Source organism: Pseudomonas botevensis (genome assembly GCF_019145475.1).
Classification (GTDB): domain Bacteria; phylum Pseudomonadota; class Gammaproteobacteria; order Pseudomonadales; family Pseudomonadaceae; genus Aquipseudomonas; species Aquipseudomonas botevensis.
Map to the genome: position 1 here is coordinate 1 of NZ_JAHTKI010000010.1, position 227,559 is coordinate 227,559.

The 227,559-nt window shown below is 61.4% G+C and carries 202 protein-coding genes, 2 tRNA genes and 3 pseudogenes (1 of these 207 only partly in view); 96 read left to right on the forward strand and 111 right to left on the reverse strand.

Annotated features, from left to right (window positions below; all coding sequences use genetic code 11):
• Window positions 1–316 precede the first annotated feature (316 nt).
• The 5 genes from KVQ74_RS14490 to KVQ74_RS14510 form a co-directional block, all read right to left on the reverse strand.
• Complete coding sequence (locus KVQ74_RS14490; protein ID WP_217831763.1) at window positions 317–1,081, reverse strand: hypothetical protein; 765 nt, start codon at window positions 1,079–1,081, stop codon at window positions 317–319.
• 472 nt (window positions 1,082–1,553) lie between these two features.
• Window positions 1,554–2,303 carry an L-cystine ABC transporter ATP-binding protein TcyN gene (tcyN, locus tag KVQ74_RS14495; protein WP_217831764.1) on the reverse strand — a complete coding sequence of 250 codons (750 nt, stop codon included), beginning with the start codon at window positions 2,301–2,303 and terminating at the stop codon, window positions 1,554–1,556.
• 4 nt (window positions 2,304–2,307) lie between these two features.
• Complete coding sequence (gene tcyL, locus KVQ74_RS14500) at window positions 2,308–2,973, reverse strand: cystine ABC transporter permease (protein ID WP_217831765.1); 666 nt, start codon at window positions 2,971–2,973, stop codon at window positions 2,308–2,310.
• On the reverse strand, window positions 2,973–3,773 hold the full coding sequence (tcyJ, locus tag KVQ74_RS14505) for a cystine ABC transporter substrate-binding protein (protein ID WP_217831766.1): 801 nt from the start codon (window positions 3,771–3,773) through the stop codon (window positions 2,973–2,975). The genes tcyL and tcyJ overlap by 1 nt, the downstream gene beginning before the upstream one ends.
• Window positions 3,774–4,065: 292 nt before the next feature.
• Window positions 4,066–5,058 (reverse strand): D-cysteine desulfhydrase, encoded by a 993-nt coding sequence (locus KVQ74_RS14510; protein WP_217831767.1) that lies wholly within the window; start codon window positions 5,056–5,058, stop codon window positions 4,066–4,068.
• A gap of 190 nt (window positions 5,059–5,248) precedes the next feature.
• Between KVQ74_RS14510 and epsC the strand changes: the two genes are divergently transcribed.
• Window positions 5,249–6,175, forward strand: a complete 927-nt coding sequence (gene epsC, locus KVQ74_RS14515; RefSeq protein ID WP_217831768.1) for a serine O-acetyltransferase EpsC — start codon at window positions 5,249–5,251, stop codon at window positions 6,173–6,175.
• 498 nt (window positions 6,176–6,673) lie between these two features.
• On the forward strand, window positions 6,674–8,635 hold the full coding sequence (gene betT / locus KVQ74_RS14520) for a choline transporter BetT (RefSeq protein ID WP_217832038.1): 1,962 nt from the start codon (window positions 6,674–6,676) through the stop codon (window positions 8,633–8,635).
• Between the two features lie 24 nt (window positions 8,636–8,659).
• Here the strand turns inward: betT and KVQ74_RS14525 are convergent, their stop codons facing one another.
• Both KVQ74_RS14525 and KVQ74_RS14530 read right to left on the reverse strand, forming a co-directional pair.
• Window positions 8,660–8,920, reverse strand: coding sequence for a hypothetical protein (locus KVQ74_RS14525; RefSeq protein WP_217831769.1), 261 nt, complete (start codon window positions 8,918–8,920; stop codon window positions 8,660–8,662).
• Window positions 8,921–9,159: 239 nt separating this feature from the next.
• A complete protein-coding gene (locus KVQ74_RS14530; protein WP_217831770.1) occupies window positions 9,160–10,197 on the reverse strand; it encodes a LacI family DNA-binding transcriptional regulator in 1,038 nt (345 codons plus the stop codon).
• 205 nt (window positions 10,198–10,402) lie between these two features.
• Here KVQ74_RS14530 and KVQ74_RS14535 point away from each other — a divergent pair, with 205 nt between their 5' ends.
• The 3 genes from KVQ74_RS14535 (at window position 10,403) to mgrA (ending at window position 15,052) form a co-directional block, all read left to right on the forward strand.
• Window positions 10,403–12,628 (forward strand): TonB-dependent receptor, encoded by a 2,226-nt coding sequence (locus KVQ74_RS14535; protein ID WP_217831771.1) that lies wholly within the window; start codon window positions 10,403–10,405, stop codon window positions 12,626–12,628.
• A 1-nt stretch (window position 12,629) separates the two neighbouring features.
• Window positions 12,630–13,949 carry an LLM class flavin-dependent oxidoreductase gene (locus tag KVQ74_RS14540; RefSeq protein WP_217831772.1) on the forward strand — a complete coding sequence of 440 codons (1,320 nt, stop codon included), beginning with the start codon at window positions 12,630–12,632 and terminating at the stop codon, window positions 13,947–13,949.
• A gap of 65 nt (window positions 13,950–14,014) precedes the next feature.
• Window positions 14,015–15,052 carry an L-glyceraldehyde 3-phosphate reductase gene (gene mgrA, locus KVQ74_RS14545; protein ID WP_217831773.1) on the forward strand — a complete coding sequence of 346 codons (1,038 nt, stop codon included), beginning with the start codon at window positions 14,015–14,017 and terminating at the stop codon, window positions 15,050–15,052.
• Between the two features lie 90 nt (window positions 15,053–15,142).
• Here mgrA and tauD read toward each other — a convergent pair whose 3' ends face one another.
• The 7 genes from tauD to KVQ74_RS14580 form a co-directional block, all read right to left on the reverse strand.
• A complete protein-coding gene (gene tauD / locus KVQ74_RS14550; protein WP_217831774.1) occupies window positions 15,143–15,985 on the reverse strand; it encodes a taurine dioxygenase in 843 nt (280 codons plus the stop codon).
• 56 nt (window positions 15,986–16,041) lie between these two features.
• Entirely contained in the window at window positions 16,042–16,881 is an 840-nt protein-coding gene (tauC, locus tag KVQ74_RS14555) for a taurine ABC transporter permease TauC (protein WP_217831775.1), read from the reverse strand.
• A complete protein-coding gene (gene tauB / locus KVQ74_RS14560) occupies window positions 16,878–17,672 on the reverse strand; it encodes a taurine ABC transporter ATP-binding subunit (RefSeq protein ID WP_217831776.1) in 795 nt (264 codons plus the stop codon). The genes tauC and tauB overlap by 4 nt, the downstream gene beginning before the upstream one ends.
• Before the next feature lie 15 nt (window positions 17,673–17,687).
• Complete coding sequence (gene tauA / locus KVQ74_RS14565; RefSeq protein WP_217831777.1) at window positions 17,688–18,665, reverse strand: taurine ABC transporter substrate-binding protein; 978 nt, start codon at window positions 18,663–18,665, stop codon at window positions 17,688–17,690.
• A gap of 331 nt (window positions 18,666–18,996) precedes the next feature.
• Window positions 18,997–20,580 (reverse strand): glutamate--cysteine ligase, encoded by a 1,584-nt coding sequence (gene gshA, locus KVQ74_RS14570; RefSeq protein ID WP_217831778.1) that lies wholly within the window; start codon window positions 20,578–20,580, stop codon window positions 18,997–18,999.
• 235 nt (window positions 20,581–20,815) lie between these two features.
• Window positions 20,816–21,199: a PaaI family thioesterase gene (locus KVQ74_RS14575; protein ID WP_217831779.1), complete on the reverse strand. Its 384-nt coding sequence runs from the start codon at window positions 21,197–21,199 to the stop codon at window positions 20,816–20,818.
• Complete coding sequence (locus tag KVQ74_RS14580; RefSeq protein WP_217831780.1) at window positions 21,199–23,523, reverse strand: Tex family protein; 2,325 nt, start codon at window positions 23,521–23,523, stop codon at window positions 21,199–21,201. Before KVQ74_RS14580 ends, KVQ74_RS14575 begins: the two co-directional genes overlap by 1 nt.
• Window positions 23,524–23,882: 359 nt before the next feature.
• Here KVQ74_RS14580 and ompR point away from each other — a divergent pair, with 359 nt between their 5' ends.
• Complete coding sequence (ompR, locus tag KVQ74_RS14585; RefSeq protein ID WP_217831781.1) at window positions 23,883–24,623, forward strand: osmolarity response regulator transcription factor OmpR; 741 nt, start codon at window positions 23,883–23,885, stop codon at window positions 24,621–24,623.
• A 105-nt stretch (window positions 24,624–24,728) separates the two neighbouring features.
• Window positions 24,729–26,042, forward strand: coding sequence for an ATP-binding protein (locus tag KVQ74_RS14590; RefSeq protein ID WP_027922236.1), 1,314 nt, complete (start codon window positions 24,729–24,731; stop codon window positions 26,040–26,042).
• A 65-nt stretch (window positions 26,043–26,107) separates the two neighbouring features.
• Here the strand turns inward: KVQ74_RS14590 and rimK are convergent, their stop codons facing one another.
• The gene (gene rimK, locus KVQ74_RS14595; RefSeq protein ID WP_065257794.1) at window positions 26,108–27,013 is read right to left on the reverse strand and encodes a 30S ribosomal protein S6--L-glutamate ligase; all 906 of its coding nucleotides are present in this window, start codon (window positions 27,011–27,013) and stop codon (window positions 26,108–26,110) included.
• Window positions 27,010–27,489, reverse strand: coding sequence for a retropepsin-like aspartic endopeptidase RimB (rimB, locus tag KVQ74_RS14600; RefSeq protein ID WP_065257793.1), 480 nt, complete (start codon window positions 27,487–27,489; stop codon window positions 27,010–27,012). The genes rimK and rimB overlap by 4 nt, the downstream gene beginning before the upstream one ends.
• Window positions 27,490–27,706: 217 nt before the next feature.
• Here rimB and KVQ74_RS14605 point away from each other — a divergent pair, with 217 nt between their 5' ends.
• Window positions 27,707–28,114, forward strand: a complete 408-nt coding sequence (locus KVQ74_RS14605) for an RNA-binding S4 domain-containing protein (RefSeq protein WP_217831782.1) — start codon at window positions 27,707–27,709, stop codon at window positions 28,112–28,114.
• Window positions 28,115–28,189: 75 nt separating this feature from the next.
• On the opposite strand, the gene KVQ74_RS14610 is transcribed toward KVQ74_RS14605, so the two are convergent.
• Window positions 28,190–28,990, reverse strand: a complete 801-nt coding sequence (locus KVQ74_RS14610) for a phosphatase PAP2 family protein (RefSeq protein ID WP_217831783.1) — start codon at window positions 28,988–28,990, stop codon at window positions 28,190–28,192.
• Window positions 28,991–29,094: 104 nt separating this feature from the next.
• On the opposite strand from KVQ74_RS14610, the gene hslO reads away from it, so the two are divergent.
• On the forward strand, window positions 29,095–29,997 hold the full coding sequence (gene hslO, locus KVQ74_RS14615; RefSeq protein WP_217831784.1) for an Hsp33 family molecular chaperone HslO: 903 nt from the start codon (window positions 29,095–29,097) through the stop codon (window positions 29,995–29,997).
• Window positions 29,998–30,178: 181 nt separating this feature from the next.
• Window positions 30,179–31,720, forward strand: coding sequence for a phosphoenolpyruvate carboxykinase (locus tag KVQ74_RS14620; protein ID WP_217831785.1), 1,542 nt, complete (start codon window positions 30,179–30,181; stop codon window positions 31,718–31,720).
• A 283-nt stretch (window positions 31,721–32,003) separates the two neighbouring features.
• On the opposite strand, the gene KVQ74_RS14625 is transcribed toward KVQ74_RS14620, so the two are convergent.
• Complete coding sequence (locus KVQ74_RS14625; protein WP_217831786.1) at window positions 32,004–33,131, reverse strand: hypothetical protein; 1,128 nt, start codon at window positions 33,129–33,131, stop codon at window positions 32,004–32,006.
• A gap of 102 nt (window positions 33,132–33,233) precedes the next feature.
• Window positions 33,234–33,491 carry a hypothetical protein gene (locus KVQ74_RS14630; RefSeq protein ID WP_217831787.1) on the reverse strand — a complete coding sequence of 86 codons (258 nt, stop codon included), beginning with the start codon at window positions 33,489–33,491 and terminating at the stop codon, window positions 33,234–33,236.
• A gap of 284 nt (window positions 33,492–33,775) precedes the next feature.
• On the opposite strand from KVQ74_RS14630, the gene KVQ74_RS14635 reads away from it, so the two are divergent.
• A complete protein-coding gene (locus KVQ74_RS14635; protein WP_217831788.1) occupies window positions 33,776–34,279 on the forward strand; it encodes a polysaccharide deacetylase in 504 nt (167 codons plus the stop codon).
• Between the two features lie 7 nt (window positions 34,280–34,286).
• Here KVQ74_RS14635 and KVQ74_RS29410 read toward each other — a convergent pair whose 3' ends face one another.
• Entirely contained in the window at window positions 34,287–34,418 is a 132-nt protein-coding gene (locus KVQ74_RS29410) for a hypothetical protein (protein WP_264083948.1), read from the reverse strand.
• Window positions 34,419–34,665: 247 nt separating this feature from the next.
• Between KVQ74_RS29410 and KVQ74_RS14640 the strand changes: the two genes are divergently transcribed.
• The 3 genes from KVQ74_RS14640 (at window position 34,666) to KVQ74_RS14650 (ending at window position 38,474) form a co-directional block, all read left to right on the forward strand.
• Window positions 34,666–36,600 (forward strand): RecQ family ATP-dependent DNA helicase, encoded by a 1,935-nt coding sequence (locus tag KVQ74_RS14640; RefSeq protein WP_217831789.1) that lies wholly within the window; start codon window positions 34,666–34,668, stop codon window positions 36,598–36,600.
• Window positions 36,601–36,732: 132 nt separating this feature from the next.
• Window positions 36,733–37,959: a 3-hydroxyacyl-CoA dehydrogenase gene (locus KVQ74_RS14645; RefSeq protein WP_217831790.1), complete on the forward strand. Its 1,227-nt coding sequence runs from the start codon at window positions 36,733–36,735 to the stop codon at window positions 37,957–37,959.
• Between the two features lie 83 nt (window positions 37,960–38,042).
• The gene (locus KVQ74_RS14650) at window positions 38,043–38,474 is read left to right on the forward strand and encodes an acyl-CoA thioesterase (RefSeq protein ID WP_217831791.1); all 432 of its coding nucleotides are present in this window, start codon (window positions 38,043–38,045) and stop codon (window positions 38,472–38,474) included.
• Window positions 38,475–38,542: 68 nt separating this feature from the next.
• Here the strand turns inward: KVQ74_RS14650 and KVQ74_RS14655 are convergent, their stop codons facing one another.
• The 4 genes from KVQ74_RS14655 to KVQ74_RS14670 all read right to left on the reverse strand — a co-directional run bounded on the left by KVQ74_RS14655 (window position 38,543) and on the right by KVQ74_RS14670 (window position 43,513).
• Window positions 38,543–39,022, reverse strand: coding sequence for a glycine zipper domain-containing protein (locus KVQ74_RS14655; protein WP_217831792.1), 480 nt, complete (start codon window positions 39,020–39,022; stop codon window positions 38,543–38,545).
• Window positions 39,023–39,348: 326 nt separating this feature from the next.
• Window positions 39,349–41,697, reverse strand: a complete 2,349-nt coding sequence (locus KVQ74_RS14660) for an FdhF/YdeP family oxidoreductase (RefSeq protein WP_217831793.1) — start codon at window positions 41,695–41,697, stop codon at window positions 39,349–39,351.
• On the reverse strand, window positions 41,694–42,533 hold the full coding sequence (gene fdhD, locus KVQ74_RS14665) for a formate dehydrogenase accessory sulfurtransferase FdhD (protein WP_217831794.1): 840 nt from the start codon (window positions 42,531–42,533) through the stop codon (window positions 41,694–41,696). Before fdhD ends, KVQ74_RS14660 begins: the two co-directional genes overlap by 4 nt.
• A 92-nt stretch (window positions 42,534–42,625) precedes the next feature.
• Window positions 42,626–43,513 (reverse strand): LysR family transcriptional regulator, encoded by an 888-nt coding sequence (locus tag KVQ74_RS14670; RefSeq protein WP_217831795.1) that lies wholly within the window; start codon window positions 43,511–43,513, stop codon window positions 42,626–42,628.
• 138 nt (window positions 43,514–43,651) lie between these two features.
• Here KVQ74_RS14670 and lysM point away from each other — a divergent pair, with 138 nt between their 5' ends.
• A complete protein-coding gene (lysM, locus tag KVQ74_RS14675) occupies window positions 43,652–44,092 on the forward strand; it encodes a peptidoglycan-binding protein LysM (protein WP_217831796.1) in 441 nt (146 codons plus the stop codon).
• Window positions 44,093–44,137: 45 nt separating this feature from the next.
• On the opposite strand, the gene yrfG is transcribed toward lysM, so the two are convergent.
• A complete protein-coding gene (yrfG, locus tag KVQ74_RS14680) occupies window positions 44,138–44,800 on the reverse strand; it encodes a GMP/IMP nucleotidase (RefSeq protein WP_217831797.1) in 663 nt (220 codons plus the stop codon).
• Window positions 44,801–44,888: 88 nt separating this feature from the next.
• Here yrfG and nudE point away from each other — a divergent pair, with 88 nt between their 5' ends.
• Both nudE and cysQ read left to right on the forward strand, forming a co-directional pair.
• Entirely contained in the window at window positions 44,889–45,452 is a 564-nt protein-coding gene (gene nudE / locus KVQ74_RS14685; RefSeq protein WP_217831798.1) for an ADP compounds hydrolase NudE, read from the forward strand.
• An 8-nt stretch (window positions 45,453–45,460) separates the two neighbouring features.
• Window positions 45,461–46,294: a 3'(2'),5'-bisphosphate nucleotidase CysQ gene (gene cysQ, locus KVQ74_RS14690; RefSeq protein WP_217831799.1), complete on the forward strand. Its 834-nt coding sequence runs from the start codon at window positions 45,461–45,463 to the stop codon at window positions 46,292–46,294.
• A gap of 13 nt (window positions 46,295–46,307) precedes the next feature.
• Here cysQ and KVQ74_RS14695 read toward each other — a convergent pair whose 3' ends face one another.
• The 4 genes from KVQ74_RS14695 to rfbC all read right to left on the reverse strand — a co-directional run bounded on the left by KVQ74_RS14695 (window position 46,308) and on the right by rfbC (window position 50,649).
• Entirely contained in the window at window positions 46,308–46,763 is a 456-nt protein-coding gene (locus KVQ74_RS14695; protein ID WP_217831800.1) for a thioesterase domain-containing protein, read from the reverse strand.
• Window positions 46,764–46,803: 40 nt separating this feature from the next.
• Window positions 46,804–48,192 (reverse strand): sigma-54-dependent transcriptional regulator, encoded by a 1,389-nt coding sequence (locus KVQ74_RS14700; RefSeq protein WP_217831801.1) that lies wholly within the window; start codon window positions 48,190–48,192, stop codon window positions 46,804–46,806.
• A complete protein-coding gene (locus KVQ74_RS14705) occupies window positions 48,189–49,997 on the reverse strand; it encodes a sensor histidine kinase (RefSeq protein WP_217831802.1) in 1,809 nt (602 codons plus the stop codon). Before KVQ74_RS14705 ends, KVQ74_RS14700 begins: the two co-directional genes overlap by 4 nt.
• Before the next feature lie 106 nt (window positions 49,998–50,103).
• The gene (rfbC, locus tag KVQ74_RS14710) at window positions 50,104–50,649 is read right to left on the reverse strand and encodes a dTDP-4-dehydrorhamnose 3,5-epimerase (RefSeq protein ID WP_217831803.1); all 546 of its coding nucleotides are present in this window, start codon (window positions 50,647–50,649) and stop codon (window positions 50,104–50,106) included.
• Between the two features lie 175 nt (window positions 50,650–50,824).
• Between rfbC and KVQ74_RS14715 the strand changes: the two genes are divergently transcribed.
• The 3 genes from KVQ74_RS14715 (at window position 50,825) to KVQ74_RS14725 (ending at window position 55,436) form a co-directional block, all read left to right on the forward strand.
• Entirely contained in the window at window positions 50,825–53,737 is a 2,913-nt protein-coding gene (locus tag KVQ74_RS14715) for an aminotransferase (protein ID WP_217831804.1), read from the forward strand.
• A gap of 134 nt (window positions 53,738–53,871) precedes the next feature.
• A complete protein-coding gene (gene aguA, locus KVQ74_RS14720; protein ID WP_217831805.1) occupies window positions 53,872–54,978 on the forward strand; it encodes an agmatine deiminase in 1,107 nt (368 codons plus the stop codon).
• A 245-nt stretch (window positions 54,979–55,223) separates the two neighbouring features.
• Window positions 55,224–55,436 carry a hypothetical protein gene (locus KVQ74_RS14725; protein WP_217831806.1) on the forward strand — a complete coding sequence of 71 codons (213 nt, stop codon included), beginning with the start codon at window positions 55,224–55,226 and terminating at the stop codon, window positions 55,434–55,436.
• Window positions 55,437–55,544: 108 nt separating this feature from the next.
• On the opposite strand, the gene KVQ74_RS14730 is transcribed toward KVQ74_RS14725, so the two are convergent.
• Window positions 55,545–57,635, reverse strand: coding sequence for a TonB-dependent receptor (locus KVQ74_RS14730; protein WP_217831807.1), 2,091 nt, complete (start codon window positions 57,633–57,635; stop codon window positions 55,545–55,547).
• Between the two features lie 247 nt (window positions 57,636–57,882).
• On the opposite strand from KVQ74_RS14730, the gene KVQ74_RS14735 reads away from it, so the two are divergent.
• The 6 genes from KVQ74_RS14735 to KVQ74_RS14760 all read left to right on the forward strand — a co-directional run bounded on the left by KVQ74_RS14735 (window position 57,883) and on the right by KVQ74_RS14760 (window position 62,579).
• Window positions 57,883–58,551: a DsbA family protein gene (locus tag KVQ74_RS14735; protein WP_217831808.1), complete on the forward strand. Its 669-nt coding sequence runs from the start codon at window positions 57,883–57,885 to the stop codon at window positions 58,549–58,551.
• Window positions 58,552–58,847: 296 nt separating this feature from the next.
• A complete protein-coding gene (locus KVQ74_RS14740) occupies window positions 58,848–60,134 on the forward strand; it encodes an OprD family porin (RefSeq protein ID WP_217831809.1) in 1,287 nt (428 codons plus the stop codon).
• Between the two features lie 232 nt (window positions 60,135–60,366).
• Window positions 60,367–61,113, forward strand: a complete 747-nt coding sequence (locus KVQ74_RS14745) for a 2OG-Fe dioxygenase family protein (protein WP_217831810.1) — start codon at window positions 60,367–60,369, stop codon at window positions 61,111–61,113.
• Between the two features lie 79 nt (window positions 61,114–61,192).
• Window positions 61,193–61,570, forward strand: coding sequence for a GNAT family N-acetyltransferase (locus tag KVQ74_RS14750; RefSeq protein WP_217832039.1), 378 nt, complete (start codon window positions 61,193–61,195; stop codon window positions 61,568–61,570).
• Window positions 61,567–62,283, forward strand: a complete 717-nt coding sequence (locus KVQ74_RS14755) for an AzlC family ABC transporter permease (protein WP_217831811.1) — start codon at window positions 61,567–61,569, stop codon at window positions 62,281–62,283. Before KVQ74_RS14750 ends, KVQ74_RS14755 begins: the two co-directional genes overlap by 4 nt.
• The gene (locus KVQ74_RS14760) at window positions 62,262–62,579 is read left to right on the forward strand and encodes an AzlD domain-containing protein (RefSeq protein WP_217831812.1); all 318 of its coding nucleotides are present in this window, start codon (window positions 62,262–62,264) and stop codon (window positions 62,577–62,579) included. The genes KVQ74_RS14755 and KVQ74_RS14760 overlap by 22 nt, the downstream gene beginning before the upstream one ends.
• Here the strand turns inward: KVQ74_RS14760 and KVQ74_RS14765 are convergent.
• A complete protein-coding gene (locus KVQ74_RS14765; RefSeq protein WP_217831813.1) occupies window positions 62,496–63,422 on the reverse strand; it encodes a LysR family transcriptional regulator in 927 nt (308 codons plus the stop codon). The two genes, KVQ74_RS14760 and KVQ74_RS14765, sit on opposite strands and share 84 nt — an antisense overlap.
• 488 nt (window positions 63,423–63,910) lie before the next feature.
• Here KVQ74_RS14765 and KVQ74_RS14770 point away from each other — a divergent pair, with 488 nt between their 5' ends.
• The 4 genes from KVQ74_RS14770 (at window position 63,911) to KVQ74_RS14785 (ending at window position 66,716) form a co-directional block, all read left to right on the forward strand.
• Entirely contained in the window at window positions 63,911–64,129 is a 219-nt protein-coding gene (locus KVQ74_RS14770) for a tautomerase family protein (RefSeq protein ID WP_217831814.1), read from the forward strand.
• Window positions 64,126–64,770: a DsbA family oxidoreductase gene (locus KVQ74_RS14775; RefSeq protein ID WP_217831815.1), complete on the forward strand. Its 645-nt coding sequence runs from the start codon at window positions 64,126–64,128 to the stop codon at window positions 64,768–64,770. Before KVQ74_RS14770 ends, KVQ74_RS14775 begins: the two co-directional genes overlap by 4 nt.
• A gap of 33 nt (window positions 64,771–64,803) precedes the next feature.
• The gene (locus KVQ74_RS14780) at window positions 64,804–65,514 is read left to right on the forward strand and encodes an SDR family NAD(P)-dependent oxidoreductase (protein ID WP_217831816.1); all 711 of its coding nucleotides are present in this window, start codon (window positions 64,804–64,806) and stop codon (window positions 65,512–65,514) included.
• Window positions 65,515–65,747: 233 nt separating this feature from the next.
• Entirely contained in the window at window positions 65,748–66,716 is a 969-nt protein-coding gene (locus tag KVQ74_RS14785) for a LysR family transcriptional regulator (protein WP_217831817.1), read from the forward strand.
• Window positions 66,717–66,736: 20 nt separating this feature from the next.
• On the opposite strand, the gene KVQ74_RS14790 is transcribed toward KVQ74_RS14785, so the two are convergent.
• Window positions 66,737–67,198 (reverse strand): RidA family protein, encoded by a 462-nt coding sequence (locus KVQ74_RS14790; protein WP_085728611.1) that lies wholly within the window; start codon window positions 67,196–67,198, stop codon window positions 66,737–66,739.
• Window positions 67,199–67,457: 259 nt separating this feature from the next.
• On the opposite strand from KVQ74_RS14790, the gene KVQ74_RS14795 reads away from it, so the two are divergent.
• A complete protein-coding gene (locus KVQ74_RS14795; RefSeq protein ID WP_217831818.1) occupies window positions 67,458–68,144 on the forward strand; it encodes a hydrolase in 687 nt (228 codons plus the stop codon).
• A 164-nt stretch (window positions 68,145–68,308) separates the two neighbouring features.
• A complete protein-coding gene (locus KVQ74_RS14800; protein WP_217831819.1) occupies window positions 68,309–68,710 on the forward strand; it encodes a helix-turn-helix domain-containing protein in 402 nt (133 codons plus the stop codon).
• An 816-nt stretch (window positions 68,711–69,526) separates the two neighbouring features.
• On the opposite strand, the gene KVQ74_RS14805 is transcribed toward KVQ74_RS14800, so the two are convergent.
• The 4 genes and pseudogenes from KVQ74_RS14805 to KVQ74_RS14815 form a co-directional block, all read right to left on the reverse strand.
• Window positions 69,527–70,888 (reverse strand): phosphoribosyltransferase-like protein, encoded by a 1,362-nt coding sequence (locus KVQ74_RS14805; RefSeq protein ID WP_217831820.1) that lies wholly within the window; start codon window positions 70,886–70,888, stop codon window positions 69,527–69,529.
• A 6-nt stretch (window positions 70,889–70,894) separates the two neighbouring features.
• Window positions 70,895–71,800 (reverse strand): hypothetical protein, encoded by a 906-nt coding sequence (locus KVQ74_RS14810; RefSeq protein ID WP_217831821.1) that lies wholly within the window; start codon window positions 71,798–71,800, stop codon window positions 70,895–70,897.
• Window positions 71,801–72,451: 651 nt separating this feature from the next.
• The gene (locus KVQ74_RS29305) at window positions 72,452–72,727 is read right to left on the reverse strand and encodes a hypothetical protein (protein WP_225930021.1); all 276 of its coding nucleotides are present in this window, start codon (window positions 72,725–72,727) and stop codon (window positions 72,452–72,454) included.
• Window positions 72,720–73,714, reverse strand: a pseudogene (locus tag KVQ74_RS14815) (integrase domain-containing protein). Before KVQ74_RS14815 ends, KVQ74_RS29305 begins: the two are co-directional and overlap by 8 nt.
• Window positions 73,715–74,840: 1,126 nt before the next feature.
• Between KVQ74_RS14815 and KVQ74_RS14820 the strand changes: the two are divergent.
• Genes KVQ74_RS14820 through KVQ74_RS14830 form a run of 3 tightly spaced genes read left to right on the forward strand, consistent with a single transcriptional unit; the run spans window position 74,841 to window position 77,279 of the window.
• Complete coding sequence (locus KVQ74_RS14820; RefSeq protein WP_217831822.1) at window positions 74,841–76,319, forward strand: GNAT family N-acetyltransferase; 1,479 nt, start codon at window positions 74,841–74,843, stop codon at window positions 76,317–76,319.
• Complete coding sequence (locus KVQ74_RS14825; RefSeq protein WP_065946692.1) at window positions 76,279–76,746, forward strand: ASCH domain-containing protein; 468 nt, start codon at window positions 76,279–76,281, stop codon at window positions 76,744–76,746. The genes KVQ74_RS14820 and KVQ74_RS14825 overlap by 41 nt, the downstream gene beginning before the upstream one ends.
• A complete protein-coding gene (locus tag KVQ74_RS14830) occupies window positions 76,743–77,279 on the forward strand; it encodes an ATP-binding protein (protein ID WP_217831823.1) in 537 nt (178 codons plus the stop codon). The genes KVQ74_RS14825 and KVQ74_RS14830 overlap by 4 nt, the downstream gene beginning before the upstream one ends.
• A gap of 200 nt (window positions 77,280–77,479) precedes the next feature.
• Here KVQ74_RS14830 and KVQ74_RS14835 read toward each other — a convergent pair whose 3' ends face one another.
• The 8 genes from KVQ74_RS14835 to KVQ74_RS14870 form a co-directional block, all read right to left on the reverse strand.
• A complete protein-coding gene (locus KVQ74_RS14835; RefSeq protein WP_217831824.1) occupies window positions 77,480–78,802 on the reverse strand; it encodes a tyrosine-type recombinase/integrase in 1,323 nt (440 codons plus the stop codon).
• 172 nt (window positions 78,803–78,974) lie between these two features.
• Window positions 78,975–79,050 (reverse strand) — tRNA-Thr (locus tag KVQ74_RS14840).
• Between the two features lie 76 nt (window positions 79,051–79,126).
• Entirely contained in the window at window positions 79,127–79,942 is an 816-nt protein-coding gene (locus KVQ74_RS14845; RefSeq protein WP_217831825.1) for an FkbM family methyltransferase, read from the reverse strand.
• 343 nt (window positions 79,943–80,285) lie between these two features.
• Window positions 80,286–81,521: a methyltransferase gene (locus KVQ74_RS14850; protein ID WP_217831826.1), complete on the reverse strand. Its 1,236-nt coding sequence runs from the start codon at window positions 81,519–81,521 to the stop codon at window positions 80,286–80,288.
• Window positions 81,502–82,191, reverse strand: a complete 690-nt coding sequence (locus KVQ74_RS14855; RefSeq protein WP_217831827.1) for an ABC transporter permease — start codon at window positions 82,189–82,191, stop codon at window positions 81,502–81,504. The genes KVQ74_RS14850 and KVQ74_RS14855 overlap by 20 nt, the downstream gene beginning before the upstream one ends.
• On the reverse strand, window positions 82,188–82,883 hold the full coding sequence (locus KVQ74_RS14860) for an ABC transporter permease (protein WP_217831828.1): 696 nt from the start codon (window positions 82,881–82,883) through the stop codon (window positions 82,188–82,190). The genes KVQ74_RS14855 and KVQ74_RS14860 overlap by 4 nt, the downstream gene beginning before the upstream one ends.
• Window positions 82,884–82,961: 78 nt before the next feature.
• The gene (locus KVQ74_RS14865) at window positions 82,962–83,711 is read right to left on the reverse strand and encodes an ABC transporter substrate-binding protein (RefSeq protein ID WP_217831829.1); all 750 of its coding nucleotides are present in this window, start codon (window positions 83,709–83,711) and stop codon (window positions 82,962–82,964) included.
• A gap of 13 nt (window positions 83,712–83,724) precedes the next feature.
• Complete coding sequence (locus tag KVQ74_RS14870) at window positions 83,725–84,498, reverse strand: ABC transporter ATP-binding protein (RefSeq protein WP_217831830.1); 774 nt, start codon at window positions 84,496–84,498, stop codon at window positions 83,725–83,727.
• 552 nt (window positions 84,499–85,050) lie between these two features.
• Here KVQ74_RS14870 and gabP point away from each other — a divergent pair.
• Window positions 85,051–86,442 (forward strand): GABA permease, encoded by a 1,392-nt coding sequence (gene gabP / locus KVQ74_RS14875; RefSeq protein ID WP_217831831.1) that lies wholly within the window; start codon window positions 85,051–85,053, stop codon window positions 86,440–86,442.
• Window positions 86,443–86,513: 71 nt separating this feature from the next.
• Here gabP and KVQ74_RS14880 read toward each other — a convergent pair whose 3' ends face one another.
• The 4 genes and pseudogenes from KVQ74_RS14880 to KVQ74_RS14895 all read right to left on the reverse strand — a co-directional run.
• Window positions 86,514–86,966: a hypothetical protein gene (locus KVQ74_RS14880; protein WP_217831832.1), complete on the reverse strand. Its 453-nt coding sequence runs from the start codon at window positions 86,964–86,966 to the stop codon at window positions 86,514–86,516.
• Between the two features lie 6 nt (window positions 86,967–86,972).
• Entirely contained in the window at window positions 86,973–87,389 is a 417-nt protein-coding gene (locus KVQ74_RS14885; protein ID WP_217831833.1) for a hypothetical protein, read from the reverse strand.
• 20 nt (window positions 87,390–87,409) lie between these two features.
• Complete coding sequence (locus KVQ74_RS14890) at window positions 87,410–88,378, reverse strand: alpha/beta hydrolase family protein (RefSeq protein WP_217831834.1); 969 nt, start codon at window positions 88,376–88,378, stop codon at window positions 87,410–87,412.
• A gap of 149 nt (window positions 88,379–88,527) precedes the next feature.
• Window positions 88,528–89,071, reverse strand: a pseudogene (locus tag KVQ74_RS14895) (DUF1016 N-terminal domain-containing protein); the annotation flags it as partial.
• A 258-nt stretch (window positions 89,072–89,329) separates the two neighbouring features.
• Here KVQ74_RS14895 and KVQ74_RS14900 point away from each other — a divergent pair.
• Window positions 89,330–89,779 carry a carboxypeptidase regulatory-like domain-containing protein gene (locus KVQ74_RS14900; RefSeq protein WP_217831835.1) on the forward strand — a complete coding sequence of 150 codons (450 nt, stop codon included), beginning with the start codon at window positions 89,330–89,332 and terminating at the stop codon, window positions 89,777–89,779.
• A gap of 82 nt (window positions 89,780–89,861) precedes the next feature.
• Window positions 89,862–90,152, forward strand: coding sequence for a YceK/YidQ family lipoprotein (locus KVQ74_RS14905; protein ID WP_217831836.1), 291 nt, complete (start codon window positions 89,862–89,864; stop codon window positions 90,150–90,152).
• A gap of 134 nt (window positions 90,153–90,286) precedes the next feature.
• Here KVQ74_RS14905 and KVQ74_RS14910 read toward each other — a convergent pair whose 3' ends face one another.
• The 7 genes from KVQ74_RS14910 to KVQ74_RS14940 form a co-directional block, all read right to left on the reverse strand.
• Window positions 90,287–91,150: an alpha/beta hydrolase gene (locus tag KVQ74_RS14910; protein WP_217831837.1), complete on the reverse strand. Its 864-nt coding sequence runs from the start codon at window positions 91,148–91,150 to the stop codon at window positions 90,287–90,289.
• The gene (locus KVQ74_RS14915) at window positions 91,147–91,938 is read right to left on the reverse strand and encodes a TSUP family transporter (protein ID WP_217831838.1); all 792 of its coding nucleotides are present in this window, start codon (window positions 91,936–91,938) and stop codon (window positions 91,147–91,149) included. The genes KVQ74_RS14910 and KVQ74_RS14915 overlap by 4 nt, the downstream gene beginning before the upstream one ends.
• A 77-nt stretch (window positions 91,939–92,015) precedes the next feature.
• Window positions 92,016–93,095, reverse strand: a complete 1,080-nt coding sequence (locus KVQ74_RS14920; protein WP_217831839.1) for a hypothetical protein — start codon at window positions 93,093–93,095, stop codon at window positions 92,016–92,018.
• A 576-nt stretch (window positions 93,096–93,671) separates the two neighbouring features.
• A tRNA-Phe gene (locus KVQ74_RS14925) sits at window positions 93,672–93,747 on the reverse strand.
• Between the two features lie 103 nt (window positions 93,748–93,850).
• Window positions 93,851–94,123: an oxidative damage protection protein gene (locus KVQ74_RS14930; RefSeq protein WP_217831840.1), complete on the reverse strand. Its 273-nt coding sequence runs from the start codon at window positions 94,121–94,123 to the stop codon at window positions 93,851–93,853.
• The gene (mutY, locus tag KVQ74_RS14935) at window positions 94,120–95,187 is read right to left on the reverse strand and encodes an A/G-specific adenine glycosylase (protein ID WP_217831841.1); all 1,068 of its coding nucleotides are present in this window, start codon (window positions 95,185–95,187) and stop codon (window positions 94,120–94,122) included. Before mutY ends, KVQ74_RS14930 begins: the two co-directional genes overlap by 4 nt.
• On the reverse strand, window positions 95,184–97,406 hold the full coding sequence (locus KVQ74_RS14940; protein ID WP_217831842.1) for an AsmA family protein: 2,223 nt from the start codon (window positions 97,404–97,406) through the stop codon (window positions 95,184–95,186). Before KVQ74_RS14940 ends, mutY begins: the two co-directional genes overlap by 4 nt.
• A 355-nt stretch (window positions 97,407–97,761) precedes the next feature.
• On the opposite strand from KVQ74_RS14940, the gene KVQ74_RS14945 reads away from it, so the two are divergent.
• The 7 genes from KVQ74_RS14945 to KVQ74_RS14975 all read left to right on the forward strand — a co-directional run bounded on the left by KVQ74_RS14945 (window position 97,762) and on the right by KVQ74_RS14975 (window position 103,651).
• A complete protein-coding gene (locus tag KVQ74_RS14945; protein WP_217831843.1) occupies window positions 97,762–99,426 on the forward strand; it encodes an OFA family MFS transporter in 1,665 nt (554 codons plus the stop codon).
• Window positions 99,427–99,709: 283 nt separating this feature from the next.
• Window positions 99,710–100,303 carry an imidazoleglycerol-phosphate dehydratase HisB gene (gene hisB, locus KVQ74_RS14950; RefSeq protein WP_007909204.1) on the forward strand — a complete coding sequence of 198 codons (594 nt, stop codon included), beginning with the start codon at window positions 99,710–99,712 and terminating at the stop codon, window positions 100,301–100,303.
• Window positions 100,303–100,941, forward strand: a complete 639-nt coding sequence (gene hisH / locus KVQ74_RS14955) for an imidazole glycerol phosphate synthase subunit HisH (RefSeq protein ID WP_217831844.1) — start codon at window positions 100,303–100,305, stop codon at window positions 100,939–100,941. Before hisB ends, hisH begins: the two co-directional genes overlap by 1 nt.
• Window positions 100,942–101,202: a DUF2164 domain-containing protein gene (locus KVQ74_RS14960; RefSeq protein WP_217831845.1), complete on the forward strand. Its 261-nt coding sequence runs from the start codon at window positions 100,942–100,944 to the stop codon at window positions 101,200–101,202.
• A 42-nt stretch (window positions 101,203–101,244) separates the two neighbouring features.
• Window positions 101,245–101,982 carry a 1-(5-phosphoribosyl)-5-[(5-phosphoribosylamino)methylideneamino]imidazole-4-carboxamide isomerase gene (gene hisA, locus KVQ74_RS14965; RefSeq protein WP_217831846.1) on the forward strand — a complete coding sequence of 246 codons (738 nt, stop codon included), beginning with the start codon at window positions 101,245–101,247 and terminating at the stop codon, window positions 101,980–101,982.
• A gap of 9 nt (window positions 101,983–101,991) precedes the next feature.
• Window positions 101,992–102,762, forward strand: coding sequence for an imidazole glycerol phosphate synthase subunit HisF (hisF, locus tag KVQ74_RS14970; RefSeq protein WP_217831847.1), 771 nt, complete (start codon window positions 101,992–101,994; stop codon window positions 102,760–102,762).
• Window positions 102,763–102,895: 133 nt separating this feature from the next.
• A complete protein-coding gene (locus tag KVQ74_RS14975) occupies window positions 102,896–103,651 on the forward strand; it encodes a substrate-binding periplasmic protein (protein ID WP_217831848.1) in 756 nt (251 codons plus the stop codon).
• Here KVQ74_RS14975 and KVQ74_RS14980 read toward each other — a convergent pair.
• The 5 genes from KVQ74_RS14980 to gpmI form a co-directional block, all read right to left on the reverse strand.
• Window positions 103,632–104,990: a Vps62-related protein gene (locus tag KVQ74_RS14980; RefSeq protein WP_217831849.1), complete on the reverse strand. Its 1,359-nt coding sequence runs from the start codon at window positions 104,988–104,990 to the stop codon at window positions 103,632–103,634. The two genes, KVQ74_RS14975 and KVQ74_RS14980, sit on opposite strands and share 20 nt — an antisense overlap.
• Before the next feature lie 108 nt (window positions 104,991–105,098).
• Window positions 105,099–105,875 carry a divergent polysaccharide deacetylase family protein gene (locus KVQ74_RS14985; RefSeq protein ID WP_217831850.1) on the reverse strand — a complete coding sequence of 259 codons (777 nt, stop codon included), beginning with the start codon at window positions 105,873–105,875 and terminating at the stop codon, window positions 105,099–105,101.
• A 2-nt stretch (window positions 105,876–105,877) separates the two neighbouring features.
• Entirely contained in the window at window positions 105,878–107,197 is a 1,320-nt protein-coding gene (locus KVQ74_RS14990) for a S41 family peptidase (protein ID WP_217831851.1), read from the reverse strand.
• A 31-nt stretch (window positions 107,198–107,228) separates the two neighbouring features.
• Window positions 107,229–108,515, reverse strand: a complete 1,287-nt coding sequence (locus KVQ74_RS14995; protein ID WP_217831852.1) for a murein hydrolase activator EnvC family protein — start codon at window positions 108,513–108,515, stop codon at window positions 107,229–107,231.
• A 136-nt stretch (window positions 108,516–108,651) separates the two neighbouring features.
• Window positions 108,652–110,181, reverse strand: coding sequence for a 2,3-bisphosphoglycerate-independent phosphoglycerate mutase (gene gpmI, locus KVQ74_RS15000; RefSeq protein WP_217831853.1), 1,530 nt, complete (start codon window positions 110,179–110,181; stop codon window positions 108,652–108,654).
• A gap of 153 nt (window positions 110,182–110,334) precedes the next feature.
• Between gpmI and KVQ74_RS15005 the strand changes: the two genes are divergently transcribed.
• The 3 genes from KVQ74_RS15005 to secB are packed head-to-tail and all read left to right on the forward strand — an operon-like array spanning window position 110,335 to window position 111,531.
• Window positions 110,335–110,748, forward strand: coding sequence for a rhodanese-like domain-containing protein (locus KVQ74_RS15005; protein WP_217831854.1), 414 nt, complete (start codon window positions 110,335–110,337; stop codon window positions 110,746–110,748).
• Window position 110,749: 1 nt separating this feature from the next.
• On the forward strand, window positions 110,750–111,004 hold the full coding sequence (gene grxC / locus KVQ74_RS15010) for a glutaredoxin 3 (RefSeq protein WP_217831855.1): 255 nt from the start codon (window positions 110,750–110,752) through the stop codon (window positions 111,002–111,004).
• A gap of 41 nt (window positions 111,005–111,045) precedes the next feature.
• Complete coding sequence (secB, locus tag KVQ74_RS15015; protein ID WP_217831856.1) at window positions 111,046–111,531, forward strand: protein-export chaperone SecB; 486 nt, start codon at window positions 111,046–111,048, stop codon at window positions 111,529–111,531.
• 129 nt (window positions 111,532–111,660) lie between these two features.
• Here the strand turns inward: secB and trmL are convergent, their stop codons facing one another.
• Window positions 111,661–112,116: a tRNA (uridine(34)/cytosine(34)/5-carboxymethylaminomethyluridine(34)-2'-O)-methyltransferase TrmL gene (trmL, locus tag KVQ74_RS15020; protein ID WP_217831857.1), complete on the reverse strand. Its 456-nt coding sequence runs from the start codon at window positions 112,114–112,116 to the stop codon at window positions 111,661–111,663.
• On the opposite strand from trmL, the gene KVQ74_RS15025 reads away from it, so the two are divergent.
• Complete coding sequence (locus KVQ74_RS15025) at window positions 112,115–112,555, forward strand: hypothetical protein (protein WP_217831858.1); 441 nt, start codon at window positions 112,115–112,117, stop codon at window positions 112,553–112,555. The two genes, trmL and KVQ74_RS15025, sit on opposite strands and share 2 nt — an antisense overlap.
• Window positions 112,556–113,013: 458 nt before the next feature.
• On the opposite strand, the gene ntrC is transcribed toward KVQ74_RS15025, so the two are convergent.
• The 6 genes from ntrC to glnA all read right to left on the reverse strand — a co-directional run bounded on the left by ntrC (window position 113,014) and on the right by glnA (window position 119,827).
• Window positions 113,014–114,450: a nitrogen regulation protein NR(I) gene (gene ntrC, locus KVQ74_RS15030; protein WP_217831859.1), complete on the reverse strand. Its 1,437-nt coding sequence runs from the start codon at window positions 114,448–114,450 to the stop codon at window positions 113,014–113,016.
• Window positions 114,447–115,532: a nitrogen regulation protein NR(II) gene (glnL, locus tag KVQ74_RS15035; RefSeq protein WP_217831860.1), complete on the reverse strand. Its 1,086-nt coding sequence runs from the start codon at window positions 115,530–115,532 to the stop codon at window positions 114,447–114,449. Before glnL ends, ntrC begins: the two co-directional genes overlap by 4 nt.
• 230 nt (window positions 115,533–115,762) lie before the next feature.
• The gene (locus KVQ74_RS15040) at window positions 115,763–116,389 is read right to left on the reverse strand and encodes a DUF4124 domain-containing protein (RefSeq protein ID WP_217831861.1); all 627 of its coding nucleotides are present in this window, start codon (window positions 116,387–116,389) and stop codon (window positions 115,763–115,765) included.
• Window positions 116,386–116,904: a DUF4124 domain-containing protein gene (locus KVQ74_RS15045; RefSeq protein ID WP_217831862.1), complete on the reverse strand. Its 519-nt coding sequence runs from the start codon at window positions 116,902–116,904 to the stop codon at window positions 116,386–116,388. The genes KVQ74_RS15040 and KVQ74_RS15045 overlap by 4 nt, the downstream gene beginning before the upstream one ends.
• Before the next feature lie 97 nt (window positions 116,905–117,001).
• Window positions 117,002–118,345, reverse strand: coding sequence for a toxin-antitoxin system YwqK family antitoxin (locus tag KVQ74_RS15050; RefSeq protein ID WP_225930022.1), 1,344 nt, complete (start codon window positions 118,343–118,345; stop codon window positions 117,002–117,004).
• 75 nt (window positions 118,346–118,420) lie between these two features.
• On the reverse strand, window positions 118,421–119,827 hold the full coding sequence (glnA, locus tag KVQ74_RS15055) for a glutamate--ammonia ligase (protein WP_085712782.1): 1,407 nt from the start codon (window positions 119,825–119,827) through the stop codon (window positions 118,421–118,423).
• A 328-nt stretch (window positions 119,828–120,155) separates the two neighbouring features.
• Here glnA and thiI point away from each other — a divergent pair, with 328 nt between their 5' ends.
• The gene (gene thiI / locus KVQ74_RS15060; protein WP_217831864.1) at window positions 120,156–121,610 is read left to right on the forward strand and encodes a tRNA uracil 4-sulfurtransferase ThiI; all 1,455 of its coding nucleotides are present in this window, start codon (window positions 120,156–120,158) and stop codon (window positions 121,608–121,610) included.
• Between the two features lie 139 nt (window positions 121,611–121,749).
• Window positions 121,750–123,570, forward strand: coding sequence for a translational GTPase TypA (typA, locus tag KVQ74_RS15065; protein WP_127648587.1), 1,821 nt, complete (start codon window positions 121,750–121,752; stop codon window positions 123,568–123,570).
• A 125-nt stretch (window positions 123,571–123,695) separates the two neighbouring features.
• On the opposite strand, the gene KVQ74_RS15070 is transcribed toward typA, so the two are convergent.
• Window positions 123,696–124,133 (reverse strand): YkgJ family cysteine cluster protein, encoded by a 438-nt coding sequence (locus KVQ74_RS15070; RefSeq protein WP_217831865.1) that lies wholly within the window; start codon window positions 124,131–124,133, stop codon window positions 123,696–123,698.
• A gap of 257 nt (window positions 124,134–124,390) precedes the next feature.
• On the opposite strand from KVQ74_RS15070, the gene KVQ74_RS15075 reads away from it, so the two are divergent.
• The 5 genes from KVQ74_RS15075 to KVQ74_RS15095 all read left to right on the forward strand — a co-directional run bounded on the left by KVQ74_RS15075 (window position 124,391) and on the right by KVQ74_RS15095 (window position 133,900).
• A complete protein-coding gene (locus KVQ74_RS15075; RefSeq protein ID WP_217831867.1) occupies window positions 124,391–126,841 on the forward strand; it encodes a glycogen/starch/alpha-glucan phosphorylase in 2,451 nt (816 codons plus the stop codon).
• A 195-nt stretch (window positions 126,842–127,036) separates the two neighbouring features.
• The gene (locus tag KVQ74_RS15080; RefSeq protein WP_217831870.1) at window positions 127,037–130,621 is read left to right on the forward strand and encodes a DUF2339 domain-containing protein; all 3,585 of its coding nucleotides are present in this window, start codon (window positions 127,037–127,039) and stop codon (window positions 130,619–130,621) included.
• Window positions 130,618–131,982 carry a DUF3999 domain-containing protein gene (locus KVQ74_RS15085; protein ID WP_217831872.1) on the forward strand — a complete coding sequence of 455 codons (1,365 nt, stop codon included), beginning with the start codon at window positions 130,618–130,620 and terminating at the stop codon, window positions 131,980–131,982. Before KVQ74_RS15080 ends, KVQ74_RS15085 begins: the two co-directional genes overlap by 4 nt.
• Before the next feature lie 301 nt (window positions 131,983–132,283).
• Window positions 132,284–133,294: a class 1 fructose-bisphosphatase gene (locus KVQ74_RS15090; RefSeq protein ID WP_217831874.1), complete on the forward strand. Its 1,011-nt coding sequence runs from the start codon at window positions 132,284–132,286 to the stop codon at window positions 133,292–133,294.
• 3 nt (window positions 133,295–133,297) lie between these two features.
• Window positions 133,298–133,900, forward strand: a complete 603-nt coding sequence (locus KVQ74_RS15095; protein WP_217831876.1) for a DUF924 family protein — start codon at window positions 133,298–133,300, stop codon at window positions 133,898–133,900.
• 134 nt (window positions 133,901–134,034) lie between these two features.
• On the opposite strand, the gene KVQ74_RS15100 is transcribed toward KVQ74_RS15095, so the two are convergent.
• The gene (locus KVQ74_RS15100) at window positions 134,035–135,927 is read right to left on the reverse strand and encodes a methyl-accepting chemotaxis protein (RefSeq protein ID WP_217831878.1); all 1,893 of its coding nucleotides are present in this window, start codon (window positions 135,925–135,927) and stop codon (window positions 134,035–134,037) included.
• 282 nt (window positions 135,928–136,209) lie between these two features.
• On the opposite strand from KVQ74_RS15100, the gene KVQ74_RS15105 reads away from it, so the two are divergent.
• Both KVQ74_RS15105 and KVQ74_RS15110 read left to right on the forward strand, forming a co-directional pair.
• Complete coding sequence (locus tag KVQ74_RS15105) at window positions 136,210–136,464, forward strand: outer membrane protein assembly factor BamE (protein ID WP_217831880.1); 255 nt, start codon at window positions 136,210–136,212, stop codon at window positions 136,462–136,464.
• 30 nt (window positions 136,465–136,494) lie between these two features.
• Window positions 136,495–137,064, forward strand: coding sequence for a lipocalin family protein (locus KVQ74_RS15110; RefSeq protein WP_217831882.1), 570 nt, complete (start codon window positions 136,495–136,497; stop codon window positions 137,062–137,064).
• 48 nt (window positions 137,065–137,112) lie between these two features.
• On the opposite strand, the gene KVQ74_RS15115 is transcribed toward KVQ74_RS15110, so the two are convergent.
• The gene (locus KVQ74_RS15115; RefSeq protein WP_217831884.1) at window positions 137,113–138,477 is read right to left on the reverse strand and encodes a formimidoylglutamate deiminase; all 1,365 of its coding nucleotides are present in this window, start codon (window positions 138,475–138,477) and stop codon (window positions 137,113–137,115) included.
• Between the two features lie 146 nt (window positions 138,478–138,623).
• Here KVQ74_RS15115 and hutC point away from each other — a divergent pair, with 146 nt between their 5' ends.
• From hutC to KVQ74_RS15215, 20 genes are all read left to right on the forward strand, one after another.
• Window positions 138,624–139,334, forward strand: coding sequence for a histidine utilization repressor (gene hutC, locus KVQ74_RS15120; protein WP_217832043.1), 711 nt, complete (start codon window positions 138,624–138,626; stop codon window positions 139,332–139,334).
• Window positions 139,331–139,900, forward strand: coding sequence for a HutD/Ves family protein (locus KVQ74_RS15125; protein WP_217831886.1), 570 nt, complete (start codon window positions 139,331–139,333; stop codon window positions 139,898–139,900). Before hutC ends, KVQ74_RS15125 begins: the two co-directional genes overlap by 4 nt.
• Before the next feature lie 440 nt (window positions 139,901–140,340).
• Complete coding sequence (gene hutU, locus KVQ74_RS15130; protein ID WP_217831888.1) at window positions 140,341–142,023, forward strand: urocanate hydratase; 1,683 nt, start codon at window positions 140,341–140,343, stop codon at window positions 142,021–142,023.
• 92 nt (window positions 142,024–142,115) lie between these two features.
• Window positions 142,116–143,588 carry a purine-cytosine permease family protein gene (locus KVQ74_RS15135; RefSeq protein ID WP_217831890.1) on the forward strand — a complete coding sequence of 491 codons (1,473 nt, stop codon included), beginning with the start codon at window positions 142,116–142,118 and terminating at the stop codon, window positions 143,586–143,588.
• A gap of 70 nt (window positions 143,589–143,658) precedes the next feature.
• On the forward strand, window positions 143,659–144,627 hold the full coding sequence (locus KVQ74_RS15140) for an ABC transporter substrate-binding protein (RefSeq protein WP_217831892.1): 969 nt from the start codon (window positions 143,659–143,661) through the stop codon (window positions 144,625–144,627).
• 84 nt (window positions 144,628–144,711) lie between these two features.
• A complete protein-coding gene (locus tag KVQ74_RS15145; RefSeq protein WP_217831894.1) occupies window positions 144,712–145,563 on the forward strand; it encodes an ABC transporter permease in 852 nt (283 codons plus the stop codon).
• Complete coding sequence (locus KVQ74_RS15150; protein WP_217831896.1) at window positions 145,560–146,390, forward strand: quaternary amine ABC transporter ATP-binding protein; 831 nt, start codon at window positions 145,560–145,562, stop codon at window positions 146,388–146,390. The genes KVQ74_RS15145 and KVQ74_RS15150 overlap by 4 nt, the downstream gene beginning before the upstream one ends.
• A 58-nt stretch (window positions 146,391–146,448) precedes the next feature.
• Window positions 146,449–147,972: a histidine ammonia-lyase gene (gene hutH / locus KVQ74_RS15155; RefSeq protein ID WP_217831899.1), complete on the forward strand. Its 1,524-nt coding sequence runs from the start codon at window positions 146,449–146,451 to the stop codon at window positions 147,970–147,972.
• A 117-nt stretch (window positions 147,973–148,089) separates the two neighbouring features.
• Window positions 148,090–149,622, forward strand: a complete 1,533-nt coding sequence (hutH, locus tag KVQ74_RS15160) for a histidine ammonia-lyase (protein ID WP_217831900.1) — start codon at window positions 148,090–148,092, stop codon at window positions 149,620–149,622.
• Between the two features lie 304 nt (window positions 149,623–149,926).
• The gene (gene hutI, locus KVQ74_RS15165; RefSeq protein WP_217831901.1) at window positions 149,927–151,132 is read left to right on the forward strand and encodes an imidazolonepropionase; all 1,206 of its coding nucleotides are present in this window, start codon (window positions 149,927–149,929) and stop codon (window positions 151,130–151,132) included.
• Window positions 151,133–151,142: 10 nt separating this feature from the next.
• On the forward strand, window positions 151,143–151,946 hold the full coding sequence (gene hutG, locus KVQ74_RS15170) for an N-formylglutamate deformylase (RefSeq protein ID WP_217831902.1): 804 nt from the start codon (window positions 151,143–151,145) through the stop codon (window positions 151,944–151,946).
• A 183-nt stretch (window positions 151,947–152,129) separates the two neighbouring features.
• Window positions 152,130–153,077: a choline ABC transporter substrate-binding protein gene (locus KVQ74_RS15175; RefSeq protein ID WP_217831903.1), complete on the forward strand. Its 948-nt coding sequence runs from the start codon at window positions 152,130–152,132 to the stop codon at window positions 153,075–153,077.
• Window positions 153,077–153,994 carry an alpha/beta hydrolase gene (locus tag KVQ74_RS15180; RefSeq protein WP_217831904.1) on the forward strand — a complete coding sequence of 306 codons (918 nt, stop codon included), beginning with the start codon at window positions 153,077–153,079 and terminating at the stop codon, window positions 153,992–153,994. The genes KVQ74_RS15175 and KVQ74_RS15180 overlap by 1 nt, the downstream gene beginning before the upstream one ends.
• Before the next feature lie 104 nt (window positions 153,995–154,098).
• Entirely contained in the window at window positions 154,099–155,070 is a 972-nt protein-coding gene (gene pip / locus KVQ74_RS15185) for a prolyl aminopeptidase (protein ID WP_217831905.1), read from the forward strand.
• The gene (gene dtd, locus KVQ74_RS15190) at window positions 155,067–155,504 is read left to right on the forward strand and encodes a D-aminoacyl-tRNA deacylase (RefSeq protein WP_217831908.1); all 438 of its coding nucleotides are present in this window, start codon (window positions 155,067–155,069) and stop codon (window positions 155,502–155,504) included. The genes pip and dtd overlap by 4 nt, the downstream gene beginning before the upstream one ends.
• 322 nt (window positions 155,505–155,826) lie before the next feature.
• Window positions 155,827–157,641 (forward strand): glucan biosynthesis protein G, encoded by a 1,815-nt coding sequence (locus KVQ74_RS15195; protein WP_217831910.1) that lies wholly within the window; start codon window positions 155,827–155,829, stop codon window positions 157,639–157,641.
• Entirely contained in the window at window positions 157,634–160,204 is a 2,571-nt protein-coding gene (gene mdoH, locus KVQ74_RS15200; protein WP_217831911.1) for a glucans biosynthesis glucosyltransferase MdoH, read from the forward strand. The genes KVQ74_RS15195 and mdoH overlap by 8 nt, the downstream gene beginning before the upstream one ends.
• Before the next feature lie 389 nt (window positions 160,205–160,593).
• On the forward strand, window positions 160,594–161,391 hold the full coding sequence (locus KVQ74_RS15205; protein WP_217831914.1) for a transporter substrate-binding domain-containing protein: 798 nt from the start codon (window positions 160,594–160,596) through the stop codon (window positions 161,389–161,391).
• Between the two features lie 144 nt (window positions 161,392–161,535).
• Window positions 161,536–162,495 carry an amino acid ABC transporter permease gene (locus KVQ74_RS15210; protein ID WP_217831916.1) on the forward strand — a complete coding sequence of 320 codons (960 nt, stop codon included), beginning with the start codon at window positions 161,536–161,538 and terminating at the stop codon, window positions 162,493–162,495.
• Entirely contained in the window at window positions 162,488–163,222 is a 735-nt protein-coding gene (locus tag KVQ74_RS15215) for an amino acid ABC transporter ATP-binding protein (RefSeq protein ID WP_217831918.1), read from the forward strand. Before KVQ74_RS15210 ends, KVQ74_RS15215 begins: the two co-directional genes overlap by 8 nt.
• Window positions 163,223–163,275: 53 nt before the next feature.
• On the opposite strand, the gene KVQ74_RS29570 is transcribed toward KVQ74_RS15215, so the two are convergent.
• The 11 genes and pseudogenes from KVQ74_RS29570 to ubiE all read right to left on the reverse strand — a co-directional run bounded on the left by KVQ74_RS29570 (window position 163,276) and on the right by ubiE (window position 171,626).
• The gene (locus tag KVQ74_RS29570; RefSeq protein ID WP_404822684.1) at window positions 163,276–164,148 is read right to left on the reverse strand and encodes a methyl-accepting chemotaxis protein; all 873 of its coding nucleotides are present in this window, start codon (window positions 164,146–164,148) and stop codon (window positions 163,276–163,278) included.
• A pseudogene (locus KVQ74_RS29575) lies at window positions 164,131–165,192 on the reverse strand (methyl-accepting chemotaxis protein); the annotation flags it as partial. The gene KVQ74_RS29570 and the pseudogene KVQ74_RS29575, both read right to left, overlap by 18 nt.
• 112 nt (window positions 165,193–165,304) lie before the next feature.
• Window positions 165,305–166,012, reverse strand: coding sequence for a 16S rRNA (uracil(1498)-N(3))-methyltransferase (locus KVQ74_RS15225; RefSeq protein ID WP_217831920.1), 708 nt, complete (start codon window positions 166,010–166,012; stop codon window positions 165,305–165,307).
• Window positions 166,009–166,803: a twin-arginine translocase subunit TatC gene (tatC, locus tag KVQ74_RS15230; protein WP_217831921.1), complete on the reverse strand. Its 795-nt coding sequence runs from the start codon at window positions 166,801–166,803 to the stop codon at window positions 166,009–166,011. Before tatC ends, KVQ74_RS15225 begins: the two co-directional genes overlap by 4 nt.
• Window positions 166,804–167,059: 256 nt before the next feature.
• Entirely contained in the window at window positions 167,060–167,509 is a 450-nt protein-coding gene (gene tatB, locus KVQ74_RS15235; protein WP_217831922.1) for a Sec-independent protein translocase protein TatB, read from the reverse strand.
• Window positions 167,510–167,519: 10 nt separating this feature from the next.
• Window positions 167,520–167,798, reverse strand: a complete 279-nt coding sequence (locus KVQ74_RS15240; RefSeq protein WP_007952423.1) for a twin-arginine translocase TatA/TatE family subunit — start codon at window positions 167,796–167,798, stop codon at window positions 167,520–167,522.
• A gap of 25 nt (window positions 167,799–167,823) precedes the next feature.
• Complete coding sequence (locus KVQ74_RS15245; RefSeq protein ID WP_007952422.1) at window positions 167,824–168,156, reverse strand: phosphoribosyl-ATP diphosphatase; 333 nt, start codon at window positions 168,154–168,156, stop codon at window positions 167,824–167,826.
• Window positions 168,149–168,550: a phosphoribosyl-AMP cyclohydrolase gene (hisI, locus tag KVQ74_RS15250; protein ID WP_217831924.1), complete on the reverse strand. Its 402-nt coding sequence runs from the start codon at window positions 168,548–168,550 to the stop codon at window positions 168,149–168,151. Before hisI ends, KVQ74_RS15245 begins: the two co-directional genes overlap by 8 nt.
• Before the next feature lie 81 nt (window positions 168,551–168,631).
• The gene (ubiB, locus tag KVQ74_RS15255) at window positions 168,632–170,236 is read right to left on the reverse strand and encodes a ubiquinone biosynthesis regulatory protein kinase UbiB (RefSeq protein ID WP_217831927.1); all 1,605 of its coding nucleotides are present in this window, start codon (window positions 170,234–170,236) and stop codon (window positions 168,632–168,634) included.
• On the reverse strand, window positions 170,233–170,856 hold the full coding sequence (locus tag KVQ74_RS15260) for a ubiquinone biosynthesis accessory factor UbiJ (protein WP_039772453.1): 624 nt from the start codon (window positions 170,854–170,856) through the stop codon (window positions 170,233–170,235). The genes ubiB and KVQ74_RS15260 overlap by 4 nt, the downstream gene beginning before the upstream one ends.
• Window positions 170,856–171,626 carry a bifunctional demethylmenaquinone methyltransferase/2-methoxy-6-polyprenyl-1,4-benzoquinol methylase UbiE gene (gene ubiE, locus KVQ74_RS15265; RefSeq protein ID WP_007952418.1) on the reverse strand — a complete coding sequence of 257 codons (771 nt, stop codon included), beginning with the start codon at window positions 171,624–171,626 and terminating at the stop codon, window positions 170,856–170,858. Before ubiE ends, KVQ74_RS15260 begins: the two co-directional genes overlap by 1 nt.
• 167 nt (window positions 171,627–171,793) lie before the next feature.
• Between ubiE and KVQ74_RS15270 the strand changes: the two genes are divergently transcribed.
• The 3 genes from KVQ74_RS15270 (at window position 171,794) to KVQ74_RS15280 (ending at window position 173,542) form a co-directional block, all read left to right on the forward strand.
• Window positions 171,794–172,069, forward strand: coding sequence for a polyhydroxyalkanoic acid system family protein (locus KVQ74_RS15270; protein ID WP_217831929.1), 276 nt, complete (start codon window positions 171,794–171,796; stop codon window positions 172,067–172,069).
• Window positions 172,070–172,245: 176 nt separating this feature from the next.
• Window positions 172,246–172,668 carry a phasin family protein gene (locus KVQ74_RS15275; protein WP_217831931.1) on the forward strand — a complete coding sequence of 141 codons (423 nt, stop codon included), beginning with the start codon at window positions 172,246–172,248 and terminating at the stop codon, window positions 172,666–172,668.
• Between the two features lie 10 nt (window positions 172,669–172,678).
• Window positions 172,679–173,542: a phasin family protein gene (locus KVQ74_RS15280; RefSeq protein ID WP_217831933.1), complete on the forward strand. Its 864-nt coding sequence runs from the start codon at window positions 172,679–172,681 to the stop codon at window positions 173,540–173,542.
• 63 nt (window positions 173,543–173,605) lie between these two features.
• On the opposite strand, the gene KVQ74_RS15285 is transcribed toward KVQ74_RS15280, so the two are convergent.
• The 10 genes from KVQ74_RS15285 to KVQ74_RS15330 form a co-directional block, all read right to left on the reverse strand.
• Complete coding sequence (locus KVQ74_RS15285; protein WP_217831934.1) at window positions 173,606–174,226, reverse strand: TetR/AcrR family transcriptional regulator; 621 nt, start codon at window positions 174,224–174,226, stop codon at window positions 173,606–173,608.
• A 35-nt stretch (window positions 174,227–174,261) separates the two neighbouring features.
• Complete coding sequence (phaC, locus tag KVQ74_RS15290) at window positions 174,262–175,944, reverse strand: class II poly(R)-hydroxyalkanoic acid synthase (RefSeq protein WP_217831935.1); 1,683 nt, start codon at window positions 175,942–175,944, stop codon at window positions 174,262–174,264.
• A 126-nt stretch (window positions 175,945–176,070) separates the two neighbouring features.
• Window positions 176,071–176,925, reverse strand: a complete 855-nt coding sequence (gene phaZ / locus KVQ74_RS15295; RefSeq protein WP_217832045.1) for a poly(3-hydroxyalkanoate) depolymerase — start codon at window positions 176,923–176,925, stop codon at window positions 176,071–176,073.
• A gap of 157 nt (window positions 176,926–177,082) precedes the next feature.
• The gene (gene phaC / locus KVQ74_RS15300) at window positions 177,083–178,762 is read right to left on the reverse strand and encodes a class II poly(R)-hydroxyalkanoic acid synthase (protein WP_217831936.1); all 1,680 of its coding nucleotides are present in this window, start codon (window positions 178,760–178,762) and stop codon (window positions 177,083–177,085) included.
• 257 nt (window positions 178,763–179,019) lie between these two features.
• The gene (locus KVQ74_RS15305; RefSeq protein ID WP_217831939.1) at window positions 179,020–179,397 is read right to left on the reverse strand and encodes a gamma-butyrobetaine hydroxylase-like domain-containing protein; all 378 of its coding nucleotides are present in this window, start codon (window positions 179,395–179,397) and stop codon (window positions 179,020–179,022) included.
• A 150-nt stretch (window positions 179,398–179,547) separates the two neighbouring features.
• Window positions 179,548–180,885: an ATP-dependent protease ATPase subunit HslU gene (gene hslU, locus KVQ74_RS15310; protein WP_217831941.1), complete on the reverse strand. Its 1,338-nt coding sequence runs from the start codon at window positions 180,883–180,885 to the stop codon at window positions 179,548–179,550.
• Window positions 180,886–180,940: 55 nt separating this feature from the next.
• On the reverse strand, window positions 180,941–181,471 hold the full coding sequence (gene hslV / locus KVQ74_RS15315) for an ATP-dependent protease subunit HslV (RefSeq protein WP_007968352.1): 531 nt from the start codon (window positions 181,469–181,471) through the stop codon (window positions 180,941–180,943).
• A gap of 224 nt (window positions 181,472–181,695) precedes the next feature.
• Window positions 181,696–182,412, reverse strand: a complete 717-nt coding sequence (locus KVQ74_RS15320) for an SPOR domain-containing protein (RefSeq protein ID WP_085732564.1) — start codon at window positions 182,410–182,412, stop codon at window positions 181,696–181,698.
• A gap of 1 nt (window position 182,413) precedes the next feature.
• The gene (argS, locus tag KVQ74_RS15325) at window positions 182,414–184,150 is read right to left on the reverse strand and encodes an arginine--tRNA ligase (RefSeq protein WP_217831943.1); all 1,737 of its coding nucleotides are present in this window, start codon (window positions 184,148–184,150) and stop codon (window positions 182,414–182,416) included.
• Window positions 184,151–184,306: 156 nt separating this feature from the next.
• On the reverse strand, window positions 184,307–186,526 hold the full coding sequence (locus KVQ74_RS15330; RefSeq protein WP_217831945.1) for a primosomal protein N': 2,220 nt from the start codon (window positions 186,524–186,526) through the stop codon (window positions 184,307–184,309).
• 182 nt (window positions 186,527–186,708) lie between these two features.
• Between KVQ74_RS15330 and rpmE the strand changes: the two genes are divergently transcribed.
• The 3 genes from rpmE to KVQ74_RS15345 all read left to right on the forward strand — a co-directional run bounded on the left by rpmE (window position 186,709) and on the right by KVQ74_RS15345 (window position 189,201).
• Window positions 186,709–186,927 carry a 50S ribosomal protein L31 gene (gene rpmE, locus KVQ74_RS15335; protein ID WP_217831947.1) on the forward strand — a complete coding sequence of 73 codons (219 nt, stop codon included), beginning with the start codon at window positions 186,709–186,711 and terminating at the stop codon, window positions 186,925–186,927.
• A gap of 41 nt (window positions 186,928–186,968) precedes the next feature.
• Window positions 186,969–187,751 (forward strand): thermonuclease family protein, encoded by a 783-nt coding sequence (locus KVQ74_RS15340; protein WP_217831949.1) that lies wholly within the window; start codon window positions 186,969–186,971, stop codon window positions 187,749–187,751.
• 181 nt (window positions 187,752–187,932) lie between these two features.
• Window positions 187,933–189,201 carry a malic enzyme-like NAD(P)-binding protein gene (locus KVQ74_RS15345; protein ID WP_217831951.1) on the forward strand — a complete coding sequence of 423 codons (1,269 nt, stop codon included), beginning with the start codon at window positions 187,933–187,935 and terminating at the stop codon, window positions 189,199–189,201.
• Window positions 189,202–189,555: 354 nt separating this feature from the next.
• Here KVQ74_RS15345 and KVQ74_RS15350 read toward each other — a convergent pair whose 3' ends face one another.
• The gene (locus tag KVQ74_RS15350) at window positions 189,556–191,994 is read right to left on the reverse strand and encodes a penicillin-binding protein 1A (RefSeq protein WP_404822685.1); all 2,439 of its coding nucleotides are present in this window, start codon (window positions 191,992–191,994) and stop codon (window positions 189,556–189,558) included.
• 219 nt (window positions 191,995–192,213) lie between these two features.
• Between KVQ74_RS15350 and KVQ74_RS15355 the strand changes: the two genes are divergently transcribed.
• The 11 genes from KVQ74_RS15355 (at window position 192,214) to hemE (ending at window position 208,029) form a co-directional block, all read left to right on the forward strand.
• Window positions 192,214–193,278: a pilus assembly protein PilM gene (locus tag KVQ74_RS15355; RefSeq protein WP_217831955.1), complete on the forward strand. Its 1,065-nt coding sequence runs from the start codon at window positions 192,214–192,216 to the stop codon at window positions 193,276–193,278.
• The gene (locus tag KVQ74_RS15360) at window positions 193,278–193,844 is read left to right on the forward strand and encodes a PilN domain-containing protein (protein WP_217831957.1); all 567 of its coding nucleotides are present in this window, start codon (window positions 193,278–193,280) and stop codon (window positions 193,842–193,844) included. Before KVQ74_RS15355 ends, KVQ74_RS15360 begins: the two co-directional genes overlap by 1 nt.
• Window positions 193,841–194,464 (forward strand): type 4a pilus biogenesis protein PilO, encoded by a 624-nt coding sequence (pilO, locus tag KVQ74_RS15365; protein ID WP_217831959.1) that lies wholly within the window; start codon window positions 193,841–193,843, stop codon window positions 194,462–194,464. Before KVQ74_RS15360 ends, pilO begins: the two co-directional genes overlap by 4 nt.
• Window positions 194,461–194,985, forward strand: coding sequence for a pilus assembly protein PilP (locus tag KVQ74_RS15370; protein WP_217831961.1), 525 nt, complete (start codon window positions 194,461–194,463; stop codon window positions 194,983–194,985). Before pilO ends, KVQ74_RS15370 begins: the two co-directional genes overlap by 4 nt.
• A 13-nt stretch (window positions 194,986–194,998) precedes the next feature.
• Window positions 194,999–197,077 carry a type IV pilus secretin PilQ gene (pilQ, locus tag KVQ74_RS15375; protein ID WP_217831962.1) on the forward strand — a complete coding sequence of 693 codons (2,079 nt, stop codon included), beginning with the start codon at window positions 194,999–195,001 and terminating at the stop codon, window positions 197,075–197,077.
• 4 nt (window positions 197,078–197,081) lie between these two features.
• On the forward strand, window positions 197,082–197,600 hold the full coding sequence (gene aroK / locus KVQ74_RS15380) for a shikimate kinase AroK (RefSeq protein WP_217831963.1): 519 nt from the start codon (window positions 197,082–197,084) through the stop codon (window positions 197,598–197,600).
• 141 nt (window positions 197,601–197,741) lie between these two features.
• Window positions 197,742–198,842: a 3-dehydroquinate synthase gene (aroB, locus tag KVQ74_RS15385; protein WP_217831965.1), complete on the forward strand. Its 1,101-nt coding sequence runs from the start codon at window positions 197,742–197,744 to the stop codon at window positions 198,840–198,842.
• A gap of 10 nt (window positions 198,843–198,852) precedes the next feature.
• On the forward strand, window positions 198,853–200,466 hold the full coding sequence (locus KVQ74_RS15390; RefSeq protein ID WP_217831967.1) for an AAA family ATPase: 1,614 nt from the start codon (window positions 198,853–198,855) through the stop codon (window positions 200,464–200,466).
• A 350-nt stretch (window positions 200,467–200,816) separates the two neighbouring features.
• The gene (gltB, locus tag KVQ74_RS15395; RefSeq protein ID WP_217831969.1) at window positions 200,817–205,262 is read left to right on the forward strand and encodes a glutamate synthase large subunit; all 4,446 of its coding nucleotides are present in this window, start codon (window positions 200,817–200,819) and stop codon (window positions 205,260–205,262) included.
• 31 nt (window positions 205,263–205,293) lie between these two features.
• A complete protein-coding gene (locus tag KVQ74_RS15400) occupies window positions 205,294–206,712 on the forward strand; it encodes an FAD-dependent oxidoreductase (RefSeq protein WP_007909438.1) in 1,419 nt (472 codons plus the stop codon).
• Window positions 206,713–206,961: 249 nt separating this feature from the next.
• Window positions 206,962–208,029: a uroporphyrinogen decarboxylase gene (gene hemE / locus KVQ74_RS15405; RefSeq protein ID WP_217831971.1), complete on the forward strand. Its 1,068-nt coding sequence runs from the start codon at window positions 206,962–206,964 to the stop codon at window positions 208,027–208,029.
• A 110-nt stretch (window positions 208,030–208,139) separates the two neighbouring features.
• Here the strand turns inward: hemE and KVQ74_RS15410 are convergent, their stop codons facing one another.
• Window positions 208,140–209,354, reverse strand: coding sequence for an MFS transporter (locus KVQ74_RS15410; protein WP_225930025.1), 1,215 nt, complete (start codon window positions 209,352–209,354; stop codon window positions 208,140–208,142).
• Window positions 209,355–209,533: 179 nt separating this feature from the next.
• Between KVQ74_RS15410 and KVQ74_RS15415 the strand changes: the two genes are divergently transcribed.
• Complete coding sequence (locus tag KVQ74_RS15415; protein WP_217831973.1) at window positions 209,534–210,436, forward strand: LysR family transcriptional regulator; 903 nt, start codon at window positions 209,534–209,536, stop codon at window positions 210,434–210,436.
• A 78-nt stretch (window positions 210,437–210,514) separates the two neighbouring features.
• On the opposite strand, the gene KVQ74_RS15420 is transcribed toward KVQ74_RS15415, so the two are convergent.
• From KVQ74_RS15420 to KVQ74_RS15505, 18 genes are all read right to left on the reverse strand, one after another.
• Window positions 210,515–210,952: an excinuclease gene (locus tag KVQ74_RS15420; protein ID WP_217831974.1), complete on the reverse strand. Its 438-nt coding sequence runs from the start codon at window positions 210,950–210,952 to the stop codon at window positions 210,515–210,517.
• A 121-nt stretch (window positions 210,953–211,073) separates the two neighbouring features.
• Entirely contained in the window at window positions 211,074–211,520 is a 447-nt protein-coding gene (locus KVQ74_RS15425) for an excinuclease (RefSeq protein WP_217831976.1), read from the reverse strand.
• Window positions 211,521–211,550: 30 nt separating this feature from the next.
• Window positions 211,551–212,777, reverse strand: a complete 1,227-nt coding sequence (locus tag KVQ74_RS15430) for a beta-ketoacyl-ACP synthase (RefSeq protein WP_217831977.1) — start codon at window positions 212,775–212,777, stop codon at window positions 211,551–211,553.
• On the reverse strand, window positions 212,777–213,505 hold the full coding sequence (gene fabG / locus KVQ74_RS15435) for a 3-oxoacyl-ACP reductase FabG (protein ID WP_217831979.1): 729 nt from the start codon (window positions 213,503–213,505) through the stop codon (window positions 212,777–212,779). The genes KVQ74_RS15430 and fabG overlap by 1 nt, the downstream gene beginning before the upstream one ends.
• Window positions 213,498–213,962: a hotdog family protein gene (locus KVQ74_RS15440; RefSeq protein ID WP_217831982.1), complete on the reverse strand. Its 465-nt coding sequence runs from the start codon at window positions 213,960–213,962 to the stop codon at window positions 213,498–213,500. The genes fabG and KVQ74_RS15440 overlap by 8 nt, the downstream gene beginning before the upstream one ends.
• A complete protein-coding gene (locus KVQ74_RS15445; protein ID WP_217831983.1) occupies window positions 213,959–215,155 on the reverse strand; it encodes a beta-ketoacyl-[acyl-carrier-protein] synthase family protein in 1,197 nt (398 codons plus the stop codon). The genes KVQ74_RS15440 and KVQ74_RS15445 overlap by 4 nt, the downstream gene beginning before the upstream one ends.
• A complete protein-coding gene (locus tag KVQ74_RS15450; protein WP_404822686.1) occupies window positions 215,152–215,622 on the reverse strand; it encodes a hypothetical protein in 471 nt (156 codons plus the stop codon). Before KVQ74_RS15450 ends, KVQ74_RS15445 begins: the two co-directional genes overlap by 4 nt.
• A 125-nt stretch (window positions 215,623–215,747) precedes the next feature.
• Window positions 215,748–216,473, reverse strand: a complete 726-nt coding sequence (locus KVQ74_RS15455) for a class I SAM-dependent methyltransferase (RefSeq protein ID WP_217831986.1) — start codon at window positions 216,471–216,473, stop codon at window positions 215,748–215,750.
• Window positions 216,470–217,717, reverse strand: a complete 1,248-nt coding sequence (locus KVQ74_RS15460; RefSeq protein ID WP_217831988.1) for an NAD(P)/FAD-dependent oxidoreductase — start codon at window positions 217,715–217,717, stop codon at window positions 216,470–216,472. The genes KVQ74_RS15455 and KVQ74_RS15460 overlap by 4 nt, the downstream gene beginning before the upstream one ends.
• On the reverse strand, window positions 217,704–218,867 hold the full coding sequence (locus KVQ74_RS15465; RefSeq protein ID WP_217831990.1) for a cation:proton antiporter: 1,164 nt from the start codon (window positions 218,865–218,867) through the stop codon (window positions 217,704–217,706). The genes KVQ74_RS15460 and KVQ74_RS15465 overlap by 14 nt, the downstream gene beginning before the upstream one ends.
• Complete coding sequence (locus tag KVQ74_RS15470; protein WP_217831991.1) at window positions 218,864–221,203, reverse strand: MMPL family transporter; 2,340 nt, start codon at window positions 221,201–221,203, stop codon at window positions 218,864–218,866. The genes KVQ74_RS15465 and KVQ74_RS15470 overlap by 4 nt, the downstream gene beginning before the upstream one ends.
• On the reverse strand, window positions 221,187–221,789 hold the full coding sequence (locus KVQ74_RS15475) for an outer membrane lipoprotein carrier protein LolA (RefSeq protein ID WP_217831992.1): 603 nt from the start codon (window positions 221,787–221,789) through the stop codon (window positions 221,187–221,189). The genes KVQ74_RS15470 and KVQ74_RS15475 overlap by 17 nt, the downstream gene beginning before the upstream one ends.
• Entirely contained in the window at window positions 221,786–222,211 is a 426-nt protein-coding gene (locus KVQ74_RS15480; protein WP_217831994.1) for an acyl-CoA thioesterase, read from the reverse strand. The genes KVQ74_RS15475 and KVQ74_RS15480 overlap by 4 nt, the downstream gene beginning before the upstream one ends.
• Window positions 222,204–223,748: an HAL/PAL/TAL family ammonia-lyase gene (locus KVQ74_RS15485; protein WP_217831996.1), complete on the reverse strand. Its 1,545-nt coding sequence runs from the start codon at window positions 223,746–223,748 to the stop codon at window positions 222,204–222,206. The genes KVQ74_RS15480 and KVQ74_RS15485 overlap by 8 nt, the downstream gene beginning before the upstream one ends.
• Window positions 223,729–224,676 carry an LpxL/LpxP family acyltransferase gene (locus KVQ74_RS15490; RefSeq protein WP_217831998.1) on the reverse strand — a complete coding sequence of 316 codons (948 nt, stop codon included), beginning with the start codon at window positions 224,674–224,676 and terminating at the stop codon, window positions 223,729–223,731. The genes KVQ74_RS15485 and KVQ74_RS15490 overlap by 20 nt, the downstream gene beginning before the upstream one ends.
• Entirely contained in the window at window positions 224,673–225,407 is a 735-nt protein-coding gene (locus tag KVQ74_RS15495) for a glycosyltransferase family 2 protein (protein WP_217832000.1), read from the reverse strand. Before KVQ74_RS15495 ends, KVQ74_RS15490 begins: the two co-directional genes overlap by 4 nt.
• A complete protein-coding gene (locus tag KVQ74_RS15500) occupies window positions 225,400–227,079 on the reverse strand; it encodes an acyl-CoA synthetase family protein (RefSeq protein WP_217832002.1) in 1,680 nt (559 codons plus the stop codon). Before KVQ74_RS15500 ends, KVQ74_RS15495 begins: the two co-directional genes overlap by 8 nt.
• Window positions 227,076–227,559, reverse strand: partial view of a COG4648 family protein gene (locus tag KVQ74_RS15505; RefSeq protein WP_217832003.1) — the 3' portion only. It continues 62 nt past the right edge of the window; only the last 484 of its 546 coding nucleotides appear in the window; the start codon falls outside the window, past its right edge — the gene reads right to left on this strand; the stop codon is at window positions 227,076–227,078. Before KVQ74_RS15505 ends, KVQ74_RS15500 begins: the two co-directional genes overlap by 4 nt.

The window sequence follows — 227,559 nt, forward strand, 5'->3', positions numbered from 1 at the left end:
TACTCGAGCTAACGCTCATTGTGTTGAGTGGTGAGAGGCGGATGCGGACTTCGCGGGCTGCTTTTGTCTTTGTCTTTGCCTTTGCTTTTGCTTTGTTTTTGTGGGAGTGGGCTTGCCCACGAAGGCGGCCTTCGGGCCGACCTGGTTTTGGCGGGTGTACATGTTCTTTACTGCCGCTGTGGTCAGTTCCCTCTCCCTCGGGGCGGTCCGACGTTTCGGGAGGGCTAGGGTGAGGGCCGCGTCTTCGAGTCTGTTTGAAGATGTGCCTGAGTCCAAAAAACTCGGCGGCCTGACAGCCGTCTTGCAAGGGCTGTGGTTACTCTCGGCGCGGTTCGGCAGCCTTGGGCAGGATTTTGAGCGGTACTTTCAGGTAGGGGTTCGTGCAACCGATTTTCAAGGTCCGCGGTGGCGCCCAGCGTGAGTTGTTGCCGACCCGGTCGAGGATGCAGTAGGTCACGTCCAGGCGAAGGTCTTCGCCGGCTTCGAGGATGATGGCCGGTGGTACCCAGACCTGGACCGGATGGCCGACATCCGTCTTGCCAATGGGGGGCAAGTCCATGCGTACGTCGCCCCAGCGCAGGGTGATGTCATCGCCTTCGGCCATGTTCAGGTAAGGCTCGATGGTCAGTGGCACGCCACGTCGGATCTGATTTGTATTGACCCCGCGTCGGCAGATGACTTCGGGCAGGCTGACCGGCAGCAGATACTGGTTTTCCTCTTCGCAGCTCGGCGCGAATGGGCCGCCGGGGCAATCCAGTTTGACCTGGACGCGGGTGGTGGCCGACAGCGCCGGTTTGCGGCCGACCTGCATCACCCGGTAGTGCAATCGGGGGGCGCCGTTGATGATGAAGCTCTCAGGGACCCGCAGGCTGATCGCCTGACCGACGTCGGCGGCGCTCAGCAGGTGGGAGGCGACGTAGCAGCCGTCCCAGAACAGCTCGATCAGGTCACCGCTGTCCATGTCGGGATAAGGCTCGACTTCAACCGACAGGTTGGCGGCCGCCAGAATGTTGATGCCGGCCCGGTGTGCTTGCGCAAGTGTCGGTGGCGCCAGTGGCGGGGTGTCAGAGATGCAGGTCATCGGTTTCTCTCCTTGAAAGTCTTGCAACGAAGTCCGTTTCTGAAAGAACGAATGGCGTGAATTACCAGGCAATAAAACAGTGGAGCGCTTTTGAAGTTTTATCGAGTCTGGTTGAAGTAGCGGGCGCCGGTTTACGACTAGATAAGAGTTCGCTGGAAGAGGTGTCAAGGCAGCGGATTAGTTAATTCGTGAATTACCGATTAATCAGAAAGCTCCTACGCCTTGCTGTTAATAGGCCTAGGATGCGCGGGGAAAAGAGCCACGGATTACGCCGGTTTTTCGGCTGTTTTGCCATCCGTATCGATGAGGCAGAAAGTTATAAAGCGATAAATCAAGGACACGAGGAAGATGTTGCAGGACATATATATGTGTCACGGCAATAGTGTTTGCATTGTGAATGCCGCAAGGTAAGTTTTATCGAGGGAAACATCACTTCCATCCATGGAAGTGAGTGGTAGTACATCGAAAGTTCTCAGGCGTGGTTGCGGAACTTGCTGAGGAACTGACGGGTACGTTCTTCTTTCGGATTGGCGAACAGTTCTTTGGCTTCACCTTGCTCGACGATCACGCCCTTGTCGAAAAACACCACGCGGTTGGCCACGTCACGGGCGAAGGCCATTTCGTGAGTGACGATGACCATGGTGCGTTTCTCTTCGGCGAGGCCGCGAATGGTTGCCAGTACTTCGCCCACCAGTTCCGGGTCGAGGGCCGAGGTCGGCTCGTCGAACAGGATCACTTCCGGCTCCATCGCCAGCGCCCGGGCGATTGCCACGCGCTGTTGCTGGCCGCCGGACAGGCGCCGTGGATAGGCGTCTTCCTTGCCCGCGAGGCCGACCTTCGCCAGCAGCTTCTTGCCCAGGGCAATGGCGTCGGCGCGGGGCGTCTTCTTGACCACGATCGGGCCTTCGATGACGTTTTCCAGGGCGGTGCGGTGGGGGAACAGGTTGAAGTTCTGGAACACGAAACCCACATGCTGGCGCAAGTTGCGCACCAGGCCTTGCTGCTGGTTCAGCGGGCGGCTGGTATCGATCTCGATATCGCCGACCTTGATCCGGCCGCTGGTGGGTTGCTCGAGGAAGTTCAGGCAGCGCAGGAACGTGGTCTTGCCCGAGCCGCTGGGGCCGATGATGGCCACGACCTCGCCTTCCTTCACTTGCAGATCGATGCCGTTGAGCACGACTTGACCCTTGAACTGCTTTGTCAGTTTTTCCACGACAATCATGGGGTCAGGACTCCTGGTCGTGCCGATTGACCCGCTCTTCCAACTTGTTCTGCAGGTGCGAGAGCACCGTGGCGAGAATCCAGTAGATCAGCGCGGCGGCAAGATACATGGTGAAGACTTCGAAAGTCCGGGCAGTGATCAGTTGCGCCTGGCGGAACAGCTCCGGCACCTGGATGGTGGCGGCCAGTGCGGTGTCCTTGACCAGTGAAATGAAGCTGTTGCCCAGCGGCGGCAAGGCCGTGCGCATCGCTTGCGGCAGGATGGCCCGGCGCAGGGTCTGCGCACGGGTCATGCCAATACTCGCAGCGGCTTCCCATTGGCCGCGTTCGATCGAACCGATCGCGGCACGCAGGATTTCACAGGCGTAGGCGGCCATGTTCAGCGAGAAGCCGATCAGGGCCGCCGGCAGCGGATCGAGTTCCAGACCCAATTGCGGCAAGCCGTAATAGATCACGAACAGTTGCACCAGCAACGGTGTGCCGCGAAAGAACGACACGTAGATGCGGGCCAGCCAGCTCACCGATTTGAAGCGCGACAGGCGCATCAGCGCCAGGCCGAAGCCCAGCACCAGGCCAAAGAACATGCCGCCGAGGCTGAGGATCACCGTGTAGTACGCGCCCTTGAGCAGGAAGGGCGCGGAGTCCAGCGCGAGTTGGAAAGCCTCTTCCATTATTTCGTGACGTCAGCTTGGAAGTATTTTTCCGAGATCTTCGCCAGGGTGCCGTCGGCACGCAGCTCGTCGAGGGCCTTGTTCACGGCGGCCAGCAGTTCCGGCTCGCCTTTGCGCAGGGCGATACCGGATTCCTGACGGGAGAACGCCTGACCGGCAGCGACGGTTTTCGGGGCTTTCTTGGCGTATTCGAGGGCTGCCAGGCGGTCGATCAGAATGGCGTCGGTACGGCCGTTGTTCAGGTCGGCGAACTTGGTCGGATCATCGTCGTAGGTGCGCACGTCGGCGCCCGGAACGTTGGCGCGGACCCACTGTTCGTAATTGGTGCCCAGGCCTACGCCGACTTTCTTGCCGGACAGGTCAGCGGCGGACTTGATGTTCAGCGCCGCTTCCTTGTCCTTCAGCACCAGCGCCTGAATCCCGGAGATGGTGTACGGTTCGGAGAAGTCATACTTCTTCTTGCGCTCGTCGGAGATGGTCACCTGGTTGACCACCACGTCCAGACGCTTGGATTCCAGCGCCGCGAGGATGCCATCCCATTTGGTCGGCTGGATCTTGGCCTTCACGCCCAGCTTTTGCGCCAGGGCTTCGGACAGCTCGACTTCGAAACCGGCCAGTTTGCCGTCGGCGTCAACGAAGGAGAACGGTGGATAAGTGCCTTCCAGGCCGACGTTGATAACGCCTTTGTCCTTGATCTGTTTCAACTGCTCACCGGCAACCGCGTTGCCGATCAGGCCGGCGCTCAGCGCCAGGCCCAGCGAACCTACCAGCAGATTGCGACGTAGTGCGGAAAAATTCATGACAAGCCCCTGTGTTTTCTTATGGAAGACGCTTAAGGAAAGGTGGCGAATCCGGGATTTGGACGACAGCGCTATCCTGCCTTAAAGCAGCTTATGCGTCTCTCGCGAAATTCGCCTGCGGCGAGACTATATGACTGCTTTCTTAGAATTGAAAATAATGAATTTTATTTTTGTTATTCGTTATTTGAATATGCGCAAGTTGAGTATTTGCTGAGCATTCCCACGTTCAGCCGTGGGAATGCCGCCCGAGACGCTCCGCGTCCCCCGCGAGTGGCGGACGCAGAGCGTTTCTTCAAAGAAAGTCTTTGTAGGCGAACAACGCCGGCGCTCCGCCGGTGTGCAGGAAGATGATCGGCCCTTCATCGAAGCGCCCGCGACCAATGCCGTCGAGCAACCCGGCCATGGCCTTGCCGGTGTACACCGGGTCGAGTAGCACACCGTCCTGACCCGCCAGCAGCTTGACCGCCGCCAGGGTGCCGGCATTCGGTTCGCCATACCGCGGGCCGAAGTATTCGTCCCACAGTTCGACCTTGAAGCTGTCCGGCAACGCCACGCCCAGCAGGTCGGCGGTGCGTTCGGCCAGGCCCTGGACTTTCGGGCGTTGATCTTCTTCGCTGCGCGACACGGTCACGCCGATCACCGGCAATTGCGGCAACGCTTCGCTCAGGGCGAGTGCCAGACCGCTGTGGGTGCCGGCGCTGCCCGAGGCCAGAACCACGGCGGCGAAATCCAGGCCGGTGTCCTTGATCTGCTCGGCCAGCTCCAGGCCGGCGCGCACATACCCCAGGGCACCGAGGGCGTTGGAGCCGCCGATCGGCACCAGGTAGGGTTTCTTGCCGTTGCTGCGCAGACGCACGGCGAGGGCGGCCAGTTGTTCGTCAGCGTTGTCGAGGTTGTCGACCAGTTCGACCTTGGTGTCGAACAGATCCAGCAGCAGGCGGTTGCCGTTGCCGGTGTAATTGCCGTCGTTGGTGCCCAGCGGATTTTCCAGCAGCGCCACGCAGCCAAGGCCCAGTCTGGCGGCGACTGCGGCGGTCTGGCGGACGTGGTTCGATTGCAGCGCGCCGGCGGTGATCAGGGTATCGGCGCCCTGGGCGAGCGCGTCGGCGGCGAGGTATTCGAGTTTGCGCAGCTTGTTGCCGCCCATCGCCAGCGGCGTCAGGTCATCGCGCTTGATGTACACCTCGCGGCCGAGCCAGGTGGAGAGGCGTTCGAGTTTTTCCAGGGCAGTGGGTTGGCCGAGCAGGTCGAGACGATTAAAGCGGTCCAGCTGTTGTTTGATCATGAGCCTGTACTGGCGGAGGAAGATCACAGGACTATAGGCACCCCGATTTACCGGGGCAACCGCCAATCGCTTATAGCCAAACGTGCTGAAGCCAGCACTATCGGTTCTTAATTCGCACCCTTTGCGTTGCCGTAAAGTAGTCGCCGTTGACGCGGCCAGACAGTCCGGCCGCCCGTGAGGAGTCTTTACCGTGAGCGAGCGTTCCAGCCATTGGCAATTGCAGACCATCGTCAGCCAACTGCGTACCGCGCGAGATCAGTGGCGTACGCAAAATGGCCGCGCCAGCGGCGAGCAGGGAGGCCGTGAGTTGCCGTCCCGGGCGGCGATGGCGGAGATTCTCGAAGCCCTGTGTGGCGCGCTGTTTCCGATGCGGCTGGGGCCGGTGGACCTGCGTGAAGAGAGCGAGGATTTCTACGTCGGGCATACCCTCGATGTGGCGTTGAATGCGTTGTTGGCCCAGGCGCGTCTCGAACTGCGTTACGTCGCGCGGCACAGTGCCCGGGCCGATACCGAAGTCGAAGCTCAAGCGATCCGGATCATCCAGGACTTCGCCCTCGCCCTGCCGGGCCTGCGCAGTCTGCTCGACACCGATGTGCTGGCCGCTTATCACGGTGATCCGGCGGCGCGCAGCGTCGATGAAGTGTTGTTGTGCTATCCGGGAATTCTCGCGGTGATTCACCATCGCCTGGCCCATCATCTGTATCGCGCGGGTCTGCCGCTGCTGGCGCGGATCAGCGCGGAAATCGCGCATTCGGCCACCGGCATCGACATCCATCCGGGTGCGCAGATCGGCCGCAGCTTCTTCATCGACCATGGCACCGGTGTGGTGATCGGCGAGACCGCGATCATCGGCGAGCGGGTGCGGATTTATCAGGCGGTGACCCTGGGTGCCAAGCGCTTCCCGGCGGATGAGGACGGTCAGTTGCAGAAGGGCCATCCACGGCATCCGATCGTCGAGGACGATGTGGTGATCTATGCCGGGGCGACGATTCTGGGGCGCATCACCATCGGCAAGGGCTCGACCATCGGCGGCAACGTGTGGCTGACCCGCAGCGTGCCGGCGGGGTGCAATCTGACCCAGGCCAATCTGCAGCATGATGACGGGACGCAGAAGTAAAACATCAAAAGCCACCCTCACCCCAGCTCTCTCCCGGAGGGAGAGGGCGCCGACGGAGGGTCTTGCGCTATACATCGACCTGAAAGAACCAGTCGATTATGGATTCGGTGCAGCAAGATCAGGTCGGCGTAACTCTTAAGCATCCCCCAATCAGTCCCCTCTCCCTTCGGGAGAGGGTTAGGGTGTGTAAAGGATGTACCGGTCTCTACAGTTAGGGCGCTTTTGACTTTGATTTTTCCACTGAACGAATCCGCCCAAACCCCCGTCATACCCCTCCTCAAGCGGCCGTAAGAAAACGACCGTCCAGCCCCGGGATTAGTCCTTAGCGTGCTATCCATGTTTAACTTGAACGTTCATTCAAGTTAAACCGGCGGTTCGCTGCCCGCTCACAACAGGAGGCTTGCCTTTGCTGAGTCCGATCATTTCAGCCACTTCCCAACGCCACGAGGTGCACGTTTCATGAGTGCATCGTCCACCCCCGCCAGCGGTCTGGTGCGGATGAATCCGCCGGTATTCTGGTTCGCCGCGACGGTGATCCTGTTGTTTGGTCTTGTCGTCATCGCCATGCCGGAACAGGCCGGTGCCTGGCTGCTGCAAGCGCAAAACTGGGCGGCCAACACGGTTGGCTGGTACTACATGCTGGCGATGACCCTGTATCTGGTCTTCGTGGTGGTCACCGCGTTATCGGGCTACGGCAAGATCAAACTCGGTGCCGACCACGACGAACCCGAATTCAGTTACCTGTCCTGGGCCGGCATGCTGTTCGCCGCCGGGATCAGCATCACGCTGTTTTTCTTCTGCGTGTCCGAACCGCTGACGCACATGATCCAGCCGCCTCAAGGCGAGTCCGGCACCGCCGCGGCAGCGCGTCAGGCGATGCAGATTCTGTTTCTGCACTGGGGCCTGCATGGCTGGGGCGTGTTCGCCTTTGTCGGCATGGCGCTGGCGTATTTCGCCTACCGGCACAACCTGCCGCTGGCCCTGCGGTCGGCGCTGTATCCGCTGATCGGCAAGCGCATCAACGGCCCGATCGGTTACGCGGTGGATGGTTTCGGCATTATCGCCACGGTGTTCGGTCTCGGTGCCGACATGGGCTTCGGCGTGCTCCATCTCAACTCGGGCCTGGACTACCTGTTCGGTATCGCCCACACCCAATGGATTCAGGTTGGCCTGATCACCTTGATGATGGGCGCGGCGATCATCGTCGCCGTCTCGGGGGTGGATAAAGGCGTGCGGGTGATGTCCGATATCAACATGCTGCTGGCCTGCGCGCTGCTGCTGTTCGTGTTGTTCGCCGGCCCCACCCAGCACTTGCTCAATACCCTGATCCAGAATCTGGGTGACTACCTGGGTGCGTTGCCGACCAAGAGTTTCGACCTCTACGCCTACGACAAACCGAGCGACTGGCTCGGTGGCTGGACGGTGTTCTACTGGGCCTGGTGGATCGCATGGTCACCGTTCGTGGGCCTGTTCATCGCGCGGATTTCCCGTGGCCGCACCATCCGCGAGTTCGTCTTTGGCGTGCTGTTGATTCCGCTCGGTTTCACCCTGGCGTGGATGTCGATCTTCGGCAACAGCGCTATCGATCAGGTGCTCAACCACGGCATGTCGGCGCTGGGCATGTCGGCCCTCGACAACCCGTCGATGACCCTTTACCTGCTGCTGGAAACCTATCCGTGGAGCAAGACCGTCATCGCCGTGACGGTGTTCATCAGCTTCGTGTTCTTCGTCACCTCCGCCGACTCCGGCACGGTGGTGCTCTCGACCTTGTCGGCCAAGGGCGGCAACCCGGATGAAGACGGGCCGAAATGGTTGCGGGTGTTCTGGGGCGCAATGACGGCGCTGATCACCAGCGCGTTGCTGTTCTCCGGCAGCATCGATGCGCTGAAGTCGGCGGTGGTGCTGACCTCGTTGCCGTTCTCGCTGATCCTGCTGCTGATGATGTGGGGCCTGCACAAAGCGTTCTATCTGGAGTCGCAGAAGCAGATCGCGCAGTTGCATTCGCTGGCGCCGGTGTCCGGTTCGAAGCGCGGCAAGGGCGGCTGGCGGCAGCGTCTGAGTCAGGCCGTGCACTTCCCGTCGCGCGATGAGGTGTACCGCTTCATGGATTCCACGGTGCGCCCGGCCATCGAAGAAGTGACGGCGGTCTTCGTCGAGAAGGGCTTGCATGTGGTCACCCAACCGGATCCGGCGCACGACAGCGTCAGTCTGGAAATCGGCCATGGCGAGTTGCATCCGTTCATCTATCAGGTGCAGATGCGCGGCTACTTCACGCCATCGTTCGCACGCGGAGGCATGGGTTCCAAGCAAATCAACAACCGCCGCTACTACCGCGCCGAAGTGCATCTGAGCGAGGGCAGTCAGGATTACGATCTGGTGGGCTACACCAAGGAGCAGATCATCAACGACATCCTCGACCAGTACGAACGGCACATGCAGTTCCTGCATCTGGTGCGTTGATCGGAGCAGGGCGCCGAGGTGATTTCAAGACTCGGCGCTCAGCACCATGAACAGCACCATCGCCGCCATCGGCACGCCGAACACCGCGCTGCCCACGGCGATTTCCGACCCGACCGATTGCCCGGCATGCACCACGCCGACCGCGCCGTTGATCATGGTCAGTGCCAGCCACAACGCCGCAAAACTGTAAGCCAGGGTCTGCCGGCCGAAGCCAACCTGCTCGCCGATGTACAGCATCAGGGCGAGCAGGATCAGGCCGAAGGTGATGATGATCGTGGTGTGCATGGACGCGCCTGTGGGGTATGCGGGGTCTGAGCGGCCGCTTTCGTGAGCAAACCCGCTCCCACGGGGAACGGGTGCTGCTCACGAGGTTATTTAGAGCATAGTCAAAGGGGCCTTTCAGGATCGCGCCAATTCATCTGAGGCCAAATGTACTTTTCCAGCCTGGTCCACATCCTTGTGGGAGTGGGCTTGCTCGCGAAAACGGTAGATTCCCTGCGTGAGCGACGACTGACACGGCGCCTTCAGGTGCTCTCGCGCTCGATCACCCGGCACTGCAGCAGGTTCAGCCGTTGCACATCGTCGCTCGGCAGCACGCCGAGGCTTTCCAGCACCCGTGTTGCCGCCAGTACGCCGATCTCCAGCGCCGGTGGTTTGATGGTGCTCAGGCTGGGCAGGAGCATTTCGGCGAAGGGGTAGTCGCCGAAGCCGAGGACGGCGCAGTCCCGGGGGATTTGCAGGCCGGCACGCTGGCCGGCGAGCAGGCCACCGGCGGCGAGGTTGTCGTTGGCGAAGATGATCGCGTCGGGACGCGGTGAGGCGTTCATCAGGGCTTGCATCGCCTGCTTGCCGGCCTCGAATGGCGCGCGGTCGGCGTCCGGGGCGAACACCCAGGGTTCCAGCCCCGACTCGCGCGCGGTGGCGGCGTAACCATCGCGGCGCTCAAGGGCACTGAGGTCGCCGGGGGCGCTGTTCTGGACGAAGGCGATGCGTCGGTAGCCCTTGTCCAACAGATACCGGGCGGCGCTCACCCCGACCTCGAAATGGGAAAAACCGATCTGCATCGGTTGGCGTTCAGGCTGGTAATCCCAGGTTTCGATCACCGGGATATCGGCTTCGGCGATCATCTTTTCCGTGCCGGCGCTGTGGAAGTGGCTGGTCAGCACCAGCGCCGCCGGCGACCAGCCGAGAAACGCCCGCACCGCGCTTTCTTCCTGTTCGGCACTGAAGTAACTGGACGCCAGCAACAGCTGATAACCATGACGACTGAGGGTGTCGCTGAAGCCCTGAATGGTATTGGCGAAGATCGGCCCGGAGATGTTCGGAATCACCATGCCGACGATTTTCCCCCGCGCCGAGGCCAGGCCGCCGGCCACCAGATTCGGCACATACCCCAACTCCGCCACCACCGCCGCAATCCGTTCGCGGCGCTCGGGCGAAACCTGATCTGGCTGATTGAAATAGCGCGATACGGTGATGGCCGATACACCGGCCTGACGCGCCACCGCATTGAGGGTCACGCGCCCGGCGCCACGGCGTTTGCGGGGCTTTTCTTCGCTCAAGGCTTGATCCTTCCTAAAAACCAAAACGCATATAAAAGTAATTTTTCAGTATTGGACGCTCTATGTGTCGCTTGCCAATACTGGCGATGTTAGCGCTAACAAGGCGCGCTGTCTGCTACTCGCTCGAGCGAATGCCCAAGACACCGATACAGGCGCTGTCGTCGCAGAACGGCAGCGGTTCAGGGCCATTTTCGAGCGGGCAAGCATGCACAACATTCCTGGGGCGACACACAAACTGGCGCAATCGATTCGCGCTGCGGGCTGGCTGTTCACCGGGCTGGCGGCGCTGCCGCTGGCCGATGCACTGGCCGCCGACAGCAGCGATCAGGAGCCGACACTCAAGTCCGTGACGGTCACTGCCACCCGCCGTGAAGAGTCGCTGCAAAAGGTTCCGGTGGCGGTATCGGTGATCGACGGCGAGCAACTGGAACGCGACAACCGCAACGGCGTGGCGAGCATCGTCCAGCAAGTGCCGTCGCTGAATTTCCGTACCGGCGCGTCGAACAAGGACACCTCGTTGTTCGTGCGAGGCGTGGGAACGATTTCCACCTCGCCGGGCGTCGAGCCGACCGTGGCCACGGTGATCGATGGCGTGGTGTACGCCCGTCCCGGCCAGTCGACCCTCGACCTGCTGGATCTGGAGCGCGTCGAAGTCCTGCGCGGCCCGCAAGGCACGCTGTTCGGCAAGAACGCGTCGGCCGGCGTGCTCAACATCACCAGCAAGGCACCGACCAACGACACCCACGGCTACATCGACCAGTCGTACTACAGCGGCAATGAAAGCCGCACCCGCTTCGGCATTGGCGGGAGCCTGATTCCGGACACGCTCAAGGGCTCGATCAGCACCCTGTTCGGCACCTACGACGGTAACGTCGACAATCAGCACAACGGCCAGGAGGTCAACGGCTACAACCATCGCGGCGTGCGCGGCAAGCTGGAGTTCACCCCGAATGATGACCTCACCTTCACCCTGATTGCCGACTACATGCAGTCCCACGATGACGGTCCGAACGGTGTCGTCACCAAGGCCCTGACTCCGGCGTTCGCCAACGCGCTGAGCCCGGTCGGCGCCACCAGCCACAATCGCGACATCAACACCGATACCCGCAGTCACGTCGAGGACATCAACAAAGGCCTGTCCGGCCAGCTCGATTGGCAACTGGGCGATTACACCCTGACTTCGATCACCGCCTGGCGCGGCTGGGACAACACCCAGTATCAGGATGGCGACCGTCTCGGCACAGTGACGGCGGCATTCCCCGGCACGGCGGACAAGGGCGACCTGGCGTTCGACCAGTATTCGCAGGAGCTGCGCCTGGCCTCGCCGAAAGGTGAATTCCTCGAATACGTCGGCGGCCTGTTCTACATGCACGGCAAGGACGAAGAGACCTACCGGCGCACGCTCACCACCACCACGCGCACTGATCGTGGCGTCGCCGACTACAGCACCACCAGCGACAGCTACGCAGTGTTCGGCGAAAGCACGCTGAATTTCACCCCGGATTTTCGTGGCATCGTCGGCCTGCGCTACACCCACGATGAGCTGGAATACGACCACCGTCGCGTCTCGACATCGGCGACCACAGTCAGCGGCATTCAACCGGCGACAAGTAGCTCAGGTTCGGTGGACGAGGACGGCTGGTCCGGCCGTCTCGGCGTGCAATACGACCTGAGCGATGCGGTCACCACCTACCTGACTTACTCGCGTGGCTACAAGGGGCCGGCCTATAACGTGTTCTTCAACATGCAGCCGCGCGACACCGAAGCGTTGAAACCGGAAACCTCCAACACCTGGGAGGCGGGGATCAAGGCGACGAGCTGGAACAATCGCCTGACCACCAATCTCGCGATTTTCCACAGCGACTACGACAACTATCAGGCCAACTTTTTTGATACCGTCGCCGGGCAAGTGGTGACGCGTCTGATCAACGCCGGCAGCGTCAGCACCGAAGGCGTCGAACTCGACTACGCCTTGCAGGCGACCCAGCAACTGAAACTGTCCGGCGCACTCGCCTACACCCGCGCGCGCATCGACGAATTCGCCTGCCCGGCGGGTGCGGCGGCGTCCTGCAACGTCAACGGCAAACCGCTGCCGTTCAGTCCGGACTGGAAAAGTTACGTGCGCGCCGACTACACCATCCCGCTGGATAACGGCCTGGATATCGAACTCGGCACCGATTACAGCTGGCAGAGCGAAGTGCAGTACGACATCAGCCAGAACGCCGACACCAAACAGGGCGCCTACGGCCTCTGGAACGCCAGCGTCGCCCTCGCCGATTACACCCATGGCTGGCGCGTGGCGCTGCTGGGCAAGAACCTCACCGACAAGTCCTACTCGCCATTGCTCGCCAGTGGTGGCAACTACATCTACCGCGCCGTGCCACGGGATGACGAACGCTACTTCGGCGTGCAACTGCGCAAGGATTTCTGAAATGAGCCGACAGCTGAAACTCGGCGTGTTCCTCATGGCCACCGGGCACCACGTCGCGGCGTGGCGCCATCCGGAGGTGCCGGCCAACGCGGGACTGGATTTCGCCCATTACAAACGCCTGGCGCAGATTGCCGAGGCCGCGAAGTTCGATGCGCTGTTCGTCGCCGACAGCGTCGCCGCGCCGACCCAGGACATCGCCAGCCGCATGGCGCGCTCGGATCATTTCGAACCGCTGACCCTGCTCTCGGCCCTGAGCGCCGTGACCGAGCACATCGGCCTGATCGCCACCGCCACCACCAGCTACAACGAGCCCTACCATGTGGCGCGTAAATTCGCCTCGCTGGATCACCTGTCCGGCGGGCGCGCCGGATGGAATCTGGTGACCTCGGACAACGCCGCCGAAGCACTGAATTTCGGCCGCGACCAACACCTCGGCCATGCCGAGCGCTACAGCCGTGCCCGGGAGTTTCATCAGGTGGTGACCGGGCTCTGGGACAGTTGGCAGGACGACGCCTTCGTTCGTGACAAGGCCAGCGGCACGTATTACGACCCGGAAAAACTGCATGTGCTGGATCACGTCGGCGAGCACTTTCGGGTCAAGGGGCCGCTCAATGTCGCGCGCTCACCGCAAGGGCAACCGGTGATTGTCCAGGCCGGTTCCTCCGAAACCGGCCGCGAGCTGGCGGCGCAGACCGCTGAAGTGGTGTTCACCGCGCAGACTTCGCTGGCCAGTGCCCAGGCGTTCTACGCCGATCTCAAAGGGCGTCTGGGGCGGTACGGGCGCAGCGCCGATTCGCTGAAAATCATGCCGGGTGTGTTTGTTGTCGTCGGGCAGTCGGAGGCCGAAGCGCAGGAAAAATATGAAACGTTTCAGCAATTGGTCGAACCCGAGGTTGGCGTCGCGCTGCTTGGGCGTATGCTGGGCAACTTCGATCTGTCGAAATACCCGTTGGACGGGCCGCTGCCGGAACTGCCGCTGACCGACAGCGGCCAGCAGAGCCGGCAGAAACTGCTGACCGAAGTCGCTGGCCGGGAGCATCTGACGCTGGCCGAACTGGGCCGCCGAATTGCTGGCGGTCGCGGGCATTACAGCGTCGTCGGCACTCCGGCGCAGATTGCCGACCGCTTGCAGGAATGGTTCGAGCAAGGCGCGGCGGACGGCTTCAACGTGCTGGTGCCGCACCTGCCCGGCGGACTCGAAGACTTTGCCAACAACGTGGTCCCGGAACTGCAACGGCGCGGGCTGTTCAGAACGGAATACGAAGGCCGGACATTACGCCAGAACCTTGGCCTCGCCCGGCCCGGCAATCGATTTGCGTAGCGCCCTTCGCGAGCCTGCCCGCGAAGCTATCGACACCATTTTCAAGACCGACAAGAGAGGATTCGATGACTTACACCGCTGCCGAAAACCGCTATGACTCCATTCCCTACCGTCGCGTCGGACGCAGCGGCCTGGTGCTGCCGGCGCTGTCTCTGGGCCTTTGGCACAACTTCGGCGACAGCACGCCGATCGACACCCAGCGCGCCTTGCTGCGCACGGCGTTCGACCTGGGGATCAACCACTTCGACCTGGCCAACAACTACGGCCCGCCTTACGGCAGCGCCGAGATCAATTTCGGTCGCCTGCTGCGTGAAGATTTCAAGCCGTATCGCGATGAGCTGATCATCTCCAGCAAGGCCGGCTGGGACATGTGGCCCGGCCCTTATGGCCAGGGCGGTGGCTCGCGCAAATACGTCCTCGCCAGCCTCGACCAGAGCCTGCAACGCCTGGGCCTGGACTACGTGGATATCTTCTATTCGCACCGCTTCGACCCGGACACCCCGCTGGAAGAAACCGCCAGCGCCCTCGCCACTGCCGTGCAGCAGGGCAAGGCGTTGTACATCGGCATCTCGTCGTACTCCGGGGTGAAAACCCGCGAAATCGCCGCGTTGCTCAAAGAGTGGAAAGTGCCGCTGCTGATTCACCAGCCGGCCTACAACCTGCTCAACCGTTGGGTGGAAAACGACCTGCTCGACACCACCGATGAACTGGGCACCGGCGTGATTGCCTTCACCCCGCTGGCGCAAGGCCTGCTCACCGACAAATACCTCAACGGCGTGCCGGCGGATGCGCGGGTCAATCGTCCGGGCGGTGGTTCGTTGCTGCCTTCGCATCTGTCCGAGGCCAACATCGCCCATGTGCGAGCACTGAACGAGATCGCCAAGCGACGCGGCCAGAGCCTGGCGCAACTGGCCCTGGCGTGGACCCTGCGCGACCCGCGGGTGACCTCGGCCCTGATCGGCGCGAGCTGGCCGGAGCAGATCATCGAGAACGTCGGGGCGTTGAAGAACCTGAGCTTCAGCGCCGAGGAACTGGCGGAGATTGATCGGTTTGCCCAGGAGGGTGGGATCAATCTTTGGGAGAAGCCTTCAACGGCGGAGTAAGTGTTCGGCGCCGGATCATCCGGCGCCTGTTTCGGCCTCTTCGCGGGCTTGTCCGCGATAGGGTCTTCACATTCAATCAAGAATCCGGGTTCAGCGAAAAAACGGCACATCCCCCAACACCGTCGCCCGCTGCATCACCCGCCGCGCCGGGCGGTAGTCGTCCACTGCGTAGTGCTGGGTCACGCGGTTGTCCCAGAACGCAATATCGTCTTTCTGCCAGCGCCAGCGAATGGTGAATTCCGGGCGGGTGGCGTGGGCGAACAGAAACTTCAGGATCGCCTCGCTCTCTGTCTCCGACAGTTCATTGATCTTCGAGGTGAAACCTTCATTGACGAACAGCGCGCGCCGGCCGCTCACCGGATGGGTGCGAATGACCGGGTGCGACAACGGTGGATTCTTGCGTCTTGCCTCTTCCCACTGCGTCAGCGCTTCGGGTGTGTTGCCGTAGCGTTCCAGCGGAAACGAGCGGGTGAAATCGTGCGTCGCGGTCAGCCCTTCGAGCAGGGCTTTCATCGGTGCCGACAGTGCTTCATACGCAGCAATCCCGCTGGCCCACAACGTATCGCCACCGAACTCGGGCAGGAGCTTGGCACTGAGCACCGCGCCCATGGCCGGGGTCGGCAGGAAGGTCACGTCGGTGTGCCAGATCGCGTTGTCGCGCACGTCGGTGACGGCGGTGTCGAGGATCAGCACTTCCGGCTGTTCCGGCACGTTCGGGTAGATCGGATGAATGTGCAGGTCGCCGAAGTAATGGGCGAAGCGCGCCTGTTGCGCCGGCTCGATCGGCTGGTTGCGGAAGAACAGCACCTGATATTCGAGCAACGCCTGTTCGATGGCGTCACGTTGTTCCAGGTTCAGCGGCTGGCTGATGTCGACGCCGCTGATCTGCGCGCCGAGGGCCGAGCTTAAAGGGACGATGTTCAGGCTGCTCATGGTGGTTCTCGTCAATTGCGTGGCCCCGAACTGTCGGGGTAGTCAGTGCAGAAAAATCAGTGAGCCTGGCCGTGCCACGGCACCAGTTTGCGTTGCAGGGCGCGCAGGCCCATTTCCATGGCGAAGGCGATCAGGGCGATGACCAGAATCCCCAGCACCACCACATCGGTGACCAGGAACTGCGCGGCCGACTGCACCATGAAGCCCAGGCCGCTGGTGGCCGCGATCAGTTCGGCGGCGACCAGCGTCGACCAGCCGACCCCCAGACCAATCCGCACGCCAGTGAGGATGTCCGGCAGGGCACTCGGCAAAATCACATGGCGGATCAGCTGTGCGCGAGTGGCGCCCAGCGACTGCGCGGCACGCAACTTGGCCGGGTCGACGGTGCGCACGCCGGTGGCGGTGGCAATCGCGATCGGGGCGAAAATCGCCAAGTAGATCAGCAGCACTTTCGACAACTCGCCGATGCCGCACCAGATCACGATCAATGGCAGATAGGCCAGTGGCGGAATCGGCCGGTAGAACTCGATCAATGGGTCGAGCACTCCCCGGGCGATGCGGTTGGCGCCGATGGCGATGCCCACCGGCACGGCGGTGAGAATGGCAAAACCGAGGCCCAGGCCGATGCGGCTCAGGCTCGCGCCCAAGTGCTGCCACAGGGTCGAATCCATGTAGCCGCTGGTTGCCAGCAACCAGCCTTTTTGCAGCACGGCCGAAGGGGGTGGCAGGAACAGCGGCTCGATCAGGCTGGTGGCGGTGACCGCCCACCAGCCCAGCAACAAGGCGAACAAGGTCAACACGCTGATCCAGCGGGTGCTGAGGCGGCGGCGCACAGGAATTGCCACCGATGGCACGGCGGATTTCACCACCGCTGCGGAAACGTCGTAACTGCTCATGCGCGCTCCTGCCGCTGGGCGGCGCTGCGTTGCGAGAACACTTTGGCGAGCACGTGTTCGCGGGTTTCGATGAAACGCGGGTCGGACTTGATCGCCCGTGCCGATTCGCCGGCGGCGTAACGCTGGCCGAAGTCCAGGTGCAGGCGTTCGACGATCTGCCCCGGATTGGGTGCCAGCAGAATCAGATCCGTGGCGAGGAACACGGCTTCTTCAATGTCGTGGGTAATCAGGAACACCGGTTTGGCGGTGCGTTGCCAGACTTGCAGCAACAGCTCCTGCATCTGTTCGCGGGTGAACGCATCGAGGGCGCCGAACGGTTCATCCATCAGCAACACCCGTGGGTCGGCGGCGAGGGCGCGAGCCAGGCCGACGCGCTGTTTCTGTCCGCCGGAGAGCTGCCAGATGCGACGCTTTTCGAAACCCGAGAGATCGACCAGCGCGAGCATTTCCCGGGCGCGCTGTTCGCGTTTGTCCTTGGCGACGCCGGCCAGCTCAAGGCCGAAGGCGACGTTGGCCAGGACGTCCTGCCACGGCAGCAGGGCATCGTCCTGGAACACCACGCCGCGTTCGGCGCTCGGGCCTTTGACGGGCACGTTGTCGAGGGTGATGCGCCCGGCGCTGGGTTCGACGAAGCCGGCGATCAGGTTCAACAGCGAGGTCTTGCCACTGCCGGACGGGCCGAGGGCCACCAGCAACTGCTGAGGACCGAGGCTCAGGGAAATATCCGACAACACCGGTTCCGGGCTGCCGGGGTACTGTGCGCTGATGCGCTCCAGCTGTAGCAAGGCCATCGCAGTCGCTCCCGATCAGTTGGTGATGTACTTGGCGCTGACGTACGGCGCGTAGTCCGGCAGCACCGCCTCGACCTTGCCTTGTTCCTTGAGGAACGCGGCGGTGTCGGTGATGGCTTTGGTGGTCGGCGCGCCGAGGTCAGTGACCTGATCCGCCGCCAGCGGGTAGACGTTGCCTTGCAGCAGCAGCGGAATATCGCTGGCCTTGGCGCCGGACAGTTTCACCAGTTTGTCGACGTTGCCCTTGTCGGCGAGCCAGGCTTGCGGGTCCTTGCGGTATTCGGCGTAAGCGTCGAGGGTGACCTTGGCGAACGCGGTGACGATTTCCGGGTGTTTCTCGGCGAAGTCCTTGCGCACGATCCAGGCATCGAAGGTCGGCGCACCGAACTTGGCCAGTTCGCCGGAAGTAATCAGCACCTTGCCGTTTTCCTTGGCCACGCCCAGCGCCGGATCCCAGACGTAGGTGGCGTCGATGTCACCGCGTTTCCAGGCGGCGATGATCGCGGGCGGAGCCAGGTTGAGGACGGTGACTTTCGACGGATCGATGTTCCAGTGCTTCAGTGCGGCGAGCAGGCTGTAGTGACCGGTGGACACGAACGGCACGGCGATTTTCTTGCCGAGCAGATCCTGTGGCGTCTTGATCCCGGAACCGTCGCGTGCGACCAGCGCTTCGGCAGCGCCGATCTGGGTCGCGATGAGGAAGGTTTCCACCGGGACTTTGCGGGTGATCGCCGCGGTCAGCGGGCTGGAACCGAGGTAGCCGATCTGCACGTCGCCGGAGGCGATGGCGGCAATGATGTCGGCCCCGTTATCGAATTTGCGCCAGTTGATGTCGGCCTTGGTGGCTTTTTCATAGGCGCCGTCGGCCTGGGCGACTTTCGCCGGGTCAACGGTGGTCTGGTAGGCGACGGTGAGGTCGGCGGCCTGAGCCAGGAAGCTCGCGGCAGCCAGGGAGGCCACGGCCAGCAGGCGAAGCGGGAATGTCAGTTTCATGGGAGAGCTCCATATCAGGCGACCGAGCGTCGGCGTGAAAGGAGACTAAATGATCTAAGAATCTAAAAATAAATAACTTTTTAGAATGAGCTTATTAGCGGAAAAATCTAAGCCGAGGGGGATATTTCGGATTCTTCGTTCGACGTGAGATCTTCTCCCCCTCACCTCAACCCTCTCCCCCAAGGGGGCGAGGGGGAAGGGGGCCGATCGAGGGCTTTTCAAAATTGGAGTTCAGCTCGGTATTTCAAGTCGGCGCACCTCGCACCCACAACTCGGTCAGTCCCCTCTCCCTCTTGGAGAGGGTAAGGGAGAAAGATCCAAAGCCTATCGATCAGTTGCTGATCGCCAGAATGCTCGCCTGGTACGCCCCGACAAACACGTCGAAATCGCCCACTTCGCTCTGCTCCAGCTCAGCCTGTTGTGCCAGCGACGAGCGCGCCAGTTCTTCGAACTTCGCCTGTTCATCAGCCGCCAGCGGCTCGCTGCGGAAGAACTCCGCGTGGGCCTTGCTCTGACGCAGGGAGAACTGGGCGAAGCTTTCCTTGTGTTCGGCCATTGCCGCCAGCACCTGGGCCGATGGCGTCAGGGACGGGTCGCTGACTTTCGCCAGTTGCGCATCGAGGGCCTTGCTGTGGGCATCACCGCCATGGCTCTGATCCAGCAGCGCGGCGAGCGGGGCGATCTGCTCCAGCAGTTCGCCGGCCCATTGCTTGAGGTCGACCGGTTGACCGTCGCGCTGCAATTGCAGGCCCGGACGGCGACCTTCCTTGACCACGCTGAGGAAGTTCGACGTGGCGTTGCCGCAACTGGTGTTGGTCAGCAGCGGGCTGTCGTTGAGCGCGCAGTACAGCAGGAACGCATCGAGGAAGCGCGATTCGGTGACGTCGATGCCCATCGGCAGGAACGGGTTGATGTCCAGGCAACGTACTTCGACGTACTGGATGCCGCGGGCCATCAGGGCCTGGATCGGCCGTTCGCCGGTGTAGGTCACGCGTTTCGGGCGGATGTTGGAGTAGTACTCGTTTTCGATCTGCAGGATGTTGGTGTTGAGCTGCACCCACTCGCCATCCTGATGCGTGCCGACTTCTACGTACGGCGCGTAAGGCGTGGCGACGGCCTGGCGCAGGCTGTCGGTGTAGCTTGCCAGGTCGTTGTAGCACGGCGTCAGGCCGGCCTGGGCGTTGCTCTGGTAACCGAGGTCGCTCATGCGCAGGCTGGTGGCGTACGGCAGGTACAGGGTGTCCGGGTCCAGTTGTTCGAGCTGGTGCGGGCGGCCGCGCAGGAAACCCGCGTCCAGCGCCGGCGAGGCACCGAACAGGTACATCAGCAGCCAGCTGTAGCGACGGAAATTGCGGATCAGCGCGATATAGGACGACGACTGGAAGTCGCGGTCGGTGCCGACGAAGCCTTCGGTCTGCTTGAGCAGCGGCCAGAGCTTTTCCGGCAGGGAGAAGTTGTAGTGAATCCCGGCAATACATTGCATGGTCTTGCCGTAACGCAGGGCCAGGCCCTTGCGGTAGACGTACTTGAGCTGACCGATGTTGGAGGTGCCGTAGTAGGCGATCGGGATGTCTTCCTCGGCCGGTAGCGGGCACGGCATCGACGGACTCCACAGGAATTCGCTGCCGAGCTTGCTGTAGGCAAAGCGATGAATCTTGTCCAGGCTCGCCAGCGTATCGGCCGGGTCGGGCAGGGCCGGGGTGATGAACTCCAGCAGCGACTCGGAATAGTCGGTGGTGATCTGTTCGTTGGTCAGTGCGGAACCCAGGCTTTCCGGGTGCGGCGTTTGCGCCAGACGACCCTCGCCGGTCACGCGCAGGCATTCACGTTCGATGCCGTGCAGGCACTGCTCAAGCAGGGAGAGGTTGGCGCGCTCACCGAGCAGAGCCAGGCGGCGGTTGAGAAGTTCGCTCAATTTGGATTCCTTCACGCGTCAGTCGCCCCAATATGGGGGTGGGCAGGACGGTCTACAAGGGTGAAGTTGAAACTGGCGTTTTCGCCTGGTTTTCGGGCCATGAAAGCCCCATTTGAAACGCCAACTTCAGTCCCTGAATCTGGCTGACGCAGGCGAATTGTGGGAGTTGACTCCCACAGCAAATCCCGACGCTGCGGTCACAGCGCCGAAATTAACTCAAAATGATGAACAACATCTACAGGACAGCGAACGTGCCTTGTGCTTTTGCGACCAGTTTGTCGCCCTGCATCACGTCGGCCTCGACCACCAGCGTGCGGCGGCCCGGGTGAATCACCCGCGCCGTACACATCACCTCGCCGTCTTCGACGGCGCGGATGTAGTTGATCTTGCATTCGATGGTCGCGCTCTGCTGGTCAAAGCCGTGGGTGCTGGAACAGGCCAGCCCCATGGCGATGTCCACCAGACTGAACAGCGCGCCGCCATGCAGCTTGTTGCCGCGATTGCGCAATTGCGGTTCCAGCGCCAGGGCGACTTGCGCCACCCCGGTTTCCAGGCTGTGCAGGCGGCAGCCCAACAGCTTGAAGAACGCGCTCTCGACGAGCCCGGCCGGAATGTCCATCAACGTTTTTTCAACTGCTTGGCGTTGGCGAACAGCGAAGCCATGGCGTTGTTCGCCGGAGCGGCGGTCGCGGTTTCCTTGCGCGGGGCGTTGTTCGACGACTGACGCGGCGCCGAACCCGGACGCGAGCCACGGGCACCGTCGACTTTCTCGCCCGGCGTGTCGCTCATGCGCATCGACAGGCCGACGCGTTTGCGTGGAATGTCGACTTCCATGACCTTGACCTTCACCACGTCGCCGGCCTTCACCGCTTCGCGCGGATCCTTGATGAATTTCTCCGACAGCGCCGAGATGTGTACCAGACCATCCTGATGCACGCCGATGTCGACGAATGCGCCGAACGCGGTCACGTTGGTCACCACGCCTTCGAGGATCATCCCCGGTTGCAAGTCCTTCAAGTCCTCGACGCCTTCCTGGAACTCGGCGGTCTTGAATTCCGGACGCGGGTCGCGACCCGGTTTTTCCAGTTCTTGCAGGATGTCGGTGACGGTGGGCAGACCGAAGGTCTCGTCGGTGAATTTCTTCGGATCCAGACGCTTGAGGAACCCGGCGTCACCGATCAGCGAGCGAATGTCGCGGTCGGTTTCGGCGGCGATGCGCTGCACCAGCGGATAGGCTTCCGGGTGGACCGCCGAGGAATCCAGCGGGTTCTCGCCGTTCATCACGCGCAGGAAGCCGGCCGCCTGTTCGAAGGTTTTTTCGCCCAGACGCGCGACTTTCTTCAACGCGGCGCGGGTCTTGAACGCACCGTGTTCGTCGCGGTGGGTGACGATGTTCTGTGCCAGGGTCGCGTTGAGGCCGGAGATCCGCGCCAGCAGCGCCACCGATGCGGTATTCACGTCCACGCCCACGGCGTTCACGCAGTCCTCGACCACGGCATCCAGGCCGCGCGCCAGTTTCAGCTGCGAGACGTCGTGCTGGTACTGACCGACGCCGATGGATTTCGGATCGATCTTCACCAACTCCGCCAGTGGATCCTGCAGGCGACGGGCGATGGACACCGCGCCACGGATCGACACGTCCAGGTCCGGGAACTCCTTGGCCGCCAGTTCCGATGCCGAATACACCGATGCGCCGGCCTCGGAGACCATGACCTTGGTCATTTTCAACGCTGGGTATTTTTTGATCAGTTCGATCGCCAGCTTGTCGGTTTCACGGCTGGCGGTGCCGTTGCCGATGGCGATCAGGTCGACCGAATGCTTGGCGCACAGGGCGGCCAGAATGGCGATGGTCTGATCCCACTTGTTGTGCGGCACGTGCGGGTAAACGGTGGCGTGATCCAGCAGTTTGCCGGTGGAGTCGACCACGGCCACCTTGCAGCCGGTACGCAGGCCCGGGTCGAGGCCCAGGGTCGCGCGCGGGCCGGCCGGAGCGGCCAGCAGCAGGTCGTGCAGGTTGTGGGCGAAAACGTTGATCGCCTCGGTTTCGGCGCCGTCACGCAGCTCGCCGAGCAGGTCGGTTTCCAGGTGGGTGTAGAGCTTGACCTTCCAGGTCCAGCGCACCACTTCGCCGAGCCATTTGTCGGCGGCGCGGTTCTGGTTCTGGATGCCGACGTGCTGGCCGATCATGCCTTCGCAGGGGTGCAGAGTGCCCGGCAGTTCTTCGCCGACTTTCAGCGCGGAGCTGAGGATACCTTCGTTGCGGCCACGGAAAATCGCCAGGGCGCGGTGCGACGGCATGCTTTTCAGCGGTTCGTCGTGTTCGAAGTAATCGCGGAACTTGGCGCCTTCTTCTTCCTTGCCGGCGATCACGCGGGCGCTGAGCGTGGCTTCCTGTTTCAGGTAGTTGCGCAGTTTATCCAGCAGGTTGGCGTCTTCGGCGAAGCGCTCCATGAGGATGTATTTGGCGCCTTCGAGGGCGGCCTTGACGTCGGCCACGTCTTTTTCGGCGTCGATGAAGCGCGCGGCTTCGGCTTCCGGGGCCAGGCTCGGGTCGTTGAACAGACCGTCGGCCAGCTCGCCGAGGCCGGCTTCCAGGGCGATCTGGCCCTTGGTGCGGCGCTTCTGCTTGTACGGCAGGTACAAGTCTTCGAGGCGGGTCTTGGTGTCGGCGAGTTTGATTTCGCGCTCCAGCTCGGGCGTGAGCTTGCCCTGCTCCTGGATGCTGGCGAGGATGCTGATACGCCGTTCGTCGAGTTCTCGCAGGTAGCGCAGACGTTCTTCCAGATGACGCAACTGAGTGTCATCGAGGCTGCCGGTCACTTCTTTCCGGTAACGGGCGATGAAGGGAACGGTAGAGCCTTCATCGAGTAGCGCGACGGCCGCTTCGACCTGTTGCGGGCGTACGCCGAGTTCCTCGGCGATGCGGCTGTTGATGCTGTCCATAAAACCACCTGACAAATTGTGAAAGCAGGCTCGCGGGCTCGTAAATAAAGGCCCGGAGTCTGGTTGAGCGGCTTGATGATTGCCGCTGCCTGGGCCAAGAGGCACCCCATTGACCCGTGAAATCGAACAATTACTGCGCGGGCCATAAAAGAAAAAGCGGCCACCTGCGGTAACGATTCAGACGTTGCCTGACACAAAACGCCGCGCATTATAACCAGCGTTCTGTCATTCGGGGGCGACACAGTCTGTAGGCACAAACCCCTGTTTTCTGGCAGTGAAGGAAAAATCTGCTAACAATGCACACGGTGCGTATAACGGCAGCTACGCCATAATGCGCGCCGAGCTAAAAGGAGCATCCAATGAGCAGCACTGCACAAACTGCTGAAGGCGAAAAAATTCTCATCGTTGACGACGATCCGGGGCTGAGCAGCCTGCTGGAACGCTTTTTCGTCAGCAAGGGCTATCGTGCCCGTGCCGTACCGAACACCGAGCAGATGGATCGTCTGCTGTCGCGTGAAGTCTTCAATCTGGTCGTCCTCGACCTGATGCTGCCGGGCGAGGATGGCCTGACCGCCTGCCGTCGTCTGCGCAGCGCGAACAACCAGATTCCGATCATCATGCTCACCGCCAAGGGCGACGAGCTGAGCCGTATCAAGGGGCTGGAGCTGGGTGCCGACGACTACCTGGCCAAACCGTTCAACCCGGACGAGCTGATGGCTCGGGTCAAGGCTGTCCTGCGTCGTCAGGCCCCACCGGTGCCGGGCGCACCGGGCAGCGAAGACGAAAACGTCACCTTCGGTGATTACGTGTTGTCCCTGGCGACCCGTGAACTGAAGCGCGGCGACGAAGTACACATGCTCACCACCGGCGAGTTTGCGGTACTCAAGGCGCTGGTGATGAACGCTCGCCAGCCGCTGACCCGCGACAAGCTGATGAATCTGGCCCGTGGCCGCGAGTGGGATGCCCTGGAGCGTTCCATCGACGTGCAGATTTCCCGTCTGCGCCGGATGATCGAGCCTGATCCGTCGAAACCGCGCTACATCCAGACTGTCTGGGGCGTGGGCTACGTGTTCGTACCGGATGGCAACTCCACCAAGTAATTGGTGATTTGTAGGAGCGGGTCTGGCTGGCCGTTGCGCAATGCCAGACTCGCAATCCGCAATATGCGAGCATTGCTCGCTCCTGCAAGTGTGTAGCGGTTATCCATGAAAACCCCCGTCTGGTTCCCCCAAAGTTTTTTCTCCCGCACCCTCTGGCTGGTGCTCATCGTCGTGCTGTTTTCCAAGGCGCTGACCCTGGTTTATCTGTTGATGAACGAGGACGTGCTGGTGGATCGCCAATACAGCCACGGCGTCGCCCTGACGCTGCGTGCCTATTGGGCCGCCGATGAAGAAAACCGCGCCAAGATCGCTGATGCCGCGACCCTGATCCGGGTGGTCGGTGCCGGCGTGCCGGAAGGCGAACAGCACTGGCCGTACAGCGAGATCTACCAGCGGCAGATGCAGGCGGAGCTGGGCGCCGATACGGAAGTCCGGTTACGCATGCACTCGCCACCGGCGCTGTGGGTTCGCGCCCCGAGCCTGGGCGATGGCTGGCTGAAAGTGCCGCTGTATCCGCACCCGCTGCGCGGCCAGAAAATCTGGAACGTGCTCGGCTGGTTCCTCGCCATTGGCCTGCTGTCCACCGCGTCGGCGTGGATCTTCGTCAGCCAGCTCAACCAACCGTTGAAACGCCTGGTGTACGCCGCACGGCAACTCGGCCAGGGCCGCAGCGTGCGTCTGCCGATCAGCGACACCCCCAGTGAAATGACCGAGGTTTACCGCGCGTTCAACCAGATGGCCGAGGACGTCGAGCAGGCCGGGCGGGAACGTGAACTGATGCTTGCCGGGGTTTCCCACGACCTGCGCACACCGCTGACCCGCTTGCGCTTGTCGCTGGAGCTGATGGGCGATCGCACCGACCTGACCGACGATATGGTCCGCGACATCGAGGACATGGACGCGATTCTCGACCAGTTCCTGGCGTTCATTCGCGACGGTCGTGATGAATCGGTAGAAGAGGTGGACCTCAGCGATCTGGTGCGTGAAGTCGCGGCGCCGTACAACCAGAGCGAAGAAAAGGTTCGCCTGCGTCTGGAGCCGATCCAGCCGTTTCCGCTGCGTCGGGTGTCCATGAAACGCCTGCTGAACAACCTGATCGGCAACGCCTTGCACCATGCGGGCAGCGGCGTCGAGGTGGCGGCTTATGTGTCCGGTGATACCAGTGCGCCGTATGTGGTGCTGAGCGTGATGGACCGTGGCGCCGGGATCGACCCTTCGGAACTGGAGGCGATTTTCAACCCGTTCACCCGTGGCGACCGTGCCCGGGGCGGGAAGGGCACCGGGCTGGGACTGGCCATCGTGAAGCGGATCGCTTCGATGCATGGCGGCAATGTCGAGTTGCGTAACCGCTCGGGCGGTGGGCTGGAAGCGCGGGTGAGATTGCCGCTTGGGTTGATGCTTCCTCGGGATGCGGTGTAACCCTCTCCCTCATCGGAGCGCCGCCCGCCCTCTCCCTGCGGGAGAGGGGCAGGGTGAGGCGGCTCTTAGCCTTTGCCTTTGGTCCGGGTCATATTCGGGCCGCCATTCTTCTCAAGGTGTTCGATGATGATCCCCGCCACATTCTTCCCGGTGGTGGTCTCGATCCCTTCCAGGCCCGGTGACGAGTTCACCTCCATCACCAGCGGCCCGTGGTTGGAGCGCAGGATATCCACGCCCGCTACCGTCAGCCCCATCACCTTGGCCGCGCGCAACGCGGTCATGCGTTCTTCCGGGGTGATCTTGATCAGGCTGGCGCTGCCGCCACGGTGCAGGTTGGAGCGGAATTCACCCGGTTTGGCCTGGCGTTTCATCGCCGCGATCACCTTGTCGCCGACCACGAAGCAGCGGATGTCCGCGCCACCCGCTTCCTTGATGTATTCCTGAACCATGATGTTCTGCTTCAGGCCCATGAACGCCTCGATCACCGACTCCGCCGCCGTCGCGGTTTCGCACAGCACCACGCCGATGCCCTGGGTGCCTTCCAGCACCTTGATCACCAGCGGCGCGCCGTTGACCATGTCGATCAGGTCGGGAATGTCGTCCGGCGAGTGGGCGAAACCGGTCACCGGCAGGCCGATACCCCGGCGCGACAGCAGTTGCAGCGAACGCAGTTTGTCCCGCGAGCGGGCGATGGCCACCGATTCGTTGAGCGGAAAAACCCCCATCATTTCGAACTGGCGCAACACCGCGCAGCCATAAAACGTCACCGACGCGCCGATCCGCGGAATCACCGCATCGAAACCCTCCAGCGGCTTGCCCCGGTAGTGGATCTGCGGCTTGTGGCTGGCGATGTTCATATAGGCGCGCAAGGTGTCGATCACCACCATTTCATGCCCGCGTTCGGTGCCGGCTTCGACCAGACGACGGGTGGAATACAGACGCGGATTGCGCGACAGCACAGCGATCTTCATGCAACACCTGTGGAGGAGGTAGATACCGGGAACACCGGCTTGTCTTGTACATATTTGATGCCCGGATTGACCACCAACTGGCCATCGATCAGGGCTTTGGAGCCGAGCAGCAGGCGATAGCGCATGGACTTGCGGCAGGCGAGGGTGAACTCGACCGGCCAGACCCGATCACCGAGGGCCAGGGTGGTGCTGATCACATAGCGCACCTGGGCCTGGCCGTTGGAACTCTTGATGGTTTTGCGCGTGACCAGCGGTGCTTCGCAACGCCGGTGACGCAACTGCACCACGGTGCCCAGGTGCGCGGTGAAACGCACCCACTTCTCGCCATCGCGCTCGAACGGCTCGATGTCGGTGGCGTGGAGGCTGGAGGTGCTGGCGCCGGTGTCGATTTTTGCCCGAAGGCCCGCGACTCCCAGATCCGGAAGCGCCACCCACTCGCGCAGACCGACAACGGTCAAATGGTCAAATGTCTTCAAAAAAATGCTCAACCGTGGCAACCGCTCAGCCCGCACGAGGCCGGATTCGCGGTATTCACGCAGAATAATGGTTAAAAGGCGAACGATATCTACAGCCCGGATGGCCCGCCTCTGAGGCTGGCGCCGGAATGCACGCATTGTAATCCGGGACGGCGCAATTCATGGCACGACAGAAACGGTAGTACAGTTCACCAATATTTCAGAATGAGGAAATTCCATGGCACAAAAAAGCGAAGAGGACGACAAGGTCCGTCTCGATAAATGGCTGTGGGCTGCGCGTTTTTATAAAACACGCGCATTGGCCAAAGCCGCGATCGAGAGTGGCAAGGTGCATTGTCGAGGGGAACGCTGCAAGCCTGGCAAAGAGCCACGGGTTGGCGATGAATTCGAGATTCGTACCGGTTTCGACGTGCGTACGGTGAGAGTCGAAGCCTTGTCGATCGTGCGTCGTGGCGCGCCGGAAGCGCAGACGTTGTACGCAGAAACTGAAGCCAGCATCACCAAGCGCGAAGCAGCCGCGGCGATGCGCAAGGCGGGCGCATTGGGCGTCAGCACCGATGGCAAGCCGAGCAAGAAGCAGCGGCGGGACCTGTTTAAATTTCGTGGGAACAGCAGCGGCGAGTAGAGCGGTTGTCTCTGCGTTGTCAGTGCCAATGCTTTTGCGGGCAGGCCCACTGGCTTGCCCGCAAGCAGCGCTGGATCAGAGGCTACGCACCACACTCATGCGCGAAACCAGCGGAAACTTGCCCAGCAAGCCGAAAATCGGTGCGGACGCCTTCAGCCAGAAATTCGCCGCGTGAAAGGCAAACGGCGTGTAGTAACCCCAGCCCAATGCCCACACCGCCAGCAGCATGCCGCCGATGTAATCGTCCTGACCCCAGTGCGCGCCGGCCACCAGGCGCGGCAGCATGAACAGCAACGCCAGGCCCCAGACCGTGAGGAACTGGCCCAGGGTACGGCTGAAACCCCCCATGAACAGCGCCCAGATCAACAGTACCGAAGCGTGATCGCCGGGGAAGCTCTGGCTCGAGCGGTCTTTCAGCTCCCAGGTTTTCTCCAGATGCGGGAAATAGTCACTGATATGCACCGCACCTTCGAGCACCATCGACGGGCTGCTGTGCTGCCAGTTCATGTAGTCGGCAAATTTGGAAAACAGCGCGCGGATCACCACCATCAGCAGCAGGATCGACAGAAAACCGAAAAAGGCGCGGCGTACATCGATCGCCTTGAAGACCCAGTCACCCTTGATCAGCAGTGTCAGCAGGATCAGTCCGACCACGATGTCGAACGGGCGCAGACTTGCAATTGCCCAGATGTGGAGCCATATGGGGTTGCTGGCCAGAGGCGCATTGAGTGAGCGGAACAGCCACTCGTCGAAAATCACACACAGCATCTGGCCCGTAGGCCATAACCAGAAGGCCAGCAGTGCCAATGGCACCACGTTGCAGAGAACCAGCCGGCCGAGGTTCCACCTTGATTGGAACAAACCCGGATTGTTCATAAAATGCCTCCCATGGCTAAACATCGGCACCAAAAAGAGTGCCAAGAACCGCAAATTTTCATGCTTTGTAACCATTTTGTCATCAAATTCAGATACCCAGACCTATGACCGATTTCCCGGATACCGATTACACCCAACGCTTCATCTTCGATGACAGCGACACTCGCGGCGAACTCGTGGCGCTGGAACGCAGCTACGCCGAAGTCCTCGCCAAGCACCCGTACCCGGAGCCGGTCGCGCAGTTGCTCGGCGAGTTGATGGCCGCCGCTGCGTTGCTGGTCGGCACCCTGAAGTTCGACGGCTTGCTGATTCTGCAGGCGCGTTCCGAAGGCCCGGTGCCGCTGCTGATGATCGAGTGCTCCAGCGAGCGCGAGATCCGTGGCCTGGCCCGTTATCACGCCGATCAGATCACCCCCGACGCAACCCTCGGCGACTTGATGCCGAACGGCGTGCTGGCCCTGACGGTCGATCCGACCGCCGGCCAGCGCTACCAGGGCATCGTCGACCTCGACGGCGAGAACCTGTCCGAGTGCTTCACCAACTATTTCGTCATGTCGCAGCAGGTCGGCACCCGCTTCAAGCTCTTCGCCGACGGCCGTCGCGCTCGTGGTTTGCTGTTGCAGCAACTGCCTGCCGATCGCCTGAAAGATGAAGAAGAACGCGCCGCAAGCTGGCAGCACATCACTGCGCTGGGCAGCACCCTGACCGCCGATGAATTGCTGAGCCTGGACAACGAAACCGTGCTCCATCGCCTCTACCACGAAGAGCAGGTACGTCTGTTCGACGTGCAGAAATTGCGCTTCCGTTGCAGTTGCTCGCGGGAGCGTTCGGGTAATGCGCTGGTCAGTCTGGGTCTGGAAGACGCTCAGGCGCTGGTGGCCGAGCACGGTGGAAAAGTCGAGATCGATTGCCAGTTCTGCAACGAACGCTACCTGTTCGATGCGGCCGATATCGCCCAATTGTTCGCTGGCGCGGGCGTCGACACGCCGTCAGTTACCCGGCACTAAAACGGTTCAGCGCAGGTAAATTCACTGCTCAACGACGGAATTACGCCGTTACGACGGGAGGACCCTACTCTTTTTGGGCTTTTCTGGCATAATCCGGCCCACTTTTTTCGCGGTAGTAGTGCGGGACTTTCTACTACAAAACGTTTGGAGCACACTCGGCCACTGGCCGACGGGGAACCTCATGACGCAAGCCAATAACGCCGTGTACACCGATCTGAGTGTTGATGATCTGGTTAAAGAAGCCCTGAACCGCGGTGAGGGCGAGCTTGCCGATACCGGCGCTCTGGTTGTTCGCACCGGTCATCGCACCGGCCGTTCGCCAGTCGATCGTTTCATCGTTGAAGAGCCTTCCACCCAGGCCTCTATCGCCTGGGGCCCGATCAACCGCAAGTTCCCGGCCGACAAGTTCGACGCGCTGTGGGCTCGTGTCGAAGCCTTCAACAACGCGCAAGAGCATTTCGTTTCCCACGTGCATGTAGGCGCGGCGGCGGATCACTACCTGGCCGTGAAAATGACCACCCAGACTGCCTGGCAGAACCTGTTCGGTCGTTGCCTGTTCATCAACCCGGCCCAGTACAACCCGGCCGGTCGTGAAGAGTGGCAAGTGCTCAACGTGGCCAACTTCGAGTGCGTCCCAGAGCGTGACGGCACCAACTCCGATGGTTGCGTGATCCTCAACTTCGCACAGAAGAAAGTGCTGATCGCCGGCATGCGTTACGCCGGTGAAATGAAGAAAGCCATGTTCTCCGTGCAGAACTTCCTGCTGCCAGCCGCCGACGTTCTGCCGATGCACTGCGCAGCCAACATCGGTGAAGAAGGCGACGTGACCCTGTTCTTCGGTCTGTCGGGCACCGGCAAGACCACCCTGTCCGCCGACGAAAGCCGTTACCTGATCGGTGACGACGAACACGGTTGGGGCGAAGGCGTGGTGTTCAACATCGAAGGCGGTTGCTATGCCAAGTGCATCGACTTGTCCGAGAAGAACGAGCCGGTGATCTGGAAAGCCATCAAGCACGGCGCCGTACTGGAAAACGTCGTCATCGACGACGCCAAGCACGCCGACTACGCCGATGTCAGCCTGACCCAGAACAGCCGCGCAGCCTACCCGCTGGAGCACGTTGCCAAGCGTTCCGAGAAGAACCTGGGCGGCGAGCCGAACGCGGTAATCTTCCTGACCTGCGACCTGACCGGCGTACTGCCGCCCGTGTCGATCCTGAACAACGAGCAGGCGGCCTACCACTTCCTGTCCGGCTACACCGCACTGGTGGGCTCGACTGAAATGGGTTCGGGCAGCGGCATCAAGTCGACCTTCTCCACCTGCTTCGGCGCGCCGTTCTTCCCGCGTCCGGCTGGTGAATACGCTGAACTGCTGATCAAGCGCATCAAAGGCTTCGGCTCCAAGGTCTACCTGGTCAACACCGGCTGGACCGGCGGTGGCTACGGCGTCGGCAAACGCTTCAACATCCCGACCACCCGTGCGGTGATCGCAGCGATCCAGAGCGGTGCGCTGATCGGTGCCGAAACCGAACACCTGGACACCATCAACCTGGACGTGCCACTGACCGTACCGGGCGTCGAAACCAACCTGCTCAACCCACGCAACACCTGGGCTGACAAGGCTGCCTACGACGAAGCCGCCAAAGCACTGGCCGGTCTGTTCATCGAGAACTTCAAGAAGTTCGAAGTGAGCGACGCGATCAAGGCTGCCGGGCCTAAGTTGTAAGACTTAGTTCTGGTGAATGAAAAAGCCGCCTCTTGAGGGCGGCTTTTTTGTGGGCGACAGGAAGTCGCCGTTATAGCACTTAAGGCTGAGAGGATTAGTCGGCAAGACAAGTGGAGGCTGAAACCTCTGTTTTTCAGGTGACCAAACCTGAATCGCTGATTGGTTAGCGACAGTCACAACTATAGAGTTGAGCTAACTAGCGCCGATAGAAGACAAGGCGTCGCTGCATGTAGGAACGGGATGCGGATCTATGCAGTCCGTTCCTACAGATCAATCACGGTTTTCAACGAATAACCCGATACCCCTCAACATCCAGCACGCTCGTCGTCAGTCCGGTCGCCGGGGTGTAGATCGTGCCCTTCACCGTCGAGAACGGGACGCCTTTGCTGCCCAGCGACACGTAGCGTTCGCCCTGATCCAGTTCGGTGAAGTAGGTGTACGAGCATTTTTCCATGGCTTTGTATTTCGCGGCGGCGTTGACCAGGGCGTCGGCGTGTTTGCGCAGGTCGGCGTCGGTCAGGTTTAGGGTTTTGCTCAGCGGGGTGCCCCAGCGTCGCAGACAGGTTTCGGCGAAGTGGCGCACCATCAGGCCGGGTTCTGCCAGCAGTGTCGGGCCGCTGACGCCGTCGGCGGAGGCGTTGCCGACCAGGGTGGCGTGGCGGCCGGGCATCGGGAAGATATGGGTACGTGTGCCGGTGGCGGTTTGTGGGATGACGCAACTGAAGCCTTTCGAACGCTCGTCCCGGGCATAGAAACCGACGTACTCCTTGACGTTGGCATTGAGCCGGACACGATGCTCTTGAAAGTTGCCGATGCCGGGTACGGGATCTATCGCAAAGATATTTACCGGAATGTTTTTCAACGCGCTGTCATTGAACAGGGCATTGGCCAACATATGGCAACTGATACCGCCACGACTCCAGCCCACCAGATTGACCTGAGTCGGAATAACACCGTCCTTGCGGAAAGTTTTAATGATCTGCTCCTGTAACTTCTGTTGGGTGATACTGCGTTCGCCGTAGTTGTACTTGCGCCAGAACCAGGAGCCTTCGGCTTTCACATCTTCGATGGGAATACCGGCGGCTTTGAGGCGGTTGTATTCCGCTTCGGTCAGTTGTTCGCGTTGCCAGTCGCACTTGCCGCGAATGATGTTCATCGCGTGCAGCACGTTCTCCTCCCAGCCTTTGCCGAACAGCGTGCCGCTGAGGCCGTAGTCCTTGGATTTGGCGAACAGCTCGTCGGCCTGCAGATTGCTGGTGCCGGGGCCGTCAACCACGATCCATTCGGCGAACTCGCGACCGGTGTGGTGCGAGGCGAGGGTGGAAACCAGTTCGCCGTCCCAATAGCTGGCGTGGCTGGTATCAAACTTGGTGGAGCCAGTGCCGCAAAAGAAAATAGTCAAGGTGGTCATGATATTGCTCTTGGTTGATGTAAGAGCAGTCAGGCTAGTTTTGACTATTTGCTTAATAAAGCAGTTAGTTGTTGCCGGATTTTTGGCTTTGTTATTTTAAATTTAATTGGCTATTTGCTGTTTCGCTGTTTCAAGTAGTTCGCAGCCGTCTTGCGTCAGCAAATAAAGCGCATTGACGATACTCGGGATGTCTTTGACGTCCGCCTGTTTGAAACACAAGCAGTAAAGAGTTTCCAGCAAGTCGCTGGCCGCGCGGATGCGTTGTTGGGCGGCGTCGAGCAGGTCGATGTGGCTGGCGTCGGTGTCGATGACCAGTACCGCGTTGTCACTGCTCTTGAGGGGGCGATAGCGGGTATTCATGGGGCAGGCATGTCCTTTAAAAAATCTCTTTTCAGCCGCGATGGTCACTATAGAAGGGCCAAACACGGTGGGACAAGACAGCCGGAATCGACAGAATTCGTAGGGGTTTTACCGGCACTCGGGCATTTGCCCTACACGGTTTGCCGGCGTTTTCACGGCGAAACCCCTACGCAGGCAAATTCCTACGGGATTCTCAGGCGCTTCTACTCAAAGCGCTGTAAGGTGCGCGCCAGAATCCGTAGGGCGCTTGCGTGCGTCCGACACGCGCTTAAAGGGAATTGGGTATGCAGTGGCTACGAATGGCCTCGATCATTTTGCTGTGGGCCAGTGGTTGCCGTTTGACGGTAGCCGCCGATGGGGGCGATGCGCTGGTGCTGGGCAACCTCGATCGCACCGGTTGGCCTGATGCGCTGACCAGTCAGGCCAGCGTCGACACAGCGTCTCGCGCTGAAGTGCTGATGTTCGGCAAGGCCCTGCTGGCCAGTGAGTCGCTCGACGAACCGGGACTCAAGCAACGGCTGGGCGTGGCGCAGGTGCAACTCAAGTCGATCAGACAAGTGCGCGACGGTCTGTGGGATCGCTTGCTCGACACCTATCGCACCGCCAGCCGGAACTGCGACGAGCAAATGTTTTGCCCGCGCGTGCGCAGCGTCGCCGACCTGCGCCAGTTGGCAGCGGGGTTCACGGGCGATATCAGCCCGGCCCATGCACTGTGGGCCAGCAAGAGCCTGGACGTGCATGAGCAGGTACTGAACGAGCAATTGCGAGTGGCAGTGTTGCAGCCGTAGGTTGCCGTCAACCCGTGGCGGTAGCGTCTGTCGTCGTCACCACTGACAGCGGTGGAAGGTCTTCCGGAACCTGCATGCAGCCGCCCGACAGCAGCGACGCAATGATGAGGGCGAAGGGCAGTTTCAATCGGTTTGACATGTTCATTCCTTGGTGGGAGTCCACGCGCGTCGACCGTCCTGGTGCGACGCTGGTTTCGTGGATAGCGGGGGCACGTTAGCGCTGGGTCAATGGAGTGGCGATGAACAAAGTGTTTCCGTTTTTGACCCGGTAGGGCCGTACACGGCGCTGTATCATCCGGTATCGTTTTACCCCCAAAACCTTTCTCGACTCGCTGCGATCGCCCGCTAGGCTGTTGGCATGGCAGCGGTCAAAGGAGTGACAGCGAATGCACAACACCCTGGAACAGGTTTTCGGTTATCCACGGTTTCGTCCCGGTCAGGAGGCCACCATCGGCGCGGTGCTGGCTGGGCGCTCGGCGGCGGCGATTTTCCCCACCGGCTCCGGCAAGTCCTTGTGTTATCAATTGCCGGCGTTGTTGCTGCCGCACCTGACGCTGGTGGTCTCGCCGCTGCTGGCGCTGATGCAGGATCAGCTTGAGTTCTTGCGGCGCCGTGGCATTTCGGCAGGCAGCATCGATTCGGCGCAGAGCCGTGACGATGCCAGTGACGTGATGGCCCGCGCCCGTTCCGGCGAGTTGAAGATCCTGATGATTTCCGTGGAGCGTCTGAAAAACGAACGCTTCCGCAATTTCCTGCAGCAGGTGCCGATCTCGCTGCTGGTGGTCGACGAAGCGCACTGCATCTCGGAGTGGGGGCACAATTTTCGTCCCGACTACCTGAAGCTGCCGGACTACCAGCGCCAGTTCAATATTCCGCAGACCTTGCTGCTGACGGCCACGGCGACGCCGAAGGTCATCGCGGACATGCAGGCGAAATTCGCCATCGCCCCGGAGGATGTCGTCACCACCGGTTTCTATCGGCCCAACCTCAATCTGCTGGTGGAGCCGGTACGCGGCCAGGACAAGCGCCGACGCCTGGTGGAGTGGATGGCCGACCGTCGGGGCCTGCCGAGCATCGTCTACGTCACCTTGCAGAAAACCGCCGAGCACATTGCTGAGCACCTCGATCGCAACGGCATTCAGGCCGAGGCGTATCACGCCGGTCTGCCCAACGAACAGCGCGAGGCGATTCAACAGCGCTTCATGAGCGGGCAGTCCAATTGCATTGTCGCCACCATCGCCTTCGGCATGGGTATCGACAAGAGCGACATCCGCAACGTGGTGCATTTCGACCTGCCCAAGTCCATCGAAAACTACAGCCAGGAAATCGGTCGCGCCGGGCGTGACGGGCAGCCCTCGGACTGCCTGGTGCTGGCCAATCGTGACAGCCTCAACGTGCTGGAAAATTTCGTCTACGGCGATACGCCCGAGCGCGACGGCATTCGTCATGTGCTCGATGAATTGCAGGCCGCCGTGCCCGAAGGCCAGTGGGAGTTCTTGCTCGGGCCGCTGGCGGATCAGAGCAATATCCGTCAGTTGCCGCTCAAGACCTTGCTGGTGCAACTGGAGCTCAGAGGCGTTATTGCGCCACGTTATGCCTATTACGCCGAGTACCGGTTCAAATACCTGCTCGAACCCGAAGCGTTGCTTGAGCGCTTTGACGGCGAGCGCAGGGATTTTGTCGCGGCGCTCATCCAGACATCGACCCGCGCGCGTACCTGGGCCACGGTGAACTTCGAGGCGATGTACACGCAGTATTCCGCCGAGCGCAACCGGGTGGTGAAGGCGCTGGATTTCTTTCAGGAGAAGGGCTGGGTCGAGCTAGAGAGCAAGCAGATGACCGAGGTCTACAGTCTGCTGGCAACGGATTTCGACAGTGGCGGGTTGAGCGCCGAGCTTCACGGGTACTTCACTCGGCATGAGCAGACCGAGGTGGCGCGGATTCACGCAATGCTGGAGATGTTCGCCACCGAACGCTGCCTGGGTTATCGACTGGCGGAGTATTTCGGTGATCGCAATGCGCCTGAGCGCTGCGGACACTGCTCGGTGTGTCATGGGCATGTCGCCCGACTTCCGGCGCCACCGGAATTACCGGCGCTTGTGGATAAAAACTTCGAGGCGCTATGCAGTGAATTTATCCACAGGCATCAGCAGCACACCGGCAATGCGCCGTCGGCTGAACGGCTGACACGATTCCTGTGCGGCATCAGCGTGCCGCTGTTTACCCGGCTCAAGGCGCGGGCGATTTCCGGGTATGCGGCGCTGGAAGACTATCCCTATCTCGATGTTCGCACCTGGACCCAACAGCATTTGCCCGGTTAGATCCCCAAAAGGAACGCTGAACTGGGCCGCATCCATCCGCTGAATGTCGATCATCACGGTAATGAACTTCAAAAACCGCCAGTGGCTGACTATGGTGAGGGCTGTCTTCGGATCGCCAACAAGAGAACAACAATGAGCCAGACATCCTTCGCTATTCAGCAGGCTGCCGTGATCGGCGCGGGCACCATGGGCCGGGGCATCGTCATGTGCCTGGCTAACGCTGGTGTGACCGTGCAGTGGGTCGACAACAATCCACAGATGCTCGAACAGGCACTGACCACGGTGGCAGACACCTACGCCCATAACGTACGGCAGGGTCGTATCGATCAGGCCGAGGCCGATGCGCGTCTCGCCCGGATAACGTCGGCGGCGGATTATGCGGCGATCCGCAATGTCGATCTGGTGATCGAAGCGGTGTACGAAAACCTTGAACTCAAGCAGAAAATCTTCCGTGAGCTTGATGGATTGCTGAAACCCGAAGCGTTGCTGGCAAGTAACACGTCGGCGCTGGACATCGATGCGATTGCCGCGGCGACCAAACGTCCGCAGCAAGTGCTGGGCCTGCACTTCTTCAGCCCGGCGCACATCATGAAACTGCTGGAAATCGTTCGCGGTGCGCAAACCTCGCCAGCGGTGCTGGACGCAGCGCTGGCGTTGGGCAAGCGCATGGGCAAGGTCAGCGTGGTGTCGGGAAACTGCCACGGTTTCATCGGCAATCGCATGCTGCACCCGTACGTGCTCGAGGCTCGCAAGATGTTGCTCGAGGGCGCTTATCCACAGCAGGTCGATGCGGCGTTGCAGGGTTTCGGTTTCGCCATGGGGCCGTTCCGCATGTACGACGTGGTCGGTATCGATCTGGAGTGGCGTGCCCGGGAGCTGGCCGGCAAAGGGCAGGATGCGCCTGAGATTCAAGTGGATAACCGGTTGTGCGAGATGGGCCGGTTCGGTCAGAAGTCCGGCAACGGTTATTACCACTATGAGCCGGGTAGCCGGCAGGCTGAGCATGATCCCGAGGTCGATGCGCTGGTGCTGCGGGTCAGTGAAGGATTGGGTTTTCAGCGTCGCGAGATCGGCCCGGAGGAGATTCTGGAGCGCTGCTTGCTGGCGCTGGTCAACGAAGGCGCGAAGATCCTTCAGGAAGGCATTGCCGAGTCGGCCCATGACATCGATCTGGTGTACCTCAATGGCTACGGTTTCCCGGTGGACAAGGGCGGGCCGATGGCCTGGGCGGATCAGCAGGGGCTGGCGGATATTCATCAGCGGCTGTTGGCGCTGGAGACGCGGCAGGGCGATCAGTGGAAACCGGCGCGGGTGATTGGCGAGCTGGCGGCGCAAGGCAAGGGGTTTGCCGATTATTGAGTGGGTGGCGGTTCTGGCGCCTTCGCCGCCAAACCCGTTCCCATGCCGTAGACTTCGCCACTTATCTTCAGGAGTCGACATTGATGTCCAACCCGATGCCGCAACGCAGTGACTACCCGCACTTCCAACCGATCACCACCCGTTGGCATGACAACGACGCCTATGGTCACGTCAACAACGTCACCTACTACAGTTTCTTCGATACGGCCGTGAACACCTATCTGATCCAGGTGGGTGGGCTGGACATTCATGATGGCGAGGTGGTGGGTTTCGTGGTCAGTTCGGCGTGCGATTACTTCGCTTCGATTGCCTTTCCGGACTTGATCGAGATCGGTCTGCGGGTTGGCAAGCTGGGTAACAGCTCGGTGCAGTACGAATTGGCGGTGTTCAAGGCGGGTGAAGACGAGGCCTGCGCGGCCGGGCGTTTTGTCCATGTGTTCGTGGATCGGGCGAGCAATCAGCCAGTGCCGATTCCGGCCGGATTGCGCGGGGCGCTGGAGCGTCTGGTGGTTTGACAGGCAAAAAAAATCGCAGCCCTCGGGCTGCGATTTTTGTTTCACCGGGCAACGGGGCGTTTCACGCCTCAGTCGCGGTAGTACCGGTGATGCTTGCGGTGGCCGTAGGCATGGCCGCGACCCCGGTGGTCGTCGCGGTAGTAGCGACGATGGTCACGATCGCGATCGTAATGACGATCTTCATCGTTGCTCTTGTTGCCCATGTAGTTGCCCAGCGCGCCACCGGCGCCACCGCCTGCTGCGGCGCCGATCAGGCTGCCGGTGGTGCCGCCCATGCTGCGGCCGACCACGTTACCGCCGGCTGCGCCCAGCGCACCGCCAATGGCGGCTTCGCCACGGCTGTGTTTGTTGGCGCCGACCGCACTGCCACCCGCGCCGCCCAGGGCTGCGCCGATAGTGGAGCCGGTGCTGCCGCCTAAAGACTGACCGACGACCGAGCCAAGAACCCCGCCCAATGCGCCGCCCACACCTGCTTCGGTGGTGCCTCCGGCAGAAGCGAAACCACTGACCAGGCCGAGGGACAACAAGAGAATCGAGGAGAACTTCATACATGAGCCTCAAAGGGATGACGGCGCGATCCTGAGGCTGTGGATGGGGCGTGACAATCGAAATCCGACGAATAGCACGACCTGTATACAATTATGCAAGTTACTGTTTTATCTACGGAACTTAACCGATTTTCGCCGGTCTTTAGCTACTTCGGACAAGGCCGTTTTCATAGGAAAACGGCCTTTTTTGTGGGCGATTGAAAAGTGAAGCGGGCAAGAAATGTGTTGGTTGAGCCGGTGTTTTCGCGGGTAAGCCCGCCCCCACAAGTACGGCGGTATCCTGTGGGAGCGGGCTTGCTCGCGAAGGGGTTACTGCAGACGCTCGATCAAGCCGTCTGAGCCATGATCAAACCTGTTTCACTCGCTGCTTCCAGGCGGATCGCAATGAACTTCGACGTCGGTGTATGGCTGCCATCGCCGACACTTTCCAGTGGCACCAGCGGGTTCACTTCCGGGTAGTAAGCCGCTGCCTGGCCCGCCGGAATATCAAATGCGAGCAGGGTGAAGCCCTTCACCCGACGCTCGCGGCCGTCGTCCCACAGCGACACGATGTCGGCCTTCTGCCCGGGGCGGAAGCCCAGACGGATGATGTCGGCCTCGTTGGCGAACAACACGTCGCGCTGACCCTTCACCCCGCGATAACGGTCGTCGAGGCCATAGATCGTGGTGTTGTACTGGTCGTGGGAGCGCATCGATTGCAGGATCAGGTCCGGCAGTTTGCCGGTGGCGCGGGTGCGTTCGTGCAGCAGATCCCGTGGCAGGGCGTTGGCCTTGAAGTTGGCGCGGCCCGAGGTGGTGTTCCACTTGCGCGCACCGGCGGTGTTGCCGAGGTAGAAGCCGCCCGGATTCTTGACCTTCTCGTTGAAGTCCTTGAAGGCCGGAATGGTGTCGGCGATCAGTTCGCGGATGCGGCGGTAGTCGGCCACCAGCCAGTTCCAGTCCACCGGTTGGCTGCCCAGGGTCGCGGCAGCAATGCCGGCCAGGATCGCCGGTTCCGAGCGCATCTGGTTCGACAGCGGCTGCAACTGGCCATTGGAGGCGTGCACCATGCTGAACGAGTCTTCCACGGTGACGGCCTGCGGGCCTTCGCTCTGGACGTCGATGTCGGTACGACCCAGGCACGGCAGGATCAGCGCGTCCTTGCCATGGGCCAGGTGACTGCGGTTGAGCTTGGTGCTGATCTGCACGGTCAGGTCGCAGTTCTGCAGAGCCTGGAACGTGCGCGGGCTGTCCGGCGTGGCCTGAGCGAAGTTGCCGCCCAGTCCGATGAAGACTTTGGCGCGCCCTTCGGCCATCGCGTGAATCGCTTCGACCACGTTGTGGCCGTTGTGGCGCGGCACCTTGAACTGGAAACGGCGCTCCAGAGCGTCGAGGAACGCCACTGGCGGACGCTCGTTGATGCCCATGGTGCGGTCGCCCTGCACGTTACTGTGGCCGCGCACCGGGCACAGACCGGCGCCGGGTTTGCCGATGTTGCCGCGCAGCAGCATCAGGTTGGCGATTTCCTGAATGGTCGGCACCGAATGCCGATGCTGGGTGATGCCCATGGCCCAGCACATGATCACGTTCTTGCCTTTGGCGTACATGCGCGCCGCTTGCTCGATTTCCACCAGGCTCAGGCCGGATTGCGAGACGATCTGCTCCCATGGGGTGTCGTCGACCACGCCCAGGTATTCCAGCACGTTGACGCTGTGCTCATTGAGGAAGTCGTGATCGAACACCGCCGGGGCACCGGCCTTCTGCGCATCGCGTTCCCATTGCAGCAGGAACTTGGCCATGCCGCGCAACACCGCCATGTCGCCGCCCAGCGCAGGGCGGAAATACGCGGTGTTGGTCGGCTTGTCGCCGTTGGTGAGCATTTCGATCGGGTGCTGCGGGTGCTGGAAGCGTTCCAGGCCGCGCTCCTTGAGCGGGTTGATGCAGACCACCTGGGCGCCGCGTTTCACTGCTTCACGCAGCGGTTCGAGCATCCGTGGGTGGTTGGTGCCGGGGTTCTGGCCCCAGACGAAAATGGCGTCGGCGTGTTCGAAATCGTCGAAGGTCACGGTGCCTTTGCCCACGCCGACACTCTGCGCCAGCGCCACACCGCTGGCCTCGTGGCACATGTTCGAGCAGTCGGGGAAGTTGTTGGTGCCGTAGGCGCGCACGAATAACTGATAGAGATACGCCGCTTCGTTGCTGGCACGACCGGAGGTGTAGAACTCGGCCTGATCCGGGCTCGACAGACCTTTGAGATGCTTGCCGATCATGGCGAACGCGTCTTCCCAGCTGATCGGCTTGTAGCGATCGGTTTCGGCGTCATAGACCATCGGCTCGGTCAGGCGACCCTGATATTCGAGCCAGTAGTCGCTCTGTTCCAGCAGCGAGGTGACGCTGTGTCTGGCAAAGAATCTGGCATCCACCCGCCGCTTGGTCGCTTCCCAGTTCACCGCTTTGGCGCCGTTCTCGCAGAACTTGACCATGCCGCTTTCCGGCGAGTCGCCCCAGGCGCAACCAGGGCAGTCGAAGCCGCCGTTCTGGTTGGTCTTGAGCATCATGCGCAGGTTTTTCAGCGCGTTGTCGCTGGTCAACCAGGCCTGGGCCACGCTGATCAGGGCGCCCCAGCCACCGGCTGCGCCTTTATAAGGCTTGTAGCGTGGGACGGGAGTCTGGTCGGCTTGATTGTGTTGGCTCACGAGTGTTTCTCCATCGCTGGGCTATACACCCGCGGCGCGTTCTTCTGCGGCAGGTGGATGAGATTGAGGTTGTGACGACGAGCCCACTGCACGGCAAGGCCGGTGGGCGCGGACAGGCTGACCAGGGTCTGGATGCCGGCGCGCAGGACTTTCTGGATCAATTCGAGGCTGCAACGGCTGGTGACAATCGCCAGGCCGCCGTGGGTGGAAATCTTCTGCCGGATCAGCCCGCCGATCAGTTTGTCGAGGGCGTTGTGCCGGCCGATGTCTTCGCGGCCCAGCCGCAGTTCGCCGCTGGCGTCCATGAACACTGCCGCGTGTACTGCACCGCAATGCTGGCCCAGTGGCTGGAACGCGCCGATGCGCTGGCGCAGGCCGTCGAGCCATTGCGCGGGCGGCAAAGGCGCGCCGGGCAGTACCTTGAGATCGGGTAGCGCCTGTTCCACTGCTTCCACGCCGCACAATCCGCAACCGCTGGTGCCGGCCAATTGTCGACGTTGTTGCTTGAGGTTCCAGAAGGCGCGGTTGGCGATGGTCACTTGCGCATATTGCGCCGAGCCGGCACCGGTCAGTTGCAGGTCGTAGATATCCGATGCGTCTTCGATGATGCCGCTGCCGAGGCTGAAGCCGACGATGAAGTCTTCCAGGTCGGTCGGGGTCACCAGCATCACGGCCTGGCTGATGCCGTTGTAGGCGATCGCCAGCGCAACTTCCTCGGCGAGCGCGGTGCTGGACGATTCTTCAAGGGGAAGATCGCTGTAACTGTAGGTCTGGCTGGCGACGGGCGCGGCCGTTTCAACAGCAGGCGCCGCGCAGACAGGGTGCTTGGCGTTCATGGCATCACCGACGGACTGATCAGCTATAAGCCTAGGCGCGGCAAGTTGTCGCGTCTAATCGCTAATCTCGATCTTCCGATAGATGCTGTCGATCAAGACTCGGCTGGTGATTTCTGATACAGCGCGAAGCAGGCTTCGGCCAGCGCCGAGCGCGGTGCGCCACGACGCATGATCAGGCCCAGTCTGGCGAGGGTCTGGGCATGTTCGATCGGTTGCAGGCGCAAATTGTCGGTGAGGGTTTCCAGCCCACCGTCCAGCGGCATCACCGCGCAACACAGCCCGCCATGCACCGCTTGCAGCAATTGATGAACGGCATCGGTTTGCAGCAACGGCTGCGGTGTCAGGCCACGGCTGTGGAAGTTGTGGTCGATGGACTGGCGAAAGTGCATGCCGCTGGTGAGCATGCCCAGCGGCAGTTCGATCAGCGACTCCCAACTCAGCGGCGCCTCGCCAAAACTGAAGAAACGCTGGTCATAGAGCAGGCCCATGCGGGTTTCGCTGAACGCCAGGGACTCGAAGCGTTCGCCGTCGAGACGATCCAGATAAGACACTCCAAGGTCGATGCGGTTGTTCGCCAGTTGCTCCAGCATCTGGTCCGAACTCAGTGATGACAGTTCGAAGCGCAGATTCGGGTGCTGGGCATGCAGGCGCTGCATCAGCGGCAGTGCATCGAAACTCGATAGTGGCACCACCCCCAGGCGCAACGTACCGATCAGGTTGCCGCGACACGCCGCCGCTTCCGCCTGCAAGCCATCGTAGGCCGCCAGCACCGTGCGCGCCCAGGCCAGCACCCGCTCACCCGGCGCAGTGAACCCTTCGAAGCGCTGGCCACGGTTGACCAGCGGCAGATCCAGTTCTTCTTCAAGGCTGCGCAAACGCATCGACAGCGTCGGCTGGGTGATGTGGCAGCGCGCGGCGGCCTGGCCGAAATGGCGGGTTTCGTCGAGGGCGATGAGGAATTTCAGCTGCTTGATGTCCATCTTCGCTCCGGGGCGCAGGCAAGGGGTGGACGATTCTAACGCCTGTGTGGGGGCAGGGTCATTGGTCGGGCTGGAACCGGGAGTGTGCAGCGTGGTCTAGGCTTGGGCGTCTGGAACCCAAATCAAGGAGTGTGCGCCATGAGTCTTTTGAGCTTTGTGAAAGAAGCCGGTGAAAAACTGATCGATCTGCTGACCCCCGGCAACGCCAATGCTGGCGAGCAATTGAAGGAACATATCGCCAAGGTCGGCCTGGGCAATCCGAACGTCCAGGCGACGGTGGATGGCGACAAGGTGACGGTCACCGGTGAAGTGGCGAGCCAGGAAGAGAAAGAGAAGATTCTGCTGGCGGTGGGCAACATTGCCGGGGTTGGCAGCGTTGACGATCAGATCACCGTGACCGGTCCGGTGGCGGCCGCCGCGCGTTTTGTCACGGTGAAGAAGGGCGACACCCTCAGCGCGATCTCCAAAGAGGTGTATGGCGACGCCAACAAGTACAACAAGATTTTCGAGGCCAACAAACCGCTGTTGTCGCACCCGGACAAGATCTATCCGGGTCAGGTGTTGCGCATTCCCGAGTAACGCATGACCGCTGTGGCGCGGGGACAGGTCCCTGCGCCACCGCATTCAGAGACCGGCGATCAGTTCCCGGTAATCCTCGACCGCCGCAAACTCGGCGGTGTCCTTTGGCCCTTTGCGGCTGTCCGGTTCCTTTACGGCCAACAGATGCGCCACACCGAAATTCCGCGCGCTGCGCAGGATCGGCAACGTGTCGTCGATGAACAGGCTGCGCGCCGGATCGAAACCGATGTCGGCCTGCAAGGCCTCCCAGAATTGCGGGTTTTCCTTGGGGAAGCCGTAGTCATGTGAGCTGATCAGCCGTTCGAAGTACGGCGCCAGCTCGACCCGTTCCAGTTTCAGCGACAACGAATCACGGTGCGCATTGGTGATCATGATGACCCGTTTGCCGGCGCGCTTGATCGCTTCCAGAAACGTATCGGCATCCGCGCGCAGGGCGATCAGGTGCGCGGTTTCCAGCTTCAGCTCGCGCACCGACAGCTTCAGTTCAGTACTCCAGAAGTCCAGGCAATACCATTGCAACTGGCCGGCGTGGCGCTCGAACAGCGGCTGCAATTCCATTTCCGCCATGGCCCGACTGACACCGTGCAGTTCGGCGTAGCGCTGGGGCAGGTGTTCCAGCCAGAAGTGGTTGTCGAAGTGCAGATCCAGCAGCGTGCCGTCCATGTCCAGCAGAACGGTATCAATGTCGGACCATGGTAATGAAGGCATGGCAACGTCTCGAGCGGTAGAAGGATATCCGACGCAAACAATCGGAAAAGCCGCGTTATAGTAGCGCGTTCACGCCAAGGAGCTTTGCATGCGCCAGAAACCCACCGTACTCGCCCGGGAAATCGTCGCCACCAGTCGTCTGTTCTGTGTCGAGGAACTGAAACTGCGTTTTTCCAACGGCGTGGAGCGTACTTACGAGCGGCTGGTCGGCAAGGGTGCCGGTTACGGCGCGGTGATGATCGTGGCGATGCTCGATGCCGAGCATGCGGTATTGGTCGAGGAGTACTGCGGCGGTACTGATGAGTACGAAATGTCGCTGCCCAAGGGTTTGATCGAACCCGGCGAAGATGTGCTGGCGGCGGCCGAGCGCGAGCTCAAGGAAGAGGCCGGTTACGGCGCCCGGCAACTGGAGCACCTGACCGAGTTGTCGTTGTCCCCGGGCTACATGAGCCAGAAGATCCAGGTGGTGCTGGCCACCGATCTGTATGAGGAACGCCTGGAGGGCGACGAGCCCGAGCCGATGCGGGTCGACAAGGTCAACCTGCGCGATCTTTCGGCATTGGCGCAAAATCCGCAATTTTCCGAAGGTCGCGCCCTGGCGGCGTTGTATCTGACCCGCGATCTGCTGACCCAGCGTGGTTTTTTTCAATGATGAGTGAGATGTCGATGAATTTTTCCCATCCGATGATGGCGCCAGTGGTTGAGCTGGCATTGCAGGCTGGCGAAGTGATTTTGCCGTTCTGGCGTTCCGGGGTTGAAGTCACGGCCAAGTCCGACGATTCGCCGGTGACCGCAGCGGACCTGGCCGCACATCATGTGATTGTGGCGGGATTGAAAACGCTGGATCCGAGCATTCCGGTGCTGTCCGAGGAAGACGCCGACATTCCCCAGGCTGTGCGCGCCGGATGGCAGCGCTGGTGGCTGGTGGACCCGCTGGATGGCACCAAGGAGTTCATCAACGGCAGCGAAGAGTTCACCGTCAACATTGCCCTGATCGAAAACGGTCAGGTGGTGTTTGGCGTGGTATCGATGCCGACCAGTGGACGCTTTTACGTCGGCGGCGCCGGGTTGGGTGCCTGGCGTGGCGACAAGGGCGCGACGCCGGTGGCGATTCAGGTACGTGACGTGCCAGCACCGGGCGAGGCGTTCACCGTGGTTGCCAGCCGTCGCCATTCGAGTCCGGAGCAGGAGCGTCTGTTGGCGGGGTTGAGCGCCAGTCTGGGCGAGCTGCAACTGGCGAACATCGGCAGTTCGTTGAAGTTTTGTCTGTTGGCCGAAGGTGCGGCGGATTGCTACCCGCGACTGGCGCCGACCTCGCAGTGGGACACTGCTGCCGCGCAGGGCGTGCTGGAGGGGGCAGGCGGTGAGGTGCTGGACCTGAGTGGCGATGCGTTCTGCTATCCGGCGCGGGAGTCGTTGTTGAACACGTACTTCCTGGCGCTGCCGGCGAAGGCGGCGTGGCGTTCGAGATTGCTGGAACTGGCCCGGGGTTAAGAGGCTTTTGATGTCAGCGGTGCAAGACGTACTGCCCGCTGAACATCACTGCTTCCTCATCACTTCCCGCGTTGACAATCCGCGTATGCAGCGTCAACCGCGCCCGTCCATAACGCTGGTACATCGCCAGAAACTTCTTCCACACCGCTGCATCCGGTGCCGGGCAAATTGCTGTGGCATCACCGGTCACGGGCAACGGGTAACTGATCTGCCCCTCCTGGATCACGATATGCCCGTCTTCGATGCCTTCTTCCTTCAGGCGCAAATGCAGCCAGCCCCAGCCCGCCAGCACCGCGCCGCAGTACAGACTGCCGCCGAACATGGTGCTCTTGTGGTTGACGTTGGCCTCGAGCGGCAAGTGCAGGCGCAGTTGCTGTGCATGCCAGTCGAGCACCTTGAGGCCCATGTCCCGGGTGAGGGGAATGTCGTGATGCAGGACGGATTCCAGATAACGACTGTCGTGCTTCATGCCCGGGCCTCTTGTTGAAGAAGGTTGAATTGACCGTGGTTCATTCGGATTCGTCGGCATGACTGCCGCTGTCGGCGAAGTTCAAGCCGTGTTTGCGCAGTTTGTCGTGCAGGGTCTTGCGCGGAATGCCCAGAGCCTCGGCGAGGCTGCGAACCGAGCTGTGCGGACGCGCCAGTTCGGCGGCGATCAGCGATTTCTCGAAGTTCTCCACCTGTTCGCTGAGGCCACCGCCGCTGACTTCGACCGTGGCGCCGCCATGGCTGTCGGGTTCAGTGTTGTCCAGCGCCAGCTCCAGACCGAGGGCGAAACGCTCTGCCGCGTTTTGCAATTCACGCACATTGCCCGGCCAGCTGTGGCGCAACAGTAACGCCCGTTGCGCCGGTTGCAGCGAGTTGGGCAGCAAGCCGTGGCGCTCGCTGGCTTCATCGGCGTAATGCTGGAACAGCACCAGTGCATCCTCGCCACGTTCGCGCAACGGCGGAATACGTAGCGGTGCGACGTTGAGGCGGTAGTACAAGTCGGCACGGAACCGGCCCTGATCGGCTGCCTGACGCAGGTCTTCCTTGGTGGCGGCGATGACGCGGATGTCCAGCGGGATCAACTGATTGCCGCCGAGCCGCTCGACTACCCGCTCCTGCAACATGCGCAGCAGCTTCACCTGCACATCCAGACTCATGCTTTCGATTTCATCGAGGAACAGCGTGCCGCCGTTGGCGAATTCGAATTTGCCGATCCGGCGTTTCTGCGCGCCGGTGAAGGCGCCGGGTTCGTGGCCGAACAGCTCGCTTTCCACCACCGATTCGGCCAGTGCCCCGGCGTTGATCGCCACGAACGGGCCGTTGCGTCGGCTCGACAGATCGTGCAGGGCACGCGCGACCACCTCCTTGCCGGCGCCGGTTTCGCCGAGGATCAGCACGTCAGCCTTGGTCGCCGCCAGTGCACCGATTTGTTCACGCAGGCGCAGCATCGGGGCCGATTGCCCGACCAGTCGCGCGCTCAGTTCATTGCGATCGCTGAGGGCCATGCGCAGGCTGCGGTTGTCCAGCACCAGACGGCGCAGGGCCAGCGCCCGGCGTACGCTGTCGAGCAGGGCGTCACTGGCAAATGGTTTTTCCAGGAAGTCATAGGCACCGGCGCGCATCGCCTGCACCGCGAGGGGCACGTCGCCGTGGCCGGTGATCAGCAGCACCGGAAGTTCCGGATCCTGGGCGTGCAGTTGACCGAGCAGCTCCAGGCCGTCCATGCCCGGCATGCGGATATCGCTGACCACCACGCCCGGCCAGTCGCGCTCCAGTTGCCCGGCCAGCCCGGTGGCTTCGGACAACTGAAGGATTTTCAGGCCCGCCAGATCCAGGGTCTGACCGAGGGCCTGACGCAGGTGCGGATCGTCGTCGATCAACACCACCTGAATGCGATTGTCGATGGTCATGCACTTCGATCCTCGGACGGTTGCAGGCTGACCCCGGGCGCGCCGGCGCGCAGCCGCAGGGTGATCAAGGCGCCACCTTGCTTGTGGTTGGCGAACGACAGTTCACCACCGAAGGCGCGCATCAGGGTTTCACAGATTGCCAGCCCCAGGCCAAGGCCCTGGGTGCGGGTCTTGGTGGTGTAGAAGGGTTCGCTGGCGCGACCCAGGGCTTCCATGCAGAAACCCGGGCCGTTGTCGCGAATGTACAGGTTGACGCCTTCGCCGGTGGATTCGGCACTCAGCCACAGTTTTCGCGGCGGGCCTTTCTCGGTCAGGGCATCGAGGGCGTTGGCGAGCAGGTTGCCAAGCACCTGGCGCAGGCGGGTTTCCCCGGCCTCGACCCACAGGGTCGCGGCAGGCAGATCGCGGATCAGCTCGACATCCATGCTTCGCCGGCGTTTCGCCAGCAGCGCCAGGGCATCGTCCAGCGCCGGTTGCAGGGCCACGCTTTCCGGGGCATGACGATCACGTCGGGCGAACGCGCGCAGGTGGGCGATGATCGAGGCCATGCGCCCGGTCAGCTCGCTGATCAGCTTGAGGTTGCCACGGGCATCCTCGGTGCGCTGGTGATCGAGCAGTACTTCGGCGTTTTCGGCGTAGCTGCGAATGGCCGCCAGCGGCTGGTTGAGTTCGTGGCTGATGCTCGCCGACATGGTGCCCAGCGCCGACAGTTTGCCGGCCTGTACCAGATCGTCCTGGGCACGTACCAGTTCCTGTTGGGCCTGTTCGCGCTCCAGCACTTCCTGTTTCAGGCGCCGGTTGAGTCCTTCCAGGTCGCTGGTGCGTTCGGCGACCCGACCTTCGAGCTCCCGCCGCGCCTTGGCTTCGAAAGCGATCCGTTCCAGGTAATGACGACGGCGCTGCATCATCAGCCCCAGCAACAACATGACCACCAGCAACGTGGCACCGCCGATCGCCACCACCGTGCGTACCGGACGGTCGATCAGGGTGCGGGGGGCGAGAATGCTGACACTCCAGCCGGTTTCATCGATGTCCCGGGTCTGGGTCAGCCAGGCGCTGGAGCCGAGGTTCAGCGGGCGCGGGTTGCGGGTCGGGTAAGGCTGGATCGCGGTGATCGCCGCGCGTTCGGTGTCGCTCAGGGTACGGGTCGAGCGGAAACGCCATTCCGGACGCGAGGTGAGGATGACCACGCCGTTGTGATCGGTCACCAGCAGTTGTTCCGGGGTCTTGCCCCACAGGCTTTCGGTGTGGTCGAGGTCGACCTTGATCACCAGTACGCCGATTATCTTTTCGCCGTCGCGCACGGCGGCGGCGAAGAAGTACCCGCGCTTGGCAGAGGTGGTGCCGAGGCCGAAAAAGCGCCCCAGGCGCCCGGCCATGGCCTCACTGAAATAGGGCCTGAACGAGAAATTGCGTCCGACGAAACTGTCATGTTTATCCCAGTTCGAGGCCGCGAGTGTCTGGCCGGACGTGGCCATCAGGTACATGACTTCGGCACCGGTCTGCGCCGCGATGTTTTTCAGCAGCAGGTTGGCGTTGGCCTGGGTGACGCCGTCGTCCGGTGCGCGAAGGACAGCGCGCAGCGCCGGCAGGTCGCCGAGTATCTGCGGCAGCACTTCGTAGCGATGCAGGGTGCCCAGCAGGTTGGCGACGTACAGATCGAGGGTCTGGCGGTTCTGGCCGACCAGTTCGCTGCGGTAATAGCGCTCTGCCAGATGTTCCAGCGGCCACAGCAGCGGGGCCAGGCACAGGGCCAGCAGGGCAAGGCTGCGCCAGCGGGGGCGACGGGGAAGGGTCGGTGTCATGAGCATCAAGCGCCTGTGGGTACAGGCGCATTATGCCTAGGCTTGCAGACGCAGTCTGCGCACCCGTTGCCGGGCTCGCAGCGGCGTTGAATATTCATACAAGACTTCAGGAAAAGACGTCGGCGTCCTTGAAGAAGGCTGCTGCCTGATCCTTGCCCGACAGTTTTGGCGCTTCGTCCAGCTGCCAGTCGATGCCCAGGTCCGGGTCATCCCAGCGAATGCTGCGCTCGGCGGACGGGGTGTAGTAATCGGTGGTCTTGTAGAGGAACTCGGCGAACTCGCTGAGCACCACGAAACCGTGAGCGAAACCTTCCGGTATCCAGAGCTGGCGATGGTTGTCGGCGGACAGGCGCACGGCGACCCACTTGCCGAAATTCGGCGAGCTGCGGCGGATATCCACGGCCACGTCGAGCACTTCACCGAAGGTGACACGAACCAGTTTGCCCTGGGTGTTTTCCAGTTGGTAATGCAGCCCGCGCAGCACGCCTTTCTGCGAGCGTGAGTGGTTGTCCTGGACGAATTGGATATCCAGGCCGGTGGCTTGTAGAAAAGCCTTGGCGTTGAAACTCTCGTAGAAGAAACCGCGCTCGTCGCCAAATACTTTGGGTTCGATGATCAGAACACCGGGCAGATCGGTGTTGATTACATTCATGAGGTTGTTCCAGTGATAGGTGTGAATGCCCGATATTCTTGCTCAAAGAGCTGATCGGCGCGAGTGTCCGGCAATATTTCGCTTCAACCTGGTGGCCCGTTCGACGGAGCGGGGGTTGCAGATCGCTGTCGGCAATGGCGATATAAGCGCCTGATAATAATTCCAGGGGTCGTTCATGTCGTTCGCCACGCTGATTCATCGCGCCAGTTTGCCCAGCCCTCAGGTTTCTGCGCAGCAGGCCCTGCAAGTGCTGGTGGAACATTACGGACTCAGTGGCACGCTGCATCCCCTGGGCAGCCAGCAGGATCTCAACTATCGGGTCGACAGCGAGCGCGGGCGTTACGTGCTGAAAATCTGTCGGGGCGACTACTCGCTGGTCGAACTGCAAGCCCAGCATGCCGGCCTCAAATACCTTGCCGAGCATTCGGCTGTCCATGTACCTCGGGTGATCGCGGCCGGTAACGGCGAAGATCTGCTGTCGCTGGAAATCGGCGGTGAAGCGGTGCATGTGCGTCTTCTGGATTACATCGAAGGCCAGTCGCTGACGCATCTCGATCATCTAGGCCATGAAGTGGTGGCCGGGTTTGGCCGGCTCTGCGGCGAAATGGATCTGGCGCTGGCCGGGTTCGATCATCCGGGCCTCGAGCGCACCTTGCAGTGGGACGCCCGTCACGCCCATGCGTTGATCCGTCATTTGCTACCGGTGATCGAGGACCAGGGCCAGCGTGATTTGATCGCCGAAGCCGCCGCCCAGGCCGAGCAACGTTTGCAGCCGTTGCTGGAAAAACTGCCGGTGCAGGCGATCCACATGGACATCACCGATGACAACGTGGTCTGGCAGCGCGACGCTCGCCGTCACTGGCGACTGCAAGGGGTGATCGATTTCGGGGATCTGATCCGCACCTGGCGTATCACCGATCTGTCGGTGACCTGCGCGGCGCTGTTGCACCATGCCGCAGGCGATCCATTCGTCATCCTTCCCGCCGTGCGGGCCTACCATGCGGTCAATCCACTGCAACACGAGGAGCTGCTGGCGCTGTGGCCGTTGATCGTTGCCCGCGCTGCGGTGCTGGTGCTCAGCGGCGAACAGCAGGTCAGCATCGACCCCGGCAACGCCTACAGCCGTGACAATCTCACTCACGAGTGGGAAATCTTCCGGGTCGCCACGTCGGTGCCGCTGGCGCTGATGGAAGCGGCGATTCTGGCGGCGGTCGGCCAGGCGCTGCCATCCATCGACAGCGCAGGCTTTGCGCCGCTGCTACCGGGTCTGGTCGGACGTGAGTTCGCCCTGATCGATCTGGGCGTGCTGAGCGTGCACTTCGAGGCCGGTAACTGGGAGCAGGCCGGCATCGATCAACGCCTGTTGAGCGAAGCCGCCGCCGTTCATGGCCTGGCGGCCAGCCGTTATGGGCAATACCGGTTGTCTCGTACACGGCCCGACAGCACCGACGAACCGGAAACGTTCCCGTTGCACGTCGAACTGCGTGTGCCCCAAGGCACAACGGTGGAAGCGCCGTTTGCCGGCGTGCTTCATCAGGCCGCCGACGGCACGTTGCGACTCGATGGCCCGCAACTGAGCGTGCGCTTGTCGGGAGTGGCGGCGTCGCTGCATGGCGGTGCGGCGTTGGTCAAAGGGCAGGTCCTGGGCACGGTCGATGGCCCGTTGATCGTGCAACTGAGCTGTGGCGCGCAGCTTGATGCACCGCTGTTCTGCACGCCGACCCGCGCGTCGGCGTGGCAGGCGTTGTGTCCGTCACCGGCGGCATTGCTGGGGCTGGCGTGTGACGCCGAACCGGAGCTGGATGCGCAAACCCTGCTTCAACGCCGCGACGCCAGTTTCGCCCGCACGCAAAAGCACTACTACGTCGATCCGCCACGGATCGAACGCGGCTGGCGCAATCACTTGATCGACATGCAGGGCCGCTCCTACCTCGACATGCTCAACAACGTCGCCGTGCTGGGTCATGGCCATCCGCGCATGGCGGCGGTCGCCAGTCGCCAGTGGTCGCTGCTCAATACCAACTCGCGGTTCAACTACGCGGCGGTGGCGGAGTTCTCCGAGCGCTTGCTGAATCTGGCGCCGGCGGGCATGGACCGGGTGTTCCTGGTCAACAGCGGCAGCGAGGCCAACGATCTGGCGATCCGTCTGGCGTGGGCCTACAGCGGCGGGCGTGACATCGTCAGCGTGCTGGAGGCTTACCACGGCTGGACGGTGGGCGCCGATGCGGTGTCGACGTCGATTGCCGACAATCCGAAAGCGCTTGAAAGTCGTCCGGACTGGGTGCATCCGGTGACCGCGCCGAACATGTATCGCGGTGAGTTCCGTGGCCTCGATTCGGCGCCCGACTACGTACGCAGTGTCGAGCATCATCTGGCGAGACTCGATGAGCAGAAACGCCAACTGGCCGGATTCATCTGCGAACCGGTGTATGGCAACGCCGGTGGTATCTCGCTGCCGCCGGGGTATCTGCAACAGGTTTACGAGCGGGTTCGCGCCCGGGGCGGTGTGTGTATCGCCGACGAAGTGCAGGTCGGTTACGGGCGCATGGGCAAGTTCTTCTGGGGCTTCGAAGACCAGGGTGTGGTGCCGGACATCATCACCATGGCCAAGGGCATGGGCAACGGCCAGCCGCTGGGTGCGGTGATCACCCGCCGGGAAATCGCCGAGGCGCTGGAGGCCGAGGGTTACTTCTTCTCGTCCGCCGGTGGCAGCCCGGTGAGCTGCCAGATCGGCATGGCGGTGCTGGATGTCATGGAAGAAGAAAAACTCTGGGAGAACGCCCGGGTGGTCGGCGGTCACTTCAAGGCGCGGCTGGAGGCGTTGATCGATAAACATCCGCTGGTGGGCGCGGTGCATGGTTCCGGTTTCTACCTGGGCCTGGAGCTGATCCGTAACCGCGAAACCCTGGAACCGGCAACCGAAGAAACCATGCTGTTGTGCGATCGCCTGCGCGAGCTGGGGATCTTCATGCAGCCGACCGGCGATGACCTGAACATCCTCAAGATCAAGCCACCGATGGTCACTTCGCGCCAGAGCGTGGATTTCTTTGTCGACAGGCTGGATCAGGTGCTCGGAGAAGGCCTGTAAACATCGATCACCGGATTTATATCGATAATTCTCGATGATTTTTTGTTTGGTAGATTTTTTATTGCTTCTAAAGCCGATTTTTATCGGCTATAAATGCTGTAAATCCTAGACGGTTCCCTGGAGTCCTGATCGCCATGACCACACTGAAAAGTACCCCCCGCGCCGATGGCTTCCACATGCCGGCCGAATGGGCACCGCAAACCCAGACCTGGATGATCTGGCCCGAGCGTCCGGACAACTGGCGTCTGGGCGGCAAGCCTGCGCAGGCCGCACATGCAGCGGTAGCCAAGGCCATCGCCCGTTTCGAACCGGTTACCGTGGCGGTATCCGCCGGCCAGTACGAAAATGCCCGTGCCCGCCTCGACGTACCGAATATCCGCGTGGTCGAGATGTCCAGCGATGACGCCTGGGTACGCGACAGCGGCCCTACCTTCGTCATCAACAACAGCGGCGAAGTGCGCGGCGTGAACTGGGATTTCAATGCCTGGGGCGGTTTTGACGGTGGTCTGTACTCGCCGTGGAACCGTGACTCGCAGGTGGGCGGCAAGATCCTCGAGATCGAGCGCAGCCCTCGTTATCACACTGAAGGCTTCGTGCTCGAAGGCGGTTCGATCCACGTCGACGGCGAAGGCACGCTGATCACCACTGAAGAGTGCCTGCTCAACCGCAATCGCAACCCGCATCTGGATCGCGGGGAAATTGAAGCGGTACTGCGTGACAACCTGTCGGTGGAAAAAATCATCTGGCTGCCGGATGGCCTGTTCAACGACGAAACCGATGGTCATGTGGATAACTTCTGCTGCTACGTGCGTCCGGGCGAAGTGTTGCTGGCGTGGACTGACGATCCGCAGGATCCGAATTACCCGCGCTGCCAGGCGGCGATGAACGTGCTGCAAGGCAGCACTGACGCCAAGGGGCGCCCGTTTACGGTGCACAAAATGCCGATTCCAGGGCCGCTGTTCGCGACCGAGGAAGAGTGCGCGGGCGTGGACCCGGTGGACGGCACTCAGGAGCGTAATCCTTCGGTACGTCTGGCCGGTTCATACGTGAATTTCCTGATCGTCAACGGCGGCATCATCGCCCCGAGTTTCGACGACCCAATGGACGGCCCGGCCAGGGAAATCCTGCAGAACCTGTTCCCGCAGCATGAAGTGGTGATGGTGCCGGGGCGCGAACTGTTACTGGGCGGCGGCAATATTCACTGCCTTACCCAACAGCAGCCTGCGCCGCACAAAGAGTGAGTGGAGACGTAACAGCTTGAGTTGATTAAACATTCGCTCGGGCCGTTGCTCGTCAGCGCCGCTTGAAGAGAAACCCGCAGCCCGTCAGGACTGCGGGTTTCTTTATATCCGCTGGTCGGCAAAAAACAGGCTTTGGCATAGCTCTTGTATCCGACAGGTAGCACTAGGGAGGGGGGAGAACTTCAATAGTTCTGTCATAAACCTTGGATAACTTAGCCGCTCACGAACGGGGAGAGAGCGCTGACATGAACGCCGAAGTGAACGTAATCAGCGAGCGGACGATGCATCCCATGGCTGTTAACAGTGAGTCGCTCCAGATTGTCGCGCACTGGTTGAAATCCAATGGAACGCGTCAGATCAGGGAACCTGATCCGCGCCGGATGATGATCGAGCGTTACCCCGCTGACCTGTTCAGCGAGGCCGAACTGGATGCCTTGTGGGATGTGATGGCAGGATAAGAAAAACAAACAGGGATTGGTAAAAGCGCTGCCGGGATGGCGGCGCTTTTTTATGGGTGCGGGAAAATCTGTGGGAGCAAGTCGCTCCCACAATTTTTTGGGAAAGGGTCAGAAGCTGTAGGTCCCGCTCATCACCACGCTGCGCGGCGCGCCCGGCATGATCTGCGCGGCGCTGGTGGCTGACGAGTAGTACTCGCGATCGGTGATGTTGTTCAGCGCGGCGCTGATATCCCAATCCTTGTGACGATACCCGGCCAGCGCGTCCCAGCGGCCGTAGCCTGGCAGCACGGTGGTGTTGGCGTTGTCGGCATAGCGCTGGCCGACCAGGGTCAGGCCGGTTTCGGCGTACCAGCCCAGCTCCGGTTTCCAGGTCAGGAACAGGCTGCCGTTGTGTTTGGCCACGTTGTTCACGCGCTTGCCTTCCAGGCCGTTGTTGTCCTTCTCGATCTTGGTGTCCTGCACGCCGACACCGCCGCGCACGTACCAGTTGCCGGCAATCTTGCCGGTGCCGGTCAACTCGATCCCGCGTGAGCGTTGAAGGCCGGTCAGTACGGTGATGGTCGGGTCATGCGGGTCGCTGGTGCGACGGTTGTAGAGTTCCAGATCGTAGACGGCCAGGGTGGTGCTCAGACGATCGTCGAGCCAGTCGCTCTTCACACCGATCTCTTTCTGCTTGGTCAGCTCCGGACTCAAGTCGTTGCTGTTGCCGGCGGCACCCGGGGTAATGCCGATCAGACCGCCGCCCACCGGGGAAAAGGTCTTGGTCCACGAGGCATAGAACGAATGATTTTGCAGTGGCGTCCAGACCACGCCGACCCGTGGGCTGGTGCTATGGCTGTCACGATCTTCGGAAATGTTGCGCAGTTTGTTGGTCGACTCGATGTCGAAAGTGTCGTAGCGCAGACCGGCCAGCAATTGCCATTGATCGTTCAGGCGCAGTTGATCCTGGACGTAGATCGCACGGCTTTCGACTTCGGTGTGGCTGTCGCTCGACACCTGCATGCGCCCGGTGTGGCGCAGGTCGCGATTGGGGTTGTACAGATCCAGGGCTGGCACTGGCGAGCTGCCGCGCCCGGAAGTGGCGGCGTTGTACAGCTTCGGGTCACGGCGCTGGCTGCCGGTTTCCAGGCCGGTCAGCAGACGATGCTCAAGACCGAATGTCTCGAATCCGCCTTCAAGCTCGACGTTGTTGTAAACGTTGCGAGTGGTCAGGTCCTGCTGCCAGTGCTGGCGCGTGACCTTGTTGGTCGCGGGCGTGAAGCCGGTGAGGTAGGTGTTGTCGAAATCGCTGTCGAGCTTGAACACCCCGAGGGTGTGGCGCAGTTGCCAGTTGTCGTTGATTTCATAGCTGAGTTTGGAGCGCAGGGATTGCGTCTTGTCGTCGATGAAATCGTGATCGTTGCCGTAGGTCGTATCGCTGCCGACGTTGGCCGGGCGTCCGGTCACGCCGGGAACGCCACGATCCGGGGTGCGGTTGTAGCGGCTGTATTCGTACTGCACCAGCCAGTTCAGGTCAGGCGTCAGTTGCCAGCTCATTGACGGTGCGAACAACTGGCGGTTGCCGCTGACGCCATCGCGGTAGCTGTTCTGATCCATGTTGCCCATGTTCAGGCGCAGGCTGATGTTCTCGCTCGGGTCGGTGCTGAGGTCCGCGTAGAGGCTGCGCAGGTCATCGCTGCCACCCTGGGCTTCGATGGTCGAGCGGCGGCCGAACTCGGGCGCCTTGCTGACGCGGTTGACGATCCCGCCCTGGCTGCCACGGCCGTAGAGTACAGCGGCCGGACCTTTGAGCACTTCGACGCGCTCGATGTTGTGCATGTCGCGCTTGTATTGGCTATCGTCGCGAATACCGTCCAGATAGAAATCGTTGCTGGCGTCGAAACCACGGATGCGCAGGCTGTCGAAGCGGGTGTCGGCGCCGCTGCTGACGTTGGGGATGCCGCTCAAGGCGTCGCCGATGTCATTGATGCCGTAGCTCGCGACGTTGCTGGTCTTGATCGAGTCGATGGCCTGCGGCACGTAGCGTACCGGTGTCGAGGTGCGGGTGGCGGTGTTGCTGACCTTCACGCGCGGGTCATCGGCTTGCGCTTCGGCACTGATCGCGGTGGCGGGCAATTCGGTCGCAGAGTAGGCGAAACCGCTGGAGAGAAAGGCAGAAAGCCCAAGGGTGACGGGCGTAAGGCTGAACGGGGCAGGCATTGAAAAGCGCATCCGAAAGGGTGGAAGAATTCGAGCGCGCGAATGGTAATGCTTTGCATTTACTGCCGTTAATTATTCGTGAGAAGTACATTGATTCTATTGTTTCAATTTATGTCATGGTTGTTACAAAGCGGATTTGCAGCGCATTCGTCCGATTCGCGAAACAGTCTGAGAGCCAATCCGGCGTTTTTCCGCCGCTGTTGCAGGACTACTCTGCCGGCATTGTTTTCTGCCGGAGCTGCTCCCGATGATTCTTCATTACATTTACGACCCGCTGTGTGGCTGGTGCTACGGCGCCAAACCGCTGGTGCAAGCCGCACAGCAAGCACTTGCGGTCGTCGCCCATGGCGGCGGCATGATGACCGGCGCCAACCGCCAGAACGTTTCGCCGCAGCTGCGCAATTACGTCATGCCTCACGACCGCCGAATCGCCGAGTACACCGGCCAACCCTTTGGCGAGGCCTATTTCGAGGGGCTGCTGCGCGATCACACGGCGGTATTCGATTCTGCGCCGCCGATTGCCGCTGTGCTGGCGGCTGAGCAGATCGATGGCCGTGGTCTGCACTTGCTTGGTCGTTTGCAGACCGCGCATTACGTGGAAGGCCGGCGGATTGCCGACAAGGCGGTATTGCTGGAACTCGCCGGCGCTGAAGGCTATGACCATAAAACCTTTCTCGACGCCTTCTTGCGCGCGGATACCGACAGGCACGTCCAGGCCAGCCGCCGATTGCTTGCCGAGGTCGGCGGGCAAGGTTTTCCGACGTTCGTCCTTGAGCAGGACGGCCAGTTCACCTTGATCGACATCAGCCCGTGGCTGGGCAAACCCGAGGCGTTCGCAGAGTGGCTACGTGAGATGAACCCGGATACCCCATCAGCCGATGGCGTTGCGGTGTGTAATCTCGACGGTTGTGTCTGATCGACATCAAAATCCCTGAACCCTGGCGGTTTTGTGCAAGCGGCTATCGCGATGAAGTCATTTCTTAGACGTTTTTCGCCTATTTAAAGACGATTCTTGAAATTGACACATTGTTAAGGGCGCGGCTACGATTCGGCCCAACGCCTGTGGCTAACCGCCATGACTCAAAATAATAAGAAGGCCCGCCACGGTTTTGTCGTGGGCGGGCCTTTTTGTTTCGGGGTGAAAAAAGAGTGCATCAGCGCCGTTTCAGCCGTTCGACACAGCGCGTTTCAACCCGTAATAAGGAAAACAAAATGTTGAACAAGCGAATCAGCCTGATCGCGCTGGGGATGTTGAGCGCCACACAGGCCATGGCTAATGACCAGGCCGAATCCAAGGGTTTTGTAGAAGACAGCAGCCTCAAAGTGCTGCTGCGCAACGCCTACATCAACCGTGACTATAAAGACGGCAACGCGGATAAAGCCGAGTGGGGCCAGGCGGCCATCGGTACGTTCTCGTCCGGTTTCACCCAGGGCACCATTGGTGTGGGTGTGGACGCCTTCGGTCTGTACGCACTGCGTCTGGACGGCGGCAAAGGCCGCAGCGGCGCCGGCGGTATCGATTTCTTCAAGCAGGGCGACAGCGGCAACGCGGCTGACGACCTGTCCAAGGGCGGCGCGGCGGTCAAGTTCCGTCTCTCCAACACCGTGCTGACCTACGGCGACCAGATGCCGGCCCTGCCGGTGCTGAACTACGACAACTCGCGTCTGCTGCCGGAAAGCTACACCGGTACTTTGATCACTTCCAAAGAGATCAAAGGCCTGGAGCTGAACGCCGGTCGCTTCACCGCTGAATCGCGCAAGAGCGCTGAAGGCCGTGACAGCGGTGGCCTGAAGTCGATCAACGTGTTGGGCGGCAGCTATCAGTTCACCGAGCGCTTCAAGGGTGCTCTGTACGCTTCCGACGTCGAAGACGTGCTGAAGAAACAATACGTGAACGCCAACTACGTGTTGCCGATCGACAAGGATCAGTCCCTGACCCTGGACTTCAACGGCTACCGCACCAAGCTGGACAATTCCTATGTCCGCGAAAACGGTGTAACCGGCGACGACAACAAGATCTGGAGCCTGGCAGCGACCTTCGCCACCGGCCCGCACTCGTTCACCGTGGCGCACCAGCGCTCCACCGGCGACAGCAACCTGGGCTATGCCTATGGCGGCTACCAGAAAGGTCAGGGTCGTGTCGGCGATGGCGGCAATACCATCTACCTGGCGAACTCCTACTGGTCGGACTTCAACGCTGAAGACGAGCGCAGCTGGCAGTTGGGCTACGGCCTGGACTTCGGCGCATTCGGCGTACCGGGTCTGAGCTACAACTTCGCTTACGTGCGTGGCGACAACATCACCACCTCCACCAGCGAAGGCGGCACCGAGCGCGAGATCTTCAACCAGTTCAAGTACGTCGTGCAGAGTGGCCCGGCCAAAGACCTGAGCGTGAAACTGCGTAGCTCGATCCTGCGTGTTTCGCAGAAGTCCAGCGAGTACAACATCAGCGGCAACGAGCTGCGAGTGTTCGTGGATTACCCGATCAACATCTTCTGATGATCGTTTGAGCTGAAAGACTCATGAGAAAAACCCCGATTTGGTTCGGGGTTTTTTTTGACGTTTTTCGGAAAAAAACCGAAAAAACCTGTGTTTTTGTCATTTAAAAGTTCATTTACGGGCACTTCAACAGGCGTTTCAAACAACGCTTCACATGCCTGAAATTCTTTCTCATGGACGCAAATTCTCCACCTAATAAATTAGGTCGCTCAACGCATCGGAGAATTTGGTAATGATCGTTTTAAACAAAGAAGTGGGCGAATCCCTACGGCGCGACAAATATGCCAACGTGCAGGGCGCCGACTTCAACCTGTACGGTCATTTCACCGACTTCACCCGACTGACCCGCAGTTGGGAAAACATGGAGCCTGACAGCTACTACGGTCAGGCAGACGCGGGCATGCGCTACCGCCGTTACAGCGACTTCGAATACAACCCCAAGACCCGCGAGCTGAAGCAGCTCGAGCACCGCGCCTATGTGCAGTCCAAGGAAAACAATGCTTACGTGGGCGGGGTAGTACGGCACTTTCAGGACTTCTCCGACGAAGTCCTGCACTCGCCGGTGATGCGCAGCCTGATCGACACCGATTTCGAAGTGTACAAAAGTGTGCTGCCGGAAGAGCTGCACGATGAAATCTGGCAGTGCCAGATCCATCAGATCCGCATCGAGATCAAACCCGGCAAGCAATTGGAGATCACCCCTGAAGGCATTCACTGCGACGGTTATCCGTTCAGCGGCGTGCATTTCTGGGGCCGCAACAACGTCGAGGGCGCGGAGAGCCGGCTGTACGACATTCACGAGCATCAGTTGGCGTCGACCACCTACCAGGAAATTCTCGACACCACCTACTTCCTCGACCGTGACATGCGTCACTACGTGACGCCTGCGCGCAACACCCACTCTCATGCCATGGCGTACCGGCAGATTCTGGCGATTTCCTTCTCGCGGCCCGGGACCGCTTTTGACATTGTTCGCTAATCAGATCACCCCAATCGATGGCGTCGAGTGCTCGACGCCGGTGGTGCTTCGACGCGCCACCGCCAAGGACGCGCAGCGCATGGAGCGCTTCTTCCGCCAGTTCGACGAAGTCTCCTTCTGCGAATGGCAGGACGCCAAATGCCTGCGCGGTGTGCTGATCCAGAAAACCACCACAGCCTACCTGGCCCTCGACGTGACCGGCGAAATCGTCGGCGCGGTGCTCGGTGGCATGCTCGGCAGTCGCGGCACCATCAACCATCTGGCGGTCGGCCTGCGCTATCGCAGCCAGGGCGTTGGCCAGCGACTGGTGGAAGCGGCGTCGGCCGAGATGAAACGGGTCGGTGTGTTGCGGATGTTTCTGTTCGTCGACGATGCTAACCTCGCGGGCAAGCGATTCTGGGCTGCCCAGGGTTTTTGCGAGCCTCACGGCGAACGGACATTTGAGAGGGATCTATGAATGAAACGTCCGGCAGTGCGCCGCTGATGGCTGAGCGTCAGCCGTCGCGCACGTTTGCCGAAGCCAGCCCGGTAGTGGCGGGTTACTTTACGGTGTCGTTCGTGTTCGGGCTGATGGCGGTCAACGCCGGGTTGCCCCTGTGGCTGCCGGTGGCGATGTGTCTGTTCGTCTACGCCGGGGCTTCGCAATTCGCGGCGCTGGCGCTGATCAGCAGCGGAGCGTCGCTGACCACCATCGTGCTGACCACATTCCTGATCAACGCTCGGCACATGCTGATGTCGGTGTACATGGCCAAGGCCCTGCGGGTGCTCGGCCTCAGTCGCATGGAGCGCTGGTGCTATGCCGGCGGGCTGACCGACGAATCGTTCGCCTTCCACAGCGTCAAACTGGGCAACGGCGCGCCGGTGAACGTGCGTTATCTGATCGGCTTCAATCTGTTCTGCCACACCTCATGGGTACTCGGCGGATTGCTCGGCGCGCTCTGCGCGCAGTACGCGTCGCACCTGATCAAGTACCAGCTCGACTACGCGCTGACCGCGATGATGCTCTACGTGCTGGTGTCGCTGTGCAACACCCGGAAAAAACTCGTCGCCGCCCTGGCTGCTGTTCTGTGCATGGGAGCGCTGAGCCTGGTCGGCACTTCGCCGTTCAACGTATTCATTGCCACGTTCGTGGGTTGCGGAGTGGGTGTATGCCTGACCAAACGTTCCTGATCCTGGTGGTCGCGCTGATGATGGCCGTGACCTTCCTGCCGCGTGCGTTGCCATTGCAGTTCAACACCGAGCACTGGCCACCGTTCATCGCGCGGGCGCTGGAGTACCTGCCGGTGGCGATCGTCGCTGCGATCAGCCTGACACCCTTGTTGATCAAGGATCAGCACATACAGCTCGATCGCCCGGAATTCTATGCAGCGATCCCGACGTTGCTATGTGCGTATTTCAGCAAAAACCTCTTTCTCAGTGTGGCGGTTGGGACGGCCGCGTACATTGCGCTCGGCTCGTTCATGTAGCGGCAGGTCGACCACATCGTTCAACGCCTGGCCGGGCAGGTCCGGGTTGTTCACCGCCAGGCGCACTTCGAGGAAATCCTCGAAGCCCGGGAAAATCGTCAGGCCGTTCTTCTGCGCGGCCTCGCGAGAAACCATGCCGACGCCATCCATTTGCGTGATCAGCGACAGCGTCAGGGTTTCACTGCAGGAATAGACCATGCGCTGGCCGTTCTCGTGATTGCCCAGCCCTGCGTCGAGAAAACGCAAAAAGCTGTGGGAATACGGACAATCTTCTGCAGGACGCACCTGAAACTTGTTACCGAGCAAGGTCAGCGGGTCGTTCTCCTGACCGCAATGCGCACCGACCACCTGCACCTGCACTTCCGGCAGGACAATGCTCGGCAGCCCCGGACGCTGCGGACCGATCAGCACCGCCAGGTCGAAGTCCTCGTTCTTCAGCTTGCTGAGGTTTTCCATCGACTCGGCGTAGCTGAATTCCAACTGATAATCGGGAAACACCTCGATCAGGCGTCCGATCATTCGCCGGTTGAAGTCAGGCGCCAGCGTGGTGTTCAGCGCCACCTTCAAGGTGCGTTGTCCCGGCACCTTCAGCGCCTCGACTTTCTCTTCCATCTGACGCGTGGCGATCAGCACTCTGTCCATGTAGGGCGTCAGCTCGGTGCCCTGCGGCGTCAGCGTCAGCCCTTTGTTGGAACGGCGAAACAAGCGGAAACCGAACTGCTCTTCGACCTTGTTCAACTGCGCGGCCAACGCCTGCACCGTCAGACAGGAATGTTCGGCTGCGGCCGACAACGAGCCGGTCTGCACGATGCGCATGAGGTTGCGTAAGGTTCTGCTATCCATGGGTAATGCCCTCTGAAGTGGGCTGGGTATTGTTGTGTACGTAACTGCCGATCCGGCGCCATCTGCTGGCTATATTCCTGCACCTGAGCATAGTTGTCGCGGATTTAGTAGCCAATTGATGTCCCCGCCGATGGCTGGAGGCTGACACAGGATCGGGTTTTTTGGTGACGCGGGGGTGATGGGGGTCAAAAAAAGTGCCTTGTTTTGGGGCGCAAAGGCACTTTTTCGCGGGAAAGGTCGAACCTGCCCCATGACAACAGACGCGCGAGTTCCGTCCGAGAAAACCGCGCGAGCGATGATGCAGGCGCGGGAAATCCGCAGGCATTTCCACGCAGTGCGCAATGAACCAAGGAAGTACGGCCGCTAATTCATTACACCGCATCATAAATGAAGTACCCCGGCCCTACTTTTTCCCCTCCCGCCACACGCCTAAATTGAGCTCCAACACCTGACCATCATCCCGAGGGCAGGTCACTGGAGTCATCGTCATGCCATTTGTCAGCGTACGTATTACCCGCGATGGTGTTACCTGCGAGCAGAAAGCTCAGGTGATCGCCGAGATCACGGAAACCCTGGAGCGCGTCCTCAATAAACGCCCGGACCTGACCCACATCGTCATCGAAGAAGTCGACACCGATAACTGGGGTTACGCCGGAATGACCACCACCGAATACCGCCGGCAACTGGCGGAACGGGGCCAGTCATGACCGCCACCGTCACCATCGACTTTGTCTCTGACGTGGTGTGCCCCTGGTGCGCACTCGGCGCGACAGCCCTGGAGCAAGCGATCGGCAATCTGGCCGGCGAAATTTCGGTAGAGCTGACCTACAAGCCCTTCGAACTCAACCCGGATATGCCCGCCGAAAGCGAGCCGGCGGTGCAACACCTGATGCGCAAATACGGTCGCAGTGCCGCCGATGTCGCCGCCGGCAAGAAGATGCAGATCGAACGCGGCAAGGCCATTGGTTTCGAGTTCGACCTCGAGAAGCGCACGCACTTCTACAACACCTTCGACGCCCATCGCCTGCTGTTGTGGGCGGCGCAGGAAGGCAAGCAAGTCGCGCTGAAGAAGATCCTCCTGCGCGCTTATTTCCGCGACGGCGAGAACCCGAGTGACCGTCCGACCCTGGCGCGGCTGGCCAGCGAAGCCGGCCTCGATGCGGCGCGAGCCCGCAAGGTACTGGCCAGCGACGAATTCGCCAGCGAAGTGCGGCAACTGCAAGCGCTCTACCGCCAGCACGGCATCAACTCGGTGCCGGCACTGATTCTGAACGGCACGCATCTGGTGTCCGGTTCGCAATCGGTCGAGTACTACGAACAAATGCTGAGGCAAGTGGCTGCGGCCTGATTCAACACCCATTTATCGATTGAGGAATTCATCATGAGCAACTTTAAAAAAACTGTCGTCATCACCGGTGCATCCCAAGGTCTGGGCGAAGGCATGGTCAAAGCCTTCCGTGAACTGGGCTACAACATCGTCGCCACTTCCCGGTCGATCAAACCCTCGAGCGACCCACAGATCCTGACCATCGCCGGCGACATCGGCGACCCGGCCACCGCCCAGCGCGTCATCAGCGAAGGCCTGGCCCGTTTCGGGCGCATCGACACCCTGGTCAACAACGCCGGCATCTTCGTCGCCAAACCGTTCACCGCCTACACCCCGGAAGACTACGCGGCGGTGCTGTCGGTCAACCTCAACGGCTTCTTCTACATCACCCAACTCGCCATCGCCGAGATGGAAAAGCAAGGCAAGGGCCACGTGGTCAACATCACCACCAGCCTGGTCGACCACGCCGTCGACGGCGTGCCATCGGTCCTCGCTTCGCTGACCAAGGGCGGCCTTAACGCCGCGACCAAGTCCCTGGCCATCGAGTACGCCAAACGCGGAATTCGGGTGAACGCGGTATCGCCGGGCATCATCAAGACGCCGATGCATGGCGAAGAAACCCACGCGGCACTGGGCGCTCTGCACCCGGTTGGGCATATGGGTGAGGTCGAGGATATTGCGCAGGCTGTGGTGTATCTCGACAACGCCGGGTTTGTGACCGGGGAGATTCTGCATGTGGATGGTGGGCAGAGTGCCGGGCACTGATAACGGCTGAAATACAAAGCCCTCGCGGAGATGCGAGGGCTTTTTTATGGGCGACGGTTTATGGATTTGGACTCAACACGTTGACCGCACGATCATCCCTTCCGCAGAGAACACGCAGGAATCCGCCAAAAGCCGCCGTGGTGGCAGGCAGCAGCCCCATCGCCGGAACAATGGGGCTGCTTCACCCAACCCCTTCTCGTATTATCAGCGCCTTCGCCTCTGGAACGAACTGTGTGAAATCGCCAACTGGAAAAGCTCCGGCTACCCCTGACGGGACGAAGTGGGACGTAGGCGAGGCTGTCAATCAGCTCTCGTGGGACGACTTGCGCATCATCAAGACGCTCAGTGATTGCGGTAATCGTTCGGCTACGGCCAAGAAGCTTGGCATCAATGTCTCCACCGTTTCGCGCCGCGTTGCTCAGGTTGAGCGAACGCTCGGCATCGCGTTGTTCGATCATCGCAAATCAGGGTATCTGCTCACCGCCGAGGGGGCTGAATTGCGCGCACTCGCCGAGCGAGTGGAGCTGGATATCGTCAGCGTCACGCGACGTGTTTCACGTTCAGGCCAAGGCCCCCTCGGGAAACTCCGGATTACCACCAGCGACTCGCTGCTGCTGTACTTCTTCACCCCCATCATTGCGGACTTCAAGGCCCTGAACGAGGGGATCACCATTGAGGTGCTGGTGGGCAATGAAACCCTCAGCCTTGCCCGGGATGAATCGGATATCGCGATTCGAGCGACGAGAAAACCTGCAGAAAGCCTGGTGGGACGCAAACTGGCGAACATTGCCTGGGCACCTTACTGCTGCGCCAGGCAGGTGACGGCCTTGCCCCTTTTCGAAGAGGGCCAGGCATGGGTGTCATACTCCGCAGCGCTCTGCGGTTTGAAGGCGACAAGCTATGTCGAAAGCCGAGTCGCTGCCGAGCGCATAGCGTACCGCACCGATTCTGTTGCAGCGGCAAGCGCTGCAATCGCGGCGGGCCTGGGATTTGGATTCCTTCCCTGCATGTTGGGTGACATAACCCCAGGGTTGGTGCGCGCCGGCCCGGTGGTGCCAGAGCTTCAGGATGAGTTGTGGCTGCTGACTCACCAGGATATTCGAAAATCGTGGCGAGTCAAAGCATTCATGACCTTCTGCGCTGCTGCCGTGGCCAGCCAAAAGCCCTTGGTCGAGGGGCAACTGATACTCCCGGCCACCTAGATCGAAACCGGGAGTGCGGCTCAGATGTCTCGGGCGCCAATCACGGCCTTGCACACGATCTCAATCAACTGCGGACGCTGGGCAAGTCTCGACACCCCAATGATATTGCTCGCGCACTGAGGCCGCTCAGTGCCATAGGCTGCCTTGCGCACTTTGCCGACCACCGCGAACGCAGCGTCCATGTCCAGTACATAAAGCGTTTCCTCGACAACGTCTTGCATGGTTGCGCCATACAGGGCGAGCAGCTTCGAGATGTTGTCGTAAGAGACCCGCATCTGTTCTCCCATCGAAGAGAAATCACTGGGCTTGCCGTCGGCGTCCAGCGGCGCCGGGGCCACCAGATTACCTTCCTCATCATGGTTGAATTGACCTGATACGTAGATCTCGTTTCCTACCCGCCGTGCCTGGGGATAGCCATACGCCTCTTCCCAGGAAACGCCCCAGTAGGCGGTCTGCTTGTTGAACGGTTGTGAAGCTGCCATTGCATTCTCCTGCACATGACGGATCGGCTTGATCCGAATGGTTGGGCGAATGCTAGCAGCGCGATCGCGTATTTGATGGCGCATAAATGAGCCGGCAGGAGCGCAAAAGTGCGCCACCGAGAGGCGTCTTGATTCGTTATCTTTTGCTCGTCCTCAAGCAACGACGCTGAGGAGTGCGCTCGTGGCTACGGTAATGCCTGCAAGGTGCGGGACCCGAGACTTGTGCGATTGAACTTCATCAAGCTGAAAGGAAACAAAAATGAGCAATCCTAAAACTGAAGTCCTGACTCCGCTCAATAGCCAACTGATCTTCATCGATCAGCAGCCACAGATGGCCTTCGGCGTTCAGAGCATTGACCGCCAAACGCTGAAAAACAATACCGTTGCCTTGGCCAAGGCAGCGAAGATTTTTAATGTCCCCACCACCTTCACCACGGTTGAGACAGAAAGCTTCTCAGGTCACACCTACCCCGAGCTACTCGCTGTGTTCCCGGACGCGCCGCTGCTGGAGCGCACCTCCATGAACTCCTGGGATGATCAGAAAGTACGTGACGCACTCAAGAAAAATGGTCGCAACAAGATCATCGTCTCCGGCTTGTGGACCGAGGTATGCAACGCCACCTTCGCCCTGTCGGCAATAAACGATGCCGGCTATGAAATCTATATGGTTGCAGACGCTTCCGGCGGCACCACCAAAGAAGCCCACGATTACGCCATGCAGCGCATGATCCAGGCCGGTGTGGTGCCGGTGACCTGGCAGCAGGTGCTGCTGGAATGGCAACGGGACTGGAAGAACCGCGACACCTACGACGCCGTAATGGAACTGGTAAAGGAACATTCCGGTGCCTATGGCATGGGCGTCGACTACGCCTACACCATGGTGCACAAGGCGCCTGAGCGCGTTCAGCATGGCCCGACCCTGGCGCCTGTCGCTGCATCTGTCTGAACCCTCGCCAGCCTCAGCCCTGGGGGCTGTTCACAGACTTGCGAAGGGTGCGCAGCTGACTGAACCGAGTCAACGAGCCTGGCCTGGAACCACTGGGGACTTCCAAGGCCCGGCGCTGTTCGAGTCAGGCGCTCGCATCCTGTTACCTGGACTAACGGGTGTGTATGAACAAGGACAAATCTACCGTGCTGGCGACTCTCACACTGTCTTCGACAGGGCAGCTCAAACCCTGGCAGATAAGAACGGCCAAACAACTGATGCTGGACAGGCTGGACACCGGCATTTCAGTGACTGAACTCGCCGAAGCTTGCGCATTGTCGCGCAGTCACTTCTCACGCATGTTCAAGGAGAGCACCCGGATGCCCCCGCAGCAATGGCTGCGTGAACAGCGGGTCATGAAGAGCAGAAAGTTATTGAAGACTTCCACGATGTTGCTCACAGAGATCGCGCTGGAATGCGGTTTCAGCGATCAATCCCACTTCTGCCGTACATTCGTGAAGGCTGAAGGCATGACACCAAAGGCTTGGCAGCAACAAGCAATCCGCCCGATTGTGGCCGTTGCCTGAGAGGGTAAGGCACCCTCAACACGCGGGCTAGCCAAACGGACTGAGGTGTGAAAAAGATGACAGCTCTATTGTTCCCGACCCGCTAGTGGCGGGAGGCACGCAGTCGTCTTGGTGGAGATCAAAGCGGGCCACGTGAAATTTTTGGAGGTGGACGTTTTGTGGACGTTTTCGCGTTTTGACGTGAGGTTTTTTCAAACCCCGGAAACAACAAAGCCCCTGCATTTCTGCAGGGGCTTTGTTTTGTATGGTGCGGCACCAGGAGTCGAAAATAATTGTAACCATATGAATTATAATGATTTTATTCTTTAAGTTATGGCCGTCTATCCCTAAAGCTATCCTCAGGCACTCATCCGATAGTCACATGCGTAAGAAAAGCCCTATTAGAGTGGTAAAGAAATTACCAGTCCCGATGTATGGTAGCTCTCGTGCTTGCATGAAAGGGGAGCAATCCCCCAACGATGGTAAGCGATAGCACACGACTCAAAGTTCCCGGTCGATTTCGGGTGCTGAGTTCCCAGCACCCAGTAGCGTCTGGATGAAATGACATCAGTACTTCGGCCACCATAAGCAACCCTGCGTTTGCATCTGGAATAGCTAACGAGCTCAAGCGGGCTCACGCAAGTGTTTATCTTATATTGATCGAGCGCACACAAGGCGCTTTCGATCGCTTCGAGGCCGAACCTCCGGCTAGTCCGGACGACTTAGTTGCAACAGTCACCATCTACTGAAACGGACGGGCCGTGCAATCAGCCGGCGTTGGATAGTCAACAGTCAGCCTGGAAACCGCCAATTCGCCAATGCCAGCGGCAAATGGCATCATGCATTCAAGAACAGCGGCGTCCAATTCACCGAGCGACCGTTCCATGTAACGGGGCCACTCCCCCAGAGCAATGGAAGCGATGCTTTGGGTACTGAGTGCCCAAACGCATGAGTCAATCCCAACCCATGCATGCCAAGCGCGCTGTTTTCTAACCTCTCGTCACTCCACATCGTCCAGCCTTTAAGGGCGTTCATCTGAAGCAAATAATTTCGCCACAATTGCTTGCCGATCGCCCGCAAAAAATGGTCCGCTTCGTTGCATTCCTCGTGGGTAAAGCAGGCTTTCAAGCTTTCGAAAAGATGCGGCTTGATTGTGCCAGCGGCAGGCCCGCTGTCTCGCAGTGCCTGAATTTCGAAAGCAGGGTCGGCGATGCTGCTCAACAATTCCTCCGAGGCCAAGGCAAGCATGCTGTTGCTTTGAACGGAGATATTGGTGAATCCTTCATCTTGAAGGTAACGATTGACCATGGCCGTTCCATAGTCGGTACTCATGCCATACATTAAAGTCAGCGAAACATTGCTGAGAAGCGCTGGATCCTTTAGAGGCATCGTTTTTTCACGGCCCGTTCGCCGGCCTAAAAGGCTGTCAAAAACACCAATTGCCTCAGTGCCGCTCCACAAGCCATCTTCCACCACAACAATGCGACCATGAGGGTGCAGTTCGATGGCTTCAGCAGGCGAGCTGAGCACTTTCAAATGCGGTAATCGCTTTGCTAGCAGATTGGCAATGATGTCTCCGCTTTTGCTGACGCCTCGACCGTCCCGATTGAACGCAGCAATATCAGCTTCAGTGAGTGGCGGGCTGTCCAGGCAGTCGGTGAGTTCGGGGGCGGTCATCAGCGTCGTTCTCGCCAAGATCGCATCTGCAATCCAGGCAAATTTACCCAGCTGTCCAAACTGACTTTTCCAGTCAGCCAATGCATTGACATCGATATGAGCGTGGCTCCACGAACGCAGGATACTGGACGATGCCGTCAGGACGGACAATTCGCAGTTTCCGAGGAGCTTCGCCAGTTGGGGCTTGTCTTGCCCTCCTGCTGAAAGAGATTTGCTCAGTTCCTTCGCGCTATATAGGGCAAATTCCACTTGCTGGGTTTTGAGAAAGCTACGCAGCCTCAGTTGACGTTCAACCTCGTGGGTGGCGCAAACGAGATACCCGTTAGAGGCCCCGCCAGGCTTCTTTTCTTGCAGCACCTTCATGATTTCGAAGTGGAAGGCGTGCACATCGTTCTCCACTTGAAGGTCGACTTCAAGCCGGTGAACAAAGCGCTCAACTACCGCAGGATGGCCATATTTCTGAAGAATCTCTGAAATTTTAAGCACATGCCTGGTTTCAGACACGATCAGCAATGGCCGCATAAAACTTTAATCCGCAGGCTTTTGATAGATTTCGAGCAGCAAACCTGCTGGTACGCGGATTTCTTTCAGATCAGCCAACGACATGCGATCAATTGCCCGATGCATCAGTGTGCGCAGTTCTCGCAGATCTGCCGTCGCACCAACTGCGGGCAGGATCTCTGGAATCTCCAGACGAACCTGTTCGACGTCTAGCTTTTTAGGGGCTTTGGAAGGTTTAGGGCGGGCCCCGTTAGCCATTTGGGCAGCCCGACTAGGTTCTACACCCGCCCGCTCCAACTCTTCTGTCAAGCGGGTAGTGACCAGCCGGGTACGCGTGATTTCCCAGCTTTTCAGATGGTTTTCCGTAGCGGTTCGCCGAGAGCGAAGTACGGAAATCCACCTATGGTAGAAGACAGGCTGGTCGAGCGTTCCAAGCAACTCATTGCTCAGCTCGCTATCTGTTTGATCTTCAGCATAGGCCTTGGCCAGCACGCGAAACTCTTCAGAAGACATTTTGCGCAATGGCGTGAAGTCAGGTCGAAGGGATTCGGTGGGGAGACCTACATGAAATGATTCGGTCACGGCATTAACCGCAACGATACAGTCGATAGTAGGGTTAGAAAACGCATCCCAAAACTGTGGCAGAGTCACCAATTCAGGGACCGCAGCGGCATGCGAGACACCTTTGCCCGACGCTACGACACGATACAATGTATCCGATGGCAGCGCTCCCACGAGCTTCACGCTCCGTGACAACTCGATCTCGACAAGACTTCTCAGTCCACCGAGAGACTTGATCGTTTTGGGTGATATGGCACGCCTGACGAACTGCCCAAGTTGAGCGCCCAGAATGTCCGGGCCATTTTTCTCGAAGTGATTCTCAAGCAATTGCTCAATTTGAGCGATTTCGAAGTGAGTCAAACGATCTTGCATAGACTGACAATTTCCTGACGAGGTTCAACCCAAGCGAATCGTCGCTTGGGTTGAACAATAATTTAGTCGTCGGAGAATGCATAAATCGACATGGCGAAGTCCGATACTTCGACAAGGAAGGTCAGAAATCCTTCATGCGCTCTACTGATAAAATGTATCAGTTCTGCTTCCCGCAGATCTTAGAGCTTGCCCCTTTCGGTCGCTCTTGGACGAGGCGGTAGCGCCAAGAGAAGGAACCGTCGCAGGAAACGGTAGCCAAGTCCAAATGAGGGTTGCAGACCTCTCATGCATGCTGCGCCGAATGCTGAGCGCCTAGCTAGTCACGCCACGTGCATTCGTTGGTTCGTGCATTTTGGGCAGGCAGCCCCTGTTTTGTCAAATCCACGCGTCTGTCTTACTGAGTCGACAGCTTCGTCTTGATTATTAGCAATGCAAATCGTAGCGTCCAAGGACGCCTCGGTGTACGTCGCCATCCTTCGATGATTCCCGCTCAGTGCTTGGAGCTTGGCTTCTAATCTGAGTTGGGCAGGCCTAGAGTTACCTCGATTCTAGTCGCTGACTGGGTTATCGCTTTTTGCCGAAGGCGCCCAGTCGCAGACTTCGGCTTCAGGTAGATTGGTGTCGGTTGTGCGCACTGGGATCAGGTCTCACTCAGAGATTGAATACCCACGACGCTTCTAGACGTCGAGCGAGTAGCCGGACAGTAAGGAGGTAATAATACCGCGTCGATTCACTGCGCCCGGCGAGCCAATGCGTGATAAACCAAACCATATGCTTCCTCTGCCATGTCCATGGCGTCTCTCGCTGCCATCGATCTGCGATTGCCGCCTGGATAATCGTCGCCTGCCGAAAATGACGTTGCCGGGTCGCGTATGACCCAGTCAGTACGCCAGCCAAAAACACCTCCATATCAAATGGCCTACTCATGTTTGCCCCCAATATAGGCAGCGACGACGTCGATCCGACCGTGCCCCAACTCATAGCTGATTTGCCTTCTTGCCTCACGATCAAGGCGCCTATCTATCAGGCAGCATTTACTACCACTGATAGGTGCTAGGTGCTAGGTGCTAGGTGATGGGTGATCTGCTCATAGCGTTCGCACGCGTAGGCTGCCCGCAATTCGTGGAAGCCTTTGAGGTTATACGTATGGAGGATATCTCGGGCGGGGCGGACGATCTGCCATTGAAAATCAAGGTAGCTTTCATCCGGTGCCAGCAGGTTGCGGCTACCGTCGGGTGAGATCCATTCGGCATACTTGAGCGCTCCGTGAATTTGCTCATCCACCTCGATCCAACGAGGAGCTGATGCACCCGAGCGGCCACCTTTGGTGCCATCCTGGATGTTGATCTTGCCGTAGTGTTCGGCCTCACGTTTTAAGCGCGGTAGGTCGGCCAAAATGGCCTCGCGTAAGCGCATGCCGGTGGCTCGCACCAACTGAGCGATGGCCGCGGCACGCGGATGCTGTTCGCGGAGTGCATCGACGATGCGCATCACGTATTCGTGATCTTGGCCTTGAGGGACTGTCGTGCGAGCGGTGCTGCGCTGCGTTCCCAGCGCCTTGCTCGGACTTGGCACTTTCACATATTGATCACCGCGAAGCGCGGCCATGGTCCGGTTGACGCTGGACAATCGGTTTTGCGCGGTAGCGATGGTGAGTTCACCTTGGTCAACTTGCAGGCGCAGATGCCCGGCATAGTCCAGCAAGGTCTGCTGATCAATTTGTCGCGCGTCGTTAAAGCCCAGCCCATTCTCCGACCGACACCACCGCACAAGTGCCTGCCACCGATCACTGTGCGCTTTGACCGTGCCGTAATGTCCGCCGCCAAAGAGATCGCGTAACGCCTGCGGTCCGGCATAACTCAGTTGTCGGCCATAGCCAAAATTGCGTCCATCGCGTCTACCTACGAGTGCCATGATCTAACTCCTCTCGAAGCCAAAACCCTTGAAACTTTCCCCACGTCATCCCGCCATGGATGTTGAGTGTTATCAGGGATCAAGGCCCCTGCGACCTGTGAGGGTTGTCCACTAACGCGGGACTGGCGGCTCTTTACGACCGAGAGCTTGGGCACCTCATGATCTGACCTCCTGAACACCTCCTAAGAAGTGGGCGGGTGGAGGCTGCGCTGGCTGACGAGACCTGCGCCGCGAGATCCTGAGTCAGGTGAAACCAGGGATGCGATGACCGGGGCATGCCTGACTGTCAGTCAGGTGCAGTCCATTCCCTGGGCTGCGGCACCATCATCTGCATCGCTGTTGCTGGTGACTTCGGTGTTTGTCACGCCGATTGTCACGAAGGGGAATGCCGCAAAGCCTTGTACGATATGGGCTGCAGCAGCGGTAGGAGCGGCCGTCTCTTTCCGGGAGAAAGAGACGGCGCAGGTTGGAGCAGTGAAATGGCCAAGCGGATAGGTTGCTGCAGGGCAGCTATGAAAGGGGATGAGTTGCCGCAGTGGGCACGCTGGTAAAAGTAGGCATCCATCACATCGCTGTGACCGTGCGAGCCGCCGGGCGCTAATCGCACTTTGGGAGAACCACCACCGTGTGGCGTAGCCTTAAAGGTTCTGGCTACCTGGGTTGCTGTCGACTACAGCGCTTTGCCCGATCTTTTCTACGCCTGTGGATAATTTGGGTCAAGGCTCGAATTTTCGGGAGTTCTGCGGCTGTGGATGAAATTATCCATCGGTGGAAATCTGTGGTTTTCCACAGACAGTTTGCATGCGCTTTAGATTTTTTAAGTGAGGTCCATCCAAGCAGGGCGGCTTTGCAGCCCTGTTTGGATGGACCCGCGAGGACAAGCGGATCATCTAGATTTCGAACGCTGCGTTATCCCGCCCCATCTGACCGACTGCTTGTATTTTCTCTATTCAGGGCTCGGCAGCGATGTGCGTTGCGGTTTACCGGCTGTCTGCCTAGACTCCGTGGCTAAATAACATCAGTCCATCAGCAATGTCTTGGGTTGAGTGGCGAGAGTAGTCAACGGGCGTAACCTCGTGTTCGACAGCTAATGTCGTGCATTAGACTGCGCCACCTGGAGGCATCCTTGGCATTGCGTCTTCGTTTCTTGTTAGACACCAACATCCTGATCCCGCTTCAGGACTCCATGGTGGTACTGCAGCCCAGTCTTACAAACTTCGTTAGGTTGTGCAGTGCGCACGGCTACCAACTGCTTTACCACCCTGCGTCAGCCGCGGACATCAGGCGTGACACTGATGAGGCTCGGCGCGAGCGCACCTTGGCCAGGCTCGGTCAGTACACTCAACTGCAGGCTGGGCCAGCTTGTCCATGGAACTCGCCTGAAACTTCGGTAAACGACGCTTGTGACAATGAAATTCTCTACGCGTTAGAGAATGATGCAGCGCACGTTTTGGTGACCGAGGATCAGGGGTTGCACCGTAAGGCGCGGGCACGCGGACTGAGTAGCCGCGTGTACTTCATCCAGACTGCGGACGACTGGCTGCGCCGGCTCCATGAGCCTGGTGAGGTGCGACTCCCCCGCATTGAAGACGTTGAAATCCATACGTTGACCCACCAACTGGCTGGGCCATTCTTCGACAGTATCCGTGCGGGCTACGATGGTTTTAACGATTGGTTTCGTCGGAAGGCCATGGAAGGGCGTCGTGCTTGGGTCTATCGCGAAGACGCTCATCAGGCTATAGCGGCTATCTGTATTTACGCTGTTCAGGCCGACCAGGCTGTAACGGACGATGGTGAGGTGCTTGTCGGCAGGGCATTGAAGCTTTGTACGTTCAAGGTCGGCGAAACCGTTCGTGGAAGGAAACTCGGAGAGTTGTTTCTCCGGGCTGCCTTCAAGTACGCGACAAACCACCAATGTGAGTCGATTTTTCTGCACGCTAACAACGTTCAGCAGTCACAACTGATCACATTGATTGAAGACTTCGGTTTTCGCTACGAGGGGCTTTACCAAGGGGACGCAGTTTACGTAAAAGCGCATCCTGTCGCCCCGCCTCCGCTGCAGATGGACCCGTTCCAGTACGTCCAGCGCTATTATCCGCATTACATGGGCGGTGATGATGTTCATAAATTTATAGTGCCAATTCAGCCTCAGTACCATGACATTTTGTTCCCGGACTATCAGCGTCCAGGGCATGCATTGCCTGATAACCATCCGCAAAGGCATGTCAGCAATGCGATCAAACTCGCATACCTTTGTCACACCCCCAGCAAACAGCCGCGTCCAGGCGATGTCGTAATGTTCTATCGCAGTCGCGACATGCGTGCGCTGACGACACTGGGTGTTGTTGAGCGATACGAGTGGTCGGAAGCGGCTGACGATATCGCACAGATTGTGAGCCGTAGAACCGTGTACTCTGATGAGCAAATAGAGGAAATGGCCAGGACTGAGACCAAGGTGATGCTATTCCGTCTGATATGTCACTTCGAGCCCCCCCTAGAGTATGCGGACCTTAAGCGCTCGCGGATCGTCAGGGGCCCCATTCAATCGATCACGAAAATATCTGATGAGTCTTTTTCCCGAATCATTCGAGCAACCGAGCGGTAGGGCTGTCCTACTTTCGATAAAGCCAAAATACGCCGACCTGATCCTTGCAGGGACGAAGCGCGTCGAGTTACGTCGAAGCTGGCCGTCCAACGATATTGGCGTCATGGTGTTGTACTCGTCAGCACCAAAGCAGAGGCTGGTAGGAGTAGCCTTTATCGATCGGATTGAGGAGTGCGACTTTGAGAGTCTGTGGACCTTGGCAGATGCCAACGGGGGCGGCGTGACCTATGACGAACTCAAGGCTTATGTCAAAGGGAAGAAGACTGCGTTCGGTGTGATGATCCAGCGCATAAAGATCGCCGAAGTTCAGGTCGATCCGAAGGATCTTTTCGCGAACTTCACACCACCTCAGTCCTTTCTCTATCTGGGTCCGAACGATTTCCCACGCGTAATGCGCGCCATGTTTCCATCGGAGGGATCTGTATGAACATATTCGTCGCAGGTGTACACGGTGTCGGTAAGACTTTCCTCGCCTCTCAACTTCCTAAGGCCTTAGGCCTAATGCAAACCTCAGCCAGTAAGCTGATCAAGGAGGAGCGCGCGTTACCGGACTGGGGGACGGACAAACGGGTCGGTGATGTGGACGCCAATCAGATAGCACTGGCGAATGCTGTCACTCGCCACAATGAGGCCGGCACTAGGTTGCTGCTGGACGGACATTTTGTGTTGCTGGATGCTCAGGGTGAGTTTTCACCTTTGGCCGCGAACGTCTTTAAGGCTCTTCGCCTTGATGGAGTTTTACTGCTGGAGGCGGACGCTAATACAATTGCGACTCGCATACGAGAACGTGATAGCCGGGAAGTGGATATTGACCATACGATCCAATTCTTAGCCGCGGAGCGCGCTCAGGCGGAGTCAGTGTGCAATGAGCTCGGAATACCGCTTCACATTCTAGAGGCATGTGACCGTGAAACCTTCGCTGCAGCGGTCGCAACAATAACTTTTAAAGCCGGACAGTAAGCAATTCTCCCCAAGTGATTAGGTCGGACGGCGTGGACGGTCCGGTCTATGTTGTGGGAATGCGTACGTCGGCTTCACTTCGACCGGTTAAGGGCGAATGCAGCCAGTCGTCAAAGGCCTTGCTATTCGACGTGCATTCAAGCCGTAATCAATAAAAAACCATATTCCTTTTGCGGAGCTGTGGCCTGTAGGTCGAGCGCTTACTCGGTTGCGCCACGTTTTGCTTTTAGGCGAGTGACGTTCGCTCCGGTCTGGTTCGCGAATTCGTGTGGAGTGACATGCTCCTCCCGGTTAGCCTCCAGATACCGGCTCCACCAGTTCATGATCAGCCTGCGCTCCTCGATGAACTCAGCCTTGTGGATATAAGCGGCGCGGACGTTGTTGCGTTCCTTGTGGCTCATCTGCCGTTCAATAGCTGTCTCCGACCACAATCCTGACTCGATCAGTGCGCTGCAGGCCATCGAACGAAATCCATGCCCGCAGATATCGGTTTTGGTGTCGTATCCCATCGTCCGAAGCGCGTTGTTCACGGTATTTTCGGACATGGGCTTCCAGGGTTTGGCATCCCCTGCAAACACCAGGTCGAATTTGCCGGTTAGGGCGTGGATCTGTTCAAGCAGGGCAACGGCCTGTGACGATAAGGGTATTAAATGGATATCCCCTGCCATCTTCGTACCCCTTGTGGAAAAGGGTACTCCCTCCAACGCGGGTCGAGTGTCAGGTATCTCCCAGGTGCCTCGCTTAAGGTCGAACTCGCTCCAGCGGGCGAAGCGCAGTTCGCTGGAGCGTACGAACACATGCAGCGAGAGCATCACCGTCAGACGGGTAAGTGCCCGGCCTTTATAGGTGTCGATCCGCTCCTGCAGTTCCGGCAGTCGCGATAAGGGTAGAGCGGGGCGATGTACTACCCGCGGGGCTTTGATCGAGCCTTCGAGATCGTAAGCAGGGTTTATGGTGATAAGCCGGAGGCGCTTTGCCTCGCGCATGATGCTCTGCAGGTAGTTTTGTACCCTTAAAGCAACGTCGATCGTTCCGCGCTTCTTGATCGCTTCCAAGGGCTGCATAAGGTCATGGGTGTCGAGATCAACAATGGCGCGTGCGCCGATCAGCGGAAATACGTGGGTTTTGAGGCGGCTCATTACTGTCTTGGAATGGCCTGGTGCCCACTTGGCCGACATTTCCGTATGCCAGTCGAGCGCAACGCTTTCAAAGGTTCTGCCTTTGATTACGGCTTCCGCTTTGGCTTGGTGCTTGGTCTCTATAGGATCAACGCCATCCGCCAGCATTCGCTTAACTTCCAAGCGCTTGCGGCGCGCATCGGCGAGGCCAATGACGGGGTAGTTGCCGAACGAGGTCAGTCCTTCGCGTCCGTCAGGTTTGACGTAACGGAGCCGCCAGCCTTTGCGGCCATTGGGTTGGACTAGGAGGTAGAGGCCATCGCCGTCGAAAAGCTTGTAGGCGCGGTCTGTAGGTTTTGCCAAGCGGCAAGCTGCGTCGGAGAGCGGAGCTGTGGTGCGCGACATAAGGGTACTCCCTTTTATCGAAGTGACCTGTATCCCAAACTCTACCCTTAAAACGGTTGGAATCCACCAGTTTCTGACGGAAACCGATGGAACGCTAAAACGAAAAAACCCGCCAGAAGGCGGGTTTTTCGGGGGTTCCAGAGATTTTGAAAGCCTTCTCTGGAACCTTGTATGGTGCCGGCACCAGGAATCGAACCCGGGACCTACTGATTACAAGTCAGTTGCTCTACCAACTGAGCTATACCGGCGTGTGGGCGACGATTATAGCGATTGGGCGGGTTCTGTAAACCCCTGAATTCAGACTATTTTTGCGCGGGCGTGGAATCAGGCTCGGCGCAGGAGGTTGCGCAGTTTTTGTACGGCTCGCCAGGCGCGGCTGTTTTGCATGGCGCGCAGTTGGGCTTCGGCGTGTTCGGCGCGTTGCAGGGCGTTTTCCAGGTGGGGGTTTAGCGGGTGGGCGAGGTTGTGGCCCTTGCAGAGCTGGAAGTCGTTGAGGTTGCAGGGCGGGATGTCGAAGGCGGGTTTGAGGTGCAGGTGTTCGTCGGCGAGGAAGTAGCTGTTGAGACCGTCGAACAGGACGTTCCGGTAGCCGGCGTCGGTAACCAGGTGTTCCCAGGTGTGGTCGCGATTCCATGGGGTTTCGATGAGGATGACCCACGGGCGGAAGCGGCTGAAGTCCATGCCGCGCAGTACGGTTTCTTCATGGCCTTCGACGTCGATTTTCAGGAAGTGGATCGGGCGGTTGGCGGCGTGTTCTTCGCAAATTGAGGTCAACGTCCGGGCTTTGACTGTCAGGCTCTGTACTTGCAGACCGGCGGCTTTTCGCTCTTGGGCGACGATGGGGTCGGCGGTGGAGAGGCCGGTATCGGCGATGCCGTAAAAGGTCAGTTCGCCGGCCTGGTCGCTGGCGACGCATTGCAGGGTCGTGTCGCGGGGACGCTGTTGGCGCAGGGCGTCGTGAAAGTTTTGCATCGGCTCGACGTTGATGCCGCTCCAGCCGCGGTCATAGAAAGCCTTGGTCACCGAGTCGTGGGTCGGGTGGTTGGCGCCGACATCGATGTAGAAACCATTTTCGAAGAATTTGAAGGCACGCCACAGGCGGATGTCTTCGAAATTCTGTGCGTAAGAGATGAACGTCACGGTCGCTCCCTGTCGGTCGGGTTCTTCTTGTTTGGCAGGTTCTGCCGACACTGCGTGAATCTGTATAGCAACGGTGGTGGGTGGGCGCAATTTTCCGCCGTGGGCGTCCGTGATTCGGCGGTTATGTCGTTTTGATCTGGGGCTTATGCACAACGGGTTGCGACGAGAGGCTGCTCAGGCAGCATTTTGTGGAAGGGTTCGCATTTGAGGCGCAAATCCCTGTTTTACCGGTTTTTTATGAATATGAACAAAAAATGACCAGCGCTGTAGGCAGGCCGAAAAGGCCGTGGATATTGGATCCAGGATAATTCCATCAACAGAGTTATCCACAGGCTGTCAAGGTTTAGCGACGCTCAGCCAGCAGCAGGAAATTACGCGGAGTGAGAAGGGCGTCACAGAAGGTTCCAAGGCGTACGACGTAGCCCTGTTCGCTGAGGAAAAGTGCCCGGTCAAGATTCAGCCAAAGCTCCAGCGGACGTCGGAACAATCCGCGTAGCAATTCCAGGTTGCGAACTTCGGCTAACCGCTGCCAACCCGCCGCTTCCCATTGCCCGAAATCCGTCTGTCCGATTGTGGATAACTCTTTCAGCGCTGCCAGGTCGCGGCAGTAGTCGGCAAACGGTTTGTCCAGCCAGGCGCTGGGCAGAGACGGCGTTGGAAGGTATTCGTCGATGCCGCGTACTTGCCGTTGCAGCAGGTCGAACGCCAGGCGTCGGGCCATGGAGGTATCACGCTGGCGTCGGACCCGCGCACCGGCGGTGACGGTTTCGCTCATCGGCAAGGCCAGATCTTCCAGCGAAAGCTGTAGGGCGGATCCCGATCCGGCCGAGGACAACGGCAGATATTCGCTGCGATTGATCCGGTTGTAGCAGCACGGTGCGATGGCCAGTTGTTGGCACCCGGCGGCGCTGGCGAGTTGCATCAGGCGTACATGCAGATCACCACAGGCGTGCAGGGCGACGGGTGTGTGCTGGGCGCTCAACACGGCCGCTGCGTCTGGCGCCAGGACATCCTGTTCGACATGCAAGGCATGCAGATGATGGCGCTGGCTCAGGGCCTGACCGCTGGCGACCAACAATGGATCGTATTCGATGCAGGTCAGTTGCTGCCCTGCACCCAGCAAGCGCCGTCCCAAATGCCCTTTGCCGGAACACCAGTCCAGCCAGTGCCGGGGTTGTGAGCTGAATGATAAACGGCTGGTGAACGCTTCGATCTGCTGCCACTTGCGCCCCGGCACATCGACATTCAGTCGGTGCCCCGCGGCTTCCAGCGCATGGCCGGGCAATTCACCGACCGCACTCAGCTCAATCGAAAGCGCCGCCAATGAAGCGAACGGCTCCGGTGCATCGGCGAGATTGGCGGGATGGTTGTGGGCGTTTTCCGCGTCGTCCAGCGAGCGTCCGCGCAGCCATGCGGCCAATTGCGGATAGGACGTTTCCCAGGGAAGTTGCAGATGAGTGAACGGGCGGGGTTTCCACAGCGCCTGATGGGCTGTGAGAAAGGTATCCAGTGCCGTGAAACGGGCGAGCAGGGCCTCGCCCGTCAGCACGTCGGACGTTTCAGCGCCCCTGGCAGGCATCGACGCGCAACCAGCGTTCCAGCAGCTTGAAGCCGCGAACCAGCACGTAGGACATCAGCAGGTAGAACACGCCGGCCGCGAAGAAAATCTCCACCGGCAGGTAGGTGCGGGCAATGATCGTGCGGGCCATGCCGGTCAGTTCCAGCAAGGTCACGGTGCTGGCCAGCGCACTGGCCTTGAGCATCAGGATCACTTCGTTGCTGTAGGCCGGCAGGCCGATGCGCGCGGCACGCGGCAGGATGATGTAGAACAGCGCCTTCGGCCTGGACATGCCCAAGGCTCGTGCGGCTTCGATTTCCCCCGGCGGAATCGCCTGGATCGCACCGCGCAGGATCTCGGCAATATACGCCGCCGTATGCAGGGTCATGGTCGCGGTGGCGCACCAGAACGGATCGCGCAGGTACGGCCACATCGAGCTGTTGCGGATCACGTCGAACTGCGCCAGGCCGTAGTAGACCAGGAACAGTTGCACCAGCAGCGGCGTGCCTCGGAAAAAGAAGATGTAGGCGTAGGGCAGAGAACGCACATACCACAGCTTCGAGGAGCGGGCGATGCCCAGCGGAATCGCCAGCAGCAACCCGGCGATCACGGCGATGGCGACCAGTTCCAGCGTCAAGGTCGCGCCCTGCGCCAGTTTCGGCAGCCACTTGATGATGACTTCCCAGTTCATGAAGCGCTCCTCGCAAAGCCGCGAGCGGCGCGTTTTTCCAGGAAGTACATGCCGATCATCGCCAGTACCGTCAGGCCCAGGTACATGAATGCGGCGACCATATAGAAGGTGAACGGTTGCTTGGACACGGTCACGCCGATCTGCGCGTGACGCATGATTTCTTCCAGGCCGATCACCGACACCAGCGCGGTATCTTTCATCAGGATCATGAACAGGTTGCCCAGGCCGGGCAGGGCGATGCGCCACATCTGCGGCATGATCAGTTTGGTGAAGATCCGCCATTTCGACAGGCCCAGGGCCACGCCTGCCTCACGGTGACCTTTGGGAATGGCGAGGATCGCGCCACGAAACACTTCCGTGGCGTACGCGCCGAAGCACAGGCCCAGCGCAATGACGCCGGCAGCAAAGGCGCTGAGTTCCAGGTCGGGATTGCCGAAGAACTCACCGAGGGCGCGCATCGCGTTGACCGTACCGAAGTAGATCAACAGCACCCAGAGCAACTCCGGGACGCCGCGCACCAGTGTCGAATAAAAGCCGCCAAGCCATTGCAGAGGCTTGTACGGGGAAGTCTTGGCCAGGGCGCCGAGCAGACCGAGCACCAGCCCCAGGCACAGGGCCGACAGTGCCAGTTTGACGGTCATCAGCGCGCCAGCGGCGAGCGCCGGGCCGAATCCGTAGAGGTCGATAATCATGGATTTCTTTTCAAATCGCGGCAGGCAAGGCCAGGGATCGGCGCCGTGGTTGAACGGTGCCGATCCGGCCGGTCAGGATCAGTAGATGCTGAACGGGAAGTACTTGTCGTTGATCTTCTTGTAGGTGCCGTCAGCGACGATTTCCTTCAGCGCGGCGTTCAGCTTCTCGCGGATCGGGTCGCCTTTGCGTACAGCGATACCGATCTTGTCGCTTTCTTCCACCGGATCGCCCTTGAATTCGTAAGACTTGCCGGCGTCGCTTTTCAGCCACTCGTAGTTGACGTACTTGTCGGCGAGGATGGCGTCCAGGCGACCGGAAGTCAGGTCGAGGTAGGCGTTTTCCTGGGTGTCGTAGAGCTTGATGGTGATGTCGTCACCGAAGTTGTCTTCCAGGAAGGTGCCGGCCAGGGTCGCGCGCTGGGCGCCGATCACTTTGCCTTTCAGCGCAGCCTTGTCGGTCTTGAAGTCGACGTTTTTCGGCGCGATGAATTGCAGCTTGTTGGAGTAGTACGGGTCGGTGAAGTCCACCGCCTGCTTGCGCTCGTCGGTGATCGACATCGAGGAGATCAGGAAGTCGAACTTCTTGGCGTTCAGGGCCGGGATGATGCCGTCCCAGTCGGAAGTGACTACCGAGCACTCGGTTTTCATCTTGGCGCACAGGGCGTCGCCGATGTCCTTGTCGAAGCCGACCACGTTGCCGCTGGCGTCTTTGTTGTTGAACGGCGGGTAAGCCGCTTCGATGCCCATCTTCAGGGTCTCGGCCATGGCACCGGCGCTGAAGGCCAGGGTGACGGCGGCGGCCAGGAAGACCTTTTTGTAGTTCTGCATGCGGGTAGCTCCGTTAGCGGTTGCTGGACATGAATTGTTTGCAGCGCGCCGAAAGCGGGTTTTCGAACACCTGCTGTGGCGATCCTTGCTCTTCTACCAGGCCCTGGTGGAGGAACACCACTTCGCTGGAGACCTGACGGGCAAAGCCCATCTCGTGGGTCACGAGCAGCATGGTGCGGCCTTCTTCGGCCAATGCGCGGATGACATTAAGTACTTCCTGGACCATTTCCGGGTCAAGGGCGGAGGTGGGCTCGTCGAACAGGATCACCTTGGGCTGCATCGCCAGCGTGCGTGCGATCGCCGCGCGTTGTTGCTGGCCACCGGACAATTGTGCCGGGTAGGAATGGCGCTTGTCGGCGATGCCGACCTTGGCCAGCAGCGCTTCGGCGACTTCGATGGCTTCGGCCTTGCTCTGGCCGAGGACGCGACGCGGGGCTTCGATGATGTTGTCGAGCACGCTCATGTGCGGCCACAGATTAAAGTTTTGAAACACAAAACCAATCTCGGAGCGCAGGCGATTGATCTGCTTGCCATCGGCGGCAACCAGTTCGCCATTCTTGGCGGCCTTGAGTTTGAGTTCTTCCCCGGCGACCAGGATCTGGCCCTGATGCGGGTTTTCCAACAGGTTGATGCAACGCAGGAACGTGGACTTGCCGGAACCGGAGGAGCCCAGGATCGAGATCACGTCGCCGTCGCGGGCGGTCAACGAGATGCCTTTGAGCACCTCAAGCTGTCCGTAGCGTTTGTGCAAGTTGCGGATTTCAAGCGCGGGCGTGGCCTCAGCCATGTGCGTTCCTCATATATGTTGCGCTCCTGCTGTTGGTTGGCCTTCCTGGCGAGGCGGCCAAGCTAGCATAGCGTTTCAATGGCAGCCAACAGCGCTACGGGCGGTAAACGGATGGCGTGTGGCAGGTTGTCGCATCGGCACAGCAGACTGTCGCCCCATCAACAACCGAACGGGTGTTTGAACGTTGATTCCCGTGGGTGTCGCGTAAAAAAAGGCGCGATGTTGCCACCTTTGGCGGGGTGTTGGAAGCGCTATCCGGCCGAACGTTCCGGATTCGCCCTTTTATTGTGCATCCCACACTTTTTCCGTGTGTTTCTGGTGCGCCGAATCGTTTAGAAAGTGAGTCGCAGGGTAACGTTCTGGCGAATAGCCATTAATCTCAATGACTTGCGATGACTGTCCGGTCGCGCCCAAAACCGCGGGCCAGAAGACTTTGAAACATTTTGGCGCATTTATTGCGTGCAGAATCTGGAACGCCCCGTTGGTTTCTTTTTACGAGAAGGAAAACCAGACGGGACGGACTGAATCGCTTTCCTCGCAAAGGTAGTTTCAATGAGCAGTACCCAAAGCTCCAATGGCCTCGAACAGGGGCTCAAACCGCGTCATGTGACCATGCTGTCGATCGCCGGTGTGATCGGTGCAGGTCTGTTTGTCGGCTCCGGCCACGCAATCGCCGCCGCCGGTCCTGCCGTGCTGCTGGCCTACGCTGCCGCCGGCCTGTTGGTGGTGCTGGTGATGCGCATGCTCGGTGAAATGGCCGTTGCCTCGCCTGACACCGGCTCCTTTTCGACTTACGCCGACCGCGCCATCGGCCATTGGGCCGGTTTCACCATCGGCTGGCTATACTGGTGGTTCTGGGTTCTGGTGATCCCGCTGGAAGCCAACGCCGCTGCAACCATCCTGCACGCGTGGTTCCCGGGTGTGGAAATCTGGGCCTTTGCCTTGATCATCACCCTGCTGCTGACGGTGACCAACCTGTTCAGCGTGAAGAATTACGGTGAGTTCGAATTCTGGTTCGCCCTGCTCAAAGTCGTGGCGATCATTGGTTTCATCATTGTTGGCGTCATGGCGATTTTCGGCTTCCTGCCGAACAGCCAGGTCAGCGGTGTTTCGCATATTTTCGACACTCAGGGCTTCCTGCCGAACGGCATGGGCGCGGTCTTGGGCGCGATCCTCACCACCATGTTCTCCTTCATGGGCACCGAGATCGTGACCATCGCGGCTGCGGAATCGAAGAACCCTGGCAAGCAGATTTCCAAGGCCACCAACTCGGTGATCTGGCGGATCGGCTTGTTCTATCTCGTTTCGATTTTCATCGTTGTGGCACTGGTGCCGTGGAATGACCCGATGCTGGCAAGCCTCGGCTCCTACCAGACTGTGCTGGATCGCATGGGTATCCCGAACGCCAAGATGATCGTCGACATCGTGGTTCTGGTCGCTGTGACCAGCTGCCTGAACTCGGCCCTGTACACCTCTTCGCGCATGCTGTTCTCCCTGGGCAAGCGCGGTGATGCGCCGGCCATGGCGACCCGCACCAACAAGAGCGGCACCCCGTACTGGGCAGTCATGCTGTCCACCGGTGCAGCGTTCCTGTGCACCTTCGCCAACTACGTGGCTCCGGCGGCGGTGTTCGAGTTCCTGCTCGCCAGCTCCGGCGCCATCGCGCTGCTGGTGTACCTGGTGATCGCGTTCTCGCAACTGCGCATGCGTAAACAACGCATGGCTCGTGGCGAAAAAATCGTCTTCAGCATGTGGCTGTTCCCAGGCCTGACCTACGCCGTGATCGCTTTCATCATCGCGGCCCTGACCATCATGCTGTTCCAGGACGCCCACCGCGTGGAAATCCTCGCGACCGGCCTGCTGAGTCTGCTGGTGGTGGCTACCGGGTTTCTGGTGGCGCGTCGTCGCAAGCTGCAAAAGAATGGCGCGGTGGTGTTGAACTGATTCGTACCGCGTGATGCAAAAACGGCCGCTGTCAGCGATGACAAGCGGCCGTTTTTGTTTGTGCTTGCGGGTCAGTCGTTCTTGTCTTCCGATGCTTCCAGCGATTGCCGGTAGGTATCCAGCGCAGTCCCGAAGTCGGTGATGAACTGCGGCTCGCTCAGCCACGCCTGGGCGGTTTCGCGATCCATGCCATCGGCCCACATGCGGTAGTCGATCAGCATGTCGGCGGCCAGGTGGGTGGCGGCCATGGCTTCGTTTTCGGCGTTTTCCATGTCCAGCAGTTCCGGGTGATCGTTGATGATCCCGGACAGTTCGGACAGCAGGATTTGCAGCATGTCCTGGCGTGCGATGGCTTCGGCTTCGCGCATTTTGCTGAACATCGCCAGGGTGTATTCCGGGATCGGCTCGGCGAGGTGGCCGAGGTCATCGTCCAGGGCCAGGGGTTTGCGCCCGACCATGCGGATCTGCTTGGCTTTGGCCTTGGCGCGTTTGGCGCGTTTCTGTTGCTTGTTCAGGGATGCCATGGGAACTCAGTTCGATTGCTGTTGGGATTGCACGGCGATCGCGTCGGACGCTGCCACATAGTCTTTCTGGAAGTCCGCCGATTCGATCCACGCCAGGGCGCCGGCCTCGTCGGTCTCCTTCGACCACTGGCGATATTCGATCAGCGCGGCGAGGATGAAATCCATCGCGCCTTCTTCGCCTTCCTGCTCGTACACCAGCTCCAGCAGCGGGTCTTCGAGGAATGCGGTACACATCGCCTGCTGGCTGATTTTCTCGGCGTCGATCATTTTCTTGAACAGCTCGGTCAGGTCCACCGACTCGAAATCGATGCGGTCGTCGTTCGGGTCCAGCTCGACCGGCGCTTCGGCACGCTTGGTGCGGTTTTGCTTGGCCTTGGTCTTGGCCCGGGCGGCGCGTTTTTGCTGCTTGTTGGCGGAGGCCATGGGTGTTGTTCCGTGCTGCGTTAAAGGGTTTGGCTGCGCGGGACATGCCGCCCCGGTGTGTCGGGGGGCAGTTCGCCGGTTTGCAGCCAGGTCAGAGCGATGGGCCATAGTGTGGCTTGGTATGCGCTGCGAAAAAAGGCGAAATGTCCGACTTCTTTTTCGCCAATGTCCTGCGGCTCGATTCGCAGGTGGGTCTTTTGCGCATGGCTGAAGTAATCGAGCAGGCGTTCGATGGCGGCAATCGTGCCGTAGGGATCGTCGCTGATGCTGATCGCCAGGGCCTTTGCACGGACGTTGGCGAAGGGCAGGACACCGGTTTTTTCCATCAATGCGCGACCGCTTGGGCGCCGCTCGTAACGCGCGGCAGGCGTGCTCCAGTCGCGCACAACGCCTGTCGGCGTATCTTCAAGCCAGCCGAACCGCTTGCCGGGGAAGAAACCGCAGAACAGCGTGATCAAAGGCATCACAACATGCCATTTGCCGAACATGCGCCAGCGATGTTCGGCGGCGTAATCGCGCCAGTAAGCGAACTGCGCGCCGACCGTCAGCAGTCGCCGAATCAAATGCCCGGATGCGGCCAATCCTGCCGCACATCCGCCGAAGCTGTGGCCGACCACATCGATCGACTGGCCGGGAAATTCCCGTTGCGCACGGCTGAGCATCGCCTCGAAGTCCAGCGCGCCCCAATCGCTCCACGAGGCCTTGAGTCCCTTCATGACCGCCGGACGGGACTCACCGATGCCCCGGTAGTCGTAGGTGATCACATCGAAACCGTTGCCGAACAGATAAGCGGCGAAGCGCGAGTAATGACGACAGCGCACGGAAGTGGCGGCGTTGATGATCACCACCGGGCGTTGCGCGTCGGGCAGGGTGTGGCGCCAGGTGAAGCCGCCCAAGAGGTAGCCGTCGGCGGCGGGCTCTTCGAACGGCTCGCCGTGCATTTGCATCGCTGCCGTCGACGTCGGCTCAATCTCTTCCAGTGCAGACATGTTCTGAACACTCACGGGTTTCGAACGTTGCGGTAGCCAACGATAGTCTCGACGACGCCAGCGAACAATCGGCCGGTTCTACTCCGTGGATTGATTGAGCAGGCGATCCTCGATCAATGCCTGTTCTCGATTGAGTTCTGCGCGCAGTTCTCTCGGGGGCTGTTTTTCATTGCCTGAGTGTTGGTGGTGGCTTCCTCCGTTGCTGGCGTTTTATCTCGGCTCTGTAGCAGGCGCTCGTAGTGGAGGGTGAGGATCTGACGATCAAGGGCGCGGCTTGACCAGTTCTGGGTGGCGGCTTCGTTCATGTACCACTGGCGGGCCTTTTCGTTGTGGACGCCCAGCAATCGGCGATAGTGGGTCCAGCTCAATTCGGAACGCACTGCGTTCCAAATTGGGAACAGCTGAAAAAAACTTCGCATGTACCGCAGATTTCGGTCATCAAATCCTTTGCCGAACTTGACCGTTAGCTCCTTCGCCGGCAAGGCCAGCAATTGCTTGCCATACCCTGCACGCTGGGCGCCTTGCTGTTCGAACTCCACGATATGCCGGCCGATCTGCCAACTGGTCTGCACCTGGATGGTATCGACCGCACGCGGTGCCTTGTGTCGAGCTTCACGTATCAGATCGCCCCAGGTTATCCAGCCGTGAATTGATTTTCGGGTCTTGCGCGTCAACAGGTTCCAGCTGGCTCATCGGTATTCCATGTTGTGAGATGCGGAAGGTGAGCATGCCAACAGAGCATGGGGCGGCGATGTCGGGAGCTACCGATGGAACAGAAGGAAGACGGGATAGGGTTTGCAGGAAATCGTCAGCGAACGGAGTGTTTGATGTTTTGGTCTGTAGTCCATTTCGTACCTGTCCAAAGTCCCAATCAATCTAAAACCCACTGCGCCACACAAAATCTAAACAAGGGTAACGATTGGGTTCTGCGAGAACCCGGGAGTACCCATCATGAAACGCGTTCTTTCCATCGTGTTGCCCGTCGCCGCCGTTGCTGCGCTGATGTTCCCGCTGATGGCGCAGGCCACTAGCCTGGAGCCGATCGACAGCGCCGGCGTGCAAGTCCAGCAAGAGCAGCAAAACGGTATCCGCTACCTGTCCGGCGGCATCGGTCTGGATGAGTCCAGATCCATTCAGCAAACCGCCGGTTACAACCTGCACATGACCTTCGCCATTGGCGTAGATAACAAATACACCTCTGATGTCGATGTTGCGATTTCAAAGACTCAGGGTCAGAACGTTCTCAGTCTGAATCAGGCCGGCCCTCTGGTTTATGTGCAACTGCCGCCGGGCAAGTACGCGGTGACGGCGACCCGCAATGGCGTGACGCGGCATGACGTCGCCGATATCGGCGGTGGGGCGGCGCGCAATCTGGTGTTTCATTGGGATGGGGATCAATAGCGGCCGGTGCATTTGCCAGGGATGGCGAGATAAGCGGGTACAATCCCGCGCTTCATGTTTTGTGACGTAAGGAAGCGCGGGTTTGAAAGGGATTTTTCGTTTGGGTTTTGTTGTGGGCCTCGTGTTGCAGCTGGTCGGCTGCGGAACGCTTATCGGGCGTTTGAATGACGGTTTATCCGATGCCCGGTATTACCGAGGGGTGGATGGCAATCTTCACCTGCTGGGTCTGCGTGGAGGAGGCAGCGATGGCATGCCGGCAGCAATCATCTGTTACATGATGATTGTCTGCCCGGTCATCACCGTCGTATCCCTCCCAGTGGATGCCGCTCTGGACACGGTTCTGCTGCCTGTCGATTACGTCAATACACTTTAGGTTTTCTGCGCGTGGCGCTTGCGTTTTGGCGTGCGCGCGGGCTTTGCCACTTTGCGGTAGATCCACCGGCCGAATGCGGAAGTTGCCAGCAGAAACACGCTTGGAACCTGTTTCCTGTCCTGACGGCAAAGCGGTTATCGGGCATTGATGAACCGTGCTATCTCGCTCGCCAATTCCACCGCGCGCGGCGTGTTTTCCCGAAGCCACGTTGATACCCCGTGGTCGCACCCTGGCAGGACGATTTTTTTCAACTGATGGGGTGCCAGACTCTTTTCAATGGCTTCGATGACCTCGTATGGAATTGCGCTATTGATCTCGCGCGCGCCCATTTGCCGGGTTCCGGCAGACGTACCGGCGATCCCGCCAAACGCGGTTGACCGGAGGCCATCGTATTCGCCGATCACCAGCAACACCTCGCCGTCGAACGTGCGCAGGAACTCCAGCGATGGCGAGTCGAGAAAACCGTAGGGCACAGAAATGGCCTGTTTGAAGGATGGGCCAAAGGTTTGTTCCCAGGCCGCCTCTGCGTACAGGGCGGGACAGAACAGGATGATCCGTCGGACTGAAGCGCGATGAACTTGCGCCACTTTGAGCGCCAGTGCACCGCCCAGGCTGTGACCGATCACCGTGCCGAGTTCGGCACCGAGATGATCGGCAAACTGCAAGGCCTCCAGAAGGTTTCGCGCCAGCGAAGTGTTTTCAGGGACGATGTCGGCGCAGGGGTTGTGGCCGGAAAGATTGAAACTCAGGCTGGCAATCCCTTGCGCCTGCAAGGGATACAGGATCGCATTGAGTCGCGAATAGTCGGAACGGGCGCCATGGATGGTCAGCACCTTCGGCATTGATGTTTCCCCGCCGCGGCTTGCCAGTACGCGACCTTCAAGCTGGTAGCCGGCGAAGGTCTGCGAAAAGAAATACGCAGGGCCGGTTGGCGCCTCGTCGAACTGCAACCGGGACCGAAGTCGAGATGCGCCGGTCAACGCCAACCGATTGATCATAAGGCTGCCAGGGTGTGAATGACTGCAACACGCAATGGATTGGTCTCCACGCTCAGAAGTTTGATCGCCAATGCGCAGCAAACCACAATCAACATGGGTTTGATCAAGCGTGGGCCGACCCGGACAGCGGCTCTTGCGCCCAGTTGTGCGCCGAGGAAGGCTGCCAGTGCCATGGCAATCGCGATCGGCCAGATGATCACGCCTTTGGTGATGAAGACTGACAGCGATCCCAGGTTGCAAGAGGCGTTGGCCAGTTTGGTGAAGCTCATTGCCCGCATCATTCCAAGCCCGCAGAGCAGAACGAAACCGACGATAAAGAAAGAGCCGACACCGGGGCCGAATATGCCGTCGTAAAAGCCCAGGATCGGCGCCACGGTGAACGAGAAAAGCAGAATGCCGATTCTCTTGCGGCGATCCTCGTTGGCCAGTTTCGGCGAGAGCGCAAAGTAAATCGCCACCAGAATAAGCATGATGGGTACGCACACTTCCAGATAGCGTTTGTCGATGGAACTGACCAATAGCGCACCGCTGGCTCCACCCATGAATGCGCAGATAACCAGAAAGCGTCCTTCGCGCCATTCAATCATTCCTTTGCGAGCAAAGGTGACGGTTGCCGAAATAGTGGCCGATGCGGCCTGGAACTTGTTTGTGGCAATCGCACTGATCGGGTCGACACCGGCCAGAAACAAGGCAGGCAAAGTAATCAAACCGCCGCCGCCGGCAATTGCATCAAAAAAACCGGCGCAAAAAGCCACAAGCGCCAACATGCCAATTACATCCCAAGCCATTACAGTTTTCCTTTTATAGTTATTGGCCGGCCATCCACATGACCAGCCATTTCAACAGCCTTGCAGCGCAATCAATATCAGCCCTGTATCAGCAGCGGATCGTCTGAAATGACAATGGGGGATGAGAACTTCGACAATCCGAAGATGCGCACCAGCACGCGTCGGTTGTCCTTGATGACATCACGACAGTGCAAGGCACGGACGTTATTGATCACCATCGCCGACGCTTGCGTCAGCGTGTATTGAACCGGTGTTGCGTTACCTACGCTTTGGCAAAGATCTGCGTAAGCCGCTTTTACAAAGTCTGAGGCGTTGTCGTTGACCGAAAAACGGTACGAGTTGAATCGCGCGGCGAATCCGACTTTGTCATCGAACTCCAGAATCGAAACATTGCGACCATCCTCGCCCTTGCCGCTGACGAAGGAGTCGCTGCGGGTGAACTGGAAGTTGCCCGTTGTGAGCGCGAGGCATCCCGTGACGCCGATTTCGTCCAGCAGGGGCGGCAACGGAATCACCGAGGTCGGCTCCAGGCCTGGATTCCACAGGGCCGACAGGATCAGCGACGACGGGGAGGGCGAGTGCCCGTCTTTCGCGTTCACGGCGCACCAGTACGGAGCCTCGGTGTGCGGGCCGAGCGCAAGGCCGGAATGGGAGCTCAGCTCTTTGATTTCTGGTTCGTCATTGATTCTGGTCAGTCCGCCGCCCTTGAAGTTGGCGACAAGTCGGACCAGTTTGCCTTCGTTGTCCATGTCATAGGCAAAGGCGCTGTTATCCACCAGTTTCAACAGTATCTGATTACGTGCCGCCAGGCAAAGCACGTCGTAACGATCCTCCAGAGCGGCCAGGTCGGGAAGTTCATCCGGAGGGTTGCTGTCGGTGACTGTTTGCATTCCCTCAAAAATCAGCAGGGAAACCAGGCCGTCGGAGTAAGCGCCGAGAAGTTCGCACTGATCCTTTGAAAATGAAAACTTCAACTCAGTCGCCGCCAGCGAGGCTTTGGACTTGGCACCTGCGGCTTGTGGTCCGCCCATGACTGCCAATTCTTCGGAGAACTTATGCAGTAGCTCTGATTGTTGCGTATCAAAGCGGAAAGTTCTGACTTCCTGTTCAACAAAAGACGTAACGGTTTTATGGGTTTGTTGTATGGCTTCGGTCATTGTTTACATCCCTGTCGTATCCGCTCCCTTTGTATTTTTTGTGGGAGCTGTTGGCTGTTTCGATGATGCAATGCGTGCCGAGCGCACGCACAGATCCGGGCGTGGGCGAATTGATGCAGGTTTGGTTTTATCGGGAGGGCACAGGGGCGCTGTGACGCGACAGTTCAAAACAAGTGTTGGATGCCTTGTCAGTGTTTGCTGTCGCTTGTCTGACAGCGTTAAACAACAGCAGATGACCTGCGCTGAGGTCTTGTCCTCCATGACAAGTTTATGAGGGGCTGTGAGTTTTCCTGCTCACAGACGCAACTCTCCTGATGCCTGCAATAACCTCGGTAAAGTCCGATGGTTCGAAGGTGCGGAGTGCGTTATTTGGGTGGCGCGTTAAGTGCTGGTCATCAGGGCTGAAGTGCCCGACGAATTTTTTCGACAGTCATCAATGACCCGCCGGAAAAAGCTGGCTGAGCCTACCATCAAAATAATGGCCAGCAAAAGCACTGGAAGAGAGGGTGAGGGGTGGCTCATCAAATCCCGGGCATAAAAAAACCCTGAATCTTGCGATTCAGGGTTTTCGGTATTTGGTGCCCAGAGACGGAATCGAACCGCCGACACGGGGATTTTCAATCCCCTGCTCTACCGACTGAGCTATCTGGGCAACGGGGCGCATTAAAAGCGTTTTTCAGGGTTCCGTCAACGAATTTTTTAAAATTTCTTAAATTAATTCCGTCGCTTACGATCCGACCCCCGATTTTGCGGGTTTACTCTGCAGGCGGAACGTAGCCTTCGGCCTGGGCGTATTCCTCGCCGGAGAAGAACTTGTCCATTTCGCCCTGAATGAATTTGCGGTCTTCGGCGTTCATCATGTTCAGGCGTTTTTCGTTGATCAGCAGGGTCTGGTGTTTCTGCCAGTCGGCCCAGGCCTTGGCGGAGACGTGTTCGAAGATGTCCTGTCCCTTGGGACCCGGGTACGGAGGACGCTCCAGGCCTTCGAGTTGTTCTTTGTATTTGCGGCACATTACGGTACGGGTCATGACGACACTCCTGCATTCAATACGGCGGCCGCGCGTTCGAGCAAGGTCTTGACCGGGGCGGCGAGGCCCAGGCGCGGCGGGGTGGCGAGGTTATACCAGAGCCAGTCGGCCTCGGCCATGTGATGGCCGGCCTCCTGCACCTGAACCAGCCAGGGTTCGATGGACAACTGGAAATGGCTGAACGTGTGGACAAGGCTCGGCAGCGCCTGCTGCTCGCCCAGCTCCAGCGAGTGCTGCGCGGCAAGGTGTTGCAGGTCGTCGAGGTCGTCGAGTTCCGGCAGGCTCCACAAACCGCCCCAGAGGCCGGTGGACGGGCGACGATAAAGCAGGATCGCGCCATCCTCGTTGGCCAGCAGCGGCATCAGCGTGCGCTTCTGCGGGATAGCCTTGCGCGGCTTGGGAATCGGGTAGCGGGTTTCCTGGCCGAGCATGTGCGCTTCGCAGCCCTTTTCCAGCGGGCACAGCAGGCAGCTCGGCTTGCTGCGGGTGCAGAGCGTGGCGCCGAGATCCATCATTGCCTGGGTGTAGGCGTTGACCCGGTCATGGGGTGTGAAGCGTTCGGCGTTGGCCCATAGCTGTCTGGCGACCTTCGGCTCACCGGGGTAGCCCTCTTGCGCGGTAAAGCGCGCCAGCACCCGTTTGACGTTGCCGTCGAGGATCGGCGCGCGCAGGCCCATGCTGATACTGGCGATCGCTCCGGCGGTGGACAGGCCGATCCCCGGCAAGTCCGTGAGCTTCTCGACATCGCGTGGAAATTCGCCGCCGTACTGGCTGACGACGATCTTCGCGGTCTTCTGCAAATTGCGCGCGCGGGTGTAGTAACCCAGGCCCGTCCACAGGTGCAGTACTTCGTCCTCCGGCGCTTCGGCCAGCGCTTCGACTGTCGGCAGCGCGGCCATGAAACGGTCGAAATAGTTGAGCACGGTGCTGACCTGAGTCTGCTGCAACATGATCTCCGAGACCCACACCCGATACGGGTTGATGCCCTGCTGCCAGGGCAAATCGTGGCGGCCATGGCGGTCGAACCATTCCAGCACCGCCGTGGAAAACTGCTCCGCTCTCATCGTTTGAACAGACCTTTCAATGCGTTTTTCAATTCCGGGCTGACCTTGTCGCCCAGTTTTTCGTCGATTTTTTCACTGAGCTTGTCGCCAGCCATTTTGGTCGCGACCTGGCCGAGACGTTCGTTATCCACCCGGCAGGCTTTGGCGCCCAGTTCCAGCGGGCCACGGCAGCGCAGCGGCCACTCGATGCCGACGAATTTCTCGCCGACCTGGCAGGCCGGATCCGGCATGGCGCTGGTGTCGCCTTCGACAATGATGCCGACGCGATAGTCCATGCCCAGCACCCGCAGGTCGATGTCGCCATCGCCGTTGACGGTCATGCCGGGGATGCGCACTTTCAGATCCGGGTTGCTGGCCACGCCGTTACGGAAGGTCAGGTTGCCCTTGAGTTCCTGGAAGGGGGTGTCCTTGCCGCGCGGTTCGCCGCTCAGGGTTTTGCGGTTGAGGGTGGCGATGCCTTTGCACAGTTGCTGTTCAAGGTTGGCGTTGAGCAGCACGCCGTTGTTGATCACGAAACTGGCATTGCCGTTGAGGCTGTCGATCAGTGCCTGCTGGCTGTTGCCGCTACCGGTGACGGTACTGGTGAGGTTGACCAGGCCCTTGACCGGCGGGTTCTTGCCCTGGCTTTCGAGGATTTTTTCCACCGGCACTCGGTTGATCCGGGTTTGCAGGTTCAGCACCGGTGCGGTCGGACGCACGTCGAGGGTGCCCTTGGCTTCGAAGTCGCCGTTGTACAGCTCGCCGCGCAGGTTCTCCAGGGTCAGCAGGCCGCCCTGGCCGCTGGCCTTGAGCGCGGCGTTCTGGATCGGCAGTTTGTCGAGGGTCAACTGGCCGAAGGTCAGGTCGGCGTTCACATCGAGTTTGCTCAGACGCTCCACCGGCAGCAGGCGCTCGGTGCTCCAGGCACTTTTGCTCGGTTTTTCCGGCAACGGCGTGCTGCCGGCGCCGGCCATGGCATCGGCTTCGGTGCTGGCGACTTCGGCCTGACGTACTTGCGCGGCGCTGCTGGCCTGGGCGGATTTCGGCGGCAGGTAGCGGTCGACGTTGAAGGTGTCGGCCTTGAGGATCGCGCGCAGCGATTGTTTGGCGAAGTCGTCGACGGCGATGCGGCCGCTGAAGCTGCTGTCGTCGAGTTTCAGGTTGATGTTGTCGAACGCCACGCTGGTCGGCGTCGCCGCGATACGGCTGACCAGTTCGACCTTGCTCAGGCTGCCTTCGGCCATGGCCGGCAGAGTCTGGCCGATGCTGTCGACGAATTTCGCCAGGTCGAATTGAGCGATCGAAATAGCGCCGTTGATCTGTGGGGTCTTGTCCAGATCGTTGACCTTCAGCTCACCCAGGGCGCGCAGCTGGTTGGCGGAAATCTTGATGCCGGTCCACTCGGCCACGTTGGCCGCCTTGTCCAGCAGCAACTGGCCCTGGGCGGAAAAAGTCATGGTCTTGCCTTGCAGCGGATCGCCGGCCACTTCGCCGCTGAGTTTCAGATCCTCGAACTTGTAACGTTGCACCGCACGTTCGAAACGCAGCTCGCCATTGAGTTCGGTGCGCACCCGTAGCACCGGCTGATTGGTGCCGAGGAACGCGGTGGCTTTCACCGGGATGTTGGTCGAATCGTGAACCGGGCCGGTGCTCAGCTGGATGCTTTCGGCGCTGAATTGCTTGCCGGTCAGCTCGTCGTTGTACTCCACGCGTGCGTTGTTGACGGTCAGGCTGTCGATGTCGAGGCGGATCGGCTGGGCCGGTTTCTCCACGGGCGGGGCGGGAGCCGGGGCTGGCTCACCGGCAACCACGGGCGGCGTGCTTCCGGCCGGCGCCGGCACCTTGCCGATGTCTTCCCAGTTGCCGTGACCGTTCTTGTCGCGGTTCAGACGCAGGTTCAGGCCTTCGACGCGCACGTCGCTCATCTGCACTTCGCGGCGCAGCAGCGGCAGCACGCGCACGGACAGGCCGAGCATCTGCAGGTCGGCGAACGGTTCGGCAGGCTTGGCCAGGGTCGCGACGCTGGCTTCGTGCAATTCCAGGCCGAGCCACGGGAACAGGCTCCAGCCGATATCGCCATTGAGCGTCAGCTCGATGTGGGCCTTGTCGCGGGCAATCTGGCGAATCTCGTCTTTGTAGTCGTTGGGGTCAAACAGGTGGGTCAGGGCAAAGCCCAGCGCCACGATGACCAGCAACAGCCCGAGAAGCACCAGACCCAGGATTTTGCCGAACGCTTTCATGGGCGAGTCCTTGTAGTTAGTCGAATTCGTAATTTAGCCGGGGAGTATAGCGCTGCATGACTGTCCCCTGCTGCGGCTTGCGCTGAGGCCTGTCCGGCCGCGCCTTGCAGCGCTTCGACAACGGTCAACGGGAGGGTTCCCCGGGGCCATGAGATCAGATGACTCGAAAAAGGTGATATCAGTTTGGTTTTTCTGTCACCTGCAAATGGTAACCTTCGCTCGTTCGTCCGCCCATCTGCGACTTAACGTCGCGCATCCAAGGAGCTTCACCCACACAATACGGCCATGCCTGCGTGCATCAAGGTCGAGGGTGAGCAGTGGCTGGCGAACCATTCTAATAATTGGGGGAAACACCATGAGTACGAGCATCACGGCGGACGGCCTGCGCGCCGATCAGCCCGGGTTCCTGTCCAAGGAACGCATCATCGCCAAGCCCGGTTTCAACCGCTGGCTGGTTCCACCGGCCGCCCTGGCCATCCACTTGTGCATCGGCATGGCCTACGGCTTCTCGGTGTTCTGGCTGCCGTTGTCCAAGGCGCTGGGGGTTACTGCTCCAGTGGCCTGCGCACCGGACATGAGCTTCATCGCACAAGTCTTCTCGTCGCAATGCGACTGGCCGATCTCCATGCTCGGCTGGATCTACACCCTGTTCTTCATTTTCCTCGGTTGCTCGGCAGCCATCTGGGGTGGCTGGCTCGAACACGCCGGGCCGCGCAAGGCCGGTGTGGTGTCGGCACTGTGCTGGTGCGGCGGTCTGCTGATCTCGGCGCTGGGTATCTATACCCACCAGATCTGGCTGATGTGGATCGGCTCCGGCGTGATCGGCGGTATCGGTCTGGGCCTGGGCTACATTTCGCCGGTTTCGACCCTGATCAAGTGGTTCCCGGACAAGCGCGGCATGGCGACCGGCATGGCGATCATGGGCTTCGGCGGCGGCGCGATGGTGGGTGCTCCACTGGCGACCGCGCTGATGAGCCATTTCGCTTCGCCGGCCGGTGTCGGCGTGTGGCAGAGCTTCGTGGCCATGGCTGCGATCTACTTCGTGTTCATGATCGGTGGTGCCCTGGCCTACCGCGTGCCGCCAACCGGCTGGAAGCCTGAGGGCTGGACCGCTCCGGCGAAAAAGGCCTCGAACGCGATGATCACCAACCGCCACGTACATGTGAATGTGGCCTGGAAAACTCCGCAATTCCGTCTGGTGTGGCTGGTGCTGTGCCTGAACGTGTCCGCCGGTATCGGCATCCTCGGCATGGCTTCGCCGCTGTTGCAGGAAGTGTTCGGTGGCAAGTTGCTGGGTAACGATCTGCCGTTTGGTCAGCTCGACGCCGGTCAACTGGCCTCGATCGCCGCGATCGCTGCCGGCTTCACCGGTCTGCTGAGCCTGTTCAACATCGGTGGCCGCTTCTTCTGGGCATCGTTCTCCGACTACCTGGGTCGCAAAAACACCTACTTCGTGTTCTTCGCCCTCGGTTTTGCCCTGTATGCGCTGATCCCGAACCTCGGTCACCTGGGCAACGTCGCGCTGTTCGTGGCGGCGTTCTGCATCATCCTGTCGATGTACGGCGGTGGTTTCGCCACCGTTCCGGCGTATCTGGCCGACCTGTTCGGTACGCAGATGGTCGGCGCGATCCACGGTCGTCTGCTGACCGCCTGGGCGGCGGCCGGCGTTCTCGGCCCGGTGCTGGTGAACTACCTGCGTGAGTATCAGTTGAGCATCGGCGTGGAACGCGCCGCCGCTTACGACATCACCCTGTACATCCTCGCCGGTCTGCTGGTGCTGGGCTTCCTGTGCAACCTGCTGGTCCGTCCGGTGGCCGACAAGTACTTCATGACCGACGCCGAACTGGCTGCCGAACAGGCGCTGGGCCACGACAAGGGTGCTGACGCCAGCACCGTGCTGGAGTGGAAAGCCGCGCCAGGCACCAAGCCGCTGGCAATCGCCGCGTGGCTGGTGGTGGGTATTCCGTTGGCGTGGGGTGTGTGGGTGACCCTGCAGAAGACGGCGGTACTGTTTCACTAAGATAAAGGCCTGAAACCTTCAGGCCGACATCGAACCCGTGGGAGCGGGCTTGCCCGCGAAGGCATCGGATCAGTCGATATCGATAGTGGCTGATCCGATGCTTTCGCGAGCAGGCCCGCTCCCTTTTCGTTTGCGGGCGTGTCCGAAATGGCTTGTATGGACATGTCTATCCCCGACAGGACGGGGTTCTATCCGTCTGCCATATCACGTCTCGTGTTTCTGTTTCCCGCCCGCGCCCCTATAATGGCTGCCTTTTTCGCCCAATGATTTTGCGGAGCTGGTGATGGCCGAACGTAAGGCGTCTGTCGAGCGCGACACTCTGGAAACCCAGATCAAAGCCTCGATCAACCTTGATGGCACCGGAAAGGCCCGATTCGATATCGGTGTTCCTTTTCTTGAGCACATGCTGGATCAGATTGCCCGTCACGGGTTGATCGACCTGGATATTGAATGCAAGGGCGATCTGCATATCGACGACCACCATACCGTGGAAGACGTCGGTATCACCCTCGGCCAGGCCTTTGCCAAAGCAATCGGCGACAAGAAAGGCATCCGCCGTTACGGCCACGCCTACGTGCCGCTGGATGAAGCGCTGTCGCGCGTGGTAATCGACTTCTCCGGGCGCCCGGGCCTGCAGATGCATGTGCCGTATACCCGCGCCACCGTGGGCGGTTTCGACGTCGACCTGTTCCAGGAATTCTTCCAGGGCTTCGTCAACCACGCACTGGTCAGCCTGCACATCGACAACCTGCGCGGCACCAACACCCACCACCAGATCGAAACCGTGTTCAAGGCTTTCGGCCGCGCGCTGCGCATGGCCGTCGAGCTCGACGAGCGCATGGCCGGGCAAATGCCATCGACCAAGGGCGTCCTGTAATGCAGACAGTCGCGGTAATCGATTACGGCATGGGCAACCTGCACTCGGTGGCCAAGGCCCTCGAGCACGTGGGTGCCGGCAAGGTGCTGATCACCAGCGATGCGGACGTGATTCGTGAAGCCGACCGGGTGGTTTTCCCCGGCGTCGGCGCGATTCGCGACTGCATGGCGGAGATCCGTCGCCTGGGCTTTGATTCGCTGGTGCGTGAAGTCAGCCAGGATCGTCCGTTCCTCGGCATCTGCGTCGGCATGCAGGCGTTGCTCGACAGCAGTGAAGAGAACGCCGGCGTCGACTGCATCGGCCTGTTCCCGGGCGCGGTGAAGTTCTTCGGCCAGAACCTGCATGAAGATGGCGAACATCTGAAAGTCCCGCACATGGGCTGGAACGAAGTGAAGCAGACGGTGAGTCATCCGCTGTGGCACAACATTCCGGACATGGCGCGTTTCTACTTCGTACACAGCTACTACATCGAGGCCGGCAACGCGCGTCAGGTGGTTGGTGGCGGTCACTACGGGGTCGATTTCGCCGCTGCGCTGGCCGACGGTTCGCGCTTTGCCACCCAGTTCCACCCGGAAAAAAGCCATACCCATGGCCTGCAATTGCTGCAGAACTTCGCCGCGTGGGACGGTCGCTGGTAAATGGCCGTCAAGAAGTCCAAACCGCCGATCCTGACCCTCACTCCCGAGCAGGAGAGCGAGGCCAATCGCAAGATCCAGCGGTTCATGGAGGATCGTTTCGAACTGGACCTCGGTTCGTTCGAAGCGGCGGAAATTCTTGAGCTGTTTACCCGCGAAATTGCTCCGCACTATTACAACAGGGCGATTTTCGATGTGCAGACCCAGCTCAAGGAGCGGTTTGAGAGCATCGAAAGCGACCTGTGGGCGCTCGAGAAAAACTGATTTCCGAGCCAAGCTGAACATTCAAATTTGAAGGTTTGCCAGATGCTGATTATTCCCGCTATCGATCTCAAGGACGGTGCCTGCGTACGTCTGCGCCAGGGCCGCATGGAAGATTCCACAGTGTTCTCCGATGACCCGGTGAGCATGGCTGCCAAGTGGGTGGAGGGCGGTTGCCGTCGTCTGCATCTGGTCGACCTGAACGGCGCGTTCGAAGGCCAGCCGGTCAACGGCGAAGTGGTGACCGCCATTGCCAAACGCTATCCGACCCTGCCGATCCAGATCGGCGGCGGCATCCGTTCGCTGGAAACCATCGAGCACTACGTCAAGGCCGGCGTCAGCTACGTGATCATCGGCACCAAGGCAGTGAAGGAGCCGGAGTTCGTCGCCGAAGCCTGCCGCGCCTTCCCGGGCAAAGTCATTGTCGGCCTCGATGCCAAAGACGGTTTTGTCGCCACCGACGGCTGGGCTGAAATCAGCAAGGTGCAGGTCATCGATCTGGCCAAACAATTTGAAGCCGACGGCGTGTCCGCGATCGTTTATACCGACATCGCCAAAGACGGCATGATGCAGGGCTGCAACGTACCGTTCACCGCTGCCCTGGCCGCCGCAACGAAGATTCCGGTCATCGCGTCCGGCGGCATCCACAATCTGGGTGACATCAAGTCGCTGCTCGACGCCAAGGCACCGGGCATCATCGGCGCGATCACTGGCCGGGCGATCTACGAAGGCACCCTCGACGTCGCCGAAGCGCAAGCTTTCTGCGACTCGTACAAAGGCTGAGGACTGACCATGGCGCTGGCCAAACGCATCATCCCTTGCCTGGACGTGGACAACGGTCGCGTCGTCAAAGGTGTGAAGTTCGAAAACATCCGCGACGCCGGCGACCCGGTGGAAATCGCCCGTCGTTATGACGAGCAGGGTGCCGACGAGATTACCTTTCTCGACATCACCGCCAGCGTCGATGGCCGCGACACCACGCTGCATACCGTCGAGCGCATGGCGAGCCAGGTGTTCATCCCGCTGACCGTCGGCGGTGGCGTGCGTACCGTGCAGGACATCCGTAACCTGCTCAATGCCGGGGCCGACAAGGTTTCGATCAACACCGCCGCAGTGTTCAATCCGGAGTTCGTCGGCGAAGCGGCGCAGCATTTCGGCTCGCAGTGCATCGTCGTCGCCATCGACGCGAAGAAGGTTTCGGGACCTGGCGAAACCCCGCGCTGGGAAATCTTCACCCACGGCGGGCGCAAGCCGACCGGCCTCGACGCGGTCGAGTGGGCGAAGAAGATGGAAGGCCTCGGTGCCGGTGAGATCCTGCTGACCAGCATGGATCAGGACGGCATGAAAAACGGCTTCGACCTCGGCGTGACCCGCGCCATCAGCGATGCGCTGGGCATTCCGGTGATCGCTTCCGGCGGTGTCGGCAATCTGCAGCATCTGGCCGATGGCATCCTCGAAGGCCACGCCAGTGCGGTGCTGGCGGCGAGCATCTTCCACTTCGGTGAATACACCGTGCAGGAAGCCAAGGCCTATATGGCCCATCGCGGAATTACCATGCGCTGAAATGGCTGATTTCCTCCGGCGCGAATGCTCCGGAGGGAATCGCTTGCGTGGCGGCGTTGCAATCAAAAGGCCAGTAGACAGCGCAACAGCCTCAAGGCACTCTGGTGCACGCCATGGATTCCGGTAGCCCGACATGATCAAACGCCTGCTTCTCGCTCTCGCCAGCGCTTCTGTGTTGCTGGTCAACGGTGCCCATGCCGAGGGCAATCCTGACACCGATCTGGTGCTCCTCACCGAAAACTTCCCGCCGTACAACATGGCGAAGAACGGCAAGAATTTCGCCCAGGACGAGAACATCAACGGCATCGCCACGGACATCGTCCGCGAAATGTTCAAGCGTGCCGAAGTTACTTACAGCCTGACCCTGCGCTTCCCCTGGGAGCGAGTCTACAAGCTCGCCCTGGAAAACCCCGGTTATGGCGCGTTCGTGATGGCGCGGTTGCCGGATCGCGAGAAGCTGTTCAAGTGGGTCGGCCCGATCGGCCCGGACGATTGGGTCATGCTCGCCAGGGCCGACAGCAAGATCACCCTCGAAAGCCTCAACGACGCGCGCAAATACAAGATCGGCGCCTACAAGGGCGACGCGATTGCCGAGACCCTGACCAAGCAAGGCTTGAAACCGGCGGTGGTGCTGCGTGATCAGGACAACGCGAAGAAGCTGATCAACGGCCAGATCGATCTGTGGGCTACCGGTGACCCGGCCGGGCGCTATCTGGCGCGCCAGGACGGGGTGACCGGGCTCAAGACCGTGCTGCGTTTCAACAGCGCCGAACTCTATCTGGCGCTGAACAAGGATGTGCCGGATGCGACCGTCGCCAGGTTGCAGGCCGCCCTCGATCAGTTGCGCAAAGAGGGTGTCGTCGACGAAATCATGGGGCGCTATCTGTAGCGATGGGTAGCTCCGCCAGCGGTTGGGCTTCTGCGCTGGTATCTGCTTTCGACTCCGGCAGTGGCGCGGCTGCAACGCTGACGGGGGCTTCCTCTTGCGGCGGATACTCGGTCAGGTGCAGGTTTTCGTCATCGGTGTAACCGATGCTGATGGCGACCGGTGTGCCGTCTGCGCGCAACAGCGTGTAGTGGCTTTGCGCTTGATACACCGCCACGCTTCTGTTTTTCCCCGCCATGGCGATAACGTCCAGCGGCCCCGTGCTGCTCCAGCCCTGTGCCGATGTTTCGGTGTGGACGAAATCCCTAGGCAGGTTGGCTGAAAACTTCAGTGCCTGGCCGCCACTCGGTGCATCGAGCGGCCATGGCGCATCGACCTCGATCGACGTGAGGCGGTTGAACACTTGCAGCATCTGCGCGTTCTGCGCCCGGGCCACTTGCCATTTGAACGAGCGGGCCTTGTCACGGGTGTTGTGACCATGGCCGACGAGGACATAGCGGTCCGTTCGCTCCAGGCGATAGAACGGCGTGCTGCGCAACTGTTCGCTGGGAGTCAGGTGGTCGGTGACCGTGAACCACGGCAGGCTGATGCTCTGCGTGGTGCTGGCGGTCTCGGTCGCCTCAGGGGTGGCGTGTCCGGCAAGCTCCGGAGGCGCGGGCGGCTGGCTGACCTGGCGAGGGATCTGCATTCGCAATGCGTAGGCGACGGGTGCCGCCGGCCGGTTATGGCTTTGAGTGCCGAAAAAGGTGCCGGGGGTGAAGCAGATTTCTCCTGCCGCCGCACGCGGCGGATCAATGCGCCAGGCGCTGAAATTCTGCCGGGCGCCGCTGCCCTTGTCGTTCCAGATCAAGTCGCTGACGTTCGCCGCGATGAGCAGGTCCGCGCGCACGCAGCGAATCGCGTTGAGCAGCGGTTTATCGCGGCCATTGGAGCAGACCAGCCCCAGTGCCACGTAGCCGGTCGGCGGGAGCGGGCGCCACACCGTACAGTCGGCGGCGGCGCCGGAATCCGAGTCTTTCCAGACCCTTTCGTAGTCCTCGGGCGGGCTGAGTGCCCGGTCCTGGGAGCTGTCCTCGGGCTGTGGCTCGGCCTCACGAACCACCGCCACGATCTGGTTGCCGTTGACGTTGTCGTAGCCGGGAATCGCGAGATCGCCCAGTGGGAAATATCCCGGCAGCGCGTCGGGCGCCGGAGCGGGGCGCCAGAAACTCACGGCCGAGGCGTCCGAGCCCCGGCTGTCCCAGATACGGTGGAATTCCGTGGTGAAGCTGATCAGCAGATTGCCGAACCGGATCGGTTCCGTGGGCCTCGCAGGCGCGGTGCCATTTTCTTCAGTGGTCATGGTCAGTCCTGATGATTGCAAGGCGACTCGGGTGAGTCGCCGACAGTTACGGGACTGACTATCGGGATCGGCAAGGGGTGGCGGGCGGTAATTATGTATTGCCAGGGTTTATCGGTAAGCGCCGTCCCGGCCATGGGCTGCCATCGCCCGATTGCTGCGCACGCTGATCATCTGGCGGATGTCGATCCAGTCGATGCCCTGGGCCTTGAGCTTCGGCAACTCGCGCTCCAGTACCGCCAGGGTCTGTGGATAAGGATGGCCGATCATGACCGCCGACCCCTGCTTGCGCGCCAGGCTGATCGCCGTTTGCAACTGGGTCAGGATCGCCGCTTCGGTGCGTTCGTCATCGAGGAACACATCCCGCGAGACGCTCGCCAGATCGATCTTCTGTGCCTGCTGCGCCGCCACGGTCTGCGCGCTGGTGCGGCTGTCGACGAAGAACTTGTGCCGGCGCTGCAACTCGCCCATCAGCCAGGCCATTGCCGCCGGTTGTGCGGTCATGCGGCTGCCCATGTGGTTGTTGATGCCGGCGGTGTAGGGGACCCTTTTGAACGCGGCGTCGAGGCGTTTTTCCAGCTCTTCGATGGGCAGTTCCGGATGCCAGGCGAAGGGGCCGGTGGCCGGGTCCATCGGCATGTGGAGGATCACGATCTTGCCGGCGCGGTGGGCTTCGCGGGCGAATTCAGTGGCGTGCGGGGTGTCGGGCATGATCGCCGTGGTCACCGGGCCGGGCAGCGCCAGCACGCGGCGATCCCGGGGCAGGTTTTGCCCCAGGTCATCGATGATCAGGCTCAGATAGGCCTTGTGCGGGGGGGAGCCGGCGGGGTCTGCGTGAGCAACACCCGCCAGCAGGCACAACAGGACGAGGATGAAGCGCAGACCCATCCTCAACGGCCGGAGGTGATGCTCAGCCCTTTAAGCAGGCTCAGGGCCTGGGCCAACTGGTAATCGTCATCCTGCGGCATTGCCTTGGCCTTGCCACCGGAACCGGTCGGACGATCGGCCCCGCCGTTGCCGTTGCCCAGGTGACCTTGCAGGTCGGCTTCCTTGAAGTAGTCGCCGTCCGCCTCGCTGGTGATCTTGGCCTTGCGCACCTCAATGTCCGGGACAATGCCCTGGGCCTGGATCGAGCGGCCGTTCGGGGTGAAGTACAGCGCGGTGGTGATCTTCAGCGCGCGGTCGTTGTTCAGCGGCAGCACGGTTTGCACCGAGCCCTTGCCGAAACTGGTGGTGCCCATGACCACGGCGCGTTTCTGATCCTGCAGGGCGCCGGCGACGATTTCCGAGGCCGAGGCGCTGCCACCGTTGATCAGCACCACCATCGGCACGGCTTCGCTTTCGTCCTTGCCGGTGGCGGAGAAGCGCAGCTCGGAGTTGGCGATCCGGCCCTTGGTGTAGACGATCAGGCCTTTGGTGATGAAGTGGTCGACCACTTCCACCGCCGCTTGCAGCACGCCGCCCGGGTTGTTGCGCAGGTCGAGGATGATGCCGTTGAGCTTCTTGCCGTTGTCCTTGCGCAGCTTGGCCAGGGCCTTGGAGACTTCCTCGCCGGTCTTGACCTGGAACTGGGTGATGCGGATCAGGCCGTAGCCGGATTCGAGCAACTGCGCCTTGACGCTCTTGACCTGGATCACCGCGCGGGCGAGGGTCACGTCGAACGGCGTGCCGCCGTCGCGCACCAGGGTCAGGGTGATTTTCTGGCCGATCTTGCCGCGCATCTTGTCCACGGCTTCGGTCATGCTCTGGCCGCGAGTCGGCTGGCCGTTGATCTTGACGATGAAGTCGCCGGCCTGAATGCCGGCCTTGGATGCCGGGGTGTCGTCGATGGGCGAAACCACCTTGATGAAGCCGTCTTCGGCGCCGACTTCGATGCCCAGGCCGCCGAATTCGCCGCTGGTGCTTTCCTGCAGTTCGGCGAAGTCTTCCGGGCCGAGGTAGGCGGAGTGCGGATCGAGGTTGCTGAGCATGCCCTTGATCGCGTTTTCCAGCAGGGTCTTGTCGTCCACCGGCTCGACATAGGCCGCCTTGATCCGGTCCATGACCTCGGCGAAGGTGCGCAGCTCTTCCAGCGGCAGCGGGGCCTTGCTGGTGGCGGCGGTGCCTGCCGGTGCGACAGCCGGGGCCGGTTGCGCGGCGAACGCCAGAGGCGCGCCGATCACCAGGGCGATCGTCAGGGCCAGCGAGGTAAGGCGGGACAAATGCAGCATGTCGAACGAACTCCTGAATTAGGCGGCGCGCTTATCCTTGCGCGCGGCACCATTGCGCCGGATCACTCGGGTGACCCTGCTGACGAATTGCGAAATACAGCGCTGGCGTGTCCTGCCCGCCACTGTTGCCGACAGTGGAGATGGACTCACCGGCTTTTACCACGTCACCGGCCGACTTGAGCAGCGTCTGGTTGTGACCGTAAAGACTCAGAAAACCGTTGCCATGGTCGAGAATCACCAGCAGCCCGGCGCCGCGCAACCAGTCGGCGAACACCACGCGCCCGCCGTGTACGGCATGCACCTGGCTGCCGGCGGAGGCGCTGATCATCACGCCGTCCCACTTGGTACGGGCATCGTCGCCACGGGTTTCACCGAAGCGTGCCAGCAGTCGACCATCGACCGGCCATGGAAGTTTTCCCCGACTTGACGCAAATGGCCCGCCAAACGTCTCGCCGCCGCTGGACACCAGGGCGCCGGGAGTGGATCGGACGGGTTTGCGTGGAGCGTCGCTGTTCTCAGCCTCGGCCTCACGCAAGCGCTTTTTTTCGGCTTCCTGCTGGGCGATGAGCGCTTTCTGTCGCGCTTCTTCTGCCTCACGGGCCTGGCGGGCCAGGGTTTCTTCAATGGTTTTAAGGACTTTAGACAGGTCTGCCTGATCCTGCTCGCGGGCGGCGATTTTCTGATCGCGGGCCTTCACGTCGTCGTTGAGTCTGGCGAGGGCCTGCTGGCGTTCCTTGCGCACCTTCTCAAGGTCTGCACGCTGAGTGTCGAGGCTGCTTTGCTGGGTGAGCAATTGCGCCTGCTGCGCGGAGATGTCTTTTTCGACATTGGCCAGTTGGCGCAGGGTTTCGTTGAAGTTCTTCAACTGCTCCATGCGGGCCTGGCTCAGGTAGTCGTAATAGGTGAGGGTGCGGGCGAATTTCTCGGGATTCTGCTGGTTGAGCAGCAGTTTGAGGTATTCCTGACGGCCGTTCTGATAGGCGGCGCGGGCCTGGATGGCGATCAGTCGCTGTTGTTCAGTGCGCGCGCTCTGGAGTTTTTTTTTCTCCGCATCGAGTCGCTGCAGCTCGGCTTCGCTTTTCTTCAGCTCTTTTTGCAGGGCTTCGACCTGCTTCTCGAGCTTGCCCATCTCGGTTTCAGTGCCTTTGAGTTCCTTTTGCACACCGGATTTTTCTTCCTGCACCTTGCTCAGCAGCTTTTTCAGCTCGGCAATGTCCTGACGCGTGGCATCCAACTGCTGTTGGGTTTGCGCGCGCTCGTCAGCGAAGGCCGGTTGGAGCAGGCAGGTCAGAGCGAGGGCGATCAGGAGGCGAAGCATAGAGGCGGGCGGCACCAGGGTAAGGGACGGTCTAGTATGCCCGCCCCACGCGGCAAAAAAAACGCCTCAAAGCCAACTGCTTTGAGGCGTTCGTCATAAAAAGCCGTTTCAGGCTGATTACAGGGCGTTTTTGATATCAGACCAGAATCGAAGTGCCAGTCATTTCCGCCGGTTTTTCCAGGCCCAGCAGCTTGAGCATGGTCGGCGCCACGTCCGCCAGCACGCCGCCTTCGCGAACCTTGAGGTCACGCTTGCCGACATAGATGAACGGCACCGGCTCGGTGGTGTGCGCGGTATGCGCCTGGCCGGTGGATTCGTCGGCCATTTGCTCGACGTTGCCGTGGTCGGCGGTGATCAGCGCTTCGCCGCCGACCTTTTCCAGGGCATCGACGATCCGGCCGACGCAGGTGTCCAGGCATTCCACGGCTTTCACCGCCGCCTCGAACACGCCGCTGTGGCCGACCATGTCGCCGTTGGCGTAGTTGACCACGATCACGTCGTAACGCAGGTTTTCGATGGCGTCGACGATGCGGTCGGTGACTTCCGGCGCGCTCATTTCCGGCTGCAAGTCATAGGTGGCGACTTTTGGCGACGGGATCAGGATGCGCTCTTCGCCCGGGAACGGCTCTTCACGGCCGCCGGAGAAGAAGAAGGTGACGTGGGCGTATTTTTCGGTTTCGGCGATGCGCAGCTGGGTCTTGCCGTTCTTCGCCAGATAGTCGCCGAGCACGTTTTCCAGGCTGCCGGGGGCGAAAGCCGAAGGTGCCGGGATGCTCGCGGCGTATTGGGTCAGCATCACGTAGCCGGCCAGTTTCGGCTGGCGGGTGCGTTCGAAGTCCTTGAAATCGTCTTCGACGAACACGCGGGTCAGCTCGCGGGCTCGGTCGGCGCGGAAGTTCATGAACACCATGGCGTCGCCGTCTTCGACTTTTACCGGCTCGCCAATGGTGGTGGCTTTGACGAATTCGTCGCTCTCGCCACGCTCGTAAGCGGCTTCCAGGCCTTCCTGGGCGGTGGCAGCGTGGAATTCAGCCTGGCCGTCGACAATCAGGTTGTAGGCCTGGGCGACGCGGTCCCAGCGGTTGTCGCGATCCATGGCGAAATAGCGGCCGACGAGGCTGGCGATGCGGCCCTTGCCCAGCGCCTTGAAGGTCGCGTCGAGCAGCTCGATGGACGATGCGGCGCTTTTCGGCGGGGTGTCGCGGCCATCGAGGAAGGCGTGCAGGTAGATTTTCTCGGCGCCGCGCTTGAAGGCCAGTTCGGCCATGGCGATCAGGTGATCCTGGTGGCTGTGTACGCCGCCATCCGACAGCAGGCCCATGAAATGCACGGCCTTGCCGGCGGCCACGGCTTTGTCCACGGCGGCGCAGATGGTCGGGTTCTCGAAGAACTCGCCGTCGCGGATCGCTTTGGTCACGCGGGTGAAGTCCTGGTAAACCACGCGGCCGGCGCCGAGGTTCATGTGGCCGACTTCGGAGTTGCCCATCTGGCCGTCCGGCAGGCCGACGTCCATGCCGCTGCCCGAGATCAGACCGTTCGGCACCGTGGCCCAGAGGCGATCCAGCACCGGCTTCTTGGCCGCAAACACGGCGTTGGATTCAGGGCTGTCGCTGTGACCGAAGCCGTCGAGAATCATCAGGACCAAAGGTTTAGGCGTAGTAGTCATGGAATCGGCTCTGGCTGGAGTTAAAAGAGGGCGCTGGAAAAAGGAGTAGGAGTTTAAAGCGAAGTTCCGACCGCGTCACCGCCGGACGGGGTTTGGCCGACCATAGTGGCTGTGTATACTGGCCGACATTTTAATGCCCTGGAACCTCCTTCGATGGTTGCTCACCTGATTGAATTTGCCACTAACCACTACATTCTTGTCGGTATCTTCGTCGTACTGCTGGCTTTGCTGCTGGCCCACACAGTACAGGGCGGCGGCAAAAGCCTGAGCACCGGCGAACTGACCGCACTGGTCAACAAGGACGCCGGCGTGGTGGTGGATATCCGTCCGAGCAAGGAATACGCGACCGGCCACATCGTTGGCGCGGTGAACATTCCCCAGGACAAACTGGCCGCGCGCGTCGGCGAGCTGGAAAAACACAAGGCCAAGACCATCATTCTGGTCGATGCCCTGGGCCAGACCGCCGGTACCCACGCTCGCGAACTGATGAAGTCCGGCTTCACCGCCGCCAAGCTGTCCGGCGGGATCTCCAGCTGGAAAAGCGACAACCTGCCGCTGGTGAAGTGAAATGACTGAAGTCGTCGTTTATTCCAGCGATTACTGCCCTTATTGCTCGCGCGCCAAGTACCTGCTCGCGAACAAAGGCGTGGCCTTCGAAGAAATCAAGGTCGATGGCAAGCCGCAGGTGCGCGCGGCCATGGCTCAGAAGGCCGGGCGCACCTCGGTGCCGCAGATCTGGATCGGCGGCACTCACGTCGGCGGATGTGATGATTTGTTTGCCCTGGAGCGCGCCGGCAAGCTCGACGCGCTGCTCAAGGCCTGACACACCAAGAACCCTAAAAGACCCAAGATCAAGGACCCGAGATGACTGACCAACAGAACACTGCAGCCAGCGAAGAAGAAACCGCACCGCAATTCTCCTTGCAGCGCATCTACGTACGCGACCTGTCCTTCGAAGCCCCGAAAAGCCCGGCCATCTTCCGCCAGCAGTGGGAGCCAGCGGTTTCTCTGGATCTGAACACTCGTCAGAAGCAACTGGAAGGCGACTTCTTCGAAGTCGTGCTGACCCTGTCGGTAACCGTCAAGAACGGTGAAGAAGTGGCCTTCATCGCTGAAGTGCAACAGGCCGGTATCTTCCTGATCAAGAACCTGGATGCGGGCTCGATGAGCCACACCCTGGGTGCTTTCTGCCCGAACATCCTGTTCCCGTACGCTCGCGAAACTCTGGACAGCCTGGTGACCCGTGGTTCGTTCCCGGCCCTGATGCTGGCTCCGGTGAACTTCGACGCGCTGTACGCGCAAGAGCTGCAGCGCATGCAGGAAAGCGGCGAGGCGCCGACCGTTCAGTAAGAGCTGAACGACGACGCAAGTCCAATGTGGGAGCGGGCTTGCTCGCGAAGGCGAGTGTCAGGCGACATTGATGTCATCTGACTCTCCCGCTTCGCGAGCAAGCCCGCTCCCATTTTTTGTTATGCGCGGTTACTTGAAGCCGTTCTGCCGCCATGCTTCGTAAACGGCCACCGCCACGGTGTTGGACAGGTTCAGGCTGCGACAGCCTTCGCGCATCGGCAGGCGCAGGCGCTGACCGGCGGGCAGGGCGTCGAGCACCTCTGCCGGCAGGCCTCGGCTTTCCGGGCCGAACACGAAGGCGTCGCCCGGCTGGAACGCGACGTCATGAAACGGTTGCGAACCCTTGGTGGTGAAGGCGAACACGCGCGGATGACCGAGGCTTTCCAGGCAGCTGGCGAGGTCGGCATGGCGTTGCAGGGTGGCATACTCGTGGTAGTCGAGACCGGCGCGGCGCAGGCGCTTGTCGTCCATCTCGAAGCCCAGCGGTTCGATCAAATGCAGGTGGCAGCCGCTGTTGGCGCACAGCCTGATAACGTTGCCGGTGTTCGGCGGAATTTCCGGTTGAAAAAGGATGACGTGAAACATGCACGGCTCCGAAGGTAAAGATGACGCGCATTCTACGCCGCAAGCGGATCCGCGTTCGAAACTATTCCCGCGTGTGATGGGTTCTCTGGCGATTTTCGGCCTGATGGTCGGGCTGATGATCGGTCGCCTGACCACGCCTGACCCCAGCGTGTTGCAGCAGGTCGAAGTCGTCGATGGCGGGCTGGTGGTGTGGTTCAACAACGAGCCGAAGCTGCATGGCGAGATCGTCGATGGCAGCGTCGCGCTGTTGTTCGGCGCCGAGGGCAAGGCGCAGAAAGGCCAGCTCAAGCTCAACGGCAAGGACGTGAACTGGCGCACGCGAGTGAGTGACGGAGGCTTGTTGCTGACGCTGGTGGCGGCCCGTCCGCTGCAAGGCGACTGGGCCGGCAAGGCGGTCGATGACCGCTGGCGACTGGAGATTCATCTCCGGGAGCAATAAAAGAGGGAATCCCCGGCCTGCCTGTACCAAGGTTCCCGAAACGGGCGGGCGGATCGCGGCGATCCGCCCGGTGTAAAGAAGGAACCCCTGACCTGCCTGTATCAGAGGCCCCAAAACGGGGTGGGCTCATCGCTGGAGCGTGAAGCCCGGTGTAAAGAGGGGAATCCCCGGCCTGCCTGTACCAAGGCCCCCGAAAGGGTGGGTGAATCGAATCACCTGATCGTGTTATTGCAGGGGGCGTGCCAGGTTTTGCATTTGGACACAGAAAAATTATTCAAAAGCGTGAAAGCCCCGGATTTCGGGGCTTTCGGTTTTTTGCTCTGTTGAAGTCAGAGGGCTTTACTGCGCGGATTTGATCGGACAGTTATGCGCGATTACGGGTCATCGTGCTTTGGGGCGGTGCACGGCAGTCCCTGGTGTGCCTGAGTCTGGGGGCAGATCCGAGGCTGGCCCTCACCCTAACCCTCATCCCCCTCGTCATCATCCCCACCATCAACCTTCATCCCCAATTCCTTGATCTTGCGGGTCAGGGTATTGCGGCCCCAGCCCAGCAACACTGCCGCATCACGCCGCCGTCCGGCGGTATGTTTCAGCGCGGTCTCGATCATGATCCGCTCGAACGCTGGCACTGCGCTGTCGAGCAGACTCGACTGGCCACGCGCCAGCGCCTGATCCGCCCACTGGCGCAGCGCCTGCTCCCAATTGGTCACCGGCGCCGAGTCCTGCGGCAGGCTCAGCAGTTCCGGTGGCAGGTCGCCGATATGCACTTCGCGCCCGGACGCCATCACGGTGATCCAGCGGCAGGTGTTCTCCAGTTGGCGCACGTTGCCTGGCCATGGCAGGTTCTTCAGGTATTCCTCGGTTTCGCTTTTCAGCAGCTTCGGCTCTACCGCCAGTTCTTGCGCGGCGCGGCTGAGGAAGTGCCTGGCGAGGGTCGGGATGTCTTCGCGACGGTCCGACAGGCGCGGAATGTGGATACGGATCACGTTGAGGCGGTGGAACAAGTCCTCACGGAATTTCCCGGCGTGGACCAGGGTTTCCAGATTCTGGTGGGTCGCGGCGATGATCCGCACATCGACCTTGACCGGCACATGCCCGCCGACCCGATAGAACTCGCCATCGGCCAGCACGCGCAGCAGGCGGGTCTGAGTGTCTGCCGGCATGTCGCCGATTTCATCGAGGAACAGCGTGCCGCCGTCGGCCTGTTCGAAGCGTCCGCGCCGCAGGTTGGCCGCGCCGGTGAATGCGCCTTTCTCGTGGCCGAACAGCTCGGACTCCATCAGATCCTTGGGGATCGCCGCCATGTTCAGCGCAATGAACGGCGAGGCCGCGCGCGGGCTGTGGCGGTGCAGGGCGTGGGCCACCAGTTCTTTACCGGTGCCCGATTCGCCGTTGATCAGCACGGTGATGTTGGAGTGGCTCAGGCGGCCGATGGCGCGAAACACTTCCTGCATCGCCGGCGCTTCGCCGATGATTTCCGGGGTGCGGGTCAGCGCCGGCGGCACTTCCAGGCCTTGCTGCTCCTGAGCGTGCTGGTTGGCACGCTTGACCAGCGAAACCGCTTCATCGACGTCGAACGGCTTGGGCAGGTACTCGAACGCGCCGCCCTGATATGAAGCGACAGCGCTGTCCAGATCGGAGTGAGCGGTCATGATGATGACTGGCAGCCGGGGGTGCTGTTCGCGAATCCGCGCCAGCAGATCCAGGCCACTGGCGCCCGGCATGCGAATGTCGGAGATGATCACGTCGGGCTGTTGGCGGGCCAGGCGGCTCATCACACCATCGGCGCTGTCGAAACTCTGGGTGGTCATGCCTTCCTGTTGCAGGGCTTTTTCCAGAACCCAACGGATTGAACGGTCGTCATCGACGATCCACACGGTTTCACTACGGCTCATGTCGATGTGGCTCCTTGTTCCAGTGGCAGAAAGATCGAGAACGTGGTGTGGCCTGGGTGGCTGTCACATTCGATCAGGCCCTGGTGCTGGCTGATGATGTTCTGGGTGATGGACAGGCCCAGCCCGGTACCGTCCGGACGGCCGCTGACCATGGGAAAGAAAATGGTTTCCTGGAGTTCCGCCGGGATCCCCGGGCCGTTGTCGATGATCTCGATCTTGGTCACCAGGCGATGGCGGATGTGGCCGATGGTGAACTGGCGCATGGCGCGGGTGCGCAGGCTGATGCGGCCCAGGCGCAGCTCGTTCTGGCTGCTGATGGCCTGCATCGCGTTGCGCACGATGTTCAGTACCGCCTGAATCATTTGCTCGCGGTCGATCAGAACGTCGGGAATGCTCGGGTCGTAATCGCGCACCAGGGTGATGCAGCCCTGGCTCTCGGCCTCGACCAGTTGGCAGACGCGCTCCAGCACTTCATGGACATTGCACATGGCCAGGGAGGGCAGTTTGTTCGAGCCGAGCATGCGGTCGACCAGATTGCGCAGGCGGTCGGCCTCTTCGATGATCACGTTGGTGTAGTCGCGCAGGCTGTCTTCCGGCAGCTCGCGAGCGAGCAATTGCGCGGCGCCACGGATGCCGCCGAGGGGGTTCTTGATCTCGTGGGCGAGGCCGCGCACCAGCATCTTGCTGGTTTCCTGTTTCGACAGTTGCGCCTCTTCCTTGGTGATCCGCAGCAGACGGTCACGCGGGTGGACTTCCAGCAGGAGCAGGGTCGCGCCGTTGCTCAGGATCGGTGTTACCGCGTAGTCCACGGTCAGGGTCTGGCCGGTGAGGGCGGTGAGCATCGCTTCGCGCTTGGTGAACGGGTGCGCCTGTTCCACCGCCTGGCGCAACGAATTGAGCGCTTCGGTGGACTCGGTGAACAGCTCGCTGATGAACTGCCCATGGCTGCGCTGGCCGCTGATGGCCAGGAGCATTTCCGCCGCCGGGTTCATGTACTCGAGGCGTAATTCGGCATCGAGCAGGATGGTCGCGGTGGTCAGGTTGTCGAGCAACAAACGATGCAGTGCGTCACTGATGGTCATGAGGACCTCTTTTGGAGCATGGCGCGCGCATGGATAAAGCGCTGATGCGAGGAAAATGCAAAAACCAAACCAAGGCTCAAAAAAGATGCGTTCGACGCCTGAAACGGGCGTTTGACGCTCGTTTGCGTGGCGTTCTGCCAGCTTTTGCGGGTAGTTTCGAACCAAAATGGGTTGGAATGTGAGTACGGTGCAGCCTGTTGCACCAATATAGTGCGCAAAGCTGAATGGCGTTAGAAGAAACGCAGGAAGGGATTTTTCGGCTCTTCAGGTTTGTCTTTCAGCGGGCATTCCGGGCGTACACCGTAGTCGTCGGTGACGCATGGTTTGACCTGGCGCTTCTGCGCCAGGGAAATGCGCTGCATATGAAACGGCTGATTGGCGGTGCGCTCGACCGTGCGTCCCTCGGCATCGAGTATTTCCACCGACAGGTTGTGGCTGCCGCGATCAATGTTGCTCAGTGGGAACACCGGGCTCGGGCCGGGCTCGCCGGTTGGCTGACCGTCGAGCAGCAAACGGTAGAGGTGGCCCTTTTGCAGGCCAGGCTCGCTGGTGACGCTGACGATCAACTCGCCAGCGCTGCTGCGGATGGTCGCATCTGGCTCGGGGACCAGTACCCGCAACATGTCGTAGCGAAACAGCGGGGTTTGCACGGATGGCTTCGCCGCCGTCATCGGCGCGGCGACGCTCGAGTGGGCCGGCATACGGTTGCTGGTGGTCAGTTGCACGCGCCTGGCGTTGCCGGGGCGCGGTTGATCGGTGTAGACCCGATTGCCCTGGGCATCGACATAAGTGAAGACCTCGGCCGCTGCACTGAAAGCGATCAGGCCAAGGCACACGCCGATGAGCCAGCGAATCATGGCTTGTGTACCCGCTGCACGCTCAGCGCCACCGCCGGGCTTTGCTGGATGACGGTCTGACCGTCGATCACCTGCACCGCGAGCCGATGCTCGCCCCGGTCGACATTCACCAGTTGCAGGCTCGGCACGTTGCTGGGCTGGCCGTAGGGTTCATCGTCCAGCAGCAGCCGCAACAGGTGTGGCGGTTGCAGGCGCGGCTTGATCAGTACGTTGACGGTGAAGGTGCCGTTGTTGGCGCGCAGGGCTTCTTCGGTGGGCAGGCCGGCCAGTTCAAGGATTTCGTAGGCGTTGCGCGGTGGCTCGCGGGAGTTCGACCCGGCGGACGGCGCGGGGCTGACCGGCGCTTGCGGCACGACGCTGTTGAGCGGCGGCAAATCCACCGGCTGCGCCTGTACACCCTCCGGGGGCTGGTTGCTGTAGGCGGTGTTGCCCTCGGCGTCGGTGTACTTGTAGATCTGCGCGCTGGTGGGCAGGGCGATCAGCAGCAAGATGAGACAGATGAAGGTGCGACCCATGAAATCGACCGGTTTCGAAAGCGATGGGATGCAGCATAGGTCAGGGGCGACGGTTAGCCCAGCCGGGACAACATCCGCTCACACTGGCGCCCCGGATTTATTGTGAGATGCTCGGCATCACTGCACTTTCACGGGCGCCGGACAGGGCACCGGCCTTGTAGTGCTCGGTGAGGATCGGCACACCATTGGCGTCGACTTCGCGCAGCTCGCCTTCCTTTTTGTCGTCAGCGAAGTGGACGCTCCGGGTGTGGTCATTATCCGTTTTGGTCACCCAGAGGCCTTCGCGTTTGCCATCGCGGTATTCGCCGCGCTCGGTAGTACCACGGACAGTCAATTCACTGGGGCCGTTGAGTTGGTCGTGGGCATAGGTCTGGAATCCTGTGGCGACCCACTCCAGTTCATCGTAGTTGTGAAGCTGCCAGCGGCCCTCGCGCAAGTCGTTGTGGTACTTGCCCTCCAGAGTTTGACCATCCTGGTACAGGCTCCACTGCCCCTCTCGTTTGCCCTCTACGAAATTACCGGACTCCGAATATTTTTCGTCTTTGGAGGACGACCACGGACCGATACGCACGCCTTGTTTGTAGGCTCCTTGGGCGGAGATGGATCCGGAATCATAAGACACTGACTGGCCGTCTTCGCTGCCGGTGAATCTCGTCGGTTCGGTTTCCCAGGCAATACGCCTGACCCGATAGTTGTAGAGCGTGCGGTTACCCTCGACCAGGGTCTTGTCGAGCCAGCGCCAGAAGGTAACGGTGAGAAACCGGCCGTCTTTTTTCTGGTAGGTCTTCTTGAAAAAGTATGGCTCGTCATCTGGCGTCGGGTTGCTCAGTGGGTCGTAGTACTGGCCGTAATAGCTCACCAGTTTCCCTTGGCTGAGATCGAGCTGGTTGAATTCCGGTACGCCGGACTCTTCAAGGACGAGGCTGTAGTTGAGCGGGGTGATCTTGCTCAGCGCTTTCTTGACGGTCAGGGCGTCGAGGTGATTGCGGCCTTCAGCGATCATGTCCAGGGCGGGCTGCAATCGCGTGACGCGGCTATAAAGATGATCGTTAGCGTTGTACTTATAGGCGTAGATCCTGTAGCCGTCGTTTTGCCTGAAAAGCACGAAGCGAGTTGGATCCTCACTGTCGAGAGACATTAGAAAAACCGACTCGATACTCGCCTGACCGAAGTCATCAAGCAATTGCGGACGTTCGTCCGGTGTCTCGCAACGGCAGTAATAACCTTTGACGCCGTTCGCTTCCTTGATGAACGCCAGGGTCATCGAGCTTTCTTGCAAGCCCTGGATCAGCGGGTGAGCCAGCGGCTTGTTTTCATAGAACCCGGCAGCGCCGGCTGTCGAGCAGGCGAGGCCCGCCATCAGGGAGATAGCCCGTAACCACTTCATGCGAATCCCTTCGTCAAGGCGCCGGTCATGGCGCGAAAGCGGCGGATTATCCATGGATGAGCGGGCACAAAAAAGGCCTCCCGAAGGAGGCCTCTCTTTTGTCACGCCGCGTAGCGCAGCGCTACCGGATCAGCAGCTGTAGTACAGCTCATATTCCAGTGGGTGTACGAAGGTGCGAACCTTGATTTCTTCTTCGGATTTCAGCGCGATGTAAGCGTCGATGAAGTCGTCGGAGAACACGCCGCCCTTGGTCAGGAACGCACGGCCCTTGTCCAGCTCTTCCAGGGCTTCTTTCAGGCTGCCGCAAACTTGTGGGATCTCTTTCGCCTCTTCTGGCGGCAGGTCGTACAGGTTTTTGTCAGCGGCATCGCCTGGGTGGATCTTGTTCTGGATACCGTCCAGGCCGGCCATCAGCAGTGCTGCGAAGGCCAGGTACGGGTTGGCAGCCGGATCCGGGAAGCGCGCTTCGATACGACGGCCGCGTGGGCTGTTGACGTAAGGAATACGGATCGAGGCGGAACGGTTGCGAGCCGAGTAGGCCAGCATCACCGGCGCTTCGAAGCCTGGCACCAGACGCTTGTAGGAGTTGGTGGCCGGGTTGGTGAAGCCGTTCAGGGCCTTACCGTGCTTGATGATGCCGCCGATGAAGTACAGAGCGGTTTCGGACAGACCGGCATAGCCTTCGCCAGCGAAGGTGTTCTTGCCATCTTTGGCGATGGACATGTGAACGTGCATGCCCGAACCGTTATCGCCGTACAGAGGCTTCGGCATGAAGGTCGCGGTGCGGCCGTAGGCATCGGCAACGTTGTGTACAACGTATTTCAGAGTCTGAACTTCGTCAGCTTTCTTCACCAGGGTGTTGAACTTGACACCGATTTCGTTCTGACCGGCAGTCGCCACTTCGTGGTGGTGAACTTCAACGGTCTGACCCATTTCTTCCAGTGCGTTGCACATGGCGGTACGGATTTCGTGGTCGTGGTCGAACGGCGGAACCGGGAAGTAGCCGCCTTTCACGCCTGGACGGTGGCCCTTGTTGCCGCCTTCCACGTCCTGGTCGGACATCCACGAGCCTTGCTCGGAGTAGATCTTGAACATCGAGCCGGAGATGTCGGACTTGAACTTCACTTCGTCGAAGATGAAGAACTCAGGCTCCGGACCGGCGAATACGGTGTCACCGATACCGGTGGTTTTCAGGTATTCCTCGGCGCGGTGAGCGATGGCGCGAGGGTCGCGATCGTAACCTTGCATGGTCGAAGGTTCGATGATGTCGCAGACCAGGATCAGGGTCGGCTCTTCGGTGAACGGGTCCAGAACGGCAGTTTCGTCGTCCGGCAGCAGGATCATGTCGGAGGCTTCGATGCCTTTCCAGCCAGCGATGGAGGAACCGTCGAACATCTTGCCAACTTCGAAGAAGTCGTCTTCCAGCGCATCGCGAGCCGGCATGGTCACGTGGTGCTGAGTGCCTTTGGTGTCCGTGAAGCGCAGATCAATCCACTTGACGTCATGATCTTTGATGAGTTGAACCGACTTCGACATAGTGTCCTCCGGGTGGCTTAGGGCTGGTAGTGGATGCCCTTAAATGTTGGTGATGCCGGCGCGAATACTCGACCAAGGCAACCTGCCTCACAAGGGAGCAAATTGCATGCCAGTGCCCCAGCATGGGTTTTTTGCCCCAAATTCACGCTTATAAAGGTCAAAGGCGCCGCAATGGTGAAAATCCCGCCCTTTAATGTAGCGCCGGAAATGAAAAATGACCCGTTTTGGTGCGTGCAAAACCTTCTGCACATTAACTGGTTAAACCTTGAGCAATTTCCGCTATAATCCGCGCCCCCCTTTTTCGGCTGGCCCAGCGCGCGCTGTTTTCATGAAACTAATCGTAAAAGTCTTCCCCGAGATCACCATCAAAAGCCGACCTGTCCGGACGAAATTCATCCGCCAGTTGGCCAAGAACATCCGCACCGTGCTCCGCGACCTGGACCCGGCCGTGGTGGTGAACGGTGTGTGGGACAACCTCGAGCTGGAAACCCGCGTTACCGACCCTAAAGCCTTGAAAGAAATGGGCGAGCGCCTGACCTGCATGCCGGGCATCGCGCACTTCCTGCAGATCGACGAATACCCGCTGGGCGACTTCGACGACATCACCGAGAAGTGCAAGCAGCACTACGGCGATGCACTGGCCGGGAAGATTTTTTCGGTGCGCTGCAAGCGTGCGGGCAAGCACCCGTTCAGCTCGATGGACGTCGAAAAATACGTCGGCAGCAAATTGCGTCGTGAGTGCGGTGCTGCCGGCATCGACCTGAAATCGCCGGAAATCGAAGTCCGTATCGAAGTTCGCGACCAACGGTTGTTCGTGATCCACGGCCAGCACAATGGCATCGGCGGTTACCCGCTCGGCGCCCTCGAGCAGACGCTTGTTCTGATGTCCGGCGGCTTTGACTCGACGGTTGCGGCTTATCAGATCCTGCGCCGTGGCCTGATGACGCACTTCTGCTTCTTCAACCTGGGCGGGCGTGCCCATGAATTGGGCGTGATGGAAGTCGCGCATTTCATCTGGAAGAAGTACGGCAGCTCGCAACGCGTGTTATTTGTCAGTGTGCCGTTCGAGGAAGTGCTGGGCGAAATTCTCGGCAAGGTCGACGACAGTCATATGGGTGTCGTATTGAAGCGTATGATGTTGCGCGCCGCGTCGAGCATTGCCGAGCGCCTGCACATCGACGCGCTGGTCACCGGCGAAGCGATCTCCCAGGTGTCGAGCCAGACGTTGCCGAACCTGTCGGTGATCGACTGCGTGACCGACAAACTGGTGCTGCGTCCGCTGATCGTTGCACACAAACAGGACATCATCGACACGGCCAACGAGATCGGCACGGCCGATTTCGCCCGGCACATGCCGGAATACTGCGGCGTCATTTCGGTCAATCCGAAGACGGCCGCCAAGCGCGGTCGTGTTGAGCACGAAGAGCAGGAATTCGACATGGCGGTTCTCGAGCGCGCACTCGAAAACGCCAAACTGGTGCCGATCGATCGGGTGATCGACGAGCTCGGCCAGGACATACAGATTGAAGAAGTCAGTGAAGCACTGGCCGGTCAGATCGTCATCGACATCCGCCACCCGGATGCTGCCGAGGATGACCCGCTGGAACTCGCCGGCGTAGAAGTACAGACGATGCCGTTCTATGCAGTGAACGCTCGTTTCAAGGAACTGGACCCTACGCGCCAGTACCTGCTGTATTGCGACAAAGGCGTGATGAGTCGCCTGCATGCCCACCATCTGCTCAGTGAGGGGCATGCCAATGTGCGCGTTTATCGACCGAGCTAAGTGCCCGGGGCTGTTTGCCTGTGGCCTGCGTCACCGGCCCCCCGACACCGCCGTCAAGCTGTAACGGCCATGCCGGACACTACTGCTAATCGCTGCCAAGACTTGTCAGCAAACCGAATCCTCTGATCGAGATACACAAGTGATCGAAAATCTACGCAACATCGCCATCATTGCCCACGTTGACCATGGTAAAACCACCCTGGTAGACAAACTCCTGCGTCAATCCGGCACCCTGGAGCGCAACGAGCTCAACGACGAGCGCGTGATGGACTCCAACGACCAGGAAAAAGAGCGCGGCATTACCATTCTGGCGAAAAACACCGCCATCAACTGGAACGGCTACCACATCAACATCGTGGACACCCCGGGCCACGCCGACTTCGGCGGCGAAGTCGAGCGCGTAATGTCCATGGTTGACTCCGTGCTGCTGCTGGTCGACGCTCAAGACGGCCCTATGCCGCAAACCCGTTTCGTGACCAAGAAGGCTTTCGAAGCCGGCCTGCGTCCAATCGTGGTCATCAACAAGGTTGACCGTCCGGGCGCGCGTCCTGACTGGGTTCTGGACCAGATCTTCGATCTGTTCGACAACCTGGGCGCCACCGAAGAACAACTGGACTTCCAGGTTGTTTACGCCTCGGCCCTGAACGGCATCGCCGGTCTGGACCACACCGCCATGGGCGAAGACATGACCGCGCTGTACCAAGCGGTAGTCGACCACGTTCCGCCTCCGGCTGTTGACCGTGACGGCCCGTTCCAGATGCAGATCTCCGCTCTGGACTACAACAGCTTCCTGGGTGTTATCGGTGTTGGCCGTATCGCTCGTGGTCGCGTCAAGCCGAACACCCCGGTTGTCGCTATCAGCGCCGACGGCAAGCGCCGCAACGGTCGTATCCTGAAGCTGATGGGTCACCACGGTCTGCACCGCGTTGACGTTGAAGAAGCAGCGGCCGGCGACATCGTCTGCATCAGCGGTTTCGACGAGCTGTTCATCTCCGACACCCTGTGCGACATCAACACCGTCGAGGCGATGAAGCCGCTGACCGTTGACGAGCCAACCGTTTCCATGACCTTCCAGGTAAACGACTCGCCATTCTGCGGTAAAGAAGGCAAGTTCGTGACCTCCCGTAACATCAAGGATCGTCTGGACAAAGAGCTGCTGTACAACGTTGCACTGCGCGTTGAAGAAGGCGACTCGGCTGACAAGTTCAAGGTTTCCGGCCGTGGTGAGCTGCACCTCTCGGTACTGATCGAAACCATGCGTCGCGAAGGCTTCGAGCTGGCTCTGGGCCGTCCTGAAGTGATCATCCGTGAAGTTGACGGCGTGAAGCAGGAACCGTTCGAAAACGTGACCATCGACATCCCTGAAGAATCCCAGGGCAAGGTGATGGAAGAGATGGGTCTGCGTAAAGGCGACCTGAGCAACATGGTGCCGGATGGCAAGGGCCGTGTGCGTCTGGAATACAACATCCCTGCTCGTGGTCTGATCGGTTTCCGTAACCAGTTCCTGACCCTGACCAACGGTGCTGGCATCCTGACCTCGATCTTCGATCGCTACGCTCCAGTGAAGTCCGGTCACATGTCCGGCCGTCAGAACGGCGTACTGGTTTCGGTTGAAACCGGCAAGGCGCTGACCTACTCCCTGGAAACCCTGCAGGCTCGTGGCAAGCTGTTCGTAGAACACGGCCAGGAGATCTACAACGGTCAGATCGTTGGTCAGAACAGCCGTGACAACGACCTGGGTGTGAACCCAACCAAAGGCAAGAAGCTCGACAACATGCGTGCTTCGGGTAAAGACGAAACCATCGCTCTGGTTCCACCTGTTCGCTTCACCCTGGAACAGGCTCTGGAATACATCCAGGAAGACGAGCTGTGCGAAGTCACTCCTAAGTCCATCCGTCTTCGCAAGAAGATCCTGGACGAAAGCGAGCGTACCCGCGCTGCCAAGAAAGCCAAGGCGTAATTTAGCCCTGGTATGAAAAACGCCCCCGGTCGCAAGACCGGGGGCGTTTTTGTTTGTCTGGGGAAATGTGTGGAGTCTAAAAGCCCCTCTCCCTCGGGAGAGGGCTGGGGTGAGGGGCGGCTGTATCAGAAGCGCTCGATACCCCGCGAACTGCGCTCGCGCTCCACTTCCTTCGGCTTGTACGCACAATACCCCGGACGCGGGCCGATTTTCGGGTGGTTGCGGCAGGTGTCCGGGCGTTTGTCATAAATGGTGCACAAGCGGCTCTTACGATCCAGGTAGTAGCAATCGTTGTTGCTCATGCGTTGCAGGGTGAAGATGCCGGACTTCTGGTTGAAGCGCTCCACCAGGCCTTCCTTTTGCAGGCGCTTGGCGATGTTCTTCGGCGGATCGCCCAGCTCGAATTCATCGACCACGCCGATGCGCACCAGGTCCTTGATCTTGACCTCGACGGGCAGCGTGCAGCAGCTGGAAATGCACGAGCCGCACATCGGGGCCGAATATTTGGCCCAGGTATCGAGACGGTCGATCTCGGCTGCGGCGATCAGGTTGGGCTTCATCATCGGGAATTACCAGGCGTGTGCATCAGGGCGCGCGATCATACCGGGACTGGTGGATTTTTGAACAACCTTTCGCCAGATTTTTTCTCCACGCATCGACACGGTCGACGGTTCGGCACGGCCCCTGCATTCATTGAGGCAATCGCCAGGGCATTGCCGGACGATCGCTCACTCTCAGGAAAAACTGCAGAACCTGCGCTTCTACGGTCGGTCAGACCGTCTAGGCTCTGACAATTCCCCGTTCGCTCGAGGTCCTATCGATGACTCAAGAACCACTAGTTCGCGAAGCAGAGGTGGCCGCATTCCGCGACGCCGTCCTGACCAAACTTACCTACGCGGTGGGCAAAGACCCGGATCACGCCTTCGACCATGACTGGTTCGAAGCCATCGCCCTGGCGGCGCGCGATCACATGGTCGAGCACTGGATGGACCACACCCGGCAGATTTACCGCAAGGGCCAGAAGCGGGTGTATTACCTCTCGCTGGAGTTCCTCATCGGCCGCCTGCTCTACGACAGCCTGAGCAACCTTGGCCTGCTCGATGTCGCCCGTGAAGCGTTGACCGAACTCGGCGTCGATCTGGAGCGTATCCGTCTGCTGGAGCCGGACGCGGCGCTCGGCAACGGCGGCCTCGGCCGATTGGCGGCGTGCTTCATGGAAAGCATGTCGACCCTTGGCATTGCCGGTCATGGTTATGGCATCCGCTACGAGCATGGGCTGTTCCGCCAGGCCATCGTCGATGGCTGGCAGCAGGAGCAGACCGAGCACTGGCTGGATTTCGGCAACCCATGGGAGTTCGAGCGGCCGGAAGTGGTCTACCCGATCGGCTTTGGCGGCAGTGTCGAAACCGTCACCGATGCCAGCGGCAAGACCCGGCAGGTCTGGTCGCCGGCAGAAACCGTACGGGCGATCGCCTACGACACGCCGGTGGTCGGCTGGCGCGGGGCGAGCGTCAACACCCTGCGTCTGTGGCGGGCGCGCGCCATGGAAGACCTGCACCTGGAGCGCTTCAACGCCGGTGACCACCTCGGCGCCGTCGCCGAAGTGGCCCGCGCCGAGAGCATCTCCAGGGTGCTTTACCCGGCGGACAGCACCGAAGCGGGGCAGGAATTGCGCCTGCGTCAGGAATACTTCTTCGTCGCGGCCTCGTTGCAGGATCTGCTGCGCCGGCATCGCAACATGCACACCTCGGTGCTGACCCTGGGCGAGCATGCGGCGATCCAGCTCAATGACACTCACCCCTCGATCGCCGTGGCCGAACTGATGCGCCAACTGGTCGACGTCTACGACGTGGAGTGGAATGCCGCGTGGGAGGTGACGGTCAACACGTTGTCGTACACCAACCACACGCTGCTGCCCGAAGCGCTGGAAACCTGGCCGGTAGGGCTGATGGAGCGCATGCTGCCCCGGCACATGCAGATCATTTACCTGATCAACGCCCAGCACATCGATTCATTGCGGGCCAAGGACATTCACGACTTCGACGTGCTGCGCGCGGTTTCGCTGATCGAAGAAGACAACGGCCGCCGGGTGCGCATGGGCAACCTCGCGTTTCTCGGTTCCCACAGCGTCAACGGCGTGTCCGCGCTGCACACGCAATTGATGCGCAAAACCGTGTTCGCCGAACTGCACAAGCTCTATCCGGAGCGGATCAACAACAAAACCAACGGCATCACCTTCCGCCGCTGGTTGTATCAGGCCAACGCCGAACTGACCTCGATGCTGGTCGACGCCCTCGGCCCGCAAGTCCTGGATAACCCTGAAGAGCTGCTGGTGGGCCTGGAACCGTTCGCCGAGAAACCGGCCTTCCGCAAGGCCTTCGCCGAACAGCGGTTGCACAGCAAAAAGGCCCTGGCGTATCTGATTCACGAGCGGCTGGGGATCGCGGTCAACCCGGCGGCGATGTTCGACGTACAGGTCAAACGGATCCACGAGTACAAGCGCCAGTTGCTCAACCTGATGCACACGGTCGCGTTGTACCAGGCGATTCGCGCCGAGCCGGAAACCGACTGGGTGCCACGGGTGAAGATCTTCGCCGGTAAAGCGGCGGCCAGTTATCACCAGGCCAAGCTCATCATCAAGTTGACCAACGACATCGCCCGGGTGGTGAACAACGACCCGACGGTGCGTGGCCTGCTGAAAGTGGTGTTCCTGCCCAACTACAACGTCAGCCTGGCGGAGAGCATCATTCCGGCGGCGGACCTGTCCGAGCAGATTTCCACCGCCGGTTTCGAGGCCTCGGGCACCAGCAACATGAAGTTCGGCCTCAACGGCGCGCTGACCATCGGCACCCTCGATGGCGCCAACGTGGAAATGTGCGAGAACATCGGAGCCGAGCACATGTTCATTTTCGGCCTGAGCGCCCAGCAGGTCGAAGCACGCAAGCAGAACCACGAGTTCAGCGCGGCGCCGGACATTGCCGCGTCGCATCGCCTGAACGACGTGTTGCAGGCGATCCGCAGCGGCGTGTTCTCGCCGGACGACACCTCGCGCTACACCGGGTTGATCGATTCGCTGGTGGACTACGACCGCTTCTTCGTCTGCGCCGACTTCGACTCGTACTGGGAGGCTCAGCGGCGCGTCGATGCGCTCTGGCACGACGCCAACAACTGGTGGCGTTCGGCGGTGCTGAATACTGCGCGAATGGGCTGGTTCTCGTCCGACCGGACAATCCGTGAATACGCCACGGATATCTGGAAGGCGCTGGAGTGATTTTTAGCGACAATTGTGCGCAAGGCCCAACGTTTGTTGGGCCGGATCGATATACTGAGCGCCGGATTACGGGCAGTCTCAGGCACCGTTGTGCTCATGTGGGAGTGGATAAGCCCGCTCCCACATTTGGGTTTGTGCCTAGACTGACAGGATTGCCGCATCGCCCCGACTTGGGGCTGCTCAGGGATATCGACCATGCAATGGATGTTCATGTTGATCGGGCTGGTGCTCGGCTGGCTGCTCGACGAGTCGTTCAGCGGCGCGCTGCTGGGCGCGCTGCTGGGGCTCGCCATCGGGCAGACGCTGCGTATCGCGCGGCTTGGCTCGCAGGTGACGGAGCAACAGCGGCAACTTGAACAGACGAAGGAGGCTTTGCAAGGCGTCGCGCAGCGCCTGTATCTGCTGGAGGGATCGCCTTCTCACGCGGAGCCAGCGCCAAGCGTAGAACCGGTCGCCGAGCCGGTCGCTGAATCTGTCGATGTCGTCGAAGAAGCTCCGGCCCCCGAACTGGTCTGGGAGCTGCCACCCGAACTCGAACCCCTCTCTGCCGCCGCCAGCGAAACCCGTCAGCCACTGCCGGCCGATGTCTGGCGTCTCGACGCCGTTACTGAGCAAGCCCAACCACCTGCGGAACCCCGTGGCCCGAACCTCATCGAGCGCGGCATCAGCGCCGCGCGCAACTGGCTGTTCGGTGGCAACACCGTGCTGCGGGTCGGCGTGGTGCTGTTGTTCTTCGGTCTGGCGTTCCTGTTGCGGTATGCCACCGAGGGCATGGTGGTGCCGATCGAATTGCGTTACGCCGGGGTCGCGGCGGCGGCGCTGGGTCTGCTGGCGCTGGGTTGGTGGTTGCGTGGGCGCAACAGCAACTACGCACTGATTCTGCAAGGCACCGGGATCGCGGTGCTGTACCTGACGGTGTTTGCGGCGATGCGTTTGCATCCGCTGCTCGATCCGTCCGCCGCGCTGGGGCTGCTGGTTGCGGTGACGGTGTTCTCGGCCATCCTTGCCATCACCCAGGATGCGCTCGGGTTGGCCGCCGCGGCGGCCCTCGGTGGTTTCGCCGCACCGATCCTGACCTCCACCGGCGCCGGCAACCATGTCGCGCTGTTCAGCTATTTCGCCCTGCTCAACGCCGGCATTCTCGCGATTGCCTGGTTCAAGGCCTGGCGCCTGCTCAACCTGATCGGTTTCGTCGGCACCTTCGGCATCGGTTTCGCCTGGGGCCTGCGCTCTTATGCACCGGAACTGCTGTGGAGCACCGAGCCGTTCCTGATTCTGTTCTTCCTGATGTACCTCGCCATCGGTCTGTTGTTCGCCCGGCGCAAGTTGCGGGACATGCCCGACGCGCCGCAGGCGGGCGATCGTCAGGCGCTGCTGCAATGGTCGGCGCGCAAGGGTGATTACGTCGATGGCACGATGCTGTTCGGCCCGCCGATCGTGGGTTTCGGCTTGCAGTTCGCGCTGGTGCAACACCTGGAGTTTGCCGCCGCATTCAGCGCCCTGGCGCTGGGCATGATCTACATGGCGCTGGCCAAAGTGCTGATGGGTGGCCGGGCGTTGTTGCTGGGGGAAACCTGTCTGGCGCTGGGGGTGATTTTCGCCAGCCTGGCGATTCCGCTGGGACTGGATGCGCGCTGGACCTCGGCGGCCTGGGCGGTAGAGGGCGCAGGAATTTTCTGGCTCGGCCTGCGTCAGCAACGGCCCTTTGCCCGGGCGTTTGCGTTGTTGCTGCAACTGGGGTCGGCGCTGGCGTTTCTCAGTCAGTTGCGGGTCGGAGAAAGCAGCCTGCTCGACGGCGCGCCGCTGGGCGCGCTGATGCTCGGCGTGGCGCTGTTGTTCAGCTTCTATCAATTGCGCAAGGCGCCGCCGCAGCAGACCTCGCCTTGGGAGCGTCAAGGCCTGCCGGTGCTGGCGTGCCTGGGCCTGACGTTCCTGTACCTGCTGGCGCCGCTGTTTTTCTTCACCCACGGCACGGCGATCAGTTGGGCATTGGCCGGGTTGCTGACGTTGTTTGTCGGCCTGCGCCTGCAATCGCGCACGTTCCTGTTCACCGCGTTTGCCGTGCAGTTGCTCGGTGGCGCATTGTTCCTGCTGCGGCTGCAAGGCGCCGGGGACGATTCGACAGCGGTGTTCAGCGCCGGCTGGAGCGGTCTGCTCAGCGCTTCGCTGATCGGTCTGGCGCTGATCGCCGGGATGTTGCTGGCGGCCCGCGATGAGATGGTGCGCGGTGACGTGCGTCTGCTGCGCGGCTTGTCGGTGGTGCTGCTGGCGGGTCTGGTGCTGATCAATCTGGCGGTGCTGTTCGTCCTGCCGTGGCAGGCCGCGAGCGCGGTGTGGGCGGCGAGTGGCTTGCTGATTATCTGGCTGAGCCTGTACCTCCGGCAGCGCCTGAGTTTCGTCTTCGGCCTGTTGTTGCAGGTGATCGGCGGTGCGGCGTTTCTGCTGGCCGGGCCGCAACTGCTCGGGCCGTTGTCTGGCGAAGGCCTGACGCCGCTGGGCCATGGCGGATTCTGGACGCCGCTGGTGCTGGGCTTGGCGGCACTGGTCGGCGCCTGGCGCCTGCAACTGGGCAATCACGCGTCGGCGTTTGATGTGCTGAGTCTGCAACGTCTGTCCGAAGTGCTGCTGGTGTGGGGTGCCGGTTGGTGGGCCTTGGCCTGGGTCAGCGAGGTATTGCGCTTTGCGCCGCTGCCACTGCAAGGCTCGTTGTTGCTGCTGGTCGCAGCGCTGAGTGTGGCGTTGTGGACGCTGCTGGCGCTGCGCCTGAAATGGCCGGCACTGGGGCTGCTCTGCACGTTGCTGATCCCGGCGTCTGCGCTGGTGCTGTTGGCAGCGTGGCATTCGCGCTATCACCCGGCGGCGGATTTCGGCTGGCTGGCGTGGGTGGCGGTGTTCGCCGTGCATTTCTTCAGCCTGCGCCGGTTGGCGCCGATGCTGCCGGCGCGAGCCTTGAGTGCCGCCCATGTGCTCGGTTGCTGGCTGTTGATTGGCGTGCTGGCGCTGGAACTGCGTTACGGCTTGTTGCTGTTGTCCGAGCAATACAACGCCTGGCGCTGGCTCGGCTGGGCGATTCTGCCGAGCCTGTACCTGCTGTTGATGGCCGCGCCGCGCAACTGGCCGTGGCCGGTGGCGGCGTATGCCCGCGAGTACCGGTTCTATGCTGCCGCGCCGCTGGCGGTGCTGATGCTCGGCTGGTTCTGGCTGGCGAATGCGGTGAGCGACGGCAACGCCGAACCGCTGCCCTACGTGCCGCTGATCAACCCGTTGGAGCTGGGCCTGCTGTTCGCGTTGTTCGGCGTTTACGTCTGGTCGCGCAGCGCCGTCGAGCAATGGTCGATACGCCGGGATTACGCCGATTACGCCACGCAACTGGTCGCCGGTGTTTCGCTGTTCGCTTTCTGCACCGTGCTGGTGATGCGCGCCGCCCATCATTGGGCCGGGGTGCCGTTCGAGCTGGATCTGTTGCTTGAATCGATGCTGGTGCAGGCCGGGTTGTCCATCGTCTGGACGCTGATGGCCCTGGGACTGATGATCGGCGGGCATCTGCGCCATCGCCGCGAAGTGTGGCTGATCGGCGCGGCGCTGATTGCGCTGGTGGTGGCCAAACTGATCTTTGTCGAGTTGAGCAACCGTGGCGGACTGGCGCGGATCGTCTCGTTTATCGGCGTCGGCGTATTGCTGCTGGTGGTGGGTTATTTCGCGCCGCTGCCGCCCAAACGCGCCGAAGCTGCACCGGCGGCTGACAAACCGGCGCCGGATACCGAAGGAGTGTCGTCTTGAGTCGCATGCTTAATCTGGGGTGGCTGATGCTGGGCGTGGCCATGACGGTCGGCGCCCAGGAAAAACCGGCGGACTTCGCCACGCAGATCCCGCTGGCGGTCAGCGGCAGCGGCCCGTGGTATCGCCTCGAACTGCCGTTGAGCGCGCAATTGCAGGCGCGTCAGACCGATCTCGGCGATCTGCGGGTGTTCAACGCCGCCGGTGAGCCGCAAGCCTACGCCCTGGCCCGTGAATCGGCGCAGACCCGCGACGACGGCCAGATGCATGACGTGAAGTGGTTCCCGCTGTACGACGCGGCCGACGCCACGGGGCATGCGCCGAACGTACGCATCCAGTCCACCACCAGCGGCACGTTGGTGGAGGTGCAGCCGTCCAGTCAGTTGGAGGCGGGCGAGGAAACCCTGCGCGGCTGGCTGCTCGACGCCAGCGCCATCAAGGCACCGTTGCAGCAGCTGATTCTCGACTGGACCAGCGAGCGCGACGGCTTTCAGCGATTCAGCATCGAGGCCAGCGACGACTTGCAGCACTGGCAGGCCTGGGGCGAAGGACAGGTCGCGCGCCTGAGCTTTTCCGAAGAGCGCGTCGAACAGCATGAAGTGGCCTTGCCGGGGCAGACCGCGCGTTACCTGCGGCTGCTGTGGGATTCGCCCTCCTCGGCGCCGGTGCTGACCTCGGTCCAGCTCAAGAGCAGCGATCCGCGCCATGTGCCGCTGCCGTTGGTCTGGTCGCAGGCGCTGGCCGGCAGCAGCGCCAAGGCCGGGGAATATACCTGGCAGTTGCCGATGGGGCTGAATGTCGAGCGGGTCCAGGTCGAGTTGAAACAGGCCAACAGTCTGGCGCCGGTCACCCTGGCCGGGCGCCGGGAAAGCAGCCTGCCGTGGCAGCCCCTCGGCAGCGGTCTGCTCTATCGACTGAGCCAGAATGGCCAGGACGTGGTGCAGAACGAGTTGCAGCTCTACGGGCAAACCGTCCAGCAACTGAAACTGACCGTCGACGAGCGCGGTGGTGGCCTCGGTGAGCAGGCGCCGACGTTGAAATACGCGGTGCGGGCGACGCAGGTGATCTTTCTCGCGCGGGGCGACGGGCCGTACAGCCTGGCCTTGGGCAGCGCTCTCGCCAAACCGGCGAACCTGCCGCTGGCGACGCTGATTCCCGATTTCACCCCGGCGAAACTGGCGACCTTGGGCAAGGCAACGGTGCAGGGCGAGGCGGTTGTCACTCAGACGACGACAACCACGACCACCGCCGTGGCGGAGACGAACTGGAAGAAAATCGGTCTGTGGGCGGTGCTGTTGCTCAGTGTGCTGTTTCTCGCCGCGATGGCGTTCAGCCTGCTGCGCAAGCCGCCCACCCATTCCTGAGCCTGGCTGGCGCTGGGTGCCCTTCGCGGGCATGCCCGCTTCCACAGGTTCAGCGTGGGAGCGGGCTTGCCGATGAAGACGACCGGTCAGTCGCTGAAAAGGCTTGATCTATCCCTCTCTCCAGCCACCATCCGTCCCATTTCAAACTACGCTGAACGCCGTGCCTGAACTCTCTTCGGCCGATCCCGTCTGATGGCAGGCATTGCACTGACGCACGTTACCGGGCGTCACCGCTCGCTAGGTTTCCAGACTCCCTGTAAACTGCGCGGGTTTTTAGCCCCCCATTCCACCGGAGCCGTCCATGTCCCGCGTTACCCTGAGTCGCTATTTGATTGAGCAGACCCGCAGCAACAACACTCCTGCCGATCTGCGCTTCCTGATCGAAGTGGTGGCGCGTGCCTGCAAGGAAATCAGCCACGCCGTGTCCAAAGGCGCCCTGGGCGGTGTTCTGGGCAGCATGGGCACCGAAAACGTCCAAGGCGAAGTGCAGAAGAAACTGGACGTGCTGTCCAACGAAATCCTGCTTGAAGCCAACGAGTGGGGCGGTCACCTGGCCGGCATGGCGTCCGAAGAAATGGACAACGCCTACCAGATCCCGGGCAAATACCCGAAAGGCGCCTATCTGCTGGTATTCGACCCGCTGGACGGCTCGTCCAACATCGACATCAACGCACCGGTCGGAACCATCTTCTCGGTACTGCGTTGCCCGAACGAATACCTGAGCCAGAACGAAAGCCTGAACGAAAAGGCCTTCCTGCAACCGGGCACCCAGCAGGTGGCCGCCGGTTACGCGATCTACGGCCCGCAGACCATGCTGGTGCTGACCCTGGGCGACGGCGTCAAGGGCTTCACCCTGGACCGCGAGATGGGCAGCTTCGTGCTGACCCACGAAGACATCAAAATTCCTGCCAGCACCCAGGAATTCGCCATCAACATGTCCAACCAGCGTCACTGGGAAGCCCCGGTACAGCGCTACGTTGAAGAACTGCTGGCCGGCGAAGAAGGTCCGCTGAAGAAGAACTACAACATGCGTTGGGTAGCCGCGATGGTAGCGGACGTTCACCGCATCCTGACCCGTGGCGGTCTGTTCATGTACCCGCGCGACAGCCGCGAGCCGTCCAAGCCGGGCAAACTGCGTCTGATGTACGAAGCCAACCCGATGTCGTTCCTGGTGGAACAGGCCGGCGGCGCTTCCACCGACGGCCACCAGCGCATCCTCGACATCAAGCCTGAGGGCCTGCACCAGCGCGTAGCGGTGTTCCTCGGCTCGAAAGAAGAAGTCGAGCGCGTCACCAGCTACCACAAGGCTTGAGCCATGAACGCGCCCTGGCAGCCGTTGCTTGACTGGTGGTTCGGTCACTCCGAATCAGCCAGCGCGGTATCGGCTGAGAAGGGCACGTTGTGGTTTGGCAAACGCGACAGCCAGGACCTCGAAGCGCGAGAGCGTTTCGGGGTCTTTGTCGATCAGGCCCTGGCCGGCGGATTGACCGAGTGGACGCAACGTCCCGAAGGTTGGCTGGCCGTGGTGCTGCTGCTCGATCAACTCCCGCGAATGATCTTTCGCGACAGCCCCAAAGCGTTCTCTGGTGACCTGCGCGCGCAACAACTGGTCGCTCAGGGCATCGCCGCCGATTTCGACCGGCAATTGCGACCGGTTCAACGACTGTTTATCTATCTGGTGTTCGAACACTGCGAAAACCTCGCGGTGCAGAACGAGGCGGTTTCCCGGTTTATCGACCTGGTGGCTGAACAGCCAGAAGCGGAGCGGGCGGTGTTTGCCGACAACCTGGATTATGCCGAGCGGCATCAACGGGTGATTGCCCGGTTCGGGCGGTTTCCGCATCGCAATGCGGTGTTGGGAAGGGCGTCCACGGCTGAGGAGCTGGCGTTTCTTTCGCAACCGGGCTCAAGCTTTTAAGTCTTCGCTGCGTTCGCTGATGCCTTCGCGGGCAAGCCCGCTCCCACAGTGTTTTGTGGTGATACACAGATTGTGTGAACACCGAAGATCGCTGTGGGAGCGGGCTTGCCCGCGAAGAGGCCAGTCAGGGCGCCTCAGATTCTGAAACTGCCGACCAACTGCTTCAACCGGGCCGCCTGCTGCTCAAGATCCGAGCACGCGCGCAACGTCGCCTGCAGGTTTTCCACCCCTTCCTGGTTCAGCGTGTTGATCTCGTTGATGTCGACATTGATCGACTCGACCACGGCTGTCTGCTCTTCGGTAGCGGTCGCCACCGACTGGTTCATGCCGTCGATTTCGCCAATACGCTGGGTCACGCTGCCCAGCCGCTCGCCTGCCTGGTTGGCGATGCCGACGCTGCTTTCGCTCTCACGCTGGCTCTCGGTCATGATGCCGACCGCCTGACGCGCGCCGACTTGCAGCTCTTCAATCATCTTCTGCACTTGCTGCGCCGAATCCTGGGTGCGGTGCGCCAGGTTGCGCACTTCGTCGGCCACCACCGCGAAGCCGCGACCGGCCTCACCGGCGCGGGCCGCTTCGATGGCGGCGTTCAGGGCCAGCAGGTTGGTCTGCTGGGAAATGCTGGTGATCACTTCCAGAATCTGCCCGATGTTCACGGTGTTGCTGTTCAGGGTTTCGATGTTGCCGCAGGAGTCGCTGATCTTCGCCGACAGTTGCTGCATCGCGTGGATGGTTTTATCCACCACCTGCTGGCCGTCTTCGGCCAGGCTGCGCGCATCGCTGGAGTGCTGCGAGGCGAGAGCGGCGTTCTGGGCGATTTCCTGGGCGGCGGCGCCGAGCTGGTTGATCGCCGCCGCGACGCTGTTGGTACGCGAGGCCTGCTGGTCGGAGTTGTACATCGAGGAGTTCGAGGCCGCGACCACCCGCAGAGCCACTTCGTTGACCTGGCCGGTAGCCGAGGACACTTCGCGGATCGAGGTGTGGATACGTTCCACGAACTGGTTGAACGACATCCCCAGCGCGCCGAATTCGTCGTGGCCGTGGATGGTCAGGCGTTTGGTCAGATCGCCTTCGCCTTCGGCGATGTCATGCATGGCGCGGCCCATGGTCAGCAGCGGCTGCATCAGTACGCGGATCAGCATGCCGAGCAGGGCGATGATGATGACCACGGCAATCACCATGGCGATCAGCGCCGAGGTACGGAATTCGCTGAGCATCGAGAACGCGGTGTCTTTGTCCAGCACCAGCGCCACGTACCAGTCGGCCGATGGCACGCCGTTGACGCGGGTGAAGGAAATCAGCTGGGTCTTGCCGTCGAACTCGACTTCCTTCAGGCCCGGGCTGACTTTCGGCGCGCCGTTGGGGTAGGCCTCGGCGAGGGTCTTGAGCACCAGTTTGCTGTCCGGGTGGATCAGGATCTTGCCATCGGCGCTGACGATGAATGCGTGGCCGTGGCCGCCGAAATTCAGCGAGTTGATGATCGCGCTGACGCTGCTCAGGTCGATGTCCGCACCGGCCACGCCGATCATCGAACCCTGGCGCTGCACCGGGGTGGCGACGGTGATCACCAGTTTGCCCGACGAGGCAGCGATGTACGGTTCGGTGACGATGGTCTGCTGAGCGCTGTTGGCGGCCTTGTACCAGCCACGCGCGCGCGGATCGTAGTCTGCCGCGCGGTTGCCGGCCGGCACCGAGAACATCACGCCGTCGGCGCCGCCGAAGTAGCTGAGCTGGAAATTGCCGGTGTAGGCGGGCAGGTCGATGATGCGTTTCAGGCTGGCGGTGGCGCTGCCGTCGGCGACGATCTGCTGGGACAGCGATTGCAGCAACTGGATGCGGCTTTCCAGCCAGGTCTGGATGTTGCTGGTGGTCAGGCTGCCGAGTTCCTGCATCGAGGATTCAGTGCTCGATTGCAGGGCCTGGCGCTGTCGGTAGTCGTTGAACAGGATGAAACAGGCGAACGCGACGGCCACCACGAGCGCGGCTGCCAGCAAGATCTTGTGGCTGAATTTCATGTTTCTGGTCATTAAGGGAGCTACCGCGAAGGGGCTGGTCAAGAAAGGGCGGCAATTTGCCACACTCGAAGGCTTTGCGCTGCTCTTATTTCGACCGCCGCGCGCCAAAGATTAGGCGGCTTTGGCGAAAAACGACGAAATGCGCAATAGCCCTACAAAGTGTCTGATTTAGCGATGAAAGCCAGACGAGCGGGCGGATAAATAGCCAGGTGCCCAGGGAACCAGACAGGGGTTTTCTCTTCTAAGCTTCTGGTTGGCGCCAGGCCAACCCCCTTCCGCTCCAGGAGTTACACCATGTCGCTGCGATCTATCGCCCTGCTGTCGTTTTGCGTGCTGTTGGTCGCATGCAGCAAGGTCAACCAGGAAAACTACTCGAAGCTGTCGGCCGGGATGGCCAAGGCGGAGGTCGAAAACCTGCTCGGTAAACCCACCGATTGTGCGGGCGCGCTCGGCATGTCCAGCTGCACCTGGGGCGACCAGAAAAGCTTTATCAGCGTGCAGTACGCCGGTGACAAAGTGTTGATGTTTTCCGGCCAAGGCCTGAAGTAAACCGGGGCTACGCGCCCACGGAGAAGAAAAATGAAGCGGTTATTGCTTATCCTTTTCGCCGGCCTGGTATTGGCCGGCTGCGCCACGACCGGTGAAGATCCGCTGGCGCCGAAGACTGTCAACAGCGTCAATCTCAAGCGTTACCAGGGCACCTGGTACGAGCTGGCGCGTCTGCCGATGTATTTCCAGCGCAACTGCGCCCAGTCCGAAGCCCGCTACAGCCTTCAGCCCGATGGCAACCTCGGGGTTTTCAACCGCTGTCTGACCACGGATTGGCAGTGGGAAGAAGTCAAAGGCACGGCTTATCCACAGGTGCCGGGCAAGACCGACAAATTGTGGGTCGAGTTCGACACGTGGTTCTCGCGGCTGATTCCGGGGGCGGCGAAGGGGCAGTACTGGGTGCTGTATGTCAGCGATGACTACAAGACCGCCATCGTCGGCGACCCGAGCCGCCGCTATCTGTGGCTGCTGTCGCGCACGCCGACCGTCAACGGTGTGGTACGCGAGGAACTGCTGAGCAAGGCGCGTCAGCAGGGTTACGACACCACGCGGCTGATCTGGCGGGCATCGGATCGGCAGATGGCCAAGACGTCCAACTGACGCACAACAAAAAACCTGTGGAGGGTGCCCTCCACAGGTTTTTTTGTATCAGCCCAACAGCTCTCGCAGAACCTGGGTGAACGCGCGGCTGCTGTCCTCTTCTGCGGCATGGTGGCCGTCGCGTACCACCCACTGACCGTTGACCAGCACATCACGCACCTGCCGATCACCGCCGGCAAACAACCAGCGGTTCAGGATCCCGTCGCCGCTGGCCGTCGCCAGATACGGATCGTTGCCATCGAGCACGATCCAGTCGGCGCGCTTGCCGACTTCCAGTGCGCCGATCGGTTGTCCCAGCGCCTGGGCGCCGCCGTCCAGTGCCGCGTCATACAGTGTGCGGCCGACCATTGGCTGATCCGCCCCGTACAAGCGATTGCGCCTTTGGTCGCGCAGACGCTGGCCGTATTCCAGCCAACGCAATTCTTCCACCACGCTCAGCGACACATGACTGTCGGAACCGATGCCCATGCGTCCGCCCTGGGCGAGGAAATCCACCGCCGGGAAAATCCCGTCGCCGAGGTTGGCTTCGGTGGTCAGGCACAGGCCGGCGATGGCGCGACTCTTGGCCATCAGCGTGACTTCTTCCGGGTTGGCGTGGGTGGCATGCACCAGGCACCAGCGCTGGTCGACTTCGGTGTTTTCGTACAGCCATTGCAGCGGACGGCGGCCGCTCCAGCTCAGGCAGTCATCGACTTCCTTCTGCTGTTCGGCGATGTGGATGTGAACCGGGCATTGTTTGTCGCTGGCCGCCAGCACTTCGCTGATCTGCTGCGGCGTGACCGCGCGCAGCGAGTGGAAACACAGCCCCAGCGACTGGGCTTTCTGCTGCGCCAGCAACGGTCGCAGGCGCGATTGCAGGTTCAGGTAGTTTTCGGTGCTGTTGATGAAGCGACGCTGGCCGTCATTGGGTGTCTGCCCGCCGAATCCCGAGTGACTGTAGAGCACCGGCAGCAGGGTCAGGCCGATCCCGGCGGAGCTGGCGGCCTGGCTGATGCGCAGCGCCAGTTCGGCAGGGTCCGCATAAGGCTGGCCGTTGTTGTCGTGGTGAACGTAATGGAACTCGGCGACCGAGGTGTAACCGGCCTTGAGCATTTCGATGTACAGCTGGCGGGCGATGACGCCCAGTTGCTCCGGGCTGATTTTTCCGACGAGCCGATACATCAGATCGCGCCAGGTCCAGAAACTGTCATTGGGATTGCCGGCCACTTCCGCCAGTCCCGCCATCGCCCGTTGAAAGGCGTGGGAGTGCAGGTTCGGCATTCCCGGCAGCAGCGGACCGCTCAGCCGTTCGGCGCCGTCTGCGGTGGAATCGGCCTGGATACGGGTCAATACGCCCTCGGCGCTGACCTCAAGACGTACATTATTGGCCCATCCGTTAGGCAGCAGTGCGCGTTCGGCAAAGAAGGCGGACATGGTTCAGCACCCCATCGTGTGTTATTTGTATATACATATACAGACGTTTGCCTGCCCGGTAAACTCCGGCAAGCTAGCAACTTTCATCAAATGAACAGGGATCAACCGTGCCGACTCCGCCTCCAGTCTCCCCGTTGGCCGCGAACATGGGCGAAAGTCCGGCGCCCTTGTACGCCCGCGTCAAACAGATGATCACGCAACAGATCGACAGCGGTAACTGGCCGCCGCACTACCGCGTTCCGTCGGAAAGCGAGCTGGTCAGTCAGTTGGGTTTCAGCCGGATGACCATCAACCGCGCGCTGCGGGAAATGACCGCCGACGGTCTGCTGGTGCGCATGCAGGGTGTCGGTACTTTCGTCGCCGAGCCGAAGAGCCAGTCCGCGCTGTTCGAAGTGCATAACATCGCCGACGAAATCGCCTCTCGTGGCCATCGCCACACCTGCCAGGTCATCACCCTGGAAGAAGAGGCTGCCGGTTCCGAACGCGCCCTGGCCCTGGACATGCGTGAAGGGCAGAAGGTGTTCCACTCGTTGATCGTGCATTTCGAAAACGACATTCCGGTGCAAATCGAAGACCGTTTCGTCAACGCGCTGGTCGCCCCGGAATACCTCAAGCAGGATTTCACCCTGCAAACGCCTTACGCCTATCTCAACCAGGTCGCGCCGCTGACCGAGGGCGAGCATGTGGTCGAAGCGATCCTCGCCGAACCGTCCGAGTGCAAATTGCTGCAGATTGAAAAGGGCGAGCCGTGCCTGCTGATCCGTCGTCGTACGTGGTCGGGGCGTCAGCCGGTGACGGCGGCGCGCCTGATTCATCCCGGTTCTCGTCATAGTCTGGAAGGACGGTTTCATAAATGAGTGGTTTGAAGGTTTTACGCGCCGAAGGCTACCCGCGCATGCCGTGGAAAAACGGCGGCGGCAGCACCGAGGAAATCACCCGCGACGCCGGCGCGGGTCTTGATGGCTTTGGCTGGCGCCTGTCGATTGCCGACATCGGCGAGTCGGGCGGCTTCTCGACCTTCACCGGTTATCAGCGGGTTATCACCGTATTGCAGGGCGACGGCATGACCTTGTGCGTCGACGGTGACGACACTCGCCCGCTGTTACCTCTCGACCCGTTCGCTTTCAGCGGCGAGAGCCAGGTGTCTTGCACGTTGCTCGGCGGCGCGATCCGCGACTTCAACCTGATCTACGCACCCCAGCGTTACAGCGCACGTTTGCAATGGCTGGAGGGCGAGCAGCGGTTGTTCAGCTCGGCGGCGACGGTACTGGTGTTCAGTGTCAGCGAACGGCTGGAAGTGAAGGTCGCTGACCGTGTTTCGCAGCTTGGGCGCCATGATTGCCTGCAACTGGACGGTAACACTGGCCTGGTGGAAATCGCCGTCAATGCTGCGTGCTGCGTGATTGAGCTGACGGCACACTGAACCAATACTCAAGCGACACCTTTGCGGGCAAGCCCGCTTCCACAGGATCTGTGGGAGCAGGCTTGCCCGCGATGCTTTTTGTCGCCACCAATCCGTTTCCCATCGCGCACCAACTTGTTACCGAACGCCCCAGCGTGGCGCAAAATCACGCTCACGTAACAACCTGGCGCCCCCGCCGAAAATCCCCCTGAAAAATTTCATACACGCCAGAACCCTTGATTCAGGCGCCCTCCAGCCCTGTCCGCGATTTTTCTTGAACGCCTCTCCAGCAAGTTGGCCGCTTGATTGCATATGCTTGTATGTACAAGTAAAGACGTATGCATATGAGTTGATCGAGACTCGAAGCAGCGTCCACTGATTCGCTTGTCGCGCAGAGAAGCGCACAGGCTGCTTGCCCACTGCCAGGGTTGGTTTGAATTGATCGCTGAGGAGTCTTTTTCGTGACTGACAACAATCGCACCAAATTCCGTGACGTCGAAATCCGTGCCCCACGCGGCAACAAGCTGACCGCCAAGAGCTGGCTGACCGAAGCGCCGCTGCGCATGCTGATGAACAACCTCGACCCGGAAGTGGCCGAAAACCCGAAAGAGCTGGTGGTCTACGGTGGTATCGGCCGGGCGGCGCGCAACTGGGAGTGCTACGACAAGATCGTTGAAACCCTGACCAACCTGAACGACGACGAAACCCTGCTGGTGCAGTCGGGCAAACCGGTCGGCGTATTCAAGACGCACAGCAACGCCCCGCGCGTGCTGATCGCCAACTCCAACCTGGTTCCACACTGGGCCACCTGGGAACACTTCAACGAACTCGACGCCAAAGGCCTGGCCATGTACGGCCAGATGACCGCCGGCAGCTGGATCTACATCGGCAGCCAGGGCATTGTTCAGGGCACCTACGAAACCTTCGTTGAGGCCGGTCGTCAGCACTACAACGACAACCTCACCGGCAAGTGGGTCCTGACCGCCGGCCTCGGCGGCATGGGTGGCGCCCAGCCACTGGCCGCGACTCTGGCCGGTGCCTGCTCGCTGAACATCGAATGCCAGCAGATCAGCATCGATTTCCGCCTGAAAACCCGTTACGTCGATGAGCAGGCCACCGACCTCGACGACGCGCTGGCCCGTATCGCCAAGTACACCGCCGAAGGCAAGGCAGTCTCCATCGCCCTGTGCGGCAACGCTGCTGAAATCCTCCCGGAACTGGTCAAGCGTGGCGTGCGTCCGGACATGGTCACCGACCAGACCAGCGCCCACGATCCGCTCAACGGTTACCTGCCGGCCGGCTGGACCTGGGACGAATACCGTGCCCGCGCCAAGACCGAACCTGCCGCTGTGGTAAAAGCCGCCAAGCAATCGATGGCCGTCCACGTCAAAGCCATGCTCGCCTTCCAGAAAATGGGCGTGCCGACCTTCGACTACGGCAACAACATCCGTCAGATGGCCCAGGAAGAAGGCGTCGAGAACGCCTTCGACTTCCCGGGCTTCGTACCGGCCTACATCCGTCCGCTGTTCTGCCGTGGCATCGGCCCGTTCCGTTGGGCGGCGCTGTCGGGCAACGCTGAAGACATCTACAAGACCGACGCCAAGGTCAAGGAACTGATCCCGGACGACGCCCACCTGCACAACTGGCTGGACATGGCGCGCGAGCGCATCAGCTTCCAGGGTCTGCCGGCACGTATCTGCTGGGTCGGCCTGGGTCTGCGCGCCAAGCTCGGTCTGGCGTTCAACGAAATGGTCCGTAGCGGTGAGCTGTCGGCGCCGATCGTTATCGGTCGCGACCACCTCGACTCCGGTTCGGTCTCCAGCCCGAACCGCGAAACCGAATCGATGCAGGACGGTTCCGATGCCGTGTCCGACTGGCCGCTGCTCAACGCTCTGCTGAACACCGCGAGCGGCGCGACCTGGGTGTCCCTGCACCACGGCGGCGGCGTCGGCATGGGCTTCTCCCAGCACTCGGGCATGGTGATCGTCTGCGACGGTACTGACGAAGCGGCCGAGCGTATCGCTCGCGTCCTGCACAACGACCCGGGCACCGGTGTCATGCGTCACGCCGATGCCGGTTACCAGATCGCCATCGACTGCGCCAAGGAGCAAGGCCTGAACCTGCCGATGATTACCGGCAAGTAATGCAAGCTCTGCTGGTTGTGGGAGCGGGCTTGCCCGCTCCCTCGCAAGCCAAAACAAAAACAACACCCAGAACAATCCACAGAGGTTGAATCATGGCAGGCAACACCGATCGTGCAGGCAACAAACCGTTGATCGAAAGGCGTTCGATCGACTACATCCCGGAAGTGGAAAGACACGGTCGTCTGTTGAGTCAGTTCACCCTCTGGTTGGGCGCCAACCTGCAAATCACCGCGATTGTTACCGGGGCGTTGGCCGTGGTGCTGGGCGGTGATGTGTTCTGGTCGTTGATCGGTCTGCTGATCGGGCAACTGCTCGGCGGTGGGGTGATGGCGCTGCACGCGGCGCAAGGACCGAAACTGGGCCTGCCGCAGATGATCTCCAGCCGGGTGCAGTTCGGGGTTTATGGCGCGGCCATCCCGATCGTGCTGGTGTGCCTGATGTACCTGGGTTTCACCGCGACCGGCACCGTGCTGTCCGGACAGGCGCTGGGTCAGCTGTTTGGTGTCAGTGACACCGTCGGCATCCTGATCTTCGCCAGCGTTATCGTGCTGGTCACGGTGCTCGGCTATCGAGTGATCCATTGGATCGGCCGTGTCGCCAGTGTCATTGGCGTCATCGCTTTCGTGTACCTGTTCAGTCGGCTGATGAGCCAGACCGATGTCGGCGCGCTGCTGGAAATCCGTCACTTCAGCTGGAGCAGCTTCCTGCTGGCGGTGTCGCTCGCGGCCTCCTGGCAGATCGCTTTCGGTCCGTATGTGGCGGACTACTCGCGTTACCTGCCGAGCAAGACGTCGTCGGTGAAAACCTTTTTCGCCGCCGGTGCAGGTTCGGTGGTGGGCGCGCAGGTGGCGATGATTCTGGGTGTGTTTGCCGCTGCGTCGGCTAACGGCCAGTTCGCCGGTCATGAAGTGGCTTACATCGTCGGTTTGAGCGGCAGTGGTGCCGTCGCTGCGCTGCTGTACTTCAGCATCGCGTTCGGCAAGGTGACCATTTCCACGCTGAACTCCTACGGCAGCTTCATGTGCATCGCCACCATCATCAGCGGTTTCCGTGGCCACTTGCAGGTTTCGCGCATGCAACGTCTGGTGTTCGTGCTGGTGATCGTCGGCGCGGCCACCCTGATCGCGTTGCTCGGCCAGCATTCGTTCCTCGGTGCCTTCAAGTCCTTCATCCTGTTCCTGCTGGCGTTCTTCACGCCCTGGAGCGCGATCAACCTGGTGGACTACTACTGCATCACCCGCGAGCGCTATGACGTGCCGGCGCTGGCTGATCCGAACGGTCGCTACGGCCGCTGGAACCTCCTCGGCATCAGCGTCTATGTGTTCGGTGTGCTGGTGCAGTTGCCGTTCATCTCCACCAAGTTCTACACCGGTCCGCTGGTGGCAGCGCTGGGTGACGTGGATATTTCCTGGATTATCGGTCTGGTGCTGCCCGCCGCGCTGTATTACGTGTGTGCCAGAAAGTGGCACGGCACAGTACCCGATCAACTGATTCTGCCGGTCGAGCAGAGCAGCGTTGCACAACCTAAAACAAGCGGGGCCGGTCGCGCTGCGGCGCAGGCCTGATTTGGACGTGGACAGGGCTGGATGCCTCTTGACTGCCGTAAGCCAACTCATGATTAGGAGCGTCACAACAATGAAATCGAACAAGACCCTGCTGACCACTTTGCTTTCCATGGGCCTGCTGGCCAGCGCTGGCGCCACCCAGGCCGCCGGCTGGTGCGAGTCCGGCAAACCGGTGAAGTTCGCCGGCCTCAACTGGGAAAGCGGCATGCTGCTGACCGACGTCCTGCAAGTGGTGCTGGAGAAAGGTTACGACTGCAAGACCGACAGCCTGCCGGGCAACTCCATCACCATGGAAAACGCCCTGAGCACCAACGACATTCAAGTCTTCGCCGAAGAGTGGGTCGGTCGCAGCGAGGTCTGGAACAAGGCCGAGAAGGCCGGCAAGGTTGTCGGTGTCGGTGCGCCGATCGTCGGCGCCATCGAGGGCTGGTACGTGCCGCGCTATGTGGTTGAGGGCGATGCCAAGCGCAAGCTCGAAGCCAAGGCTCCTGACCTGAAGCACATCTCCGACCTGGGCAAATACTCGGCGATCTTCAAGGATGCCGAAGAGCCGTCCAAGGGCCGTTTCTACAACTGCCCGGCCGGCTGGACCTGCGAGCTGGACAACACCGAAATGCTCAAGAGCTACGGCCTGGAAAACACCTACACCAACTTCCGTCCGGGCACCGGCCCGGCACTGGATGCGGCGGTGCTGTCGAGCTACAAGCGTGGCGAGCCGATCCTGTTCTACTACTGGTCGCCAACCCCGCTGATGGGCCAGGTCGACGTGATCAAGCTTGAAGAAAAGGCCGGCGTCGACAAGTCCGTGAGCATTAAGGTCGGTCTGTCCAAGACCTTCCACGAGCAGGCTCCGGAGCTGGTGACCGTGCTGGAAAAGGTCAACCTGCCGATCGATCTGCTGAACCAGAACCTGGGCCGTATGGCGAAGGAACGTATCGAGTCGCCAAAACTGGCGAAAATCTTCCTCAAGGAACATCCTGAGGTCTGGCACGCGTGGGTAAGTGAAGACGCTGCCAAGAAAATCGACGCGGCGCTGTAGGTCGAATTCCTCCCGGCCAACCGAGAGGCTGGCCGGGGTGTTCGCCGCAATCGCTTGATTGAGTTTCCTGATTGAGAGCCGCTTATGTTTCCCGAAAGCTTTACCTTTTCCATCGCCGACTGGGTCAACGGTTGGGTCGATGCGCTGGTCACCAACTACGGCGATGTGTTCCGCCACATCTCTGACACCCTGTTGTGGGCCATCGTCAATCTTGAAGGCCTGCTGCGCGCCGTGCCGTGGTGGCTGATGCTGGCTGTGGTCGCCGGGATCGCCTGGCACGCCACCCGCAAAGTGGTCACCACCGCCGTGATTGTCGGTCTGCTGTTCCTGGTCGGCGCCGTCGGCCTGTGGGACAAACTCATGCAAACCCTGGCGCTGATGCTGGTGGCGACGCTGATCTCGGTGCTGATCGGCATACCGCTGGGGATTCTCTCGGCGCGCAGCAATCGTCTGCGTTCGGTGCTGATGCCGCTGCTCGACATCATGCAGACCATGCCGAGTTTCGTGTACCTGATCCCGGTGCTGATGCTGTTCGGCCTGGGCAAGGTGCCGGCGATTTTCGCCACCGTGATCTACGCCGCGCCGCCGCTGATCCGTCTGACCGATCTGGGCATCCGCCAGGTCGACGGCGAAGTGATGGAAGCGATCAACGCCTTCGGTGCCAACCGCTGGCAGCAACTGTTCGGCGTGCAACTGCCGCTGGCCCTGCCAAGCATCATGGCCGGGATCAACCAGACCACCATGATGGCCCTGTCGATGGTGGTGATCGCCTCGATGATCGGTGCCCGTGGCCTGGGTGAAGATGTACTCGTGGGGATTCAGACCCTCAACGTCGGACGCGGCCTCGAGGCCGGCCTGGCGATCGTGATTCTCGCAGTGGTCATCGACCGCATTACCCAGGCGTATGGTCGGCCACGGCATGAGGTGAGCAAATGAACAACGCAACCGTGAGCAAGATCGAAGTCAAAAACGTCTTCAAGATTTTCGGCAACCGCGCCAAGGATGCGCTGGCGATGGTCGGCCAGGGCAAGACCAAGGATCAGGTGCTGAACGAAACCGGTTGCGTGGTCGGGGTCAACGATTTGTCCCTGAGCATCGGCACCGGCGAAATCTTCGTGATCATGGGCCTGTCCGGCTCCGGCAAATCGACCCTGGTGCGCCACTTCAACCGTCTGATCGACCCGACCAGCGGGGCGATCCTGGTGGACGGCGTGGACATCCTGCAATACGACATGGACGCCCTGCGCGAATTTCGCCGGCACAAGATCAGCATGGTGTTCCAGAGCTTCGGCCTGCTGCCGCACAAGTCCGTGCTGGACAACGTCGCCTACGGCCTGAAAGTGCGCGGCGAGAGCAAGCAACTGTGCGCCGAACGCGCGCTGCACTGGATCAACACCGTGGGCCTCAAGGGCTACGAAAACAAATACCCGCATCAGCTCTCCGGCGGTATGCGTCAGCGTGTCGGCCTGGCCCGCGCCCTGGCGGCGGACACCGACATCATCCTGATGGACGAAGCCTTCAGCGCCCTCGATCCGCTGATCCGCGCGGAAATGCAGGATCAGTTGCTGGAGCTGCAAAAGACCCTGCACAAGACCATCGTCTTCATCACCCACGACCTCGACGAGGCCGTGCGCATCGGCAACCGCATCGCGATCCTCAAGGACGGCCGCCTGATCCAGGTCGGCACCCCGCGCGAGATCCTGCATTCGCCGGCGGATGAGTACGTCGACCGGTTCGTGCAGCGGCGGGCGGCGGTGGTCTGATGATCGTTCTCACGCAGAGCGTGGGAACGCTCAAGTCAATGTTCGGATGAGGTTAATGATGTCCCAGGCTGAAAAAATCGTGATCGCCGATGCCCCGATGCGTTGGCAGGATGTGGTCGCCGTCGCCCGTCATGGCGCCCAGCTCGAGCTGTCGGCCCAGGCCTGGGCGCGCATCGCAAACGCCCAGGCGATCGTCCAGCGCATCGTCGCCAGCGGCGAGCGTGCCTATGGCGTGAACACCGGGCTCGGCGCCTTGTGCAACGTCTCGCTGAAAGACGAGCAACTCAGCCAGTTGTCCCGCAACACCTTGCTCAGCCACGCCTGTGGTGTCGGCCCGGTTCTGAGCGATGAGCAGACCCGGGCAATCATGTGCGCGGCGATCCGCAATTTCAGCCAAGGTAAATCCGGCGTTCATCCGCAGGTTGTCGAAGCGTTGCTGGCGTTGCTCAATCGCGGCATCACGCCGCAAGTGCCGTCTCAGGGCTCGGTGGGTTACCTGACCCACATGGCGCACATCGGCATCGCGCTGCTGGGCGTGGGCAATGTCAGCTATCGCGGGCAAGTCGTCGCGGCGCAACAGGCGCTGGCCGAAGAAGGCCTGCAACCGGTGCAACTGGGGGCGAAGGACGGTCTGTGCCTGGTCAACGGTACGCCGTGCATGACCGGCCTGAGTTGCCTGGCGCTGGCCGATGCCTCGCGTCTGGTGCAGTGGGCCGACGTGATTAGCGCCATGAGTTTCGAGGCCCAGCGTGGCCAGATCGCGGCATTCGACGCCGAGATCATCGCGCTCAAGCCGCATCCGGGCATGCAACGGGTCGGCGTCAACCTGCGCGCCTTGCTCGACGGCAGTGAAGTGATCGCTTCGAGCAAAGGCATTCGCACTCAGGACGCGCTGAGCATCCGTTCGATCCCGCAGGTGCATGGCGCCGCGCGCGATCAACTGGAACACGCGACCCGACAGATCGAAACCGAACTCAACGGCTGCACCGACAACCCGCTGTTGCTGGGCACTCCAGACGATTTCCGGGTCATGTCCCAGGCCAACCCGCACGGTCAATCGGTGGCGCTGGCGGCGGATCTGCTGGCGATCGCCATGGCCGAAATCGGCTCGATTGCCGAGCGGCGCCTGGATCGTCTGATCAACCCGCACGTCAGCGGTCTGCCGGCGTTCCTGGTGGCCAATCCGGGGGTGAACTCCGGGATGATGATCGTGCAATACGTCGCCGCGTCGTTGTGCGCGGAAAACCGCCAACTGGCGCAACCGGCGGTGCTCGACAACTACGTCACCTCAGGCTTGCAGGAAGACCATCTGAGCATGGGCACCAACGCCGCGCTGAAGCTGCACCGTGCGCTGGAAAACTGCACGCAGATCCTCGCCATCGAGTACCTGCTGGCGGCACAGGCTTTCGAGTTCCTCAAGGAACAGCGTTTTGGCGCCGGCACCGATGTCGCCTGGCGACTGCTGCGCGAAACCGTTGCGGCCTACGATCAGGATCGCTGGCTGGCGCCGGATATCGCCGCGGCCGCGCGCGTGCTGAAAGATTCGAATCTGCTGTACAACGCTTTACCGGATTTGCACTGACAAGACCCCATACCAGCGTGCCAAGGCGCGGATCGCCCAGAAGGCGGGAAGCGACGGATAACGGAATGCTCCGGAGCGACTGGTAGTTAATAACAATCTCTCAAAAGGAGCATTTAAATGACTGCGCTGAACCTGATTCCCGGCCAACTGAGCCTGGCCCAACTGCGTGACGTCTACCAGAACCCGGTCAAGCTGACCCTCGACAACAGTGCTTCAAAGCAGATCGAGGCCAGCGTGGCCTGCGTCGAGCAGATCCTCGCCGAGAATCGCACCGCTTACGGCATCAACACCGGTTTCGGTCTGCTGGCGTCGACCCGCATCGCCAGCGAAGACCTGGAAAACCTCCAGCGCTCGCTGGTGCTGTCCCACGCCGCCGGTGTCGGCGAGCCGATCAGCGATGCGCTGGTACGCCTGGTCATGGTGCTCAAGGTCAACAGCCTCAGCCGTGGTTTCTCCGGCATCCGTCGCGTGGTGATCGACGCGCTGATCGCGCTGATCAACGCCGAGGTTTATCCGCACATTCCGCTGAAAGGTTCGGTCGGTGCTTCCGGCGACCTCGCGCCGCTGGCGCACATGTCGCTGGTGCTGCTGGGCGAGGGCAAGGCGCGCTACAAGGGCGAATGGATGGAGGCCACCGAAGCGCTGAAAGTCGCCGGCCTCACGCCGCTGACCCTGGCAGCGAAAGAAGGTCTGGCGCTGCTCAACGGCACTCAGGTGTCCACCGCGTTTGCCCTGCGGGGTCTGTTCGAAGGTGAAGACCTGTTTGCTGGTGCGCTGGCGGTCGGTGGCCTGACGGTTGAAGCGGTGCTCGGTTCGCGCTCGCCGTTCGACGCCCGTATTCACTCGGCCCGTGGGCAGAAAGGCCAGATCGACGCCGCTGCCGCTTATCGCGATCTGCTCGGCGAGCGCAGTGAAGTGTCCGACTCGCATCAGAATTGCGAGAAGGTTCAGGACCCGTATTCGCTGCGCTGCCAGCCGCAAGTCATGGGCGCCTGCCTGACCCAGTTCCGTCAGGCCGCCGAAGTGCTGGCGATCGAAGCCAACGCCGTGTCGGATAACCCACTGGTGTTCGCCGCCGAAGGCGATGTGATTTCCGGCGGCAACTTCCACGCCGAGCCAGTGGCCATGGCCGCTGACAACATGGCGTTGGCCATCGCCGAAATCGGCTCCCTGAGCGAGCGCCGTATCTCGCTGATGATGGACAAGCACATGTCGCAACTGCCGCCGTTCCTGGTGGCCAATGGCGGGGTCAACTCCGGGTTCATGATCGCCCAGGTGACCGCAGCGGCGCTGGCCAGCGAGAACAAGGCGCTGGCGCATCCGCATTCGGTGGACAGCCTGCCGACTTCGGCCAACCAGGAAGACCATGTGTCGATGGCTCCGGCTGCCGGCAAGCGCCTGTGGGAGATGGCCGAGAACACTCGCGGGATTCTCGCGGTGGAATGGCTGGCGGCGGCGCAGGGGCTGGATCTGCGTGAAGGCCTGAAGACTTCGGTGAAACTGGAAAAGGCGCGCGGGATTCTGCGTCGTGAAGTGCCGTTCTACGAGAAGGACCGGTTCTTCGCGCCGGACATCGAGGCGGCGACCGAGTTGCTGGCTTCGCGCAGTCTGACCGAGCTGGTGCCGGCGAAGTTGCTGCCGAGCCTGTAAGGACGCCACCCCCTCACCCCAGCCCTCTCCTCCAAGGGGGAGATGGGAAAGGGAGCCGATATTTGTGCTTTTCAGAACTTGAGTTCAACTCGAAATCTCAGGTCGGTGCACATCGAACAAACACCTCGGTCAGTCCCAGGGTGAGGGGCTTTCAAGGTTTTTTCGAACTGGAGTTCGGCCCGGAATTTCAGGTCGGCGTGCCTCGAAAGAACAACCCGGTCAGTCCCCTCTCCCTCCGGGAGAGGGTTAGGGTGAGGGGGCTCTTGCGGGCTCCCCGTCAAACGAATTCCAACGGAGGCCAACAGTGAAAACCCTCTGGCAACACTGCCACGTCGCAACCATGGCGCAGGGCGTCTACTCAATCATCGAGGATGCGGCCATCGTGACGTCCGGTGCACTCATCGAGTGGATCGGTCCGCGTCATCAATTGCCTGCCGGCGAATACCCGGCGGTCAACGACTTGCAAGGCGCGTGGGTCACTCCGGGCCTGATCGACTGCCACACCCATACGGTGTTCGGCGGTAACCGCAGCGGTGAGTTCGAGAAGCGCCTGCAAGGGGTCAGCTACGCGGAAATCGCCGCCCAGGGCGGCGGCATCGCCAGCACCGTGCGCGCCACCCGCGAGGCCTCGGAAGACGAGCTGTTCGCCAGCGCCGCCAAGCGTCTGAAAAGCCTGATGCGTGACGGCGTGACCACGGTCGAGATGAAGTCCGGCTATGGCCTGGACCTGGCCAGCGAGCGCAAGATCCTGCGGGTGATCCGTCGGCTTGCCGACGAACTGCCGATCAACGTGCGCAGCACCTGCCTGGCCGCTCATGCGCTGCCGCCGGAGTACGTCGATCGCGCCGATGCCTACATCGATCACATCTGCACCGAAATGCTCCCGGCCCTGGCCGCCGAAGGGCTGGTGGATGCGGTGGATGCGTTCTGCGAATACCTGGCGTTTTCCCCGGAGCAGGTCGAGCGGGTCTTCGTCGCCGCGCAAAAACTCGGCCTGCCGGTCAAGCTGCACGCCGAACAACTGTCGTCGCTGCACGGCTCCAGCCTGGCCGCACGTTATCACGCGTTGTCCGCCGATCACCTGGAGTTCATGGACGAGTCCGACGCCATCGCGATGGCTGAGTCCGACACCGTCGCGGTGCTGCTGCCGGGGGCGTTCTATTTCCTGCGCGAAACCCAATTGCCACCGATGGAGGCCTTGCGCAAACACAAGGTAAAGATCGCCATCGCCAGCGACCTCAACCCTGGCACCTCGCCAGCGCTGTCGTTGCGCCTGATGCTGAACATGGCCTGCACCTGTTTCCGCATGACCCCGGAAGAAGCCCTGGCCGGCGCGACCATTCACGCTGCGCAGGCGCTGGGCATGGCCGCGACCCACGGTTCGCTGGAAGTCGGCAAGGTCGCGGACTTCGTCGCCTGGCAGATCGACCGGCCGGCGGATCTGGCGTACTGGCTGGGTGGTGAGCTGGACAAACGCGTCGTGCGTCACGGCGTTGAATCAAGTCTGTAGGAGAGCGGTTGTGGATAAGGTTCTGAATTTCAAACAAGGTCGCGTGCCGTTGCTGATCAGCATGCCCCACGCCGGTGTGCGTCTGACGCCAGCGGTCGAGGCCGGGCTGATCCCGGACGCGAAAAGCCTGCCGGACACTGACTGGCATATTCCCCAGCTCTACGACTTCGCCGCTGAACTGGGTGCCAGCACCCTGGCCGCCGAGTACTCGCGCTTCGTCATCGACCTGAACCGGCCGTCCGACGACAAACCGCTGTACGCGGGCGCCACCACCGGGCTGTACCCGGCGACGCTGTTCGATGGCATTCCGCTGTTCAAGGAAGGGCTGGAACCGTCGAAAGCCGAGCGCGCGACCTATCTGGAGCAGATCTGGACGCCGTACCACCGCACCTTGCAGCAAGAGCTGGCGCGGCTGAAAGCCGAGTTCGGCTACGCGCTGCTGTTCGATGCGCACTCGATCCGCTCGATCATTCCGCACCTGTTCGACGGCAAGCTGCCGGACTTCAACCTCGGCACCTTCAATGGCGCCAGCTGCGACCCACAACTGGCGACGCAACTGGAAGCGATCTGCGCCCGTCACGGCGATTACAGCCATGTGCTGAACGGACGCTTCAAGGGCGGCCACATCACCCGTCATTACGGCAACCCGGCGCAAAACATTCATGCGGTGCAACTGGAACTGGGCCAGTGCACGTACATGGAAGAGTTCGAGCCGTTCCGCTATCGCGCCGATCTGGCCGAGCCGACGCGGGTGGTGCTCAAGGAGTTGCTGCAAGGCTTACTGGCCTGGGGCGAGCGTTACTACCCGTCCTGAGCCTGCCACCCGCCCTGTGGGAGCGAGCAACCCCGCTCCCACAGGGCGGGTAAACAGTCGCCACCGTGCAAGTCCCGGTCGCCACAGTTCGCTTTTCCCCCTCGATGCCTGCGTAATGTTTCGGCCACGGTGCACAAAGACACCGCTCCGACAATAATCCGCTGCCGCTCGAGACGAACCCCGATGAAAAAACTGTTCACTCGTTGTGCGTTAATCCTCACGAGCAGTGTCCTGCTCAGTTCCCCTGTTCTGGCCAGTGACGACGCGTCCTGCAAGGCTGTGCGCATGGGCGTGGTCAACTGGACCGATGTGATCGCCACCAGCGGCATGGCCGATGTGCTGCTCAATGGCCTGGGCTACGAAAGCAAACAGACCAGCGCGGTGCAGCAAATCATCTTCGCCGGCATCCGCGACAAGCGCCTGGACATCTTCCTCGGCTACTGGAAACCGGCGATGGACAAGAACATCGCGCCGTTCCTCGCCGCCAATCAGGTCAAGGTCATGGACAAGCCGAGCCTGGCCGACGCGCAAGCGACCCTGGCGGTTCCGGATTACGTCGCGGCGGCGGGCCTCAAGACCTTTTCCGACATCGCCCGCTTCAAGGATCAACTGGGCGGTAAGATCTACGGCATCGAACCCGGCAGCGGCGCCAACACCACGATCAAGACCATGATCGAAACCAACCACTTCGGCCTCAAGGATTTCAAGATCATCGAGTCCGGTGAAGCCGGCATGCTCGCCGCCGTGCAGCGCGCGGTGAACCGCAAGGAGTTCGTGGTGTTCGTCGGCTGGACCCCGCACCCGATGAACATCAACATGAAGATCACCTACCTGACCGGCAGCGAGGACGTCTACGGCCCCAACGAAGGCGCCGCCACCGTGTCCACGGTGACTTCGCCGGATTACGCCGAACGCTGCCCGAACGTCCATCGACTGCTGGAAAACCTGACGTTCACCGCCGCCCTCGAAAGCCAGTTGATGGTGCCGATCATGGAGCGCAAGACCCCGCAGGACGTGGCCAGGAGCTGGCTGCGTGACCACCCCGAAGACTTGCAGCGCTGGCTGGCCGGTGTCAGCAGTTTCGACGGCAAGGACGGCGTGGCCACGGTTCAGGCCAGCCTGAAAAACTGATGGGCACTTATCCACTGTCCGCAGCGATGTCGGCGTTCGTCGCCAAAACCCTCGGCTACGCCAGCGAAGACAGCAGCCTCGACGGCCTGCGCAAGGCATACGACGACATGTGCCGGGCGTTCACCCCCGAGCGCCCGGTCGGACTTGAGGTGGTGGACTTCCAGTTGAACGGCGTGGCGGTGCGTTCCTATCGCCCGCCGGTGAAACCACCGTCCAGCGGCTGGCCCTGCGTGTTGTACCTGCACGGCGGCGGCTGGGTGGTGGGCGGGCTCGATTCCCATGACTTCATGTGTTTCGAACTGGCCATGGCGCTGGGCGCGATGGTGGTGGCGGTGGATTATCGGCTGGCGCCGGAGCACCCGTTTCCGGCCGGTTTCGAGGATTGCCTGAGCGTCTGGCGCGCGTTGCGTGGCGGGCCGTTCTGGTTCGATCCGCAGCGGATGCTGGTGGCGGGGGACAGCGCTGGCGGCAATCTCGCCGCCGCGTTGTGCCTGGCATTGCGCGATGCCGATGAACGGCTGCCGAGTGCTCAGGTGTTGATCTACCCGGGCCTCGGGGGCGACGAACATCTGCCGTCACGCCGTGAATGCGCCGATGCGCCGTTGCTCGGCAGCAGTGATGTCGACTGTTATCACGCGTTGTATCTGCGCGGCACCCGTCAGCCCGGCGCCTACGCGATGCCGCTGCTCGCTGGCGATCTCAGTGATCTGCCGCCGGCCTGGATCGCCGTGGCGCAATTCGATCCCTTGCGTGACGATGGGGTGCGTTACGCCGAGCGCCTGAACGCCGCCGGTGGCGATGCGGTGCTGTATGACGGCGAAGGGCTGGTTCACGGTTGCCTGCGCGCTCGCGGCCAGGTCGCCGAGGTCGACCGTCTCTACGAAAAGCTGCTGGGGTTTATGGCTGACAAATTGTGACAGCGTGCGGGCATGCTCATTGACGTAAATCGGGTTTATGATGCCGGACGGCAGAATAATAGAAGTCCCCCCAGGGATGAACTCGACCCCTTACGGAGCGCGCAATGCAGACATTGTTTCCGCAGATCAAACCTCACGCCCGGCACGATCTGGCTGTCGATGACACCCACACGCTGTACGTCGATGAAAGCGGCTCGCCGGAAGGTTTGCCCGTGGTGTTCATCCATGGCGGCCCCGGCGCCGGGTGCGATGCCCAGAGCCGTCGCTACTTCGATCCGAACCTGTATCGCATTGTCACCTTCGACCAGCGCGGCTGCGGACGCTCCACCCCGCACGCCAGCCTGGAAAACAACACCACCTGGGATCTGGTCGCCGACCTCGAGCGGATCCGCAAGCACCTGGGCATCGAGAAATGGGTGCTGTTCGGTGGTTCCTGGGGTTCGACCCTGGCCCTGGCCTACGCCCAGACCCATCCGGAGCGGGTGCATGGCCTGATCCTGCGCGGGATCTTTCTCTGCCGTCCGCAGGAAATCGAATGGTTCTACCAGGCCGGCGCCAGCCGTCTGTTCCCGGATTATTGGCAGGACTACATCGCACCGATCCCGCTGGACGAGCGCGACGACCTGCTCAACGCCTTCCACAAACGCCTGACCGGCAACGATCAGATTGCGCAGATGCACGCCGCCAAGGCCTGGTCGATCTGGGAAGGGCGCACCGCGACCCTGCGGCCGAACCCGCTGGTGGTCGATCGCTTCTCCGAGCCGCAGCGCGCGCTGTCGATTGCGCGGATCGAATGCCATTACTTCACCAACAACGCGTTCCTTGAGCCGAATCAGCTGATTCGCGACATGGGCAAGATCGCCCACCTGCCGGGCGTGATCATCCACGGCCGCTACGACGTGATCTGCCCGCTCGATAACGCGTGGGAACTGCATCAGGCCTGGCCGAACAGCGAATTGCAGGTGATCCGCGATGCCGGTCACGCCGCCTCCGAGCCAGGTATCACCGATGCCCTGGTGCGCGCCGCCAGCAAAATGGCCCGGCGTCTGCTCGACCTGCCGCCCGAAGAAGCATGAAGGGGCTTCTGCAACGCGTGAGAAGCGCGCGGGTCGAGGTGGCAGGGGAGGTGGTCGGCGCGGTCGACCAGGGTTTACTGGTGCTGGTGGCGGTCGAACCCGACGACACGCGGGCCAGCGCCGACAAACTTCTGCATAAGCTGCTTAACTATCGGGTATTCAGCGATGCCGAGGGCAAGATGAATCTTTCCCTCGCGGACGTTGGCGGCGGGTTGCTGCTGGTCTCTCAGTTCACCCTCGCCGCCGACACCAAAAGCGGGTTGCGTCCGAGTTTCTCGACCGCCGCCCCTCCGGCCCTGGGTGAGGAACTGTTCGACTATCTATCAGGCAAAGCGAAACAGGTGCATGGCACTGTGGCATCAGGTAGATTCGGCGCGGATATGCAGGTGCATCTGGTCAACGATGGCCCGGTAACCTTTCTGTTACAGACGTAAAAACCCTTGAAACATCTTTTTAAGGGCTTTTCGACTGAAAACAGGGATTTTTCGCGATAAATACTTTGTTACCCCTGATGCGTTGTAACGCGGGCTGCTAGATAATCGCGCGCTACGGGGATCAGCGTTCGTTGGTCCATTTTGACTTAGGTAGAGACTTGTCCGGATCCGATTGGGGAATCATTTTGCCCCAGCGGAGTCGGAACAATGCTCGCCAACTTGGCAAGGGTGCTCTGGAAAGGTCGGTTTTCGTGTACCGAAGACCTCACAGACACTTCATCTGGCCGTTGGTTTTTTGATCTGTTTTCGGCGAGGGTTGCTCGTGATTGTTAGTCCCTGTAATGCAGCAAAATTGTCTGCCAAACGCTTGCGAAGCGCTCTGGTAGCGGGCTCGGCACTCGTGTGCCTGCTCAGCGCCGGCCAGCTTTGGGCATTCAATCTTGACGATGTATCGGCCAAGGCTAAAGAGCTGGCCGGGCAGAAGTTCGAAGCCCCGCGCAGCAACCTGCCGAACGAATTCCGTGACATGAAATTCGCGGACTACCAGAAAATTCGTTTCCGCACTGAAAAAGCCGAATGGGCCGACCAGAAAACCCCGTTCAAGCTGTCCTTCTATCACCAGGGCATGCACTTCGATACGCCGGTGAAAATCAACGAAATCACGGCGAACACCGTCGAAGAGATCAAATACGATCCGTCGCGTTTCGATTTCGGCGATCTGCAGTTCGATCCTAAAGCCACCGAGCAACTGGGTTACGCCGGTTTCCGTGTGCTGTACCCGATCAACAAGGCCGACAAGCAAGACGAAATCATGACCCTGCTGGGCGCGAGCTACTTCCGCGTCGTCGGCAAGGGCCACACCTATGGTCTGTCGGCCCGTGGCCTGGCGATCGATACCGCTCTGCCGTCCGGCGAAGAGTTCCCGCGTTTCCGCGAATTCTGGGTGCAGCAGCCGAAACCGGGCGACAAGCATCTGGTGATCTTCGCCCTGCTGGATTCGCCGCGCGCCACCGGTGCCTACCGTCTGATCGTGCGTCCGGGCAGCGACACCATCGTCGACGTCAAGGCGCAGATGTTCCTGCGTGACAAGGTCGGCAAACTGGGCATCGCGCCGCTGACCAGCATGTTCCTGTTCGGCGCCAACCAGCCGTCGAAAGTGCTCAACTACCGTCGTGAACTGCACGACTCCAGCGGCCTGTCGATCCATGCCGGCAACGGCGAGTGGATCTGGCGTCCGCTGAACAACCCGAAACACCTGGCCGTGAGCAACTTCAGCGTCGAGAACCCGCGCGGTTTCGGCCTGCTGCAACGTGGCCGTGATTTCAGCCACTACGAAGACCTCGATGACCGCTACGACAAGCGCCCAAGCGCCTGGATCGAGCCGAAGGGCGAGTGGGGCAAGGGCACCGTCGACTTGGTGGAAATTCCGACCGCCGACGAAACCAACGACAACATCGTTGCGTTCTGGAGCCCGGAAAAAATGCCGGAGCCGGGCCAGCCGCTGGACTTCGCCTACCGCATGCACTGGACCAACAACGAGTCGAACATCCATGCGATCGACAGCGCCTGGGTCGAGCAGACCCTGCGTTCGACCGGTGACGTCAAGCAGTCGAACCTGATCCGTCAGCCGGACGGCACCGTTGCCTATCTGATCGACTTCACCGGCCCGTCCCTGGCGGCATTGCCGGCGGATGCGGACGTGCGCAGCCAGGTCAGCGTCGGCGACAACGCCGAACTGGTCGAGAACAACGTGCGCTACAACCCGGAAACCAAAGGCTGGCGCCTGACCCTGCGGTTGAAGGTCAAGGATGCGAGCAAGGCCACCGAAATGCGTGCTGCCTTGGTGCAGAACGTGGTGCCGACCGACCTGGCGAAGCTCTCGCTGCCAGCGTCGAACTCCTCCGTCGCCAAGGCCGACAAGGTTGCCGCCAAGCAACAAGAGAAAGCCGACAAGGAAGCCAAGGCAGCCGAGGCCAAACAGGCCGACGCCAAGCCAGCGGCAGAAGCCAAGGACAAGGCCAACAAAGACGCCAAGCAGCCTGCCGCTGCCGACGCGGCCCCAGCCACACCGGAATCGGCCTCGACTGAGCAAGTCCTGACCGAGACCTGGAGCTATCAGTTGCCTGCCGATGAGTAACTCTCAAGTACAGCCGGAGACTCTTTCCGAGTATCTGGCGCATTTGCCGATGACCGACGAGCAGCGCGCGGAACTCGCGGGCTGCCAGTCCTTCAGCGAACTGCATCAACGCCTGTCGTCCAGCACGTTCGACGCCCCTGCCGAAGCCGCCCAGGCTTCGGTGGGCAAGCGCCTGACCCTGAGCACCGCCGAAGAGCTGGAAGAGGCGGAAATGCTGGTGCTCGACGCCAATGGCCGGGTCAGCCTCAAGGCCACGCCGCCGATCCGCCGGACCAAGGTCGTGCCGGAGCCGTGGCGCACCAACATTCTGGTGCGTGGCTGGCGCCGCCTGACCGGCCGGACCAATCCGCCGCAGCCACCGAAAGACGAGAACGTGCTGCCCGCCGCGCGCTGGCGCACCGTCGGTTCGATCCGCCGCTACATTCTGTTGCTGCTGATGATCGGCCAGACCATCGTCGCCGGCTGGTACATGAAAGGCATCATGCCGTACCAGGGCTGGTCGTTCGTCGATCTCGAAGAGGTCATGCACCAGCCGTTGCTGCAAACCGCCACGCAAGTGCTGCCGTATGCGCTGCAAACCAGCATCCTGATCATGTTCGGGATTCTGTTCTGCTGGGTGTCGGCCGGTTTCTGGACCGCGCTGATGGGCTTCCTCGAGTTGCTCACCGGTCACGATAAGTACCGCATCTCCGGGAAAAGCGCCGGCAACGAGCCGATTCCGAAAGACGCGCGCACCGCGTTGGTGATGCCGATCTGCAACGAAGATGTGCCTCGGGTGTTCGCCGGTCTGCGCGCGACTTTCGAGTCGGTCGCGGCCACCGGTGACCTGGATCGCTTCGACTTCTTCGTCCTCAGCGACAGTAACGACACCGATATCTGTGTGGCCGAGCAGCAGGCCTGGCTGGACGTCTGCCGCGAAGCCAAGGGCTTCGGCAAGATCTTCTATCGCCGCCGTCGCCGCCGCGTCAAACGCAAGAGCGGCAACCTCGACGACTTCTGCCGTCGCTGGGGCGGTGACTACAAGTACATGGTCGTGCTCGACGCCGACTCGGTGATGAGCGGCGAGTGCCTGACCAGTCTGGTGCGCCTGATGGAAGCCACGCCGGACGCCGGGATCATCCAGACCGCGCCACGTGCCTCGGGCATGGACACGCTGTATGCACGCATGCAGCAGTTCGCCACCCGCGTGTACGGCCCGCTGTTCACCGCCGGCCTGCACTTCTGGCAGTTGGGTGAATCCCACTACTGGGGTCACAACGCGATCATCCGCATGAAGCCGTTCATCGACCACTGCGCCCTCGCGCCGTTGCCGGGCAAAGGTGCGTTCTCCGGTGCGATCCTGTCCCACGACTTCGTTGAAGCGGCGCTGATGCGTCGTGCCGGCTGGGGCGTGTGGATTGCCTACGACCTGCCGGGCAGCTACGAAGAACTGCCGCCGAACCTGCTCGACGAACTCAAGCGTGACCGGCGCTGGTGCCACGGCAACCTGATGAACTTCCGCCTGTTCCTGGTGAAGGGCATGCACCCGGTACACCGTGCGGTGTTCCTGACCGGCGTGATGTCTTACCTGTCGGCGCCGTTGTGGTTCTTCTTCCTGGTGCTGTCTACCGCGCTGCTGGCGGTGAACACCCTGATGGAGCCGCAGTACTTCCTCGAGCCGCGCCAGCTCTATCCGCTGTGGCCGCAATGGCACCCGGACAAGGCGATCGCGCTGTTCTCGACGACGATCGTGCTGCTGTTCCTGCCGAAACTGCTGAGCATCATCCTGATCTGGGCCAAGGGCGCGAAAGAGTTCGGCGGCAAGTTCAAGGTGACCCTGTCGATGCTGCTGGAGATGCTGTTCTCCATGCTGCTGGCGCCGGTGCGGATGATTTTCCACACCCGTTTCGTCCTTGCCGCGTTCCTCGGCTGGGCTGCGACCTGGAATTCGCCGCAACGTGACGACGACTCCACGCCATGGAGCGAAGCGGTCAAGCGTCACGGTCCGCAGACCGTGCTGGGCTTCTTCTGGGCGTTGCTGGTGATCTGGCTGAACCCGAGCTTCCTGTGGTGGCTGGTGCCGATCGTCGGTTCCCTGATGCTGTCGATCCCGGTATCGGTGATTTCCAGCCGTGTCGGCCTGGGCCTCAAGTCCCGTGACGAGAGCCTGTTCCTCATTCCTGAGGAATACAACCCGCCACAGGCGTTGCTGGCGACCGATCAGTACACCCACGAAAACCGCTGGCATGCCCTGAACGACGGCTTTGTCCGCGCGGTGGTCGATCCTCAGCAGAACGCCCTGGCGTGCTCGCTGGCGACCTCCCGTCACGGCCAGGCCGAGCCGATCGAGTGGCTGCGCCAGGAGCGCGTGCGTCACGCGATCAAGGTCGGCCCGGCGGCGCTGAGCAACCATGATCGCCTGCAACTGCTGAGCGATCCGGTAGCCCTGGCGCGCCTGCACGAGCAGGTGTGGGCCGAAGGTCACGCCGAGTGGCTGGATGCATGGCGGGCTTCGGTGAAAGCCGATCCCCATGCGCCGTTGCTGCCGCTCAAGCCTGTGAGCTTGCAGGCGCAACCGGCCTGATGAAGAACCCCGCGAAAGCGGGGTTTTTTTTGCATGCTCAAAAGCCCCTCACCCTAACCCTCTCCCGGAGGGAGAGGGGATTGATTGGGGGATGCTCCAGCGCTACGCCGACCTGAAAGCGTGATATTGAATCCAATGCCCCAAACAGAGATGTCGAGTCGAACTCAGGATTGGAAACTGACGGAGATCGGCTCCCTTTCCCCCTCGCCCCCTTGGGGGAGAGGGCTGGGGTGAGGGGGTAATTCTTGAATGTTAAACAAATCGTCCATTAACCCTTGTGCAAACGAGCGAGTGCGTTAGCATCCGTCCCCGAATTGGTGCGCCCGGGCTTTTTGGCCCGTTTCTGCTTATTTGCGCGCCGCAAACGCAATGGTTTTGGGGACTTGAAGATGAAGAAGTATCTGTCGATGCTGCTGGTCGGCGTCACGGCACTGGTTGCAGTCAATGCGGCGCAGGCCGGTGCCATCGATGACGCGGTCAAGCGCGGTTCGTTGAAAGTCGGCATGGATCCGACCTACATGCCGTTCGAAATGACCAACAAGCGCGGCGAAATCATCGGTTTCGAAGTCGACATCCTCAAAGCCATGACCAAGGCCATGGGCGTCAAGCTGGAGCTGGTGTCCACCGGCTACGACGGGATCATCCCGGCGCTGATGACCGACAAGTTCGACATGATCGGCAGCGGCATGACCCTGACCCAGGAACGCAACCTGCGCCTGAACTTCAGCGAACCGTTCATCGTGGTCGGCCAGACCCTGCTGATCCGCAAGGAACTGGAAGGCACCATCAAGTCCTACAAAGACCTGAACACCGCCGACTACCGCATCACTTCCAAGCTCGGCACCACCGGCGAAATGGTCGCCAGGAAACTGATCTCCAAGGCCAAGTACCACGGCTACGACAACGAGCAGGAAGCCGTGCTCGACGTGGTCAACGGCAAGGCCGACGCCTTCATCTACGACGCGCCGTACAACGTGGTGGCGGTCAACAAGGTCGGAGCCGGCAAACTGGTGTTCCTCGACAAGCCGTTCACCTACGAGCCACTGGCCTTCGGTCTGAAGAAGGGTGACTACGACAGCATCAACTTCATCAACAACTTCCTGCACCAGATCCACGAAGACGGCACCTACGATCGCATCCATGACAAGTGGTTCAAGAGCACCGAGTGGCTCAAGGACATGGAATAAGGCCGATCGGATAGCGGCCGGTCGGCAAGACCGGGTCGCTCCATTCACGGGCAAGCCCGCTTCCACAGTGGATCGCGTACTGCTGTGGGAGCGGGCTTGCTCGCGAAGAGGCCATTCAAGGCAATACGAATTCCGGAACCTGCAATGAAACAGAAAAAAGCCCAATGGCCCTGGCACGTCCTGACCGTGCTGGTGCTGATCGGCCTGGCTGGCGCGTTGTATTACGCCACGTCGCTGATGTCCTACGAATGGCGCTGGAACCGCGTGCCGCAGTACTTCGCCTATCAGGCCGAGGAAACCCAGCGCGCCGCCGACATTTCCACCGTCAGTGAGCTGGTTCGCAAGGGCGGCAGCGCGCAAGTCACGCTGCGCAACGAGGCCGGCGACGAGCAACACCTGACGGTCGACGAGAACAGCCTGCAATTCGCTCAGGGCGACGATGTGGCTGAAGGCGACGTGGTGGGCGTCACCCGTCATTGGGCGGCGGGACCGCTGCTGTGGGGGCTGTGGACGACGCTTTGGCTGTCGGTGGTGTCCGGCGTCCTGGGGTTGCTGATCGGCCTGGCGACCGGCCTGTGCCGCTTGTCGAACAACCCGACCCTGCGAGACCTGTCGTCGATCTATGTCGAGCTGGTACGCGGCACGCCGCTGCTGGTGCAGATTTTCATTTTCTACTTCTTCATCGGCACGGTGATGAACCTGTCCCGGGAGTTCGCCGGGATCGCTGCGCTGTCGCTGTTCACCGGTGCCTACGTGGCGGAAATCATCCGCTCCGGCGTGCAGTCGATTGCCCGTGGACAAAACGAAGCTGCGCGTTCGCTGGGCCTCAGCGCCGGTCAGTCGATGCGCCATGTGGTGCTGCCGCAAGCCTTCAAGCGCGTGCTGCCGCCGCTGGCCGGGCAGTTCATCAGTCTGGTCAAGGACACCTCGCTGGTGTCGGTGATCGCGATTACCGAGCTGCTGAAAAGCGGCCGAGAAGTGATCACCACCTCGTTCTCGCCGTTCGAGATCCTGTTCTGCGTGGCCGGCCTGTACCTGTTGATCAACCTGCCGCTGTCGAAAATCGCCAGTCGGCTTGAGCGGAGGCTCGCGCAAAGTGATTGAAGTCCGCGATCTGGTAAAAGTCTTCGACACCCGTGGCCAGGTGGTGCGCGCGGTGGATAACGTCAGCACCCAAGTCGCCAAGGGCGAAGTGCTGGTGGTGATCGGTCCGTCCGGTTCCGGCAAGTCGACCTTCCTGCGTTGCCTCAACGGCCTGGAAGCATTCGATTCGGGTTCGGTGAGCATCGACGGTCTGCAACTGGCCGATCCGAAAACCGACATCAATGCGTACCGCCGCGAAGTCGGCATGGTGTTCCAGCATTTCAATCTGTTCCCGCACATGACCGTGCTGGAAAACCTCTGCCTGGCGCAGAAAGTCGTGCGCAAGCGCGGCCAGAAGGAAAGCGAGGCCAAGGCCCTGGCGCTGCTGGAAAAGGTCGGCATCGCGCAGAAGGCCCGCGAATACCCGTCGCGCCTGTCCGGCGGTCAGCAGCAGCGTGTGGCAATTGCCCGGGCACTGGCGATGGATCCGAAAGTGATGCTGTTCGACGAGCCGACTTCGGCCCTCGATCCGGAAATGGTCGGTGAAGTGCTGGACGTGATGAAGAACCTGGCCGTGGAAGGCATGACCATGGTCTGCGTGACCCACGAAATGGGTTTTGCCCGTGAAGTGGCGGATCGCGTGCTGTTCTTCGATCACGGCAAACTGCTGGAAGACGCCTCGCCAGCGGAATTCTTCGATGCGCCGAAGGATCCGCGGGCCCAGGCTTTCCTGCGTCAGGTTCTCTAAGCGTAGGGCAAAAAAATCGCAGCCATTGGCTGCGATTTTTTTGTTTGCGCGGTTTAAACCTTGAAGCGGCCTACCAGCGTTTGCAGGTGAGTGCCCAGGCGCGCCAGCTCGACGCTGGAGGCGGCCGTCTCTTCACTCGCCGCCGACGTCTGGTCCGAGACATCCCGCACGTTCAGCACGCTGCGGTTGATCTCTTCGGCCACGGCACTCTGCTGTTCGGCGGCCGCTGCGATCTGCTGGTTCATCGCCTGAATCGCCGACACGGTGCGCGTGATGTTTTCCAGCGAACCACCGGCACGGCGGGTCAGCTCCACGCTGCTCTGGGTCAGCGTGCGGCTGTTGTCCATGATCGTCGCCACTTGCTGAGTACCGTTCTGCAGGCCGACGATCAGCTCTTCGATTTCTTCGGTGGACTTCTGGGTACGTTGCGCAAGGCTGCGCACTTCGTCAGCAACCACCGCGAAACCACGTCCGGCTTCACCGGCACGGGCCGCTTCGATGGCAGCGTTGAGGGCCAGCAGGTTGGTTTGCTGGGCCACGGACTTGATCACGTCGAGCACGCTGCCGATCTTGTCGCTTTCGCGCTTGAGTTCGCCCATGGCTTCGGTGGAGTGGCCGACTTCAGTGGCCAGGCGCTCGATCTGGGCGATGGCTTCGCCGACCACTTTGTCGCCTTCGCGGGCCTGTTGGTCAGCCGCGACGGCTGCCTCCGAAGCTTCCTCGGCGTTGCGCGCGACTTCCTGCACGGTGGCGGCCATTTCGTTCATGGCGGTGGCGACCTGATCGGTCTCGACCTTCTGATTGTTCACCCCGGCGCTGGTCTGTTCGGTCACTGCCGACAGTTCCTCGGCAGCGCTCGCGATCTGGGTGACACCGTCGCTGATGCCACCGATCAGCTCGCGCAGACCCTGGGTCATGCTCTGCATCGAGCGTTGCAACTGACCGAGTTCGTCGCGGCGCTGGGAAATCAGGTTGTGGGTCAGGTCGCCGGCAGCCACGCGCTCGGCGACTTTGAGAGTCTGGTTCAGCGGAATGATGATCTGCCGGGTGATCGCCCAGGCCGCCAGCATGCCGAACGCCAGGGCCAGCAGGGTGGCAATCAGCAGCAGGTTTTTCGCGTGAGCGGCGTCGGTGTCGCGCACGATGGTCTGGGAGTCGGTGAGCTTCTTGCTGATGTCGATCAGGGTGTCACCCTGAATCGACATGCGCGCCAGGGCCTTGGCATTGTTGACTTGGGAGTCGCGGAACTGGCTGACCGCCGCGCGATAGGCCTTGAGGGAGTCGGTGGCCTGTTGCAGGTTGGCGATGTGCTGCTCCGGCAGCTTGCCAGGCAGGGTCTCAAGGTTTTTCAGGGCGTTGTCGATGGCATCGAGGGCCGGTTGCTCGGCTTCGGCCTTGGCGCTGTAGGTGTAGCCGCGTACCTGGAAGCGCGCCTGCTGGATCAGTTTGCTCAGGTCGATCACCGCGTTGAACTGGCTGACGCTGTCGCCCTGGAGCATGGATTTCTCGACTTCGGCAACGCGGGCCACGGCGTTGTCGGCGGTGGCGCCGAGTTTGCTGCGGGCGTCTTCGCGCAGGGCGGTGGCCTGGGTCATGTCGGCGAACGCGCGCTTGTACTCGGCGACGGCCGCCAGTTGCTGGTCGATCATCGCGACGTCGGACGGTTGTTCGATCAGGCCGCGAGCGGTCTGCAAACCGCTGTCGAGCTTGCCCAGCAGGTCGTTGACCGCGCCGGGGCCTTGTTCGCCGCGCCGCGCTTCATAGTCCAGGCGCGCCAGGCGCAGGTCCTTGGTCAGCTCGTTGAGGCTGGAGATGAAGCCGAGTTTGTCACCACGGCTGATGATGCCGCTCATGCCGGTCCAGCCAGTGAAGGTGATCAGCAGTGTCAGCAACAGCACCAGGCCGAAACCGATTCCCAGCTTGCGTTTGACGCTGACGTTTCCAAGATTCTCGGCTAACCAACGGTACATGCGACGACTCCCCTCGGACCACTAAATTGGACTTATGGGGACTGTATCGGCTGAGTGATGGCAATCTGTAACGCAATTCGTCCGGCCACCACCGGACAAAGAGCGGTAGGCGTCAGAACAGGCGGGCGAGCAGTGCGGTGACGGCGGTTTCGACCCGCAGAATGCGTTCGCCCAGTTGCACCGGTTGCAGGCCGGCCTTGGCCAGCAGGTCGATTTCGTAGGGAATCCAGCCACCCTCGGGGCCGATGGCCAGGGTCACCGGCTCGCTCAGGGCGCGAGGGCAGGGTGGATGATTGCCGGGATGGCCGACCAGGCCGAGGGTGCCGTCGGTGATGGCCGGCAGCCGGTCTTCAACGAAGGGCTTGAAGCGCTTCTCGATGATGATTTCCGGCAACACCGTGTCCCGGGCCTGTTCGAGGCCAAGGATCAGTTGTTCGCGGATCGCTTCCGGCTCCAGGAACGGCGTCTGCCAGAAGCTCTTCTCGACGCGGTAGCTGTTGACCAGCACCACCTTCGGCACGCCCATGGTCGCCACGGTCTGGAACACCCGGCGCAGCATCTTCGGCCGTGGCAGGGCCAGCACCAGGGTCAGCGGCAGCTTGGCCGGTGGCGGCTGATCGAGGGACACGCGCAGTTCAGCCTCCCCAGCCTCCAGTCGCAACACTTCGGCCGAGCCCATCAGCCCGTCGATGCGCCCGACCCGCAGGCTGTCACCGACTTCCGAGCGGTGGACTTCCTGCATGTGGGTCAGGCGCCGGTCACGCAGCACGACGCGGTCGGCCGCGATAAAGTCGGCTTCTTCGAGCAGCAGCAGGTTCATGGCTGGGTCGCTGGCGGCTGGTCGTTGTGATCGTCGACGGTTTCGTCCGGGCGCTCGCGCTTGCTGACCAGACTGCCGAACAGGATGCCGACTTCAAACAGCATCCACATCGGCACGGCCAGCAGGGTCTGGGAGAAGATGTCCGGCGGCGTCAGGATCATGCCGACCACGAAGCAGCCGATGATCACATACGGGCGGATCTTCTTCAGGTATTTGACGTCGACCACGCCGATCCACACCAGCAGCACCACGGCCACCGGGATCTCGAACGCCACGCCGAAGGCGAAGAACAGCGTCATGACGAAATCGAGGTAACTGGTGATGTCGGTCATCATTTCCACGCCGGCCGGGGTGGCCGAAGCGAAGAACTTGAAGATCAGCGGGAACACGAAGAAATACGCGAACGCCATGCCGGTGTAGAACAGCAGGATGCTGGAAATCAGCAGCGGCACCGCGACGCGCTTCTCGTGCTTGTACAGGCCGGGGGCGATGAAGCCCCAGATCTGATGCAGGATCACCGGGATTGCGAGGAACAGCGAGACCATCATCGTCAGCTTCAGCGGCGTCAGGAACGGCGACGACACGTCGGTGGCGATCATCGTCGCGCCGGCCGGCAGGTACTGGCGCAGCGGCGTCGAGACGAAGGTGTAGATCTGCTGGGTGAACGCGAACAGCCCGGCGAAGATGATGAAGATCGCCGCCACGCAACGCAGCAGGCGGGTGCGCAACTCGGTGAGGTGCGAAACCAGCGGCATGTGCTGGTCGTTTTCGGGGAGGCTAGGGCCTGTCATCGGTCATTTCCTGTGTCGCGCCGAGCCCGTATTTGCGCAGGGCAAGGCGCGAGGCGCGTAATTTGGCGTTTCAAATAAGCAACGAGTAACGCAGCCCTGCGCAAATACGGGCCGGCCCTTCGGGTTGTGCCTGAAAGCGGGCCTGGCTGCGTTGTAGTCCTTGGAAAGGTAAAACACATTCCCTGCGGACTACGCCTTGCCTGGCCCGCTTTCAGGCGACAACGCGACACAGGAAATGACCGATGACAGGCCCTTGTCATGGGGCTCGCGGCGGCAAAGTGGAGTCGTGAGGCGCTGGTGTAGTCGGCGCGGCGGTTGGAGCTACGTGTTCAACCGAGTTTTCTGCAACGGCGGGCACAGGCTCGGTTGGCACTGCAACGGAAGCAGGTGCAGTGGTTGCGGCTGGCGCATGAATCGTCTGCTCACCCACATGCTCAACCGGTGTCGGCTCCTGCTGAACCGGTGGCGTGAAGATCTTCCGCGCCTCCTGCTCCAGCGACAGAATGTGCTCGTTGTGCAGCTGCCGACGAATTTCGTCGGCGCCGATTTCACGTTCAACTTCCTGTTTGATCGCGTTGAAGCTGCGCTTCAGGCGCCCGACCCACAGGCCGGCGGTGCGCGCAGCGCCCGGCAGACGCTCGGGACCCAGCACCAGCAGGGCGACGAGGCCGACCAGCAGCAGTTCAGAGAAGCTGATACCAAACATTAGTCAGTGCTCACACGTCTTTGCGGATCGGCTCTTCGACTTTCTGCGCCTGCACGTCGATGGTGTGCGGCGGGTTGGCCTGAGCGGTGGCTTGCGGCTGAACCGGTGGCACCGGCTGCGCAGGCGTTACGGTCGGATCGGCCGGCTTCTCGTCGTCGTTCATGGCCTTGCGAAAGCCCTTGATCGACTCACCGACGTCGGTGCCGAGGTTTTTCAGTTTCTTGGTGCCGAACACCAGCACCACGACAACCAGAATGACGATCCAGTGTTTCCAGTCAAAAATGCCCATGTTGCTGTTCCTCTCTAAAAGTTGTTCAGGCGGACGGGCGCGAGGCTTTCTCGACGTGTCCGGACAGGCCGAAGCGACGATCCAGTTCGTCGAGTACCGCCTGAGGATGCTGACCCAGTTGGGCGAGCATGACCATGCTGTGGAACCACAGGTCGGCGGTCTCGTAGATCACGTCGCTGCAATCGCCGCTGACGGCGGCGTCCTTGGCGGCAATGATGGTTTCGACCGACTCTTCGCCGACTTTCTCCAGAATCTTGTTCAGACCCTTGTGGTACAGGCTAGCGACATACGAGCTGTCGGCGGCTGCGCCTTTGCGCTCTTCAAGCACCTGAGCGAGGCGGGTCAGGGTGTCACTCATGTTTGTGTCCTGCGGAATAAATGGCGTGCGGGTCTTTGAGCACCGGGTCGACCGTTTTCCAGTCGCCGTTTTCGAAGACGCGGTAGAAGCAGCTTTGACGGCCGGTATGGCAGGCGATGTCGCCGATCTGTTCGACCATCAGGATGATCACGTCGGCGTCACAGTCCAGACGCATTTCATGCAGAGTCTGCACATGGCCGGACTCCTCTCCCTTGCGCCACAGCTTGCCACGGGAACGTGACCAGTAGATGGCACGGTTCTCCGCTGCGGTAAGCGCCAGGGCTTCGCGGTTCATCCAGGCCATCATCAGCACGCGTCCGGTCTTGTGATCCTGGGCAATCGCCGGCACCAGGCCATCAGCGTCCCACTTGATCTCGTCCAGCCAGTTTTTCATCTTCGACTCCGACAGCGAACCCCACACTCGAATGGTCGGGCTCAGGCGTTGAAACAGTGTGCCAGCCGATCGCGGAACTGGCTATCGGCGAACGACCAGATACAAGCCGACTGCCACCATGATTCCCGCGGGCCAATGCCCCAGTTCATGCAGCGGGCCACCGGCGGCGAGGATTGTGCCGCCGGCCAGGTGCGCGCTGCCGAGCAGGCGCAGGAACCAGTCGTCCTTGCGTTTTTTCCACGGCGGCGGAGGGTCGCTGGCGTGGGGCTGGGACATGCGTTCGAGCAGATCGCGGGCCATGTTCGACAGGTGCGGAATCTGCTCCAGCTGGCTCTGCACGTTGCCGATCAAGGCTTTCGGGCTGACGCGCTCGCGCATCCAGCGTTCGAGGAACGGCTGCGCGGTGTTCCACAGATCCAGTTCCGGGTACAGCTGGCGCCCGAGGCCTTCGATGTTCAGCAAGGTCTTCTGCAACAGCACCAGTTGCGGCTGCACTTCCATGTTGAAGCGGCGGGCGGTCTGGAACAGGCGCATCAGCACCTGGCCAAATGAAATATCTTTTAACGGTTTTTCGAAGATCGGTTCGCACACGGTACGGATCGCCGCTTCGAACTCGTTGAGCTTGGTTTCCGCTGGCACCCAGCCCGAATCGATGTGCAATTGCGCCACGCGGCGGTAGTCGCGCTTGAAGAAGGCGAACAGGTTGCGCGCCAGGTAGTCCTGGTCTTCCGGGGTCAGGCTGCCGACGATGCCGCAGTCGATCGCGATGTACTGCGGGCTCCACGGATTGACGGTGCTGACGAAGATGTTGCCCGGGTGCATGTCGGCGTGGAAGAAGCTGTCGCGGAACACTTGAGTGAAGAAGATCTCCACGCCGCGTTCGGCGAGCATTTTCATGTCGGTGCGCTGGTCGGCGAGGGTCGCCAGATCCGTGACCTGAATCCCGTAGATGCGCTCCATCACCAGCACTTTCGGCCGGCACCAGTCCCAGTAGATTTGCGGTACGTAGAGCAGCGGCGAACCGTCGAAGTTGCGTTTCAGCTGGCTGGCGTTGGCCGCCTCGCGCAGCAGGTCGAGCTCGTCGTAGATGGTTTTTTCGTAGTCGCTGACCACGTCGACCGGATGCAGCAGGCGCGCGTCGGCAGACACCTTTTCGGCGGCGCGGGCGAGGATGAACAGCCAGGCCAGATCCTGGGCAATCACCGGTTTGAGGCCCGGGCGGATCACCTTGACCACCACTTCCTCACCGGTTTTCAACTGCGCGGCGTGCACCTGCGCCACCGAGGCCGAGGCCAGCGGTTCGACGTCGAAACGGCTGAACACCTCGCCGATCTTCTTGCCGAGCTGTTCTTCGATCAGTCTGACCGACAGCTGCGAATCGAATGGCGGCACCCGATCCTGCAACAGCATCAGCTCATCGGCGATGTCTTCCGGCAGCAGGTCGCGGCGGGTCGAGAGAATCTGCCCGAACTTGATGAAGATCGGCCCCAGATCCTGCAAGGCCAGACGCAGGCGCGCGCCCCGGCTCAGGTCCAGCGGCTTGCGCGGGAACCAGCGCCACGGCAGCACGTAGCGCAGCGCCAGGAGAAACCAGGGCAGCGGCAGATCGAACAGCAGGTCATCGAGGCGGTAGCGGATCACGACGCGCTGGATGCGCAACAGACGGCGGACGGCAAGCAGCTTCATGCGTTATCGCTTGGGTCGAGGGATCGGGAAAGGCGCTCGAAACGCGCCTCGAGACGTTCCAGATCAAGTTTGATCCGGTCCAGTTCGCTGAACCGGGCTTCGGCTTCGCGCTGCCCGACGAGGGTGCGCGATTCTTCGGCCAGGTATTCGGCGAGATTCTGGTTGAGGCTGGCAAATCCTTGTTGATACCAGCGTGCGCGACTGCGCAGGTGGCCGCCGACCAGTTGCGTGGCGACCGGGCCGAGCCAGCGCGAGAGTTCGTACTCCCAGTCCAGTTCGAGGTCTTGCAGGACACCCGCCAGCTCCAGCAGCACGCCGCTGTCGCCGTCGAGCTCGACTTCCGGTGCGTGCAGCACGGCGGTCTTGTCTTTGCTCAGGGCCAGTTTCACCAGGCTCGAGGCCGGGGCACGCAGGGTGCAGTCGACGCCGGTTTCCCAACGGGACGCCAGCATCAGGCCTTCGTCGCTCGGCAGGATGAACAGTTGCAGCGCCGGGCTGCGGCAGTCGACGGCAATCACCTTGCCGGTCAGATGCGCCAGGCGTGGCAGCGCCGTGCTGTCGAGACGCAGCACCCGGTTCAGGCCGAGTTCAACGCTGGCGAGCAGCCCGGTGAGCAGCATCAGGGCTTGATGCCACGGTGCAGGGCGACGATGCCTGCGGTCATGTTGTGGTAGGTCACGCGGTCGAAACCGGCGTCGACCATCATCGACTTCAGGGTTTCCTGATTCGGGTGCATGCGGATCGATTCGGCCAGGTAGCGATAGCTTTCCGAGTCATTGGTGATCAGCTTGCCCATCAGCGGCATGAAGGCGAACGAGTAGGCGTCGTAGGCCTTGGACATCAGCGCGTTGGTCGGCTTGGAGAACTCCAGCACCAGCAGGCGGCCGCCAGGCTTGAGCACGCGCAGCATCGAGCGCAGGGCGTCTTCCTTGTGCGTCACGTTGCGCAGGCCGAAGGCGATGGTCACGCAGTCGAAATGGTTGTCCGGGAACGGCAGTTTTTCCGCGTCGGCCTGGACGAACTCGACGTTGCCCGACACGCCGACATCCAGCAGGCGGTCACGACCGACCTTGAGCATGGATTCGTTGATGTCGGCCAGCACCACCTGGCCGGTCGGGCCGACGAGGTGCGAGAATTTTTTGGTCAGGTCACCGGTGCCGCCGGCGATGTCCAGCACGCGGTTGCCGGCACGTACACCCGACAGTTCGATCGCGAAGCGCTTCCACAGACGGTGCATGCCGCCCGACAGAAGGTCGTTCATCAGGTCGTACTTGGCGGCTACGGAATGGAAAACTTCAGCGACTTTTTCCGCTTTCTGGCTTTCCGGAACGTTTTTGAAGCCGAAGTGAGTGGTGGGTTCGGCATCGCTGCCTTTGCGCTGATCAGTCATATCGCTGTCACCAAAAGAGAATGCGCGACATTCTAATCCCCAAGACATGCTTTGTCTTGGAATGGCTAAAGGTAAGATGAGCAACCTTCGGGACGATTTGCCGCAGTGGCGGTCAAGATTCCTCGAGCAAGCATTCATAGCCCTATTAAAAAAGCAGGAGTCATCCAATGGCCCGTATTAGTGTTGAGCGTGCCCACAGCCTGGGCAAGGAAGCCGCCCGCGAGAAGGCCGACAAGCTGGCGCAGAAACTTTCCGATCAGTATGGCCTGGAGCCGCAGTGGTCGGGCGATACCCTGAACCTCAAGCGCTCGGGTGTGAAAGGCGCGGTGCATGTGGCCGAGGATTCGATCCGGGTCGATGTGGAGCTGGGGATCATGATGTCGGCCATGAGCGGCATGATCAAAGCCGAGATCGAAAAGGCGCTGGACAAGGCGCTGGTCTGATCCGCTGGAACTGTAAACACCTGCCCTGTGGGAGCAAGCCTGCTCCCACATTCTTTTGGTGCCCCTGGTTTTATGTCAGTTGTTAGGGTGCCGTTTCTAATTTTTCTCCCTACTTTGTGCACGAGCCCGACACTTTTGCGGGCAGTTCCTCAAACCTTCTGCGCGTGAGGTGCACCATGGCCAAAGTCATTTTGAAGAAAAAAATCGACGCTTCGACTTCTGCTCTGAGCGACGTCAAATCCTATGCCCGCAAGATCTGGCTGGCAGGCCTGGGTGCCTACGCCAAGGTCGGCCAAGAGGGTAGCGAGTACTTTCAGGAGTTGATCAAGGCTGGTCAAACTGTTGAAAAGAAAGGCAAAAAAGCCGTCACCGAAAAACTCGAAGCGGCCAACGCCGAGATCGATGAAGCCAAGAGCGAAGTGAGCTCGTTCAAAGGTCGTGTCGAAGTTCAGCTCGACAAGGTCGAGAAAGCGTTCGACACCCGTGTGGCCAGCGCCTTGAATCGTATCGGCATTCCGTCTAAACATGACGTTGAGGCACTCTCTGCTAAGCTCGATGAGCTGACGGCATTGCTCGAACGCGTCGCGCGTAAATCTTAAGGAGAACGGGATGGCTGGTAAAAAGAACACCGATAAAGAAAGCAGCTCCTGGATTGGGAAGGTTGAAGACTACTCCCGCAAAATCTGGCTGGCTGGTTTAGGCGTGTATTCGAAGATCGACACTGACGGCAGCAAACTCTTCGATGCATTGGTCAAAGACGGCGAGAAAGCCGAGAAGCTCACCAAGTCCGCAGTCGGCAAGAAAGTCGACGCTGCCAAGGACTCCGCTTCTTCGGCCAAATCGCGCATCAGCGGCGTGAAAGATCGCGCACTGGGCAAGTGGGACGAGCTGGAAGGTGCTTTCGACAAGCGCCTGAACAGCGCGATTTCGCGCCTGGGCGTACCTAGCCGCAATGAAGTGAAAGCGCTGCACAGCAAGGTCGAGACGCTGACCAAGCAGATCGAAAAACTCACCGGCCTGAAAACTCAGCCTGTAGCGGCGAAAACCGCTGCGGCGAAACCGGCAGCCAAACCTGCCGCCAAGCCTCTGGCCAAGGCCGCTGCAAAACCGGCCGCCAAAGCCGCCGCCAAACCTGCCGCGAAAACCGCTGCGGCCAAGCCGGCAGCCAAGCCAGCGGCCAAACCGGTCGCCGCCAAGGCCGTCGCGAAACCCGCCGCAAAACCTGCGGCGAAACCAGCAGCCAAGCCAGCCGCGAAAACCGCTGCCGCCAAACCTGCTGCCAAGCCAGCGGCCAAACCGGCTGCTGCGAAAAAACCTGCTGTGAAGAAGCCGGCTGCACCGAAAGCAGCTGCGCCGAAGCCGGTCGCAACGCCGGCAGCACTGGCGAGCACGTCGAACTCTGCCGCGGCGCCTGCCCCGGTGGCGACTCCGACTGCTGCATCGACGCCGTCGACGCCAACCAGTCAGTCCTGATCTTCAGGACTCAAGAAAACGCCCGGCCTGTGAAGGTCGGGCGTTTTTGTTTGGGCTTTTGCTTTATTCGTGATCCTCAAGGTATTGCAAAGCCATCCTTTCCGTCGCCACCTTCACCGGCGGCAACAGATGCGGCGCCACCAGCATCATGATCTGGTACACCACCAGCCGAACCTCGCCCTCGCGATCAAGAATCCGCTGGTAGTCCAGGGAAAACAGCAGGGTCATGGTGATCTGCTCCACCAGTTGCCCCAGGGCCTGGGTGTCGCTGACCAGTTGCCCGGAGGCCTTCAACCGCGCCAGCAACGACGCCAGTGTGCGCTTCAGGGCGTTGAGCAGATTGCGAATGCCCTTGGCCAGTTTCGGCAGGCGTCCGGCCAGGTTCGACAGGTCCTGGAACAGGAACCGGTACTGCGCCAGGCGCTCGACGATCAGGTGCAGGAACAGCCAGTAATCTTCCGGTGCCAGTTCGACATCGGCGGGCGGGTCGAGCAGGGGCGTCAGTTCACTCTGGAAGCGCTCGAACAGCCCAAGAATCAGCGGTTCCTTGCCGTGAAAGTGGTAGTAGAGGTTGCCCGGGCTGATCCCCATTTCATTGGCAACCTCCATGGTGGAGACGTTGGGTTCGCCCTTCTCGTTGAACAGTTGCAGGGCACATTCGAGAATCCGGTCGCGGGTTTTCATCCAGTCTTCTTAACGGGTTCGAGGCAGGTGGAACGTCAGCGCACACGCACGTAGGTGCCGGGTGCCGCCTCCATCGGTGGATAGTTGGAACTGCCGAGGGTCATCTGGGTTTCCTGCAGGGCGCCGGAGCGTTGCTGTACCCACTCCAGCCACTGCGGCCACCAGCTGCCGTCGACCTTTTTCGCGTCGTAGTACCAGGCGCGAGGGTCGCTGCTCAGTTTGCCGTTCTCGACGTAGTTGGCTTTCGGGTTGCTCGGCGGGTTGAGAATACTCTGCACATGGCCGCTGCTGGACAGCACGAAACGCCGTTCGCCGCCCAGCAGCAGGGTCGAGCGATACACCGCGTCCCAGGGTGTGATGTGGTCGTTCATGCCGGCCACGCTGAAGCTGTCGACCGTGACTTTTTGCAGGTCGATCGGCGTGCCGCACACCTCCAGGCCTCCCGGATGGGTCAGCGGGTTGTGTTTGAAGAAATCCAGCAGATCACCGTGGAAGGCGGCCGGCAGGCGCGTGCTGTCGTTGTTCCAGTAAAGGATGTCGAAGGCCGGCGGCTCTTTGCCCAACAGGTAGTTGTTGATGAAGTAGCTCCAGATCAAATCGTTGGGCCGCATCCAGGCGAAGACCTTGGCCATGTCGCGGCCATCCAGTACGCCCTTCTGGTAGGAGCGACGCTTGGCCGCTTCGAGCGTCTGCTCGTCGGCGAACAGCGTCGCCGGGCTGTCGATCTGACTGTCGAGCAGGCTCACCAGGTACGTCGCGCTGGACACCCGGCGCAGTTGCCGCTTGGCCTGCAAATGCCCTTGCAGCGCGGCAATTGTCAGCCCGCCGGCGCAGGCGCCCATCAGGTTGACTTCGCGGGCGCCGGTGATCGCCCGGCAAATGTTCATCGCCTCTTCAACCGCTTCGACGTAGGTCGACAGGCCCCATTCGCGATGGCGAACATCCGGGTTGCGCCAACTGATCATGAACGTTTGCAAGCCGTTCTTCAGGGCGTACTGGACGAAGCTGTTGGCCGGGCTGAGGTCGAAAATGTAGTACTTGTTGATTTGCGGCGGCACCACCAGCAGTGGCTTGGCATACTGTTTTTCGCTCATCGGCCGGTACTGGATCAGCTCGAGCATTTCGTTGCGAAACACCACCGAGCCGGCGGTGGTGGCAACGGTCTTGCCGACCTCGAACGCCTGCTTGGTGACCTGGCGCGGCAGGCCGTCGTTGTGCAGCAGGTCGTCGAACAGATGGCTCAGGCCACGCACCAGGCTGTGACCGCCGGAGTTGAACAGCTCCTTGACCGCCAGCGGATTGAGCAGGGTGTTGGATGGCGCCACGGCGTCGTTGAGCAGGGCGAAGGCGAACTGCGCGCGGGCGCGGTCGTCCTCGCTCATGCTGCTTTCGTCGATCCAGCTCTTGATCTGTTTCTGCCAGCTCAGATAGGCCTGCAGGCTGCGCCGGTAGAACGGATTGAGGCTCCAGGCCGGGTCGGCGAAGCGGCTGTCCTGGGGATTGATCGGGTGCAGGGTTTCACCCAGCAACACACGTCCGAGCTGGCCGCCGAGCTTCAGGGCGTGCTTCGCGCTGTGGACGGGATTGCGCAGGCCATGGGCCGCGACGTTGCGCAGGGTCGAGATCAGGTCCCGACCGCGCAGACCGGTCATCGCACTCTGCGCATTGATGAACACGGCGGGGCTTGGGACCACGCCGGTCGCTGGTTTGTCGCGCATGACTCAACACTCCTTCGTCTACAGGCCAAAAGCAAACTCACCGAACCAGAACACCATAGACGCTGTTACGGGTTGTTGCCTGCGCAGCGTCCTGCCGCGCCTATTTCGGAGCACTTACCGTGCCGGTTATCCGCCCAGCGGTGTCGGATGCGGATGCATCACCGCCCGTTGCCGTTCCTCCTGGAGGAATTTCATGATGATCGGCGCCACCGCTTCGGCCCGGGTAATCAGGAACAGGTGACCGTCGTCGATGATGTGCAGCTGCGCGTTGGGAATGCGCCAGGCGAGCATGCGCATGTTGATCAGCGGGATCAGCGGATCGTCGTCGCCGGCCAGCACCAGGGTCGGCTGATGGATCTTGTGCAGCCAGTGAATGCTGGTCCAGCCCAGGCCCGCGAACAGTTGCCAGTAGTAACCGAGCTTGCCCGCCGAACGCACCTTGGCCGCGTGGCTGGCGGCCAGGGTCGGGTCGCGGCGGAACGAGCCGCCGTAGATCATCGGCGCGATGCGGATCACATGGGACGGCTGGATGTAGCGCCGGGGACTGGCCATCATCCACAGCACTTTCGGCTTGCCCGGCACCATTACCGCGCCCGCCGCCGTGGCCGCCAGCACCAGTTTCTTGCAGCGCTCGGGGTAGTCATGGGCGAACTGCTGCGCCAGCGCGCCGCCCCAGGACACACCGATGACGTTGACCTGGCCGTAGTCGAGGTAATCGAGCATCCGTGCGGTGAGCTTCGCCAGCCCCGGAAAGCGGTACGGCCGGTTTGGCGTCGAGGAACCGCCGACACCGGGCACGTCGAAGGCGATCACTTCCAGGTCCGGATCCAGCGCCGCGACAAAAGGAAACACCAGCTCCAGGTTGGCGCCGATGCCGTTGAAAATCAGCAAGGGCGTCAAGTGAGGCTTGCCGGGGCGTACGGCGGTCCGGATGGTCTGGCCATCCAGCTCGACGGTACGAAAGATGAACGGGTGCGGCATGCTCAAGCCCTGTTGGGTCACACATTTCATAGTCCACTTCACCCGAGTGGGCGCGGGATTGCTCGCGAATGCGGCTTTTCAGTCACCCTTGATATCGGCTGACCGAACGCTTTCGCGAGCAAGTCCCACGCCCACGCTCCGGGGCGAGGTGTGTCAGTTACCGCTCGTGTACATAAGTGCCCGGCGAGGCTTCGCCGGCCGGGTATGCCTTGTTGCCCAGTTTGGTCGGGGCCTTTTTCAGTTCGCCCGAGCGCTCGGCCTGCCAGGCCTGCCAGTGCAGCCACCAGGAGTCGGCATGCTTGGTCGAGTTTTCCTGCCAGTCGTCAGCGTTGTCGGCCATTTCGGTGCTGGTCATGTAGCGCGACTTCGGGTTGCCCGGCGGGTTGAGGATGCTCTGGATATGCCCGCTGCTCGACAGCACGAATTCGACCTTGCCACCGAACAGTTGCGCCGACTTGTAGCAGGACTTCCACGGCGTGATGTGGTCGTTGGTGCCGGCCAGCGAATAGATGTCGGCGGTGACGTTCTTGAGGTTGATCGGCGTGCCGCACACTTCCAGTGCATCGGGGCGGATCAACGGGTTGTTTTTGAACATCTCGATCAGGTCGCCGTGGAATGCCGCCGGCAACCGGGTGGTGTCGTTGTTCCAGAACAGGATGTCGAACACCGGCGGCTCGTTGCCGAGCAGGTAGTTGTTGACCCAGTAGTTCCAGATCAGATCGTTCGGGCGCATCCACGCGAAGACCTTGGCCATGTCCTTGCCTTCGAGCACACCGGCCTGATACGAGTGCCGCTTGGCGGTCTCCAGGGTCTGCTCGTCGACGAACAGCGCGACGTCGGTGTCCAGGGTAGTGTCGAGCACGCTGACCAGCAGGGTCAGGGCGTTGACCTTGTTCTCGCCGATCGCCGCGTAATGGCCGAGCAGGGCGGTGCAGGTGATGCCGCCGGAGCAGGCGCCGAGCATGTTCACGTCTTTGCTGCCGGTGATCGCCGTGACCACGTCCACCGCTTCCTTGAGGGCTTCGATGTAGGTCGACAGGCCCCACTCGCGCTGTTCCTTGGTCGGGTTGCGCCAGCTGACGATGAAGGTCTGCACATTGCTGCGCAGGCAGAAGCGCGCCAGGCTCTTGTCCGGGCTCAGGTCGAATACGTAGAACTTGTTGATCTGCGGCGGGACCACCAGCAGCGGGCGTTCGTGGACCTGCTCGGTGATCGGCTTGTACTGGATCAGCTCCAGCACGTCGTTGCGAAACACCACCGCGCCTTCGGTCACGCCCAGGGTCTTGCCGACCTCGAACGCGCCCATGTTGACCTGGCTCGGCATGCCGCCGTTGTGGACCAGATCCTTGGCCAGGTGCGAAAGACCATCGAGCAGGCTTTTGCCGCCGGTCTCGAAGAAGCGTTTGACCGCCGCCGGGTTGGCCATGCTGTTGGTCGGGGCCATGGCTTCGGTCATCAGGTTGATGACGAAGTGGCCGCGCGCGATGTCTTTGGCCGACAGGTTGCTGTCGTCGATCCAGGCATGAAGCTCCTTGCGCCATGCCAGATAGGTTTGCAGATAACGTTTGTAGAGCGGGTTCTGGCCCCAGGCCGGATCGACGAAGCGACGGTCATCGCCAGCGGGTTGCAAGTCGGATTTGCCGAACAGCACATTCTTCAATTCAAGGCCGAAGTGAGTGACGTGCTTGACGCTATGGATCGGTTGTTTGATGGCCTGGGTCAGCACCATTCGAGCAGAGGCCAGCAGATCCTTTCCGCGAAGCCCAACGACAGGATTCAGCCCCAGGGTGTTTTCCGAGGCTTGGTACTTCAAATCATCGTTATTCTTGTTACTCATCTACGACGCTCCATTGTCCTGAGACGAGTACCCGGTTTTCTGCTGTCAGTTCCACAGCCAATGCCAGGTACTACTGCTCGGGTGACCGTTGATTCTGCATAGCTGCTTTACAGTCGTAGAGCACTGCAGGGAACTTGCCAGCTCCATTGGTTACCCGAGTTTAATTTTTTTCGCAAGCGGGCCGCTCCTCGGCGCCGAAGCGGAGCATTCAAACAGATGATTTTAGAAAATGCCCTCTAAACAGTCCGAGGTGCGGACTAGAGCATCAGCTTGACGACGGACTCGTCCGGGTCGCGGGTTTTGCCGGCCGCCTTGAGTTCGGCCAGATAATCGGCCCACAGTGCGTCATAACGTCGCCCCAGCTCGTAGAGATATTCCCAGGTGAACAGGCCGCTGTCGTGGCCGTCATCGAAGGTCAATTTCAGGGCGTAGTTGCCGGCCGGTTCCAGCTTGCTCAGGCCGACATGCAGCTTGCCGAATTGCAGGATCGGTTTGCCGTGGCCCTGGACCTCGGCGGAAGGGGAATGCACGCGCAGGAATTCGGCGGGCAGGGTGAACTCCTCGCCGGACGCGTATTTGAGCGTCAGGGTTTTCGAGGCTTTGTGCAGTTTGATGTCGGTGGGAAGTTGGGTCATGGCCTGGCGTCCAGTTTGTGAGCGACCCGTTCGAATGCGGGAGCGGGCCTGCTCGCGAAAGCGGTGTGTCAGCAACCGTCATGTCGGCTGACACGGCCTTCGCGAGCAAGCCCGCTCTCACAGGGTTCGCGCTACCGCTGTAAGAGTTGCTTACAGGATATAACGGGACAGGTCTTCGTTCTGCGCCAATTCACCCAAGTGGCTGTTGACGTACTCGGCGTCGATCTGGATCGCCTTGTCGTCATGGGCGCTGGCCAGGTCTCCGGCGCTGAACGACACCTCTTCCAGCAGGCGCTCGAGCAGCGTATGCAGGCGACGGGCACCGATGTTCTCGGTCTTCTCGTTGACCTGCCAGGCGATCTCCGCCAGACGCTTGATGCCTTCGGGCTGGAACTCGATGTTCAGGCCTTCGGTTTTCAGCAGCGCGCAGTATTGCTCGGTGAGCGAGGCGTGCGGTTCGCTGAGGATGCGCTCGAAGTCTTCCGGGCTCAGGGCCTTGAGTTCGACACGGATCGGCAGACGGCCTTGCAGCTCCGGCACCAGGTCGCTCGGCTTGCTCAGGTGGAACGCACCGGAGGCGATGAACAGGATGTGGTCGGTCTTGACCATGCCCAGTTTGGTGTTGACGGTGCAGCCCTCGATCAGCGGCAGCAGGTCGCGCTGCACACCTTCGCGGGACACATCGGCACCGCCGACGTTGCCGCGCTTGGCAACCTTGTCGATTTCGTCGATGAACACGATGCCGTGCTGCTCGACCGCTTCCAGGGCCTTGGTCTTCAATTCTTCTTCGTTGACCAGGCGTCCGGCTTCTTCGTCACGCACCAGTTTCAGTGCTTCCTTGACCTTGAGCTTGCGGGCCTTCTTCTTGCCCTTGCCCATGTTGGCGAACAGGCTCTGCAACTGGTTGGTCATCTCTTCCATGCCCGGAGGCGCGGAGATATCGACGCCGGACACTTCAGCGACTTCGATTTCGATTTCCTTGTCGTCCAGCTGGCCTTCGCGCAGGCGCTTGCGGAACAGTTGGCGCGTGTTGGAATCCTGGGTCGGCGCTTCGTCATTGTTGAAGCCCATGCGTGCCGGTGGCAGCAAGGCGTCGAGGATGCGGTCTTCGGCGGCGTCTTCGGCGCGGTGACGAACGCGGGTCATTTCCTGCTCGCGCAGCATCTTGATCGCGGCGTCGGCCAGGTCACGGATGATCGACTCGACGTCACGGCCGACATAACCGACTTCGGTGAATTTGGTCGCTTCGACCTTGATGAACGGCGCGTTGGCGAGTTTGGCCAGGCGACGGGCGATTTCGGTCTTGCCGACACCGGTCGGGCCGATCATCAGGATGTTTTTCGGGGTCACTTCAACGCGCAGTTCTTCAGGCAACTGCATCCGGCGCCAGCGGTTGCGCAGGGCAATCGCGACGGCGCGCTTGGCATCGTCCTGGCCGATGATATGGCGGTTGAGTTCGTGGACGATTTCGCGGGGAGTCATGGACATAGTAATTGACGGTCCTCAAGCAGAAACAAGCCGTGGCACACGGGCCGCAACAGGCTTATTCAGCGAGATCCTGCTCCTCAATGGTCTGGGTGTGGTTGGTGAATACACAGATGTCGCCGGCGATGCCGAGAGCAGTCTCGACGATTTCCCGGGCCGACAGGTCGGTCTTTTTCAGCAGGGCGCTGGCTGCAGCCTGCGCGTAGGCGCCGCCGGAACCCATGGCGATCAGGCCATCTTCGGGTTCGACCACGTCACCGTTGCCGGTGATGATCAGCGAGGCGTCCTTGTTGGCGACCGCGAGCATGGCTTCGAGGCGGCTCAGGGAACGGTCGGTGCGCCACTCTTTGGCGAGTTCGACGGCGGCGCGGATCAGGTGGCCCTGATGTTTCTCGAGCTGGCCTTCGAAGCGTTCGAAGAGGGTAAAGGCGTCAGCGGTGGCACCGGCAAAACCGGCGATGACCTGGCCGTGGTACAGGCGACGGACTTTTTTCGCGTTGCCTTTCATCACGGTGTTGCCGAGGGAAACCTGGCCGTCGCCGCCCATGACGACTTTGCCGTGGCGGCGGACTGAAACGATGGTGGTCAAGGGAAGAGTCTCCACGCTGCGGGGCGAAAATGCCTTATGCAAACCCATATGGGGGTGGTGGAGGGTTTTTCAACTGCGGGGTCAGTGAGGGGACGAGCGGTGGGCAAGTATTGGAAGACGTAGCGTCTGTGCCGGCGTCTTCGCGTGAAGGCCCGATGCCACAGGGTTTGTGCTGATCCCTGTGGCAGCGGGTTTGCTCCGGGCAACCGGTGTTTCTGACGCTGTCAGCGGCTCTGGCGTTGTTGTAACAACAGGTTGCTGAAGCCGGCGCCGGCCAGTTGTTTCTGTGCGGTGGTCAGTTGTTCGCGGTTGCTGAACGGGCCGACCAGCACGCGATACCAGGTTTCATCCTTCACCGTGCCGGACTCCACCGCCACCGCCTGCCCCAGCAGAATGATCTGCGCACGGACCTTGTCGGCGTCAGCCTCTTTGCGGAACGAACCGGCCTGGAGGAAGAACTTGGTCACGGGTGCCGCCTTGGTCACCGGCGGTGCGGGTGGCGGGGTGATCCCGGCCAGTGCCGCCTGAGCCCGCGCAGTGTCGATCTTCGCCGCTTCCGCCGGGGTCACCGGCGTTGTCGGGATGGCCGGCACTTGAGGGGTCGGCAGAGTCTTCTCCGGCACCGCATCCGGCGGCACGATCACTTCCGATTCCGGCAGCAGGGTGTAGAAGTCGTATTTCGGCTTCACCGGTTGCGTCGGGCTCGGCGGGGTCTTGTTGGCCTCGGCGATCTTGGTGGCTTTCTGTTGTTGCTGTTGCTCGACCTTCTCGCGCTTGACCGTGTCGCTGCCCTTGCCCGGCTCCAGTTTCATCAGAAACACGATGAACGCGCCGACCGTCAGGCCGATGGCCATCCACAGCCAACCCGGAATCGGTTGCTTCGCTGGAGCTTGATAACGGCTGGCGCCACGCTTGGGTGCAGGTTTTTTCTTGGCAGCCAACTTACATGCGCTCCAGGGTTTCCAGGCCCAACAGCTCCAGGCCTTGCTTGAGGGTACGGCCGGTCAGCGCGGCAAGGCGCAGGCGGCTTTGCATTTGCGCCGGGGTTTCGGCGGCGAGGATCGGGCAGTTCTCGTAGAAGCTGGAGAACAGGCCGGCAACGTCGTACAGGTAGGTGCAGAGGATGTGCGGCGTACCTTTGTCGGACACGTTGTTCAGCACTTCGCCGAACTGCGCCAGTTTGGCCGCCAGTTCCTGTTCGTGGGCGGCTTCGAGGACGATCTGGCCGTCGACTTCGCTGAAATCCTTGCCCAGCTTGCGGAATACACCGGCCACGCGGGTGTAGGCGTAAAGCAGGTATGGCGCGGTGTTGCCTTCGAAGTTGAGCATCAGGTCGAAGTTGAAGCTGTAGTCGCTGGTGCGGTGCTTGGACAGGTCGGCGTATTTCACCGCGCCGATGCCGACGACCTTGGCGATTTTGCGCAGTTCGTCCTCGGCCAGCTCCGGGTTTTTCTCTTTGACCAGGTTGTAGGCGCGCTCCTGAGCTTCGGTCAGCAGATCGATCAGCTTCACGGTGCCGCCGTCACGGGTCTTGAACGGGCGGCCGTCGGCGCCGTTCATGGTGCCGAAGCCCATGTGCTCCATGTCCATCGGATGGGTCACGAAACCGGCCTTGCGCGCCACGGCGAACACTTGCTGGAAGTGCAGGGCCTGACGCTGGTCGACGAAATACAGCGCGCGGTCGGCCTTGAGCTTGCCGCTGCGATAGCGCACGGCCGCTAGGTCGGTGGTGGCGTACAGGTAGCCGCCGTCAGCCTTGACGATGATCACCGGCAACGGCTCGCCTTCGGCATTCTTGAACTCGTCGAGGAACACGCACTGCGCGCCGTTGCTCTCGACCAGCATGCCGGCGGCCTTCAGGTCGTTGACCACGTTGATCAGGTCGTCGTTATAGGCGCTTTCGCCCATCACGTCGGCCATGGTCAGTTTGACGTTGAGCAGTTCGTAGATTTTCTGGCAATGCGACAGCGAGATGTCCTTGAACCGGGTCCACAGCGCCAGGCACTCGGCGTCGCCGGCCTGCAGCTTGACCACCAGGCCACGGGCGCGGTCGGCGAACTCGGGCGATTCGTCGAAACGCTGTTTGGCGGCGCGGTAGAAGTTTTCCAGGTCCGACAGTTCGTCGCTGGTGATCGGGTTTTCCTGCAGGTAGGCCATCAGCATGCCGAACTGCGTGCCCCAGTCGCCTACGTGGTTCTGGCGGATCACTTCGTCGCCGAGGAATTCGAGGACGCGGGCCACGCCGTCGCCAATGATGGTCGAACGCAGGTGGCCGACGTGCATTTCCTTGGCCAGGTTCGGTGCCGACAGGTCGACCACGGTGCGTTGCGCAGGACCGGCCTTGCGCACGCCGATACGCTCATCGGCCAGGGCGGCGTCGAGGCGGTTGGCCAGCGCCTGGGTGTTCTGGAAGAAATTGATGAAGCCCGGGCCGGCGATTTCCGCCTTGCTGACGTTTTCGTCGGCCGGCAGGGCGGCGATGAGTTTTTCCGCCAGATCACGCGGCTTCATGCCGGCCGGCTTGGCGAGCATCATCGCGATGTTGCTGGCGAAGTCGCCGTGGGTCTTGTCCCGGGCGTTTTCCACCTGGATCGCCGGCGTCAGGCCTTCAGGCAACACACCTTCGTTGACGAGTTGGGTGAGGGCTTGTTGGATCAGCTGGCGAATGGTGTCTTTCATGGTCTTCTCTTTCGACCGCTGGCGCGGCGGCGCATCGATGCGCGGGTGGAAAAACTGGGCATTATCCGTTGCGAAGACGGGCTTGCCAACCTTAGCAGGCAGGATGTGGATGTGTGGTGACAAATAGCGCGCTTTCGCGAGCCGGCAATCTTCAGATCAATACAAATCGACCGGGTCCACGTCCAGCGACCAGCGCACCGCCCGCCCGCTCGGCATCTGCTCCAGCGCCAGCAACCAACGGGCGAGCAACCGATGCAGCGGCGCCCGGGCCGTGGCTTGTAACAGAAGCTGGGCGCGGAAACGCCCGGCCCGTCGCTCCATCGGCGCCGGCACCGGCCCCAGCAGCTCGATGCCGCTCAGGCTCTGCTCGGCCAGCAAGCGCTCGGCCTCGCTGCAGGCCTCATCCAGAAAGCCTTCGGCCTGTCCCGGCTTGTGCGCTTCGGCGCGCAACAGCGCCAGATGAGCGAACGGTGGCAGGCCGGCGGCGCGGCGCTCGCTCAGGGCTTGTTCGGCGAAGGCGAAGTAACCCTGCTCAGTCAGTTGCACCAATAAAGGATGGTCGGCCAGGTGCGTTTGGATAATCACTTTGCCCGGTTCTTCCGCCCGCCCGGCGCGCCCGGCGACCTGGACGATCAGTTGCGCCATGCGCTCGCTGGCACGGAAGTCGCCGGAAAACAGCCCGCCGTCGGCGTCGAGGATCGACACCAGCGTCACCCGTGGAAAGTGGTGACCCTTGGCCAGCATCTGGGTGCCGACCAGAATGCACGGCTGGCCTTTCTGGATCGTCGCGAACAACTGGTTCATCGCGTCCTTGCGCGAGGTGCTGTCGCGGTCGACCCGCAGCACCGGGTAGTCCGGGAACAGAATCGCCAGCCGCTCCTCGGCGCGTTCGGTGCCGGCGCCCACCGGGCGCAGATCGACCTTGTTGCACTTCGGGCACTGGCGCGGCACGCGCTCGACGTAACCGCAGTGATGGCAGCGCAGTTCGCCGTAACGCTGGTGTACCGTCATCCGTGCGTCGCAGCGCTGACACTCGGACATCCAGCCGCAGTCGTGGCACAACAGGGTCGGGGCAAACCCCCGGCGGTTGAGGAATACCAGCACTTGTTGGCCGGCAGCGAGGGTCTGGCCGATGGCTTGTTGCATCGGCCCCGAAATGCCGCTGTCCAGTGGCCGGCTTTTTACATCCAGCCGCAGGAATCGGGGTGGCTTGGCGCCGCCGGCACGCTCGTTCATGTGCAGCAGGCCATACCGGCCGGTGTAGGCGTTGTGCAGGCTTTCCAGCGATGGCGTCGCGGAGCCGAGGACAATCGGGATGTTTTCCTGCCGCGCACGCACCAGCGCCAGGTCCCGGGCGTGATAACGCAGGCCTTCCTGCTGTTTATAAGAGCCGTCGTGTTCTTCATCGATGATGATCAGCCCCGGATGTTTCATCGGGGTGAACAGCGCCGAGCGGGTGCCGATAATAATGTCGGCCTCGCCGTCCCGGGCGGCGAGCCAGGCGTCGAGACGCTCGCGATCATTGACCGCCGAATGCAGCAGGGCGATGCGCGCGTTGAAACGCTGCTCGAAGCGCGCCAGGGTCTGTGGGCCGAGGTTGATCTCCGGGATCAGCACCAGTGCCTGCTTGCCGGCTTCAAGGGTTTCGCGGATCAACTGCAAATAGACTTCGGTCTTGCCGCTGCCGGTGACCCCGGCCAGCAGGAACGCGTGGTAGCTGTCGAACCCGGCGCGGATTGCTTCATAAGCGGCACGTTGCTCGGGGTTGAGCGGCAGTTCCGGCTGGGCCAGCCAGTGTTCGTGGCGCGCACCGGGGGCATGCCGGCGCACCTCGACCTGGACCAGATCCTTGGCCAGCAACAAATCGAGGCTGTCCTTGCTCAGCATCAGTTTGCTCAACAGCTGATGGGCGACGCCATGGGGGTGCTGGGCCAGGGTCGCCAAGGCTTCACGCTGGCGCGGCGCGCGGGCGATGCGCGGATCGTCGAGGCTGGCGCCGGGGGCGACCGACCAGAAGCGTTCCTGACGAGCCTCGGCCAGTTCACCCTGGCGCAGCAGCACCGGCAGCGCCCAGTTCAGGGTGTCGCCGAGGCTGTGCTGATAATACTGGGCCGTCCACAGGCACAGCCTGAACAGCGCTGGCGGCAGCGGCGCGGTGGCGTCGAGCAGGGCCAGCGCCGGTTTGAGTTTTTCCGCCGGCACTTCGCTGGTGTCGCTGACCTCGACCAGAATCCCGATCATTTCCCGCCGACCGAACGGCACTCGCAAACGCATGCCCGGTTGCAACTGGGCGCGTTTGATCCCGGCCGGGGCTCGATAATCGAACAGGCGGCGCAAAGGCGAAGGCAGGGCGAGGCGCAGAATGGCGTCGGGCACGCAGGGGGATCTCGATCGGCGGGGAAGGGTGATGCATGGCGTATTGGGCCGGGAGCCTAGCAGACGACCGGTTTGAGGGACAGCTTGCGCGATTGACATTGTCTGGTAGAATCCGCGGCCTAATTACGTGCGGTATTCAACAATAGTGTTGGGTGGCGGCACGCTAGCCTGAGGAATACATCATGAAAGCTGATATCCACCCGAATTACCCAGCAGTTGAAGTTACCTGCAGCTGCGGCAACAAATTCGAAACGCGTTCGACCTTCGGTAAAGCCCTGGCGATCGACGTTTGCAACGAATGCCACCCGTTCTACACCGGTAAGCAGAAGACTCTGGACACCGGTGGTCGCGTTCAGAAGTTCGCCGACCGTTTCGGTGCTTTCGGCGCGAAAAAGGCCTAAGGCCCCTCATTCTGGAAAACCTCAACGGCTTTTCCGGTCTGATGAAAAAGGCGTCCCTTGCGGGCGCCTTTTTTGTGTCCGCGATTTGGCTGCCTGGCGCCCAGGCCTTGTGTCCGACGCCTTCGGGACTGAGCAGTGTCGCCGTGCAACGGGTGGTGGATGGCGACACCTTGCGCCTGAGCGATGGTCGCAGCGTGCGGATGATCGGGCTCAACACGCCCGAACTGGGCAAGCAGGGCCGCAGCGATGAGCCGTTCGCCGTCGCGGCGCGCAAACGTCTTGAGGCGCTGGTGGCCGACAGCGGCGGGCGGGTCGGATTACTGCCTGGCAAAGAGGCAAAAGATCATTATGGCCGCACCCTTGCCCACCTCTACAGCGCCAGTGGCGTCAATCTTGAAGCGCAAATGCTCGCCGATGGCCTCGGTTTTCAGGTCGCGGTGGCGCCGAATGTCGATCTCGTCGCGTGTCAGCAAGCGGCCGAGCGTGAGGCGCGGCGTGCGGGTCGAGGTATCTGGCGTCAGTCTCCTGTACTGAAAGCGGAGCAGATTCAGCGCTCGGGTTTCGCCGTGGTCGGCGGGCGTGTGAGCAAGATTCAGCGCAATCGTGGCGGAATTTTCATCGAATTGCAGGGCGATCTGGTGCTGCGTGTTGCGCCCAATCTGGTCGAACAATTCGACAACGCACGTTTGCTGGCCATGCAGGGCAGGCAGATCGAGGCTCGTGGCTGGATCGTTGACCGCTCACGACGTGGCGGACTCAAAACAGGTCAGGCGCGCTGGCTGCTGCCATTAACCGATTCGTCCATGCTTGAGTTGTCCCGCTGAATAAAATTGTAGACATTTTTTCGGCTGATTGTGAACAGTCAAGCCCTTGTGCGCCGTGGCTCTTGGCCCAAAGTCGTAGGGCAGGGCGCTTGACAGGGGTGACCGGGCAGTCTTGTGGGGACTTTGCGAGGCGCGTATCCTCGCTGACCAGTCTGTCCAACAGTAAAAGCGGAATGCCCACATGTCTGATCTGAAAACTGCCGCTCTCGAATATCATGCCAATCCTCGTCCAGGAAAGCTGAGTGTCGAGCTCACCAAGGCCACTGCTACCGCTCGCGACCTGTCGCTGGCCTACAGCCCCGGCGTAGCCGAACCCGTGCGCGAGATCGCCCGCGATCCGGAACTGGCTTACAAGTACACCGGCAAAGGCAACCTGGTTGCAGTCATTTCCGATGGCACCGCGATTCTCGGCCTGGGCAACCTCGGCCCACTGGCTTCCAAGCCTGTGATGGAAGGTAAAGGCGTGCTGTTCAAGCGCTTTGCCGGTATCGACGTGTTCGACATCGAAGTCGACTCCGAAAGCCCGCAAGCCTTCATCGACACCGTCAAGCGCATCTCCATCACCTTCGGTGGCATCAACCTGGAAGACATCAAGGCACCTGAGTGCTTCGAGATCGAACGCGCTCTGATCGAGCAGTGCGACATTCCGGTGTTCCACGATGACCAGCACGGCACCGCGATCGTGACCGCCGCCGGCATGATCAACGCCCTGGAAATCGCTGGCAAAACCCTGGGTGAGGCGAAGATCGTCTGCCTGGGCGCCGGCGCTGCCGCCATCTCCTGCATGAAGCTGCTGGTGAGCATGGGGGCCAAGGTCGAGAACATCTACATGATCGACCGTACCGGCGTGATCCACGCTGGCCGTGACGATCTGAACCAGTACAAGGCGGTGTTCGCTCACGCTACCGACAAGCGCACGCTGGACGACGCCATCGAAGGCGCCGACGTGTTCGTGGGTCTGTCCGGTCCGAACCTGCTGACTGCCGAGCAGCTCAAGCGCATGGCGGCCAACCCGATCGTGTTCGCGTGCTCCAACCCGGATCCGGAAATCGCCCCGGAACTGGCCCACGCCACCCGCAACGACGTGATCATGGCCACCGGCCGTTCGGACTACCCGAACCAGGTCAACAACGTGCTGGGCTTCCCGTTCATCTTCCGCGGTGCCCTGGACGTTCGCGCCAAGCGCATCAACGAAGAAATGAAGATCGCCGCCGCCAACGCCCTGCGCGAACTGGCCAAGCTGCCAGTGCCGCAGGAAGTCTGCGACGCCTACGGTGGTATCTCCCTGGAATTCGGCCGTGAGTACATCATTCCGAAGCCAATGGACAAGCGCCTGATCACCGTGATCTCCGATGCTGTGGCCAAAGCGGCAATCGAGACCGGCGTGGCGACCCTGCCGTATCCGAAGAACTACCCGCTGAAAAGCGTGGATGACGTGTTCAACGGCTGAGTCGTTGTAACGCTTCAACCGAAAGCCCCGGCTCTTTGAGTCGGGGCTTTTTGTTTTGTGTCGGTCGCGATAATGCATTCCAGTTTCAAGACCGGCCCTCACCCTGACCCTCTCCCGGAGGGAGAGGGGACTGGCCGCAGTGCATGGTCAATCTGCACTGACCTGAAAGTGCCAGGTTGAACTTGCAATCGACTCGATTACTCAGGTCGATGCATCACGCAAGACCACTCGGTCGGCGCCCTCTCGCCCCGGGAGAGGGCTGAGGTGAGGGGCTGGCTTGAAGTGCAATGCGTTTCCCGGAGCAACAAAAAGCCCCGCGCTTCTCTCGAAGGCGGGGCTTTTCTGTGCTTGGGATCAGAACAGGTCGATCGGCGCCTGCTCATCCGCCGGCAGCGGACTGCCCGGCACGGCGCCATTGCCAATCTCGTTCACCGACGGCGGTGTGTCCTCAGCCTTGAACAGCTCGAAATACGCCCCCGGCGTGCTCGGCGTTGCCGCACGGCCGCTCACCGGGTCCACGCGCAGGCTCAGGATGCCTTCCGGCTCGGCCTGGGTGTGCGGTGGCTTGTCCTTGAGCGCGGCGGACATGTAGTTCATCCAGATCGGCAGCGCCACGGTGCCACCGAACTCGCGGCGACCAAGGCTTTCCGGCTGGTCGAAACCGGTCCACACGGTGGTCACGTAATCGGCGTTGTAGCCGGAGAACCACGCATCCTTGGATTCGTTGGTCGTACCGGTCTTGCCGGCAATGTCACCGCGACCCATGGCCAGCGCGCGACGACCGGTGCCGAGCTTGATCACGTCCTCGAGCATGCTGTTGAGGATATAGGTCGTACGGCCATCGACAATCCGCTCGGCCACCGCCGGAGCCTGCGGCACCGCCGCACTGCCCGGCGCCTCGCCCGGCGTCGCATTGACTGTGAATGCCGGTGTGGCCGGCGCTGCGATGCCATCGGTGGCCGCGCCGCCCTGAGGCACGCTTGGCGGGTTGGCAACGAACAGGGTGTCGCCGTTGCGGCTTTCGATCTTGTCGATGATGTACGGCGTGATCTTGTAGCCGCCGTTGGCGAAGGTGCTCCAGCCGGTGGCGATCTCCATCGGGGTCAGCGTCGCGGTGCCCAGCGCCAGCGAAAGGTTCGGCGGCAGGTCCTGCTTGTTGAAACCGAAGCGGGTGATGTAGTCGATGGTCTTGCCTACGCCCATCGCTTGCAACAGACGGATCGAAACCAGGTTGCGCGACTTGTACAGCGCCTCGCGCAGACGGATCGGGCCGAGGAAGGTGTTGGTGTCGTTCTTCGGGCGCCAGACCTTGTCCAGGTACTCGTCGACGAACACGATCGGCGCATCGTTGACCAGGCTGGCGGCGGTATAGCCGTTATCCAGCGCGGCACTGTAGACGAATGGCTTGAAGCTCGAACCCGGCTGACGCTTGGCCTGCATCGCACGGTTGTAGTTGCTCTGTTCGAAGGCGAAGCCGCCGACCAGCGAGCGGATCGCGCCGTTCTGCGGGTCCAGTGACACCAGCGCACCCTGCGCCTGAGGAATCTGGCTGAACTTGAGCGAATTGTCCTTCTGACGTTGCACGCGGATCAGGTCGCCGACCTGCGCCACATCCGACGGCTGGCGCGGTGCGGCGCCCATGCTGTTGGTGTTGAGGAACGGCCGTGCCCATTTCATGGTGTCCCACGCCACATGCTCTTCGCCTGTGCGGGTCAGCACTTGCACGCCGTTCTTGTCGACTTGGGTGACGATCGCCGGTTCGAGGCTGCTGATGGTGCGTTGCTTGGTCAGTTCGGTGGCCCAGGCTTCGCGGGTCTTGCCCGGCAGGCGCGACTCGGGGCCACGGTAGCCGTGGCGCTGGTCGTAGGTCATCAGGCCTTCGTGCAGCGCGGTGTTGGCCATTTCCTGCAGGTTGCTCGGCACCGTGGTGGTGACGCGGAAACCTTCGGTGTAGGCATCGCTGCCATAGCGACCGACCATTTCGGCGCGAGCCATTTCGGCGATATACGGCGCGTTCACTTCCGGCGTCGGTACGTGATAGCTGGCGTTGAGGGGTTCGTTGACCGCGGCGGTGTAGTCCGCTTCGCTGATCTTGCCGAGCTTGTACATGCGGCCGAGGATCCAGTCACGACGCTCCTTGCTGCGTGCCGGGTTGGCCAGCGGGTTGAAGCGCGACGGGGCTTTCGGCAGGCCGGCGATCATCGCCATCTGCGCCAGGCTGATCTCGCGGATCGACTTGCCGTAGTACACCTGCGCCGCCGCCTCGATGCCGTAGGCGCGGTTGCCCAGGTAGATCTTGTTCACGTACAGCTCAAGGATTTCGTCCTTGGTCAGCTGCCGTTCGATCTGCAGCGCCAGAAGGATTTCCGTGGTCTTGCGCGAGAAGCTGCGTTCGCTGGTCAGGAAGAAGTTCTTCGCCACCTGCATGGTGATCGTGCTGCCGCCGGACTGGATGTGCCCGCTTTTCACCAGTTGGGTCGCGGCGCGCATCAGGCTGCTCGGATCGACGCCATAGTGGTTGGCGAAGTTGTCGTCTTCAGCACTTAGTAACGCATTGATGAAATTGGGGGGAATGTCGGCGAAACGGATCGGAGTACGGCGCATTTCGCCAAATTCTGCGATCAACTTGTTGTCGCTGCTGTAGACCCGGAGCGGAATCTGCAACTGAATGCTTCTCAGCGCCTCCACAGATGGCAAACCCGGACTAAGGTAAAGAAACGCGCCGCTGAGACCTAAAAGCAGTCCGCAGAAAACGGCGACGATGGACCAACCGAAAAATTTCAGCAGACGAATCAAGGCTTTTGGACATCCAGGGCAAAGAATGAATTTGGCGACAGGGTTCCGGGAACACACAGAACGGCCTGCGCGGGCAGTAAAAAGCGGAAAAAAACGCTGGGCATTATAAGCACTTTTCCGCCGGGGGCGTCATTTGCGCTTCTGTCAAGACGGGGCGAGGGAACGCAATGCTCATTACAGAGTCCGTAACTCACGGAAAGTCATAGGGAATTGGTAGTGCTAGGACTCTTCAATAAAAAAGCCAATACGTTACTGGGGATCGACATCAGCTCCACTTCGGTGAAGCTGCTGGAGTTGAGCCGTCAGGGCGACCGCTACCGGGTCGAGGCCTACGCGGTGGAGCCGTTGCCGGCGAACGCCGTGGTCGAGAAAAACATCGCCGAACTCGAAGGCGTGGGCCAGGCGCTGTCACGGGTGCTGCTCAAGGCGCGCACCGGGCTCAAGACCGTCGCGGTGGCGGTAGCCGGGTCGGCAGTGATCACCAAGGTCATCGAGATGGACGCCGGGCTGTCCGACGACGAGCTGGAAAACCAGCTCAAGATCGAGGCCGATCAATACATTCCCTATCCGCTGGACGAGGTCGCCATCGACTTCGAAGTCCAGGGCGCCTCACCGCGCAATCCCGAGCGAGTCAATGTGCTGCTCGCTGCCTGTCGCAAGGAAAACGTCGAGGTTCGCGAAGCGGCGCTGGCCCTTGCCGGGCTGACTGCGCGGGTGGTCGATGTCGAGGCCTATGCGCTGGAGCGCTCGTTCGGCCTGCTCGCCACGCAACTGGCAGCCTCCCAGGAGCGCCTGACCGTGGCGGTAGTCGACATCGGCGCGACCATGACCACCCTCAGCGTTCTGCACAACGGGCGGATCATCTATACCCGCGAACAACTGTTCGGCGGTCGCCAGCTGACCGAGGAGATCCAGCGGCGTTATGGCCTGACCGTCGAGCAAGCAGGGCTGGCGAAGAAACAGGGCGGTCTGCCGGACGACTATGTCGGCGAAGTCCTGCAGCCGTTTCGCGAGGCGCTGGTGCAACAGGTGTCGCGCTCCTTGCAGTTTTTCTTTGCCTCGGGCCAGTACAACGCGGTCGATCACATCCTGCTGGCCGGCGGCACGGCGTCGGTGCCGGGGCTGGATCGCCTGATCGAGCAACGCCTGAGCACCCCGACCCAGGTCGCCAACCCCTTTTCCGACATGGCCTTGAGCAGCAAGGTCAACGCCGGGGCCTTGGCGAGCGATGCGCCGGCCCTGATGATTGCCTGCGGGCTCGCGCTCAGGAGCTTCGACTGATGGCGCGGATCAACCTTTTACCCTGGCGTGAAGAGCGTCGCGAAGAGCGGCGCAAACGCTTTCTGCTGTCATTGATCGGCGTGGTGGTCGGCTCGGTCGGTGCGGTGTTCATCGCCGACCAGATCATCGGCAACGCCATCGCCCGCCAGGTGGCGCGCAATGATTACATCGGCAAGCAGATCGCCGTGGTCGATGAACGGATCAAGCAGATCAGCGACCTCAAGGCCCATCGCCAGCAACTGGTGGAGCGCATGCGCATCATCCAGGACTTGCAGGGCAACCGACAGATCAGCGGGCGGATCTTCGATCAGCTGGCGCGCACCCTGCCTGACGGGGTGTATTTCACCGAGGTGAAAATGGTCGGCAACACCCTGTCGATCAACGGTGCGGCGGAATCGAACAATCGGGTGTCCGACCTGATGCGCAATCTCGATGCGTCCGACTGGTTCGACGCGCCGAGCCTGAATGAAGTGAAGGCGACCACGGCCGGGCAACTGGATCAGGCCAACGTGTTTCAACTGACCGTGCGCCAGACCCGGCCCAAGACCCTGGAGGACGACCAATGAAACCGTCCGAATGGCTCAGCAGTCTGCGCAGTGTCGACTTCAACGATCTGGACACCAGCAACATCGGTTCCTGGCCGTCGGCGGTGAAAGGCCTGGCCGGTGCGCTGTTGATGATCCTGGTGCTGGCGCTGGGCTATAACTTTTTCATCAGCGACATGGAAAGCCAGCTCGAACTCAAGCGCGATGAGGAGCGCACACTCAAGGAGCAGTTCGCCAGCAAGGCGCATATGGCGGCCAATCTGGAGCTGTACATCCAGCAGATGAAGGAAATGGAAAACTCGTTCGGTGTGCTGCTGCGCCAGTTGCCCAGCGATACCGAGGTGCCGGGCCTGCTGGAGGACATCACCCGCACCGGGCTGGGCAGCGGTCTGGAGTTCGAGGAGATCAAGCTGTTGCCGGAGGTGACCCAGCAGTTCTATATCGAGCTGCCGATCCAGATCACCGTCACCGGCGCCTATCACGACCTTGCCACGTTCGTCAGCGGCGTCGCCGGGTTGCCGAGGATCGTCACCCTGCACGATTTCGAACTGGCACCGGCTAATCCCGAGGGCGGGCCGAAGTTGCGCATGAGCATCCTCGCCAAGACCTATCGCTACAACGACAAGGGGCTGCAAAAATGAGCCCGATCCGTTTTCTCATCCTGTCGATATTGATGCTCGCGCTGAGCGGCTGTGGCGATGACGACTTCCAGGACCTCGACGCCTACATGAACGAGGTTCGCCTGCGCCCGCCGGGCAAGATCGAACCCACCCCGACATTCCGCTCGTACCCGACGTTCACCTACAGCGCTGCCAACCTGCGCAGTCCGTTTTCACGCCAGGTGCGGGTCGACCTGGCGGGCCAGCAGCGGGGCTCGCGCAACGTCAAGCCGGATCCCAACCGGGTCAAGCAATACCTCGAAGGTTTCAACATCGAGCAATTCGAGATGGTCGGCACGATCGCCAATGCCTCCGGTTCCTTTGCGCTGCTGCGCGGAGCGGGCGGGGTGCATCGGTTGAAGGTCGGCGACTACCTGGGGCGCAACGACGGCCGCATCGTCGCGATCAGCGCCAGCCAGGTCGATGTGGTCGAAATCGTTCCCGATGGCGAAGGCGCCTGGCTGGAGCGACCGCGCACCATTCCTTTGAAAGAGCACTCATAGTGGAAGTCGAACAATGAACAGGATTTTCTCCACCCTCGGTTTTTCGCTATGGATAGCGCTGCTTTCGCCGATGGTACAGGCGGCCAGTCTCAAGGCGCTGGATGTCGCGGCGCTGCCGGGTGACCGCGTCGAACTCAAGCTGTCGTTCGATGGCACGCCGCCGCAGCCCAAGGGCTACACCACCGAATCGCCCGCACGGATCGCCCTCGATCTGCCCGGCGTTGCCAGTCAGTTGGCAGTCAAGACCCGCGATCTGGGCAGCGGTAATGCCCGCAGCGCCACGGTGGTCGAGGCCAAGGATCGCACGCGGCTGATCATCAACCTGACCCAGTTGACGCCGTACGACGCCCGGGTCGAGGGCAACACGCTGTTCGTGGTGGTCGGGCAGGGCACCAAGGCCACCGTGCCACGGCCGGTGACCGCTGCGCAGCGGGCAACCCCCGCGCCGGCGCCGGCCAGAACCTTCGCGCCGACGGCCAGGGCGATTCGCGGCGTGGACTTCCAGCGCGGCACGGACGGTGAGGGCAATGTCGTCATCGATCTGTCGGATCCCGCCATCGCCCCGGACATTCAGGAGCATGACGGCAAGATCATCCTCAACTTCGCCCGCACCCAACTGCCCGAAAAACTGCGGGTGCGGCTGGACGTCAAGGATTTCGCCACTCCGGTGCAATTCGTCAGTTCCAGCGTCAGCGGTGATCGGGCGACGATCGCCGTCGAGCCCAGCGGTGCTTTTGACTATTCGACTTTCCAGACCGACAACAAGCTGACCGTCAGCATTCGGCCGATGACCGTCGACGATTTGCGCAAGCGCAACGTTGACCGCAACAGCTACAGCGGCGAAAAGCTCTCGCTTAACTTCCAGGACATCGACGTGCGCTCGGTACTGCAACTGATCGCCGACTTCACCAATCTCAATCTGGTGGCCAGCGATACGGTTCAGGGCGGTATCACGTTGCGTCTGCAAAACGTGCCGTGGGATCAGGCACTGGATCTGGTGCTGAAAACCAAAGGCCTGGATAAACGCAAGATCGGCAACGTGCTGCTGGTGGCTCCGGCGGATGAAATCGCCGCCCGGGAGCGCCAGGAGCTGGAGTCGCAGAAACAGATTGCTGAACTCGCACCGTTGCGTCGGGAGCTGTTGCAGGTCAACTACGCTAAGGCCACGGACATCGCCAAGCTGTTCCAGTCGGTGACCAGTGCCGAGGCGAAGGTCGACGAACGCGGCTCGATCACCGTCGATGAGCGCACCAACAACATCATTGCCTACCAGACCCAGGATCGCCTCGACGAGTTGCGGCGGATCGTGGCGCAACTGGATATTCCGGTGCGCCAAGTGATGATCGAGGCGCGGATCGTCGAGGCCAACGTCGATTACGACAAGAGCCTGGGCGTGCGCTGGGGCGGTTCGATCCAGAACAAGGGCAACTGGAATACCTCCGGGGTCAGCAACGGCTCATCGACCACCATCGGGACGCCGGGCAGTACCAGCACCAACTCGCCGTTCGTCGACATGGGCACGGTCAACAACACCTCCGGGATCGGCATCGCGTTCATCACCGACAACGTGTTGCTCGATCTTGAGCTGACCGCGATGGAGAAGACCGGCAATGGCGAAATCGTCTCGCAGCCCAAGGTCGTCACCTCCGACAAGGAAACCGCGAAAATCCTCAAGGGCACCGAGATTCCCTATCAGGAAGCCAGCTCCAGCGGCGCCACGTCGGTGTCCTTCAAGGAGGCTTCGCTGTCGCTGGAAGTGACGCCGCAGATCACCCCCGACAACCGCATCATCATGGAGGTCAAGGTCACCAAGGACGAACCGGACTACCTGAACAAAGTGCAGGATGTACCGCCGATCAAGAAAAACGAGGTCAACGCCAAGGTGCTGGTGAATGACGGCGAGACCATCGTGATTGGTGGGGTTTTCTCAAATACTCAAAGCAAAGTCGTAGATAAGGTGCCATTTCTTGGCGATGTGCCGTATCTTGGCCGCCTTTTCCGGCGTGATGTGGTTTCGGAGAAAAAATCCGAGCTGTTGGTCTTCCTCACTCCGCGTATCATGAATAACCAGGCGATTGCTGTGAGTCGTTGATTCTGTGCGAAATTTGATTCTTGTAGGACCGATGGGCGCTGGAAAAAGCACCATCGGCCGGTTGCTGGCCAAAGAGCTGCGCCTGCCGTTCAAAGATTCCGACAAGGAAATTGAACTGCGCACGGGCGCCAATATCCCGTGGATCTTCGACAAGGAAGGCGAACCCGGCTTCCGCGACCGCGAAGAGGCGATGATCGCCGAACTGTGCGCATTCGACGGCGTGGTGCTGGCGACCGGCGGCGGCGCGGTGATGCGCGATGCCAACCGCAAGGCCCTGCATGCGGGCGGGCGGGTGGTGTACCTGCACGCCTCCGTCGAGCAGCAGGTCGGTCGCACCTCCCGTGATCGCAATCGCCCGCTGCTGCGCACCGCCGATCCGGCGAAAACCCTGCGCGATCTGCTGGCGCTGCGCGATCCGCTGTATCGGGAAATCGCCGACCTCGTCGTGGAAACCGACGAGCGGCCACCACGCATGGTGGTGCTCGATATCCTGGAACGCCTGCAGCAGCTTCCGCCCCGTTAAAGTGCCGTCGCAAATGCGCTATCCTCGGCGTCCTGTCGAGGGTTGTGGCGGATGGCAGGCGAGCGGCGTCATACCGGCACATGCCGTGAACATTCGATAATTCCAGGCAGGACGCCTGCTTCATCTTCATCGTGGGGACTCATGCAGACACTCAAGGTCGATCTAGGCGAGCGCAGCTACCCGATCCATATTGGCGAAGGCCTGTTGGACCGTCCCGAATTGCTGGCTCCGCACATCCATGGGCGGCAAGTGGCAATCATCTCCAACGAGACCGTTGCGCCGCTCTATCTCGAGCGTCTGACCCGCAGCCTGGCGCAGTTTTCGGTGATTTCCGTCGTCCTGCCGGACGGCGAAGCCTTCAAGAACTGGGAAACCCTGCAACTGATCTTCGACGGCCTGCTGACCGCCCGTCATGACCGCCGCACCACGGTGATCGCCCTGGGCGGCGGTGTGATCGGCGACATGGCCGGTTTTGCGGCCGCCTGCTATCAGCGTGGCGTCGACTTCATCCAGATCCCCACCACACTGCTGTCCCAGGTCGATTCGTCGGTGGGCGGCAAGACCGGGATCAACCATCCGCTGGGCAAGAACATGGTCGGCGCGTTCTATCAGCCGAACGTGGTGCTGATCGATACGGCGTCCCTCAACACCCTGCCGGCGCGTGAGCTTTCCGCCGGTCTGGCGGAAGTCATCAAATACGGGCTGATCTGCGACGAGCCGTTCCTGACCTGGCTCGAAGACAACGTCGACAAGCTGCGCAATCTGGATCAGCAAGCGCTGACCTACGCCATCGAGCGCTCCTGCGCGGCCAAGGCTGCGGTGGTCGGTGCCGATGAGCGCGAGTCCGGCGTGCGCGCGACCCTCAACCTCGGCCACACCTTTGGCCACGCCATCGAAACCCACATGGGCTATGGTGTCTGGTTGCATGGTGAGGCGGTCGCGGCTGGCACTGTGATGGCGCTGGAGATGTCCGCGCGTCTGGGCTGGATCAGCGACGCAGAGCGTGATCGCGGCATCCGCCTGTTCCAGCGGGCCGGTCTGCCGGTGATTCCGCCGGAAGAGATGACCGAAGCCGATTTTCTCGAACATATGGCAATTGATAAAAAAGTGATCGACGGTCGCCTGCGCCTGGTGCTGCTGCGCCGGATGGGCGAAGCAGTGGTGACCGACGATTATCCGAAAGAGGTTCTACAGGCCACGCTGGGAGCGGATTACCGCGCCCTGGCTCAGCTTAAAGGTTAATAAGATTCCGATGACTAGTTTGCATGCCGACGAGGCGTTTCTCGGCCATTACCAGTTAAGTCACGACCCTTTCGCTCCACGGGTTCCGGGCTTCAAGTTCTTCCCGGCCCAGCGCAAACCGGTGCTGGGGCAGTTGCATCACCTGGCCCGCTACAGCCAGTTGCTGCTGGTGGTCACCGGCCCGCAGGGCAGTGGCAAGACGTTGCTGCGCCAGGCGCTGGTGGCCAGTACCAACAAACAATCGGTGCAGAGCGTCGTTGTCTCCGCCCGTGGTGCGGGCGATGCGGCCGGCGTGTTGCGACAGGTGGCCCAGGCACTGAACGTGGCACAGGCCGAAGTCAACGCCATCCTCGATCAAGTGGTGCAACTGGCGCTGACCGGTCAGGAAGTCTATCTGCTGGTGGACGATGCCGAACAACTCGACGAGTCCGCCCTGGAAGCCTTGATGGCATTGGGGGCCGGCGCACCGGAAGGTCGCCCGCATGTGTTCCTGTTCGGCGAGTCGTCGCTGATCGCTCAGCTTGAGGCCTTGCACCTTGAGGAAGAGCGCTTCCACGTCATCGAATTGCAGCCATACACCGAGGAAGAAACCCGCGAATACCTCGACCAGCGGCTCGAAGGCGCCGGCCGTGGTATCGAACTTTTCACCGCGGATCAGATCTCTGATATTCACGAAAGCTCCGAGGGCTGGCCTGGCAACATCAACCAGGTCGCTCGCGATGCGATGATCGAAGCCATGATTGCCAGCCGCTCTGCGGTCAAGCGTCCAAGTATGGGGTTCAACATGCCGAAGAAACACGTATTGGCGATTTCCGCCGTCGTTGTGGTCGCGGTCGCTGCCGCCTGGCTGATGCCGGGCCGCAACAAGGCGCCGACCACCGGCGCGCCGGCCAACGAACAGGCGCAACTGCCATTGGGTCAGGGCACGCCTCAGGCCGGCGGCGCGCCGTCCGTCGAGTTCAATGGCAACACCCAGCCGATGCCGTTGCCGCTGGTCGGCAACTCGCAACCGGTGATGCGCGGCCCGTTGGCCGAGGCGGCGGGTGGAATCACCGAAGGTGACGATGGTGTGCCGCTCGAAGGCTCCAGCAATACGCCGCCGACCGTGACCACCACTGCGCCGCCGGCAGGCGTTCCGGCAGGCCCGGCACCTACGCCGGTCCCGGTTCCGGTTCCAGCCGCCAAGCCGACCCCGGCACCGACCCAGGTGGCGACCGCCAAGCCTGCTCCGGCGGCGCCAGTGGCCAAACCTGCTCCAGCGCCGGCCAAGCCTGTCGCCGCCGCCAAACCGGCGGAGAAGCCTGCCGAGAAGCCTGTGACCGTTGCCAAGGCTGCCGGTGGCAGCTGGTACGCCGGCCAGGCACCGGGTAACTACGTGGTGCAGATCCTCGGCACCAGCTCCGAAGCGACCGCGCAGAACTTCGTCAAGGAGCAGGGCGGCGAGTACCGTTATTTCAAGAAAGTCCTCAACGGCAAGCCTCTCTACGTGATCACCTATGGCAGTTTTGCCAACCGTGATGCGGCTGTTTCTGCCATCAAGGCCTTGCCAGCGAAGGTTCAGGCTGGTAAACCTTGGCCTCGCACTGTCGCCAGCGTCCAACAGGAACTGGCTACAACTCGCTGAAGATTCGGCGGCCTTACCCAGGCTGCCTCTCCCGGCACCTCAAAATCTCCACGAGTGCGCGCCGTCTCCACAGACTGCGTGCCTTGTGGTGTCTGCGTCACTGTAGTCTTTGAGTCGTTGCGGTCAAAATTAAAAAAGTTTTGACTAGCACAGCAGATCGCTTTAAACCTTTCACAAATGCGACATGAATTTGCGACATTTCGTCGTCAAATTTGTGGGCGTCTGTGTCGCTGTGTACAATGACCACCCTTTTGCCCCCGCTAAGCCGGCGTACGTTCGGCGCGGAGCGCAAGTGGTTGAATTGAAAAGAAATTTGCCTCGAAAAGAGGCAGCCTGGTGAGAAAGTGTCTATGAAAGCAGGTCTGTACCAACCAGATGAATTCAAGGATAACTGCGGTTTCGGCCTGATAGCCCATATGCAGGGCGAGCCCAGTCATACCCTTTTGACCACGGCCATCGAGGCCCTGACCTGCATGACCCACCGCGGTGGGATTAATGCCGACGGCAAGACCGGTGACGGTTGCGGTCTGCTGATTCAAAAGCCCGACGCGTTCCTGCGTGCCATTGCCCAGGAAACCTTCAACGTCGCGCTGCCCAAGCAATATGCCGTGGGCATGGTCTTCTTCAATCAGGATCCGGCCAAGGCCGAAGCCGCTCGCGAGAACATGAACCGCGAGATCCTCGCCGAAGGCCTGCAACTGATCGGCTGGCGCAAAGTGCCTATCGACACCAGCGTCCTCGGCCGCCTGGCCCTTGAGCGCCTGCCGCAGATCGAGCAGGTGTACATCGGCGGCGAAGGCCTGAGCGATCAGGACATGGCGGTCAAGCTGTTCAGCGCCCGTCGTCGTTCGTCGGTGGCGAATGCCGTCGACAGCGACCACTACATCTGCAGCTTTTCCCACAAGACCATCATCTATAAAGGCCTGATGATGCCGGCCGACCTGGCCGCGTTCTATCCGGACCTGAGCGACGAGCGCCTGCAAACCGCGATCTGCGTGTTCCACCAGCGCTTCTCCACCAACACCCTGCCGAAATGGCCGCTGGCCCAGCCATTCCGCTTCCTCGCCCACAACGGCGAGATCAACACCATCACCGGCAACCGCAACTGGGCCCAGGCCCGTCGCACCAAGTTCACCAACGATCTGATGGATCTGGAAGAACTCGGCCCGCTGGTCAACCGTGTCGGTTCCGACTCTTCGAGCATGGACAACATGCTCGAACTGATGGTCACCGGCGGCATCGACCTGTTCCGTGGTGTACGGATGATCATCCCGCCGGCGTGGCAGAACGTCGAAACCATGGACCCGGATCTGCGTGCGTTCTACGAGTACAACTCGATGCACATGGAACCGTGGGACGGCCCGGCCGGCGTGGTCATGACCGACGGTCGCTACGCGGTGTGCCTGCTCGACCGTAACGGTCTGCGCCCGGCGCGCTGGGTCACCACCACCAACGGTTTCATCACTGTCGCTTCGGAAATCGGCGTCTGGAACTACCAGCCGCAGGACGTGATCGCCAAAGGCCGCGTAGGTCCTGGCCAGATTCTCGCCGTGGACACCGAAACCGGTCAGATCCTCGACACCGATGCGATCGACAACCGCCTGAAATCCCGTCATCCGTACAAGCAATGGCTGCGCAAGAACGCCCTGCGTATCCAGGCGACCATGGAAGACAACGACCACGGTTCGGCGTTTTACGACGTCGATCAGCTCAAGCAATACATGAAGATGTACCAGGTCACGTTCGAAGAGCGTGATCAGGTGCTGCGTCCGCTCGGCGAACAAGGCTATGAAGCCGTTGGCTCGATGGGCGACGACACGCCGATGGCCGTGCTGTCCCAGCGCGTGCGCACGCCGTACGATTATTTCCGCCAGCAGTTCGCCCAGGTGACCAACCCGCCGATCGACCCGCTGCGCGAAGCGATCGTGATGTCGCTGGAAATCTGTCTCGGTGCCGAGCGCAACATCTTCCAGGAGTCGCCGGAACATGCCTCGCGCGTGATCCTCAGCTCGCCGGTGATTTCTCCGGCCAAGTGGCGCTCGCTGATGAACCTCGACCGCCCGGGTTTCGAGCGGCAGATCATCGACCTCAACTACGACGAAAGCGTCGGTCTGGAAGCCGCGATCCGCAATGTCGCCGATCAGGCTGAAGAAGCCGTGCGCGCCGGTCGTACCCAGATCGTCCTGAGCGACCGCCATATCGCCCCGGGCAAGCTGCCGATCCACGCTTCGCTGGCGACCGGTGCGGTGCATCACCGTCTGACCGAAAAAGGCCTGCGTTGCGACTCCAACATCCTCGTTGAAACCGCGACCGCCCGCGATCCACATCACTTTGCGGTGCTGATCGGTTTCGGCGCCTCGGCGGTCTATCCGTTCCTGGCCTACGAAGTGCTGGGTGACCTGATCCGTACCGGTGAAGTGCTGGGCGACCTCTACGAGGTGTTCAAGAACTACCGTAAAGGCATCACCAAAGGCCTGCTGAAGATCCTGTCGAAGATGGGTATCTCGACCATCGCCTCGTACCGTGGCGCCCAGCTGTTCGAAGCCATCGGCCTGTCCGAAGAGGTTTGCGACCTGAGCTTCCGTGGTGTGCCGAGCCGTATCAAGGGTGCGCGTTTCGTCGACATCGAAGCTGAGCAGAAAGCCCTGGCGAGCGAAGCCTGGAGTCCGCGCAAGCCGATCCAGCAGGGTGGCCTGCTGAAGTTCGTCCACGGTGGCGAATACCACGCGTACAACCCGGACGTGGTCAACACCCTGCAAGCCGCCGTGCAGCAGGGCGACTACGCCAAGTTCAAGGAATACACCACGCTGGTGGACAACCGTCCGGTGTCGATGATCCGCGACCTGTTCAAGGTCAAGACCCTCGCCACGCCGCTGGACATCAGTGAAGTGGAACCGCTGGAATCGGTACTCAAGCGCTTCGACTCCGCCGGTATTTCCCTCGGCGCGCTGTCGCCGGAAGCTCACGAAGCCCTGGCCGAAGCCATGAACCGCCTCGGCGCGCGTTCCAACTCCGGCGAAGGCGGCGAAGACCCGGCGCGTTACGGCACCATCAAGAGCTCGAAAATCAAGCAAGTCGCCACCGGCCGTTTCGGTGTGACCCCGGAATACCTGGTCAACGCCGAAGTGCTGCAGATCAAGGTTGCCCAGGGCGCCAAGCCGGGCGAGGGTGGTCAACTGCCGGGCGGTAAAGTGAACGGGCTGATCGCCAAGCTGCGTTACGCAGTGCCGGGCGTGACCCTGATTTCGCCACCGCCGCACCACGACATCTATTCCATCGAAGATTTGTCGCAGCTGATTTTCGACCTGAAACAGGTCAACCCGAGCGCACTGGTTTCGGTGAAGCTGGTGGCGGAAGCGGGCGTCGGCACCATCGCGGCCGGTGTGGCCAAGGCCTATGCGGACCTGATCACCATCTCCGGTTACGACGGTGGCACCGGCGCGTCGCCGCTGACTTCGATCAAGTACGCGGGCGCGCCATGGGAACTCGGCCTGGCCGAAACCCACCAGACCCTGCGCGGCAACGACCTGCGCGGCAAGGTCCGGGTGCAGACCGACGGCGGCCTGAAAACCGGCCTCGACGTGATCAAGGCAGCGATCCTCGGCGCCGAAAGCTTCGGCTTCGGCACCGCGCCGATGATCGCGCTGGGCTGCAAATACCTGCGTATCTGCCACCTGAACAACTGCGCCACCGGCGTCGCGACCCAGAACGACAAGCTGCGCAAGGATCACTACATCGGCACCGTCGACATGGTGGTGAACTTCTTCACCTACGTCGCCGAAGAAACCCGTGAGTGGCTGGCCAAGCTCGGCGTGCGCTCCCTCGAAGAGCTGATCGGCCGCACCGATCTGCTGGAAGTCCTCGAAGGCCAGACTGCCAAGCAGCATCACCTGGATCTGACCCCGCTGCTGGGCAGCGATCACATCCCGGCGGACAAGCCGCAGTTCTGTGGCGTTGAGCGCAACCCGCCGTTCGACCAGGGCCTGCTGGCCGAGAAAATGGTCGAGATGGCGACGTCGGCGATCAATGACCTCAGCGGCGCCGAGTTCGACCTGGACATCTGCAACTGCGACCGTTCGATCGGCGCGCGGATCTCCGGCGAAATCGCCCGCAAGCACGGCAACCAAGGGATGGCGAAAGCACCGATCACCTTCCGCTTCAAGGGCACTGCGGGTCAGAGCTTCGGCGTGTGGAACGCCGGCGGTCTGAACCTGTACCTGGAAGGCGACGCCAACGACTACGTCGGCAAGGGCATGACCGGCGGCAAACTGGTCATCGTGCCGCCGAAGGGCAGCGTTTATCAGACTCAGAACAGCGCCATCATCGGCAACACCTGCCTGTACGGCGCAACCGGCGGCAAGCTGTTCGCCGCCGGCACCGCAGGCGAGCGTTTCGCGGTGCGCAACTCCGGTGCCCACACGGTCGTGGAAGGCACTGGCGATCACTGCTGCGAGTACATGACCGGTGGTTTTGTCTGCGTCCTGGGCAAGACCGGTTACAACTTCGGCTCTGGCATGACCGGCGGTTTCGCCTACGTGCTCGATCAGGACAACACCTTCGTTGACCGGGTCAACCACGAACTGGTGGAAATCCAGCGGATCAGCGGCGAAGCGATGGAAGCCTATCGCAGCCACCTGCAAAACGTGCTGAACGAGTACGTCGCGGAAACCGACAGCGAGTGGGGTCGTGAACTCGCCGAGAACCTCGATGATTACTTGCGCCGTTTCTGGCTGGTCAAGCCGAAGGCTGCCAACCTGAAGTCGTTGCTTTCCAGCACCCGTGCCAACCCGCAGTGATGCGCCTGAAGAGTTTGATGAGGTTTTAACAATGGCTGAACGTCTGAATAACGACTTCCAGTTCATCGATGTCGGGCGCAAGGATCCGAAGAAGAAACTGTTGCGTCAGCGCAAGAAAGAATTCGTCGAGATCTACGAACCGTTCAAACCCCAGCAGTCGGCCGACCAGGCCCACCGCTGCCTGGGTTGCGGCAACCCGTACTGCGAATGGAAGTGCCCGGTGCACAACTTCATTCCCAACTGGCTGAAGCTGGTGGCCGAGGGCAACATCCTCCAGGCCGCCGAGCTGTCGCACCAGACCAACACCCTGCCGGAAGTCTGCGGCCGGGTGTGCCCGCAGGACCGTCTGTGCGAGGGTGCCTGCACCCTCAACGACGGTTTCGGCGCGGTGACCATCGGTTCGGTCGAGAAGTACATCACCGATACCGCATTCGCCATGGGCTGGCGCCCGGACATGTCCAAGGTCAAGCCGACCGGCAAACGTGTCGCGATCATCGGCGCAGGCCCGGCGGGCCTCGGTTGTGCTGACGTGCTGGTGCGTGGCGGCGTGACCCCGGTGGTGTTCGACAAGAACCCGGAAATCGGCGGTCTGCTGACCTTCGGCATTCCCGAGTTCAAGCTTGAGAAGACCGTGCTGAGCAATCGCCGCGAAGTCTTCACCGGCATGGGCATCGAGTTCCGCCTCAATACCGAGGTCGGCAAGGACGTGACCATGGAGCAACTGCTCGCCGAATACGATGCCGTGTTCATGGGCATGGGCACCTACACCTACATGAAGGGCGGCTTTGCCGGTGAGGATCTGCCGGGCGTCTACGACGCGCTGGACTTCCTGATCGCCAACGTCAACCGCAACCTGGGCTTTGAAAAGTCGCCGGAAGATTTCGTCGACATGAAGGGCAAGAAGGTCGTGGTGCTCGGCGGTGGTGACACGGCGATGGACTGCAACCGTACTTCGATTCGCCAGGGCGCCAAGTCGGTGACCTGCGCCTATCGTCGTGACGAAGCGAACATGCCGGGCTCGCGCAAAGAGGTGAAGAACGCCAAGGAAGAGGGCGTGAAATTCCTCTACAACCGCCAGCCGATCGCCATTGTGGGCGAAGACAAGGTTGAAGGCGTGAAAGTGGTCGAGACCCGTCTCGGCGAGCCGGACGCCCGTGGCCGTCGCAGCCCTGAGCCGATCCCGGGTTCCGAAGAGATCATTCCGGCCGACGCCGTGGTCATCGCTTTCGGTTTCCGTCCGAGCCCGGCGCCGTGGTTCGAACAGTTCGAGATCCAGACCGACAGCCAGGGCCGCGTTGTTGCGCCTGAGCAAGGTCAGTACAAGCACCAGACCAGCAACCCGAAAATCTTCGCCGGTGGCGACATGGTGCGCGGTTCCGACCTGGTGGTGACTGCGATCTTCGAAGGCCGCAATGCGGCGGAAGGGATTCTGGATTACCTGGGCGTCTGAACCCGGTTCGAAACTGCACCGCAATACCTGTGGGAGCTGGCTTGCCAGCGATAGCATCACCTCGGTCAGTCTGACATTCCGAGATGCCTGCATCGCTGGCGAGCCAGCTCCCACATTGGTTTCCAGGTGTTGCTGAAATCAGCGAAATCATTGCGACAAATTGACCCGATAGACAAAAGGCTGACCTGCATCCGTGCCTTTTGCGTCGCGCTCTGAGAAAATGCCCGCACTTTTTTTCCGGATGCCGACATGACTGCCCTGAAGAACGACCGTTTCCTTCGCGCCCTGCTCAAGCAACCCGTAGACGTCACCCCTGTGTGGATGATGCGCCAGGCCGGCCGCTACCTGCCGGAATACCGCGCCAGCCGCGCCCAGGCCGGTGATTTCATGAGCCTGTGCATGAATCCGGAATTCGCCTGCGAAGTCACGCTGCAACCCCTCGACCGCTATCCGCAACTGGACGCGGCGATCCTGTTCTCCGACATCCTCACCATCCCCGATGCCATGGGCCAGGGCCTGTACTTCGAGACCGGTGAAGGTCCGCGCTTCAAGAAAGTCGTCAGCACCCTGGCTGACATCGAAGCCCTGCCGATCCCGGATCCGCACAAAGACCTCGGCTACGTGATGAACGCGGTCAGCACCATTCGCCGCGAACTGAATGGCCGTGTGCCGCTGATCGGTTTCTCCGGCAGCCCGTGGACCCTGGCGACCTACATGGTCGAAGGCGGTTCGTCGAAGGACTTCCGCAAGACCAAGGCAATGCTCTACGACAACCCGCAAGCCATGCACCTGCTGCTGGACAAACTGGCACAGTCGGTGACCTCGTACCTCAACGGCCAGATCATGGCCGGCGCGCAAGCGGTGCAGATCTTCGACACCTGGGGCGGCAACCTGTCGGCGGCGGCGTACCAGGAGTTCTCCCTGGCCTACATGAAGAAAATCGTCAGCGGCCTGATCCGCGAGCACGAAGGGCGCAAGGTGCCGGTGATCCTGTTCACCAAGAACGGCGGCCTGTGGCTGGAAAGCATCGCCGACGCTGGCGCCGATGCGCTGGGTCTGGACTGGACCTGCGACCTGGGCAACGCCCGCGCCCGCGTCGGCGACAAGGTCGCGCTGCAAGGCAACATGGACCCGACCGTGCTCTACGCGAAACCGGAAGCGATCCGCACCGAAGTCGGGCGCATCCTCGCCAGCTACGGCAAGGGCAGCGGCCACGTGTTCAACCTCGGCCACGGCATCACCCCGGAAGTCGACCCGGAACACGCCGGCGCCTTCCTGCGCGCGGTGCACGAGTTGTCGGCGCAGTATCACGAGTGATCGCGCTTCAATAAAAACGCCCGGCTTGTGCCGGGCGTTTTTGTTTGCGCGATCCAATGTCAGACATGGATCAGAGACGAGAGGGAAGCAAGCTCTCTACAGGGATTTGGTCAGGCCTTAACGCCACCGAGAGGCGGCAACTTCGCCAGTTTCAACGCCACGATCAGCGCCACCAGCAGCAACGCGCCGATGAACAGGCCGATCCCGTTCCATCCGCCCCAATGCCAGAACACCCCGCCTGCCGTGCCGGCGATGCTCGACCCGGCGTAATAGCTGAACAGGTACAACGATGACGCCTGGCCCTTGGCCTTGGTTGCGCGGCGACCGATCCAGCTGCTGGCGACGGAGTGCGCGCCGAAGAAGCCGAAGGTGAAGATCAGCATGCCGATGATGACCAGCGACAGGGGCGTGAACATCGTCAGGGCGAGGCCGGCGAACATCAGGGCGATGGTCGCCCACAGCACTTTGCGGCGTCCCAGTTTGTCGGCCAGCGAACCGATTTTCGCCGAGCTGTAGATGCCCGACAGGTACACCACCGACAGCAGGCCGACGAACGCCTGTTCCAGATGATACGGCTCGGCCAGCAGGCGGTAGCCGATGTAGTTGAACAGGGTGACGAACGCACCCATCAACACGAAGGCCTCGAGAAACAGCAGCGGCAGGCCGGCATCGCGAAAGTGCATGGTGAAGCCGTCGAGCAGGCTGCGCGGATGCAGCGAGCGGGAACGGAAGTTGCGTGATTCCGGGAGGATCTTCCAGAACACCGCCGCCGCGATCAGCGCCAGACCACCAATCACCAGCATTGCCGTGTGCCAACTGACGAAGTCGATCAACACCCCGGTGATCAAGCGACCGCTCATCCCGCCAATCGCGTTGCCGGCGATGTACAGGCCCATCGCCAGACCGATGTGCTGCGGATGGATTTCTTCGCTCAGGTAAGTCATGGCGACCGCCGCCAGCCCGCTCAACGACAAGCCGATCAGCGCGCGCATCAGCAGCACGCCGTGCCAGCTCGGCATCACCGAACTGGCGATGGTGCACAGCGCGGCCGCGAACAGCGCGGTGACCATCACCGGTTTGCGCCCGATTCGATCGGAGATTGGCCCGGTGATCAGCAGACCGAACGCCAGCATGCCGGTCGCCACCGACAGGATCAGGCTGCTCTGCGCCGCGTTGATCGAGTACTCATGGGACAGCAGCGGCATCATCGGTTGCACGCAGTACAGCAGGGCGAACGTCGCGAAACCGCCGCTGAACAGCGCCAGCACCGTGCGCATGAACATCGGCGTGCCTTTTTCGATGTAGATCTCTTGCAGCTCCGTCATCACATCATCCGCAGCAGCGGGCGGGACTTCATGGGCAAGGGGGGCAACGGCAGTTTTCACATCAGACCTCGGAGGAGCACGGCCAGGCAGGCAATGAAAAAATCATATAGCTGGCTAATGTTTCTATCCAATATATTGTTCGACCTGTTTGATAGCTTTAACGACCTAATGGGGTTTCCATGGAATTGCGTCATCTGCGCTACTTCATCGCCGTTGCCGAAGAACTGCATTTCGGCCGCGCCGCACAGGCACTGGGCATCTCCCAGCCGCCACTGAGCCAGCAGATTCAGGCACTGGAGCAAGAGGTCGGTGCACGGCTTTTCGAGCGTACCAATCGTCGGGTCGAGCTGAGCGAAGCCGGTCGATTGTTCCTCGAAGAGGCGCGGCTGGTGCTGGCGCAGGTCGATAAGGCGGCGGATGTGGCCCGGCGCGCGCAGCTTGGTGAACTCGGTGAGTTGAAGATCGGCTTCACCTCGTCGGCGCCGTTCAACTCGACCATTCCCCAGGCGATCTTTTCCTTTCGCCAGCGCTTCCCGGCGGTGCATCTGAATCTGCGGGAGATGAGCAGCACTCAAGTGGCGGATGCGTTGGTCGAAGAGTCGATTGAAGTCGGGATCATGCGCCCGCTTGGCCTGCCGGATTCGTTGAGTGTCGTGGAGCTGATGCGCGAACCGTTGGTGGCGGTGCTCAGCTCCAAACATCCGCTGGTGCAGGGTCCCGAGGAAGGGCTGTTTCTTTCGGCGCTGGCGCTCGAACCGTTCGTGTTTTTCCCACGCAGCTATGGCAGCGGTCTGTACGCGCAGTTGCTCAGCCTGGCCCGAGACGCCGGCTTCAGTCCGCATTTTGCCCAAGAGGCTGGCGAGGCGATGACCATTATCGGTCTGGTGGCGGCGGGGCTGGGTGTCTCGGTGTTGCCGGCGTCCTATCAACGGATGCGCATCGACGGTGTGGTCTATCGGCCACTGCTGGATCCGGCGGCGGTTTCGGCGGTGTGGCTGGTACAGCGCAAGGACCAGAAGTCACCGATGGCCAAAGCCTTCGTCGACCTGCTCACGCGCAAGGTTGAACCCTTGATCGGCTAATGGCCGCTGGCCTCTTCGCGGGCAAGCCCGCTCCCACAGGGGGAACGCGTTCCAAATGTGCGGGCTTGCCCGCAATGGCTAAGGCAACCGCACCAGATCCCCCTTCAACGCCACCCGCGCGACGAAAATCCCCACCCGGCACTCATACGTATTCAGATCCTTGCGTACATGCTGGTCGTAGTAGCTGACGATATTGGTCACCGCATTCGCCCCGATCCGCTTGGCATCGGCCTGCAGCTTGATCAGGTTCGACTGCAGCACCCACTCGCAGGCATCGCGATCACTCTTGTTGAAACCGTTGGTGCCCAGATCACTGATCACATCCCTGCGCAACAACTGCTGAGTGCCCTGCGGCCCGTTACCGGCCAGATAAAACTTCACACTGCCATCGATCCGCCCGGCGCGCAGCGCGTCCGCCAATACGGTTTCGAACGGCATGTACATGAGGTTGGTGGCGTGGCTGGCGCCGGGGAGCAGGCTGAACAGTGTGGCGGCGATCAGGGCTTTCACTTGCATGGTCATCTCCTTGACGTAGCGAGTGGGGAATTCATCCAGTGTAGACAGTGAATGTTGGCCGTAAAAATATGCTCTGAAATGACAAAGGGCGCCGAACGGCGCCCTTTGTCATTCCTGGCGATTACTTCACGGTCGCCAGATCACCCTTCAACGCAACCCCGGCCATGATCGCGCCCGCGTGGCACTCGTAGGTCGTCGGGTCTTTGCGTTCGTTGCTCTTGTAGAAGCTGACGATGTTGGTCACGGCGTTGGCACCGGCGTTTTTGGCGGCCTGGTGCAGGCTGATGATTGCCGACTGCACCACCCATTCGCAGGCTTCGGTGTCGGACTTGTTGAACGCGTTGGTTTTCTTGTTGGTCACGGCGCCGGGACTGATGACGCTGACTTTGCCGGCCGGGGTGTTGCCGGCCAGGTAGAACTTCACGCTGCCGTCGATCTTGCCGGTGCGGGTCGCTTCGGCGACGGCTTTGTCGAACGGCAGGAACACCGGCGTGTCGCGGGCCTGGCTGACGGCCGGCAAGGCGCAGATCAGCAGGGTGGCGGCGGCAGCGAGTTTGTTGAAGCGCATGTGAGGTCTCCTTGACCTGGATTACGACGGTTATGACCAGCGGCGGAAGATCAGCGACGTGTTGACCCCGCCAAAGGCGAAATTGTTGTTCATCACGTAGTCGTGGTGCATCTGGCGGAATTCGCCACGCAGGTAATCGAGTTTGCCGCAGTGCGGATCGACCTCGTCGAGGTTGAGCGTATGCACGTACAGGTCGCGGTTGAGCATTTCGATGCTGAACCACGACTCCAGCGCACCGCAGGCACCGAGGGTGTGGCCAAGGAAGCTTTTCTGCGAGCTGATCGGCATGCGTTCGCCGAACAGGCTGCTGGTGGCCAGGGTTTCGGCGATGTCGCCTTGTTCGGTGGCGGTGCCGTGACCGTTCACGTAGCCGATGACGTCGGGCGTGAGGCCGGCGTCTTCCAGCGCGAGTTCCATGGCGCGGCGCATGGTGGCCTGTTCGGGGCGGGTGGTGTGCTGGCCGTCGGCGTTGCTGCCGAAACCGACGATTTCGGCGTGGATCCGCGCGCCACGGGCGAGGGCGTGTTCCAGCTCTTCGAGGACCAGCATGCCACCGCCTTCGCCGATCACCAGACCGTCGCGACCCTTGTCATACGGACGCGGGCTGGTGTGCGGCGCATCGTTTTTCAGGCTGGTGGCGTACAGCGCATCGAAGACCATGGCTTCGGTCGGGCAGAGTTCTTCGGCACCACCGGCGAGCATCAGTGGCAGGCGACCGAACTTGATCGCCTCGTAGGCATAGCCGATGCCCTGGCTGCCGCTGGTGCAGGCGCTGGACGTCGGGATCAGGCGACCGGTGAGGCCGAAGAAGATGCTGATGTTCGCCGCCGTGGTGTGCGGCATCATCCGCACGTAGGAGTTGGCGTTGAGGCCTTCGGCGACCGAGTTGAGCAGCATGTTGCCGAACGCCTTGATCTCGTCGGTGCTGCCGGTGGACGAACCACAGGCCACGCCCATGCGGCCGTCCTTGATCGATTCGTCGCCGAGCAATCCGGCGTCGGCCAGGGCCTGTTCCGCCGCCCCGACCGCCAGGCGCGAAACCCGGCCCATGCTGCGCAATTGCTTGCGCGTCCAGTGCGCCGGCACCAGGAAGTCATCGATCGGCCCGGCCAGCCGGGTGTTGAGCTCGCTGAAACGATCCCACTCGTCCATCCGGCGGATGCCGCTGCGGTTGGCCGCAAAGTTGCCGGCGATGGTTTCCCAGTCGCTGCCCAGCGAAGTGATGCCGGCCATGCCGGTGACGACAACGCGCTTCATCAGCACAAGCCTCCGTTGACTGCCAGCACCTGGCGGGTGATGTACGAGGCTTCCGCCGACATCAGGAAATTCACCGCGCCGGCCACTTCTTCGGGCGTGCCCATGCGTTGTGCGGGGATCATTTTCATCAGCTCTTCGACCGGCACGTTTTCGTCGAGCATCGCGGTGTCGATCAGACCCGGCGCGACGCAGTTGACTGTGATTTTGCGCTTGGCCAGCTCGATCGCCAACGCTTTCGCCGCGCCGATCACCCCGGCCTTCGAAGCGCTGTAATTGACCTGGCCACGGTTGCCGATCAGCCCCGAGACCGAGGTGATGCACACGATGCGACCGGCGGCACGGCGCCGGATCATCGGCATCATGACCGGGTGCAGGACGTTGTAGAAACCGTCGAGGTTGGTGCGCAGTACCACGTCCCAGTCGTCATCGCCCAGGGCCGGAAACGCGCCGTCACGGGTCAGCCCGGCATTGAGCACCACGCCATAGTACGCGCCGTGGGTGTCGACATCGGCTTCGAGAATGCGTTTGCAGGCTTCGCGGTCGGCGACGTCGAATTGCAGGACGCGGGCCTTGCGCCCCAGTGCTTCGATTTCGCCTTGCACCGCATGCGCCTCGGCCACGCCGCTGCGGCAATGCACGACGATGTCATGGCCGGCCTCGGCCAGGCGCAAGGCGATGGCGCGGCCGATGCCACGGCTGGAGCCGGTGACCAGGATGGATTCAGTCATCGTGCGACTCCTTGTTCTGTTCAAGATACTGCGCTGCCTGGGGCGGACGGAAAACGTTGAGCCGGGCGCTGGCCTTGATGCCGGGCGCATTGATATGGCATTCGAACACACCCATGCCGTTGTCATCCTCCAGCGAGCGGATGCCGTGGATGGTCAGTTCGCTGCCCGCCGGGAAGGACTCGACGTTGCACTCGAACTTGCGGGTGCCGAGCAGGAAACCCAGCGCCACCGGATTGCCTTTCTGCCGCGCGTGGCAACCGGCGAAGGCCGCGACGCTTTGCGCCATCAGTTCGATGCCGACCCATGCCGGCAGGCTGCCGTCGGGCAGGTTGAACAGGCCGTCGGGTTTGACCGTGAGGCGGGTGTGGATCTGTTCTTCGTCGAAGCTCAGGATCCGGTCGATCAGAATCATGTCGCCAGCGTGGGGCAGCAGTTCGGCGAGCGGCCAGTCGGTCATGGGGCGTCTCCGATAATCAGGCTGACGTTATTGCCACCGAAGGCAAACGAGTTGCTCATCAGGTAGCGGGGTGCAATGGACGACAGGCGTTCGCTCGCGGTCACCCACTTGAGCGGCGGCAGGGCCGGATCGGCCTGGCCGTCCCAGACATGGGGCGGCAAGGCGTGGTCGGGATTGTCGTCGCTCAGGCTCAGCCAGCAGAACGCCGCTTCCAGCGCACCGGCGGCACCGAGGGTGTGGCCGGTCATCGGCTTGCTCGAAGAACACGCCACGCCCTGGGGGAACAGCGTGGCGACGGCGAGGCTTTCCATGGCGTCGTTGTGCTGGGTGGCGGTGCCGTGCAGGTTCAGATAGTTGATCTGCGTGGCTTGCAGTTGTGCCCGGTCGAGGGCCTTTTGCATCGCTTGCAGGGCGCCCCGGCCCGACGGCTCCGGAGCGGAAATATGGTGAGCGTCGGAACTGGCCCCGGCGCCCAGCAGGGCGATGGCCGGGCCGCTGCCGCGCTGCTTGCTCATCACGAACAACACCGCCGCTTCGCCGATGTTGATGCCGTTGCGATTGGCCGAGAACGGATTACAGCGCTCACCGGACACTGCTTCCAGCGCGGAAAAGCCGTTGAGGGTCAGTTTGCACAGGCTGTCGACGCCGCCGCACAGCACCGCGTCGCACAGGCCGAGATCGAGCAACCGCCGGGCGCTCATCAAGGCCCGGGCGCTGGAGGTACAGGCGGTGGAAATCACATACGCCGGGCCGCTCAGTTGCAGCCACTCGGCGAGGAAATTCGCCGGAGCGCCAAGCTCCTGTTGCCGGTAGTCGTAGTCGGCGGGGAACTGCCCGTCGCGGATGTACCGGGCCAGACCCTGGCTGGCCTCGTCGATGCCCGAGGTGCTGGTGCCGAGCACCACGGCGATGCGCTCGCGGCCGTAGGCCTGGATCGCCTGTTCGATGTCGGCGCGGATCTGCAACGCGGCTTCCAGCAGCAGTCGATTGTTGCGGCTGTTGTGTTGCGCGCAGTGCGCCGGGATCGGCGCCAGTGCGCCCTGTACGCCGGCCACTGGCAGCTCGCGCTCGGGCACCCAGCCGGATTCGTGGCGCATGCCCGAGCAGTCGCCGGCGAACAGGTTGCGCGCGACTTCCTGCTTGTCGCGGCCGAGGGCGCAGATCACGCCGAGGGCATTCAGATAGGCGGTCATGGTGTCGGTTCACCGAGTGGAGAAACGCGATACTGCGGGCCTTGGGGCAGGTTCAATTCGAAGCTCAACGGTTGTGAATAACGGATGTCCCAGCGCGCCGGCAGGGAGCGTTGCCCGCCCTGCTGCTGCGCGGTGGGGTAATTGAGTGCCAGTTCACCGGACGGCGTCAGGGCGAACAGCAGCGCAGCGAACAGCTCTCGCGCTTCCGGGTTGGGCGGCAGCAAGCCATCGGCCTGCCAGCGTCCGTCGATCAGTTGCTGACGGGCCTGGGGGATGCCCAGCGGATCCATCATCGACCAGCGAATGCCCGGGCCTTCGCGCTGGATCACCAGCAGCCAGTCCTGCCGCTGTTCGGCCTGCACGCGTTCGATGTGCAGTTGCAGCGGCAGAGGCAACGTCGGGTTGCCGGCCGGCAGCGGGGCCTGGCTGGCGCAGGCGCTCAACAGCAAGGTGAAGGCGAGCACCATGAGTCGCCACACTGCCGTCCTTGTGGGAGCGTGCTTGCCCGCGAATGCAGACGACCATCCAGCGTGGCAAGCGATAGATCTAGCGCTTTTGCGAGCAAGCCCGCCCCCACAGGTTGTGTGCGACATCAGGAAGCCTCTTCCAGCGGCTTGCGGGCCACGACGTTGACCAGCGTTTCTTCCCGCTGTCCGAACGGCTTCGGCTGGCGCAAGCCAAGGCGCTCCAGCAAACCGAAATCCTTCGAACGGCTCCACCACAGATACGGGTAGGAAACGTTGCGCTCGCTGAACGCGAAACCCTGCTGGCGAATCATCTGCAGATACTGCGCCGCACTCTTCTGTACATGCATCGGGTGGCGAAACAGCCAGCGGATCACCCAGGTATCAATGTAGGCCTCGGTGGACTCGGCGAACAGCAGGTAACCGCCCGGTTTCAGCACCCGGTAAAACTCGGCCAGGGCTTTTTCCTGTTCCACCAGATGATGGAAGGTCTGGTGACAGAACAGCAGATCGACGCTGGCGTCCGGCACGTTGAGGGTCGCGCAGTCGCTGCCGATCAACTCCACTTCAAAGCCCTGGCGCGCGGCTTCTTCGGCGCTCAGTTCGAGGCTATGCGGGTCGGCGTCGACGCCGATCAGGCGCTGCGGAGCGAAGGTCTGACGCAGATGGCGGAACGACTTGCCCTGGCCGCAACCGGCATCCAGCAGCACCGGATTGACGGGCAACGACTCGCCGAACAGCCCGCGCAGATCATTGATCGCGACGCGCAACACGTGGTGCTGCCAGGTGTGGCTGCGCAGGAACCAGAAGCCGAAACGGGTTTCCTCGACGTAGCTGTCGCTCAAGTAATTCATGGGGCGTCCTTTGCACAGAGTTCGGAAATCATCTTCAGCCGGCGGCGCGCTTCGCTGACGAACGGGTTGTGTTCGTCCCAGGCGTAACCGGCGAGGATCGAGCAGATCATGCGACGGATGTCCGCCGAGCCTTGCTCGTGGAAAATCACGTCCTGGAAGGTCCCGGCGTACCAGCCTTCGACGTAGCTGCGGAAGGTGTCGACGCCGCGTTTCAGCGGCTCGGCAAATTCGCTCTGCCAGTCGACGGCCTCGCCTTGCAACTGCCGATGCAGCACAGCGGCGGCCATGCTGGCCGAGCGCATGGCGATGGTGACGCCGGAAGAGAACACCGGATCGAGAAACTCCGCCGCGTTGCCCAGCAGCGCGAAACCCGGACCGTGCAGAGTCTTGACGTTGGCCGCGTAGCCACCGAGGGCGCGCGCCGGGGTGTCCCACACGGCGTTGCGCAGTACCCCGGCGAGGCTTGGGGTTTGCTCGACGAAACCGCGCAGGCAGGCATCCAGATCGGCGTCGCGGCCGTTGAAGTGTTCGGCTGCGGCGACCACGCCCACCGAGCAACGGCCGTTGCTGAACGGGATCGTCCAGAACCAGATGTCGCGATGCTGCGGATGGATGCTGACGAGAATTTTCTCGCGGTCGAACGACGGGTTGTCGATGTGATCTTCGACGTGGGTGAACACCGCCTGGCGCAGCGGGAAATTCGATGGTGCTTCGAGGTCGAGCAGACGTGACAACACCCGCCCGTAGCCGCTGGCATCGAGCACGAATTGCGCTTCGACGCGGTATTCGCTGCCGTCCTCGCGGCGTACATCGAGTTGCGGTCGCGTCTGGGCGAAATCGACGCGGACAATGGCCTCGCCATAGCGGATTTGCGCGCCTTGCAACGCCGCCTGATCGGCCAGCAACTGGTCGAAGTCGGCGCGTTGCACCTGGAAGGTCGTCGGTTTGCCGGCGGTGAAGGTGTCACTGAAATCGAACGCGCTGTAGCGCTCGCCCCAGGCGAAGGCCGCACCGGTCTTGCGCTGGAATCCGGCGGCATATACCGCGTCGAGCATGCCGGCTTCTTCAACGAAATCCAGGCAATGGCAGAGCAGGCTTTCGCCGATGGAAAACCTTGGGAAATGCTCGCGCTCGAGCACCAGCACATCATGGCCCTTGCGCTTGAGCAGGGCGGCGGCGATGGCGCCGGACGGGCCGGCGCCGATGATGACCACCTGACGGGATTCCATTTCAGCGATTGGCACGCGAACTCCTTGCCGGGACGGCGACGTGATGCAGCGATGCACGGTGCAGACCGATCAGGGCCGGCAGCAGCGTCGCGATCAAACCCATCAGCATCAGCGCGAAATACAGCGCCGGGCTGATGAGCTGCTGGTGCAGCAAGAGATTCAGAAAGACGATTTCGCTCAAGCCGCGAATGTTCAGCAGCACGCTTTCACGCCAGCGGCTGGCGCCTTCGAACGACGCGCCGGCCCAGCCGAGGCCGAGCCAGTTGCCCAGCAGTTTGCTGATGATCGGCAACAGCAGCAGTGCCGCCCATTGACCGAGGCTCAGGCTGGACAGCGCACTGTGGACGTCGATCTGGACGATGCCGAAGGTGAGGATCAGCGGAATCGCGATCCACGTCTGCAAGCGGCTCATCCAGCGTGTCGGCAGCGGCAATACCAGCGGCACTTTGAGCAGCGCCATGCACAACAGGTAGCCGATGCCGAAGATCAGTGCGTTGAGTTTGAAATGCTCGGCGACCACCAGCAACGCGAAGAAACCGATGCTGAAGGTCAGTGGCTTGCGCAGCCCCAATACGCGCAGCAGCAACGGCGTACAGGCCAGCCCCAGCGGCAGCAGCAGGCTGCTCAGATGCAGGCTGCCCTGGGCGAGGCCGAACAGGGTCCAGCAGGTCAGGTCGATCAGGATCGCGGTCTGCACCAGACGCCGGGTGGCGGCGGGCGGGTAGTCGATGTGGCGCAGATACAGATAGAGCACCGGGATCGCCGTGATCGCAAACACCAGACCGATGGCCAGCGAATGGATCCACGGCTGTGCCGGTAAAAACCAATAAGCCACCGCAAGGCCACAGGCGAACGGTACGGCGAAACTCGGCACGGCGATTTTCACGCTCTGGCGATCCAGGCGCAGGTCGATCACATCACTGAGGATGTGCCCGAGCAACAGCGCGAAGGCCAGGCTGTAGAGGTTTTTCAGCCACGCCGGGGCGATCAGTTCGGCGCCGCTGAGGTGCCAGCCCGGCTCGATCCAGAAGTACATCAACAGCGGCAGGCCGAAGCTGGCGAGCAGCAACTGGCTGACAATCGGGATCAGGCCGACATGCCGACCGACGCGGGTCGCCACGGCGAACAATGCCAGCGCCATCAGCCAGAACCCGATGACCATCATGCTGCCGGCTCCGTGACCGCGACGGCATGGGCGTGGCGCCCGGCCCACGGCGCGAGCATGAAACTGAACGCCAGCCCGAGACTGACCGACAGACCGAAGTTGCTCACCGCCGGGGTGCTCGACACCGCCAGCAGACCGAACGACAGCCAGGTCGTCAGCGCCGCCAGCAGGGTGCCAAGCAGGCTGACGGCCGCGCCGCCGACCTGCTCGCGCATGAGGATCGCGTAATCGACGCTGATCGCCGTCACCAGCAACAGGCCGAACAGGCTGAACAGCGTCAGCGGCTGCCCCAGCCAGCCGAGACTGGCGAGGCTGCACAGCGCGGCGAGCAGCGGCAGGGCGACGATGCGCAGCGCGCCACCGAGGCCGAACGGCAGCATCAGCACCAACACAATCAGCGCGCAGGAAGCGAGTTTCAGTTCGGCGGCGCTGACCTGCGTCTGGGCGAAAACCTTGTTCAGGTCGCCGAGGCGATCGACCAGCGTCACCCCTGGCAAATCCAGCGCCTGCACCCGCAACAGCGCCGGGTTGTTCAGGCCTTGCAGGCTGACCATCGCCGCCACGCCGTCGTCGGTCGGGCCGAGCCACAGGGTGCGGTACGGCTCACCCAGCGGGCCGGCCAGCGCGGCGTCGATGTCCTCGACCGGCAGCGCCTGCAACTGCTTGAGTTCCGCTTGCAGGGCCGCCTCGGGGACGCCGAGGTCGAGCAACGGCTGCCAGAACTGCGGCAACCTGTTCAGTGCGTCGCGCACCTGCTGTTGCTGGTTGGCCGGGCTGAGCAACAGATCGAGGGCCAGATAGCCTTGCAGTTTGTCGAGGTTGACCAGTTGGTCCAGACGTTCGCTCAGCGCGGCCTGGCGTTCGAGCAACTGCTGCTGGTCGGCGGCGCGCACCAGGAAAAACTGGCTGGTCGGCTGATAGCCGGTGATGCGGGCGATGGTTTGCGCTTCATCGGTCAGATGCTGCGGCGCACCGATCCACTGGCGGATGTCGTTTCTGGTTTCCAGTTGCAGCAGTCCTCCGACGCAGAAGGCGATCAGCAGGGCCAGCAACGTTGGGGTTTGCGCATGCTCCAGCAGTTTTTCCCGCAGGTTGACCAGTCGTTCGGCCAGACGCAGCGGCCATTGCGCCGGGGTCAATTGGAGGTTGTTCAACAGCGCCGGCAACAGGCACACCGCCGACAGGTAGGCGCCGAGCAGGCCGGCGGCAGAGAACACGGCGATCTGGGTCAGGGCCGGGAACGGCGTCCAGGCCAGCGCGAGGTAGCCGATGGCGCTGGTGATCAGACTCAGGGTCAGGCCCGCGAGGGTCACACGCAGGGCTGGCCAACTGTGCCACGGCTTGAGGCTCCAGCTCTTGGACAGATAGTGCAGCGGGTAATCCACCGCCACGCCGATCAGGCTCGAACCCAGCACCAGGGTCATCACATGCAGGTGGCCGAACAGCGCCACGCAGGCGACCATGCCGAACAGCATGCCCACCAGCACCGGCACGAACGCCAGCAACACCCGCCAGCGACGAAAGGCGAGCAACAACAGCAGCAGGATGCCGAGGGTGGCGCCGCCGCCGACCCAGGTCATCTCGCGGGTGGCTTGCTGCTGACCATTGGCGGCGTACAACAGGCCACTGGCGGCCAGCAGTTGTACGCCGGATTGCGCGGCCTGCTCGCGGCTGTGTTGCAACAGCGTCGCGACTTGCAGCGGCAGGTTCATGTCGAAGGCGTTGCCGGTGGTACGCGCGCGCAGCAGTACCCAGCTCTTGCCGTCGGCGTCGGCGATCAATGCGCCGCTGCCGATGTCCAGTTGCACCGAGCCGTGCTGCGGCTGGTTGTTCTGGATGCGTCCGGTCAGGCCCAGCCAGTCGTCCTGGCTCGGCACCAGCGTGAAGCCGGCGAACGGATCGAACAGCGCCTGCACCCGTTGCTGGATGAACGTGTCGGGGTGTTCGATCAGCAGTTGCCGGTCATCGGCCGAGAGCATCGCCAGCCGTCCGTGCAGCAGTTGCGTGCGCAGCGCCGGCAGGTCCGCCTGCAGGTTCCATTGCACTTTCTCAAACAGCCCGCTGGCCTGCCATTGCTCGCCGAGGGTCTGGGCCATGGCGACGGCTTGCTGGCGGTCGGTGTGGCCGACCAGCACCAGCATTTCCCGGTTCAACGGCTCCTGCATGCGCTGTTCGGCACGCAGTTCGAGCGCGTCCGGGTGGGTGCCGGGCACCAGTTCCATCAGGTTGGCCGACAGCGGCGCGCCGTTGCGCCACTGCCAGGCGCCCAGTGCGACGACTGCCAGCAGCAGGATCAGGAACAGCCACGGCAGCCTGCGTTCACTCGGCAAAGTCATGTTGCTCCGCGTCGCTCAAGGGTTGACTGGCGATGCTGTCCAGCATGCGCAGAACGGTGCTGTCGCCCTGGGTTTCCTGCAGCTCGATGGTTTTTACCAGCGCGCCGCCGTCGATGTTGATTCGGTTGAACACTTGTTTGAGCAGCACCGAGCGTGGCGTCAGGGTCAGTTTCCACTGCTGCGCGTCGCCGCTCAGGGCCAGCTCGAAATCCCGTTGCAGGCCGCTGCTGTCGCCTTGCAGCACGGCGAGGAACAAACGGTTCTGCTCGGCACCGGCGCTCTTGTTCGGCAGCCATTGCCAGCCGTTGGCGTCACGCCGGGCGATGCCCTTGGCGGTGATGCGGTAGTCCTGCTGCAGCGGGGTTTTCAGCAGCCAGAGCAGGCCGTGGTTTTTCGCCAGGACGAAACTGCCCTTGCTGAGCAGCGGCTGGGGCAGGGCGCGCAGGTGTTTTTCCTGGATGAACTGGCCGTGGATCACGTCCGGTTTCGCCAGTTGTTCGCTCAACTGTTGCAAGTCGAAGGCGCTGGCCAGCGACGACACCAGCAACAGCGCCAAGACACTCAGGGATTTCGTAAACAGGTTCATCGCAGCATCCTTTCCACAGCGTCGGTGAAGACTTTCGGTGACGCCAGTTGCATCTCGCGACTGCTGACTTCGACCGCCACCTGCACGGAGCTGGCGCGGGTCAGGCGTTCGCCGGTCCCGGCGTCGGTGATCAGGTAGTGAATCTTCAGGCGGTTTTCCCATTCCACCAGACTCGCGCGCACGTTCAGCCGCTGGCCGAACACCGCGCCGCGCACGTAGCGCAGTTGCAGGTCGATCACCGGCCAGGCGTAGCCCGAATCGACCATCTGGTTGTAGTTGTGGCCGATCTTGTCGAGCAACGCACAGCGCGCCACTTCCAGGTATTTGACGTAATGGCCGTGCCAGACGACGTGCATGGTGTCGACGTCGAAGAACGGCACGAGGACTTCCGTATCGGCGTGAAGCACTCCGGCGCTACGCATGCAGCCTCCAGTGCTGGTCGGCGATGCGCTGCAGGCACAGGCGCAGTTCGCTTTCCAGGGCGCGGTCTTCGATCACCGGCGGGAAGTCCTTGGCGAGGGCTGCGTGCATGGCTGCCAGCGACGGCGGCAGTGGCCGGGCATCCTCGGCCTGGCTGCGCAGCCACACGCCCTGATTGGCGGCGAGCAGCGTGGCGGCGGCGACCTGTTCGGTCAGTTCCAGCACGCGGATCGCGTCGCGAGCGGCGATGGTGCCCATGCTCACCTTGTCCTGGTTGTGGCACTCGGTCGAGCGCGAGAACACACTGGCCGGCATCGTGTTTTTCAGGGCTTCGGCGGTCCAGGCGCTGGCGCCGATCTGCACGGCCTTGAAACCGTGGTTGAGCATTGCCCGCTCGGCGCTGGCGCCGGACAGGTTGCTCGGCAGACCGTGGTTGTAACGCTCGTCCACCAGCAGCGCGAGTTGCCTGTCGAGCAGGTCGGCGACGTTGGCCACGAGGTTTTTCAGGCTGTCCATGGCGAACGCGATGTGCCCGCCGTAGAAATGCCCGCCGTGGAGTACGCGCTCGGCTTCGGCGTCGATGATCGGGTTGTCGTTGGCGCTGTTGAGTTCGGTCTCGATGAACGAGCGCAGCCAGTTCAGGCTGTCGGCCAACACGCCAAGTACGTGCGGGGCGCAACGCAGCGAGTAGCGATCCTGCAAGCGATGCAGCGGCGCGGTCGGTGCGTCGATCGCCAGATCCTTGCGCAGCCACGCCGCCACCTGCATCTGCCCCGGATGAGGTTTGGCGGCGAACAGACGCTCGTCGAAATGCTCCGGATTGCCCTGCAACGCCACCACGTTCAACGCGGTGATGCGGGTCGCCAGTTGCAGCAGGTAATCGGCGCGGGCATAGGTCAGGCAGGCGAGGCCGGTCATCACGGCGGTGCCGTTCATCAACGCCAGCGCTTCTTTCGGGCGCAGCACCAGTGGCGTCCAGCCGAGTTCACGATGCACGTCGGCGGATGCACGGCGCTCGCCACGGAACATCACCTCGCGCTCGCCGGAAAGGGTCGCGGCCACGTAGGACAGCGGTGTCAGATCGCCGCTGGCGCCCACCGAGCCTTCCTCGGGAATCAGCGGCAGGATGTCGTGTTCGAGAAACGCCTGCAGACGCTCCAGCAGTTCCACCCGTACCCCGGAGACGCCGTGGCACAGCGACTGCAAGCGTGCCGCCAGTACCGCGCGGGTGGCTTGGGCGTCGAGCAGTTTGCCCAGGCCGCAACCGTGGAAGGTGAACAGGTGCTGGGGCAGCGCCTCGACGTGATGCAGCGGCACCGCGACCACGCAGGAATCGCCGTAACCGGTGGTCACCCCGTAGATCACGCCTTCCTTGTCCAGCAGCGAATCGAGGAACCGAGCGCCCTTGGCGATGCGTTCGCGGTAGTCGGCGTCGCTCTGCAACTGCACGGGCGCCTGACGGTTGGCCAGGGCCAGCACGTCTTCGATGCGCAAAGGGCGTTCGCCGAAGGTTACCGGCTCATGGGTTGGCGTCGTCATCGGTCTTCCAGAAAGGGTAAAAGTTGAACCATTGTCGCGGCGCTTCGAGGCAATAGTGACTCAGCCGCAGGGCATAGCGGGTCGCCCACTGATGAATGACCTGTTCGCGTTCGCTGCGCTTCCATTCCACGGCGTCGGCGAACGGCTCGATGGTCAGGCGATAATGGCCGTCGGGCTTCTTCAGGCACATCAGCAGATTGACCGGACATTTCAGCAGCCCGGCCAGCAGCCACGGCCCTTGCGGGAACGGTGCGGGATGGCCGAGGAAGTCCACGGTGACGCTGCGCCCGCCATGCAGCGGTACGCGGTCGCCGGCAATCGCCAGCCACTCGCCGCGCTCCAGGCGTTCGTGCAGTTGCAGCATGATCACCGGGTCGAGTTCGCTGACCTGGATCAGCCGCAGATTGGTCGCCCCGGCCTCACCCAGCAGGCGATTGAATTGCTCGGCGTGCTTGGTGTGGACCAGCACGTTCATCGTGACCTTTTCGCCGATCTCCGCCAGCGCCCGGCACACTTCGAGATTGCCCAGGTGCGCGCCGACCAGCAGTTGCCCGCGACTGCCGCGCAACTGGTTGCGCAGCAGCGCCGGGTCGATGATTTCGATCTGTTCGATGCGCAGCTTACCGTTCCACACGTCGAGCTTGTCGAGCATCGAGTCGGCGAACGCCATGAACTGGCTGAACACCCGCCAATGGCTCGGGCGCAGGTCTTCACGGCCGCTCCAGTCCGCCAGGCGCTGCTGGTACTGCCAGGCACTCCGGCGCGCGGTGCGGCCGAACAGGAAGAAGTACAGGACGATGCCGTACAGCAGCGGGCTGAGCAGGCGTCGGCCGAGGACCTTGGCGGCGAACGCGGTGAATTTCATCAGCAGGAAACTGCCGCGTTCTTCGCGGTCGGCCCAATGCTTGTTGTCGGACTCGACGCTCATGGGCGCCACCGTCGCCAGAGAATCAGCGGCGAGCGCAGCAACATGCCGAAGAACAACCGAGTGTGCATGCTCGAGATCAGCACGTTGTCGTGGAACAGGCGAAAGTGCGAAACCCCGTCCAGCGGGTAATGCACGCTGGTTTGCAGCCAGTGCATTGGCTGGTTGCGCCACGACAGGCGCACCAGAATGTCCGAGTCGAAATCCATGCGCTTGCCGATCCGCGCCGAGTCGATGACCGCCAGCGTCGGTGGCAGCGGATACACGCGAAAACCGCACATCGAATCGCGGATCTGCAGCGACAGGCTGTTGATCCACACCATTAGGTGGGTCAGGTAGCGGGCATAGAGCCGGCCTTTAGGCACGCTGTCGTCGTACAGCGGGTAGCCGCAGATCAGCGCTTGCGGATGGGCGCGGGACGCTTCGATGAAGCGGGTGACGTCCTGCAAGTCGTGCTGGCCGTCGGCGTCGACCTGCAAGGCATGGCTGAACCCCAGCCGTGCCGCTTCGCGCAAACCGGTCATCACCGCGCCGCCCTTGCCCTGATTGACCGTGAGCCGCACCAGATACACCCGCTCGCGTTCGGCCAGCCCGTCCAGCACCCGCGCGCAGGATTGGCTGCTGGCATCGTCCACCAGAATGCACGGCAGGCCCTGGGCGAGCAGCGCATCGATCACCGTGGTGATCGCGCTTTCGTGGTTGTAGACCGGAATGACCGCGCAGGGATTATGCATCGCCAGCCCCCAGCAGAATCCGCCCGCTGGAGCAGGTGGCCGTGTCGTTGCGGTAGGCGAAATACAACTTGCCGCGCTCGGGGTCGAAGCGCAGATGCAACTGGATTTCATCGCCGGGACGCACCAGTTGCTGGAATTTCAGCACTTCCATGCCGGCGAACGCGCCGCGCAGATTCAGCAACTGACGACCGAGGTTCAGCGCCCATTCGACCTGCACCACGCCGGGCAGTACGGGGGCCTTGGGGAAGTGGCCGCTGAAGTAGGCCAGATCCGGCGGTACGCTCAGTTGCAGGCTCCATTCGCCGTCGGTTTCGACCTGTTCCAGCACTTCGGGCGCCTTCGGGCGGGGTGCCAGCAGCAACGCTTCGACTTCGGCCTGAGGCAGTTTGCCCTGGGTGTTCAGTGGCAATTGTCGCAGCAGGCGCCAGCGCCGGGGCAAGGCCAGGGCTTCGCAATGCTCGCCGAGATGCCGGCGCAGGGTTTCGGTCAGGCTGCGCCGGCCGTGTTCGCGCAGGGCATACAGGCCCGACTCGCTGAGCACCAGCAAGGCGCCGAGGGAGGCGCGGTTCTCCTGCACCACGCCCAGGCGTACTTCGGCGACCCAGGCGTGGGCGACCAAGGCCTGTTCGAGCATCGGCAGGGAGATGCGTTTCTCTTCCAGCTTGACGATCCGGTCCAGCCGCCCGAGCAATTCGAAGCGGCCATCGGCGCCGATGCGCGCGGCGTCGGCGGTGTGTTCGACATGCCCGGCAGGCAGATACGGCGAGGCGATCAGCAGGGCGCCGTCGGCGTCCTGGCTCAGCTCGACAGCGGCGAACGGTTGCCACAGTTGTTCGCCCTGACGCCAGGCGATACCGCCGGTTTCCGAGCTGCCGAGGATTTCCGTCGGCCATTGCTGCAAGCGTTGCTGCAGGCTTTGCGCGGCGTCGAGGGGCAGCGCCCCTCCGGAGGAAAACACCCGGCGCACGGCGCTCAGGGCCGGCCAGTCGAGGTTGTCGCCCATGCGTTTGAGCAGCGCCGGGCTGGCGACCCAGGCGAAGGCCGGATGCTCGCGGCTGGCCCGTTGCATATCTTCAGGGAACGCCAGTTGCCGGCGCAGGAACGGACGCCCGGCGCACAACGGCCACAGCACCCGGAACAGCAAGCCGTAGATGTGCTGGGTGGCGACGCTGCCGATGATGCATGCCGTACCGAGATCCGCGCCCCACAGTTGCTCCAGGGCTTCGACTTCGTTGGCCAGCTGGCGCAGGGTCTTGTCGATGCGCTTGGGCTCGCCGCTGGAGCCGGAGGTACACAGGCTCAGTCGGCACTGGTCGAGATCCAGTTCGGCGCCGCTCAAGGGCGCATGCTGGAAGTGGCTTGGATGCGTGTCGTCGGGGTGATCGGTCAGCCACAGATCGACCTCCGCCGCCCAGCGCTGGCGGGTCTGTGCTTGCAGATCCGCGGGCAGCAGCACGCTGACGCCCGCGCGCCAGGCACCGAGCAGGGCGATCGCCAGTTCGGCGGCATCTTCCAGGTGCACGACCAGACGCCGCACGCCTCGGGCTTGCAGGCCGGCGGCCAGGCTCAGGGCGCGTTCGCGCAGGTGTGCATGATCCAGTGCCGGCGCGTCGGTGACCGCGCGCTCCGGCAGAGCCTTGAGCAACAATTGCTCAAGTTTTATCCAATTCATGGGCGTCCTCTTACCCGTTGTCGTATCAGCCATTCAATGGCAAACATCAGGCCGATCAATCCGTAGGAGATCAGACCGGTGTACAACATCCACCAGTGCAGCGGCGCCCACAGGGTCAGCAGGGCGGCGCACAAACCGTTGCAGAAGAAAAACACGCTCCAGGCCACGGTGACCTGACGGGTGTAGCGGATCGCCTCGGGCGGCAGCTGCGGCTCGCGTAGACGGGCCAGGCGCTCGACCATCGGCGGACCGTATTTCAGGCTCACGCCGAACAGCACCAGCATGAAGCCGCTGATCAGCACCGGATACCAGCGCAGCAGCAACGGGCTGTCGAACGCCGCCAGCAGCAGGCAGAACGCAATGGCGACACAGGCCATCCACAGGCTGCCGGGCTTGCGCTCGCCGGTCAGCGCGCGGGCCAGCCACAGGCTGCCCAGCAGCAGGCCGAACTGCCAAGGCGCGAAATGCTCCATGCCGAAA

What these genes read in the sequence shown, in the direction of transcription:
- KVQ74_RS14490 (WP_217831763.1), bottom strand. Translation starts at nt 1,081, where the DNA reads ATGACCTGCATCTCTGACACCCCGCCACTGGCGCCACCGACACTTGCG.
- tcyN (WP_217831764.1), bottom strand. Translation starts at nt 2,303, where the DNA reads ATGATTGTCGTGGAAAAACTGACAAAGCAGTTCAAGGGTCAAGTCGTG.
- tcyL (WP_217831765.1), bottom strand. Translation starts at nt 2,973, where the DNA reads ATGGAAGAGGCTTTCCAACTCGCGCTGGACTCCGCGCCCTTCCTGCTC.
- tcyJ (WP_217831766.1), bottom strand. Translation starts at nt 3,773, where the DNA reads ATGAATTTTTCCGCACTACGTCGCAATCTGCTGGTAGGTTCGCTGGGC.
- KVQ74_RS14510 (WP_217831767.1), bottom strand. Translation starts at nt 5,058, where the DNA reads ATGATCAAACAACAGCTGGACCGCTTTAATCGTCTCGACCTGCTCGGC.
- betT (WP_217832038.1), top strand. Translation starts at nt 6,674, where the DNA reads ATGAATCCGCCGGTATTCTGGTTCGCCGCGACGGTGATCCTGTTGTTT.
- KVQ74_RS14525 (WP_217831769.1), bottom strand. Translation starts at nt 8,920, where the DNA reads ATGCACACCACGATCATCATCACCTTCGGCCTGATCCTGCTCGCCCTG.
- KVQ74_RS14535 (WP_217831771.1), top strand. Translation starts at nt 10,403, where the DNA reads ATGCACAACATTCCTGGGGCGACACACAAACTGGCGCAATCGATTCGC.
- KVQ74_RS14540 (WP_217831772.1), top strand. Translation starts at nt 12,630, where the DNA reads ATGAGCCGACAGCTGAAACTCGGCGTGTTCCTCATGGCCACCGGGCAC.
- mgrA (WP_217831773.1), top strand. Translation starts at nt 14,015, where the DNA reads ATGACTTACACCGCTGCCGAAAACCGCTATGACTCCATTCCCTACCGT.
- tauD (WP_217831774.1), bottom strand. Translation starts at nt 15,985, where the DNA reads ATGAGCAGCCTGAACATCGTCCCTTTAAGCTCGGCCCTCGGCGCGCAG.
- tauC (WP_217831775.1), bottom strand. Translation starts at nt 16,881, where the DNA reads ATGAGCAGTTACGACGTTTCCGCAGCGGTGGTGAAATCCGCCGTGCCA.
- tauB (WP_217831776.1), bottom strand. Translation starts at nt 17,672, where the DNA reads ATGGCCTTGCTACAGCTGGAGCGCATCAGCGCACAGTACCCCGGCAGC.
- tauA (WP_217831777.1), bottom strand. Translation starts at nt 18,665, where the DNA reads ATGAAACTGACATTCCCGCTTCGCCTGCTGGCCGTGGCCTCCCTGGCT.
- KVQ74_RS14575 (WP_217831779.1), bottom strand. Translation starts at nt 21,199, where the DNA reads ATGGACATTCCGGCCGGGCTCGTCGAGAGCGCGTTCTTCAAGCTGTTG.
- KVQ74_RS14580 (WP_217831780.1), bottom strand. Translation starts at nt 23,523, where the DNA reads ATGGACAGCATCAACAGCCGCATCGCCGAGGAACTCGGCGTACGCCCG.
- ompR (WP_217831781.1), top strand. Translation starts at nt 23,883, where the DNA reads ATGAGCAGCACTGCACAAACTGCTGAAGGCGAAAAAATTCTCATCGTT.
- KVQ74_RS14590 (WP_027922236.1), top strand. Translation starts at nt 24,729, where the DNA reads ATGAAAACCCCCGTCTGGTTCCCCCAAAGTTTTTTCTCCCGCACCCTC.
- rimK (WP_065257794.1), bottom strand. Translation starts at nt 27,013, where the DNA reads ATGAAGATCGCTGTGCTGTCGCGCAATCCGCGTCTGTATTCCACCCGT.
- KVQ74_RS14605 (WP_217831782.1), top strand. Translation starts at nt 27,707, where the DNA reads ATGGCACAAAAAAGCGAAGAGGACGACAAGGTCCGTCTCGATAAATGG.
- KVQ74_RS14610 (WP_217831783.1), bottom strand. Translation starts at nt 28,990, where the DNA reads ATGAACAATCCGGGTTTGTTCCAATCAAGGTGGAACCTCGGCCGGCTG.
- hslO (WP_217831784.1), top strand. Translation starts at nt 29,095, where the DNA reads ATGACCGATTTCCCGGATACCGATTACACCCAACGCTTCATCTTCGAT.
- KVQ74_RS14620 (WP_217831785.1), top strand. Translation starts at nt 30,179, where the DNA reads ATGACGCAAGCCAATAACGCCGTGTACACCGATCTGAGTGTTGATGAT.
- KVQ74_RS14625 (WP_217831786.1), bottom strand. Translation starts at nt 33,131, where the DNA reads ATGACCACCTTGACTATTTTCTTTTGCGGCACTGGCTCCACCAAGTTT.
- KVQ74_RS14630 (WP_217831787.1), bottom strand. Translation starts at nt 33,491, where the DNA reads ATGAATACCCGCTATCGCCCCCTCAAGAGCAGTGACAACGCGGTACTG.
- KVQ74_RS14635 (WP_217831788.1), top strand. Translation starts at nt 33,776, where the DNA reads ATGCAGTGGCTACGAATGGCCTCGATCATTTTGCTGTGGGCCAGTGGT.
- KVQ74_RS29410 (WP_264083948.1), bottom strand. Translation starts at nt 34,418, where the DNA reads ATGTCAAACCGATTGAAACTGCCCTTCGCCCTCATCATTGCGTCGCTG.
- KVQ74_RS14640 (WP_217831789.1), top strand. Translation starts at nt 34,666, where the DNA reads ATGCACAACACCCTGGAACAGGTTTTCGGTTATCCACGGTTTCGTCCC.
- KVQ74_RS14645 (WP_217831790.1), top strand. Translation starts at nt 36,733, where the DNA reads ATGAGCCAGACATCCTTCGCTATTCAGCAGGCTGCCGTGATCGGCGCG.
- KVQ74_RS14650 (WP_217831791.1), top strand. Translation starts at nt 38,043, where the DNA reads ATGTCCAACCCGATGCCGCAACGCAGTGACTACCCGCACTTCCAACCG.
- KVQ74_RS14655 (WP_217831792.1), bottom strand. Translation starts at nt 39,022, where the DNA reads ATGAAGTTCTCCTCGATTCTCTTGTTGTCCCTCGGCCTGGTCAGTGGT.
- fdhD (WP_217831794.1), bottom strand. Translation starts at nt 42,533, where the DNA reads ATGAACGCCAAGCACCCTGTCTGCGCGGCGCCTGCTGTTGAAACGGCC.
- KVQ74_RS14670 (WP_217831795.1), bottom strand. Translation starts at nt 43,513, where the DNA reads ATGGACATCAAGCAGCTGAAATTCCTCATCGCCCTCGACGAAACCCGC.
- lysM (WP_217831796.1), top strand. Translation starts at nt 43,652, where the DNA reads ATGAGTCTTTTGAGCTTTGTGAAAGAAGCCGGTGAAAAACTGATCGAT.
- yrfG (WP_217831797.1), bottom strand. Translation starts at nt 44,800, where the DNA reads ATGCCTTCATTACCATGGTCCGACATTGATACCGTTCTGCTGGACATG.
- nudE (WP_217831798.1), top strand. Translation starts at nt 44,889, where the DNA reads ATGCGCCAGAAACCCACCGTACTCGCCCGGGAAATCGTCGCCACCAGT.
- cysQ (WP_217831799.1), top strand. Translation starts at nt 45,461, where the DNA reads ATGTCGATGAATTTTTCCCATCCGATGATGGCGCCAGTGGTTGAGCTG.
- KVQ74_RS14695 (WP_217831800.1), bottom strand. Translation starts at nt 46,763, where the DNA reads ATGAAGCACGACAGTCGTTATCTGGAATCCGTCCTGCATCACGACATT.
- KVQ74_RS14700 (WP_217831801.1), bottom strand. Translation starts at nt 48,192, where the DNA reads ATGACCATCGACAATCGCATTCAGGTGGTGTTGATCGACGACGATCCG.
- KVQ74_RS14705 (WP_217831802.1), bottom strand. Translation starts at nt 49,997, where the DNA reads ATGACACCGACCCTTCCCCGTCGCCCCCGCTGGCGCAGCCTTGCCCTG.
- rfbC (WP_217831803.1), bottom strand. Translation starts at nt 50,649, where the DNA reads ATGAATGTAATCAACACCGATCTGCCCGGTGTTCTGATCATCGAACCC.
- KVQ74_RS14715 (WP_217831804.1), top strand. Translation starts at nt 50,825, where the DNA reads ATGTCGTTCGCCACGCTGATTCATCGCGCCAGTTTGCCCAGCCCTCAG.
- aguA (WP_217831805.1), top strand. Translation starts at nt 53,872, where the DNA reads ATGACCACACTGAAAAGTACCCCCCGCGCCGATGGCTTCCACATGCCG.
- KVQ74_RS14725 (WP_217831806.1), top strand. Translation starts at nt 55,224, where the DNA reads ATGAACGCCGAAGTGAACGTAATCAGCGAGCGGACGATGCATCCCATG.
- KVQ74_RS14730 (WP_217831807.1), bottom strand. Translation starts at nt 57,635, where the DNA reads ATGCCTGCCCCGTTCAGCCTTACGCCCGTCACCCTTGGGCTTTCTGCC.
- KVQ74_RS14735 (WP_217831808.1), top strand. Translation starts at nt 57,883, where the DNA reads ATGATTCTTCATTACATTTACGACCCGCTGTGTGGCTGGTGCTACGGC.
- KVQ74_RS14740 (WP_217831809.1), top strand. Translation starts at nt 58,848, where the DNA reads ATGTTGAACAAGCGAATCAGCCTGATCGCGCTGGGGATGTTGAGCGCC.
- KVQ74_RS14745 (WP_217831810.1), top strand. Translation starts at nt 60,367, where the DNA reads ATGATCGTTTTAAACAAAGAAGTGGGCGAATCCCTACGGCGCGACAAA.
- KVQ74_RS14750 (WP_217832039.1), top strand. Translation starts at nt 61,193, where the DNA reads ATGGAGCGCTTCTTCCGCCAGTTCGACGAAGTCTCCTTCTGCGAATGG.
- KVQ74_RS14755 (WP_217831811.1), top strand. Translation starts at nt 61,567, where the DNA reads ATGAATGAAACGTCCGGCAGTGCGCCGCTGATGGCTGAGCGTCAGCCG.
- KVQ74_RS14760 (WP_217831812.1), top strand. Translation starts at nt 62,262, where the DNA reads ATGCCTGACCAAACGTTCCTGATCCTGGTGGTCGCGCTGATGATGGCC.
- KVQ74_RS14765 (WP_217831813.1), bottom strand. Translation starts at nt 63,422, where the DNA reads ATGGATAGCAGAACCTTACGCAACCTCATGCGCATCGTGCAGACCGGC.
- KVQ74_RS14770 (WP_217831814.1), top strand. Translation starts at nt 63,911, where the DNA reads ATGCCATTTGTCAGCGTACGTATTACCCGCGATGGTGTTACCTGCGAG.
- KVQ74_RS14775 (WP_217831815.1), top strand. Translation starts at nt 64,126, where the DNA reads ATGACCGCCACCGTCACCATCGACTTTGTCTCTGACGTGGTGTGCCCC.
- KVQ74_RS14780 (WP_217831816.1), top strand. Translation starts at nt 64,804, where the DNA reads ATGAGCAACTTTAAAAAAACTGTCGTCATCACCGGTGCATCCCAAGGT.
- KVQ74_RS14790 (WP_085728611.1), bottom strand. Translation starts at nt 67,198, where the DNA reads ATGGCAGCTTCACAACCGTTCAACAAGCAGACCGCCTACTGGGGCGTT.
- KVQ74_RS14795 (WP_217831818.1), top strand. Translation starts at nt 67,458, where the DNA reads ATGAGCAATCCTAAAACTGAAGTCCTGACTCCGCTCAATAGCCAACTG.
- KVQ74_RS14800 (WP_217831819.1), top strand. Translation starts at nt 68,309, where the DNA reads ATGAACAAGGACAAATCTACCGTGCTGGCGACTCTCACACTGTCTTCG.
- KVQ74_RS14805 (WP_217831820.1), bottom strand. Translation starts at nt 70,888, where the DNA reads ATGCGGCCATTGCTGATCGTGTCTGAAACCAGGCATGTGCTTAAAATT.
- KVQ74_RS14810 (WP_217831821.1), bottom strand. Translation starts at nt 71,800, where the DNA reads ATGCAAGATCGTTTGACTCACTTCGAAATCGCTCAAATTGAGCAATTG.
- KVQ74_RS29305 (WP_225930021.1), bottom strand. Translation starts at nt 72,727, where the DNA reads ATGAGTAGGCCATTTGATATGGAGGTGTTTTTGGCTGGCGTACTGACT.
- KVQ74_RS14825 (WP_065946692.1), top strand. Translation starts at nt 76,279, where the DNA reads ATGAGTCTTTTTCCCGAATCATTCGAGCAACCGAGCGGTAGGGCTGTC.
- KVQ74_RS14830 (WP_217831823.1), top strand. Translation starts at nt 76,743, where the DNA reads ATGAACATATTCGTCGCAGGTGTACACGGTGTCGGTAAGACTTTCCTC.
- KVQ74_RS14835 (WP_217831824.1), bottom strand. Translation starts at nt 78,802, where the DNA reads ATGTCGCGCACCACAGCTCCGCTCTCCGACGCAGCTTGCCGCTTGGCA.
- KVQ74_RS14850 (WP_217831826.1), bottom strand. Translation starts at nt 81,521, where the DNA reads ATGCCTGCCAGGGGCGCTGAAACGTCCGACGTGCTGACGGGCGAGGCC.
- KVQ74_RS14855 (WP_217831827.1), bottom strand. Translation starts at nt 82,191, where the DNA reads ATGAACTGGGAAGTCATCATCAAGTGGCTGCCGAAACTGGCGCAGGGC.
- KVQ74_RS14860 (WP_217831828.1), bottom strand. Translation starts at nt 82,883, where the DNA reads ATGATTATCGACCTCTACGGATTCGGCCCGGCGCTCGCCGCTGGCGCG.
- KVQ74_RS14865 (WP_217831829.1), bottom strand. Translation starts at nt 83,711, where the DNA reads ATGCAGAACTACAAAAAGGTCTTCCTGGCCGCCGCCGTCACCCTGGCC.
- KVQ74_RS14870 (WP_217831830.1), bottom strand. Translation starts at nt 84,498, where the DNA reads ATGGCTGAGGCCACGCCCGCGCTTGAAATCCGCAACTTGCACAAACGC.
- gabP (WP_217831831.1), top strand. Translation starts at nt 85,051, where the DNA reads ATGAGCAGTACCCAAAGCTCCAATGGCCTCGAACAGGGGCTCAAACCG.
- KVQ74_RS14880 (WP_217831832.1), bottom strand. Translation starts at nt 86,966, where the DNA reads ATGGCATCCCTGAACAAGCAACAGAAACGCGCCAAACGCGCCAAGGCC.
- KVQ74_RS14885 (WP_217831833.1), bottom strand. Translation starts at nt 87,389, where the DNA reads ATGGCCTCCGCCAACAAGCAGCAAAAACGCGCCGCCCGGGCCAAGACC.
- KVQ74_RS14890 (WP_217831834.1), bottom strand. Translation starts at nt 88,378, where the DNA reads ATGTCTGCACTGGAAGAGATTGAGCCGACGTCGACGGCAGCGATGCAA.
- KVQ74_RS14900 (WP_217831835.1), top strand. Translation starts at nt 89,330, where the DNA reads ATGAAACGCGTTCTTTCCATCGTGTTGCCCGTCGCCGCCGTTGCTGCG.
- KVQ74_RS14910 (WP_217831837.1), bottom strand. Translation starts at nt 91,150, where the DNA reads ATGATCAATCGGTTGGCGTTGACCGGCGCATCTCGACTTCGGTCCCGG.
- KVQ74_RS14915 (WP_217831838.1), bottom strand. Translation starts at nt 91,938, where the DNA reads ATGGCTTGGGATGTAATTGGCATGTTGGCGCTTGTGGCTTTTTGCGCC.
- KVQ74_RS14920 (WP_217831839.1), bottom strand. Translation starts at nt 93,095, where the DNA reads ATGACCGAAGCCATACAACAAACCCATAAAACCGTTACGTCTTTTGTT.
- KVQ74_RS14930 (WP_217831840.1), bottom strand. Translation starts at nt 94,123, where the DNA reads ATGACCCGTACCGTAATGTGCCGCAAATACAAAGAACAACTCGAAGGC.
- mutY (WP_217831841.1), bottom strand. Translation starts at nt 95,187, where the DNA reads ATGAGAGCGGAGCAGTTTTCCACGGCGGTGCTGGAATGGTTCGACCGC.
- KVQ74_RS14940 (WP_217831842.1), bottom strand. Translation starts at nt 97,406, where the DNA reads ATGAAAGCGTTCGGCAAAATCCTGGGTCTGGTGCTTCTCGGGCTGTTG.
- KVQ74_RS14945 (WP_217831843.1), top strand. Translation starts at nt 97,762, where the DNA reads ATGAGTACGAGCATCACGGCGGACGGCCTGCGCGCCGATCAGCCCGGG.
- hisB (WP_007909204.1), top strand. Translation starts at nt 99,710, where the DNA reads ATGGCCGAACGTAAGGCGTCTGTCGAGCGCGACACTCTGGAAACCCAG.
- hisH (WP_217831844.1), top strand. Translation starts at nt 100,303, where the DNA reads ATGCAGACAGTCGCGGTAATCGATTACGGCATGGGCAACCTGCACTCG.
- KVQ74_RS14960 (WP_217831845.1), top strand. Translation starts at nt 100,942, where the DNA reads ATGGCCGTCAAGAAGTCCAAACCGCCGATCCTGACCCTCACTCCCGAG.
- hisA (WP_217831846.1), top strand. Translation starts at nt 101,245, where the DNA reads ATGCTGATTATTCCCGCTATCGATCTCAAGGACGGTGCCTGCGTACGT.
- hisF (WP_217831847.1), top strand. Translation starts at nt 101,992, where the DNA reads ATGGCGCTGGCCAAACGCATCATCCCTTGCCTGGACGTGGACAACGGT.
- KVQ74_RS14975 (WP_217831848.1), top strand. Translation starts at nt 102,896, where the DNA reads ATGATCAAACGCCTGCTTCTCGCTCTCGCCAGCGCTTCTGTGTTGCTG.
- KVQ74_RS14980 (WP_217831849.1), bottom strand. Translation starts at nt 104,990, where the DNA reads ATGACCACTGAAGAAAATGGCACCGCGCCTGCGAGGCCCACGGAACCG.
- KVQ74_RS14985 (WP_217831850.1), bottom strand. Translation starts at nt 105,875, where the DNA reads ATGGGTCTGCGCTTCATCCTCGTCCTGTTGTGCCTGCTGGCGGGTGTT.
- KVQ74_RS14990 (WP_217831851.1), bottom strand. Translation starts at nt 107,197, where the DNA reads ATGCTGCATTTGTCCCGCCTTACCTCGCTGGCCCTGACGATCGCCCTG.
- KVQ74_RS14995 (WP_217831852.1), bottom strand. Translation starts at nt 108,515, where the DNA reads ATGCTTCGCCTCCTGATCGCCCTCGCTCTGACCTGCCTGCTCCAACCG.
- gpmI (WP_217831853.1), bottom strand. Translation starts at nt 110,181, where the DNA reads ATGACTACTACGCCTAAACCTTTGGTCCTGATGATTCTCGACGGCTTC.
- KVQ74_RS15005 (WP_217831854.1), top strand. Translation starts at nt 110,335, where the DNA reads ATGGTTGCTCACCTGATTGAATTTGCCACTAACCACTACATTCTTGTC.
- grxC (WP_217831855.1), top strand. Translation starts at nt 110,750, where the DNA reads ATGACTGAAGTCGTCGTTTATTCCAGCGATTACTGCCCTTATTGCTCG.
- secB (WP_217831856.1), top strand. Translation starts at nt 111,046, where the DNA reads ATGACTGACCAACAGAACACTGCAGCCAGCGAAGAAGAAACCGCACCG.
- KVQ74_RS15025 (WP_217831858.1), top strand. Translation starts at nt 112,115, where the DNA reads ATGCACGGCTCCGAAGGTAAAGATGACGCGCATTCTACGCCGCAAGCG.
- trmL (WP_217831857.1), bottom strand. Translation starts at nt 112,116, where the DNA reads ATGTTTCACGTCATCCTTTTTCAACCGGAAATTCCGCCGAACACCGGC.
- ntrC (WP_217831859.1), bottom strand. Translation starts at nt 114,450, where the DNA reads ATGAGCCGTAGTGAAACCGTGTGGATCGTCGATGACGACCGTTCAATC.
- glnL (WP_217831860.1), bottom strand. Translation starts at nt 115,532, where the DNA reads ATGACCATCAGTGACGCACTGCATCGTTTGTTGCTCGACAACCTGACC.
- KVQ74_RS15040 (WP_217831861.1), bottom strand. Translation starts at nt 116,389, where the DNA reads ATGATTCGCTGGCTCATCGGCGTGTGCCTTGGCCTGATCGCTTTCAGT.
- KVQ74_RS15045 (WP_217831862.1), bottom strand. Translation starts at nt 116,904, where the DNA reads ATGGGTCGCACCTTCATCTGTCTCATCTTGCTGCTGATCGCCCTGCCC.
- KVQ74_RS15050 (WP_225930022.1), bottom strand. Translation starts at nt 118,345, where the DNA reads ATGGATAATCCGCCGCTTTCGCGCCATGACCGGCGCCTTGACGAAGGG.
- glnA (WP_085712782.1), bottom strand. Translation starts at nt 119,827, where the DNA reads ATGTCGAAGTCGGTTCAACTCATCAAAGATCATGACGTCAAGTGGATT.
- thiI (WP_217831864.1), top strand. Translation starts at nt 120,156, where the DNA reads ATGAAACTAATCGTAAAAGTCTTCCCCGAGATCACCATCAAAAGCCGA.
- KVQ74_RS15070 (WP_217831865.1), bottom strand. Translation starts at nt 124,133, where the DNA reads ATGATGAAGCCCAACCTGATCGCCGCAGCCGAGATCGACCGTCTCGAT.
- KVQ74_RS15075 (WP_217831867.1), top strand. Translation starts at nt 124,391, where the DNA reads ATGACTCAAGAACCACTAGTTCGCGAAGCAGAGGTGGCCGCATTCCGC.
- KVQ74_RS15080 (WP_217831870.1), top strand. Translation starts at nt 127,037, where the DNA reads ATGCAATGGATGTTCATGTTGATCGGGCTGGTGCTCGGCTGGCTGCTC.
- KVQ74_RS15090 (WP_217831874.1), top strand. Translation starts at nt 132,284, where the DNA reads ATGTCCCGCGTTACCCTGAGTCGCTATTTGATTGAGCAGACCCGCAGC.
- KVQ74_RS15095 (WP_217831876.1), top strand. Translation starts at nt 133,298, where the DNA reads ATGAACGCGCCCTGGCAGCCGTTGCTTGACTGGTGGTTCGGTCACTCC.
- KVQ74_RS15100 (WP_217831878.1), bottom strand. Translation starts at nt 135,927, where the DNA reads ATGACCAGAAACATGAAATTCAGCCACAAGATCTTGCTGGCAGCCGCG.
- KVQ74_RS15105 (WP_217831880.1), top strand. Translation starts at nt 136,210, where the DNA reads ATGTCGCTGCGATCTATCGCCCTGCTGTCGTTTTGCGTGCTGTTGGTC.
- KVQ74_RS15110 (WP_217831882.1), top strand. Translation starts at nt 136,495, where the DNA reads ATGAAGCGGTTATTGCTTATCCTTTTCGCCGGCCTGGTATTGGCCGGC.
- KVQ74_RS15115 (WP_217831884.1), bottom strand. Translation starts at nt 138,477, where the DNA reads ATGTCCGCCTTCTTTGCCGAACGCGCACTGCTGCCTAACGGATGGGCC.
- hutC (WP_217832043.1), top strand. Translation starts at nt 138,624, where the DNA reads ATGGGCGAAAGTCCGGCGCCCTTGTACGCCCGCGTCAAACAGATGATC.
- KVQ74_RS15125 (WP_217831886.1), top strand. Translation starts at nt 139,331, where the DNA reads ATGAGTGGTTTGAAGGTTTTACGCGCCGAAGGCTACCCGCGCATGCCG.
- KVQ74_RS15135 (WP_217831890.1), top strand. Translation starts at nt 142,116, where the DNA reads ATGGCAGGCAACACCGATCGTGCAGGCAACAAACCGTTGATCGAAAGG.
- KVQ74_RS15140 (WP_217831892.1), top strand. Translation starts at nt 143,659, where the DNA reads ATGAAATCGAACAAGACCCTGCTGACCACTTTGCTTTCCATGGGCCTG.
- KVQ74_RS15145 (WP_217831894.1), top strand. Translation starts at nt 144,712, where the DNA reads ATGTTTCCCGAAAGCTTTACCTTTTCCATCGCCGACTGGGTCAACGGT.
- KVQ74_RS15150 (WP_217831896.1), top strand. Translation starts at nt 145,560, where the DNA reads ATGAACAACGCAACCGTGAGCAAGATCGAAGTCAAAAACGTCTTCAAG.
- hutH (WP_217831899.1), top strand. Translation starts at nt 146,449, where the DNA reads ATGTCCCAGGCTGAAAAAATCGTGATCGCCGATGCCCCGATGCGTTGG.
- hutH (WP_217831900.1), top strand. Translation starts at nt 148,090, where the DNA reads ATGACTGCGCTGAACCTGATTCCCGGCCAACTGAGCCTGGCCCAACTG.
- KVQ74_RS15175 (WP_217831903.1), top strand. Translation starts at nt 152,130, where the DNA reads ATGAAAAAACTGTTCACTCGTTGTGCGTTAATCCTCACGAGCAGTGTC.
- KVQ74_RS15180 (WP_217831904.1), top strand. Translation starts at nt 153,077, where the DNA reads ATGGGCACTTATCCACTGTCCGCAGCGATGTCGGCGTTCGTCGCCAAA.
- pip (WP_217831905.1), top strand. Translation starts at nt 154,099, where the DNA reads ATGCAGACATTGTTTCCGCAGATCAAACCTCACGCCCGGCACGATCTG.
- dtd (WP_217831908.1), top strand. Translation starts at nt 155,067, where the DNA reads ATGAAGGGGCTTCTGCAACGCGTGAGAAGCGCGCGGGTCGAGGTGGCA.
- mdoH (WP_217831911.1), top strand. Translation starts at nt 157,634, where the DNA reads ATGAGTAACTCTCAAGTACAGCCGGAGACTCTTTCCGAGTATCTGGCG.
- KVQ74_RS15205 (WP_217831914.1), top strand. Translation starts at nt 160,594, where the DNA reads ATGAAGAAGTATCTGTCGATGCTGCTGGTCGGCGTCACGGCACTGGTT.
- KVQ74_RS15210 (WP_217831916.1), top strand. Translation starts at nt 161,536, where the DNA reads ATGAAACAGAAAAAAGCCCAATGGCCCTGGCACGTCCTGACCGTGCTG.
- KVQ74_RS29570 (WP_404822684.1), bottom strand. Translation starts at nt 164,148, where the DNA reads ATGCAGAGCATGACCCAGGGTCTGCGCGAGCTGATCGGTGGCATCAGC.
- KVQ74_RS15225 (WP_217831920.1), bottom strand. Translation starts at nt 166,012, where the DNA reads ATGAACCTGCTGCTGCTCGAAGAAGCCGACTTTATCGCGGCCGACCGC.
- tatC (WP_217831921.1), bottom strand. Translation starts at nt 166,803, where the DNA reads ATGACAGGCCCTAGCCTCCCCGAAAACGACCAGCACATGCCGCTGGTT.
- tatB (WP_217831922.1), bottom strand. Translation starts at nt 167,509, where the DNA reads ATGTTTGGTATCAGCTTCTCTGAACTGCTGCTGGTCGGCCTCGTCGCC.
- KVQ74_RS15240 (WP_007952423.1), bottom strand. Translation starts at nt 167,798, where the DNA reads ATGGGCATTTTTGACTGGAAACACTGGATCGTCATTCTGGTTGTCGTG.
- KVQ74_RS15245 (WP_007952422.1), bottom strand. Translation starts at nt 168,156, where the DNA reads ATGAGTGACACCCTGACCCGCCTCGCTCAGGTGCTTGAAGAGCGCAAA.
- hisI (WP_217831924.1), bottom strand. Translation starts at nt 168,550, where the DNA reads ATGAAAAACTGGCTGGACGAGATCAAGTGGGACGCTGATGGCCTGGTG.
- ubiB (WP_217831927.1), bottom strand. Translation starts at nt 170,236, where the DNA reads ATGAAGCTGCTTGCCGTCCGCCGTCTGTTGCGCATCCAGCGCGTCGTG.
- KVQ74_RS15260 (WP_039772453.1), bottom strand. Translation starts at nt 170,856, where the DNA reads ATGCTGCTCACCGGGCTGCTCGCCAGCGTTGAACTCGGCCTGAACCGG.
- ubiE (WP_007952418.1), bottom strand. Translation starts at nt 171,626, where the DNA reads ATGACTGATCAGCGCAAAGGCAGCGATGCCGAACCCACCACTCACTTC.
- KVQ74_RS15270 (WP_217831929.1), top strand. Translation starts at nt 171,794, where the DNA reads ATGGCCCGTATTAGTGTTGAGCGTGCCCACAGCCTGGGCAAGGAAGCC.
- KVQ74_RS15275 (WP_217831931.1), top strand. Translation starts at nt 172,246, where the DNA reads ATGGCCAAAGTCATTTTGAAGAAAAAAATCGACGCTTCGACTTCTGCT.
- KVQ74_RS15280 (WP_217831933.1), top strand. Translation starts at nt 172,679, where the DNA reads ATGGCTGGTAAAAAGAACACCGATAAAGAAAGCAGCTCCTGGATTGGG.
- KVQ74_RS15285 (WP_217831934.1), bottom strand. Translation starts at nt 174,226, where the DNA reads ATGAAAACCCGCGACCGGATTCTCGAATGTGCCCTGCAACTGTTCAAC.
- phaC (WP_217831935.1), bottom strand. Translation starts at nt 175,944, where the DNA reads ATGCGCGACAAACCAGCGACCGGCGTGGTCCCAAGCCCCGCCGTGTTC.
- phaZ (WP_217832045.1), bottom strand. Translation starts at nt 176,925, where the DNA reads ATGCCGCACCCGTTCATCTTTCGTACCGTCGAGCTGGATGGCCAGACC.
- phaC (WP_217831936.1), bottom strand. Translation starts at nt 178,762, where the DNA reads ATGAGTAACAAGAATAACGATGATTTGAAGTACCAAGCCTCGGAAAAC.
- KVQ74_RS15305 (WP_217831939.1), bottom strand. Translation starts at nt 179,397, where the DNA reads ATGACCCAACTTCCCACCGACATCAAACTGCACAAAGCCTCGAAAACC.
- hslU (WP_217831941.1), bottom strand. Translation starts at nt 180,885, where the DNA reads ATGTCCATGACTCCCCGCGAAATCGTCCACGAACTCAACCGCCATATC.
- argS (WP_217831943.1), bottom strand. Translation starts at nt 184,150, where the DNA reads ATGAAAGACACCATTCGCCAGCTGATCCAACAAGCCCTCACCCAACTC.
- rpmE (WP_217831947.1), top strand. Translation starts at nt 186,709, where the DNA reads ATGAAAGCTGATATCCACCCGAATTACCCAGCAGTTGAAGTTACCTGC.
- KVQ74_RS15340 (WP_217831949.1), top strand. Translation starts at nt 186,969, where the DNA reads ATGAAAAAGGCGTCCCTTGCGGGCGCCTTTTTTGTGTCCGCGATTTGG.
- KVQ74_RS15345 (WP_217831951.1), top strand. Translation starts at nt 187,933, where the DNA reads ATGTCTGATCTGAAAACTGCCGCTCTCGAATATCATGCCAATCCTCGT.
- KVQ74_RS15360 (WP_217831957.1), top strand. Translation starts at nt 193,278, where the DNA reads ATGGCGCGGATCAACCTTTTACCCTGGCGTGAAGAGCGTCGCGAAGAG.
- pilO (WP_217831959.1), top strand. Translation starts at nt 193,841, where the DNA reads ATGAAACCGTCCGAATGGCTCAGCAGTCTGCGCAGTGTCGACTTCAAC.
- KVQ74_RS15370 (WP_217831961.1), top strand. Translation starts at nt 194,461, where the DNA reads ATGAGCCCGATCCGTTTTCTCATCCTGTCGATATTGATGCTCGCGCTG.
- pilQ (WP_217831962.1), top strand. Translation starts at nt 194,999, where the DNA reads ATGAACAGGATTTTCTCCACCCTCGGTTTTTCGCTATGGATAGCGCTG.
- aroB (WP_217831965.1), top strand. Translation starts at nt 197,742, where the DNA reads ATGCAGACACTCAAGGTCGATCTAGGCGAGCGCAGCTACCCGATCCAT.
- KVQ74_RS15390 (WP_217831967.1), top strand. Translation starts at nt 198,853, where the DNA reads ATGACTAGTTTGCATGCCGACGAGGCGTTTCTCGGCCATTACCAGTTA.
- gltB (WP_217831969.1), top strand. Translation starts at nt 200,817, where the DNA reads ATGAAAGCAGGTCTGTACCAACCAGATGAATTCAAGGATAACTGCGGT.
- KVQ74_RS15400 (WP_007909438.1), top strand. Translation starts at nt 205,294, where the DNA reads ATGGCTGAACGTCTGAATAACGACTTCCAGTTCATCGATGTCGGGCGC.
- hemE (WP_217831971.1), top strand. Translation starts at nt 206,962, where the DNA reads ATGACTGCCCTGAAGAACGACCGTTTCCTTCGCGCCCTGCTCAAGCAA.
- KVQ74_RS15410 (WP_225930025.1), bottom strand. Translation starts at nt 209,354, where the DNA reads ATGACGGAGCTGCAAGAGATCTACATCGAAAAAGGCACGCCGATGTTC.
- KVQ74_RS15415 (WP_217831973.1), top strand. Translation starts at nt 209,534, where the DNA reads ATGGAATTGCGTCATCTGCGCTACTTCATCGCCGTTGCCGAAGAACTG.
- KVQ74_RS15420 (WP_217831974.1), bottom strand. Translation starts at nt 210,952, where the DNA reads ATGCAAGTGAAAGCCCTGATCGCCGCCACACTGTTCAGCCTGCTCCCC.
- KVQ74_RS15425 (WP_217831976.1), bottom strand. Translation starts at nt 211,520, where the DNA reads ATGCGCTTCAACAAACTCGCTGCCGCCGCCACCCTGCTGATCTGCGCC.
- KVQ74_RS15430 (WP_217831977.1), bottom strand. Translation starts at nt 212,777, where the DNA reads ATGAAGCGCGTTGTCGTCACCGGCATGGCCGGCATCACTTCGCTGGGC.
- fabG (WP_217831979.1), bottom strand. Translation starts at nt 213,505, where the DNA reads ATGACTGAATCCATCCTGGTCACCGGCTCCAGCCGTGGCATCGGCCGC.
- KVQ74_RS15440 (WP_217831982.1), bottom strand. Translation starts at nt 213,962, where the DNA reads ATGACCGACTGGCCGCTCGCCGAACTGCTGCCCCACGCTGGCGACATG.
- KVQ74_RS15445 (WP_217831983.1), bottom strand. Translation starts at nt 215,155, where the DNA reads ATGACCGCCTATCTGAATGCCCTCGGCGTGATCTGCGCCCTCGGCCGC.
- KVQ74_RS15450 (WP_404822686.1), bottom strand. Translation starts at nt 215,622, where the DNA reads ATGGTGCTCGCCTTCACCTTGCTGTTGAGCGCCTGCGCCAGCCAGGCC.
- KVQ74_RS15455 (WP_217831986.1), bottom strand. Translation starts at nt 216,473, where the DNA reads ATGAATTACTTGAGCGACAGCTACGTCGAGGAAACCCGTTTCGGCTTC.
- KVQ74_RS15465 (WP_217831990.1), bottom strand. Translation starts at nt 218,867, where the DNA reads ATGATGGTCATCGGGTTCTGGCTGATGGCGCTGGCATTGTTCGCCGTG.
- KVQ74_RS15470 (WP_217831991.1), bottom strand. Translation starts at nt 221,203, where the DNA reads ATGACTTTGCCGAGTGAACGCAGGCTGCCGTGGCTGTTCCTGATCCTG.
- KVQ74_RS15475 (WP_217831992.1), bottom strand. Translation starts at nt 221,789, where the DNA reads ATGAACCTGTTTACGAAATCCCTGAGTGTCTTGGCGCTGTTGCTGGTG.
- KVQ74_RS15480 (WP_217831994.1), bottom strand. Translation starts at nt 222,211, where the DNA reads ATGCGTAGCGCCGGAGTGCTTCACGCCGATACGGAAGTCCTCGTGCCG.
- KVQ74_RS15485 (WP_217831996.1), bottom strand. Translation starts at nt 223,748, where the DNA reads ATGACGACGCCAACCCATGAGCCGGTAACCTTCGGCGAACGCCCTTTG.
- KVQ74_RS15490 (WP_217831998.1), bottom strand. Translation starts at nt 224,676, where the DNA reads ATGAGCGTCGAGTCCGACAACAAGCATTGGGCCGACCGCGAAGAACGC.
- KVQ74_RS15495 (WP_217832000.1), bottom strand. Translation starts at nt 225,407, where the DNA reads ATGCATAATCCCTGCGCGGTCATTCCGGTCTACAACCACGAAAGCGCG.
- KVQ74_RS15500 (WP_217832002.1), bottom strand. Translation starts at nt 227,079, where the DNA reads ATGAATTGGATAAAACTTGAGCAATTGTTGCTCAAGGCTCTGCCGGAG.